The organism is Streptomyces sp. NPDC026246 (assembly GCF_055567995.1).
The window spans coordinates 56,368-284,681 of record NZ_JBVHPJ010000009.1; the positions used below are offsets into that span (position 1 = coordinate 56,368).

At 71.9% G+C, this 228,314-nt stretch carries 204 protein-coding genes, 4 tRNA genes, 1 pseudogene and 1 riboswitch (2 of these 210 only partly in view); of the genes and pseudogenes, 121 read left to right on the forward strand and 88 right to left on the reverse strand.

The features are described from left to right. The 4 genes from afsK to ACZ4M5_RS22785 all read left to right on the forward strand — a co-directional run. A protein-coding gene (afsK, locus tag ACZ4M5_RS22770; protein ID WP_467739577.1) for a protein serine/threonine kinase AfsK crosses the window boundary here: on the forward strand, positions 1-538 show its final stretch. 1,838 nt of this gene lie to the left of the window's left edge; 538 of the gene's 2,376 nt are visible here — the last part of the coding sequence; its start codon lies off the left edge, out of view; the stop codon is at positions 536-538. Between the two features lie 172 nt (positions 539-710). After that, positions 711-1,301: a hypothetical protein gene (locus tag ACZ4M5_RS22775; protein WP_467739579.1), complete on the forward strand. Its 591-nt coding sequence runs from the start codon at positions 711-713 to the stop codon at positions 1,299-1,301. A 161-nt stretch (positions 1,302-1,462) separates the two neighbouring features. Further along, entirely contained in the window at positions 1,463-4,507 is a 3,045-nt protein-coding gene (gene afsR / locus ACZ4M5_RS22780) for an SARP-family global regulator AfsR (protein ID WP_467739581.1), read from the forward strand. Between the two features lie 214 nt (positions 4,508-4,721). Beyond that, positions 4,722-4,895 (forward strand): hypothetical protein, encoded by a 174-nt coding sequence (locus ACZ4M5_RS22785; RefSeq protein ID WP_369194564.1) that lies wholly within the window; start codon positions 4,722-4,724, stop codon positions 4,893-4,895. 153 nt (positions 4,896-5,048) lie between these two features. Here the strand turns inward: ACZ4M5_RS22785 and ACZ4M5_RS22790 are convergent, their stop codons facing one another. Then, positions 5,049-6,563 carry a CehA/McbA family metallohydrolase gene (locus tag ACZ4M5_RS22790; RefSeq protein ID WP_467739583.1) on the reverse strand — a complete coding sequence of 505 codons (1,515 nt, stop codon included), beginning with the start codon at positions 6,561-6,563 and terminating at the stop codon, positions 5,049-5,051. 200 nt (positions 6,564-6,763) lie between these two features. On the opposite strand from ACZ4M5_RS22790, the gene ACZ4M5_RS22795 reads away from it, so the two are divergent. Then, positions 6,764-7,612 carry an LLM class F420-dependent oxidoreductase gene (locus ACZ4M5_RS22795; RefSeq protein ID WP_467739585.1) on the forward strand — a complete coding sequence of 283 codons (849 nt, stop codon included), beginning with the start codon at positions 6,764-6,766 and terminating at the stop codon, positions 7,610-7,612. A 230-nt stretch (positions 7,613-7,842) separates the two neighbouring features. Further along, positions 7,843-10,428: a bifunctional FO biosynthesis protein CofGH gene (locus tag ACZ4M5_RS22800; RefSeq protein ID WP_467739587.1), complete on the forward strand. Its 2,586-nt coding sequence runs from the start codon at positions 7,843-7,845 to the stop codon at positions 10,426-10,428. Between the two features lie 22 nt (positions 10,429-10,450). Here the strand turns inward: ACZ4M5_RS22800 and ACZ4M5_RS22805 are convergent, their stop codons facing one another. Continuing rightward, on the reverse strand, positions 10,451-11,860 hold the full coding sequence (locus ACZ4M5_RS22805) for a hypothetical protein (protein WP_467739589.1): 1,410 nt from the start codon (positions 11,858-11,860) through the stop codon (positions 10,451-10,453). 18 nt (positions 11,861-11,878) lie between these two features. Further along, positions 11,879-12,331: a GtrA family protein gene (locus ACZ4M5_RS22810; protein WP_467739591.1), complete on the reverse strand. Its 453-nt coding sequence runs from the start codon at positions 12,329-12,331 to the stop codon at positions 11,879-11,881. Between the two features lie 126 nt (positions 12,332-12,457). Between ACZ4M5_RS22810 and ACZ4M5_RS22815 the strand changes: the two genes are divergently transcribed. Beyond that, a complete protein-coding gene (locus ACZ4M5_RS22815) occupies positions 12,458-13,456 on the forward strand; it encodes a glycosyltransferase family 2 protein (protein ID WP_467739593.1) in 999 nt (332 codons plus the stop codon). 86 nt (positions 13,457-13,542) lie between these two features. Further along, positions 13,543-14,103 (forward strand): hypothetical protein, encoded by a 561-nt coding sequence (locus tag ACZ4M5_RS22820; RefSeq protein ID WP_467739595.1) that lies wholly within the window; start codon positions 13,543-13,545, stop codon positions 14,101-14,103. On the opposite strand, the gene ACZ4M5_RS22825 is transcribed toward ACZ4M5_RS22820, so the two are convergent. Further along, positions 14,096-14,608: a DUF2165 domain-containing protein gene (locus ACZ4M5_RS22825; RefSeq protein WP_467739597.1), complete on the reverse strand. Its 513-nt coding sequence runs from the start codon at positions 14,606-14,608 to the stop codon at positions 14,096-14,098. The two genes, ACZ4M5_RS22820 and ACZ4M5_RS22825, sit on opposite strands and share 8 nt — an antisense overlap. 98 nt (positions 14,609-14,706) lie before the next feature. Between ACZ4M5_RS22825 and ACZ4M5_RS22830 the strand changes: the two genes are divergently transcribed. Then, positions 14,707-17,211, forward strand: a complete 2,505-nt coding sequence (locus ACZ4M5_RS22830; protein ID WP_467739599.1) for a tetratricopeptide repeat protein — start codon at positions 14,707-14,709, stop codon at positions 17,209-17,211. A 3-nt stretch (positions 17,212-17,214) separates the two neighbouring features. On the opposite strand, the gene ACZ4M5_RS22835 is transcribed toward ACZ4M5_RS22830, so the two are convergent. After that, positions 17,215-17,400 carry a DUF397 domain-containing protein gene (locus ACZ4M5_RS22835; protein WP_467739601.1) on the reverse strand — a complete coding sequence of 62 codons (186 nt, stop codon included), beginning with the start codon at positions 17,398-17,400 and terminating at the stop codon, positions 17,215-17,217. Continuing rightward, positions 17,397-18,209 (reverse strand): helix-turn-helix domain-containing protein, encoded by an 813-nt coding sequence (locus ACZ4M5_RS22840; RefSeq protein ID WP_467739603.1) that lies wholly within the window; start codon positions 18,207-18,209, stop codon positions 17,397-17,399. The genes ACZ4M5_RS22835 and ACZ4M5_RS22840 overlap by 4 nt, the downstream gene beginning before the upstream one ends. 114 nt (positions 18,210-18,323) lie before the next feature. Between ACZ4M5_RS22840 and ACZ4M5_RS22845 the strand changes: the two genes are divergently transcribed. The 4 genes from ACZ4M5_RS22845 to ACZ4M5_RS22860 all read left to right on the forward strand — a co-directional run bounded on the left by ACZ4M5_RS22845 (position 18,324) and on the right by ACZ4M5_RS22860 (position 21,602). Further along, positions 18,324-18,752 (forward strand): ATP-binding protein, encoded by a 429-nt coding sequence (locus ACZ4M5_RS22845; RefSeq protein WP_467739605.1) that lies wholly within the window; start codon positions 18,324-18,326, stop codon positions 18,750-18,752. A 9-nt stretch (positions 18,753-18,761) separates the two neighbouring features. Then, positions 18,762-19,361 carry a hypothetical protein gene (locus ACZ4M5_RS22850; RefSeq protein WP_467739606.1) on the forward strand — a complete coding sequence of 200 codons (600 nt, stop codon included), beginning with the start codon at positions 18,762-18,764 and terminating at the stop codon, positions 19,359-19,361. 228 nt (positions 19,362-19,589) lie between these two features. Next, positions 19,590-20,354 (forward strand): helix-turn-helix domain-containing protein, encoded by a 765-nt coding sequence (locus tag ACZ4M5_RS22855; protein WP_467739607.1) that lies wholly within the window; start codon positions 19,590-19,592, stop codon positions 20,352-20,354. A gap of 132 nt (positions 20,355-20,486) precedes the next feature. Further along, positions 20,487-21,602, forward strand: a complete 1,116-nt coding sequence (locus ACZ4M5_RS22860) for an ADP-ribosylglycohydrolase family protein (protein ID WP_467739609.1) — start codon at positions 20,487-20,489, stop codon at positions 21,600-21,602. Positions 21,603-21,639: 37 nt separating this feature from the next. On the opposite strand, the gene ACZ4M5_RS22865 is transcribed toward ACZ4M5_RS22860, so the two are convergent. The 3 genes from ACZ4M5_RS22865 to ACZ4M5_RS22875 all read right to left on the reverse strand — a co-directional run bounded on the left by ACZ4M5_RS22865 (position 21,640) and on the right by ACZ4M5_RS22875 (position 28,386). Then, the gene (locus ACZ4M5_RS22865) at positions 21,640-23,211 is read right to left on the reverse strand and encodes a sodium:solute symporter family protein (protein ID WP_467739611.1); all 1,572 of its coding nucleotides are present in this window, start codon (positions 23,209-23,211) and stop codon (positions 21,640-21,642) included. Between the two features lie 240 nt (positions 23,212-23,451). After that, positions 23,452-25,392 (reverse strand): MFS transporter, encoded by a 1,941-nt coding sequence (locus ACZ4M5_RS22870; RefSeq protein ID WP_467739613.1) that lies wholly within the window; start codon positions 25,390-25,392, stop codon positions 23,452-23,454. Between the two features lie 195 nt (positions 25,393-25,587). Next, complete coding sequence (locus ACZ4M5_RS22875) at positions 25,588-28,386, reverse strand: D-alanyl-D-alanine carboxypeptidase (RefSeq protein WP_467739615.1); 2,799 nt, start codon at positions 28,384-28,386, stop codon at positions 25,588-25,590. Positions 28,387-28,623: 237 nt separating this feature from the next. Here ACZ4M5_RS22875 and ACZ4M5_RS22880 point away from each other — a divergent pair, with 237 nt between their 5' ends. The 3 genes from ACZ4M5_RS22880 (at position 28,624) to ACZ4M5_RS22890 (ending at position 31,009) form a co-directional block, all read left to right on the forward strand. Continuing rightward, positions 28,624-29,379 (forward strand): GOLPH3/VPS74 family protein, encoded by a 756-nt coding sequence (locus tag ACZ4M5_RS22880; protein ID WP_467739618.1) that lies wholly within the window; start codon positions 28,624-28,626, stop codon positions 29,377-29,379. Between the two features lie 384 nt (positions 29,380-29,763). Continuing rightward, complete coding sequence (locus ACZ4M5_RS22885; RefSeq protein WP_398111007.1) at positions 29,764-30,621, forward strand: helix-turn-helix domain-containing protein; 858 nt, start codon at positions 29,764-29,766, stop codon at positions 30,619-30,621. Positions 30,622-30,817: 196 nt separating this feature from the next. Then, complete coding sequence (locus tag ACZ4M5_RS22890; protein ID WP_010035575.1) at positions 30,818-31,009, forward strand: DUF397 domain-containing protein; 192 nt, start codon at positions 30,818-30,820, stop codon at positions 31,007-31,009. A 322-nt stretch (positions 31,010-31,331) separates the two neighbouring features. Here ACZ4M5_RS22890 and ACZ4M5_RS22895 read toward each other — a convergent pair whose 3' ends face one another. Together ACZ4M5_RS22895 and ACZ4M5_RS22900 are read right to left on the reverse strand one after the other, a co-directional pair. Continuing rightward, positions 31,332-31,835, reverse strand: coding sequence for a glutathione peroxidase (locus ACZ4M5_RS22895; RefSeq protein ID WP_467739621.1), 504 nt, complete (start codon positions 31,833-31,835; stop codon positions 31,332-31,334). Positions 31,836-31,845: 10 nt separating this feature from the next. Next, positions 31,846-32,829 (reverse strand): ArsR/SmtB family transcription factor, encoded by a 984-nt coding sequence (locus ACZ4M5_RS22900; RefSeq protein ID WP_467739623.1) that lies wholly within the window; start codon positions 32,827-32,829, stop codon positions 31,846-31,848. A 98-nt stretch (positions 32,830-32,927) separates the two neighbouring features. On the opposite strand from ACZ4M5_RS22900, the gene ACZ4M5_RS22905 reads away from it, so the two are divergent. Next, positions 32,928-34,112, forward strand: a complete 1,185-nt coding sequence (locus ACZ4M5_RS22905; RefSeq protein ID WP_467739625.1) for an MFS transporter — start codon at positions 32,928-32,930, stop codon at positions 34,110-34,112. 73 nt (positions 34,113-34,185) lie between these two features. Here the strand turns inward: ACZ4M5_RS22905 and ACZ4M5_RS22910 are convergent, their stop codons facing one another. The 3 genes and pseudogenes from ACZ4M5_RS22910 to ACZ4M5_RS22920 all read right to left on the reverse strand — a co-directional run bounded on the left by ACZ4M5_RS22910 (position 34,186) and on the right by ACZ4M5_RS22920 (position 35,861). Further along, entirely contained in the window at positions 34,186-34,938 is a 753-nt protein-coding gene (locus ACZ4M5_RS22910) for a hypothetical protein (RefSeq protein ID WP_467739627.1), read from the reverse strand. Positions 34,939-35,240: 302 nt separating this feature from the next. After that, a pseudogene (locus ACZ4M5_RS22915) lies at positions 35,241-35,345 on the reverse strand (GntR family transcriptional regulator); the annotation flags it as partial. A gap of 81 nt (positions 35,346-35,426) precedes the next feature. Beyond that, positions 35,427-35,861 carry an Rrf2 family transcriptional regulator gene (locus ACZ4M5_RS22920; protein WP_467739629.1) on the reverse strand — a complete coding sequence of 145 codons (435 nt, stop codon included), beginning with the start codon at positions 35,859-35,861 and terminating at the stop codon, positions 35,427-35,429. A gap of 128 nt (positions 35,862-35,989) precedes the next feature. Between ACZ4M5_RS22920 and ACZ4M5_RS22925 the strand changes: the two genes are divergently transcribed. Beyond that, positions 35,990-36,739, forward strand: a complete 750-nt coding sequence (locus tag ACZ4M5_RS22925; RefSeq protein WP_467739631.1) for an SDR family NAD(P)-dependent oxidoreductase — start codon at positions 35,990-35,992, stop codon at positions 36,737-36,739. A gap of 356 nt (positions 36,740-37,095) precedes the next feature. Here the strand turns inward: ACZ4M5_RS22925 and ACZ4M5_RS22930 are convergent, their stop codons facing one another. The 6 genes from ACZ4M5_RS22930 to ACZ4M5_RS22955 all read right to left on the reverse strand — a co-directional run bounded on the left by ACZ4M5_RS22930 (position 37,096) and on the right by ACZ4M5_RS22955 (position 42,487). Then, a complete protein-coding gene (locus ACZ4M5_RS22930; RefSeq protein ID WP_467739633.1) occupies positions 37,096-38,457 on the reverse strand; it encodes an outer membrane protein assembly factor BamB family protein in 1,362 nt (453 codons plus the stop codon). After that, the gene (locus tag ACZ4M5_RS22935; protein ID WP_467739635.1) at positions 38,454-39,023 is read right to left on the reverse strand and encodes a SigE family RNA polymerase sigma factor; all 570 of its coding nucleotides are present in this window, start codon (positions 39,021-39,023) and stop codon (positions 38,454-38,456) included. Before ACZ4M5_RS22935 ends, ACZ4M5_RS22930 begins: the two co-directional genes overlap by 4 nt. A gap of 90 nt (positions 39,024-39,113) precedes the next feature. After that, positions 39,114-39,857 (reverse strand): ABC transporter ATP-binding protein, encoded by a 744-nt coding sequence (locus tag ACZ4M5_RS22940; protein WP_467739637.1) that lies wholly within the window; start codon positions 39,855-39,857, stop codon positions 39,114-39,116. A gap of 14 nt (positions 39,858-39,871) precedes the next feature. Continuing rightward, entirely contained in the window at positions 39,872-40,456 is a 585-nt protein-coding gene (locus ACZ4M5_RS22945) for a hypothetical protein (RefSeq protein WP_467739639.1), read from the reverse strand. Beyond that, a complete protein-coding gene (locus ACZ4M5_RS22950) occupies positions 40,453-41,826 on the reverse strand; it encodes a hypothetical protein (protein ID WP_467739641.1) in 1,374 nt (457 codons plus the stop codon). The genes ACZ4M5_RS22945 and ACZ4M5_RS22950 overlap by 4 nt, the downstream gene beginning before the upstream one ends. 97 nt (positions 41,827-41,923) lie before the next feature. Further along, positions 41,924-42,487, reverse strand: a complete 564-nt coding sequence (locus ACZ4M5_RS22955) for a hypothetical protein (protein ID WP_467739643.1) — start codon at positions 42,485-42,487, stop codon at positions 41,924-41,926. Between the two features lie 255 nt (positions 42,488-42,742). Here ACZ4M5_RS22955 and ACZ4M5_RS22960 point away from each other — a divergent pair, with 255 nt between their 5' ends. Beyond that, positions 42,743-42,904 carry a hypothetical protein gene (locus ACZ4M5_RS22960; protein ID WP_467739645.1) on the forward strand — a complete coding sequence of 54 codons (162 nt, stop codon included), beginning with the start codon at positions 42,743-42,745 and terminating at the stop codon, positions 42,902-42,904. A 206-nt stretch (positions 42,905-43,110) separates the two neighbouring features. Continuing rightward, complete coding sequence (locus tag ACZ4M5_RS22965) at positions 43,111-43,425, forward strand: hypothetical protein (protein ID WP_467739647.1); 315 nt, start codon at positions 43,111-43,113, stop codon at positions 43,423-43,425. Positions 43,426-43,652: 227 nt separating this feature from the next. Here ACZ4M5_RS22965 and ACZ4M5_RS22970 read toward each other — a convergent pair whose 3' ends face one another. Further along, a complete protein-coding gene (locus ACZ4M5_RS22970) occupies positions 43,653-44,348 on the reverse strand; it encodes a DUF4145 domain-containing protein (protein ID WP_467739649.1) in 696 nt (231 codons plus the stop codon). 535 nt (positions 44,349-44,883) lie between these two features. Here ACZ4M5_RS22970 and ACZ4M5_RS22975 point away from each other — a divergent pair. Continuing rightward, positions 44,884-46,041 carry a hypothetical protein gene (locus tag ACZ4M5_RS22975; protein WP_467739651.1) on the forward strand — a complete coding sequence of 386 codons (1,158 nt, stop codon included), beginning with the start codon at positions 44,884-44,886 and terminating at the stop codon, positions 46,039-46,041. A gap of 515 nt (positions 46,042-46,556) precedes the next feature. Here ACZ4M5_RS22975 and ACZ4M5_RS22980 read toward each other — a convergent pair. After that, a complete protein-coding gene (locus tag ACZ4M5_RS22980) occupies positions 46,557-47,714 on the reverse strand; it encodes a hypothetical protein (RefSeq protein WP_467739653.1) in 1,158 nt (385 codons plus the stop codon). Between the two features lie 295 nt (positions 47,715-48,009). On the opposite strand from ACZ4M5_RS22980, the gene ACZ4M5_RS22985 reads away from it, so the two are divergent. After that, the gene (locus tag ACZ4M5_RS22985) at positions 48,010-49,200 is read left to right on the forward strand and encodes a hypothetical protein (protein ID WP_156699870.1); all 1,191 of its coding nucleotides are present in this window, start codon (positions 48,010-48,012) and stop codon (positions 49,198-49,200) included. A 359-nt stretch (positions 49,201-49,559) separates the two neighbouring features. After that, a complete protein-coding gene (locus ACZ4M5_RS22990) occupies positions 49,560-50,471 on the forward strand; it encodes an HNH endonuclease signature motif containing protein (RefSeq protein WP_156699868.1) in 912 nt (303 codons plus the stop codon). 461 nt (positions 50,472-50,932) lie between these two features. Here ACZ4M5_RS22990 and ACZ4M5_RS22995 read toward each other — a convergent pair whose 3' ends face one another. Genes ACZ4M5_RS22995 through ACZ4M5_RS23010 form a run of 4 tightly spaced genes read right to left on the reverse strand, consistent with a single transcriptional unit; the run spans position 50,933 to position 52,533 of the window. Then, entirely contained in the window at positions 50,933-51,310 is a 378-nt protein-coding gene (locus tag ACZ4M5_RS22995; RefSeq protein ID WP_467739656.1) for a hypothetical protein, read from the reverse strand. Further along, the gene (locus tag ACZ4M5_RS23000; RefSeq protein WP_467739658.1) at positions 51,307-51,654 is read right to left on the reverse strand and encodes a hypothetical protein; all 348 of its coding nucleotides are present in this window, start codon (positions 51,652-51,654) and stop codon (positions 51,307-51,309) included. The genes ACZ4M5_RS22995 and ACZ4M5_RS23000 overlap by 4 nt, the downstream gene beginning before the upstream one ends. Next, positions 51,648-52,079 (reverse strand): ATP-binding protein, encoded by a 432-nt coding sequence (locus ACZ4M5_RS23005; protein ID WP_467739660.1) that lies wholly within the window; start codon positions 52,077-52,079, stop codon positions 51,648-51,650. Before ACZ4M5_RS23005 ends, ACZ4M5_RS23000 begins: the two co-directional genes overlap by 7 nt. 46 nt (positions 52,080-52,125) lie before the next feature. Then, the gene (locus ACZ4M5_RS23010; RefSeq protein ID WP_467739662.1) at positions 52,126-52,533 is read right to left on the reverse strand and encodes an NUDIX hydrolase; all 408 of its coding nucleotides are present in this window, start codon (positions 52,531-52,533) and stop codon (positions 52,126-52,128) included. Positions 52,534-52,640: 107 nt separating this feature from the next. Between ACZ4M5_RS23010 and ACZ4M5_RS23015 the strand changes: the two genes are divergently transcribed. The 10 genes from ACZ4M5_RS23015 (at position 52,641) to ACZ4M5_RS23060 (ending at position 59,839) form a co-directional block, all read left to right on the forward strand. Then, entirely contained in the window at positions 52,641-53,426 is a 786-nt protein-coding gene (locus ACZ4M5_RS23015; RefSeq protein ID WP_467739664.1) for a GntR family transcriptional regulator, read from the forward strand. Between the two features lie 466 nt (positions 53,427-53,892). Continuing rightward, complete coding sequence (locus ACZ4M5_RS23020) at positions 53,893-54,249, forward strand: SCO3933 family regulatory protein (RefSeq protein ID WP_004986804.1); 357 nt, start codon at positions 53,893-53,895, stop codon at positions 54,247-54,249. Beyond that, a complete protein-coding gene (locus ACZ4M5_RS23025; protein ID WP_467739666.1) occupies positions 54,249-55,628 on the forward strand; it encodes an FtsK/SpoIIIE domain-containing protein in 1,380 nt (459 codons plus the stop codon). The genes ACZ4M5_RS23020 and ACZ4M5_RS23025 overlap by 1 nt, the downstream gene beginning before the upstream one ends. 88 nt (positions 55,629-55,716) lie before the next feature. Then, positions 55,717-56,376 (forward strand): DUF2637 domain-containing protein, encoded by a 660-nt coding sequence (locus ACZ4M5_RS23030; protein WP_467739668.1) that lies wholly within the window; start codon positions 55,717-55,719, stop codon positions 56,374-56,376. A gap of 12 nt (positions 56,377-56,388) precedes the next feature. Then, positions 56,389-56,580: a mobile element transfer protein gene (locus ACZ4M5_RS23035; RefSeq protein WP_467739669.1), complete on the forward strand. Its 192-nt coding sequence runs from the start codon at positions 56,389-56,391 to the stop codon at positions 56,578-56,580. Between the two features lie 15 nt (positions 56,581-56,595). Further along, complete coding sequence (locus ACZ4M5_RS23040) at positions 56,596-56,790, forward strand: hypothetical protein (RefSeq protein WP_018471713.1); 195 nt, start codon at positions 56,596-56,598, stop codon at positions 56,788-56,790. A 25-nt stretch (positions 56,791-56,815) separates the two neighbouring features. Further along, entirely contained in the window at positions 56,816-57,061 is a 246-nt protein-coding gene (locus ACZ4M5_RS23045; protein ID WP_467739877.1) for a SpdD protein, read from the forward strand. 153 nt (positions 57,062-57,214) lie between these two features. Further along, positions 57,215-58,510: a replication initiator gene (locus ACZ4M5_RS23050; RefSeq protein WP_467739671.1), complete on the forward strand. Its 1,296-nt coding sequence runs from the start codon at positions 57,215-57,217 to the stop codon at positions 58,508-58,510. Then, entirely contained in the window at positions 58,503-58,685 is a 183-nt protein-coding gene (locus tag ACZ4M5_RS23055; protein WP_359978610.1) for a helix-turn-helix domain-containing protein, read from the forward strand. Before ACZ4M5_RS23050 ends, ACZ4M5_RS23055 begins: the two co-directional genes overlap by 8 nt. Continuing rightward, entirely contained in the window at positions 58,685-59,839 is a 1,155-nt protein-coding gene (locus ACZ4M5_RS23060) for a tyrosine-type recombinase/integrase (RefSeq protein ID WP_467739673.1), read from the forward strand. Before ACZ4M5_RS23055 ends, ACZ4M5_RS23060 begins: the two co-directional genes overlap by 1 nt. A gap of 68 nt (positions 59,840-59,907) precedes the next feature. Here ACZ4M5_RS23060 and ACZ4M5_RS23065 read toward each other — a convergent pair. Both ACZ4M5_RS23065 and ACZ4M5_RS23070 read right to left on the reverse strand, forming a co-directional pair. Beyond that, a tRNA-Arg gene (locus tag ACZ4M5_RS23065) sits at positions 59,908-59,983 on the reverse strand. Positions 59,984-60,011: 28 nt separating this feature from the next. Beyond that, on the reverse strand, positions 60,012-61,481 hold the full coding sequence (locus ACZ4M5_RS23070; RefSeq protein ID WP_467739675.1) for a M6 family metalloprotease domain-containing protein: 1,470 nt from the start codon (positions 61,479-61,481) through the stop codon (positions 60,012-60,014). A 713-nt stretch (positions 61,482-62,194) separates the two neighbouring features. On the opposite strand from ACZ4M5_RS23070, the gene ACZ4M5_RS23075 reads away from it, so the two are divergent. Both ACZ4M5_RS23075 and ACZ4M5_RS23080 read left to right on the forward strand, forming a co-directional pair. Further along, on the forward strand, positions 62,195-62,839 hold the full coding sequence (locus tag ACZ4M5_RS23075; RefSeq protein ID WP_467739676.1) for a TetR/AcrR family transcriptional regulator: 645 nt from the start codon (positions 62,195-62,197) through the stop codon (positions 62,837-62,839). 125 nt (positions 62,840-62,964) lie between these two features. Then, on the forward strand, positions 62,965-64,512 hold the full coding sequence (locus tag ACZ4M5_RS23080) for an MFS transporter (RefSeq protein ID WP_467739678.1): 1,548 nt from the start codon (positions 62,965-62,967) through the stop codon (positions 64,510-64,512). Positions 64,513-64,593: 81 nt separating this feature from the next. On the opposite strand, the gene ACZ4M5_RS23085 is transcribed toward ACZ4M5_RS23080, so the two are convergent. After that, the gene (locus ACZ4M5_RS23085; protein WP_467739680.1) at positions 64,594-65,127 is read right to left on the reverse strand and encodes a MarR family winged helix-turn-helix transcriptional regulator; all 534 of its coding nucleotides are present in this window, start codon (positions 65,125-65,127) and stop codon (positions 64,594-64,596) included. Between the two features lie 88 nt (positions 65,128-65,215). On the opposite strand from ACZ4M5_RS23085, the gene ACZ4M5_RS23090 reads away from it, so the two are divergent. After that, positions 65,216-66,001: a dioxygenase family protein gene (locus ACZ4M5_RS23090; protein ID WP_467739682.1), complete on the forward strand. Its 786-nt coding sequence runs from the start codon at positions 65,216-65,218 to the stop codon at positions 65,999-66,001. A 45-nt stretch (positions 66,002-66,046) separates the two neighbouring features. On the opposite strand, the gene ACZ4M5_RS23095 is transcribed toward ACZ4M5_RS23090, so the two are convergent. After that, a complete protein-coding gene (locus ACZ4M5_RS23095; RefSeq protein ID WP_467739683.1) occupies positions 66,047-66,655 on the reverse strand; it encodes a GNAT family N-acetyltransferase in 609 nt (202 codons plus the stop codon). A gap of 195 nt (positions 66,656-66,850) precedes the next feature. On the opposite strand from ACZ4M5_RS23095, the gene ACZ4M5_RS23100 reads away from it, so the two are divergent. Together ACZ4M5_RS23100 and ACZ4M5_RS23105 are read left to right on the forward strand one after the other, a co-directional pair. Continuing rightward, the gene (locus ACZ4M5_RS23100) at positions 66,851-67,849 is read left to right on the forward strand and encodes a sigma-70 family RNA polymerase sigma factor (RefSeq protein WP_467739685.1); all 999 of its coding nucleotides are present in this window, start codon (positions 66,851-66,853) and stop codon (positions 67,847-67,849) included. A gap of 428 nt (positions 67,850-68,277) precedes the next feature. Continuing rightward, a complete protein-coding gene (locus tag ACZ4M5_RS23105) occupies positions 68,278-69,168 on the forward strand; it encodes a TetR/AcrR family transcriptional regulator (protein WP_467739687.1) in 891 nt (296 codons plus the stop codon). Positions 69,169-69,216: 48 nt separating this feature from the next. Here ACZ4M5_RS23105 and ACZ4M5_RS23110 read toward each other — a convergent pair whose 3' ends face one another. Continuing rightward, the gene (locus tag ACZ4M5_RS23110; RefSeq protein ID WP_467739688.1) at positions 69,217-70,203 is read right to left on the reverse strand and encodes a helix-turn-helix transcriptional regulator; all 987 of its coding nucleotides are present in this window, start codon (positions 70,201-70,203) and stop codon (positions 69,217-69,219) included. Positions 70,204-70,265: 62 nt separating this feature from the next. On the opposite strand from ACZ4M5_RS23110, the gene ACZ4M5_RS23115 reads away from it, so the two are divergent. From ACZ4M5_RS23115 to ACZ4M5_RS23135, 5 genes are all read left to right on the forward strand, one after another. Continuing rightward, positions 70,266-71,807, forward strand: a complete 1,542-nt coding sequence (locus ACZ4M5_RS23115) for an MFS transporter (RefSeq protein ID WP_467739690.1) — start codon at positions 70,266-70,268, stop codon at positions 71,805-71,807. A gap of 260 nt (positions 71,808-72,067) precedes the next feature. Then, complete coding sequence (locus tag ACZ4M5_RS23120; RefSeq protein WP_467739692.1) at positions 72,068-72,829, forward strand: DeoR/GlpR family DNA-binding transcription regulator; 762 nt, start codon at positions 72,068-72,070, stop codon at positions 72,827-72,829. After that, positions 72,826-73,773, forward strand: coding sequence for a 1-phosphofructokinase (gene pfkB / locus ACZ4M5_RS23125; RefSeq protein WP_467739694.1), 948 nt, complete (start codon positions 72,826-72,828; stop codon positions 73,771-73,773). Before ACZ4M5_RS23120 ends, pfkB begins: the two co-directional genes overlap by 4 nt. Positions 73,774-73,950: 177 nt before the next feature. After that, the gene (locus tag ACZ4M5_RS23130; protein WP_467739696.1) at positions 73,951-76,254 is read left to right on the forward strand and encodes a PTS fructose transporter subunit IIABC; all 2,304 of its coding nucleotides are present in this window, start codon (positions 73,951-73,953) and stop codon (positions 76,252-76,254) included. A 162-nt stretch (positions 76,255-76,416) separates the two neighbouring features. Continuing rightward, positions 76,417-76,575, forward strand: coding sequence for a hypothetical protein (locus ACZ4M5_RS23135; RefSeq protein WP_467739698.1), 159 nt, complete (start codon positions 76,417-76,419; stop codon positions 76,573-76,575). A gap of 31 nt (positions 76,576-76,606) precedes the next feature. Here ACZ4M5_RS23135 and ACZ4M5_RS23140 read toward each other — a convergent pair whose 3' ends face one another. The 4 genes from ACZ4M5_RS23140 to ACZ4M5_RS23155 form a co-directional block, all read right to left on the reverse strand. Further along, positions 76,607-77,368 carry a DUF6227 family protein gene (locus ACZ4M5_RS23140; RefSeq protein ID WP_467739699.1) on the reverse strand — a complete coding sequence of 254 codons (762 nt, stop codon included), beginning with the start codon at positions 77,366-77,368 and terminating at the stop codon, positions 76,607-76,609. A gap of 179 nt (positions 77,369-77,547) precedes the next feature. Next, a complete protein-coding gene (locus tag ACZ4M5_RS23145) occupies positions 77,548-78,765 on the reverse strand; it encodes a L,D-transpeptidase (RefSeq protein ID WP_467739701.1) in 1,218 nt (405 codons plus the stop codon). Between the two features lie 166 nt (positions 78,766-78,931). Next, complete coding sequence (locus ACZ4M5_RS23150) at positions 78,932-79,960, reverse strand: P1 family peptidase (RefSeq protein WP_467739703.1); 1,029 nt, start codon at positions 79,958-79,960, stop codon at positions 78,932-78,934. Between the two features lie 46 nt (positions 79,961-80,006). Then, the gene (locus tag ACZ4M5_RS23155; protein WP_467739705.1) at positions 80,007-81,257 is read right to left on the reverse strand and encodes a low temperature requirement protein A; all 1,251 of its coding nucleotides are present in this window, start codon (positions 81,255-81,257) and stop codon (positions 80,007-80,009) included. 56 nt (positions 81,258-81,313) lie between these two features. Here ACZ4M5_RS23155 and ACZ4M5_RS23160 point away from each other — a divergent pair, with 56 nt between their 5' ends. Beyond that, complete coding sequence (locus ACZ4M5_RS23160) at positions 81,314-81,505, forward strand: hypothetical protein (RefSeq protein WP_467739707.1); 192 nt, start codon at positions 81,314-81,316, stop codon at positions 81,503-81,505. A 25-nt stretch (positions 81,506-81,530) separates the two neighbouring features. Here ACZ4M5_RS23160 and mscL read toward each other — a convergent pair whose 3' ends face one another. From mscL to ACZ4M5_RS23190, 6 genes are all read right to left on the reverse strand, one after another. Then, the gene (gene mscL / locus ACZ4M5_RS23165) at positions 81,531-81,989 is read right to left on the reverse strand and encodes a large conductance mechanosensitive channel protein MscL (RefSeq protein WP_467739709.1); all 459 of its coding nucleotides are present in this window, start codon (positions 81,987-81,989) and stop codon (positions 81,531-81,533) included. Between the two features lie 159 nt (positions 81,990-82,148). Next, positions 82,149-82,649 (reverse strand): RcpC/CpaB family pilus assembly protein, encoded by a 501-nt coding sequence (locus tag ACZ4M5_RS23170; protein WP_467739711.1) that lies wholly within the window; start codon positions 82,647-82,649, stop codon positions 82,149-82,151. A gap of 355 nt (positions 82,650-83,004) precedes the next feature. Beyond that, positions 83,005-83,955: an S-methyl-5'-thioadenosine phosphorylase gene (locus ACZ4M5_RS23175; protein WP_467739713.1), complete on the reverse strand. Its 951-nt coding sequence runs from the start codon at positions 83,953-83,955 to the stop codon at positions 83,005-83,007. A gap of 90 nt (positions 83,956-84,045) precedes the next feature. Next, on the reverse strand, positions 84,046-84,363 hold the full coding sequence (locus ACZ4M5_RS23180; RefSeq protein WP_467739715.1) for an FmdB family zinc ribbon protein: 318 nt from the start codon (positions 84,361-84,363) through the stop codon (positions 84,046-84,048). A gap of 67 nt (positions 84,364-84,430) precedes the next feature. After that, the gene (locus tag ACZ4M5_RS23185; RefSeq protein ID WP_467739717.1) at positions 84,431-85,723 is read right to left on the reverse strand and encodes an MFS transporter; all 1,293 of its coding nucleotides are present in this window, start codon (positions 85,721-85,723) and stop codon (positions 84,431-84,433) included. Between the two features lie 264 nt (positions 85,724-85,987). Beyond that, entirely contained in the window at positions 85,988-87,517 is a 1,530-nt protein-coding gene (locus tag ACZ4M5_RS23190) for a potassium/proton antiporter (protein ID WP_467739719.1), read from the reverse strand. A gap of 238 nt (positions 87,518-87,755) precedes the next feature. Here ACZ4M5_RS23190 and ACZ4M5_RS23195 point away from each other — a divergent pair, with 238 nt between their 5' ends. After that, positions 87,756-90,596 (forward strand): penicillin acylase family protein, encoded by a 2,841-nt coding sequence (locus tag ACZ4M5_RS23195; protein WP_467739721.1) that lies wholly within the window; start codon positions 87,756-87,758, stop codon positions 90,594-90,596. 62 nt (positions 90,597-90,658) lie between these two features. Here ACZ4M5_RS23195 and ACZ4M5_RS23200 read toward each other — a convergent pair whose 3' ends face one another. Further along, positions 90,659-91,219, reverse strand: a complete 561-nt coding sequence (locus ACZ4M5_RS23200; protein WP_467739723.1) for a 5-formyltetrahydrofolate cyclo-ligase — start codon at positions 91,217-91,219, stop codon at positions 90,659-90,661. 156 nt (positions 91,220-91,375) lie between these two features. Here ACZ4M5_RS23200 and galU point away from each other — a divergent pair, with 156 nt between their 5' ends. From galU to ACZ4M5_RS23235, 7 genes are all read left to right on the forward strand, one after another. Then, on the forward strand, positions 91,376-92,278 hold the full coding sequence (gene galU, locus ACZ4M5_RS23205) for a UTP--glucose-1-phosphate uridylyltransferase GalU (RefSeq protein WP_467739724.1): 903 nt from the start codon (positions 91,376-91,378) through the stop codon (positions 92,276-92,278). Positions 92,279-92,282: 4 nt separating this feature from the next. Further along, positions 92,283-93,623 carry a molybdotransferase-like divisome protein Glp gene (gene glp, locus ACZ4M5_RS23210; RefSeq protein WP_467739726.1) on the forward strand — a complete coding sequence of 447 codons (1,341 nt, stop codon included), beginning with the start codon at positions 92,283-92,285 and terminating at the stop codon, positions 93,621-93,623. Between the two features lie 81 nt (positions 93,624-93,704). Beyond that, positions 93,705-94,214: a cyclic pyranopterin monophosphate synthase MoaC gene (gene moaC, locus ACZ4M5_RS23215; RefSeq protein WP_467739727.1), complete on the forward strand. Its 510-nt coding sequence runs from the start codon at positions 93,705-93,707 to the stop codon at positions 94,212-94,214. Beyond that, a complete protein-coding gene (locus ACZ4M5_RS23220; RefSeq protein WP_467739729.1) occupies positions 94,211-94,747 on the forward strand; it encodes a MogA/MoaB family molybdenum cofactor biosynthesis protein in 537 nt (178 codons plus the stop codon). Before moaC ends, ACZ4M5_RS23220 begins: the two co-directional genes overlap by 4 nt. Positions 94,748-94,770: 23 nt before the next feature. Next, positions 94,771-95,391, forward strand: a complete 621-nt coding sequence (locus tag ACZ4M5_RS23225; protein ID WP_467739878.1) for a GNAT family N-acetyltransferase — start codon at positions 94,771-94,773, stop codon at positions 95,389-95,391. Positions 95,392-95,563: 172 nt separating this feature from the next. Beyond that, positions 95,564-96,742 (forward strand): divisome protein SepX/GlpR, encoded by a 1,179-nt coding sequence (gene sepX, locus ACZ4M5_RS23230; RefSeq protein WP_467739731.1) that lies wholly within the window; start codon positions 95,564-95,566, stop codon positions 96,740-96,742. Positions 96,743-96,824: 82 nt separating this feature from the next. After that, positions 96,825-96,898: transfer RNA gene (locus ACZ4M5_RS23235), tRNA-Ala, on the forward strand. Between the two features lie 133 nt (positions 96,899-97,031). Here the strand turns inward: ACZ4M5_RS23235 and ACZ4M5_RS23240 are convergent. After that, entirely contained in the window at positions 97,032-97,520 is a 489-nt protein-coding gene (locus ACZ4M5_RS23240; RefSeq protein WP_467739736.1) for a GNAT family N-acetyltransferase, read from the reverse strand. A gap of 60 nt (positions 97,521-97,580) precedes the next feature. On the opposite strand from ACZ4M5_RS23240, the gene ACZ4M5_RS23245 reads away from it, so the two are divergent. Further along, on the forward strand, positions 97,581-98,384 hold the full coding sequence (locus ACZ4M5_RS23245) for an exodeoxyribonuclease III (RefSeq protein WP_467739738.1): 804 nt from the start codon (positions 97,581-97,583) through the stop codon (positions 98,382-98,384). Between the two features lie 12 nt (positions 98,385-98,396). On the opposite strand, the gene ACZ4M5_RS23250 is transcribed toward ACZ4M5_RS23245, so the two are convergent. Continuing rightward, entirely contained in the window at positions 98,397-99,020 is a 624-nt protein-coding gene (locus ACZ4M5_RS23250) for a MerR family transcriptional regulator (protein WP_467739879.1), read from the reverse strand. Positions 99,021-99,174: 154 nt separating this feature from the next. On the opposite strand from ACZ4M5_RS23250, the gene ACZ4M5_RS23255 reads away from it, so the two are divergent. The 4 genes from ACZ4M5_RS23255 to ACZ4M5_RS23270 all read left to right on the forward strand — a co-directional run bounded on the left by ACZ4M5_RS23255 (position 99,175) and on the right by ACZ4M5_RS23270 (position 102,776). Next, positions 99,175-100,704 (forward strand): flavin-containing monooxygenase, encoded by a 1,530-nt coding sequence (locus ACZ4M5_RS23255; RefSeq protein ID WP_467739740.1) that lies wholly within the window; start codon positions 99,175-99,177, stop codon positions 100,702-100,704. Beyond that, positions 100,701-101,621, forward strand: coding sequence for an alpha/beta fold hydrolase (locus ACZ4M5_RS23260; RefSeq protein WP_467739742.1), 921 nt, complete (start codon positions 100,701-100,703; stop codon positions 101,619-101,621). The genes ACZ4M5_RS23255 and ACZ4M5_RS23260 overlap by 4 nt, the downstream gene beginning before the upstream one ends. Further along, the gene (locus tag ACZ4M5_RS23265; protein ID WP_467739744.1) at positions 101,618-102,502 is read left to right on the forward strand and encodes an SDR family oxidoreductase; all 885 of its coding nucleotides are present in this window, start codon (positions 101,618-101,620) and stop codon (positions 102,500-102,502) included. The genes ACZ4M5_RS23260 and ACZ4M5_RS23265 overlap by 4 nt, the downstream gene beginning before the upstream one ends. Positions 102,503-102,578: 76 nt before the next feature. Then, entirely contained in the window at positions 102,579-102,776 is a 198-nt protein-coding gene (locus ACZ4M5_RS23270) for a hypothetical protein (protein ID WP_398111050.1), read from the forward strand. Between the two features lie 58 nt (positions 102,777-102,834). On the opposite strand, the gene ACZ4M5_RS23275 is transcribed toward ACZ4M5_RS23270, so the two are convergent. Further along, entirely contained in the window at positions 102,835-106,065 is a 3,231-nt protein-coding gene (locus ACZ4M5_RS23275; RefSeq protein WP_467739746.1) for a S41 family peptidase, read from the reverse strand. Between the two features lie 155 nt (positions 106,066-106,220). Here ACZ4M5_RS23275 and ACZ4M5_RS23280 point away from each other — a divergent pair, with 155 nt between their 5' ends. Both ACZ4M5_RS23280 and ACZ4M5_RS23285 read left to right on the forward strand, forming a co-directional pair. Further along, entirely contained in the window at positions 106,221-106,823 is a 603-nt protein-coding gene (locus ACZ4M5_RS23280; RefSeq protein ID WP_369194494.1) for a TetR/AcrR family transcriptional regulator, read from the forward strand. Between the two features lie 96 nt (positions 106,824-106,919). Then, a complete protein-coding gene (locus ACZ4M5_RS23285; protein WP_467739749.1) occupies positions 106,920-109,145 on the forward strand; it encodes an MMPL family transporter in 2,226 nt (741 codons plus the stop codon). Positions 109,146-109,224: 79 nt separating this feature from the next. Here ACZ4M5_RS23285 and ACZ4M5_RS23290 read toward each other — a convergent pair whose 3' ends face one another. Beyond that, the gene (locus ACZ4M5_RS23290; RefSeq protein WP_467739751.1) at positions 109,225-110,373 is read right to left on the reverse strand and encodes a glutathione-independent formaldehyde dehydrogenase; all 1,149 of its coding nucleotides are present in this window, start codon (positions 110,371-110,373) and stop codon (positions 109,225-109,227) included. Between the two features lie 90 nt (positions 110,374-110,463). Between ACZ4M5_RS23290 and ACZ4M5_RS23295 the strand changes: the two genes are divergently transcribed. The 4 genes from ACZ4M5_RS23295 (at position 110,464) to ACZ4M5_RS23310 (ending at position 112,437) form a co-directional block, all read left to right on the forward strand. Continuing rightward, complete coding sequence (locus tag ACZ4M5_RS23295) at positions 110,464-110,649, forward strand: hypothetical protein (protein WP_369194491.1); 186 nt, start codon at positions 110,464-110,466, stop codon at positions 110,647-110,649. A 44-nt stretch (positions 110,650-110,693) separates the two neighbouring features. Next, complete coding sequence (locus tag ACZ4M5_RS23300; protein ID WP_467739753.1) at positions 110,694-111,251, forward strand: YbaK/EbsC family protein; 558 nt, start codon at positions 110,694-110,696, stop codon at positions 111,249-111,251. Beyond that, the gene (locus tag ACZ4M5_RS23305; protein ID WP_467739754.1) at positions 111,248-112,093 is read left to right on the forward strand and encodes an EamA family transporter; all 846 of its coding nucleotides are present in this window, start codon (positions 111,248-111,250) and stop codon (positions 112,091-112,093) included. Before ACZ4M5_RS23300 ends, ACZ4M5_RS23305 begins: the two co-directional genes overlap by 4 nt. A gap of 68 nt (positions 112,094-112,161) precedes the next feature. Next, positions 112,162-112,437 (forward strand): DUF1876 domain-containing protein, encoded by a 276-nt coding sequence (locus ACZ4M5_RS23310; RefSeq protein ID WP_467739755.1) that lies wholly within the window; start codon positions 112,162-112,164, stop codon positions 112,435-112,437. Positions 112,438-112,459: 22 nt separating this feature from the next. Here ACZ4M5_RS23310 and ACZ4M5_RS23315 read toward each other — a convergent pair whose 3' ends face one another. The 4 genes from ACZ4M5_RS23315 to ACZ4M5_RS23330 form a co-directional block, all read right to left on the reverse strand. Further along, the gene (locus tag ACZ4M5_RS23315; RefSeq protein WP_467739756.1) at positions 112,460-113,626 is read right to left on the reverse strand and encodes a serine hydrolase domain-containing protein; all 1,167 of its coding nucleotides are present in this window, start codon (positions 113,624-113,626) and stop codon (positions 112,460-112,462) included. A 167-nt stretch (positions 113,627-113,793) separates the two neighbouring features. Then, a complete protein-coding gene (locus tag ACZ4M5_RS23320; RefSeq protein WP_467739757.1) occupies positions 113,794-114,561 on the reverse strand; it encodes an energy-coupling factor ABC transporter ATP-binding protein in 768 nt (255 codons plus the stop codon). Beyond that, positions 114,549-115,310: a cobalt ECF transporter T component CbiQ gene (cbiQ, locus tag ACZ4M5_RS23325; RefSeq protein WP_467739758.1), complete on the reverse strand. Its 762-nt coding sequence runs from the start codon at positions 115,308-115,310 to the stop codon at positions 114,549-114,551. The genes ACZ4M5_RS23320 and cbiQ overlap by 13 nt, the downstream gene beginning before the upstream one ends. Before the next feature lies 1 nt (position 115,311). Next, positions 115,312-116,433, reverse strand: a complete 1,122-nt coding sequence (locus ACZ4M5_RS23330; protein WP_467739759.1) for an energy-coupling factor ABC transporter permease — start codon at positions 116,431-116,433, stop codon at positions 115,312-115,314. A 169-nt stretch (positions 116,434-116,602) separates the two neighbouring features. Between ACZ4M5_RS23330 and ACZ4M5_RS23335 the strand changes: the two genes are divergently transcribed. Beyond that, complete coding sequence (locus tag ACZ4M5_RS23335; RefSeq protein WP_467739760.1) at positions 116,603-116,968, forward strand: SsgA family sporulation/cell division regulator; 366 nt, start codon at positions 116,603-116,605, stop codon at positions 116,966-116,968. Between the two features lie 10 nt (positions 116,969-116,978). Here ACZ4M5_RS23335 and ACZ4M5_RS23340 read toward each other — a convergent pair whose 3' ends face one another. The 3 genes from ACZ4M5_RS23340 to ACZ4M5_RS23350 form a co-directional block, all read right to left on the reverse strand. Next, positions 116,979-118,649 carry a penicillin-binding transpeptidase domain-containing protein gene (locus ACZ4M5_RS23340; protein ID WP_467739761.1) on the reverse strand — a complete coding sequence of 557 codons (1,671 nt, stop codon included), beginning with the start codon at positions 118,647-118,649 and terminating at the stop codon, positions 116,979-116,981. A 95-nt stretch (positions 118,650-118,744) separates the two neighbouring features. Next, on the reverse strand, positions 118,745-120,376 hold the full coding sequence (locus ACZ4M5_RS23345; protein ID WP_467739762.1) for a penicillin-binding transpeptidase domain-containing protein: 1,632 nt from the start codon (positions 120,374-120,376) through the stop codon (positions 118,745-118,747). Between the two features lie 124 nt (positions 120,377-120,500). After that, positions 120,501-122,249, reverse strand: a complete 1,749-nt coding sequence (locus tag ACZ4M5_RS23350) for a dolichyl-phosphate-mannose--protein mannosyltransferase (protein WP_467739763.1) — start codon at positions 122,247-122,249, stop codon at positions 120,501-120,503. Between the two features lie 85 nt (positions 122,250-122,334). Between ACZ4M5_RS23350 and rsmI the strand changes: the two genes are divergently transcribed. The 10 genes from rsmI to ACZ4M5_RS23400 all read left to right on the forward strand — a co-directional run bounded on the left by rsmI (position 122,335) and on the right by ACZ4M5_RS23400 (position 135,049). Continuing rightward, the gene (gene rsmI, locus ACZ4M5_RS23355; RefSeq protein ID WP_398111067.1) at positions 122,335-123,180 is read left to right on the forward strand and encodes a 16S rRNA (cytidine(1402)-2'-O)-methyltransferase; all 846 of its coding nucleotides are present in this window, start codon (positions 122,335-122,337) and stop codon (positions 123,178-123,180) included. Between the two features lie 201 nt (positions 123,181-123,381). Then, complete coding sequence (locus tag ACZ4M5_RS23360; RefSeq protein ID WP_467739764.1) at positions 123,382-123,798, forward strand: hypothetical protein; 417 nt, start codon at positions 123,382-123,384, stop codon at positions 123,796-123,798. 83 nt (positions 123,799-123,881) lie between these two features. Further along, positions 123,882-124,763 (forward strand): TatD family hydrolase, encoded by an 882-nt coding sequence (locus tag ACZ4M5_RS23365; RefSeq protein ID WP_467739765.1) that lies wholly within the window; start codon positions 123,882-123,884, stop codon positions 124,761-124,763. 128 nt (positions 124,764-124,891) lie between these two features. Next, on the forward strand, positions 124,892-126,328 hold the full coding sequence (locus ACZ4M5_RS23370) for a ubiquitin-like domain-containing protein (protein WP_467739766.1): 1,437 nt from the start codon (positions 124,892-124,894) through the stop codon (positions 126,326-126,328). A gap of 107 nt (positions 126,329-126,435) precedes the next feature. After that, positions 126,436-127,323 carry a 16S rRNA (adenine(1518)-N(6)/adenine(1519)-N(6))-dimethyltransferase RsmA gene (rsmA, locus tag ACZ4M5_RS23375; RefSeq protein WP_467739767.1) on the forward strand — a complete coding sequence of 296 codons (888 nt, stop codon included), beginning with the start codon at positions 126,436-126,438 and terminating at the stop codon, positions 127,321-127,323. Further along, on the forward strand, positions 127,320-128,219 hold the full coding sequence (locus tag ACZ4M5_RS23380; protein WP_467739768.1) for a 4-(cytidine 5'-diphospho)-2-C-methyl-D-erythritol kinase: 900 nt from the start codon (positions 127,320-127,322) through the stop codon (positions 128,217-128,219). The genes rsmA and ACZ4M5_RS23380 overlap by 4 nt, the downstream gene beginning before the upstream one ends. 135 nt (positions 128,220-128,354) lie before the next feature. Beyond that, positions 128,355-130,166, forward strand: coding sequence for an ABC-F family ATP-binding cassette domain-containing protein (locus tag ACZ4M5_RS23385; RefSeq protein WP_467739769.1), 1,812 nt, complete (start codon positions 128,355-128,357; stop codon positions 130,164-130,166). A 190-nt stretch (positions 130,167-130,356) separates the two neighbouring features. Further along, positions 130,357-132,171, forward strand: a complete 1,815-nt coding sequence (locus ACZ4M5_RS23390) for an outer membrane protein assembly factor BamB family protein (RefSeq protein ID WP_467739770.1) — start codon at positions 130,357-130,359, stop codon at positions 132,169-132,171. Between the two features lie 67 nt (positions 132,172-132,238). Then, entirely contained in the window at positions 132,239-134,119 is a 1,881-nt protein-coding gene (locus ACZ4M5_RS23395; protein WP_467739771.1) for an outer membrane protein assembly factor BamB family protein, read from the forward strand. A gap of 237 nt (positions 134,120-134,356) precedes the next feature. Further along, positions 134,357-135,049 (forward strand): helix-turn-helix transcriptional regulator, encoded by a 693-nt coding sequence (locus tag ACZ4M5_RS23400; RefSeq protein ID WP_467739772.1) that lies wholly within the window; start codon positions 134,357-134,359, stop codon positions 135,047-135,049. A gap of 97 nt (positions 135,050-135,146) precedes the next feature. Here ACZ4M5_RS23400 and ACZ4M5_RS23405 read toward each other — a convergent pair whose 3' ends face one another. Both ACZ4M5_RS23405 and ACZ4M5_RS23410 read right to left on the reverse strand, forming a co-directional pair. Next, positions 135,147-135,497, reverse strand: coding sequence for a hypothetical protein (locus ACZ4M5_RS23405; protein ID WP_467739773.1), 351 nt, complete (start codon positions 135,495-135,497; stop codon positions 135,147-135,149). Positions 135,498-135,529: 32 nt separating this feature from the next. Continuing rightward, positions 135,530-137,209 carry a sodium:solute symporter family protein gene (locus ACZ4M5_RS23410; RefSeq protein ID WP_467739774.1) on the reverse strand — a complete coding sequence of 560 codons (1,680 nt, stop codon included), beginning with the start codon at positions 137,207-137,209 and terminating at the stop codon, positions 135,530-135,532. Between the two features lie 179 nt (positions 137,210-137,388). Between ACZ4M5_RS23410 and galT the strand changes: the two genes are divergently transcribed. The 3 genes from galT to galK are packed head-to-tail and all read left to right on the forward strand — an operon-like array spanning position 137,389 to position 140,602. After that, positions 137,389-138,450, forward strand: a complete 1,062-nt coding sequence (gene galT / locus ACZ4M5_RS23415; RefSeq protein WP_467739775.1) for a galactose-1-phosphate uridylyltransferase — start codon at positions 137,389-137,391, stop codon at positions 138,448-138,450. After that, positions 138,447-139,412 (forward strand): UDP-glucose 4-epimerase GalE, encoded by a 966-nt coding sequence (galE, locus tag ACZ4M5_RS23420; protein WP_467739776.1) that lies wholly within the window; start codon positions 138,447-138,449, stop codon positions 139,410-139,412. The genes galT and galE overlap by 4 nt, the downstream gene beginning before the upstream one ends. 26 nt (positions 139,413-139,438) lie before the next feature. Then, positions 139,439-140,602: a galactokinase gene (gene galK / locus ACZ4M5_RS23425; RefSeq protein ID WP_467739777.1), complete on the forward strand. Its 1,164-nt coding sequence runs from the start codon at positions 139,439-139,441 to the stop codon at positions 140,600-140,602. A gap of 3 nt (positions 140,603-140,605) precedes the next feature. On the opposite strand, the gene ACZ4M5_RS23430 is transcribed toward galK, so the two are convergent. Next, positions 140,606-141,064, reverse strand: a complete 459-nt coding sequence (locus tag ACZ4M5_RS23430; RefSeq protein WP_467739778.1) for a GNAT family N-acetyltransferase — start codon at positions 141,062-141,064, stop codon at positions 140,606-140,608. Between the two features lie 302 nt (positions 141,065-141,366). Here ACZ4M5_RS23430 and ACZ4M5_RS23435 point away from each other — a divergent pair, with 302 nt between their 5' ends. After that, positions 141,367-142,134, forward strand: a complete 768-nt coding sequence (locus ACZ4M5_RS23435; protein ID WP_467739779.1) for a LuxR C-terminal-related transcriptional regulator — start codon at positions 141,367-141,369, stop codon at positions 142,132-142,134. Here the strand turns inward: ACZ4M5_RS23435 and tamR are convergent. Beyond that, the gene (tamR, locus tag ACZ4M5_RS23440) at positions 142,093-142,590 is read right to left on the reverse strand and encodes a MarR family transcriptional regulator TamR (protein ID WP_451876749.1); all 498 of its coding nucleotides are present in this window, start codon (positions 142,588-142,590) and stop codon (positions 142,093-142,095) included. The genes ACZ4M5_RS23435 and tamR overlap by 42 nt on opposite strands. A gap of 164 nt (positions 142,591-142,754) precedes the next feature. Between tamR and ACZ4M5_RS23445 the strand changes: the two genes are divergently transcribed. Continuing rightward, positions 142,755-143,582 carry a trans-aconitate 2-methyltransferase gene (locus ACZ4M5_RS23445; RefSeq protein WP_467739780.1) on the forward strand — a complete coding sequence of 276 codons (828 nt, stop codon included), beginning with the start codon at positions 142,755-142,757 and terminating at the stop codon, positions 143,580-143,582. 27 nt (positions 143,583-143,609) lie between these two features. Here the strand turns inward: ACZ4M5_RS23445 and ACZ4M5_RS23450 are convergent, their stop codons facing one another. Both ACZ4M5_RS23450 and ACZ4M5_RS23455 read right to left on the reverse strand, forming a co-directional pair. Then, positions 143,610-144,287, reverse strand: a complete 678-nt coding sequence (locus ACZ4M5_RS23450) for a TetR/AcrR family transcriptional regulator (protein ID WP_333935464.1) — start codon at positions 144,285-144,287, stop codon at positions 143,610-143,612. Further along, on the reverse strand, positions 144,284-145,303 hold the full coding sequence (locus ACZ4M5_RS23455) for an acyl-CoA desaturase (RefSeq protein WP_467739781.1): 1,020 nt from the start codon (positions 145,301-145,303) through the stop codon (positions 144,284-144,286). Before ACZ4M5_RS23455 ends, ACZ4M5_RS23450 begins: the two co-directional genes overlap by 4 nt. A gap of 295 nt (positions 145,304-145,598) precedes the next feature. Between ACZ4M5_RS23455 and ppc the strand changes: the two genes are divergently transcribed. Next, positions 145,599-148,328: a phosphoenolpyruvate carboxylase gene (gene ppc, locus ACZ4M5_RS23460; protein WP_467739782.1), complete on the forward strand. Its 2,730-nt coding sequence runs from the start codon at positions 145,599-145,601 to the stop codon at positions 148,326-148,328. Positions 148,329-148,396: 68 nt separating this feature from the next. Here ppc and ACZ4M5_RS23465 read toward each other — a convergent pair whose 3' ends face one another. The 8 genes from ACZ4M5_RS23465 to ACZ4M5_RS23500 all read right to left on the reverse strand — a co-directional run bounded on the left by ACZ4M5_RS23465 (position 148,397) and on the right by ACZ4M5_RS23500 (position 154,877). After that, positions 148,397-149,104, reverse strand: coding sequence for an LPXTG cell wall anchor domain-containing protein (locus ACZ4M5_RS23465; RefSeq protein ID WP_467739783.1), 708 nt, complete (start codon positions 149,102-149,104; stop codon positions 148,397-148,399). A gap of 134 nt (positions 149,105-149,238) precedes the next feature. After that, complete coding sequence (locus ACZ4M5_RS23470) at positions 149,239-149,730, reverse strand: hypothetical protein (RefSeq protein WP_467739784.1); 492 nt, start codon at positions 149,728-149,730, stop codon at positions 149,239-149,241. A 54-nt stretch (positions 149,731-149,784) separates the two neighbouring features. Continuing rightward, positions 149,785-150,381, reverse strand: a complete 597-nt coding sequence (gene pth, locus ACZ4M5_RS23475) for an aminoacyl-tRNA hydrolase (protein ID WP_467739785.1) — start codon at positions 150,379-150,381, stop codon at positions 149,785-149,787. Between the two features lie 74 nt (positions 150,382-150,455). Beyond that, on the reverse strand, positions 150,456-151,052 hold the full coding sequence (locus ACZ4M5_RS23480) for a 50S ribosomal protein L25/general stress protein Ctc (RefSeq protein ID WP_369194453.1): 597 nt from the start codon (positions 151,050-151,052) through the stop codon (positions 150,456-150,458). A gap of 171 nt (positions 151,053-151,223) precedes the next feature. After that, positions 151,224-152,204: a ribose-phosphate diphosphokinase gene (locus tag ACZ4M5_RS23485; protein WP_467739786.1), complete on the reverse strand. Its 981-nt coding sequence runs from the start codon at positions 152,202-152,204 to the stop codon at positions 151,224-151,226. Between the two features lie 135 nt (positions 152,205-152,339). Beyond that, a complete protein-coding gene (glmU, locus tag ACZ4M5_RS23490; protein WP_467739787.1) occupies positions 152,340-153,788 on the reverse strand; it encodes a bifunctional UDP-N-acetylglucosamine diphosphorylase/glucosamine-1-phosphate N-acetyltransferase GlmU in 1,449 nt (482 codons plus the stop codon). Positions 153,789-153,922: 134 nt separating this feature from the next. Further along, positions 153,923-153,993: transfer RNA gene (locus ACZ4M5_RS23495), tRNA-Gln, on the reverse strand. 23 nt (positions 153,994-154,016) lie between these two features. Continuing rightward, complete coding sequence (locus tag ACZ4M5_RS23500) at positions 154,017-154,877, reverse strand: hypothetical protein (protein WP_467739788.1); 861 nt, start codon at positions 154,875-154,877, stop codon at positions 154,017-154,019. A gap of 167 nt (positions 154,878-155,044) precedes the next feature. Between ACZ4M5_RS23500 and ACZ4M5_RS23505 the strand changes: the two genes are divergently transcribed. Continuing rightward, positions 155,045-156,349, forward strand: a complete 1,305-nt coding sequence (locus ACZ4M5_RS23505; protein WP_467739789.1) for a sensor histidine kinase — start codon at positions 155,045-155,047, stop codon at positions 156,347-156,349. 24 nt (positions 156,350-156,373) lie between these two features. Here ACZ4M5_RS23505 and ACZ4M5_RS23510 read toward each other — a convergent pair whose 3' ends face one another. Continuing rightward, positions 156,374-156,868, reverse strand: coding sequence for an SUKH-3 domain-containing protein (locus tag ACZ4M5_RS23510; RefSeq protein WP_467739790.1), 495 nt, complete (start codon positions 156,866-156,868; stop codon positions 156,374-156,376). 132 nt (positions 156,869-157,000) lie between these two features. Then, positions 157,001-157,576, reverse strand: a complete 576-nt coding sequence (locus ACZ4M5_RS23515) for a YwqJ-related putative deaminase (protein WP_467739791.1) — start codon at positions 157,574-157,576, stop codon at positions 157,001-157,003. A gap of 380 nt (positions 157,577-157,956) precedes the next feature. On the opposite strand from ACZ4M5_RS23515, the gene ACZ4M5_RS23520 reads away from it, so the two are divergent. From ACZ4M5_RS23520 to ACZ4M5_RS23530, 3 genes are all read left to right on the forward strand, one after another. Beyond that, positions 157,957-158,991: an SMI1/KNR4 family protein gene (locus ACZ4M5_RS23520; RefSeq protein WP_467739792.1), complete on the forward strand. Its 1,035-nt coding sequence runs from the start codon at positions 157,957-157,959 to the stop codon at positions 158,989-158,991. 7 nt (positions 158,992-158,998) lie between these two features. Next, a complete protein-coding gene (locus tag ACZ4M5_RS23525) occupies positions 158,999-161,971 on the forward strand; it encodes an SUKH-4 family immunity protein (protein ID WP_467739793.1) in 2,973 nt (990 codons plus the stop codon). Between the two features lie 242 nt (positions 161,972-162,213). Next, complete coding sequence (locus ACZ4M5_RS23530) at positions 162,214-163,098, forward strand: cellulose-binding protein (RefSeq protein ID WP_467739794.1); 885 nt, start codon at positions 162,214-162,216, stop codon at positions 163,096-163,098. Between the two features lie 283 nt (positions 163,099-163,381). On the opposite strand, the gene ACZ4M5_RS23535 is transcribed toward ACZ4M5_RS23530, so the two are convergent. The 4 genes from ACZ4M5_RS23535 to ACZ4M5_RS23550 all read right to left on the reverse strand — a co-directional run bounded on the left by ACZ4M5_RS23535 (position 163,382) and on the right by ACZ4M5_RS23550 (position 167,622). Beyond that, positions 163,382-164,995 (reverse strand): sodium/solute symporter, encoded by a 1,614-nt coding sequence (locus ACZ4M5_RS23535; protein ID WP_467739795.1) that lies wholly within the window; start codon positions 164,993-164,995, stop codon positions 163,382-163,384. After that, positions 164,992-165,426: a DUF485 domain-containing protein gene (locus ACZ4M5_RS23540; protein ID WP_398111101.1), complete on the reverse strand. Its 435-nt coding sequence runs from the start codon at positions 165,424-165,426 to the stop codon at positions 164,992-164,994. Before ACZ4M5_RS23540 ends, ACZ4M5_RS23535 begins: the two co-directional genes overlap by 4 nt. 166 nt (positions 165,427-165,592) lie before the next feature. After that, the gene (locus tag ACZ4M5_RS23545; RefSeq protein WP_467739796.1) at positions 165,593-166,108 is read right to left on the reverse strand and encodes a GNAT family N-acetyltransferase; all 516 of its coding nucleotides are present in this window, start codon (positions 166,106-166,108) and stop codon (positions 165,593-165,595) included. Positions 166,109-166,128: 20 nt separating this feature from the next. Next, complete coding sequence (locus tag ACZ4M5_RS23550) at positions 166,129-167,622, reverse strand: MFS transporter (RefSeq protein WP_467739797.1); 1,494 nt, start codon at positions 167,620-167,622, stop codon at positions 166,129-166,131. Positions 167,623-168,064: 442 nt separating this feature from the next. On the opposite strand from ACZ4M5_RS23550, the gene ACZ4M5_RS23555 reads away from it, so the two are divergent. From ACZ4M5_RS23555 to mfd, 3 genes are all read left to right on the forward strand, one after another. Beyond that, positions 168,065-168,853, forward strand: coding sequence for an ABC transporter ATP-binding protein (locus ACZ4M5_RS23555; RefSeq protein WP_467739798.1), 789 nt, complete (start codon positions 168,065-168,067; stop codon positions 168,851-168,853). Next, on the forward strand, positions 168,850-171,429 hold the full coding sequence (locus tag ACZ4M5_RS23560; RefSeq protein WP_467739799.1) for an ABC transporter permease: 2,580 nt from the start codon (positions 168,850-168,852) through the stop codon (positions 171,427-171,429). The genes ACZ4M5_RS23555 and ACZ4M5_RS23560 overlap by 4 nt, the downstream gene beginning before the upstream one ends. A 257-nt stretch (positions 171,430-171,686) precedes the next feature. Then, on the forward strand, positions 171,687-175,220 hold the full coding sequence (gene mfd / locus ACZ4M5_RS23565) for a transcription-repair coupling factor (protein WP_467739800.1): 3,534 nt from the start codon (positions 171,687-171,689) through the stop codon (positions 175,218-175,220). Between the two features lie 415 nt (positions 175,221-175,635). Here mfd and ACZ4M5_RS23570 read toward each other — a convergent pair whose 3' ends face one another. Continuing rightward, a complete protein-coding gene (locus tag ACZ4M5_RS23570) occupies positions 175,636-176,238 on the reverse strand; it encodes a TetR/AcrR family transcriptional regulator (RefSeq protein ID WP_467739801.1) in 603 nt (200 codons plus the stop codon). A 225-nt stretch (positions 176,239-176,463) separates the two neighbouring features. Here ACZ4M5_RS23570 and ACZ4M5_RS23575 point away from each other — a divergent pair, with 225 nt between their 5' ends. From ACZ4M5_RS23575 to ACZ4M5_RS23635, 13 genes are all read left to right on the forward strand, one after another. Then, a complete protein-coding gene (locus ACZ4M5_RS23575; RefSeq protein ID WP_467739880.1) occupies positions 176,464-177,300 on the forward strand; it encodes an SCO6745 family protein in 837 nt (278 codons plus the stop codon). Positions 177,301-177,545: 245 nt separating this feature from the next. After that, positions 177,546-178,322, forward strand: a complete 777-nt coding sequence (locus ACZ4M5_RS23580; protein WP_467739802.1) for an HNH endonuclease family protein — start codon at positions 177,546-177,548, stop codon at positions 178,320-178,322. Between the two features lie 278 nt (positions 178,323-178,600). Beyond that, complete coding sequence (locus ACZ4M5_RS23585; protein WP_467739803.1) at positions 178,601-179,206, forward strand: hypothetical protein; 606 nt, start codon at positions 178,601-178,603, stop codon at positions 179,204-179,206. A gap of 38 nt (positions 179,207-179,244) precedes the next feature. Next, complete coding sequence (locus ACZ4M5_RS23590; protein WP_467739881.1) at positions 179,245-180,741, forward strand: protein kinase domain-containing protein; 1,497 nt, start codon at positions 179,245-179,247, stop codon at positions 180,739-180,741. 141 nt (positions 180,742-180,882) lie between these two features. Then, positions 180,883-181,530 (forward strand): SurA N-terminal domain-containing protein, encoded by a 648-nt coding sequence (locus ACZ4M5_RS23595; protein ID WP_467739804.1) that lies wholly within the window; start codon positions 180,883-180,885, stop codon positions 181,528-181,530. Positions 181,531-182,261: 731 nt separating this feature from the next. Continuing rightward, positions 182,262-183,269, forward strand: a complete 1,008-nt coding sequence (locus ACZ4M5_RS23600; protein ID WP_467739805.1) for a nucleoside triphosphate pyrophosphohydrolase — start codon at positions 182,262-182,264, stop codon at positions 183,267-183,269. 46 nt (positions 183,270-183,315) lie between these two features. Continuing rightward, positions 183,316-184,590: a cytochrome P450 family protein gene (locus tag ACZ4M5_RS23605; RefSeq protein WP_467739806.1), complete on the forward strand. Its 1,275-nt coding sequence runs from the start codon at positions 183,316-183,318 to the stop codon at positions 184,588-184,590. A gap of 179 nt (positions 184,591-184,769) precedes the next feature. Beyond that, positions 184,770-185,759: a transglycosylase family protein gene (locus tag ACZ4M5_RS23610; protein WP_467739807.1), complete on the forward strand. Its 990-nt coding sequence runs from the start codon at positions 184,770-184,772 to the stop codon at positions 185,757-185,759. A 228-nt stretch (positions 185,760-185,987) separates the two neighbouring features. Further along, positions 185,988-186,154: riboswitch (cyclic di-AMP (ydaO/yuaA leader) on the forward strand. Positions 186,155-186,158: 4 nt separating this feature from the next. Beyond that, complete coding sequence (locus tag ACZ4M5_RS23615; protein ID WP_467739808.1) at positions 186,159-186,887, forward strand: transglycosylase family protein; 729 nt, start codon at positions 186,159-186,161, stop codon at positions 186,885-186,887. 400 nt (positions 186,888-187,287) lie between these two features. Continuing rightward, a complete protein-coding gene (gene eno, locus ACZ4M5_RS23620; protein ID WP_467739809.1) occupies positions 187,288-188,568 on the forward strand; it encodes a phosphopyruvate hydratase in 1,281 nt (426 codons plus the stop codon). 104 nt (positions 188,569-188,672) lie between these two features. Continuing rightward, positions 188,673-189,149, forward strand: coding sequence for an FtsB family cell division protein (locus ACZ4M5_RS23625; RefSeq protein ID WP_467739810.1), 477 nt, complete (start codon positions 188,673-188,675; stop codon positions 189,147-189,149). Between the two features lie 66 nt (positions 189,150-189,215). Then, entirely contained in the window at positions 189,216-189,815 is a 600-nt protein-coding gene (locus ACZ4M5_RS23630; RefSeq protein ID WP_467739811.1) for a DUF501 domain-containing protein, read from the forward strand. After that, positions 189,812-190,765 carry a Ppx/GppA phosphatase family protein gene (locus ACZ4M5_RS23635; protein ID WP_467739812.1) on the forward strand — a complete coding sequence of 318 codons (954 nt, stop codon included), beginning with the start codon at positions 189,812-189,814 and terminating at the stop codon, positions 190,763-190,765. The genes ACZ4M5_RS23630 and ACZ4M5_RS23635 overlap by 4 nt, the downstream gene beginning before the upstream one ends. 25 nt (positions 190,766-190,790) lie before the next feature. Here the strand turns inward: ACZ4M5_RS23635 and ACZ4M5_RS23640 are convergent, their stop codons facing one another. Then, positions 190,791-191,060: a type II toxin-antitoxin system RelE family toxin gene (locus ACZ4M5_RS23640; protein WP_467739813.1), complete on the reverse strand. Its 270-nt coding sequence runs from the start codon at positions 191,058-191,060 to the stop codon at positions 190,791-190,793. Next, positions 191,057-191,329 (reverse strand): type II toxin-antitoxin system Phd/YefM family antitoxin, encoded by a 273-nt coding sequence (locus tag ACZ4M5_RS23645; protein WP_048457331.1) that lies wholly within the window; start codon positions 191,327-191,329, stop codon positions 191,057-191,059. Before ACZ4M5_RS23645 ends, ACZ4M5_RS23640 begins: the two co-directional genes overlap by 4 nt. 226 nt (positions 191,330-191,555) lie before the next feature. On the opposite strand from ACZ4M5_RS23645, the gene ACZ4M5_RS23650 reads away from it, so the two are divergent. The 3 genes from ACZ4M5_RS23650 (at position 191,556) to ACZ4M5_RS23660 (ending at position 195,970) form a co-directional block, all read left to right on the forward strand. Beyond that, on the forward strand, positions 191,556-192,536 hold the full coding sequence (locus ACZ4M5_RS23650; protein WP_467739814.1) for a DUF2382 domain-containing protein: 981 nt from the start codon (positions 191,556-191,558) through the stop codon (positions 192,534-192,536). 514 nt (positions 192,537-193,050) lie between these two features. Further along, on the forward strand, positions 193,051-194,457 hold the full coding sequence (locus ACZ4M5_RS23655) for an NAD(P)/FAD-dependent oxidoreductase (protein ID WP_467739815.1): 1,407 nt from the start codon (positions 193,051-193,053) through the stop codon (positions 194,455-194,457). A gap of 205 nt (positions 194,458-194,662) precedes the next feature. Further along, a complete protein-coding gene (locus ACZ4M5_RS23660; RefSeq protein WP_467739816.1) occupies positions 194,663-195,970 on the forward strand; it encodes a class I SAM-dependent methyltransferase in 1,308 nt (435 codons plus the stop codon). Positions 195,971-196,045: 75 nt separating this feature from the next. On the opposite strand, the gene ACZ4M5_RS23665 is transcribed toward ACZ4M5_RS23660, so the two are convergent. After that, a complete protein-coding gene (locus tag ACZ4M5_RS23665; protein ID WP_467739817.1) occupies positions 196,046-198,580 on the reverse strand; it encodes an ABC transporter permease in 2,535 nt (844 codons plus the stop codon). Positions 198,581-198,616: 36 nt separating this feature from the next. Next, positions 198,617-199,387, reverse strand: coding sequence for an ABC transporter ATP-binding protein (locus ACZ4M5_RS23670; RefSeq protein ID WP_398111128.1), 771 nt, complete (start codon positions 199,385-199,387; stop codon positions 198,617-198,619). Between the two features lie 416 nt (positions 199,388-199,803). Here ACZ4M5_RS23670 and ACZ4M5_RS23675 point away from each other — a divergent pair. Both ACZ4M5_RS23675 and ACZ4M5_RS23680 read left to right on the forward strand, forming a co-directional pair. After that, a tRNA-Leu gene (locus ACZ4M5_RS23675) sits at positions 199,804-199,887 on the forward strand. Between the two features lie 272 nt (positions 199,888-200,159). Beyond that, a complete protein-coding gene (locus tag ACZ4M5_RS23680; RefSeq protein WP_467739818.1) occupies positions 200,160-201,068 on the forward strand; it encodes a Bax inhibitor-1/YccA family protein in 909 nt (302 codons plus the stop codon). A gap of 75 nt (positions 201,069-201,143) precedes the next feature. Here ACZ4M5_RS23680 and ACZ4M5_RS23685 read toward each other — a convergent pair whose 3' ends face one another. Then, positions 201,144-201,374 carry a DUF4287 domain-containing protein gene (locus ACZ4M5_RS23685; protein ID WP_398112479.1) on the reverse strand — a complete coding sequence of 77 codons (231 nt, stop codon included), beginning with the start codon at positions 201,372-201,374 and terminating at the stop codon, positions 201,144-201,146. 101 nt (positions 201,375-201,475) lie between these two features. Here ACZ4M5_RS23685 and ACZ4M5_RS23690 point away from each other — a divergent pair, with 101 nt between their 5' ends. Next, the gene (locus ACZ4M5_RS23690; protein WP_467739819.1) at positions 201,476-201,781 is read left to right on the forward strand and encodes a hypothetical protein; all 306 of its coding nucleotides are present in this window, start codon (positions 201,476-201,478) and stop codon (positions 201,779-201,781) included. Positions 201,782-201,835: 54 nt separating this feature from the next. On the opposite strand, the gene ACZ4M5_RS23695 is transcribed toward ACZ4M5_RS23690, so the two are convergent. The 3 genes from ACZ4M5_RS23695 to ACZ4M5_RS23705 form a co-directional block, all read right to left on the reverse strand. After that, positions 201,836-202,621 (reverse strand): hypothetical protein, encoded by a 786-nt coding sequence (locus ACZ4M5_RS23695; RefSeq protein ID WP_467739820.1) that lies wholly within the window; start codon positions 202,619-202,621, stop codon positions 201,836-201,838. Between the two features lie 273 nt (positions 202,622-202,894). Continuing rightward, positions 202,895-204,115 (reverse strand): acetyl-CoA C-acetyltransferase, encoded by a 1,221-nt coding sequence (locus tag ACZ4M5_RS23700; protein WP_467739821.1) that lies wholly within the window; start codon positions 204,113-204,115, stop codon positions 202,895-202,897. Between the two features lie 131 nt (positions 204,116-204,246). Beyond that, on the reverse strand, positions 204,247-205,266 hold the full coding sequence (locus ACZ4M5_RS23705) for an SGNH/GDSL hydrolase family protein (RefSeq protein WP_467739822.1): 1,020 nt from the start codon (positions 205,264-205,266) through the stop codon (positions 204,247-204,249). A 222-nt stretch (positions 205,267-205,488) separates the two neighbouring features. Here ACZ4M5_RS23705 and ACZ4M5_RS23710 point away from each other — a divergent pair, with 222 nt between their 5' ends. After that, the gene (locus ACZ4M5_RS23710) at positions 205,489-206,877 is read left to right on the forward strand and encodes a cystathionine beta-synthase (protein ID WP_467739823.1); all 1,389 of its coding nucleotides are present in this window, start codon (positions 205,489-205,491) and stop codon (positions 206,875-206,877) included. 407 nt (positions 206,878-207,284) lie between these two features. Here ACZ4M5_RS23710 and ACZ4M5_RS23715 read toward each other — a convergent pair whose 3' ends face one another. After that, complete coding sequence (locus tag ACZ4M5_RS23715) at positions 207,285-208,154, reverse strand: helix-turn-helix domain-containing protein (protein WP_467739882.1); 870 nt, start codon at positions 208,152-208,154, stop codon at positions 207,285-207,287. A 160-nt stretch (positions 208,155-208,314) separates the two neighbouring features. Here ACZ4M5_RS23715 and ACZ4M5_RS23720 point away from each other — a divergent pair, with 160 nt between their 5' ends. After that, positions 208,315-209,076, forward strand: a complete 762-nt coding sequence (locus ACZ4M5_RS23720; RefSeq protein WP_467739824.1) for an SDR family oxidoreductase — start codon at positions 208,315-208,317, stop codon at positions 209,074-209,076. 23 nt (positions 209,077-209,099) lie between these two features. Here the strand turns inward: ACZ4M5_RS23720 and ACZ4M5_RS23725 are convergent, their stop codons facing one another. After that, on the reverse strand, positions 209,100-209,525 hold the full coding sequence (locus tag ACZ4M5_RS23725; RefSeq protein WP_467739883.1) for a hypothetical protein: 426 nt from the start codon (positions 209,523-209,525) through the stop codon (positions 209,100-209,102). Between the two features lie 170 nt (positions 209,526-209,695). Between ACZ4M5_RS23725 and ACZ4M5_RS23730 the strand changes: the two genes are divergently transcribed. Continuing rightward, positions 209,696-210,541 carry a MurR/RpiR family transcriptional regulator gene (locus ACZ4M5_RS23730; protein WP_467739825.1) on the forward strand — a complete coding sequence of 282 codons (846 nt, stop codon included), beginning with the start codon at positions 209,696-209,698 and terminating at the stop codon, positions 210,539-210,541. Between the two features lie 103 nt (positions 210,542-210,644). After that, entirely contained in the window at positions 210,645-211,229 is a 585-nt protein-coding gene (locus tag ACZ4M5_RS23735; RefSeq protein ID WP_467739826.1) for a hypothetical protein, read from the forward strand. Between the two features lie 51 nt (positions 211,230-211,280). Here the strand turns inward: ACZ4M5_RS23735 and ACZ4M5_RS23740 are convergent, their stop codons facing one another. After that, positions 211,281-212,633, reverse strand: a complete 1,353-nt coding sequence (locus tag ACZ4M5_RS23740; protein WP_467739827.1) for a type III PLP-dependent enzyme domain-containing protein — start codon at positions 212,631-212,633, stop codon at positions 211,281-211,283. Between the two features lie 128 nt (positions 212,634-212,761). Here ACZ4M5_RS23740 and hutU point away from each other — a divergent pair, with 128 nt between their 5' ends. Genes hutU through hutI form a run of 4 tightly spaced genes read left to right on the forward strand, consistent with a single transcriptional unit; the run spans position 212,762 to position 218,254 of the window. Continuing rightward, positions 212,762-214,426, forward strand: coding sequence for a urocanate hydratase (hutU, locus tag ACZ4M5_RS23745; RefSeq protein WP_467739828.1), 1,665 nt, complete (start codon positions 212,762-212,764; stop codon positions 214,424-214,426). After that, complete coding sequence (locus ACZ4M5_RS23750) at positions 214,423-215,640, forward strand: allantoate amidohydrolase (RefSeq protein ID WP_467739829.1); 1,218 nt, start codon at positions 214,423-214,425, stop codon at positions 215,638-215,640. The genes hutU and ACZ4M5_RS23750 overlap by 4 nt, the downstream gene beginning before the upstream one ends. Further along, the gene (locus tag ACZ4M5_RS23755; protein WP_467739830.1) at positions 215,637-216,971 is read left to right on the forward strand and encodes a formimidoylglutamate deiminase; all 1,335 of its coding nucleotides are present in this window, start codon (positions 215,637-215,639) and stop codon (positions 216,969-216,971) included. The genes ACZ4M5_RS23750 and ACZ4M5_RS23755 overlap by 4 nt, the downstream gene beginning before the upstream one ends. Continuing rightward, entirely contained in the window at positions 216,968-218,254 is a 1,287-nt protein-coding gene (gene hutI / locus ACZ4M5_RS23760; RefSeq protein ID WP_467739831.1) for an imidazolonepropionase, read from the forward strand. The genes ACZ4M5_RS23755 and hutI overlap by 4 nt, the downstream gene beginning before the upstream one ends. Positions 218,255-218,338: 84 nt before the next feature. On the opposite strand, the gene ACZ4M5_RS23765 is transcribed toward hutI, so the two are convergent. Beyond that, positions 218,339-219,265 carry an RNA polymerase sigma factor SigF gene (locus ACZ4M5_RS23765; RefSeq protein ID WP_467739832.1) on the reverse strand — a complete coding sequence of 309 codons (927 nt, stop codon included), beginning with the start codon at positions 219,263-219,265 and terminating at the stop codon, positions 218,339-218,341. A 239-nt stretch (positions 219,266-219,504) separates the two neighbouring features. Here ACZ4M5_RS23765 and ACZ4M5_RS23770 point away from each other — a divergent pair, with 239 nt between their 5' ends. Together ACZ4M5_RS23770 and ACZ4M5_RS23775 are read left to right on the forward strand one after the other, a co-directional pair. Next, complete coding sequence (locus ACZ4M5_RS23770) at positions 219,505-219,882, forward strand: STAS domain-containing protein (protein ID WP_467739833.1); 378 nt, start codon at positions 219,505-219,507, stop codon at positions 219,880-219,882. Positions 219,883-220,125: 243 nt separating this feature from the next. Continuing rightward, positions 220,126-220,680 (forward strand): ATP-binding protein, encoded by a 555-nt coding sequence (locus tag ACZ4M5_RS23775; RefSeq protein WP_467739834.1) that lies wholly within the window; start codon positions 220,126-220,128, stop codon positions 220,678-220,680. 483 nt (positions 220,681-221,163) lie between these two features. On the opposite strand, the gene ACZ4M5_RS23780 is transcribed toward ACZ4M5_RS23775, so the two are convergent. Next, entirely contained in the window at positions 221,164-222,702 is a 1,539-nt protein-coding gene (locus ACZ4M5_RS23780) for a peptide MFS transporter (protein ID WP_467739835.1), read from the reverse strand. A 515-nt stretch (positions 222,703-223,217) separates the two neighbouring features. Here ACZ4M5_RS23780 and ACZ4M5_RS23785 point away from each other — a divergent pair. Beyond that, entirely contained in the window at positions 223,218-223,895 is a 678-nt protein-coding gene (locus ACZ4M5_RS23785) for a response regulator transcription factor (RefSeq protein WP_150481273.1), read from the forward strand. Between the two features lie 35 nt (positions 223,896-223,930). Further along, positions 223,931-225,205, forward strand: coding sequence for an ATP-binding protein (locus ACZ4M5_RS23790; protein ID WP_467739836.1), 1,275 nt, complete (start codon positions 223,931-223,933; stop codon positions 225,203-225,205). A 52-nt stretch (positions 225,206-225,257) separates the two neighbouring features. On the opposite strand, the gene ACZ4M5_RS23795 is transcribed toward ACZ4M5_RS23790, so the two are convergent. Continuing rightward, the gene (locus tag ACZ4M5_RS23795; RefSeq protein ID WP_467739837.1) at positions 225,258-225,746 is read right to left on the reverse strand and encodes a GtrA family protein; all 489 of its coding nucleotides are present in this window, start codon (positions 225,744-225,746) and stop codon (positions 225,258-225,260) included. 162 nt (positions 225,747-225,908) lie between these two features. Between ACZ4M5_RS23795 and ACZ4M5_RS23800 the strand changes: the two genes are divergently transcribed. The 3 genes in view from ACZ4M5_RS23800 to ACZ4M5_RS23810 are tightly spaced (at most 5 nt apart) and all read left to right on the forward strand, a layout consistent with a single transcriptional unit that may run on beyond the window. Next, the gene (locus tag ACZ4M5_RS23800) at positions 225,909-227,048 is read left to right on the forward strand and encodes a 5-(carboxyamino)imidazole ribonucleotide synthase (RefSeq protein WP_467739838.1); all 1,140 of its coding nucleotides are present in this window, start codon (positions 225,909-225,911) and stop codon (positions 227,046-227,048) included. Beyond that, positions 227,045-227,569, forward strand: a complete 525-nt coding sequence (purE, locus tag ACZ4M5_RS23805; RefSeq protein WP_369194402.1) for a 5-(carboxyamino)imidazole ribonucleotide mutase — start codon at positions 227,045-227,047, stop codon at positions 227,567-227,569. Before ACZ4M5_RS23800 ends, purE begins: the two co-directional genes overlap by 4 nt. A 5-nt stretch (positions 227,570-227,574) precedes the next feature. Further along, positions 227,575-228,314, forward strand: partial view of a dipeptidase gene (locus ACZ4M5_RS23810; protein WP_467739884.1) — the 5' portion only. 448 nt of this gene lie beyond the right edge of the window; the window shows 740 of its 1,188 coding nt (coding positions 1-740); it begins with the start codon at positions 227,575-227,577; its stop codon lies off the right edge, out of view.

Sequence of the window (228,314 nt, forward strand, 5' to 3'; positions counted from 1 at the left end):
CGACGTGGCGGCCGGGCACGTGAAGTGGCACTTCGAGGCGCCGGCCGTCTTCCTCTGCCCGCCCGCCTTCGTCCCCGGCCCGGCCGTCACCGGCGGCGGCGTCTACCTCGCCGACTACCTCGGCACGGTCTACGCCCTCGACGCCACCGACGGCCGCGACCGCTGGCGCATCGCCACCGAGTCCCGTGCCTCCGTCGAGCCGGTCCTGGTCGCCGCCGGCCATGTCCACGTGGGCAGCGGCAAGGGCCTCTACACCCTCGACGCGGTCACCGGCACGCCCAAGTGGCGCTTCCAGGCGGGCGGCGACATCGTCGGCGCCCCCTCGGTCGCCGAGGGCCGGATCCACTTCGGTTCCACCGACCACCTGCTCTACACCCTCAAGGCCGACGACGGCCGGCTGCGCTGGAAGCTCGCCACGGGCGGCGAGATCACCGGTTCCCCGGTGGTGCGGGACGGGGTGGTGTACGCGTGCAGCAAGGACCGCTGCGTGTACGCGCTGGACGCGGAGAAGGGCACCGGAACGGCCCGCACGGCCTGACACCGGCCCGGGGGACGGCCGTCGCACCGGTGTACGGAAGGGGCTCCGGACGGCGGCCGCCGCTCTGCGGGAGACGGCGGGTGCACCGGCTCCACGCCCGACGCTACGCCGGGTACGGCCCGGTCGCCAGGCGGTGACATGACCGTGACAGGCGATCACTAGGCTGTCCGTCATGCGAATTCGGGGGCGTGCGCTCAGGTACACAGCGGTGTCGGCTCTGGTGGTGCTGGCACTGACCGGCTTCTCCTCGGGCCGGGGCCGCGGCGGCGGTCACGGCGGTGACGGAGGCGGCGGCGGGTGCAGCAGCTCCAGCCAGGACCACGACAGTTCGAGCTCGTCCACTTCGGGCGGCGCGTACGGCTCGGGCGGCTCCTACGGCTCCGACGACACGTACGACGATGACGACGACTACGGGACGAGCGGCGGCGGTTCCTCCGCCCGACGGCCCGGCTACCGTTCCACGCCCACCTCTTCGCCCGGCTCCGGCGGGGACCTGGAGGACGGCACGGCGCGCCTGGTGAGCTGCGCGACACCGTCCACCCCGTACGCGACCGTCGAGGTGAGCAACCCCAACGGCCGCAAGGCCACGTTCACCGTCTGGGTCACCTTCGCCGACGACAGCGGCGACTCCCTCATGACCGGGTCGACGGACGTCACGGTGCGCGGCACCGGCGAGGCGACCGTCCGGGTCGAGGTGGACGCGGACCTGGTGGACTCGGTCGCCGACTGCAGGGTCGACCGCCAGGCCCTCGTCGACGACTGAGCACCCACGGAACCGGGGTGAACGCCCCGCCGGGTGCGACGAGCGTGTGCGGACCGGGCAACTCCCGTGCGCGGCCCTGTGATCGGCGTCTCCCACGGCTGACGTATCCACCGCGCACAAGGCAGACTGGCGTGGTTGCTCAGGATGTCGAGGGGGACTGCATGGACGGTGTACCGGTCGGTGTGCCGCGCGTACCGGAGCAGCGGCGTTCCGACTCCTCGCCGGAGTCGCCGGGGCAGGCGCCGGTGGACCCGGCGACGCCGCCGCGGCCCGGGGAACCGGCCCGGCCCGCCGGGCCGGTGACGCCCGCGGTGCTGCGCTTCAGCGTGCTCGGCCCCGTGCGCGCCTGGCGCGGCGAGGAGCCGATCACCACCGGATCCCCGCAGCAACGCGCCCTGCTGGCCGCCCTCCTGCTGCGCGAGGGCCGTACGGCCACCGCCGCCGAGCTGATCGACGCCCTGTGGGGCGAGGAGCCGCCCTCGCAGGCCCTGGCCGCGCTGCGCACCTACGCCTCCCGGCTGCGCAAGGTCCTCGACCCGGGCGTCCTGGTGAGCGAGTCGGGCGGTTACGCGGTACGGGACCTCGCCGAGGGCGCCCTGGACCTGGCCGTCGCCCGGGACCTGGCGACCGAGGCCGACAAGGCCCGCGCCGCCGGGGACCTGTGCCACGCACGCACCTCGCTGCGCAGCGCCCTGGCCCTGTGGGACGGCGAGACCCTGGCCGGCGTCCCGGGCCCGTACGCGGAGGCCCAGCGCACCCGACTGGAGGAGTGGCGGCTGCAACTCCTCGAAGCCCGCCTGGACATGGACCTGGAGCAGGGCCGTCACGCCGAGGCCGTCTCCGAACTCACCGCCCTCACCGCCGCGCACCCCCTGCGCGAGCGGCTGCGCGAGCTGCTGATGCTGGCCCTGTACCGCAGCGGCCGGCAGGCCGAGGCCCTGGCCGTGTACGCCGACACCCGGCGCCTGCTCGCCGACGAACTCGGCGTGGACCCCCGCCCCGGCCTCAGCGAGCTCCAGCAGCGGATCCTGCGCGCGGACCCTGGCCTCGCGGAACCCTCCTCACCGGCTCCCGAACCGGCCGCCGTCCCCCTCCGTCCGGCGCAACTGCCCGCCACCGTGCCCGACTTCACCGGGCGGAGCGCCTTCGTGCGGGAACTGGGCGACATCCTGGCCTCCGCCGAGGGCCGCGTCATGGCGGTGTCGGCCCTGGCGGGCATCGGCGGCGTCGGCAAGACCACCCTCGCCGTGCACGTGGCCCACCGGGCGCGCTCGGCGTTCCCCGACGGGCAGTTGTACGTCGACCTCCAGGGCGCCGGGGCCCGGGCGGCGGAGCCGGAGACGGTCCTCGGTTCCTTCCTGCGCGCCCTCGGCACGGCCGACTCGGCGATCCCCGACTCCCTGGAGGAGCGCGCGGCGCTGTACCGCTCGGTGCTGGCCGGCCGCCGCGTCCTGGTCCTGCTGGACAACGCCCGCGACGCGGCACAGGTGCGTCCGCTGCTGCCCGGCACCGACGGCTGCGCCGCGCTGGTCACCTCCCGGGTGCGGATGGTGGACCTGGCGGGCGCGCACCTGGTCGACCTGGACGTGATGGCCCCGGACGAGGCACTGGCGCTGTTCACGCGGATCGTGGGCGAGGAGCGGGTCGCGTCCGAGCGCAAGGCCGCCCTGGACGTCGTCGCGGCCTGCGGTTTCCTCCCGCTGGCCATCCGCATCGCCGCGTCCCGGCTGGCCGCGCGCCGCACCTGGACGGTCTCCGTCCTCGCGGCGAAGCTCGCCGACGAGCGCCGCCGCCTGGACGAGCTGCAGGCCGGGGACCTGGCGGTCAAGGCCACGTTCGAGCTGGGTTACGGCCAGCTGGAGCCCGCCCAGGCCCGCGCGTTCCGCCTGCTGGGCCTGGCCGACGGGCCCGACGTCTCCCTCGCGGCGGCGGCCGCGGTCCTGGACCTGCCGGTGGAGGACACCGAGGACCTGCTGGAGTCGCTGGTCGACACGTCCCTCCTCGAATCGGCGGCCCCCGGCCGTTACCGCTTCCACGACCTGGTCCGGCTCTACGCGCGTGCGTGCGCGGAGCGCGACGAGCAGCCCCCTAGCGAGCGCGAGGCGGCCCTGTCCCGGCTGCTGGACTTCTACCTGGCGTCGGCGGCCGGCGTCTACGCGATCGAGCGCCCGGGGGACCGGCTGGTCGACCACCTGGAAGCCGCCTCGTACCCCGGCCTGCGCTTCGAGGACCGGCACACCGCGCAGGACTGGCTGTACGCCGAGGCGATCTGCCTCCTGGCCCACGTACGGCGGTCGGCCGGCCTGCCGCGGGCCCTCCCGCGCGCCATCGACCTGCTGTGGGCGGCCCACGACCTGTCCGAGTCGGGGGCCAACTCCAAGGAGTACGAGGCCACGGCCACGGCGCTGCTCGACGCGGCCCGCGAGCACGGACTGCACAGGGCGGAGGCCCGGGCGCTGATGACGCTCGTCAACGTCCACCACGTGAGCGGCCGTTTCGAACGGGCCGACGAGGAGGCGGAGCGGGCCATCCTGCTCGCCCAGGAGGCGGACGACCTGCTGCCCGTGTGCTGGGCGCGCAACGCGCGCGGCATCATCGCGCTCTACCAGAACCGCCACGAGGACGGCGAGGAGCACCTCTCGCGGGCCATCGAGCACTTCCGGGCCCTGGGGGACCGCCCCGGCGAGGCCGCCGCCCTGTGCAACCTCTCCCGCATCCGCCTCGCGACCGGGCGGACCCAGAGCGCGGTGTCGCTGGCCCAGGAGGGCATCGGCATCTACGACGCCATGGGCAACTCCATGCGCGGCGCCAACGCCCGCTACGCCCTCGGGCTCGCCCTGACGCAGAGCGGGGAGCTGGGCGAGGCGGCCGGACGGCTCCAGGAGGCGCTGGAGGTGTTCCGCGACAGCAGGCAGCGGCTGTGGGAGGGCATGAGCCTGTTCCGGCTGGCCGAGGTGGACCTCGCCGCCCGGCGCCCCGCCCAGGCGGCGGCCAACGCCGAGATGGCCCTCACCGTGCTGCGCGGGATCGGCGGCGAGTGGCGCCGGGGCAACGTCCTGACCGTCCTCGGCCGCGCGCTCAGCGGCCTCGACCAGACGGGACGGGCCCAGGTCTGCTGGCAGGAGGCGGCCGGCATCTACGAGGAACTGGGCTCGCCGGAGGCCGCCGAGGTGCGGGCCCTGCTGACGCCGGTACGGGCGGCCTGAGGTCCGCTCCGGGGCGTTCATCGTTCGTTTATCGCCCTGCGCGATGATTCATCTCGGTCGATCCGTCGCGTCGGGGGGCAGACGGGTCGCCGCACCGGGCCTCGCACCGGCATCCGGGCGAGCCGCCCGGGCGGGCCCGTCCGGTCGTCCTCGGGGGAGTGACCGGCCGGGCCCGCCGACCCACTGCCTGATCCGTGAAAGGAAGTTGAGGACCATGGGCGACGAGCTCAAGCCGCAGGACCTCCACGCGACCGACGAGCCGCTGGAGACGAAGGACCTGCACGCCACGAACGAACCGCTGAAGCCGCAGGACCTGCACGCGACCGACGAGCCGCTGGAGACGAAGGACCTGCACGCCACGTCGGAGCCGTTCAAGCCGGCGAAGTAGGCCGTCCGACGGGGGAGTTCGGGGGAACACCGGGGGAGTTCGGGGGAACACCGGGGGAGACCGGCCGCGATGGCGTGGAGGGGACGCCGTCGCGGCCGGTCGTGTGTCCGCCGGACCTCACCGGCCGGTGGTCCCCGGCCGGCCGCCGCGCGCTCACGCGGTGCGGCGGCCCAGGAAGATCGGGTTGGTGAACGCCGCGAGCGGCCCGGGCAGCGGACCCGCGGCCGCCTCGTGCCGCAACTCCGCCCGCACATAAGCCGCGTACGACGGTGTGGTGCGCCACTCGACCGTGCCCGCGCCGGACACGGGCAGCGGGTCACTGGTGTGCAGCACCCCCTGGTCGGTGACGAACCGGACCGAGCAGCGCGGGGCGCCGGTGACCTCCAGGCGGACCGTGACCGGGGTGTCCCGGCCGACGCCGAGCCGCTCGCCGATGCCCGCGTGCTCGCCGCGCCCGCCGGACGCCCGGAACGCCAGGGACACCCGGGCCGACTCCGCGACGTAGGACCGCCCCGCGCGGATGCCCTCCTGGACGGCCTCCCGGGTCAGGTCGTCGGCCAGCACGACGGTCTGCGGGCTGCCCACGGCGTCGGGGGCGCGGTGGGCGTCGCTGCTGCCCATGGCCGGGATCCAGTCGCGTCCGTCCCGCACGGACGCCACCAGCATGCTGTCCCAGTCGGCCAGGGCGACCTCGTCGTCGGGCGTGTAGGGGCCGTTCCACACCTCGATGGCGTCGGCCTCGCCGAAGCCGAACTTCCAGTTGCAGCCGACGCAGGTGGCGTGCGGGTGGGCCGGGACGACCAGGCCGCCGGCCCGCCTGACCTGGCGGGCGAACCGGCCGAAGCGGTTGTCGCGGGCCCGGTAGCGCCAGTCGACGAAGGTGCCGGGGTCGGTGCCGAGCGCGACCACGTGCCCGTTGCGGGTGGTGATCTCCTCGCCCAGCATCACCAGCAGGTCGTCCCCGGCCACGTCGGCCCAGTGGGCGTGCGCGCTGTGGGTGTTGTGCTCCGAGGAGTTGATGAAGTCCAGACCGGCCGCGCGGGCCAGCTCCCCGATCTCGGCCGGGGTGCGGCGCCCGTCGGAGTGCCAGGAGTGCAGGTGGCAATCGCCCCGGTACCAGGCCCGCCCGCGCCCCTTGGCCCGCTCGGGCGGATACACCGGCCGGACGGTCTCGCCCGGCTCGCCGTACGACAGCGTCACCGTGATCTCGTACGACAGTCCCTGCGGGGCGACGGTGTAGGGGCCGAGCGCGATGTGCCAGGTGCCCTCGCGCACCGGGCCCGGGAGGTAGCCGGGCGTGGCCTCGTCCGCCCGGATGAAGAACTCGGTGCGCGCCCCGCCCGACCAGCCGCGAAAGCCCCGGCCGCCCAGGTCGGTGCCGCGCTCGTCGAAGACGCCGATGTCGAGGGCGTTGCCCGGGGTGCCGGCCGGGACGGAGGGCCGGTCGTAGGTGTAGGCGACCTTCAGCTCCCTGACCCCGGCCGGGACCTCGACCGGCACGTAGACGAAGTCGGGGGCGCCGGGAGGCAGCGTGCCGCGCACCGTCCTGCTCTCCGGCCGCCCGCCGGCCGCTGAAGCGAAGCTCACACCTCCCAACGTAAGCGCGGAGGCCGCTCCCGTCACGAACAGGGCCCGCCGGCCGAGTCCGCCCTGCTGGTCCTCACACATGCTGCTGCTCCCCGGTGTGGTCGGTGACAAGGCACGGGTGGTGCGGGGGTGGCGCGTGGAACGTCGTGCCCAGCCTTGTACCGAGCCGTGAACTCCGGTGCAAGGCAGGGGGACGGTCGGATTTCACCCGTGCGGCCGCCCGTGGCGAATGCCGACCGGTCGGTATGGACAGCGGCCCCTCCCTCGGGTACAGATGGGTCATGCGCATCGCCGTGACGATCTTCCTCACCGACGAGACGATCACTCCGACCCGGCTGGCCCGGGAGCTGGAGGAGCGCGGATTCGCCGGTCTGTACCTGCCCGAGCACACCCACATCCCCGTCGAGCGGACCACCCCGTACCCGGCGGGCGGTGAGCTGCCGTGGGAGTACGGGCGCACCCTCGACGCGTTCGTGGCGCTGGGCCAGGCCGCCGCCGTCACGGAGCGGCTCGGGCTCGGCACGGGCATCACGCTCGTCGCCCAGCACGACCCGATCGACCTGGCCAAGCAGATCGCGACCCTGGACCACCTGTCCGGGGGCCGGTTCACCCTCGGGCTCGGCTTCGGCTGGAACGTCGAGGAGGCCGCCGACCACGGCGTGCACTGGAGCAGCCGGCGCGAACTGGTCCGCGACCGCATGGCGTTGATGCGGGCCCTGTGGTCGGAGGAACCGGTCGCGTACGACGGGGAGTTCGGCGGCGTCCGGGCCAGTCACGCGTATCCGAAGCCCGTGCAGAAGCCGCGCGGTCCGGTCGTGGGCCCGCGCACGCTCGTCGGCGGGGCCGCCGGGCCCAAGCTGTTCTCCCACATCAGCGAGTACGCCGACGGCTGGCTGCCGATCGGCGGCCGGGGCCTCGGCGACTCGATGCCGGTCCTGCGCGCCGCCTGGGCCGACGCCGGCCGCGACCCCCAGGCCCTCCAGGTCGTCCCCTACGCCGTCCACCCCAGCCCCGGCAAACTCGCCCACTACACCGACCTCGGTATCGAGGAGGTCGTGGCGCAGCTGCCTCCGGCGGGGGAGGCGGAGGTGCTGAAGGCACTGGACCAGTACGGGGCGTTCGTGGGGTAGTCGGGGTCCCGTCTGCCGACGCCGGGTGTGTGGCCGACCGCAGGTTCGTCGTGGCCGGTCGCGCAGTTCCCCGCGCCCCTGAAGGCCTGCGGCCCCCCTCAGGGGCGCGGGGAACTGCGCGAGAAACCACGTACGGCCCGCACACGCCGACGAACCAGCACGCCCGAGCTGAAGCGCGCACTGGGACTCACCGCTGTCACGGCTGATCAGCGCACTCGTATGCTCGAAGAATGACGACTGCCGCGACCTCCGGAACCGGACCCACCGAGAACTCCCTGCGGCGCGCCCTGAAACGGGCCAGGGACGGCGTCTCGCTCGACGTCGCCGAGGCGGCGGTCCTGCTCCAGGCGCGCGGTGAGCACCTGCGGGACCTGTCGGCCTCCGCGGCCCGGGTGCGGGACGCGGGTCTGGAGGCGGCCGGCCGGCCCGGCGTCATCACGTACTCCAAGAGCGTCTTCATCCCCCTGACGCGGCTGTGCCGGGACAAGTGCCACTACTGCACGTTCGTCACCGTCCCCGGCAAGCTGCGCCGCGCCGGGCACGGGATGTTCATGTCCCCGGACGAGGTGCTGGACATCGCCCGCAAGGGCGCGGCCCTCGGCTGCAAGGAAGCGCTCATCACCCTCGGCGACAAGCCCGAGGACCGCTGGCCGGAGGCGCGCGAGTGGCTCGACGCGCACGGCTACGACGACACCCTCGCCTACGTCCGTGCCGTCTCCATCCGCATCCTGGAGGAGACCGGGCTGCTGCCCCACCTCAACCCGGGCGTCCTGAGCTGGTCCGACTTCCAGCGGCTCAAGCCCGTCGCGCCCAGCATGGGCATGATGCTGGAGACCACCGCGACCCGCCTGTGGTCGGAGCCGGGCGGCCCCCACCACGGCTCGCCCGACAAGGAACCGGCCGTCCGTCTGCGGGTCCTGGAGGACGCCGGGCGTTCCTCCGTCCCCTTCACCTCCGGGCTGCTCATAGGCATCGGCGAGACCTACGAGGAGCGCGCCGAGTCGCTGTTCGCGCTGCGCAAGGTCTCCCGCGCCTACCACGGCGTCCAGGAGCTGATCATCCAGAACTTCCGCGCCAAGCCGGACACCGCCATGCGCGGCATGCCCGACGCGGAACTGGACGAGCTCGTCGCCACGGTGGCCGTCGCCCGGCTCCTCATGGGCCCGAGCGGCAACATCCAGGCCCCGCCCAACCTGGTCGACGGCGAGTACGAGCGGCTGATCGCCGCCGGCATCGACGACTGGGGCGGCGTCTCCCCGCTCACCATCGACCACGTCAACCCCGAGCGGCCCTGGCCGCAGATCGAGCAGCTCGCCGAGAAGTCCCGTGCGGCCGGGTTCGAGCTGCGCGAACGGCTCTGCGTCTACCCGGAGTTCGTGCGTCGCGGCGAGCCGTGGCTGGATCCGCGGGTGCGCCCGCACGTGGCCGCGCTCGCCGACCCGGAGACCGGCCTGGCCCGCCCCGACGCCCTGCCCGAGGGCCTGCCGTGGCAGGAGCCGGAGGAGGTCTTCACGGCGTCCGGCCGCACCGACCTGCACAGCTCCATCGACACCGAGGGCCGCACCTCGGACCGCCGGGACGACTTCGACGAGGTGTACGGCGACTGGGGCGCCCTGCGCGAGGCAGCCGCCCCGGGCATGGTCCCCGAGCGCATCGACACCGACGTACGGCAGGCCCTGCGCACGGCCGCCGACGATCCGACGAAGCTGACCGACGACGAGGCGCTGGCCCTGCTGCACGCGGACGGCCCGGCCCTGGACGCCCTCGCCCGGGTCGCCGACGACGTGCGGAAGTCGGCCGTGGGGGACGACGTCACCTACATCGTCACGCGCAACATCAACTTCACCAACGTCTGCTACACCGGCTGCCGTTTCTGCGCCTTCGCCCAGCGCCGCACCGACGCCGACGCCTACACCCTGTCCCTGGACCAGGTCGCCGACCGGGCCCGGCAGGCCTGGGACGTGGGCGCGGTGGAGGTCTGCATGCAGGGCGGCATCCACCCGGACCTGCCCGGCACGGCGTACTTCGACATCGCGCGGGCGGTGAAGGAACGCGTCCCGGGCATGCACGTGCACGCCTTCTCCCCGATGGAGGTCGTCAACGGCGCGACCCGCACCGGCATGTCGATCCGCGAGTGGCTGACCGCCGCCAAGGAAGCGGGCCTGGACACCATCCCGGGCACCGCCGCCGAGATCCTCGACGACGAGGTCCGCTGGATCCTCACCAAGGGCAAACTGCCCGCCGCCGACTGGATCGAGGTGGTGACGACCGCCCACGAGCTGGGCATCCGCTCGTCCTCCACGATGATGTACGGGCACGTCGACCAGCCCCGCCACTGGCTCGGGCACCTGCGCACCCTCGCGGGCATCCAGCAACGCACGGGCGGCTTCACCGAGTTCGTCACCCTGCCGTTCGTGCACACCAACGCGCCGGTCTACCTCGCGGGGATCGCCCGCCCCGGCCCGACCATGCGGGACAACCGCGCGGTCACCGCCATGGCCCGGCTGCTGCTGCACCCGTACATCCCCCACATCCAGACCAGCTGGGTGAAGCTGGGCACCGAGGGCGCGGCCGAGATGCTGCGCTCGGGCGCGAACGACCTCGGCGGCACGCTCATGGAGGAGACCATCTCCCGGATGGCGGGCTCCTCGTACGGCTCGTACAAGTCGGTCAAGGACCTGATCGCGGTGGCGGACGCGGCCGGGCGCCCCGCGCGGCCCCGCACCACCCTGTACGGGGAGGTCCCCGAGGAGCGGCAGCGCGCGGCGGCGGCCTCGGACGGCCATCTGCCGGAGCTGCTCCCGGTGCTGGACTGACGGGCTGCCGGAGGGGCCGGCCCTACTGGCCCTTGGCGTCCGCCGGCTGGTGCTCCGTCAGGGGGCGGCCGGTCGCTCCACCGGGGTCCGCGGGCCCCGGTGGAGGCGTGCCCCGGCCCGCCCAGAGCAGCAGCAGGCCGAGGGTGCCGGCGATCGCGGGCCAGTACACGTAGCGGAAGTCCGTCGCGGGCATGATCGGCAGGTAGCCGAGGACGTAGGCGGCCGCGCTCACGCCCAGCGCGCGGACCGGCATCGCGAAGGCGCCCCGGCCCGGCCGGACGGCCAGCACCAGCGCGACGGCCAGCCAGAACCAGCCGCGGAACAGCCAGGGCAGGTCGGCGACCATGCCCTTGACGTACGAGCCGAGCATGTCCTCCAGGCGGGGGTGCGCCACCTCGATGCCGAGGTCGTTGCGGGTGATGCCCGCCTTGTAGGCGTAGTCGGTCTCGAACAGCAGCGTCGCGAACAGCCGCAGCCGGTACTGGAGGTACTGCGGCAGGTGCCCGCCCATCTCCCGCAGCCACAGGGAGGTGATCTCGCCGGAGTCGCCGCGCAGCCCGTCCGCCGGCCGGTCGTAGCAGGCCCAGTAGGCGTCCGACAGGGCCCCGACGCGCTCGCACTCGCGGGCGGAGGCCACCAGCCGGTCCCGCAGGGCCGGGGAGACGTCCGCCGCCCGCAGCTCGTCCACCCGCAGCACGTGCACGAGGTCGTCGAGCATGATCTGGGCGCCCTGCTCGGTCTTGAGCGGCTGGGCGAACAGCGAGATGGCGGCGGCGGGCACGACCAGCGCGGCGGCGAGCGCGGCGGTGCACCGCACCCACGCCCCGCGTCCCGGTCGGTGCCACAGCGCGAGCACCAGCAGGACGAAGACGGGCAGGGCGGCGAGGAAGGCGTTCTTGCGCACGAGCATGGCGTAGGCGAGGAAGAGCACGCCCAGCCAGAGCAGCCCCCACCGCACGGCGGGGCGGACGTCCCGGTCGCGGATCCGCAGACCCGTGAGGGCGACCGCGCACGCGGCGAGCAGCGCCTGCGCGGCGTGGACGTCCTTCCACACCACCCCGGCGAACGTCAGTACGTACGGGGCCAGGCCGATGCCGAGCACGGCGAGCGACGCACCGCGCCTGCCGGTCAGGTCCGCCACGCACCGGGCCACCATCCACAGCGCCCCCCACAGTACGAGCGACTGCACGACGAGCATCGCGGTGAGGGTGCCGGTCACCGCGATGAGCGCCCGCCACACCAGGCTCAGCACGGGCGGGTGCCAGTCCGTCAGCGGCTTCCTCCCCTCGGCCTGCCGGAGCTGGTCGAGGCTGTCGGGACTCAGGAAGCCGGGGGCGAAGACCAGGATCGTGGCCAGGCAGCACACGGCGGCGACGGCGGCCAGGACCCAGCCCCAGTGCCGCGTCCGAGCCGTCCATCCCATTTGTCCCATGTGCCGGATGCTAACGGCTCAGGGTGCCACGAAGACGTAGCGCCGGTAGGCGTAGAAGCGGAACAGGGTCGCCAGCACCCAGCCCAGGATGCGGGCCGTGTTGTCGCTGAGCGCGGAGTCGAGGCCGAGCAGGTGCCGGGAGGCGAAGACGGTCCCGGCGGTGATGGCGAGCCCCACGCCGTTGGCGACGAGGAAGAGGGCGAGTTCACGGGTCACCTTGTCGCGGTGCCGGTCGCGGTAGGTCCAGTACCGGTTCCCGGCCCAGCTGAACAACGCGGCCGCGCACGTCGCGACGACCGACGCCTGGACCGGGGAGTCGCCCATCGGCCCGCCGCGCGCGCCGCCCGGCAGCCCGAAGACGAGCAGGTTGTACCCGCCGTTGTCGACGACGAACGCCAGCGCGCCCACGACGCCGAACTTGGCGGCTTCGCGCCAGATGCCCTGCACGGCGTGGCGCACGGAGCTGGTCACAGAGGGAGGAACCGGCACGAAAGGGAGGGTAACCATCCGGCGTGCCCTCGCCCCGAGGGCTCGCGCATATCGCATCATTTCCTACTATCCGACAGCGCTTCGGCCGAGGAGTGGCGAGGAGTGGGAGTGGCAGTGGAACCGACGATCGCGTGTGTCGTGCCGTGTCACAACGAGGAGGCGGCCGTCGCCAAGGTGGTCCGCGACCTGCGCGCCGCCCTGCCCGAGGCCGCGATCTACGTGTACGACAACGCCTCCACCGACCGCACGGTCGAGGTCGCCCGGGCGGCGGGCGCGATCGTCCGCGAGGAACCCCGCAAGGGCAAGGGGAACGTCATCCGCCGCGCCTTCGCCGACGTCGACGCGGACGCGCTGCTCATCATCGACGGCGACGACACCTACGACGCCTCCCGCGCCCGGGACCTGGTCGACCTGCTCTTCGAGGGGCCCTACGACCAGGTCGTCGGCGCCCGCCGGGTGACGGTGGACGGGGCGTACCGGGCCGGGCACGCCGTCGGCAACAAGGTGCTCACCGGGGCCGTGCGCTCGCTGTTCGGCAACGACGTGACCGACATGCTCAGCGGCTACCGGGTGTTCTCGCGCCGGTTCGTGAAGTCCTTCCCGGCGCTCGCCCGGGAGTTCGAGACCGAGACCGAGATGACCATCCACGCGCTGCACCTGCGGCTGCCCACGGCGGAGGTGCCCGTGGACTACCGGGTCCGGCCCGCGGGCGGCGAGAGCAAGCTGCGCACCTACCGCGACGGCTGGCGCATCCTGCGGGTCATCCTCGACCTCGCGCGCCGCGAACGCCCCTCGCTGGTGCACACCCTCATCGCCGGTGTGCTGGCCCTGGTCTCGGTGATCCTCGGCGTCCCGGTCATCGCCGACTTCGTCGAGACGGGCACCGTGCCCCGCGTCCCGACGGCGATCCTGGCCGCCGCGATCATGACGATCGCCGCGCTGGTGCTGCTGTCCGGCTACATCCTCGAATCGCTCACGCACATGCGTCAGGAGCAGACCCGGCTGGTGCACCTCGCCTACCCGGCCCCCGTCCGCGCGCCGCGCTACACCGCCCGGGGCGCGGGCACCGGCCCGGTCCCCGCGCGCAAGACGGCCGACGGGCCCTGAGGCCGCAGGGGGAGCGGCCCGCGCGCAGTACGATGATCGGAACCCCGGTGCTGTGCGGGGTCCCGTGACTGAGGAGATGCGTACCGGTGCCTGCCCGAATCCCTTCGTGGGCCTGGGTGACCGGGCTGACCGTGGGAGCGATAGCCGCGGTGACGGTCCTGGGCGTGCAGGCGGACCGCAGCCCGCACCCCACCGCCTCCGCGGCCAAGCCGAGCACCCCGGCGACCGCGCGGCCCACCCCCACGCCCACGGCGAAGGAGCCGGCGAAGGTGCCGGACGGCTCCGGCACCGGCCGGCGCATCGTGTACTCCCTCGGCGAGAAGCGGGTCTGGCTGGTCGACGCGAGCGACGCCGCCCGGCGCACGTTCACCGTCTGGCCGGGGACGGTCGATCCCGACCCCGGCACCTACACGATCTCCTCCCGCAACCGCGCGACGACCGGTTCGGACGGCGTCGAGATCGAGCACATCCTCTACTTCACGGCGAAGGCCGGTGTGTCCGTCGCCTTCTCCAACGCGGTCGACGGGGCCTCGCCACCGCCGCCCGCCTCCGGCGCGCAGACGGGCGGCGTGCGGATGAAGAAGGCGGACGGCACGGCACTGTGGACGTTCGGCACGGTCGGCACGACCGTGGCCGTGGTCAAGTAGCGGAGGGTTCCGCCCGCGGGGCCGTCATCTGGTTGACGATCAGCACGACCCCGCTGAACAGGAAGATCCGCGTCGCGGCGTCCAGCCCGTTCCAGGTCTTCGACTGCCACATCGAGAACCACTCACCGCCGACGGCGATGAACCCGACACCGAACAGCAGCATCACCATCAGCAGCCCGTACGTCGACGTCCGCCGGGCCGCCACCGCGTCGCGCCGGGCCCACAGCCACGTCCCGTATATGAGGACGAGCGCGGCGACGGTCTCCCAGACGATGATCAAGACGTAGGCGGCGTCCTGCAGCGCGGTACTGGTGACGGCCCGCCACATCAGGTCGTCGTCCTTGAACGTGGTGTCCATCGCCAGTACGTGGCGGACGAACTGCTGGTTGGTCCCGAAGTCGGTGATGTTCCCGAAGGCGACGAGAGCCATGTAGAGGGCGACGGTGGCGGTCAGTAGCGTGGCGGCAAGTGACAGCCCGCCGCGTCGAGTTGATGAGGTGGCCATGGCGATCATTCTCCCCCGGCGAAGCGCCTCGAAGTCCGCCGTCCGGTGAACGAGAATGGCGGCGCGAGCCGGGCCGGACGAGACGAGGGGACGTACGGATGGCGCAGTCGCGACCGTCGATGCAGGAACTGATACGGCAGCGCAGCCGGGCCGGGTTTGTCGGCCGCGCCGGCGAACGTGCCCTGTTCCGCGCCAACTTCGACACCCCGCCCCACGACGAGCGCCACCGCTTTCGCTTCCACGTGCACGGCAACGCGGGCGTCGGGAAGACGTTCCTGCTGCGGGAGCTGGAGCACATCGCCCGGGAACGGGGTGCGGTGACCGCCCGCGTGGACGACAGTGCGGGCAGCTTCCCGGAGGTGATGGCGGAGATCTCCCGGCAGTTGGCCGAGCAGGGGCGGCGCTTCAAGGAGCTGGAGCGGCTCCTCGATGCCCACCGTGAGCGGCGGCAGGAGGCCGAACTGGCCGTGCTGGCGGCCCTGGACGCCGAGGCGGGCGCGCAGGAGGCGCGCCCGTCGGCGGGCGGCCAGCTGGCGGCCCGGGCCGGGCTGGTGGCCGCGGGCATGGTGCCGGTGGTCGGGCCGCTGGCCGGACTCCTCGACGCCGACCGGCTGGCCCAAGGCGCCGACCGGCTGCGGGCGAGCCTGCTGGCCCGCTTCCGCAACCACGAGGACGTGCGGCTGGTGCTGGAGCCCGAGCAGGTGCTCACACCGATCCTCCTGCGCGAGCTGGAGCAGGTGACGGCCCCGTGGATCGCCCTCTTCCTCGACACGTACGAGCGGACGGGACCGCTGCTGGACCCCTGGCTGCACGAGACGATGACGACCGACCGGTACGGCCCCCTGCCCGCCACGGTGGTCGTTGTCACGGCGGGGCAGGACCCCGTGGACCGGTCCCGCTGGGGCGGCCTGGCGGACTTCGTCACCGACCTCCCGCTCACGCCCTTCACAGATGCGGAGACGCGCGGACTGCTCGCTGCCCGGGGCGTCACCGCCGAGCCGGTCGTGGCGGAGATCCTCCGCCTCACCGGCGGCCTGCCCGTCCTGGTCTCCACCCTCGCCGAGTCGGGCCCCGCCGGTCCCGGTGACGTCGGCGACCCCAGCGCGAGCGCGGTGGACCGCTTCCTGAAGTGGGAGCAGGACCCGGCGCGCCGGGCCGCGGCGCTGTCCTGCGCCCTGCCGAGATGGCTCGACGCCGACGTGTTCCGGGCCGTCGCCGACTGTCCGGACGACGAGGCGGACGGCGTCTACGACTGGCTGCGGTCCCGGCCGTTCGCCACCGGCCACGACGGGGGACGGCTGCGCTACCACGATGTCGTGCGCACGCCGATGCTGCGGGCGCAGCGCCTGCGGTCGCCGCGCACCTGGACGCAACGTCAGCGGCGGCTGGCGCGGTGGTTCGCCGACTGGCGGGAGGAGACCGGGCAGGGGCTCGCCGACCCCTGGGCGGACCGGTCCTGGCGGGAGTTGCGCCTGGCCGAGACGTACCACCTGCTGTGCGCGGGCGCCCCGGACGCGCTCCCCTCCGCGCTCCGGGACACCGTACGGGCGGTCGCGGCCGACGAGCCCACGGCCCGGCAGTGGGCCAGGGCCCTGACCGACGCCGGCCGGGACGCGGAAGCCGAGGACGCGGCGCGCTGGGGCGCCGACCTCGACGCGGCCCTCACCGACGGCGGTGTCCCCGCGGCCCTCGCCCTGTTGCTGAGCCGCGCCCCCCTCGACACCCCCGCTCGCGCCCTGGCCCACACGGCCCGGGGCAGCGCGCTGCGGCAGCGCGGCGCGTACGAGGAGGCCCTGGCCGAGCACGACCGGGCCCTCGCCCTGGATCCCGGCCTGGCCCGGGCATACCGCAGCCGCGCCATGGCCCGGGGCGAACTGGGCGACTACGACGGCGCGCTCGCCGACCTGGACGAGGCGCTGGCCCTGCGACCGCAGGACGCCAGGGGCCACGCGGTGCGTGGGGAGTACCTGCGCATCCTGCGCCGCTACGACGAGGCACTCGACGCCCTGGACGAGGCGATCCGGCTCGACTCGGGGACCGACTTCGCCTGGGCGTCGCGCGGCGCCACCCGCCTGAGCCGCGGCGAACCACAGCAGGCGCTGGCGGACCTGACCCGCGCTCTGGAGATCAAGCCGGACTACCCCTGGGCCCTCGCCCGTCGGGCCCGGGTGTGGCGCGCCCTCGACCGCCCCGACCGCCAGCGGGCCGACCTGGACCAGGCCCTGACCCTGCACCCCGACTGGGCATGGGGCCGCTGCGAACGCGCCGACGCGCTGCGGGTCGCGGGCCGCGGGGAAGAGGCTGTCGCCGACCTGGACGTGGCCCTGCGCCTGGACCCCCGGTACGCGTCGGCGTATGCGAGCCGGGGCGCGTCCCTGGCCGGCCTGGGCCGCCACGCCGAGGCACTGGCCGACTTGAACCGGGCGGTGGAACTGCGGCCCCGGTACGTCTGGGCGCTGTGCCGCCGGGCCGTGCTGCACGCGGTCATGGGCCGGCCGGACCTGGCCCGGGCCGACGTCCGACGCGTGCGGGCGCTGGAGCCGGAAGCGCTGGAACGCCTGACGGACACGGACCGTGCGGCCCTGGCGCGGACGGGGTGCTGAGCGTCAGCGCCCGGCGGCGAACGGCAGGAACGCCGACCAGGCGTCGTCCGTGAACGCCAGCCGGGCGCCGTCCACGTCCTTGGAGTCACGGACGTGGACCGCCGGGCGGTCCAGGGCTATCTCCACGCAGTCGGGGCCGTCGTTGCCACTGTGGCTGCTCTTGATCCACGTCAGTGGGGTGGGCGTCATGTCTCTTCTCCCAGCAACTTCTCGATGAAAGTCAGCGATTCGCGGGGCGACAGGGCCTGCGCCCGGATCATGCCATAGCGCATGTCGAGGACCTGCACGTCCTGTGGATCGCTGATCACCCTGTCGAACAACTGGCTTTCCGTGTGGCCGAGCACTTTGCCACCCCGGAGTTTCAGCAGCCGGAACGAACCCATCACGGCGGCGTGATCCTCCCTGTTCGTGGGCATCACCTGGATCTCCACATGCCGTAACTCCGCGACTTCCAACAGGTGTTCGAGCTGGCGGCGGAGGACCATTCTGCCTCCGAAGGGCCGCCGCAGCGTCGTCTCTTCCTGGACAAAGGTGACCAACGGCCGTGGCACCCGGTCGAACACCGTCTTCCGCGCCATGCGTGCGGCGACGTGCCGCTCGATCTCCTCCTCGGTGTAGGCAGGCCGCCGCATCGCGAACAGGGCGTGCGCGTACTCCGGGGTCTGGAGCAGACCGTGGATGTGAAGACTGGCGTACGCGCCCAGCTCGACGGCCTCGTCCTCCAGCTTGGCCAGGTCGCGGACCTTCTTGGGGTACCGGGCCCTCTCCACGTCCTCCTTCATCGCCGAGAGCTTGCCGCCCGCGGCGAGGACCTCGTCCGCCCTGTCGAGGAAGTCCGGCTTCGGCACGCGCCGGGCCCGCTCCACCGACGAGACCATCTCCTCGCCGTAGCCGATGGCCGAGCCCAGCTCCGCCTGCTTCAGCCCGGCGGCCTCCCGCCACATCTTGATCTGCCGCCCGACCGCCCTGAGCACGGCCGCCGCTTCCTCGTCCTCCACGCCTTCCCCTCCTGACGTACGAGCCGTACGACCCCGGGAAGCGCCCGGACAGTCACGCTCCGTACCGACGTCGTAGCTGTTCAGCGTAGGGACCGTGCGGCCACTCTGGGTGACATGAGCCAGAGATTCACCGTGGAGGTTCCCGTCCCCACCCGGCAGTTCGCGGTGCGGCTGTCCGCCACCCGCAGGGGTGCGCGCCTGGCCCGTCTGCTCACCGAACGCCAACTCGACGACTGGGGCGAGCCGTACGAGGCCGCGGCTCAGGTGGTGGCGGAACTGGCGTCCAACGCCGTGCTGCACGGGCGCGTAACCGGCAGGGACTTCCGGCTGGTGCTGGAACTGCGACCCGGCCGCACGCTCCGCGTCGAGGTCACCGACGCCCGGGGCGACCGGGTCCCGTTCCTCCCCGACCCGGCGGAGGAGGACGCGGAAGGGGGCCGCGGCATGGCCATCGTGGAGGCCTGCGCGGCCCGTTGGGGGGTGAGCGGGGCGCCGGCCGGAGCGAAGACGGTGTGGGTCGAACTCGCGCTCGGACCTGGCTAGGGTGTCCGGATGGACGTGGGGGCGGTCTTGATAGCCGTGGCCGGTGTGGCGGGGACGCTCGGGGGAGCGCTGCTCACCCAGCGGGGTGCCGACAAGGCCAAGCGGCACGAGCTGGAGATGAGCCAGGCGCTCCAGGAGGAGCGCTCGAACCGGGAGCTGCGGCGCCGCTGTTACACGGAACTGCACCGCGAAGCACGGCAGTTCTGCACGGCGCTCAGCCGGCACCTGTACGTCATGCGGGACCGCACGGCGGGCGACGAGGACGTCCAGGCGCTGGAGGCCGCCAAGGACACCTACCGCGACCGCTGGTCCGAGGCGCTGATGATCGCGCCGGACGCGGTGATCGGCCCCGCGCGTGCGGTGAACGGGGCGCTGAACGGCGTCTACGGGCAGGTGAAACGGCTGGAGCAGGGCAATCCGCGGCCCGGCGAGACCTTGCGGTCGGCCGCCGAGGCGCAGCACGCCGTGTGGACGCTGATCGCCGCGGCGAGAGAGGCGATGCGCCGCGACCTCGGCATCACCACCGAGTCCGACGAGCCACCGCCCTACTCCACCGACGCCAACACCTTCTTCCACGACTTCTCGCACCCGGGTCGCGGCCCGTCATGACCCGGTGGCGCCCGACGCCAAAGACCAAAGAACCGGGGGAAAGAACCAACCCGCCCCCACCGCCCCCGCGGCTCACTCGCAGGGGTGAACATCACCAACTCGGCTGGCGCGGCGGGGAGTCGATGGTGCAGCGTCGGCGCAGACACCTTCGAAAACGAATACGGCCCTCGCCGGGACGGGCAATCCCAGTGCGAGGGCCTGATCACCAAGGAAGAAAGCACCTTCCCGATGACTGAACAGCACCCTAGCGCGCCCGTGCGCGCGCAGTCCGGCACTTCCGGTGTCCAGCACGTGACGGAGCGCCACGACGACCACTTCACCGTCGTCGGCAACCACCTCGCCCAGCATCCGGACCTGTCCCTGACCGCCATCGGCCTGGCGGTGCACATCCAGTCGCTGCCCGCCGGGACACCGGTCGGGATCAAGGCGCTGGCGGCGAAGTTCCCCGAGGGCGAGATCCGCGTCGCGGCGGCCCTGCGGGAGTTGGAGGCACACGGTTACCTGGCTCGCCCCAAGGAGCGTCTTCAATCGGGCCGAGTCGTGACCCGCACGGTGTCGTACAACAAGCCCCGTCAGCGCCCCGCCGCCCCGTCACCCCGGGCCGCCGCCGCGCCCACCGGACCACGCAGCTCCGCCGCCGACCTGCTCACCGGGCTGCGTGCCGTCGACTCCCGTCTGCTGCTCAGCGAACGCGACGTCCACCGGCTGGCCCCCTCGGTGTCGGCCTGGCTGGACCGCGGCGTTCCCGCCGCCGCCGTGACGCGGACCCTGACGGCCGGCCTGCCCCAGGATCCGATCAAGCACCCGGCGGCGCTCCTCTCCCACCGGCTGACCGCCCTGCTGCCCCCACCCCTCCCGGCGGCGCCACCCGGCCCGCCCCCCGCCGCCCGCCCGGCCCCCCTCCAGACCTGCGACGGCTGCGAACGCGCCTTCCGCGCCCCCACCCCGGGCCACTGCCGCGACTGCCGTCCCACGGCGGAACAGGCGGCCTGACCGTACGCCGATACCAGGCGACTCCGGTCCCTCCCGGCACTTCTCCCATACCGTTGCGGCCCTCGGTCCGCCGTTCCCGTTCGATTACAGTGCTCAGCGTCGTACGTGTGGACGGTGTCCTGGGAGGTCGAGGTGGGTGCGACTGCCGGGGCCGTCTGGGGCCGTACGGAACAGCAGGACTTCCGCAGCCGGGTGCGCGGGACGCTGCTCGGCGTGGCCGTCGGCGACGCGCTCGGCGCACCGGTCGACGGCTTGGGCATCGAGCAGATCCGGGAGGCGCACGGCGCGGAGGGGCTGCTCGACCTCGCCCCCGCCTACGGCAGACGCGGCGCCGTCACGCACCTGACGCAGCTCACCCTGTTCTCCGTCGACGGCCTGATCCGCGCCCAGGTGCGGCGCGACACCGGCGCCTGGCACCCGCCGACCGACCTGCACCGGGCCTATCTGCGCTGGGCCGCCACCCAGCGGGACTGGGGTCCCGACGAGCGCCGCAAGGACGACGGGTGGCTCGCCCGCGAGGAGTGGCTGTACGCCCGGCGCGACCCCGCCCGCGCCCTGCTGCTGGGGCTCGGGGACGAGACGATGGGCACGCCGGAGGCACCCAAGAACCCCGGGGAGACCGGGCCGGAGGCCGCCGCGCGGTCCGCCCCGTTCGGGCTGCTCGTCGGCTGGGAGCCGCAGCTCGTCGCCCAGCTCGCCCTGGAGTGCGCCGCGCAGACCCACGGCTCCCCGGCGGCCTGCCTCGCCGCGAGTGCCTACGCCCTGCTCGTGCACGCGCTGGCCCGCGGGGAGAGCCTCGACGCGGCGGTGCAGCGCACCTTCGCCCTGCTGGCCTCCCGCCCCGGGCACGAACCGGTGTCCGGCGCGCTGCAGCAGGCGCTCGGCGCCGTCCGCCAGGGCATGCCGGGACCGGAGCGCGTGACCGAACTGAGTGGGCCCGGTACGGCGGAGGGACTGCTCGGGGCCGCCGTGTACTGCGCGCTCGTCGCCGCCGACGTCCGGCACGGACTGTGCCTGGCCGTGAACCAGGACGGCCCCTCCGCCGCCACCGCCGCCCTGGCCGGCGGCCTGCTCGGCGCCCTGCACGGGGAGACGGCCCTCCCGCCGGCCTGGCTGGCCGAACTGGAGGGCCGTCCCACGATCCTGGAGCTGGCCGACGACTTCGCCCTGGAGATGACCCAGGGACCCGCCCTGCACGGTCCCGGCGGCTCCTCCCCGGGCTGGCTCGCCCGCTACCCGCGGGCGTGAGCCCGCCGCCGGACGGGAGGCAACCGGTCCCCGTCCGTCATTCCCGGACCGTCGTGCGGACCGCCTCGTCCACCGGCCCGGCCGGAGCCGGCACCGCGGCCGTCGCCGCGCCGTCCCCGTCGGTGTTGATCTTCTCGATGATCGCCAGACGCTCGGGGGTGTCCTCGGGCTTGAGGTAGCCGATCAGGATGTACAGGACCAGGGACACCGCGAGCGGGATCGACACCTGGTACTGGAGCGGCACACCGCCCTCGACGTTCCAGTTGATCGGGTAGTTCACCAGCCAGAAGGCGAGCAGACCCATCGACCAGCTGACCAGCGCCGCGGTCGGGCCGGAGCGGCGGAACGCCCGCAGCAGGCCGAGCATCATCGGGATCGCCATGGGGCCCATCAGACCGGCCACCCACTTGATGACGACGGTGATGATGTCCTTGAACGCGGGGGAGTTGACCTGGGTGGCCGCCGCCATCGACAGGCCGAGGAAGACGACCGTGGCGATCCGGGCGACCCGCAGCCCCTGGCTCTGGTTCCACGCCCGGGCCCGGGACCAGATCACCGGCGCGCAGTCCCGGGTGAACACGGCCGCGATGGCGTTGGCGTCCGAGGAGCACATGGCCATCGTGTGGGAGAAGAACCCGACGATGACCAGGCCCAGCAGGCCGTGCGGCAGGAGCTGCTCGGTCATCAGCGCGTAGGAGTCGGAGCCGTCCGCCTTCTGCGACTCGACCAGCAGCGGCGACATCCACATGGGGAAGAACAGCACCAGCGGCCAGACCAGCCAGAGGATCGCCGACAGCCGGGCCGACCGCTCGGCCTGCTTCGCGTTCGGCGTGGCCATGTAGCGCTGGGCCTGGTTGAGCATGCCGCCGTTGTACTCGAACAGCTTGATGAAGAGGAACGCCAGCAGGAACACCGTGCCGTACGGGCCGACCAGCGGCTTCTCGTGGCCCTGCAGCTCGGGGGAGTCCCAGACGCCGAAGAAGCCGCCGTGGTCGTCGAGCCGGACGACGACCGCGACGAACATCGCGACGCCCGCCAGCAACTGGATGACGAACTGGCCGAGTTCGGTCAGCGCGTCCGCCCACAGACCGCCGATCGTGCAGTAGACCGCCGTGATGCCACCGGTGATCAGGATGCCCTGGTTGAGCGAGATGCCGGTGAAGACGGACAGCAGCGTCGCGATCGCCGCCCACTTCGCGCCCACGTCCACGATCTTCAGCAGCATGCCGGACCAGGCCAGCGCCTGCTGCGTCTTCAGGTCGTAGCGGTTCTTCAGGTACTCCAGCGGGGATGCCACGTGGAGCCGGGAGCGCAGCCGGTTGATGCGCGGCGCGAAGAGCTTGGAGCCGATGGCGATGCCGAGGGCGATGGGGAAGGACCAGGTGACGAAGGACGTGACGCCGTAGGTGTAGGCGATGCCCGCGTACCCGGTGAACATCACCGCGCTGTAGCCCGACATGTGGTGCGAGATGCCGGACAGCCACCACGGCATCTTGCCGCCGGCCGTGAAGAAGTCGCTGACGTCGTCCACGCGTTTGTGCGACCAGACGCCGATCGCGACCATCACGGCGAAATAGCCGATGAGCACGGCCCAGTCGAGACCGTTCATGAGTCCCCTTCCACGGTGCTGCCGCCACAGTCAGGCATGTGAACTGTGGGTTCGGTGACGTGCGCACGGCAAGGAAGCGGAAGGTCAAGAGACGGCAAAATTGTTCGGCAAGGTGACTTGCGTTCACCTACTTGAACACGGGAGGGGGTGGCCGCGGCCCGTCCGGGGCCCGATGCACGGCGCCCCCGGCCTGCGTCGGGCAGGCCGGGGGCGCCGGTGGTCGGACGGGATCCGCGGGGGTCAGCGCAGCTCCTCCGGACAAGGCGTGCCGCGCGGGAACTGGTACGGCGCCGCCAGCCGGTACGTGCCCGCCTTCGGCGCGAGCAGCTCCGTCCACTTGTCGCCCTGCGCGTCCTCCTCCGTCTCCGCCAGGCAGCCGTTGACATTGACGTACGTCTTCGGCTCGCCCTCGGGACGGTTCTCGGAAGCCTCCGTCTCCTGCGGCGGTTTCAGGCTCCTGCCCTCGGCGTCGACGATGCTCAGCCACGGGGAGTACGGCACGCGCACCAGGATGCGGCCCGGCTTCCTCACCTGCAGCACCATCTCGCCCTGCTCGGCCCGGTCGACCACCGTGTTCGGCTCGGCGAGCGGCGTGGGCGCGGTCACCTTGAACAGCTGCCAGTTGGCGTCGCCCCAGATCTGGTTCAGATAGGGCAGACCGCGCTGCACCAGGGCCCGCTCGCGCTCCCCGCCGTCGCCGTCCGGCTCGTCCTTCGGCAGCACCACGTAGTGGACCGCCCAGCGCTTGAGCCACTCGCGGTAGTTCGCCGAGTTGAGGGTGTCGTCGTAGAAGAGCGGGTTGCGCTCCATGTCGGCCTGGCGGTTCCAGCCCCGGGCCAGGTTGACGTACGGGGCCAGGGCGGAGGCCTCGCGGTGGGAGCGGGCGGGCACGACCTCGACCCGTCCCTTCTCCGCGCCGACCTCCTGCAACTCGTTCACCAGCGGCGCCAGCTCACGCGACCAGGAGGCCGCCGGGGCCGTGTGCACGATGTCGTCGACCGTCTTGAAGCCGATCCACACGCCGAAACCGACGAGGGCGACCACGGCCGCGTACCACCTGCGGCTGCGCGGCACCGTGAACGGCAGCGCGGCGACCAGCGCCACACCGGCGAACAGCATGGCCAGCCGCGTGATGTTGGAGCCGATCTGCGAGCTGATCAGCCACACCAGCACGACCCCCAGGCCGTACACCGCCGCCGTCAGCCGGACCGTCTTCCAGTCCCGCGGCACCAGCACGAGGACCAGGACCGAGAACGCCAGCGGCAGCAGCACCGAGCCGAAGATCATCGGCTGCGTCCCCGAGAACGGGAACAGCCACGCGGACAGCGCCACCACCACACTCGGCGCCAGTCCCAGCGCCCAGGCACCGGGCCGCCGCTTCTGCAGGAACAGCGCCACCGCCACCAGGCCCACGAACAGGCCCGCGACCGGGGAGGCCATCGTCGCCAGCGCCGCCAGGGGCGCCGCGCACAGGGCCTTCGCCCAGCGCCTGTACCGCCACCGGTGCGGCCAGCAGAACACGACCGCCACCGCGCCGAGCGCGAACATCATGCCGAGGCCGAAGGTGACCCGGCCGGAGACGGCGTTGCAGAACAGCCCGAACACACCCGCCAGCGACGCCCACAGCGGATTGCGCACCGAACGGGAGCGCAGCAACAGCAGCGTCAGCAGACCGGCCGACACCGTCCCCGCGATCATCATCGTCGTCCGGACGCCGAGCACCGACATCAGGTACGGCGACACCACGCTGTACGACACCGGGTGCATGCCGCCGTACCAGGCGAGGTTGTACGCCGAGTCCGGGTGCCGGCCGACGAACTCCGCCCAGGCGTCCTGCGCGGCGAGATCGCCACCACTGTTCGCGAACGTGAAGAACCAGACGACGTGCAGCACCGCGGCCAGGCCCGTGATCGACAGGACCGGGTGGCGCAGCATGCGGGCGCGCACGGCCCGCACCACGGGAGGCAGCCCGGCTCCGCCGTCACCGCCGTCCGGCGCCGCGTCCTGCGGTGTCGCGACCTCCGACGCCGCGTCCTGCGGTGTCGTGTCCTGCGGTGTCGCGTCTGGCGGTGTCGCGTCCTTCGGCGGCGCGCCGCCCGGGCCTGCGGGCAGGCCTATTCGCGGGCCGGATACCGGGCCCGGATCGGCGTCGTCTGCGCGTGTCGGCTCCGCAGTGGCCACTCGAAGGCACTCCCCGTGTCCCGTCTTCTGTTCTCGCCCGATGTCCCCGGCCGTGAACCGTTCGTTCCCCCGGTCCGCCGCATGCCGCCGGGCACGGCGACCTGCCCCGTTTCGTGACGCTAGCACGCACCCCGCCGGGCAGGGCCCGGACGGGCCCCCACCGGCGGGGTGCGGTGCGCGGGCCGCGGCCCGCGCTCAGCCGATGCGCGTCAGCTTGTCCGCGAAGCCCGGCTCGACCAGATCCTTCTGGAGGGCCACCGGGACCTTCACGGCGCCGCTGGACCCGTCGCCGACGGTGAGCGTGCCCACCTTCTTGCCGGCCTTCGCCTGGTGCGGCAGCTCGTCCGCGGCGAACGTCAGCTTGACCGACAGCCCCGCCCAGCCGACGGCCGTGACGTCCTTCGTGACGACGACCGGCGTGCGTCCGCCGAGCCCGTCGTCGGCGTACCCGACGACCTCGCCCTTCTTCAGGATCGTCGCCGACTCCAGCGCGCCCTGCGCGGCCCGGATCAGCTTGTCGCCCTCGTGCAGGGCGGCACCCAGGATGGTGTTGTCCGGACCGCCGGCCGGCTGGCGCACGACCGCGCCGATGATCCGCCGCGTCTCGCCGTTCACGTCCTTCCTGGCGGAGAACACGAGGTTGCCGAGCGCGGAGGTGGTCGTGCCGGTCTTGATGCCGGTCACGTCGTTGTAGCCGACGAGGCGGTTCCAGTTGTCGTGCTTGACGCCCTTGTAGTCGACGTACGACATCATCGCCGCGACCTCGCGGAACGCCGGCTGCTGCATGGCGGCCTTGGCGAGCTTCACCTGGTCCACGGCCGTGGAGACGGTGGTGTTGTTCAGCCCCGACGGGTCGGTGTACGTCGAGTTCTTCATGCCGAGGTCCTCGGCGGCGTCGTTCATCTTCCGCACGAACGCCTTCTCCGACCCCGCGTCCCAGCGGGCCAGCAGCCGCGCCACGTTGTTCGCGGACGCGATCAGGATGCCCTCCAGGGCCTCCCGCTGGCTGATCTTGTCCCCCTTGGTGACGTCGACGGTGGACTCCTGGCCGGCGTCCGACTGGTCCTCGGCGGCCTGGTCGATGCCGATCTTCGGGCCGTCCTCACCGCTCTTGAGCGGGTGGTCGCGCAGGATGACGTAGGCGGTCATGACCTTGGCGACGCTGGCGATCGGCACGGGCCGCTGCTCGCCGGAGGAGCCGAAGGTGCCGATGCCCTGGACGTCCAGCGCGGCCTGGCCGTCGGCCGGCCAGGGGATGTCGACCTTGCCGCCCTCGAACGTGTAGCTGTCCTTGGCGGTGAGGTCGAGGGTGGGCGACGGCAGCGGACGCAGGTTCTGCGCGACCGCGAAGACGATCAGCAGCAGCAGCGCGATCGGCGTCCAGATCTTCACCCGCCGCACCGCCGTGCGCAGCGGGGTCTCCGGGGGCGGCGGGGTGTTCGTCAGCTCGGCCAGCAGGTCCAGCGGCGGCTTGGGCGGCAGTGGCTGCTGCGTGGTCCGCTCGGGCCCGACGACGGGCACGACGGCGGTGGCCTCGGCGGGAGAGGTCTTGCGCCCGGGAGCGTCCTTCGCCGGGGCGGCCGGCGCCTTCTGCTCGGGCGCCGCGGTCGCCCCCGCGGCTGCCGCCGCGCCCGTCTTGGGGGCCGACGGCGGCTTCCGCGCCGCGGGATCGTCCAGCGGCTTGAGCGCGACGAACTTGCTGGTCCGCTCGACGTCCTTCTCGGCGGCGCCACCGGCGGAGCCCTTGGGGGTGCCCTTCGGGGTGTCCTTCGCGGAACCCTTCGGGGCGTCCTTCGGGGTCTCCTGCGCGGAACCCTTCGGGGCGTCCTTCGGGGCGTCCTCGGGGGTGGCGTCGGCGGTGCCCTTGCGGGTGTCCGCGGGTGCGGGTGCGGGTGCGGGTGCGGGTGCGGCGGTGCTCTTCCGGGCGTCCGTGGGCGCGGTGGCGGGGGTGCCCTTGCGGGTGTCCTCGGGCGCGGCCCTGCGGTCGCTCCTCGGGGCGTCCTTGGCCGCGTCGCCGAGCTTCAGCATCGTGGTGGCCTGGTCGACCGGGGGCCGCACGGCCTTGAACACGGCCGTGGGCTGGTCGACGTGCGGCGCGGCGGGCTTCTCGGCGCCGTCGCCCTCGGTCTCGCCCTTGCCCGTGTCCTTGGAGGCCGCGTCGCGGGCGCCCCCGGCGGCGGGCTTGCCGTCGGTGCGGAAGACGGCGGTGGGGTGGTCGACGTAGGGGGCGGCGGACGTGCCGCCGTCGGTCTCCTCGCCCGCGGTGGTGTCGGCGCCGGCCTCGGAGTCGGCGTCGGCGTCGGTGGCGTCCGAGTCCGCGTCCCTCTTCGCGGCGGGCGGCTCGGACGTCGCGGATGCCTCGGTGGCGGTGCCGGCGGAACGGTCCGCCTCCCCCGTCTTCCGGCCGGTCTCGCCGTCCTGGTCGGCCGTGGCCACCCACGCGGCGACGGCCTCCCGGAGCCGCCCGTCACCGGCGGAGGCGTCCTCGTCCCGCCCGGCGGAACCTGCGTCGTCGCCCTGCTCGCCGGGGCCCTCGGCCGACGCGGCGTCCTCGTCACGGGCGTCGCCACCCCGGGTGTCGCCCGGCTCGGCGTCCGCCCCCGAGTCACCCTCGGCGCGCTCCGCCTCCCGCGTGCCGGCGTCGCCCTCGGCCCGCTCGGCGCTCGCAGTCGAGTCGGTCGTGCCGGTCGTGCCGGTCGAGTCGGTCGTGCCGGTCGTGCCGGTCGCGTCCGGCTCGGCGTCCGTACGCTCCTGCTCCGCCTCGGCGGATGCGTCCTTCGCGTCCCCGTCCGTGGGGACGGACAGGACGCGCGTCGCCGTGTCGACGCCACCGCGCCCCGCGGAGGAAGTCTTCGAACTCTTCGTGTCCCGGGCCACCGCGAGCCGCGGATCGGCGGACTCGCTCCTGGCCCCGGGAACCGGACCCGCGCTCCCCGACGTCGGTTCTGCCGACGACTCGCGCTGCTTCGACCTGTCGGGGGACTCGCCCGCCACCGATGCCTCCTCCTCGCGCCGCACCACCCGCGTACGCGTACCGAACCGTCTACCGCCGCCCTGACCCCGCACACCGGCGCTGTCCGAACCATGTACCAGTGTCCTGTGCGGCGGACCAGATCCATCCGGTAGACGAGAACGACATACCTACTGGTTCCACTACGAACCGGTCACGCACCCTCGACAGACCAATGTGAGAGGGGTCACCCTGTCTTTCATCCACGCGGGGAGGCATGGATGGGCAGGAGCCGCAGAACACTTCCGGAGGAGCTTCTGCTGCTGGCGTTGGACCCGGCCACGGGTACCACTGCACAGCCGCAGTCGCTCGACCTGGGTCTGGCCGGAGCACAGCTAGTGGAGCTGGCGCTGGCCGGACGGATAGCCCCGGACGGGGATCGTATCGCCGTGGTGGCACCACGGCCGACCGGAGATCCGACACTGGACTGCGCGTTGGAGTTGCTGCGAAGGCGTGGCGCTCCCGTGCGTGCCGTCCACTGGATCGGCGGACCCCGACTGGGGCTCCGCCAGACGTACCTCTCGCATCTGGAGCGGTGCGGCATGGTGCATGCCGTGGCGGGCCAGATGTGCGGAGTGCTGCCGACGACTCGCTACCAGGCGACGGACACCGAGATCAGCCGGGAGATCAGGGCCCGACTGGACTCCGCGATCCGCACCGGCGTACCGCCGGACCCGCGGACCGCGGCGCTCGCCGCACTGGCCCACGCGGTCGGACTGGGCAAGCACCTGTACCCGGGCAACGAGGGACGCTCCTCTCGCTCCCGGCTCAGGGACCTGATCAGGCACGACCCCATGGGCGGCCTCGTCGCGCACGCCGTGATGGACGTCCAGAACGGCGTGGGGGCACAGCCACGCCGCAACCCGGCCCCGCCCGGCCGTCAGGCCGCCGGCGGACCCAGGCCCGCACCGGAACCGGCCCGGGGTGTTCCGATGCAGCCGCGCCACGGAAGCATGGTGCGCGCCGCGGTCCACTGACCGTCCGCGACCCGGAACGCGGCTGGACGCAGCGAACCGGATCGCACCGCACGCACCACACCACCGCACGCACTGCTCGCACCGCATGCACTGCATGCACTGCATGCACCGCATGCACTGCATGCACTGCATGCACCGCACCGAACCACCCGACGGCCGGTACACCTCACGGGACCTCACGAGCCCGGTCACGGGAGCCGCTGTCCGAGCGGGGTGGCGAGAGCCGGCGCTCTCGCCGCCCCGCTCGGGCGTGCCGTGCCGTTGCCGAACTGGCGTGTACCCGTCGCACATCCACCGTTTCCCAGCGGTGATGAGCACCTTGGTGGCAGTCTGCTCAACAGCAGATACGCAAAGTAGAGGCACGCAGCCGGAGGTGCACGTCCCGTGGCGTCCAATGTCAACCCCACCGTCAGGAGGCGCCGGCTCGGCCAGGAGCTCCGCAGGCTCCGGGAGCTCAAGGGCATGACGGCCGAAGAGGTCGCCGAGCGGCTGCTGGTGTCCCAGTCGAAGATCAGCCGGCTGGAGAACGGGCGGCGCAGCATCAGCCAGCGCGACGTGCGCGATCTGTGCGGGGTCTACGAGGTCGAGGACCAGCGGATCGTCGAGTCGCTGATGCAGATGGCCAAGGACTCGCGCCAGCAGGGCTGGTGGCACGCGTTCGGCGACATCCCGTACAGCGTCTACATCGGCCTGGAGACGGACGCCGAGTCGCTCCGGGTCTACGAACCCCAGATCATCACGGGCCTGTTGCAGACCCGCGCGTACGCCGAGGCCATCATCCGGGGCGGGTCGCCCGAGGCGTCGGACGCGGACCACGACAAGCGCGTCGAGGTCCGGCTGCGCCGGCAGGGACGTATCACCGCCGAGACGGAGCCGCTGCGGCTGTGGGTGGTGCTGGACGAGGCGTCCCTGCACCGGGTCGTCGGCAGCCGCCCGGTGATGCGCGAACAGCTGGAGCACCTCATCGAGATGTCGCAGCTGCCCCACATCACCGTGCAGGTCCTGCCGTTCGAGGTCGGCGCCCACGCGGGCATCAACGGCCAGTACTCCATCCTGGAGTTCGCCGACGCGGCCGACTCCAGCGTCGTGTACATCGAGGGCGTCACCAGCGACCTGTACCTGGAGAAGCCGCTCGACGTGCAGAAGTACACCGTGATGTACGAGCACCTGCGCGCCCAGGCGCTGAACGTGGACCAGTCCCGGCAGCTCATCGAGCGTCTGGCCAAGGACTACGCGCGCTGAGCGGCACCGGAGGATGACCTTCCGCCGGACGGGCCGCGCGATGTTACACCTCTGACACGGCCGACTGGAAGTCTCCTCTGGAATATGCCATCCGGTCGAGTGAATGACTGCGCCGAACGATGAGGCGGGCGAGTAGCGTCGATCACGCCAACCACCAGCACCGGTTGGCGTAAACGCAACTGGCTACGGAGCGATCATGGCTATTCGTCTGGGCGCCACGGAAACGTGGACGACGTCCTCCTACACCAACAACAACGGTGCCTGCGTGATGGTCAGGTCGACCGTCGAAGAGGCCCTGGAGCTCGGGGACACCAAGATCCCCGAGGGCCCCAAGCTGGCGTTCCCCGCCGACGCGTGGAGCGCCTTCGTGGCCTCGGTCAAGGCCTGAGCCGCGGCACGACAACAGCACAAGCACCACCGAACGGGCCCTCTCGACCAGCATCGCCGTCCTAGCCGAGAGGGCTCCGCTTGTGCACGCGGCCGGGTGGCAGGACCCGTGCACGGGACCCGTTCAGCGCACCGGGAACGCCACGTCGCACACCGGATCCTCGGGCCGCGCCCCCGTCCCGTCCGCGATGTACAGCCCTCGGCACGAACCGGCCGGGGCAAGCCCCCGCGCGGCGATCCATTCGCCCACCGCGCGGACAGCACCTAGGGGCGGCGCCGACGCGGCACCGCGCGCACAGCACCGCGGGGCGGTACCGCGGGCGTCAGGCCAGCTGGGCCTCGACGGCCGCTACCAGCTCCGGCGACTCCGGCTCCGTCTGCGGCGAGAAGCGGGCCACGACCTGCCCGTCCCGGCCGACGAGGAACTTCTCGAAGTTCCAGCGGATGTCCCCGCTGTGGCCCTCGGCGTCGGCGAAACCGGTCAGGCGCTCGTACAGCGGGTGCCGCCCGTCGCCGTTGACCTCGACCTTCTCCGTCATCGGGAAGGTCACCCCGTACGTCGCCGAGCAGAACTCGGCGATCTCCTCGGAGTTGCCGGGCTCCTGCCCGAGGAACTGGTTGCAGGGCACGCCGAGGACGGTGAAGCCGCGCCCGGCGTACCGCTCCTGCAGCCGCTCCAGTCCGGCGTACTGCGGGGTCAGGCCGCACTTGGAGGCCACGTTCACCACGAGCACCGCACGGCCCGCGTACTGGGACAGGTCGGCCGAGCCGCCCTGGAGGGCGCCGATCTCGACGTCGAGAGGGGAGGAAGTGTGGGAAGTCGTCATGGGACAGACCCTAGCCCCGGCCGGTGACGGGCGGGTTCTGGGCCTCCACCAGGGCCTGCCCGGCCGCGGTCCGCGCGTACAGCACCGACCGGCCCGCCCGCGTCCTCTCCACCAGCCCCGCGTCCAGCAGCACCCGCAGATGCCGGCCGACCGAGCCGAGCCCCTGCCCGGTCACCGCCACCAGCTGGCTGGTGCTCAGCGGCGAGGCCAGCCGGATCAGCACCCCGGCGCGCGCGGTGCCGAGCAGCGCGCCGAGACTCGCGGGCACGGGTCTGCCGCCGGGGTCGGCGAGCGCCCCGGCGCACGGGTAGACCAGGGCGTAGCGGTCGGTGCCCTCCCACGACACCCAGCCGATGCGCTGGACGGTGATCGGCACGAACACCAGCTCCGCGCCGGAGATCTCGCGCGGTGGGTACTCGTGGGCGTTGACCTGGAGCCGGTTCTCGCCGAGCCAGCGCGTCCCCGGCCGCAGGGTGTCCAGGGCGGACGCCCAACCGCCCCTGCTGACCTGCGCGGTCCGGGCCACCACATCGGCCTGCAGGATCCGCCGCCGGTGCGGCCAGTACGGACGCACGGCCGTCTCCCAGACGTACGTCAGCAGATCCGCGGCCCGCGCGGGCAGGTCGTCCCGGTCCAGGACGGAGGGCACCGGGCCGCGCAGGGACACGGTCAGATCGGAGCGGGCCGCCCGCGGGCAGGCCGCCCGCACCCGCGCCACCGTCTGCTCGAACGTCTCGCCGTCGCAGGGCGTGGGGGCCAGGAAGTCGGCCGTCCACTCCGCCCCGATGCCGGCCCCGACGAGCCGCGCGGTCACCGGGTCCCGCGCCAGGCGGGCGCGGTAGGCCGGCAGATGGGCGTCGAGCCAGCCGCGCTCGCCCGGGTGCGCGGCCCGCGCCGTGTGCAGCAGGCGCAGGCTCGCGAAGACCTCGGCGAACGGGGAGATCACGAACCGGCTGCCGGCCAGGGTGTCGGCGTTGATCTGCCACCAGCCCACGGACGCCCTCCCCACGGTGTCCTCATGGTTGCGCGTGATGGTTTCGCGTGTGCGCGAAACATTAACCCAGCCCTGTGGGCCGCCCGGAGACTCCCGGCATGCGCAGTTACCGCGACCTGTTCCGCACGCCCGAGTTCACCCCCTTCTTCGTCGCCGCGTCGGCGCAGACCGTCGCCCAGACCATGGCCGGACTCGCCCTGGGCACCCTCGTGTACCGCGCCACCGGATCGCCCCTGCTGTCCGCGGTGAGCATGTTCGGCTCGTCGCTGGTGCAGGTGCTGGGCGCGACGTTCCTGCTCTCCGCCGCCGACCGCCTGCCGCCGCGCGCCGCCCTGACCGCCCTGGCCCTGCTGTTCGCCGCGGCCACGGCGGCCCTGGCCCTGCCGGGGCTGTCCGTCGCGGCGCTGTTCGCGATCGTCCTGGCCAGGGGACTGGTGGAGTCCGTCGGCGGGGGAGTGCGCTGGGGCCTGCTGAACGAGATCCTCACCAAGGACGGCTACCTGCTCGGCCGGTCGGTGTTCAACATGATGAGCGGCCTCATGCAGATCGCCGGGTACGCCACCGGCGGCACCCTCGTGGCCCTGCTGTCCCCGAGGGCGTCCCTGCTGGTGGCCACCGCCCTCTACCTCGCGGCGGCCGTGACGCTCCGCCTCGGCCTGACCGTCCGCCCGCCCCGGACGACGGGCCGCCCCTCGGTGCGGGCCACCTGGCGCGCCAACGCCCTGCTGTGGTCGTCCCCGCCGCGCCGCCAGGTCTACCTCGCCCTGTGGATCCCCAACGGCCTGGTCGTCGGCTGCGAATCCCTGTACGTCTCCTACGCGCCGGAGGCCGCCGGCACGCTGTTCGCCTGCGCCGCGCTCGGCATGCTGGCCGGAGACGTCCTGGTCGGCCGCCTGCTGCCGCCGGCCCTGCGCAGGCGCCTCGGCTTCCCCCTCCTGCTGCTCCTGGCCCTCCCGTACGTGCCGTTCCTGCTGCTGCCGCCGTTGCCCCTGGCGGCCGCCGCCGTGACCCTGGCCTCGGCCGGCTTCGGCGCCAGCCTCGTCCAGCAGGAACGCCTGGTGGAACTGACCCCCGACGCCATGACGGGCCACGCGCTCGGGCTGCACTCCGCGGGCATGCTCACGATGCAGGGCGTGGCGGCGGCACTGGCCGGCTCGGTGGCCCAACTGACCTCCCCCGCCGGGGCGATGACCGCGATGGGCACGGCCTCGGCGGCCGTGACGCTGCTGCTGATGGCGGCGGACGGACGCGTACGGCGGCGGGTGGTGCCGGTCCCGGGCTGACGGACGCGTACGGCGGCGGGTGGTGCCGGTCCCGGGCTGACACAGGGCAGGGATGGCACAGGGCCGGGCCCCGTCACGCCGGGTCGCCGAACCGGTCCCCCGGAACACCGCCCTCCACGCCGCCGCTGCCGTCGCCGTCGCCGTCGCCGTCGCCGGGAGCCTCCCCCTCGATGAGGCGTTCGGCGATGTCGTCGGCCCACTCCTGGGCCCAGCGGCGCAGCCCGGCGACGTCCCCGGGCTCGACACCCTCGGCGACGAAGGCGCGGTCGTCGAGCCAGTCCGTGCCGGTGAGCCGGGCCTGGAGGTCGGTCAGGTCGAAGGAGTCCGGGGCGTGCCGGCGGGCGAGCTCCTCGAGCTCGGGGTGGCTCCAGCGGGAGGAGACGGCGTGGACGTGCACGAGGTCGCGGGCGAGACCCTGGTCGGCCAGGTCGCGCACCCGGATACCGGCGAGGTCCTCCAGCGACAGCGTCGGTCCCAGCTCCGTGGGCACAGCAGGGCGCCACAGCACTTCCTTGCGCAGGGAGACCCCGCGCTCCCGCCCGGTCGCCGCGTCCGTGACGAGGAAACCGGCGGCCAGCGGATCGCCCTCCAGCGTCCGCACGAGCCAGCCGCGCGCCACGAGCCCGGTCCGTACGGCACCGGCGATCTCGTCCATCCCGGCGGCATGCTCGGTGGCGAGATCCACCTCCACCCCACCACGCGCGGCGAGCCCGTGGCCGACCATCCCGTATCCCCCGGCCAGGACGAGCCCGTACGCCTCCCCGACCGCGAGCACGTCACCGACGAGCCGAAGACAGGGCTCGGGGGCGTCGGCGGGGTCGGGCATGCCCTGATTATCCAACGGGGAAGCAGCCGGGCTCCCTCGGACCGACCCGGACGGGTGACAGGCCCGGCTGCCGGCCCGGGGGGCGCGGGGAACTGCGCGTCCAGCCCCCACCACGCCGCACGACCGTGAAGGGATCGAAAGGCGCCAATTCCCCCAGCCGCTCGTGCCGTCCGTTGTAGCCTCCGCGGGCGACCTCCCAGCCAGCGTCCCCCCCACCGCCGAGAACGCCGAATGTGTCGCTCTCACCCGCGGCCCCCGCCGGCGGGGCACGGTCCTCCCCGAGCCGGTGTCTCAGTGCGTCGCCGGCCGATCCGGTTCACGTTGACGCCCAGTGCCTGGGAGAGTTCCCGCGCCGGAGGGAGCCGGTCACCCGGTGCGCATTCACCTTCGGCGATGGAATGCCGGATCGCGCCGGACTGGTTGCCGGGCTATTCCACCGGTCCGGGCATCAATGCGGATCTTGTTGATGTCAGGGCGTAGCAGGGAGGCTAGCGAGGTGCGGCGAGTACGTCCCTGAGTACGTTCTCGAGCGTGACGCGGGCCAGCTCGTGCCTCAAAGTCTCCTCGATGCCCTCGTAGATGCTCTGCATCGCCGGCTGGATGCCGTAACCCACCACGCATCCCTGGTCCGGGGTGGTGCGGTGCATCGCGAACAGCGGGCCGGGTTCCACTGCCTCGTACACGTCGAGCAGGGTCATCGACTCCAGGTCGCGCGCCAGCGACCAGCCCGCTCCCACGCCTCGCCGGGACTCCACGAGTCCGGCCCTGCGCAGCTCGCCGAGCAGCCGCCTGATCACCACGGGGTTGGTGTTCGCGCTGGTCGCGATCTGCTCGGACGTGGCGACCTCGTGGCCCTGGCGCTGATAGAGCCCGATCCAGGCCAGCGCGTGGGCGGCGATGGTCAACCTGCTGTTGGCACTCATGAAGCCCTCCTCTCGGCCGCAACCCTTGATGTTACGACAGTGCAGTCGTAACAGTTAAGGTTGCAACGCTCTGTCGTAACAATTAATGTTGCGACGGCCGCGAAGGGTCAATCATCGAGGTGAGAAGAATGAGCAAGCCACTCATGGGCAAGGTCGCCTTGGTCACCGGGGGATCGCGCGGACTGGGAGCCGCGACCGTACGGCTGCTGGCCGAGCAGGGCGCCGACGTCGCCTTCACCTACGTCAGTTCCGGGAAGCAGGCCCAGGCCGTCGTCGACGAGGTGCACGGCAAGGGAGCGAAGGCCATCGCCATCCAGTCCGACCAGGCAGACACGAGCCGGGCGCCGGCGCTGATCGACGACGTGGTCGCGCACTTCGGCGGCCTGGACATCCTCGTCAACAACGCGGCGATCTCCGTGGCCGGCACGGTGGACGACCCGGACGCCGACACCGCCGCACTGGACCGGATGCACGCCACCAACTACCTCGGCGTGATCGCCGTCATCCGGGCCGCCTCACGCGTGCTGCGCGAGGGCGGCCGCATCATCACGGTGAGTTCCGGACTGGGCTCCCGGGTCGGCGCCCCCGGTCTTGCCGACTACGCGGCGACCAAGTCCGGAATCGAGAGGTACACCATGGGCGCCGCACGCGACCTCGGGCCCCGGAACATCACGGCCAACGTCGTGGAGGCCGGACTGATGGAGGGCGGCATGCAGCCGCCGGACCCCGAGACCCTCGATGCCCTGGTGAGCTCGCTGTCTCTGCAACGCATGGGGCACCCCGACGAAATCGCCGCGGCCATCGCCTTCCTGGCGAGCCCCGCCGCGTCGTACGTCACGGGCGCGGTGCTGGACGCCCACGGCGGCTACAACGCCTGAACCCGAACCCCTGCCGCGCGCCCCGAAGGACATCGCGCCTTCGGGGCGCCCACGGCCGACGACCCGCGACAGGCACACGACTCCACGGCTGTGCCGACCCCCCAGGGGAAGTTCGGGTCCGGGTGGCGACCCTCCCCCGGGGGAAGTTCGGGTCCGGGTGCCGCCCCTTCCCCGGGGGAAGTTCGGGTCCGGGTGCCGATCCTCCCCCGGGAGAGGTTCGGGTCCGGGTGGCGACCCTCCCTCAGGAGAGGTTCGGACTGCCGCTCGGTCACCGATCCCCGTGCTTGAGACCGGGCGCGGTCAAGCCCCGGCCCTTCCACACACCGGGTGGGACACGGGCCGCGCCACCCCTCCCGTCAGCCCCCGGTCCCCGGCAGCAGCGACACGATCCTCTGACCGTTCCGGGCGATCAGCACGTCCCCGTAGAGGAGGAGTTGGGGCGAGTCGGCCGCACCCGGACCCGGCTTGCCGATGTCGGCGTGGCCGCGCCACACCTGCTCACCCGTCAGCAGATCCAGCCCGGAGAGTGCTCCGGTGTCGTCGGCGAAGTACACGACACCCTGCCGTTCCGACACCACGGGGGCCACGGCCTGCGCGAACGCGTCCGGCCCCGGCACCTTCACCCCCGCGGAGCGGGTCCACAGGCTCCGGCCCGCGGACAGGGAGAAGACCGAGGCCTCGCCCCGCCGCGACAGAGAGATCACGCGGTCACCGGCGACCTCCAGCGCCGCGAGCGGCCCCACCCGGTAAGGCCGCGAGGTCTGCTTCCCGGCCCTGCTGACGGTGATCAGCCGCAGGTTCTTCCCGGCCCCGCCCTTCGACGCGATCAGCACCATCCGGCCACCCGAGGTACCGACGAGATCCGCCCTGCCGTCCAGGGTCGCCACCTTCGTGGCACGTCCCGTCGCCGGATCGAGCCGGAGGACGTCCGTGTCGTGGGGCTCCTCGGTGTCGCGCGTGCACAGCAGATGGGGCACACCGCTCACCACGGCCCGCTCGCACACCGTCCCCTTGGCCCAGCTGAAACGCCACTTCTCCACGCCGGTGTGCGGATCCAGGGCCGACACGGTCCGGACGGTCGGCGTGTTGGCCAGTACCGCGCCGTCGATGAGCAGGGCGGCCTGCTCGGTCCGGTCGTCCTGGGGCATCTCGGCCTTCCACAGCACCTCACCGCTCCCGGCGTCCACGGCCATGAGATCGGTGCCGCCCGCGTAGTCGCCGTCCGGCAGGTTCTCCGCGGTGTGATTCCGGTAGGCGTAGACGACCCCGTCGCGCGCCGCGAAGGGGTGATCGATCCCGCCGCCCTCGCGGTTGACCGCGACGGTCCACTGCCGCTTGCCCGTGCCGGCGTCGAACTTCGCGACGTCGTACCGCGATCCGGCGCAGTACAGCGCGGCACCCTCGACGAGGCAGCCCCGCTCACCCGCCCCCCGGATCTCCCCCTGCCAGGGCTGCCAGCCGTCGGGGGGAGTCGCCGGCTGCGTGGCCGCCGGGCGCGCGGGCCGTTCACGCCCACCCGCGCCACCGTCGCCCAGCCCGAACGCGGCTCCGGCCGCGATCGCGGCGACGGCGACCGTCGCTCCCGCGGCCTGCGAGAAGCGCCGCCGGCCGCGCCGCCGCACCACCCGCTCGACCAGATCGCCGGGCGCCCGCACTCCGTCCAGGTCGACCGCGTGCAGCGTCTCCCGGACCTTCGCCTCCACCTGCTCCGTGGTCATCCCCGGACCTCCTTCGGCGTGTAGCTGAGCGACTGGACCTGCTGCCCGGGCTGCCCGGGGAGCCCGGGGCCTTCGGGACCGAGTTCCGGCACCAGGGCGCGGAGTTTGGCGAGCGACCGGTACGCCGTACTGCGCACCGTCCCGACCGGGCACCCCAGCAGCGCCGCGACCTCGCCCTCGGGGAGGTCCTCGAAGTACCGCAGCACGACCACGGCCCGCTGCCGCTTGCTCAGACGCCCGAGCGCCGCCCACAGGGCGATCCGCACCTCGGAACCCGCCCCGGCGTCGGTGTCCGTGGCGGTGTCGGGCAGCACGGGCACCGTCGTCTCGGCGCGATGCCTGCGCAGACGCCAGCGGTTGACCTGCTGGCGGTACATGACCTGCCGGACGTACGCCTCGTGCTGCTCGATGCGGGCCCACCGCCCGTACACCTTCATCAACGCGATCTGCAGCAGATCCTCGGCGGCATGCCGGTCCCCTCCGGTCAACAGCACCGCGAGCCGCAGCAACGCGGTGGACCGCATCGCCACGAACTCCCGGAACTCCTCAAGCTCAGAGCCCTTCATCGACCCTCCCCTTCTCGAACGATCACGACGGGGTGAGGGGGGTGTGGCTATCCCTCGGGGAGGTGGCAATTCGCCGCGAGTGCCTGATCGTCAGTGGACGGAGCCGTGAGCGGCCAAGGCCGTGTAGGCGACCTCGGCGCGGCGGGTGCCCGGGACTTCGGTGGGGGCATGGGCCAGGAAGTCACGCGTGGCGCCTGTGAAGGTCACCGCACCCTCGTTGAGGACGGTGACGTGGTCGGCCTCCTCGGCGAGGTCCGCGACGTCGTGGGTGGACATCAGCACGCGCACCTCGCCCGTGGCGAGGGTGAGGATCAGATCGCGGAACACACGTCGCTGAGTGGGATCCATACCCGCGGTGGGTTCGTCGAGGAGCAGCACCTCCGCGTCGTGAACGAGGGCGGAGGCCACGCCGACGCGACGGAGCTGGCCACCGGAGAGCTGCTTCGTCTTCACGTCCGCCCGCTCGAGCAGGTGCACCCGGTCCAGGGCGATCGCTGCGGCCTCCCAGGCGTCGCTGCGGTTCATGCCCTTGAGCCAGCCCGTGTACGCCACTTGTTCACGGGCGGTCAGCCCGGTCATGGCGGTGATGTTCTGAGGCATCCATGCGACCGCGGTGAGGAACTCGCGGTCCCCGGAGGTGTGCCGGCCCAGTCGCACCGTGCCGGCAGTGGGCTGGTTCAGTCCGCACGCGAGTTTGAGCAGCGTGGACTTTCCGGCTCCGTTGGGGCCCAGCAGCACGGTGAAGCCCTCGGGGACCGTGTAGGACAGGTCGTTGAGAATGTTCGGTTTCCGTCGCCCGTACGAGAACGACACTGAAGCGAGTTCGACAGACACAGTTGCTGGACCTTTCACCGTGTGCGAGGGCGTGCGAAGAGATGGACAGCGAGGCCGGCGGCGAAGCACAGCAGGGTCTCGACGCATGCGGGGATGCTGGTCGCGGAGTGTTCGAGCACGGACCAGAAGCGTGGTCGGCGGAAGGCGTCGCTGCCGGCGAAGACCGCGAGGAAGACCCAGCCGACCGCAACGCCGGCTGCGGCCTGGGGAATGAGTCGGTGTGCGAGGAGCATCAGGCCGGTGAGGAAGGCGACGTTGCGGCCTACAGCCAGGGCAGTGTCGTCCCCGGCCATGACGCCCACGGCGAGTCCGGTCAGTCCGGCGAAGCAGACCGAGGCGAGGACGAGCAGTACGTCGTAGCGCAGCACGGGCCGTTCGGACAGCGGCTCCGTGTCGGACAGACGCTGTGTGAGGCAGTAGTGGAGCGCTGCGACCAGGATGACGGGCACGAAGGTGAGGAAGCGCACGGTGCTGCTGCCACTGGCCAGTGAGGGCAGCGTCGCCGTCCACTCGTAGGCCAGGACCAGGACGACGGCGAACGCCGTGCACGAAGGCAGCAGCACGGTGGGAATGCGCCTGGCCTTGAACCACCAGATCACGACGAGGCCTTTCCGGTGGCCAGGTGGCAGGCTTTTGCGCGTTCACGGGCATACCACGTTGTCTGTTCGTTCCCTGCAAGACGCTCGGCTTCTGCGGCTCGTTCCTTCACCTTGGCCAGTACCTCGGCGCCGTTGTCGAGTTCCTGGTACTGGCTCGCTCGCCACTTGAGGAAGGGCTTCTCCACTCCCGCCCTCCGGGCGACCCACAGCTTGGCGGCGTCCGCGTTGACGATGTACGCCGGTTCCCGCGCGGCATCGAACGATTGCGGCAGCGTGCAGGGGAAGTGCACGGTCATCATGGCTGCCGAGTAGCGGACGTAGACCAGGCTGCCGTTGTTCCGGCTCACCTGTTGGGTCAAGGGGAGCCACCATTCCCGAGCGGTGGAGCGCTTGCCGGCCCGCCCCTCCGTGTCGCGAATCCTCTCCGGCATCTGCACCTTCACACCGGCCTTCCGAAGGGTGCGGACGGTGGACACCAGGCTGGAGCGCACGCGGGGCAGATGATCGGCCGAGCCGGCATGGGTCGCCATGCATACGGTGGGGGCCCGCCCGGTGCATGTCTCGGGTGCGTGCCCGGCAGTGGTGGGTGGATTGATCGACCAGGCGTTCGCGGTGTTCGCCGACACCGTTGCGAGGAGGACGGCGAACGCTGCGGCCGCGGCACGCAGAAGGTAACGGGTCAGCGGGGCAGCTGTGCGTATCCAGCAGACGGCGATAGCCGTGGCGATGCCACCGCAGAACAGGACCGGCATCACAAGGGTCGGGGCCGTGAGGTAGGCGCCGAAGTCCACGTACCAGCGCTGCGTGAGCACGTTTCCCGGCCACGCCGGTGCTGCGTAGGTCACGGTGAACGCGACCAGATACCAGCCGCCCGCCGCGAGCAGCGGTGCGGCGATGGCTCGTGGCACGCGCAGACCGACGGCGAAACCGGCGATGCTGAACGAGCAGATGATCGCGATGCCGACGGCCACGGGGAGGAGGGCGCGCGGGTCGGGCGCGAGCCGGAACTCGATGAGTGCCAGGAGGCTGGGTACGACCAGCATCAGTGATGCGGCCGTGATCGGCGGTGCCAGGACGCCGGCGGCGATGCGGTAGCGGGATCGTGCGGGGGCGAGATTCCAGATGCCGTCCTTTCGCAGACGGCCTGCCTCCCATGCGCCGAGGGCCGCGGCCAGGGCATAGGCGAACGCGTAGAAGTGCTCGGTGGCATCCAGGATCACGGACGCGGCCCAGTGGAGTTCCGCTCTCGGACGGCTGAAGGTGCCGGTGACCGTGTGAAGGGCCCAGGTGTAGTAGAAGAGGACGATGCCGAGCCACAACGGCGCTGTCCACAGCGCGCTCGAGGTCAGCAGGCGGGTCCGGAGTCTCACGTCGGGTGCTCGTCTTCCGTGAACGGGCAGACCAGGAAGCGCCTGCGGGGAGGCGCTTCCTGGTCCGCGTGGGGGGTGGAGCAGAGTTGACCGGACGTTAGTCGGCCTTGCTGGTGTCCACGTACACCTTGTCCACTTCGAGCTTCAGGTAGCGGTCGTAGTTGTAACCGTTGATCTTGCTGATCTCGAACCAGCGGCTGTGCGAGCTGCTCGAGCGGTTCCACTCGCCCTTGCTGGTCTTGTTGGAGCCCGTGAAGCAGTTGGTGAACTTCTTCTCACCCAGATCGTCGTCCGGGCCCACGTCGTACTGCCACAGCTTCACGTGCGTGGAGGTACCCATGTTGGGCCTGCTGCCCGTTGTGGCGTCGCAGCCGGTGAACTTGATCTCCGTGTAGTCCTCGTCGGTCCACGCCCGGGACGTCTTCCCGGGCAGCCAGCCGTTGATCTCGCTGTGGAAGTTGCTGGCAGAGATGCCGCCCGCCAACGGGTCTGTTATCCGCACGTCCACACCGGCAAGGTCTTCGACGGTGAGCGAAGAAGAGTCCTCGCCCGTCGCCGAGGAACCCTCGTCGGCCGCCACCGCGGGCGAGACCACGCCCGTGAGGGCCAACGCGGTGGCCGTGGCAGCCAGTCCGATCCGTAGCCGTCTGTACCCCGACATGTTTACCTCCCGTAACCGAATGATCATTACGGGTGCAAGATCATCAGCCAGGGCCCAATGCCGCTATGGTGGAGGCCACACTTCCTCCTCAGGTTTTCCTCAAGTGTGCGGATTCGGTGGGGTCGAGCGCGTTTGGCACCTCTGGTGAAGCTCGATGCACCCGACTGCCGCCTTGGAGCCCGGCCCCGTGGTCCCAGTCTTCGCGCAGTGGCGTCGGGGGACGTGGCCGCATGTCCGTGGCCACCACTCCTGAGGATGCTTGACGCGAGCCACGGCCACGTGGAGCACTTCGCCGCCCCCGGCCGCGACGAGCACGTCTTCGTCGGGCCGCAGGGTGGGCAACTGGCGCGGAACTGGCACGCATGTCGCACGATCCCGGACACGATGAAGGGCCGACTCGGGAGGATGACCTCCTGAGCCGGCCCTTCTGCGTGTGCCCCCGGCAGGATTCGAACCTGCGACACCCGCTTTAGGAGTTCGATCGCTTCTCGGAGCTGCCGGGGAGTTACCCGGCCACGTTAGTCATGCCGGACCGCCTGGGAGTGCTGGCGTCCGGTGCCGTTGATGTCACTCGTGGATGTCAGAACGGTGCAACCGCCCGCGCTCGCTGGCACGATGGTCCTGTGGCTGACCTGGAGCGCATCCAAGCAGAGAGCGTGGCCTACTTCCGAGCACTCGATGAGGACGCCGCCCTGCGGTACCACTTCCGCCACGCTGACGAGGAGGGCGGTCTGTGGTACATCGAGGCCGTACCCGACCGCGGCGAGTTGATCGTCATCAAGCAAGCCGAGCTGACTTCGGCCGGCCAACTCCACCGGTACAGCTGGGAGCACCTGGAGGACGAGCACGGCGGCCTGACAGACCAAGCGATCGACCCTGAAGAGGACCCGTTGGAAACCATTCCGGCCGAGGAGTTCCAGCAGGTATGGACTCGGTGAGCGGGCTGGACAACCACTTTAGGAGAGATGCTGGGGCGCTTGGCCGGTGACCTGCGGCTTCTTGGGTTGAGCTAGCGGGTACAGATGCCCCCGCTAGTTCACGCTGTTGACCGTGGCTGACCCCTGCATCTGGCACGGTTGTGGCACGCGACCTCTTCGCGGCGAGATGCACCACTGAGCAGCTGCGATGGTCCGTGGAGCCTTGTCGTGGGGCCTGCGTTAGGAGTTCAGGGGCTGGGCTGTCCCTCTGACGCGGTGGTGGTCACCGACGCTGGGCCTGCTTGGGACCGTTCCAGGCGTCGCTGACGGGCACGGGCCACGCGAGCTGGGGACTGAAACAGGTCGTTCAGCACCTCATCCATGAGTGTCAAGATCTCTTCGGCCGCCTCGTGATCAACGGGGGCGAGATCGCCATGGGCTACCTCATTGCCGCCGAAGCGCACCTCGTGTGCTGCTTCCTTGATATGCCCGCGCAGCAGCCCTAGTTGGTGGAGCTCATCGATCTTCGCGATCAGGCTCCCTCTTGTGACACCCTTCTCCTTCGCGGACGCCTCGACCACTGCACGGGCAAGTGCCACGGCAGCTCGGTCAGCCATGATGGTCAGACAGTCATGCGCCTCAACCGCGAGCGACTCAATCGCTGCGGGGACATCTGGGAACGTCCTGTTGGACTTCGCCGGGGGGAGCCATCGTGGCTGCTGGGCCTGAGGATGGTCCCAGAGATCAGAAGGTGCGTCGTCCCGATCATTCGTAGGCTTGACGTCGGTCCATCCGTGGGCGAGGACCAGCCGACGGCAGTTGGCACACCGGTAGGCTTCGAATCCCACGTTGAGGCGGCTGTTCTGATCAGGGACCACTTCAGCACCGCCGACCGGTCTCATGTGAGCCAGCCGTCCGCACCATCCGCATGTCGTGCTCGCCATGGTCGGAGACTAGTGTGCAACGTTCCGACGGGGCACGCGATTTGTGACTGTTGTGCTCGCTGACCAGAGCAAGCCGCAGGCAGGCCCGTGCCGACAGCTTCCGAGCCCTCAGCATGGGAAGCTGCGATCACTTGCGGCCTGTCCGGGCAATGACCTGGGGGAACGCCCGGTAGCCGCCTCCTCAGGCTGGACCACCGTTCACCGTGATTCCCCGCTGTTCCCCGCCCGATCTGGTGCGCTTGTGGCGCGGCCGTCCGGCACCCGGCTCTGGAGTGACTGCACGTGCAGACGCGTCGGCAAGCGCATCGGAGATGGCGCTCGGTCGCCCTAGCCAGTCGACTGATGTCGTCGCGGGTCTTCAGCCTGCGCTGGTGCAGTCCGGTACTGCTATCTGTCTTGGCAGGGCTGTGACGTCCGCAGGTGCAGCTTTCTGCCGCAGCGTTCCTGGCAGCAACAACCGACCGCTGAGTGGCGTGCATTGGCCTGGGTATGTACCTTGTCAGGGATTCGCAAATGGTGAGCACCAGGGGGCATCGTGAGCAATCAGGAACAAGCACTTAAGACCCATCTCGGGCGCGTTCTAAGGGGCTTGAAGCCGGCAGCATCAGACGATCCTGGGTTTGCGATGACGCTCGGCCGTCCGGCGCACCGTTTTCGCATTGAACCCACTCGTTTTCCTGTCCCGGGGATCTGTCGAATAGTCCTGAACCTGATCGGATCTCCAGACCTCGGACGTGGGGAGAAGTTGGCTTGGGAGCATACTTTTGCGGTCGACGGTCACCCTTGCTCTCTAGCGCATCAGAAATTTGGACTTCGCCTCTATGTAGATTCGCGATCACTGCCGTCTGAAGATGAGGCAGAGGCGCTACATGAACGCGTTGTTGTTATGCTTGAAAAAGCGCAGCGCTACCTTGAGCGACGCTACCTTAGAAATTTTGCCGATGATCAAATTCAACAGGGCAAGGTGACGATTCGAAACCAGTATCACCGACTTCGCGGCATTTATGTCTACTTTCGGGATGGGGCTGAAGATGCTTTCGCCGGTCGGGGTAGGATAAAACCCGACGGAGAGAAAGGGGGGCGGCTGATTGCACCCAGAGAAACGGAGGGTTTCTATAACGCTGTTGCCATGGTATCTGCATATTTCAGCCTTCTTGAGCACACGCTAGTTCTACTCCTCCCATTTCTCGGCTTCGACCCCTCAAAGGATAGCCTGAAGTCTTTTATTGGCGATCGATGGGGGATTAAGTTCAAGAAAATATTCGAGCTTAGCTCGGATTCCTTGGCGAAGTCGCATTTTGACGCACTGCATCGAATAGCCGAGGAATATCGGAACACGTATGGGCATGGCGGTTTCGACAAGTTCGGTTCGACTATGTTGTTCCACATGGAAGGTGTTGGTGCCCTTCCTGCCGTTCTCAGTGACATCAGGGAGAGGCCGTACTTCAACTTCGTGCCGGTAGGAATCGACGACTTCGGGCGAATCAAGGATGTATTCGACGCCTGCGACAGGTGGATTGAAGACGTAGCCGCCCCGCTTGCAATGACGTGGATCAAAGGCGGCATGGACGTTTACTACGATGAGCAGTTCAGATCTGAGGTCGCATTGGCGATGCAGTCCGCAGAGGAATTCGCGGCGATGCTTCACTATTACGGCTACCTTGTGGATCAGGCTGCCAACATGGACTGGTAAGAGCTTGCTAATGCTTTAGAGCGATTCTGGCAGGAGAGCCAAGCCAGACGCCCCCAGAGGCGACCCGGACCAGGGGTCGGTCTCTGCCCGGTTAATGCAGGAATGCGTGCCAAGCTTTCTCACCGCCAGCTCGTGCTCTGTCCGGCCAGTACCGCACGACCGCTTCGCCCCGAAAGCAACTTAGCTGGGTGCTTGGCCTTGGACCAGTGTGCCTCTCATCTGCGGTGATGGTCCGCAGGCGTCCGCGCTTGTCCGCTGATGTTCGTCGGCGTTGTCACGCAGGCAGACACGCAGCAGCCGGGGATCGCTCGACTCTTCTCCAAGCGGGGATGAGGCGATCGGCGCTCTCTGCGTCGTCCATGTGCCCTTGTGTGCTGGGTGCAGTGGAAGCGAAGATCGGACATGGAGAAGAACGAACGGCCGGTCATGCCGGCGACCAGACGTCACCACACGGGAGAAACACCAGACGTCCTGGCACCGGCGTTTGAAGTGTTTTCAAGCGATGCGTCCGACTGCTACGACGACACGGTGGTCCCGTAGCAAGCTTCCAGGTCATCGAAGAACTGGCGCAGCGTGGCCGGAGCATCAGGATTGTCCGTCAGCTCATAGCCACCGAACCGGTACACCTCATAGCCCTTGAGTCGCAGCGCCCGATCTTCCGCCACCATCTCCGCGTACAACCGGGGTGATGCCGTCTTGCCCTCGGCGTAGTGCTGCTTGCCGTCCACCTCGATAACCACCCGGGCTCGGCCGGGCCACATCAGCAGGAAGTCCATGCGCTCACGCTTGAGGCGGTCGCCCTTGTGAAGCTTCTGACGCTGCTTCCGGGTGAGCGGGTCGTAGTGGAGGTAGACCTGGGGCAGCAGTACAGGCCGCTTCATCCCCGCCTCACCCCGGTACCGCTCGCAGTAGGTGTTGAACAGCAGTACCTCGGCTTGGTTCTCCTGGCCGTTGTCCTTCATGGAGGCCCGGAGCCGCCGGTACAGGTCATGCCCCACCGCGCGGGCATCCGCCTGGCCGAGCGCTTGCTTGTCCCTCCACCAGGCCACGGCTTCGCCCCAGGTCAGTCCGGCGTCCGTCAGCGGCCGGTCATAGACCAGGCATGAGTCACCATGCTCAACGATCTCAACGACGTTGTTGATGGCATCCCGCATCACCATCTCCGGCTTGAAGCCGGTTGAGGCGAAGATGATGTTCTGCATCTGGCCGTCCACGCCGCGGTAGCCGGCCGAAGCCGACTGCGCGTCTTCAAGCCCGTCGAGCTGCTCCCACAGCGGGCCGAATAGCTCACTGAGGTAGCCACGGCGGGCCGCCCAGCTATACCCCATGTCGTGCTTGCTCCAGTAGCCATGGAATCCGGTGAAGTCGCGAAAAGGCGGCCGGAACCCAATGCCAAGGCGGCGTAGGACGGCGCGCAGAGCGCTCAGCACCTCGGCCATTTCATCATTATCGAGCTTGCACTCCTTCTGATTGGTGCCATAGTGCAGCAGCTCTTGATACGCCAGTCGAGATATCCCCTGCGCGGCGTCCAGGTCGGTTACCCCGTCCAGGTTCCCTCGCTTGATCCGCTCGATAAGCCCTGTGTCCAACACGTCATGCCACGAGCTCCAAGGGTCCCCGTTCGTGCTCCAGGTCGAGTCCTGCTCGATGCGGAAGAAGTCAGCAGCCTTCATGGGCGGATCGTAGGGGCACTCAGTGACAGCGACCAGACTGCCCAAGCCGGGCCGTAGACAGGCTCATTGCCCTGGCTTGTCACCGGACCACTAACGTACTTCGGTAAGTGGAAGTGGAATATCTGGAACCGCTTTCCCCTGTGGACCCTCCCACCTGCCGACGGCTAAGGGGTGAGCGACCATGGCGGTGCTGTCAAGCACAGCCTGCTTGTCCTACCTCTACCTGCGGTGGTGAGGGTGAGACTCAAAGTCGTGGATCACTGTCAGTGGTGCGGCGTAGCATCTGGTCATCTGTGTGGATCATTCCAAGATCGGACCAACCATGCCGGACCTGTCAGCCCCACTCGATGCCGCCCAGTACGGCTTGCTCAAGGTCATGGCCGAGGAGTACTTGAGGACTGGCCAGTGGCCGGTCTGGCGCTACGTCGAGCAGATGATGGATCACCTCGGGTACGACGACGCCGAGCAGGTACTCAAGTCTCTACCGGTAGTCGGAGCCAACAGCCCCGTTGGTGCGTCGTATGGCCTGGCTTGGTACGACCGGGCACACCTGGCGGATACCAGCCGTCCGGCTCTCACGGTCGCTGCCGGTCTACACCTGCCCGAGCTGTGGCACGTCTTCGGTGAGAACTTCGTCGCAGTCTTGCAGTACTTCGTTAAGCAGCAGCGCGCCATCAGGCCGTCCCCTGACAAGGTGGAGCCCAGCTACATCACGTCGGACGACTTCAAGCGAGATTTCCCCGCTGTGACGGATGAGTTCGTAGCGGCCCTGCCGGGCATTTTCGAGCATGAGCCAGTCCTTAGGCGCGGCTCTCAGCCGTGGGCAGCAGATCGTAGTGGGTGGCGTTTCGAGCTTCATAAGTGGCTCAAGGACTACCGCGGCATTGAGGACTTAAGGGGCTATGTGCAGCGGGTCTCTGAGCGGACCATAGCGGCTAACACAATCACCATCCCGGAAAGTCAGGCTCCTGCTTTGGCGCAGGTGTTTGGTTCGACTGGCGGCAAGATTCGGGTCGGACCGACCCTGACAGGGAGTATGCCGACGGTCACGGATGCTGTCATCCCGCGCCCGGTCACTCCGCCCGAGGAACCGCCGCAGTACGTCAATGAAGACCTCATCAAGGAACTGGCAGCCAAGCAGGGCGAGACTCGGCTCAGTCCCGACAAGCTCTTGCAACTCGTCCGCGAGCTGAACTCATGCTTCCGGGATGATCACCCCTACGCCTGTCACGCCCTAGTGCGGGCCATCATCGATCACGTACCGCCGATCCTTGGGTGCGCGTCGTTTGAGCAGGCTGTCAGCAGCTACAAGTGGACCAAGACGGATAAGAAGTACGTGCAGCGACTACTGGAGTTCAAGGCGCAGGCAGATGACGTCATGCACCGGCAGATCCGGACCAGCCGGGGCGTCATCACCAAGCACGATCTTCCGAACTCTGGCTACATCAACGCACTGTTGCGGGAGTGCATCGACAAGCTTGAGTAGCTGGTACTGCTCACCCTCGGCTTGTAGCTCTACGCTCTCGGTTGTCGCTCGGGAGACGTGGCATGAGGTCGTCACTGAGCAACGGCAAGCGCCTACGGTCCCAGTCGACACAAGCACCTCCCGGTGATCGTGAGGTGGGCAACCACCTCCACCGCCATACTTCTACCGGTGCAGATCATAGGATGTTGCACACTCGCGGAATATAGAGCCAGGGGGGGCCAGTGTCGATCAACGTGCTTAGTCGCAAACTCCTATGGGGTCGCGCTGGAAACAGATGCGCCTTCCCGACGTGCAGCCAAACGTTGACGGAAGATTTGGGAACGGAAGAATCTGAGCTCCTAGCTACAGTTGGCGTAGTCATGGGAGAGGAAGCGCATATAAGGTCAGCGCGGCCAGATGGCCCGCGTTACGATGCGGGATACGACGACAGCAAGTTGGACTCGTACGAAAATCTCCTCCTTCTATGCCCAACCCACCACACGCTGATTGATAAGAATAGCGGCGCTGGCTTCTCGGTTGCGAAGCTGGAAGAGATGAAGGCGTCCCATGAACAGCTCGTGACTGAGAGCTTGGGGGCGGGCGAAGAGTCACAGCGTGAACTATTGGAAAGAATGGCTGCACTTCTCCTAGTCTGGGAACAGAAGATGCAGCTCGACCAATGGGAGAGCGTGACGGCCCGATTGAATCAGCCGATACCAATCCTCGACGACGCCAGCTACTCCCGACTGATCCAGGCCGGAGCTTGGCTCCTCAAAATGCGATGGCCCAACCGCTTCCCTCGCACGGAGCAGGCGTTTCGAAATCTTCATCACGTCATGGCAGATCTGTTGAATCATCTACAGAATTGCATGGAGTCGGAGAGCGGAAGCGTCTGGAGGCTTCGGCGCGAATATAAAAACATCGGCTGGGATCCCGATGCGTATAAAACTCTCTTTGCGGAATTTCAGGTGGAAAGATTCTGCCTGTATGTACTCGTGATTGAGGCCACGAAGGCGATCAATTGGGTAATTGCAGAGGCGGCCGGCGAGGTGGATAGATTCTATCGCTTCGATCAAGGTCTGATTCTTATGCGGGATGGCGACGGCATATTTAAGACCTGGATGCTGCGTCTCGAATATGACGCTGACGAACTGGTCGGCGAGACTCCTGCACCGCATCCCGGTAAGAATGCGATTGTCGACTTCATTGAGGAGGGCGTCGCCAGGGACGCGCATCACTTTGAGGGGTACGACCTTGCGGCGCTTGTTCGGGAGGTCAAAGCAGCGCTCTAGCGGATCCCCACGCATGCCCCAGCCCACCACTCACCCCAGCTCCCATCCCGTCCGCCGTCGACCCACACACCGTGGAGCGGGCGTGGTTCAGGGCGTCCAGGTGGAGCGCACCACTGTACGAACGACCTGGACGCCCTGGGCCGCGTCTGCTCGGCTCTGCCTGGGTCGACGGTGGACGGGATGGGAGCACCCCACGCATGCCCCAACGTGCCCGCGGTCGGCGACGGCGCCCCCTCCATCCCGGTGCCGGCCGATCCCCCGCCGGAGGCACCGTCTTTGACCGCGCCCCGTTCTATGCGGTGATCGACTCATGGCTTCCGGCCCTATCCACATGTGGGCGCGCGTCGGCGCAGCGCGGGCGGAGCGGGCCGAAGGCAGGAGCGTCGCCCGCAGCGGAGCCGGGAGCGCGCCCGGCGGAGCGGAGCGCAGCCGGGGCTTGAACCAGTAGAGAAAGTTGTAACTCAGTCTGTGCGATGAGGCTTGAAGCTCTGTGTGCACGCGGGGAGTTCAGCGGCTTGTCGGTGCGCGAGGGGCAGGAAGAGCGCTGGCCGGATGGTCCATGTGATGCGAGTGCCGGCGTGCGTGATGGTCACCGTGCAAGGTTCCGAGCGCAGCAGGGCCCTTCGGGTCTCGGCACGCTCCTCGTACAGCCATGCCCATGCTTGATCTGATGCGTCGGTGTCGAGTGCCGGTGAGATGGTGCGGAGCGCGATGGCTACCCATCGGTCTGCCTGGGGTGCGGAGTAGGCGTCGAACGAGGCCAGGAGCGCCGGTCGTTCGGTCGTGCTGACGTCTTGAGTCCAGCATTCGCACCAGTAGCCGCGGGTGAGCTTCTTCATGGGGTCGCTCCCGCCGGGTAGGCCAGTAGTACATAGCGGGTGCTGTCGTCGTGGAGGGCGAGTTGGTAGCCCGTGCCGCAGGTCATGTAGGCGAGGGCTCGTTCGTGCTCGGCCTCGTCTGTCAGCCAGTACAGGCCTGGTTGTGCGTAAGCGCCGTCGAGTTGGTCAGTGATGTGCTGCGTGCGTTCCCGTAACCAGCGCAGGGCGAGGCGCGGGCTTGTGGTCTCGTGGGATCCCAAGGGGATGGAGTGGGCCTCGTTCATCGGGTAGGCGGCGGCTCGGCATTGGTAGGGAAGTGGTTGGCTCTCGGGCCTCGGCGTCGCAGCAGGGGCGGCCGTCAGCATGGACGCCCTCCTGCCTGTCCGGCCTCGGTGAACAGCTCCGCCGTGACCGTGTAGCCGCCGCAACTGTCGTAGACGAAGACCCGGTGTGCGAGCGCGTTGACCATGCCCAGGCCCCGGCCGTGCTCGGCCTGGTCGTCCTGGCGCTCGACCTTCGGGGCCGTGCCGGTGCCTCCCTCGTCGGTGACCGAGAGGGCGACCACCTGCGGGGACACCGCGAGTGCCAGATGGAAGCTGCCTGTCTGCATGCCGCTGGCGGTGTGGAGGATCGCGTTCGAGCTCAGCTCGCTCACGATCAGCTCGGCGTCGTCGGCCAGGGGAGATCCGCGCAGGATGTCCCGGGTCCAGCGGCGGGCCCGGCTGACCTCTTCCGGGAAACCTGGGCAAGACAGTCCCCAGACCCGGGCTGTACTCGTATACTCGTGCATACAAGTTCCTTCATGCTGGTAGGCCGCCATGTGCAGCGGGTTCGGGCTAGACGAGTTTCACGCCGTCGTGGGCGCGGATGGCCGGCGGAGACATCGCGTCGAGTGCGTCAAGGACGCGGATCGCGTAGGCCTCGTCGGCAAGGTCGATGACTTCTTCGCGGGTGGCCCAGCGCAGTGCGCGGGTCTCGTCTCCGGTGGTGGGGGTGCCGTCGGCTGCCTGGCAGCGGAAGACGAGGGAGACGATCAGGCCCGTCATGTTCTTGTAGACGCCGGTCAGGGTCGCAGGAAGCTCGATCTTGATGCCGGTCTCTTCCAGAACTTCGCGCTGGAGGGCTTCGGGAATGGTTTCCTCACGTTCGAGGACTCCGCCAGGGGGCTCCCAATGACCGTTGTCGCGGCGCTTGATCAGGAGGGCCCGGCCTTGGTCATCGACGATGACCCCGGCGACGCTCACGGAGTGCGGGCGTTCTGTGCTCACGTTCCTCGGCCCTCTCGGCTGACTAGGCTCTCCACCGTAGCAACAACACTCGCCCACTCGTCTAGATACCTAAAGGAGTACGCGTGACGTCTCTACCGAGCATTCTCGGCGGCCTCGATCCGACCAGTGATCGTGCGGTCTTCCGGCAGATCGCCGACCAGCTGCGCGAGGCCATCGACCGTGGGCGATTCAAGGAAGGGGAGAAGCTGCCCTCCGAGGCTGAGCTGGTCGAGCACTACGGCGTTTCCCGGATGACGGTCCGCAACTCTTTCTCGGTCCTCCAGGGCGAGGGCCTGGTGCACGCCGAGCACGGCAAGGGCGTCTTCGTTCGGCCGCGACCCCCGGTGCGGCGGCTCGCCCCGGACCGGTTCGCCCGGCGCCACCGCGAGCAGGGCAAGTCCGCGTTCATCGTGGAGGCCGACGCCGCCGGCAGTCACCCGAAGGTGGACAGTCTGGAGGTCAAGGAAGAGAAGGCCAGCCAGGACATCTCCACCCGCCTCGGCTCCGTGCGGCGCGTGCTCGCCCGGCGTCGCCGGTACCTGCTCGACGGACGGCCGGTCGAGTTCGCCACCTCGTACCTCCCGCTCGACATCGCCCGCGGGACGCAGATCGCCGAACCCAACCCCGGCCCCGGCGGCATCTATGCCCGGCTCGAGGAGCTGGGCCACCAGCTCGACCACTTCGAGGAGGAGATCCGGGCCCGGATGCCTTCGCCGTCCGAGGTGAAGACGCTGCAACTGGCCTCGGGTGTGCCGGTGATCCACCTGATCCGCACCGCCTTCGACACTGCGGGGCGGGCTGTGGAGGTCTGCGACACGGTGATGGCGGCCGACGCCTACGTATTGTCGTACCAGCTCCCGGCCACATAGAGAGGGGTGATCGACTGTGCAGAGCTGGAGGCTCTCTCAAGGAGATCAACTCGTCGGAACGCTGCTGCTGGAAGAGGTCGACATGTTCTGGACGGACTGTCGTTTCGAGCCCGGTCCCGGGTGGGCCGCGCTTCGCCCCCTCTTCGACACCTCGCGCGATGCCTGGAGGCGAGGGGATGAGGAAGCGGCTCTAGTTGCGGACGAGTCCATTCACACAGCAGGTCTCGTTCTCGTCCCGGAAGGGGGCGGAGACCCGTTCACGGACTTCCTGATCCGCATCAACGGGCAGAGAGCGCGGTTTCGGTTCTGACGTCGGGGCCTCCTCAGGTTGCCACGAGGAACTCGTACACACCGGCATGCATACTCGTATAGACGAGTGGGCAAGTTGTGTGGCAAGGTGATCCCGTTCCCGGCGTCGCCGGGTTCGAAGGATGCATCTTGTCTAGACGAGTAGATGGGAAGAAACTTGCGCACCATCCGTGTGGAGACCTCGGCCGCGACGATCCTGCTGACCGAGGCGCCCGAGCCCAAGGTCCGCGACCGGCAGTCGGGTGAGATCGCGAAGGACGCCGTCAGCGGTGAGGCGCTGATGACCATCGGCGTCGTGTACATCGAGGAGGGGGAGTCGTCCCTGATCAAGGTGACCGTTCCGGAGAGCGGGGTGTCGGAAGGGCTCGCCCTCGGTGCCCCGGTCTCCCTGCCGGGCCTGGTCGCCCGACCGTGGGAGAGCGTGTTCAACGGCCAACAGCGCCACGGCATCGCCTTCCGGGCCGCCGCCGTCACTCCGGCCGCCTTCCCTGCCGCCGTGGGGGCGTCGGCCTGATGACCGACCTGGCAACGCTTCTGGAGGTGGGTGGTCCCGTCGCCGCGCTCGGCGGTGGGGCCGCCTACGCCCGGGCGCGACACCCCGGCGTCTACTGGTCCACGGTCGGCTTACCGGTGTCCACGGTCCGGCTGCTCAGCTCCTACGGCTCCGTCATGGAGGCGTGCGGGCTGACCGTGGCCCCCTCCCGGCTGCGGGTCTTGGCGGTTAAGGCCACCTCCCGCCGCGAGGTCCGGCCGGTACCGCCGCGCCGGGGGATCATCCGGCCGACCACGACGGGGCTGCGGGTCCGCCTGCGGCTCGCCCCGGGGCAGGAACCCGCCGACGTGGCCGCCTCCGCCGAACGGCTGCGGCACGCCTGGGGCGTCCACGCCGTCTACGTGACCACGATCAAGCCGGGCGTGGTCGAACTGCGGCTCGTCGGCTTCGACGTGCTACGGCGGGTGCGTATGCCGCGCAAGCTCCGCCCGGACCTGCTCCGGGTGCCGGTCGCGCTGCGCGAGGACGCCACTCCGTTCGTACGCGACTACCGCACCGTTCCGCACCAACTCACCCTTGGCGCCACGCTGTCCGGCAAATCCATGTACCTGCGTCACCTCGTCGCCGGCCTCGCTCGTCAGCCCGTCGCCCTGGTCGGCATCGACTGCAAGCGGGGCGTGGAACTGGCGCCCTTCGCCCCGCGCCTGTCGGCGCTCGCCACCGACCCGGAGCAGGCCGCCGAGCTGCTGCCCGTGCTCATCAAGGAAATGGAGGACCGGTACGACCTGATCAAGGCCCGGCAGGGCTTTGCGCCGAGCACGCCGGACGAGGAGATCACCTCCGACGTCTGGGGCCTGCCCGAGAACGAACGCCCAGTGCCCGTCGTGCTGTTCGTCGACGAGGTGGCCGAACTCTTCCTCGTCGCCACGAAGAAGGACGAGGAACGCCGGGACGAGATGGTCACCCAGCTCATCCGCCTCGCCCAGCTCGGCCGGGCCGCCGGCATCTACCTGGAGGTCTGCGGCCAGCGCTTCGGCGCCGAACTAGGCAAGGGCGCGACCATGCTGCGGGCCCAGTTGACCGGCCGCGTCTGCCACCGCGTCAACGACGAGGCCTCCGCCAAGATGGCCCTCGGCGACATCGCCCCCGAGGCGGTCTCCGCCGCCTGCGCCATCGCCCCCGAACGGCCCGGCCTCGCCGTGGCCGGTGACACCTCCGGCGGCTGGTCCCGCATTCGCACGCCGTACCTCTCCCTCGGCGACGCCGCCGAGACCTGCCGCGAGTGGGCTCACATGGTCCCCGACCTGCCCGCGCTCAAGCCCTTCCGGCCCGACGTGCCCGTACGGCTGCCCGTCGAGACCCCGAGCCCGGCCGTGCGGCCCCGCCCGGTGACCGACTGACCCGCGTCCGCACGCATCCCCGGTCGGCGTGACCGCCTCACGCCATGTCCCTACCCCTCCCATGCCCGAACCCGGAAGGAGCCGCAGCATGCGCGCCCACCTGGCCCGCGTCGACGCGGTGCTCGTCCAAGCGGTCATCGCCGCCGCGCTGTCCTTCGCCCACCTGCACGACGTCGCCTCGGCGGCCGGACAGGACGGGTGGAAGGCGTGGGCCTATCCCGTCTCGGTCGACCTGCTGCTCGTCGCCGCCTGGCGCCGACTGCGGTCCGGCGACGCGAAAGCGGCCGGGTGGTGCTGGTTCCTGATCGCCCTCGCCGCGTCCCTGGGCGCGAACGTCGCCACTGCCGGGCTGCTCGACCTGGACCACGTGCCGGCCTGGCTCCGCATCCTCGTCGCGGGCTGGCCCGCGGTCGCCTTCCTCGGCGGAACCCTCCTCGCCCACTCGTCACCGACCACGCACGACGAGACCAGCGGCGCCGTGGGTCAGGAGGCGCCCGAGGACATCGAGGACCAGGAGGACGCGCCCGATCCCGCACCGGAACCCCCGGCGCCTCCGGCAGTCGAGCCGGTACCGACTCCCGCTCCGGCCCCGCCGCCGGTCGCCGTCCCGGCCGCCCTGGTCGAGCACGCCCGCAAAGTCGCCGCCGAGCACCACGCCCGCACCGGAGCGGCCATCGACACCCCGACCCTGCGCGCCCGCCTCGGCGTCCCGCCGCCCATGGCCGACGCTATCGCCGCCCAGCTCTGAGAGGAGACCCACGTGACCGCCAGCCGCCGTTTCCGCTCCGTCACCCGCATCGGCCCCGTTCAGGTCGGCACGTCCTACGACGGTCGAGGCCAGGAGAAGCACACCGCCGCCTGCACAGCCCCGCGCTGCGGCTTCTCCGCCGACTACGACAGCCGCGCTGCCGCCGAGCTGGCCGCCCGTACCCACCGCTGCCCCGTCCGCTGAAAGGACCCGGAAACCGTGACCGTCAGCCTGCCGCTCGTCGTCGTCCTCGGCTTCTTCGCCTGGGGAGCGGTCAAGTTCCTCGGCGTCCGCACGTGGATCGTCGTCCTGATCGCCCTCTTCGGCTTCTGGCTCTCGCACACGTTCATGGCCCCGGCCATCGAGTCCGGTACGCGCTCCGGCGTGGACATCGTCAACGGCTCACATGACTAGACGAGTAGGTAAGGAGAGCTTCGCCGTGTTCCTGCCCAAGTACCCCGACAGCCCGACACCGCCGCCCGCATACCCCCGCACCGTTGCCGACCGGGCGCCCGCGCGGCGTCCCGCCCCTCATATCTCCGTCAGCACGGGAGCGGTCGCGGCCGTCCTCGTCGGCGGCGTCGTGCTGACCGCACTCCTGGCCGCCGTCGCCGTCACGGCCGTCTCCGTGGCCGTCGCAGCCGTGGTCCTGCGCTCGATGCTCCGCGACCAGCACCGCCGCTGACACACCAGACCCCCGGGGCGGCCTCGATACCGCCAAGCATCCGCCGCCCCGGGGGCCCTCTCCCTCCAGCCGAAACCAGAAGGAGAAGCCATCATCACCCGCGCCACTCCGCCCCCGCTCCACGAACTCGGCGAACTGGCCGCCCTGGGCACCATGCCCGCACCCCTGCGCCAGCTCGCCGGCCTCGGCGGCTGCACGCACCCGATCCGCCTCGACGGCCACCGCACCGAATACGCCGTCGACACCCGCACCGGCGAGATCGGCAACGTCCTCCACCACCTCGACTCCTCCAGCCTCCCGGCCGGTCACCTCCTGGTCCGCTGCAACAACCGCCGCACCACCCGGTGCGCGGCCTGCGCCGAGGTGTACCGCCGCGACACCTTCCACCTGATCACCTCCGGCCTGCGCGGCGGCAAGGGCGTCCCCGAACGCGTCGCCGCACACCCGCGCGTCTTCGCCACCTTCACCGCGCCCAGCTTCGGCCCGGTCCACAACCGCCCCACCGGCCCGGCCGGTTCGGTCCGCCGCTGCCGCTGCGGCGCCCTCCACGACCAGGACGACCCCGCCCTCGGCACCCCGCTCGACCCGGACACCTACGACTACGAAGCGGCCGTGCTCTGGAACGCGCACGCCGGTCCGCTGTGGCGGCGTTTCTCCATCTACCTGCGCCGGGAGGTCGCCAAGCGCGCCGGCCTCACCCAGCGGGCCTTCTGCGACTACGCCCGGGTGTCCTTCGCCAAGGTCGCCGAGTACCAAAAGCGCGGAGCCGTCCACTTCCACGCCGTCATCCGCATCGACGGCCCCGAGGGCGGCGACACCCCGCCTCCTGCCTGGGCCACCGCCGAGCTGCTGACCGACGCCATCCGGGCCGCCGCCACCGCCGCCCGCGTGGACGGCCCGGTCATCGACGGCCGCGCCCACACCTTCACCTTCGGCCGTCAGCTCGACGTCCGCACCATCCGCTCGGCCGACTTCGACGGCGGCCAGGCGCTGACCGAGCGGGCCGTCGCCGCATACATCGCCAAGTACGCCACCAAGGGCGCCGAGACGGCGACGGGAGCTCTGGACCGGCCCCTGAGGTTCCTCGCGGAACTCGCCCAGCTCGACATCAGCGACCACGCCCGCCGGCTGATCCGCACCGCCTGGACCCTCGGCGCCCGCAAGGACCTCGAATACCTCCGCCTGCGGGCCTGGGCCCACATGCTCGGCTTCCGCGGCCACTTCTCCACCAAGTCCCGCCGCTACTCCACCACCCTCGGCGCCCTCCGCGACGCCCGCGCCGAATGGCGCCGCGCACAAGCCCTGGCGGCGGCCGAGACCGACCCGGACACGACCCTCGTCCTCGCGCACTGGGTCTACGCCGGAACCGGCCTCACCAACACCGAAGCCTGGCTCGCCGAAACCCTCGAACCCGCTCCCGGAACGGAAGGAGAACCGACCCATGCGTGATGACGAGTTGCTGACGGTGCCCGACGTGATGGCGCGGCTGAAGGTCGGACGCTCCACGGTCTACGACCTGATCCGGTCCCGTCGCCTGCCCTCGATCACCATCGGCCGGTGTCGCCGCATCCCGGCGCGGGCCGTCCGCGAGTACATCACCAACGAACTGGAGGCGGCGGCCTGATGGCCCAGCAACGCAAGCGGAACCCCAACGGCGCCGGCACCATCACCAAGCGCAAGGACGGCCGTTTCCAGTGCGCGGTGTACGTCCTCCAACCGGACGGCACCCGTGCCCGCAAGTTCGCCTACGGCAAGACCTGGGCCGAGTGCGACGCCAAGCGTCGGGAACTGCTCGACAAGGTCGACCAGGGCGTGCCCGTGCCGACCCGGTCGGCCAGACTCGCCGAGTGGCTGCCGTACTGGCTGGACAACGTCATCAAGCCTCGGCGGAAGCTCAGCACGTACGACAAGTACGAAGCGCACGTCCGGCTCTACCTGGTACCGCTCCTCGGTGCCAAGCGGCTCGAATCGCTGGGCGTCGCCGACGTGCGCCGCTTCCTCGTCCGCCTGGAGGAGAAGACCACGGCGGCGACGGCCAAGGAGGCACACCGTGTGCTGCGTTCGGCGCTGTCCTCGGCGTGCCGCGAGGAACTGATCACGCGGAACGTGGCCAAGCTCGTCGAACCTCCTCGCACAGACAACCGCGAGCTGAAGCCCTGGACACTGGACGAGACGCTCATCTTCCTGGCGGCCTCCCGTAAGGACCCGCTGTACGCGGCCTTCGTGCTCGCCATCGCCATGGGGCTTCGCAGGGGAGAGATCGTGGGCCTGCGCTGGGCGGACGTCGACCTCGACGGCCGCGTGCTGTACGTCCGTCAGCAGGTGCAGCGGCGCCGGGGCGTGTTGTACGACGACGATCCCAAGAGCCGTCGTCGCCGTGCCGTCCCGCTGCCCGCGCTCTGCATTGCGCCCCTGCGCTGGCACCGGATGCGGCAGGTGGCGGCTCGGGCGAAAGCGGGGGAGACCTGGCGTGAGTCGGACTACGTCTTCACCACCCGCACCGGCCGCCCGGTCGAGCCGCGGAACCTCTACCGGTCCTTCACCCGCGTCGCCCGGTCCGCCGGCCTCCGGGTGATCCGGCTGCACGACGCCCGGCACGGCACGGCCACGCTCCTCACGGCGGCCGGGGTCGCGCCCCGCGTGGTGATGGAGATCCTGGGGCACTCCCAGATCAGCATCACTATGGATGTCTACACGCACGTCGTGCAGGACACGCAGCGGGAGGCCATGAGCCACATGGACCGGCTACTCAGGAAGCGGCGTCCCGGTCGTCAGTGACCGACGCCGTTGATGTCAGAAGTGGATGTCAAAGGCCCCGGACCAAGATCGGTCCGGGGCCTTTTGGCTGGTGCCCCCGGCAGGATTCGAACCTGCGACACCCGCTTTAGGAGAGCGGTGCTCTATCCCCTGAGCTACGAAGGCAGTGGTGTGGTCCGGAAGACCACAGGCGTCAGCGTACCGGATGCGGGTCGGGGCGGTGGGGGGTCGGGGCGGGGGAGGAGAGGGGGCCGGTGCCCGTCGCCACGCCCGGTGGGCTTCCCGTGCCCGTACGGGCGCCCCTCGTCACCCTGACCCGGTAACCGCCCTCCGGGCCCTCCCCGGTGACCTGCACTTCCACCCCGCTTCGTGTGTCACGGAACGTCTCGCCGGGGGTGTACGGGGCGTCGGACAACTCGGCGTGGACGTTCGGGGAACGGGTGCAGCCGCCGCTGTCGCGGCGGGCGTCGTGGACCGTGACCGGGCCCATGCCCGTGTCGACCTCCGCGTCGACCTCGTAGATCAGGACGCCCGGGCGGCACACCGCCTCGTCGTTGCCGGCGCGCGTGCGGACCTCCACGGCGTAACCGGTCCTGCCGTCCACGGGGAGGAAGACCAGCTTGGGGCCGCCCGCCTCCGAGAGGGGCGTGAGGGTGAACTCCGTCGTGCCGGGGGAGGCCGCGCAGTGCACCTGGGCCGCGTCCAGCCAGCCCAGTTTCCACTTGTGCCAGCCGAGGAAGTCGTTGTTGGCGCCCCAGTCCTCGCTCATGATGTCCCAGTGGCCGACCGCGCCCCCGCCCTCGGCGGTGTAGAGGTCGGGCAGGCCGAAGACGTGGCCGTTCTCGTGGGGGAGTACCCGGTAGCCGGTGCGGTCGTAGGAGCCTGATCCGTCGTCCTGGCGCGAGTAGACGAACGAGGCGTTGGCGACGGGGACGCCGTCGGCCTGGGGGGCCTCGGTGTTGCCCGCGAACGTGACGGACAGGACGGTGTCCAGAGCGGAGGGGCCCGCGTTCGGGGTGACCAGGACGTTCAGCAGGTCGTAGCGGCCGAAGTCCACCTTCGGGTCGGCCGCGGCGACGAGGTCCTGGACGAGTGCGCGGTAGCCGGGCTCGAAGGGGGCCCCGCGCTCTATCCCGTAGTCGTGGAAGGACTGGGGCATCCGCAGCCAGTCGGATATCGGGGTCTCGGGACGGTAGTCGAGGCGGCCGTAGGAACTGGTGCGGAACCACTCCGTCGTCTGCGGGAAGAACTCCCGGTAGCGGTCCAGGGCCCGGCCCTCGCCGGGGGCGTCCGAGAAGTCGATCATCAGGGTGAGGGCGCGCACGGTGCCGGTGGAGCGGGCGTAGCCGGCCGATGTCGGGATGCCCTCGGACATCTGGACCTCGCGGGCCGGGCGGATCAGGCAGGGGGCGTGCGCGGGCGTGCGCGACAGGGCGGACGGGGCCGCTCCCGCCGTCATGGCGTCGGGGGCCAGGTGGCTCGATCCCGCCGAGGTGCTCACCGTGAAGGTCAGTGCGGTCACGCAGGCCAGCGCGGCCAGACGCCGCCGGGGTATGCGGCGGCGGGGGAGCGGCTCGGGACCGCCCTTGTCGTCGCCCCCCTTGTCGTGGCCACCCTTGTCGTGGCCGCCCTTGTCGTGGCCACCCGTGGGGTGGCCACCCATGGCGTGGCCCCCGTTGTCGTCGCCCCTGTTGTCGTGGCGTCGGGGCGGGTGTCCGCCGCTCTTCCCCCGCCGGGATATGCCGCCGCCGACCTGTTCGCCGTCGTCCTCACCACCGCGTCGGCGTATGCGGTGGCCGAGCGGCCCCGCGTTGCTCGTGCGGGGGCGCCGGGGCCGCGGCTGCGGCTGTGGCTGCGTGCCAGGGACCTGCAAGGGACCTCCCGCGCCACGGCAGCCTCCCGTCTCCGGCTGCACCCTTGCGCTCACCCTGCGGCGCCGTGTGCGGGGTCGCCCGCTGGACGAGACCGATCGTGGGTTTCCCGCGAGTAGCCCGCACCGTCGACTTGCGCGGGGGAAGGGTCCGGGGTGGTCCGGGGCACTCGGCCCTGTCTCGGTATCCGCTCCGGCTGTGCCGTGCCGTTCCGCCGCCCACCCCCGACGGTGGCCGTTCCGTCGCCTCCTTCCGACGGTGGGCCACTCCGCCGCCCACTTCCGACGGTGGGCCACTCCGCCGCCCATTTCCGGCCGTGGGCCGCTCAGCCGCCTGCTTCCGACGGTGGGCCGCCCCGCCGCACCCCTCGCCAATGTGACCCAGGTCACAAACAAAGTTTCCGCTGACGGGAAATACCGGGGACCCACTCCCCGTTTAGCCATGTGTCCGACTGAAACGGGGAGCCGCTCCCCGGATCATCAACCACACGCCACAGGAGTGCACCGTGCAGACCGCCACCCCCGCACAGCGCAAGGCGCCCCGGCCCCGTGCCGACGCCCTGCGCAACCGGGAGCGGATCGTCACCGCCGCCCGGGAGATGTTCGTCGAGCACGGCCCCGAGGTGCCGCTCGACGAGATCGCCCGCCGGGCCGGCGTCGGCAACGCCACGGTGTACCGCCACTTCCCCGACCGCGACGCCCTCGTCCGCGAGGTCGTCTGCTCCGTCATGGACCGTACGATCGCGGCGGCCGAGTCCGCGCTCGCCGAGACCGGCGACGCGTTCGAGGCGCTGGAGCGCTTCGTGCACGCCGCCGCGGACGAGCGGGTCAGCGCGCTCTGCCCGATGGTCTCCAGCACGTTCGACCAGCACCACCCGGACCTGGAGGCCGCGCGCGAGCGCGTCGAGCGGCAGATCGAGGAAGTCATGAACCGGGCCCGGGAGGCCGGTCAGCTGCGCTCCGACGTGGACGTCGGGGACGTCATGATCGGCGTGGCCCAGCTCAGCAGGCCCCCGGCCGGTACGGACTGCTTCCGCGCCGACCGTTTCGTCCACCGTCATCTCCAGCTGTTCCTGGACGGGCTGCGGGCTCCCGCCCGTTCAGTCCTGCCGGGCACGGCCACCACCCTGGAGGACCTGCGCCGCCCCTGACCGATTAGTTCCGCCCTTTCCACACGTCTGTAGACCAGGCGACAGTCCCAGCGGCCGCCGCAGCGGGCGAGCCGTCACCTTTCGTCGCACTTTTTCCGTCACGAAGTCCCGAAGTGGGTACCCCCATGTCTGAAACAGCCTCCAAGGCCCGCGTCACCCCGGCCGTACCGGACGAACCGGATCCCGGCCGCTGGAAGGCGCTCGTCTTCATCGCGCTCGCCCAGCTGATGGTCGTCCTGGACGCCACCATCGTGAACATCGCCCTGCCCTCCGCGCAGCAGGACCTGGGCATCTCCGACGGCAACCGGCAGTGGGTCGTCACGGCCTACGCCCTCGCCTTCGGCGGTCTGCTGCTGTTCGGCGGGCGCATAGCCGACCTGTGGGGCCGCAAGAAGGCCTTCGTCGTCGGCCTGGGCGGCTTCGCCGCGGCCTCCGCGCTCGGCGGCGCCGCGACCAACGAGGCGATGATGTTCGGCGCCCGCGCCCTCCAGGGTGTCTTCGGCGCCCTGCTCGCGCCCGCCGCGCTCTCCCTGCTCGCCGTGATGTTCACCGACGCCAAGGAGCGCGCCAAGGCGTTCGGCATCTACGGCGCCATCGCCGGTGGTGGCGGTGCCGTCGGCCTGATCCTCGGCGGTTTCCTCACCGAGTACCTGGACTGGCGCTGGACGTTCTTCGTGAACATCCCGTTCGCCATCGTCGCCGCGGCCGGTGCCTACTTCGTCATCCGTGAGCCGAAGGGCGGCCGCAACCGCTCCCCGCTCGACATCCCCGGCGTCGTCCTGTCCACCCTCGGCCTGGTCGCCCTGGTCTACGGATTCACCCGAGCCGAGTCCAACGGCTGGAGCGACGCCGTGACCGTGGGCATGTTCGTCGCCTCGGCCGTGCTGCTGCTGGCCTTCGTGGTCGTCGAGTCCAGGGTCAAGGCTCCGCTGCTGCCGCTGCGCGTGGTCACCGAGCGCAACCGCGGGGGCATCTACCTCTCCCTCGGTCTCGCGATCATCGCGATGTTCGGCCTGTTCCTCTTCCTGACCTACTACCTGCAGATCGTGAAGGGCTACTCGCCGGTCAAGACCGGGTTCGCGTTCCTGCCGATGATCGCGGGCATGATCACGGGCTCGACGCAGATCGGCACCCGCCTGATGACCCGGGTCGCCCCGCGCCTGCTGATGGGCCCCGGCTTCCTGGTCGCCGCGCTCGGCATGCTGCTGCTGACCCAGCTGGAGATCGGCTCGTCGTACGCGGCCCTGCTGCTGCCGGCGATGCTGCTGCTCGGCCTCGGCATGGGCACGGCGTTCATGCCGGCCATGTCGCTGGCCACCCAGGGCGTCGAGCCCCGGGACGCCGGTGTCGCCTCCGCGATGGTCAACACCTCGCAGCAGGTGGGCGGCGCGATCGGCACGGCCCTGCTGAACACCATCGCCGCCTCGGCGACCACCTCGTACATCGCCGACCACATCGTGGGCGCGACCAGCCGGTCCCAGCAGCAGCTGGTCCAGCTGGAGGGGCAGGTGCAGGGCTACACCAGCGCCATCTGGTTCGCGGTCGGCATCCTGGTGGTGGCCGCCGCGATCGCCCTGACGGTGGTCAACGCCGGCCGGCCGAACATGACCCCGGCGACCGGCGCCGACGAGGGCGCGGCGGACGAGGTGCAGATCCCGGTCGTCGCCCACTGACGGCGGCGCCCACCTTCGGGCCGTTCGCGGATACGGGGAAGGGGACGCCTCGTACCCGCGACATCCAGGACCTGCCCCGGCTCAGCGGAGCCAGGGCAGGTCCGCACCCGCTTCGGCCGGCTGGAGTCCCTCGGCGATGATCCGCATGATCTCGCCGAGGGACTTCTGCTGTTCCGGGGAGAGCCGGTCGAAGACCGCCTGGCGTACGGCCTCGACATGGCCCGGGGCGGTCTGCCGCAGCACCTCGTAGCCCTCCTCGGTGAGGACGGCGAACTGGCCGCGCTTGTCGTCGGGGCAGTCCTCGCGGCGCACCCAGCCGCTCTTCTCCAGGCGCGCGATCGCGTGCGAGAGGCGGGAGCGGGTGATCTTCGCGAGCCTCGCCAGCTCGGTCATCCGCAGGCGCCGCCGCGGGGACTCGCCGAGCTTGACCAGCAGGCCGTAGTAGACGTGCGGCATGCCCGCGTCGCGCTGGAGCTGACGGTCGAGATGGTCGTCGAGGAGGGTGACGCCCTCCATGAACGACCGCCACACGCGCTGCTCCTCGTCGGTGAGCCAGCGCGGTTCCTGGGGCTCCGCGGCGGAGCCCGGCGACGGTGCGGATGCGGGTGCCTTCATGTGCTCCACTGTACGCGGACTCTCCTTGAACTTTAAACAAGTGTGTCTTACAGTTTTCAAGTAACAGGTCCCCGGAAGGAGCCGCCGCATGTCCGCCGCCATCGGGGAGCGCATGCCCGCTCTCTACCTCAGTCACGGTGCCCCGCCCCTGGCCGACGACCCGGTCTGGCCCGGTGAACTGGCCGCCTGGTCCGCCCGGCTGCCGCGCCCCCGGGCGATCCTCGTCGTCTCCGCCCACTGGGAGGAGGCCCCGCTCGCCCTCGGCGCGACCGACACCGTCCCCCTCGTCTACGACTTCTGGGGCTTCCCGCAGCACTACTACGAGGTGACCTACGCCGCCCCCGGCGCACCGCGGCTCGCCGAGTCCGTACGCAAGCTGCTGCGCGCCCCCGGCACGCCCGTCCAGGACGTCCCCGACCGGGGTCTCGACCACGGCGCCTACGTCCCGCTGGTCGAGATGTACCCGGAGGCCGACATCCCGGTGCTGCAGGTGTCCATGCCGACGCTGGAACCGGTCCGGCTCATGGAGATCGGCCGCCGCCTCGCCCCGCTGCGCGACGAGGGGGTGCTGATCGTCGGTTCCGGCTTCTTCACCCACAACCTGGCGGCGCTCCGGCAGGGGGGCGTCCCGGCCTGGTCGGCGGAGTTCGACGACTGGGGCCGGCGGGCCCTGGAGGGCCGGGACGTGGACGCTCTGCTGGACTTCACCCGCAAGTCGCCGGCGGGACGGCTGGCCCACCCGCGCACCGAGCACTTCGCCCCGCTGTTCGTGACCATGGGCGCGGCGGACGCCGCCGGTGAGCTGGACGCGCACGAGTCGGTGATCGACGGGTTCTGGATGGGTCTGGCGAAGCGGTCGGTGCAGTTCGGCTGACCGCCCCCGGAGCCTCGATGAGGCGTCGGCACGGATGCGGCGTCGCTACAGCGGCCTCTCGTACCAGGCCACGTCCCAGTAGCGGCCGAACTTGCGGCCCACCTCGCGGTACGTGCCGACGTGCTGGAAGCCGAGGCGCTCGTGCAGCCGGACGGACGCCTCGTTCGGCAGCGCGACACCGGCGTAGGCCCGGTGCAGGTCCTCGCCGGACAGTGCGGCGAAGAGGGCCTCGTAGAGCAGGGTGCCGATGCCGCGCCGGCCGGCGTCCGGAGCGACGTACACCGTCGTCTCGACCGAGGTCGCGTACGCGGGCTTCGCCCGGAAAGGGCTGGACGTGGCGTAGCCGAGGATCCGCCCGGTACCCGGCTCCGTGGACTCCGTGGACTCCGTGGACTCCGTGGACTCCGGGGAACCCGTGGGCTCCAGGGGCTCCGTGGGCTCCCGGGACTGCGTGAGCGCTGTGGCAACCATCAGGCGGTACGGCCCGTCTTCAGGGTGGGAGAGCAGCCACGGACGGCGCTCCGAAGGGGTGAAGACCGCCGTGTCGAACGTGATCGCCGTCTCACGCACGTAGTGGTTGTAGAGGGCCGTGAGGGCCTCGAGGTCGTCCTCGACTCCCGGCCTGACCTGCACCTCTGTACGCTCCGTGAACACCGTTCCTCCTCGTGTGGCCGGGCAGGATACTGCATGATCAGAAAAATCGAGCGCCGGGTGGGGAATTCTGTCCTGATTCCAGTCGTTGTTTCCATCGGATGCAGGGCACCCGAGGAGAGTCCGGAAAGGGTCCCCGAGACGGAGTCCAGCGTCCCGAAGGACCACCCGCTGACCTCAATTCGCAAGGGAGCACGCATGGCAACCCGTGCCGTCGCCCGTCGTCAGTCCGCCACCGGCGAGACGGCGAACGGTGCAAGCAGTGTTCGCGCCCATGGCGGCGAGATCGCCGATCGCGACCTGGTCGGCATGTACCTCGACGAGATCGCGCGCACACCGCTGCTCGACGCCGCCAAGGAAGTCGAGTTGTCCCAGGTCATCGAAGCGGGTGTGTTCGCACGGCAGGTCCTCGACGGGTTCGAGGAGACCAAGACGGACGCCAGCCGCGAGGAGCTCGAGGCGCTGGTCGCCGACGCGGAGCGGGCCAAGGACATCTTCATCCGCTCCAACCTGCGCCTGGTCGTCGCCGTCGCCCGCCGCTATCCCCGCAGCGGACTGCCGCTGCTGGACCTGATCCAGGAGGGCAACGCCGGCCTGGTCCGCGCGGTCGAGAAGTTCGACTACCGCAAGGGCTTCAAGTTCTCCACGTACGCCACGTGGTGGATCCGCCAGGCGATCACCCGCTCGATAGCCGACCAGTCCCGCACGATCCGCCTGCCCGTCCACCTGGTGGAGGAGCTGGGCCGGATCCGCCGTGTGCAGCGCGAGTTCAACCGCGAGCACGGCCGGGACCCGGAGCCCGCGGAGATCGCCACCGAGCTCGGCTCCACGCCCGAGCGCGTCACCGACGTCCTGGACTGGGCCCGCGACCCGGTCTCGCTGAACATGTCGGTGGACGACGAGGGCGAGACCCAGTTCGGCGACCTCCTGGAGGACACCTCGGCGGTGTCGCCCGAGCAGTCGGTGCTCACGCTGCTGCGCAGCGAGGAGCTGGACGACCTCATCGGCCGTCTCGACCAGCGCACGGCGTCCATCATCAAGATGCGCTACGGCATCGAGGACGGCCGGGAGCGCACGCTGACCGAGGTCGGCAAGGAGCACGGCCTGACCCGCGAGCGCATCCGCCAGATCGAGAAGCACGCGCTGCTGGAGCTGAAGAAGCTGGCCCGCAGCACCGGCTTCGACGCGGCGGCCTGAGCCCCGCCGCACGGTGAGCGTCCGGGCGCCCGGCTCGTCCCCACGACCCGTGGGCGACGCACCGGAGGCGCCCGGAGGGCACCGCGTACGCCGGGTGGCGAAAGACCGCGCAAACATGGCGTTGTAACGCCGCTTCAATCCCCGGACGCAGGGAACAAGACTTCTGGGTCCACCAGTTCGGATCGGGGCGCGGTCCCCGATCCCCGCACACCACGTCCCGTCGCACTCCCCCCGGCGCCGGGACTTTCCCCAGCCGGGCTTCGGCGTCCCTCCCCCCGGACGCCGGGGCCCGGCTCGCTTTCTGCGGCCCTGCCGCCAGAGCCTCCGGCGTGGTCGGAGGGGCGCTGGAGGGCGGGGCACCCCGTACCTGAACCACGGGGTGGCCCGCCAGATGGCAGATTGTGTCACATGGGCATAGCCTGCCGGGCGTGAGCACCACCACCCCCACCCCGCCGCCGCACTCGCTGACCGAGCGGCGGAAAGCCGAAACGCGCATGGAGATCGCCCGGGCGGCGGCCGGCCTCTTCGTACGGCACGGCCTGCGCGCCACCCGCGCCGAGGACATCGCCCAGGCCGCCGGTATCGCCCCGCGCACCTTCTACCGGTACTTCGCCACCAAGGAGGAGGCCGTCGCCCCGCTCTACGCGGCAGGGTCCCGGCGCTGGGCGGAGGCGGTACGCGCCGTCCCGGCCGACGTCGGACTGCTCCGGGCCCTGGAGGAGGGCGCGCGCCACACCCTCACGCCGGGGGCCGGTGTCTCCACGGCCTCCTGGGAGTGGGTCCGCGCGCTGCTGCGCCTGGCTGACGCGAACCCGTCGCTGCGCAGGGTGTGGGCGGAGGTCTGCCAGGCGTCGGAACGGCTGCTGGCCGAGGTGCTGGAGGAACGACTGACACGTGTCGCCGGGGTCGGTGGGTCTGGTGGGTCTGGTGGGGCCGGTGGGGCCGGTGGGGCCGATCAGTCCGGTGAGTCCGGCAGGTCCGATGGAGCCGATGAGCGCGGGGGGTTCGGTGAGTCCAGCGGATCCGGTGACGGCAACCGTGTTTCCCGGAGCGGTGAGTCGGGCCCTGGCGGCTTTGCTGCTCCTCTGCTCGGCGAGGCGGCCTCCGGCCACCCTGCCCCTCTGCCCGGCGAGGGGACCCTCGACAACGTTGCCCCCAGGCCTGACCTGCGGTTCGCCGCTGCCGTGGCCAGTGCCGCCGTGCGGACCGCGATGGAGGCCTGGGCCGAGGGCGAAGGCCCGGTGGAGGGCCCGGGCGGTCCGGCGGAACTCGCCCTGCGCAACCTCGCGGCGCTGCGCGACTTCCCGTGGGCGGGGTGAGGCTCGGAGGCCCGGGTCTCAACCCGCCCGGCCCGGGCACCTCCGGTCTCACGCCCCCGGCCGGGCGGCCCCGCCCTCCGCCGCCCTGCTCAACCGCGCACCCAACTCCCGTACGGCCGTGACCAGTTCCGCCGGGCGGTGCACCACGAAGTCGCACTCCAGCATCGCCAGCCGGAACGCCATCCACTGCACCGCGTCCCCGACGGACCCCCGCAGACGGCAACTGCCGTCGTCCAGTGGCTCGGGCGGGCCGAGCCAGTGGGGCACGCGGGCGGCGACGTACTCGGCGGGGGCGGCGAAGTCGACCTCGAACTCGTAGGTCCGCTGCTGCCGTTGCATGGACCGCCGCAGGTACTCCGCCGCGTCCCCCGTGGGCAGCTCGCGCGGGACGAACCGGGCCCCGGTGGCGAACGGCTCGCTCACCCGGTCCACGCGGAACGTGCGCCAGTCGTCCCGGTCGATGTCGTAGGCCACCAGGTACCAGCGGCGGCCGGTGGAGACCAGCCGGTACGGCTCCGTCAGCCGGCGGGACTCGGTGCCGTCCGCCGCCCGGTAGGCGAACCGCAGGCGCTCGTGCCCGGCCGCCGACGAGGCCATGACGGTCAGTGTCTCGGGCGCGATGCTCGGCCCGTCCCCGCTGGTCAAAGGCGTGGTCGCGGCCTGCAGGGTCGTCACGCGGTGGCGCAGCCGGCCCGGCAGGACCTGTTCCAGCTTCGCCAGGGCCCGCACCGACGCCTCGTCCAGGCCCTCGACCGCGTGCCCGGCCCCGGCGCGCAGCCCGACCGCGATGGCGACGGCCTCCTCGTCATCGAGCACCAGCGGCGGCATGGCCTTGCCGGCGACCAGCCGGTAGCCGCCGTCGGAGCCCTTGGTGGCCTGCACGGGATAGCCCAGCTCGCGCAGCCGGTCGATGTCCCGCCGGACCGTGCGCCGCGAGACCCGCAGCCGCTCGGCGAGCTCGCCGCCGGGCCATTCGCGGGGTGTCTGGAGGAGGGAGAGGAGCGTCAGCAGCCGGGCCGGGGTGTCCGTCGTCATGTCCCCGAGGATGCCGTACCACTAGGACACGACCTGACCTATAGGCCCTCTACCTTGGCTGTATGAACTCCACCGACACCACCCTCGGCAGTGCGGCCGGCCCGGCCGGCGGGGGCGACCGCCGCCGCTGGTTCGCCCTTGCCATCGTGATGACCGCGGCCTTCATGGACCTCGTCGACGTCACGATCGTCAACATCGCCATCCCGTCGATCCAGCGGGAGGAGGGGGCGTCGTTCAGCGAGATCCAGTGGATCACCGCCGGTTACGCCCTCGCCTTCGCCGCCGGGCTGATCACCGGCGGGCGGCTCGGCGACATCCACGGACGCAAGCGGATCTTCCTGCTGGGTATCGGCGGCTTCACCCTCGCCTCCGCCCTCTGCGGTCTCGCGGTGAACCCGGACATGCTGGTCGCCTCCCGCTTCCTGCAGGGCGCGATGGCGGCGCTGATGGTGCCGCAGGTGCTGTCGATCGTGCACGCGACCTTCCCGGCGCACGAGCGCGGCAAGGTGTTCGGGCTGTTCGGCGCGGTCGTCGGCCTCGGTGCCGTGTCCGGGCCGCTGCTCGGCGCGCTGCTCACCGAGTGGGACCTGTTCGGGTGGGGCTGGCGCGCCATCTTCCTGATCAACCTGCCCGTGGGCGTCGCCGCCCTGATCCTCGGCGGCCGTTTCATCACCGAGTCCAAGGCGCCCCGCGCCCTGAAGCTGGACCTGGTGGGCGTCGCGCTGGTCACGCTGGGCCTGCTGATGCTGCTCTACCCGCTCATCCGGGGCCGCGAGCTGGGCTGGCCGGTGTGGGGGTACGTCTCGATGGCCGGTTCGGTCCTCGTCCTGGCGGTGCTGGTGGCGTACGAGAGGCGCAAGGCCCGGCGGGACGGCTCGCCGCTCGTGGAGCTGTCGCTGTTCCAGGTCAAGAGCTTCGCGGCCGGTATCGCCGTGCAGACCGTCTTCGGGATCGCGCTCGGCGTGTTCTTCCTGGTGTGGACCCTCTACATGCAGTTCGGGCTGGGCTGGAGCCCGCTGAAGGCCGGGCTGACCGGAGTGCCGTTCTCGATCGCGGTGTCGGTGGCCGCGGGCGTCTCGGTGCAGAAGCTGGTGCCGGTGTTCGGCCGCAAGGTGCTGCAGGCGGGCGCCCTGGTGATGGGCGTGGGAGTGCTCCTCTACCTCTGGGAGGCCGGGCACTACGGCCTGGCCGTCACGCCCTGGCAGATGGCCCTGCCGCTGGTCGTCATGGGCGCCGGCATGGGCCTGATCGTCGCGCCGCTGACCGACGCGATCCTCTCCGAGGTGCCGCGCGAGCACGCCGGCTCGGCGTCGGGGCTGATCAACACCGTGCAGCAGATGGGCAACGCGCTGGGGCTCGGTCTGGTCTCGGTCGTCTTCTTCGGCACCATCGCCGACCACCTGCGCCCGGAGCAGGTGGGTCCGGCCTTCGTCGACGCCTTCCAGCACGCGCTGGGCTGGGTCGCCGGAGTCATGGGCGCCATCTTCCTGCTGATGTTCGCGCTGCCGAAGCGGCCCGCCCAGCACATCGAGGGGGAACAGCCCGCGACGGCGGACGAGGACGGCCGCACCGCCCGGGAGGGCGAGAAGGCCGCGCTGGTCTGAGCGCGGCACTGCCCCAGGACAAGGGGGGACGACGGACCCGGCACCTCTCGGTGCCGGGTCCGTTCGGTTGTCCGTGTCCGTTCGCCTCCGTGTCCGTTCGTCCGTCGGTGTCTGTTCGTCCGTCCGTGTCTGTTCGTCTATCCCGTCCACGCATGCCCGACTGAGTCCGAAGTGCATCCGAACCTGTTTACTTCGCGGACATCTCCGCGTAGCCTCCCGCTGAAACCACAAGTTCGGGCATGAGGTGGAGGCGAACGGGCATGTACGCACCGGAGCGGCAGCAGGAGATCCTCCGGCTCGCCCGTGACGGCGGCCGGGTGGACGTCGTGTCGCTGGCCGAGGAGTTCCAGGTGACGGCGGAGACGATCCGCCGGGACCTGAAGGCCCTCGACCGTGCCGGGCTGGTCCGCCGCGTGCACGGCGGGGCCATCCCGGCCGGACGGCTGGACTTCGAACCGGACCTCGCCGAGCGGGAGACCACCGCCGCCGACGAGAAGGACCGCATCGCCAAGGCGGCCCTCGCGGAACTGCCCGCCGACGGCACGGTGATCCTCGACGCCGGCACGACCGTGGCCCGCGTGGCGGCCGCCCTGCCGCTGGAGGCCTCCCTCACCGTCGTCACCCACAGCCTGCCCATCGCCGCCCGCCTCGCCGACCACCCCGGCATCCAGCTGCATCTCGTGGGCGGCCGCGTACGGCACCGCACCCGTGCCGCCGTCGACGCCTGGGCGCTGCGGGCGTACGCGGAGATCCGCGCCGACGTGCTGTTCGTGGCCGCCAACGGCTTCTCCGTCGAACACGGCCTGACCACCCCTGATCTCGCCGAGGCCGCCGTGAAGCGCGCGGCCGTGGCCGCCGCCCGCCGGGTGGTGCTGCTCGCCGACTCCGCCAAGCACGGCCAGGAGCATTTCGCCCGCTTCGGCGACCTGAGCGACGTCGACCTGCTGATCACCGACAGCGGGCTGAGCCCCGAAGACGCCCTCGCGATCGAGCGCGGCGGCACGGAAGCAGTGCGCGCATGATCCTCACCGTCACCCCCAACCCGTCCCTGGACCGCACCTACGAGGTGCCGTCCCTCGACCGCGGCGAGGTCATCCGCGCCACGGGCGAACGGATGGACCCCGGGGGCAAGGGCGTCAACGTCTCGCGGGCGGTCGCCGCGGCCGGTCGGCGCACGGTGGCGGTCCTGCCCCTGGGCGGCGCCCCCGGAGCGCTCGTCGCGGAACTGCTCGACCAGCAGGGCATCGAAGTCGCCCCGGTCCCCGTCTCCGGGGCCACCCGCTCCAACATCGCCCTCGCGGAGTCCGACGGCGTCCTGACGAAGATCAACGCACCCGGTCCCGAACTGTCGGACGCCGAGACGGAGTTGCTCCTGGAGACCGTACGGCGGCAGTCCCGCGACGCCGCCTGGATCGCCTGCTGCGGCAGCCTCCCGCGCGGCCTCGCCCCCTCCTGGTACGCCGACCTGGTCGCCCGCAGCCACGCCGCCGGGGCCCGGATCGCCCTGGACACCTCCGGGCCCGCCCTCGTCGCGGCCCTGCGCGAGCGGCCCGACGTGGTCAAGCCCAACGCCGAGGAACTGTCCGAGGCGGTGGGCCGTCCCCTGGCCACCGTCGGGGACGCCGTGAAGGCCGCGGAGGAACTGCGCGAGCGGGGCGCCCGGGCCGTCCTCGCCAGTCTCGGGGCCGACGGGCAGCTGCTCGTGTCGGGACAGGGCACGTGGTTCGGCAGCGCCCGCGTCGAGGCGGTCCGCAGCAACGTCGGCGCCGGCGACTCCTCCCTCGCCGGCTTCCTCATCGCCGGTGGCGACGGCCCCGAGGCCCTCGCCTCCGCCGTCGCGCACGGCGCCGCCGCCGTCCGGCTGCCCGGCAGCGTCATGCCGGCGCCGGCCGACCTGGACCCGGCCGCGGTGACGGTCACGCCGGACGTCCCCGCCGACCGCCCGCTGCGGGAGCCGGTGTCATGACGTACGGCCGGCAGCAGGTACGCCTCCGGGAGCGGCGGGCCTCCCCGTCACGTCCGCACCCGTCCACCCCACCCCCCACCGCGTCCCCGTCCCCCCACCCCCCACCCCCCACCGCGTCCCCGTCCCCCTCCCCGCCCACCCGTCCCACCGGGCGATACGCGCGCTAAGGAGCCCGCGATGAGCGACATGATCACGGCGGAGCTGGTCGACCTCGACCTGTCCGCCGACACCAAGGAGGCGGCGGCGCGCGCCCTCGCCGAGCGCATGGTGGCCCTGGGCCGGGTGACCGACCTGGACGGCTTCCTCGCCGACGTGGCCGCCCGCGAGGCCCAGATGCCGACCGGCCTCGACGGCGGCATCGGCATCCCGCACTGCCGCAGCGCGCACGTCACGGAGCCGACCCTGGCCTTCGGGCGCAGTGCCCGGGGTGTCGACTTCGGCGCCGCCGACGGTCCCGCCGACCTGATCTTCCTGATCGCGGCGCCCGCCGGCGCCGACGACGCCCACCTGACCATCCTGTCGTCCCTGGCCCGGCAGTTGATGAACAGCGAGTTCACCGACGCGCTGCGCGGGGTGCGCGACGCGGCCGCCGCGGCGGCCCTCATCCGAGGCGACGAGCCGGTGCCGCCCGCCGAGGCGGCTCCCACCGACTCCGTGGCGGCGGCGGGAGCGGCCTCTCCCGCCGCCGCCACGGTCACAGCCGGGGCCGGAGCTGAGGCCGCAGCCGAAACCGGGGGACGGGCAGGCGGAGGACAGCCGGCCCCGGGCGAGGAGCCGACCGGGGCCGCAGGGCCCGCCGGGGGCCGGGTGGAAACCGCCGGCGAGGCGGACACCCGGGCCGCGGCGGACGAAGGGCCCGCCGGGGGTGAGGCGGACACCGCGGCCGTGGCGGACACCGCGGCCGTGGCGGACACCGGGGGCGAGGCGCCGGGGCGGGCCGAGGCGTCCGACCGGGCCGAGGCGCCCGACCGGGCCGGGGCGCCCGCGTTCCGGATCGTCGCCGTCACCTCCTGCCCCACCGGCATCGCCCACACCTACATGGCCGCCGAGGCGCTGGAGAACGCCGGCCGCGAGGCGGGCGTCGAACTCGTCGTCGAGCCGCAGGGCTCGGCCGGTTTCACGCGGCTCGACCCCGCGGTCGTCGCCGCGGCGGACGCCGTGATCTTCGCCCATGACGTGCCCGTACGGGAGAAGGAACGCTTCGCCGGCAAGCCGACCGTGGACGTCGGTGTGAAGGCGGGCATCAACCGCCCCGCCGAACTCATCGCCGAAGTCCGCGAGAAGGCCGCCCGCGGCGAGGTCACCGCCGGCTCCGCCCCGGCCACCCCGGTCGAGCGGACGGGCGACTCCCACGAGGGCTACGGCACCAAGTTGCGCAAGTGGCTGATGTCCGGCGTCAGTTACATGGTCCCGTTCGTCGCGGCGGGCGGTCTGCTCATCGCCCTCGGCTTCGCGCTCGGCGGCTACGAGGTCGACAAGGCCCCGTCCGTCATGGACCACTTCCTCTGGACGCAGGCCGACAGCTGGGCGGCCCTGCTCTTCCAGATCGGCGGCGTCGCCTTCGGCTTCCTCGTCCCGGTCCTGGCCGGCTACATCGCCTACGGCATGGCCGACCGGCCCGGCCTCGTGCCCGGGTTCGTCGGCGGCTCGATCGCCCTCACCATCAACGCCGGGTTCCTCGGCGGTCTCGCGGCCGGACTGATCGGTGGCGGCGTGGTGCTGGCGATCCAGCGGGTGCGGGTCCCCGCCGCGCTGCGCGGCATCATGCCGGTGGTGGTGATCCCGCTGATCTCCTCGGCGATCGTCGGGTTCCTGATGTTCGTCGTCATCGGCAAGCCCATCGCCGAGGCCCAGAAGGGCATGACCGACTGGCTGAACGGCCTGTCCGGCTCCAACGCGATCCTGCTCGGCACCCTCCTCGGCCTGATGATGTGCTTCGACCTCGGCGGTCCCGTCAACAAGGTCGCCTACACCTTCGCCACCGCCGGGATCGCCGTCGCCAATCCCAGCGACTCGGCCATGAAGATCATGGCCGCGGTGATGGCGGCCGGCATGGTCCCGCCGCTGGCCATGGCCCTGGCGACGACCGTCCGGGGCAAGCTCTTCACCAGGACCGAGCGGGAGAACGGCAAGGCCGCCTGGGTGCTGGGCGCCTCGTTCATCTCCGAGGGCGCGATCCCGTTCGCCGCGGCCGACCCGCTGCGCGTCATCCCCGCCTCCATGGCGGGTGGCGCGGTCACCGGCGCCCTGTCGGTGGCCTTCGGCGCCACCCTGCGCGCCCCGCACGGCGGCATCTTCGTGGTCCCGCTGATCGGCAACCCGCTGCTCTACCTGGTCGCCATCGCCGCGGGCGTCTGTGTCACCACCGCCCTGGTGATCGTCCTGAAGGGCCTGCGCACACCCGCCCCCGGCGCCGCGACGGCCGCCGGCGAGGACTCCGCCGCCCCGGCCGCGGAGGCGAAGCAGCCGGTCGCGGCATGAACGCCGACGCAGTGGCAGTGGCGGGTCTTCGCCCCATTCGGGTCGTCTGAACGGTTCATGCCACCTGATGCGATCTGGTGGCACCTGATGCCACCTGCGAGATAGATCACGAAAATCACGGCCCGGGACCGCGGTCCCGGGCCGTGGTGTTCACTGGGCCGCATGCCCGAGCACGTCTCCCGATGGCCCGAAGGCCGGCCTCTCCCCGCCCTCCCGCAGCAGCGGCAGACGGGGCACCGGTCGGAGTCCGTGGAACTGACCCGTGAGGAGCGGGACGCCTTCGCCGAACTGGCGCGCCGCCTCGGCGACCGGGCCCCCTAGGGCAGGCGGCCCGAGCCGGAAGGACGGCCCGTCAGCTCCCGGTCGGCCAGGAGAACCGGTCCGCGCGGCGCTCCATCGCCTCACGCGCCGCTTCCTCGCTGGCGTACACCTCGCACATGTGCCGTCCGTCCGGCGTCGCCGTGTGCTCGACCTCCCAGAGGGAGATCTCCTCGCCGTCGCGCAGCAGGAAGGCGTGCTCGTACAGCGTGAAGGACAGGACCGCCCGGCCCGCCCGGCTGGGGCGGCCGAAGGCCTGGGTGATCTGGTGGCCGGACGCCGTGGCCAGGAGGGCCGCCACGTCCGCGCCCGGCCGGTCCGGGTTCTCCGCACGGCGCAGTAAACGGCGCGCGTGGTCCGCCGAGCCCTCCCCGGCGTACGCGTGCCGCGGCGCGGCGACCGCCGACAGCTGGACCGTCACCGGCAGTTCGAAGTCCGGGGTCTCCGGCGGCAGCGCCAGCCGGGCCGTCGCGGCGCGCAGCTCCTCCTCGTCGGCGTACACCTCGTGCTGCGGCTCGCCGCCCGGCACGGTGTTGTGCACCAGCTCCCACAGGGTGAGCGCGCAACCGTCGGCCAGCAGCCAGGTGTGCCGGTACGTCTCGCGGTGCAGGCCCTCGCTGTGGTGCGCGGAGTGCAGCGAACCGTCGTGCGCCAGCGCGCAGTCGAGCCGCCTTATCGTCTCGTCCGGCAACTCGAAGGAGTTCAGGGCGCGGCCGAGGAGCCGCGCGAGGTGCTCCTCCGGAGACTCGGGCGAGTCATGGCCTTCGTACGCTGCCGTCTCGTACGGAACGCTCAAGGTTTCTCCCGGCGTTGCTGCATGTCACCTTGTGGGTGCATACCGTAGCCCCTCGGTCGGACATCATGTCCGGGAACCGAGAAAACGTACGTCCGGGAAAACGCGCGGGCCGCGCGAAAAGTTCCCGCGCGGCCCGGTCGATGCGTCAAGAACCCCAGGAGGGGCGGTCGTTCACCCGGTCAGGAGGCGCTGCCCGCGACCCACTGACTCCACGCCATGTTCCAGCCGTTGAGCCCGTTGTCCGGCGCCACCGTCTTGTCGGGGGAGTTCTTCACGATCACCACGTCCCCGATCAGGGAGTTGTCGTAGAACCACTTGGCGGGGGTGTCGCCGCCGGCGCCCCGCACATCGGCGAGTCCCACACAGCCGTGGCTGGTGCCCTGCCGCCCGAAGGGAGGGTTGCCCTTGTTGTACCAGTAGTTCCCGTGGAGGAACGTGCCCGACGTCGTCAGTCGCATCGCGTGCGGCACGTCCGGGATGTCGTACTCGCCGCCCATCCCGACCGTCCGGCTGTTCATACGGGTCTGGGTGAACTTCTCGGAGATCACCATCTGCCCGTTGTACGTGGTGTGCTGCGCGTCGCCGGTCGAGATCGGGACCGACTTGAGCGTCTTGCCGTCCCGGACGACCGTCATGGTCTGCGTGTTCGCGTCGACCGTGGAGACCTGGGAACGCCCGATGGTGAAGGTGACCGTCTTCTTCTGCACCCCGTAGACGCCGTTGGCGCCCTCGATGCCGTCCAGGTCGATGTCCATGGTGACCTTGGAGCCGGCCTTCCAGTACTCCTCGGGCCGGAAGTCGAGCCGCTGGCCGTTGAACCAGTGCCCCACCACCTTCTGCCCGCTGCTGGAGGTGACCGAGATGTGCGACTGCACGGCCTTGCGGTCCGTGATCGCCTTGTCGAAGGTGAACGACACCGGCATGCCCACACCCACCGTGGTGCCGTCGTCCGGCGCGTACGTCCCGATGAAGCTGTTCGAGTTCGACACCGTCGTGAAGATGGAGTTGGCCGCGGCCGTCCTGCCGTCCGCGTCCTTGGCGGTCGCCGATATCCGGTACTTGGTCCCGCGCTCCAGCTGCTCCTTCGGCTTCCAGACCCTGCCGTCGGCGGAGAGGGAACCCGTGACCGCCGCACCGCTGTCCGCGACCGTCATCTTCACCTCGGTCAGCTTGCCGCCGCTGACCTTCACCCCGGTCTTGTTGATGGACGCGCCGGTCGAACCGTCCTTCGCCGATATGGCGATCTTCGCCACCGACGTCTTCGCGTCGTTCCCGCCGCCCTTCTCGTCGTCCTTGGCGGTGGCGCTGCCGCCGCAGGCGGTGAGCGTGAGGGCGCCGACCACCAGGGCGGCACAGGCCCCCAGAGTGCGCCGCGCTGAAATGTTCGGCCTTGTCACGGGCTGCTCCCAGTTCGTGTGATGTGCGTGATCCGCTCCGGTACGCCAGGGAAGAGGGCCCGGGCCGCGGACCGGGTTCCGCCCGTGCGCGGTGAAGGCCATCACGTGACAGAACCGCGACAAAGTCCGGCCCCCGGGCGCCACCGCCGTGCCCGCCCAATCCGGTTCAGCGTCCCCCGTACAACTCCTCGTACGACGGCCACGCCCCGCCCGGCCCGTCCACCGGCTCGGCTGCCCGCACCGCCCGCACGATCGCCCGGGTCACCACGTCCGCCCCGGCCGCGAGGATCTCGTTCAGGGCGAGCGGGTCCGCCGCGTCCAGGGGGCGCTCGCCCGTCGCCAGCGCGAACACCGTGTCCCCGTCGTTGAGCAGGTGCACCGGCCGCACCGCCCGGGCGATCCCGTCGTGCGCGGTGCCCGCCAGCTTCTGCGCCTGCGCCTTGGTCAGGCCGGCGTCCGTGGCCACCACCGCGAGCGTGGTGTTCAGCGGGGGAGGAGCACTGCGCGCCGCCGCCTCGGCCAGCCGCCGCCCCGCCGCCGCGTGCACCTCACCCGCGGGATACTCCACGCGTCCGCCGAAGAACTCCCCGTACAGCACCCCCGTCTCCGGATCGACCACCGACCCCGCCGCGTTCGCCACCACCAGCGCCGCCACCGTGACGCCGGTGTCGAGCACCGTGCTCGCACTGCCCACGCCGCCCTTCACCACCCCCGTCACCGCACCCGTGCCGGCACCCACACACCCCTGCGCCACGGGAGCACCGGGTCGGCTCGCCGCCGCGGCCTCGACGGCGGCCCGGCCCGTCGCCGCGTCCGGCCGGGCCCGGAAGTCGCCGCCCCGGCCCAGATCGAAGACACAGGCGGCCGGCACCACCGGCACCACGTGCGCCGGGTCCGCCCCGACGCGGACCCCTCGCCCCCGTTCCTCCAGCCAGGCCATCACCCCCGACGCGGCGTCCAACCCGTAGGCGCTGCCCCCGGTCAGCACGATCGCCTCGACCTTGCGGACCACGTTGCGCGGGTCCAGCGCGTCCGTCTCCTTGGTGCCGGGGCCACCGCCCCGCACGTCCACGGCGGCCACGGCCCCGCCCTCCGGGGCGAGCACGACCGTGGTGCCCGTGAGCCAACCGTCACCGGCACGCGTCGCATGCCCCACCCGCAGACCGGCGACATCCGTCAGAGCGTCAACTGTCATGACGGACAGTCTTGTCCAGACACCGGCCGGTAACCCGGTACCGGCGTCAGACCGTCCGGGGCGCCGCCCCGCCCCTCCCGGAGGTCCGGCGCGTGGCCAGGAGCTCCCCCACCACCACCGACAGTGCGCAGACCAGGCCGGTCGCCAACACCGCCCAGTCGCCCAGGAACGTGCAGCAGATGACGAGCAGGGCCGTCGTCGGCAGCACCATCTGCTGGCCGATGCCCCGCTTGAAATACCGTGAGTGCAAGGCCCACAGGGTGAGCAGGTAGAGGGCCGTCGGCAGCGTCACGGCCGCCGACGCCGACAGCGTGGAGATGTGCGCCTCGCCGACCGTGTGCTCCACGGCCACCTCCAGGCCGGCCCCGATCGCGGCCGCCGAGGCGAGGACCAGGTAGTGGCCGTAGCCCCACAGGAACGCCTGCCGGTTGGACCGCAGATGGCCGTGGATGGGCACCGCGAAGTACACCCACCACGCGGCGAAGATGATGAGCAGCCCGCCCGCGGCGATCGGGAGGAGCTCGCCCAGCGCGTCGTTCTCGTCGACGCCGGACTTCACGGCGACCGTGGCCGCGGCGATCGTCTCGCCCAGCACGATGATGGTGAACAGCCCGTACCGCTCCGCGATGTGGTGCGGGTGCCAGGACGTGGAGCGGTGCCTCTCCGCGAAGGGCGGCACGGACATCTCCAGCAGCGCCATCGCCAGGAACCACCACGGCCGGACGTCCTCGGGCAGGAACAGCAGCCCCAGCCAGCCGACCTGGCACAGCAGCACACCGCCCGCGTACCGCAGGGCCGTCGCACGCTCCGGGCCCTCGCTCGCCCGGGCCGCCCGAAGCCACTGCGACACCAGCGCCAGCCGCATGATGACGTAGCCCAGCCAGACCAGGAGGTAGTCGTGCTCCTCGAAGGCCCGCGACACCCCGGCCGCCAGGACCAGCACGCCGGCGATCTGCACCAGGGTGACGACCCGGTACAGGACGTCGTCGTTGTCGTAGGCGGAGGCGAACCAGGTGAAGTTCATCCACGCCCACCACAGCGCGAAGAACACCATCGCGTAGTCGAGGATCCCCTCGCCCGCGTGCCCCTCGGCGACCGCGTGCACCAGCTGGATGCCCGCCTGGGCGACGGCCACCACGAAGCACAGGTCGAAGAAGAGCTCCAGCGGCGAGGCGGCCCGGTGCGCCTCGTCGCGGTCGCGCGCCCGGAGTCTGCGCAGCGGACCGCGGCGGTCCGGGGCGCCTGAGCCACCGGGGCCGTCGGAGGGGGCGGGCGGGGGAGCGGTGCTGGAGGTCATGATGCCCAGCACACCAGAAGGCGAAGGGATTTTCTCCGCGACCGTACCCTGGACGCATGAGTACCGCCCCCGAGTCCGCGTCCGGTTCCGAGCCGCGCGAGCCCAAGCCCGCGCTGGTCTTCGACGACCCGCTGGACCAGCAGTCCTCCGACGACACCGACCGCGGCTGGGGCGACCGCACCGACTCCGGTGGCGCCGCGGCCGACCTTCGCCGCTTCCTCGACGAGAAGCCGCCCCACCACCTGTGAAGCAGCCGGGCCGCCGCCCGCCCCGCTACTGCCGGTCGTGTCCGGAGCCGCGCTGGGCGACCAGCGCGTCGCGGATCTCCTTCAGCACCTCCAGCTCGGTCACCTCGAGGACCTCCTGCGCGCCCTCCTTCGCCTTGCGGCGGGCCTCCTGCCGGGCCAGGAACTTGGCCATGGGCAGGACCATCAGGAAGTAGACGACCGCCGCGGTGATCACGAAGCTGAGCGTGGCGCCCAGGACCGAGCCCCACAGGATCCGGATGCCCTGGTCGCCCTCGCACGAGGTGCTCAGGCACGAGCTGTAGTGGTCGAGGTTCTTGGTGCCGATGGCCCCGACGACCGGGTTGATGATCCCCTTCACCACCGCGTTGACGATGTTGGTGAACGCGGTACCGATCACGACCGCCACCGCCAGGTCGACGACGTTCCCGCGCATCAGGAAGGTCTTGAAGCCCTGCCAGACGCTCGGTTCCTTCTTCTCGCTCACCTCGGGGCCTCTTCTCGCACACGCAGCCTGTGGAACAAAACGCTCCGCAACCTACGTCAACGCTGGGCCGATCAGCGCACCCGGGTCCCTCCGACGAGGGACCGGACACGGGACTCGACCAGAGCGTGCACAGGAGCCCCGCAGACGCCTCGGCGGACATCACCACAGCGTCACCGCCAACCGTCCGGCGGCGCTCGCCCCGGCCAGGCGGGCGGCGGTGTCCCGCGGCACCGAGAGCACGACCAGCGCCCCGGCGTCCGGAGTGTCCTCCAGGGGCTCGGGAACCTTGGTCACCCGGACCCTGCGGGCGACCACCCGGGCTTCACCACCCCCGGCGGTCTCCTCGGCGGCGATGACGTCGACCCGGTCGCCGGGACGCAGCAGCCGCACGGTGGCCGCGTCGGCGATGCGGACGGGCGCGGTCACCCGCTCCGCGGCGGGATGTGCCGGGGCGGCAGGCCCTCCGGAGAGGGCGGCGTCGTGTGCGGGAGGCTCGGCCCGGGGATGGCCGCGGGCCCCGTCCGCGTCACGCGGACCCACCACGGCGAGCGCGGCCGCGACGACGGCGAGCCCGGCCGCGAGGACCACCCACCGCTGCCGCCCGAGCCGGCCGGACAGGCACCGGCCGCCGCGCACCCGCACGGGATCGAACCGCGGCACTTCACGAGTCTCAGGCACCTGCGCCTCCGGCGGTCCCGCGGAAGCGGCCCAGGAGGGGACGGCGACGGCGGGAGGCCGGGGCGAACACCCTCCGGGCCGGGGAGGAACGGCACCGGAGAGCGGCGAGGGCGTATGGGCTCCCGGCGATCCGGCCGGGCGGACGGGCGGAGGAACGGACAGTGAGTGGGCGAGGGACACGGGAACCACCACCTGCGACGAGGGACCGGCTTGCGCTCCCCACGATGAGGCTCCGCCCCGCCGCCCGCTCACGCCTGTGGACGCACCACGAACCTGTGGACAACCCCCTCACCGGAACGGCGACTTCCGCCCCAGTCCCCGGCCACCCCGGCCCCGACTACGGCAACACGATCCCCGGATCCATCCCACCCAGCGCCCCCACGCACAGGCAGTCCCGCTCACCGTTCCCCGGCAGCCCGGCCACCGCGTCGAACAGCACCCCGCGCAGCCGGTCCACGTTCGCCGAGAACACCCGCAGCACCTCGTCGTGCGAGACGCCCTCCCCGGTCTCCGCGCCCGCGTCGAGGTCGGTCACCAGCGTCAGGGACGTGTAGCAGAGCTCCAGCTCCCGGGCGAGCGCCGCCTCGGGGTGGCCGGTCATGCCCACCACGGACCAGCCCTGCGCCTGGTGCCACAGCGACTCGGCGCGGGTGGAGAAGCGCGGGCCCTCGACCACGACCAGCGTGCCGCCGTCCACCGGCTCCCAGTCCCGGCCGCGCGCCGCCTTCAGCGCGACCGTCCGCCCGGTGGGGCAGTAGGGGTCGGCCAGTGACACGTGGACCACGTTCGGCACCGACCCGTCGGGCAGCGGCAGCCCGTCGAAGTAGGAGTTGGCGCGGGCCTTGGTGCGGTCGACCAGCTGGTCGGGCACCAGCAGGGTGCCCGGCCCGTACTCGGGGCGCAGGCCGCCCACCGCGCACGGGGCGAGGACCTGGCGCACCCCGACCGACCGCAGGGCCCAGAGGTTGGCGCGGTAGTTGATCCGGTGCGGCGGCAGGTGGTGGCCCCGCCCGTGCCGGGGCAGGAAGGCGACCCGGCGGCCGGCGACCTCGCCGAGGAAGAGCGAGTCGCTCGGGGGCCCGTAGGGGGTGTCGACCGGGACCTCGGTCACGTCGTCGAGGAAGGAGTAGAACCCGGAGCCACCGATGACCCCGATGCCCGCGCTCGCCCCCGCGGAGTCCGCGGAGCCCACCGCGTCCGCAACCGCAGAGTCCGCGGAGCCCACCGCGCCCACGTCCGCAGAACCCGCGGAGCCCACCGCACCCGTCGCCTTCGCCTTGTTCGCCATGCCCGCACCCTAACCGCACGCGGAAACGCCGAGGACCCCGTCGCCCGGGGGCGACAGGGTCCCGTAAGGAAGCGCTGTGCGGAGCAGGCCCTACGCGGCGGTGGTGCTGCTGCTGGAAGAGCTGCTCGTGCTCGACGAGGAGCCGGAACCGGAGCTCGACGAGCCGGAGTCCGAGGACGACGACGAGGAGCTCGACGACTTCGACGCGGCCGGGGAGCTGCTCGACGAGGAGCCACGGCTGTCGTTGCGGTAGAAGCCGGAGCCCTTGAAGACGATGCCGACCGCCGAGAACACCTTCTTCAGGCGACCCTTGCAGTTGGGGCACTCGGTCAGAGCGTCATCGGTGAACTTCTGCACCGCCTCGAGGCCCTCGCCGCACTCGGTGCACTGGTACTGGTAGGTGGGCACTGTCTTCCTCCTGGCACTCTCACTCGATGAGTGCTAACGACGCTCCATAGTGACGTATTCCGGCCGCTCAGTCCACTGCCACCGGCACGCGGTGACCCACGCCACGTGCCACGGTCCGCCCCGGACCCCGTGCGGACAGGCGGGAACGCAGGGACAGAAGGGTCAGCAGAGCCAGGACCGTGCCGCCCATCGGCACCAGGAAACCGGCGCCGCCCCACAGGCGGTCCTCCAGCTGTCCGGCCACCGTGACGGCTGCGGCCTGGCCGAGCGCCACCGCGCCGGTCAGCCAGGTGAAGGCCTCCGTGCGGGCCCCGGCCGGGACGAGGCTCTCGACCAGGGTGTAGCCGGTGATCAGGGCGGGCGCGATGCACACGCCGACCAGCAGGCCGAGGCCGGCGAGGACCAGCACCGAGTGGGCGGCCCACAGGCCCGACGCGGTCAGCGCGAGCGCGGTGTAGCCGACGACCAGGCGCCGCTGCGGTGCCACCTTCCAGGCGATCGCGCCGCACACCAGGCCGGAGAGCATGTTGCCCGCGGCGAAGACGCCGTACAGGACGCCGTTCAGGCCCGGTTCGCCGATCGACTCGGTGAACGCGGCCAGCGAGACCTGCATGCCGCCGAAGACGGTGCCGATGCCCAGGAACGTCACGATCAGCACGCGCACCCCGGGCCCCCGCAGGGCGGAGACGTGCTCCACGCGTGCGTGGCCGCTGCCGGAGACCGACGGCTGGGTGCTCTTCTGCGCGGCGAACAGCAGGCCGCCGACCAGAGTGAGAGAGGCTTCCGTGACCAGGCCCGCGGCCGGGTCGACGGCGGTGCACAGGGCGGTGGCCAGCAGCGGTCCGAGGACGAAGGTCAGCTCGTCCGTGACCGACTCGAAGGCGGCCGCGGTGGACATCAGGGGCGAGTCCTTGAGCTTCACGCCCCAGCGGGCCCGCACCATGGGGCCGATCTGCGGGACGGAGGCGCCGGTCGGCACGGCGGCCGCGAAGACCGCCCACAGGGGTGCGTCCATCAGGGCCAGCGCGGTCAGCGTCAGCCCGGACGCGGCGTGCAGCAGGACTCCGGGGACCAGCACCGTGCGCTGCCCGTAGCGGTCGGCGAGGCGGCCGCTGTAGGGCGCGAACAGGGCCATGGAGACACCGGTGGCGGCCGCGACGGCGCCTGCCGCCCCGTAAGAGCCGGTGGTGTGCTGCACGAGCAGGACGATGGAGATAGTGAGCATCGCGAACGGCTGCCGTGCCGCGAAGCCGGGGAGCAGGAACGTCCAGGCGCCGCGGGTGCGCAGCAGCCGGCCGTATCCCGGGCGGGCGGAAGCCGTCGAGTTCTTCGACTTCTCCGAGGTGACCGTGGACTCCACGGCCCGTGCCTTTCTGCCGCCTGGTAGCGCCGGCCCCGTCGTGGGCCTCGCCGAGAGCTGTCCTCTTGCGCGGAACTGCGGTAGATGCCGGGGCCCGGTGAGGAGGGGTGTCCCGACCGCCATACGGTCGCGCCAGCTCTGCGTCAGGCAGAGTTGGTTCGATCTGGGTACGCCTTCATCTTACAGGGATCACGGGGTGCCCGGCCTGTGAAAGCGAGCACCATGGGGCGTTCGCCCTGGGATGCCAAATGGGACAAAGCGCCCTCAGGGCTTCGGTCCGTCCGTGCCCAGCCACCCGGCGAGCTTGCCGCCGTGGCCCACGGCCCGCAGCCGGTTCTCGGCCGCGTCCCGGACCGGGTCCGTGGCGACCACCAGCAGCTCGTCGCCCCGCTGCAGGATCGTCGTCGGCAGCGGGACGAACGACTCGCCCCCGCGCACCACGAGCGTCACGGCGGCTCCGTGCGGCAGCCGCAGTTCGGCCACCTCCACGCCGTGCATCTTCGACCCCGAGGGGATCGCCACGGACAGCAGGTGCCCGCGCAGCCGCCCCAGCGGGGCCGACTCGATGCCGAGGTCCGCGGCCTCCGCGTCCTCCCCGAGGCGCAGCGTGCGGCCCAGCCAGGGCAGTGTCGGGCCCTGGACCAGGGTGTAGACGACGACCAGGACGAAGACGATGTTGAAGATCCGGTCACTGCCGGCGACGCCCTTCACCATCGGGATGGTCGCAAGGATGATGGGCACCGCCCCGCGCAGTCCCGCCCAGGACATCAGCGCCGCCTCCCGCCAGGGCACCCGGAACGGCAGCAGGCAGGCGAACACCCCCAGCGGTCGCGCCACCATCGTCAGGACCAGCCCGATGACCAGCGCGGGCACGATGTCGTCGCCCAGTTCGTGCGGGGTGACGAGCAGGCCGAGCATGACGAACATGCCGATCTGCGCCAGCCAGCCGAGCCCGTCGGCGAAACCGCGCGTGGCCGGCCAGTGCGGCAGCCGCGCGTTGCCCATCACCATCGCGGCCAGGTAGACCGCGAGGAAGCCGCTGCCGTGGGCCAGCGCGCCCGCCGCGTACGCGACCACGGCGATGGCCATGACGGCGATGGGGTACAGGCCGGAGGCGGGCAGCGCCACGTGCCTGAGCCCCCAGGAGCCGAGCCAGCCCACCGCGAGGCCGATGGCCGCGCCGATCGCCAGCTCCAGCAGGATCTCGCCCAGCAGCACGTACCAGTGCTCGACCGGCCCGGCGGTGGACAGGGAGACCACGAGGATGACCACGGGCGCGTCGTTGAAGCCGGACTCCGCCTCGAGCGTGCCCTTCACGCGCGCGGGGAGGGGGATCTTGCGCAGCACGGAGAACACGGCGGCCGCGTCGGTGGAGGAGACCACCGCCCCGATGATCAGCGCCTGCCGCCACTCCAGCCCGACCAGGTAGTGCGCGGCCGACGCCGTGACCCCGACGCTCACCGCCACACCGGCCAGCGCCAGCGCCGTGGCGGCCGGCATCACCGGCTCGATCTCCTTCCACTTCGTGCCCAGGCCGCCCTCGGCCAGGATCACGACCAGGGCCGCGTACCCGATGACCTGGGTCAGCTCGGCGTTGTCGAAGTGGATGTCACCCACGCCGTCCTGGCCCATGGCGACGCCGATCCCCAGGTACACGAGCAGGCTGGGGAGCCCGCTGCGCGAGGAGATCCGTACCGCTGCGACGGCGACGAGCAGGACGAGCGAGCAGACGAGCAGGAGCTGGTTGAGGTGATGGACAGTCAGCGGCCGAATCCTTCCCTGGCCCGCACGCACGCGCGCGTGGGCTCACGTACATCGCACATGACGCAGTGACGCATCGCGCCAACTACTTCGTTACCTTACCTAACTCTTGACGATTTCTTGACGCTCGAGAAGGCAAGATCGAACGTCCGTCCGTGCCGGTTCCCGACTCCGCGTCAAGGGGCGCAAGGCCCTGCGCCTATCGTTGCTCCAGCGCTCAGTTAAAAGCACAGCCGAACCTGCCGCTCGCGTTAGGACAGCAAGGACAGCGATGCCCACCGACACCACCGCCTCCACGGGTCAGCAGACCGGCAAGTCCGGCAGGAGAAAGGGGCGCAAGGCCCGTCTCCTCGTGCTCGTCCTGGTGCTGGCCCTCCTCGGGGGCGTCGCCTTCGGCGCGTACTGGACCATCAGCACGGTCCGGGCCTCCTTCCCGCAGACCAAGGGCACCCTCACGCTCAAGGGCCTGTCGGGTCCGGTCGAGGTCAAACGGGACGGCTACGGCATCCCGCAGATCTACGCCTCCTCCGACGCCGACCTGTTCATGGCGCAGGGCTACGTCCAGGCGCAGGACCGGTTCTACGAGATGGACGTGCGCCGCCACATGGCCTCCGGCCGGCTCTCGGAGATGTTCGGCAAGAGCCAGGTCGACAACGACGAGTTCCTGCGCACCCTCGGCTGGGACCGGGTCGCCGAACGCGAGTACGCGACCAAGCTGTCGGCGTCCACGAAGAAGTACCTCCAGGCCTACGCCGAGGGGGTCAACGCCTACCTCCAGGGCAAGGACGGCGAGGACATCTCGCTGGAGTACGCGGCGCTGGGCTTCAGCAACGACTACAAGCCGCACAAGTGGACCCCGGTCGACTCGATCTCCTGGCTGAAGGCGATGGCCTGGGACCTGCGCGGCAACATGCAGGACGAGATCGACCGCGCCCTGCTCACCAGCCGCCTGGGCCCGAAGCAGATCGCCGACCTGTACCCGCAGTACCCGTACAGCCGGAACAAGGCGATCGTGCAGGAGGGTCAGGTCGACGCGCTGACGGGCACCTTCACCCAGGGCGACTCGTCCGGCGCCGGCGGCACGGCCGGGACCGGCGGCACCGGCACGGGCACGGGGGGCACTCCGGGCACCTCCGGCACGGCGGGCGGCGGCACGGCGGGCGGCGGCACGGCGGGCAGCTCCGCCGGGGCGACCGGCCCGTCCGGCACCTCGGGCGTGGACAGCCAGCTCACCGGGCTCACCCGGGTGCTGGACGACCTGCCCCCGGCCGTCGGCGTGAACGGCGACGGCATCGGCTCCAACTCCTGGGTCGTGCGCGGCAAGCACACCATCACCGGCAAGCCGCTGCTGGCCAACGACCCGCACCTGTCGCCCTCGCTGCCCTCCGTCTGGTACCAGATGGGCCTGCACTGCCGCAGCGTCTCCAGCACCTGCCAGTACGACGTCAGCGGCTACACCTTCGCCGGCATGCCCGGTGTGATCATCGGCCACAACCAGGACATCGCCTGGGGCATGACCAACTCCGGCGTCGACGTCACGGACCTCTACCTGGAGAAGATCACCGGCGACGGCTACCAGTACGACGGCAAGATCAAGCCATTCACCACGCGCGAGGAGACCATCAAGGTCGCCGGCGGGACGCCCAAGAAGATCGTCGTCCGCGAGACCAACAACGGGCCCCTGCTGTCCGACCGCGACGAGGAGCTCGTGACGGTCGGCCGCAAGGCCACCGTCGACGCCGCCGCACCCGACCGGGGCGACGGCTACGGCGTCGCGCTGCGCTGGACCGCCCTGCAGCCGGGCCGGACCATGGACGCCGTCTTCGCCATGGGCAGGGCGAAGGACTGGACCGGCTTCCGCAAGGCCGCGGCCCTGTTCGAGGTCCCCTCGCAGAACCTGGTCTACGCCGACACCGAGGACAACATCGGCTACACCCTGCCCGGGAAGATCCCCACGCGCGCGAAGGACCACGACGGATCCGTCCCCGCACCCGGCTGGGACCCCGACTACCGCTGGACCGGCTACCTCCCGCAGTCCGCGCTGCCCTACGAGTACAACCCCGAGCGCGGCTACATCGTCACCGCCAACCAGGCCGTGATCGACGCGGACAAGTACCCCCACACCCTCACCACGGACTGGGGCTACGGCGCGCGGAGCCAGCGGATCACCGACCTGATCCAGTCGAAGATCAAGGACGGCGGCAAGGTCTCCACCGACGACATGCGGCAGATGCAGCTGGACAACAGCAGCGAGATCGCCCGGTTGCTGGTGCCCACGCTGCTGAAGATCGACCCGGAGAACAAGGACGTCCGCCAGGCGCAGAAGCTGCTGGAGGGCTGGGACTACACCCAGGACGCCGACTCGGCCGCCGCCGCGTACTTCAACGCCGTCTGGCGCAACGTCCTCAAGCTCGCCTTCGGCAACAAGCTGCCCAAGGAGCTGCGCCCCAGGGGCCAGTGCCTGTGGGTCAAGCCGGTCAACACCACCGGCCCCGCCGACGAGGCCGGGGAGGTCCGCGAGTGCGGCCGGCGCGACCCCGACCGGGCCCAGCCCGACGGCGGCGACCGCTGGTACGAGGTGGTCCGCAAGCTGATGAGCCAGCCGGACAGCGACTGGTGGAGGACGCCCGAGGTGGGCACGCGCGACGGTGCCGTCAACCGCGACCAGCTGCTCAAGCGGGCCATGGTCGACGCCCGCTGGGAGCTGACCGCCAAGCTCGGCAAGGACATCGACTCCTGGAGCTGGGGCCGGCTGCACCGCCTGTTCCTGAAGAACCAGACCCTCGGCACGGCCGGGCCCGGCTTCGTCCGCCACGCCCTCAACCGCGGCCCCTGGGAGCTCGGCGGCGGCGAGGCCACGGTCAACGCCACCGGCTGGAACGCCGCCGGCGGCTACGGAGTGGTCTGGGTGCCGTCCATGCGGATGGTGGTGAACCTCGGCGACCTCGACAAGTCCCGCTGGATCAACCTCACCGGCGCCTCCGGGCACGCCTACAGCGCCCACTACGTCGACCAGACGGACAAGTGGGCCGACGGCGAACTGCTGCCGTGGTCCTTCTCGGACCGGGCGGTGGACGGCAGCACGACCGACAAGCTCGTGCTCAAGCCGTGAGCGGCTGACACCGGCACAACGGCAAAACGGCCCTCCACGCGTGCGTGGAGGGCCGTTCGGCGTCAGGAGGGCCGGCCGAACCGCCGTACCCCCGACGGCGTCACCACCGCGTGCACCGGACGGTCGTGCGGCTCCTCGGGGACGTGCCCGACGACCTCGCCGTCGTACAGCAGCACCACCAGTGCCGGACGCGCGCCCGCGCGCTCCAGCCGTGCCAGCACCCGGTCGTAGGAGCCTCCGCCGCGGCCCAGCCGCATCCCCCGGGCGTCGACCGCGAGCCCCGGCAGCAGGACGGCGTCCGCCACGGTCACGGCGTCCGGCCCGAGGCGCTCGCCCGCCGGCTCGTACAGGGCCATCCGGCCGCCGTGCCGGACGCGGACCAGCGAGGCCTCGCCCTCGTACACACCCCAGTCGAGGTCGTTGTCCGGCAGCAGCACCGGCAGCAGCACGCGCACGCCCCGGGCGCACAGAGCGTCGAGGAGCGCGAGCGTTCCTGGTTCGCTCCCCACCGAGACGTACGCCGCGACCGTTGCGGCGTGGACCAGCTCGGGCAGCCCCAGCGCTCGCCCGGCCAGCGCGGCCGCCGTTTCCCGCAGGTCATCGGCTGTCAACCTGCTCCTCATCTCGAGGAAGCCGCGCCGCAAACCACGCTTGTCAGGCTCGCCCGGACGTGCGATGTCACTCAATGGTTGCTCCCGTACCGTGGCAATCAGCTCATATGAGTGCCAATGAATCGGAGCCGCTGATTCCATCCCAAGGCAGCGGCTAGGGTGTCGGCCATGACACAGGTTCACCCTCGGATCAGCAAGGCTGTCATCCCCGCGGCAGGCCTCGGCACCCGGTTCCTGCCGGCCACCAAGGCCACTCCGAAGGAGATGCTGCCGGTCGTCGACAAGCCGGCGATCCAGTACGTGGTCGAGGAGGCCGTCGCGGCGGGTCTCGATGACGTCCTCATGGTGACGGGCCGCAACAAGCGCCCGCTGGAGGACCACTTCGACCGCAACTACGAGCTGGAATCGGCCCTGCTGAAGAAGGGGGACGAGAACCGCCTCGCCAAGGTCCAGGAGTCCAGCGACCTCGCGACGATGCACTACGTCCGCCAGGGCGACCCCCGGGGCCTCGGCCACGCCGTCCTGTGCGCCGCCCCGCACGTCGGCGACGAGCCCTTCGCCGTCCTCCTCGGCGACGACCTGATCGACCCCCGCGACCCCCTCCTCCAGCGCATGGTCGAGGTCCAGGAGCAGCGCGGCGGCAGCGTCGTCGCCCTCATGGAGGTCGCCCCGGAGCAGATCCACCTCTACGGCTGCGCGGCCGTGGAGACCACCGAGGACAGCGACGTCGTCAAGGTAGGCGGCCTGGTCGAGAAGCCCGACCCGGCCGACGCGCCCTCCAACTACGCGATCATCGGCCGCTACGTCCTGGACCCGAACATCTTCGACGTCCTGCGCCGCACCGAGCCCGGCCGCGGCGGCGAGATCCAGCTGACCGACGCCCTCCAGCAGCTCACCGAGGACGAGAAGATCGGCGGCCCGGTGCACGGCGTCGTCTTCAAGGGCCGCCGCTATGACACCGGCGACCGCGGCGACTACCTGCGTGCCATTGTCCGCCTCGCGTGCGAACGTGAAGACCTGGGCCCGGAGTTCCGGACCTGGCTTCGCAGTTTCGTAGCCGAGGAGATGTAGCACGTTGAGCAGCGCCGCGCCCCGCGTCACCGGCCACGACCACGCCGGCTCCGGCCACCTGTGGTCGGTGGACGAGCACCTGGAGGACATCCTCGCCACCGTCCGGCCCCTGGAGCCCATCGAGCTGCACCTGCTCGACGCCCAGGGCTGCGTCCTCGTCGAGGACGTCACGGTGCCGGTGTCCCTGCCACCCTTCGACAACAGCTCGATGGACGGCTACGCGGTGCGGGTCGCGGACGTGGCGGGCGCGAGCGAGGAGTTCCCGGCCTCCCTGGAGGTCGTCGGGGACGTGGCCGCGGGTCAGGCCGACCTCGTCCACGTGGGCCCCGGCCAGGCCGCCCGCATCATGACCGGCGCCCCGCTGCCGCCCGGCGCCGAGACCGTCGTGCCCGTGGAGTGGACCGACGGCGGGCTCGGCGAGGGCCCGGTGCACGGCATGCGCGCCCGCAGCCTCGCCCCCGAGGGCGCCACCGGGCAGGTGCAGGTCCACCGCCCGGCCGGGCCCCGCGCGCACGTGCGCGCCAAGGGCAGCGACGTGAAGGCCGGCGACCGTGCCCTGGAGGCGGGCACGATCCTCGGCCCGCCGCAGATCGCCCTGCTCGCCGCGATCGGCCGCGGCACCGTCCGCGTACGTCCCCGCCCGCGCGTGGTGGTGCTCTCCACCGGCAGCGAACTCGTCCAGCCCGACACGGAACTGCGCACGGGTCAGATCTACGACTCCAACAGCTTCGCCCTCACCGCGGCCGCCCGGGACGCCGGCGCCATCGCCTACCGCGTGGGCGCCGTCGCCGACGACGCCGAGACCCTGCGCTCCACCATCGAGGACCAGCTCGTCCGCGCCGACCTGGTGGTCACCACGGGCGGCGTCAGCGTCGGCGCCTACGACGTCGTCAAGGAGGCCCTGTCCCACGTCGGCGACGAGGACGAGCCCGGCAGCGGCGTGGAGTTCCGCAAGCTCGCCATGCAGCCCGGCAAGCCCCAGGGCTTCGGTTCCATCGGCCCCGACCACACCCCGCTGCTGGCCCTGCCCGGCAACCCGGTGTCCTCGTACGTCTCCTTCGAGTTGTTCGTCCGCCCGGCCATCCGCACCCTCATGGGCCTGGAGGACGTGCACCGCCCCACGACCCGGGCGACGCTCGTCGCGGACAAGGCCCTGACCTCGCCGAAGGGCCGTCGGCAGTTCCTGCGCGCCACCTGCTCCGGCGGCCGCGTCACCCCCGTCGGCGGGGCCGGATCCCACCTGGTCGCCGCCCTCGCCCACGCGGACGCCCTCATCGTCGTCCCCGAGGACACCGAGTCCGTCGAGCCGGGCACCGCGGTCGAGGTGGTCCTGCTCGGCCGATAGCCCCTGGTTGGGGGTACCGTGTCGCGCACAGCAGGCCCCGCGCCGCACCGCGACGGGCCCGGACCGGGAGCGCCACACAGCATGAGCACGCAGGACCCACCCACGCGGGACGGCCCCGCACAGGACCGGCTGACGCACATCGACGAGGCGGGCGCGGCCCGCATGGTCGACGTCTCGGACAAGGACGTGACCGCGCGCACCGCGCGCGCCAGCGGACGTGTCCTGGTCTCGCCCCGCGTGATCGAACTGCTGCGCGGCGAGGGTGTCCCCAAGGGCGACGCCCTCGCGACCGCGCGGATCGCCGGGATCATGGGCGCCAAACGCACCCCCGACCTCATCCCGCTCTGCCACCCGTTGTCGGTGTCCGGTGTGAAACTGGACCTGTCGGTCGCGGACGACGCCGTGGAGATCCTGGCCACCGTGAAGACGACGGACCGCACGGGCGTCGAGATGGAGGCCCTCACCGCGGTCTCCGTCGCCGCGCTCACCGTGATCGACATGGTCAAGGCGGTCGACAAGGGAGCGGTCATCACGGACGTGCGGGTGGAGGAGAAGACGGGCGGCAAGTCGGGCGACTGGAGCCGGGCATGACACACGACGCGCCGACCGGTGACGCACGCTCGGCCCCGTACCGAGCCCTGGTCGTCACCGCATCGAACCGGGCCGCTGCCGGCGTCTACGAGGACAAGGGCGGTCCGCTGATCGCCGACGGCCTGAAGCGCTTCGGCTTCGCCGTCGACGGCCCGCAGGTCGTCCCGGACGGCGACCCCGTCGAAGCGGCCCTGCGCGCCGGGGCCGACGCCGGCTACGACGTGATCGTCACCACCGGCGGCACGGGCATCTCGCCCACCGACCGCACCCCCGAGGCCACCCGCCGGGTGATCGACCACGAGGTGCCCGGCATCGCCGAGGCCGTCCGGGCGTTCGGCCGCGAGAAGGTGCCCACCGCGGCCCTCTCCCGCGGTCTGGCCGGAGTGGCCGGGAGCACCCTGATCGTCAACCTGCCCGGATCCAGCGGCGGCGTGAAGGACGGCCTCACCGTCCTGGAGCCGCTGCTCGTCCACGCCGTCGAGCAGCTGCGCGGCGGCGACCACCCGAGACCCGGCAGTGGGGGTGCGAGCTGAACCGCCCATCCTGGCCCGCCGAGCTGGTGGACGGCGACATCGTCCTCAGGCCCATAAAGCTGCGCGACCAGCGGGCGTGGCGCGATGTCAACCGGCGCAACCGCGACTGGCTGCGCCCCTGGGAGGCGACGATCCCGCCGCCCACGCCGGGCGGGCCCCTGACGCACCGCCCGACCTTCCGCCAGATGGTGCGCCACCTGCGGTCGGAGGCCAACGCGGGCCGGATGCTGCCGTTCGTGATCGAGTACCAGGGGCGGCTGGTCGGGCAGCTGACGGTCGCCGGGATCACCTGGGGCTCGATGTGCTCGGGGCACATCGGCTACTGGGTGGACGAGGCGGTGGCCGGGCGCGGCGTGATGCCGACGGCGGTGGCCCTCGTGACGGACCACTGTTTCCGCTCGGTCGGACTGCACCGCATCGAGGTCTGCATTCGCCCGGAGAACGGCCCGAGCCGCCGGGTCGTGGAGAAACTCGGATTCCGCGAGGAGGGTCTGCGGCCGCGTTATCTGCACATCGACGGCGCCTGGCGCGACCATCTCGTCTTCGCGCTCACCGCGGAGGAAGTGCCGGACGGGCTGCTCAGGCGCTGGCACCGGGCCCGCGCGCAGAGTAATCCGGGAATGCGTCACCACCCGGGAAATTGAATACGTGTTCGAAATTGATCGCCGGATGACCGTCTCGCGGTCATGAATTCCCGGCCCGAGCGGTCTGCTGATCGCATCGGTCACAAGAAAAGTTCGAAATATCAGCCAGATCGTGCGACACACCGGCTCAATTGGCAGATGGCCTCACGCAAACCCCTCTACGGTGTGAGGCGTGAGCAGCAGCGGCCTCATCTACGCAGTCATTGTCGGGGCCTGGGCCGCCTACTTGGTGCCGATGTGGCTCCGTAGGCAGGACGAGCTGAACGAGGCCCGTCCGACGGAACGCTTCAGCACCGCCATCCGGCTCCTGTCCGGAAAGGCGGCCATGGAGCGCCGGTACGCCAAGGACCTGCGGGCGCGCTCCGCCGAGGAGGGGGAGCAGGACGCCGGCGACCTGGACGCCGCCACCGAGTCGGTGGACGTCCGGGCCTTCGCCGTGTCCAAGACCCGCCCGCACACCCAGGCGCCCGTACCGTCGCCCGCCCCCGAACAGCCGGCCCACCCGGCACCGGACCCGGCCGGCCGCGACCGCACGCGCGACCGCACGCCCGGCCCCGCCGCCCGGCGCCCCTCTCCGCAGGCCGAGGCGGCCGCAGCACGGGCCCGGCGCTCGAAGGTCCTCGCGCGCCGCCGGCGCACCACGATCATGCTCTTCCTCGCCTTCACCCTCGGCGCGATCGTCGCGGCCGTCGGCGGACTCGCGTTCCTGTGGGCTCCCGGCGTGCCCGCGGTCATGCTCAGCGTGTACATCGCCTACCTGCGCTCCCAGGAGCGCCGGCGGTTCGTGTACCAGATGGACCGCCGCATGGCCGAGGTCGCGGCCCAGCGGCTGCGCGAGCGGCAGCGCCAGCCCCGCAGGCGCCTGGCGGCCGACGAGGAGGCCGCCGAGCCGGAGGAGGGACCCGAGCCGGTGACCGACCCCGGGCTGTCCGCCCTCGCGGCGGACCGGCGTGCCCTCGTCGAGCAGACCGATCACGCCGAGTGGGTCGACCAGCAGCGCGAACGGCAGCGGCGGCCCGGCCAGGGCGGCGACAGCTGGGAGCCGGTGCCGGTGCCTCTGCCGACGTACGTGACCGCGCCGGTCGCCCCGCGGGCCACCAGCGACGTGGACCTCGGCGCCCCCGACACCTGGAGCTCGGCCCGCTCCAGCGCGGTCGCACCGGACGCCGAGCACGAGAGCGCGCCCGTCGAGCCGGCCGCGGCGGACCCCCGCCCGCAGGCACCGGCCGACGACGACGGGCGCAGCGACGCACGCCGCGCGGCCTCCGCCCGACGGGCCCGGGAGCGCGGGCGCACGCCCCTGTTCGACCAGTACGAGGACGGCGAGCGCCCCCGGGCGGCCAACGAGTAGCCCTCGAACCCGCAGGTGGCCGCCCCTTCGGAACGGATTTCCAAGCAGGCCGATCGGGGTGCTAAAGTTTCACTCGTTGCAAGGGCCTGTGGCGCAGTCCGGTAGCGCACCTCGTTCGCATCGAGGGGGCCAGGGGTTCAAATCCCCTCAGGTCCACGCAGCTCAGAGCCCGGTCGGGAAACCGACCGGGCTCTGACGTATGTTCAGGGCCCGATCGGTGAGCCGGTGGCCGGCGGTGGCCCGCGCCGGGGTGACACGAGCCACAGCAGGGACACGCGCTGAGCGCCCGTCAGCCGCCCGGCCGCAGGTCCTTGGCGAAGCAGCGGCTCGCCTCGTGATGACGGTAGTAGCCGAACTTCCCGCAGGGCGCGTAGCCGCTGGACGTGTACAGGGCGATGGCCTCGGGCTGCTTGGTGCCGGTCTCCAGGACCATGCGCCGGCGTCCCGCCGCCCGGGCGTCCTCCTCCAGGGCGGCCAGGATGCGGCGGGCCAGACCCCGGCCGCGCATCTGCTCGATCACGTACATCCGCTTGAGCTCGGCGTCGCCGTCGAGGTTGCCCTCGTCGTTGGCGTCCTGGGTGCGCCAGCCGCCCGAGGCGACCGGTGTGCCGTCCGCGTCGTAGGCGACCAGGTAGGTCCCGTTCGGCGGGTCGAAGTCGGCGGCGGCCATGGGGGTGGCGTCGCCGTCGTCCCCGTAGCGGACGGCGTACTCGGCCTGGACCTGGTCGCTGAGCTTCATGGCGTCGGGGTGGTCGAAGGAGACCCGGCGTATGTCCATGACGGATACGGTATGTGATCCGGAACTGGACGCAGTCCAGGGTGCCGGTATCGTGCCGGGGTGCTGACTGTGACCTCTGTGAATGTGAACGGGCTGCGGGCCGCCGCGAAGAAGGGCTTCGTGGAGTGGCTCGCCGGGACCTCGGCCGACGTGCTGTGCCTGCAGGAGGTGCGGGCCGAACCGGAGCAGCTGCCCGAACACGTCCGCGCGCCCGAGGGCTGGCACGTCGTGCACGCCCCGGCCGCCGCGAAGGGCCGTGCCGGGGTGTCCCTGTACAGCCGCCGCGAGCCCGACCGGGTGCGGATCGGCTTCGGCTCCGCCGAGTTCGACGGCAGCGGCCGGTACGTGGAGGCGGACCTGCCGGGCGTCACCGTCGCCTCGCTGTACCTGCCCTCCGGCGAGGTCGGCACGGAGCGGCAGGACGAGAAGGAACGCTTCATGGGCGAGTTCCTCGCCTACCTGAAGGACCTCCGGCAGCGGGCCGCCGCCGAGGGGCGTGAGGTGCTGGTCTGCGGCGACTGGAACATCGCCCACGACAAGGCCGACCTGAAGAACTGGCGCGGCAACCAGAAGTCCTCCGGCTTCCTGCCCGAGGAACGCGCCTGGCTGACCCAGGTCTTCGACCCGGCGGACGGAGGCTACGCCGACGTCGTCCGCACCCTCCACCCGGACACGGAGGGCCCGTACTCGTGGTGGTCGTACCGGGGGCGGGCCTTCGACAACGACACGGGTTGGCGCATCGACTACCACGTCTCCACCCCGGGGCTCGCCGAGCGGGCCGTCAAGGGGTTCGTGGAGCGCGCCGCCACGCACGCCGAGCGGTGGTCCGACCACGCCCCCGTGACCGTCGTCTACGACCGCTAGATCCGTCCGGCCCTAGGAGTCTCCCGCGCGCATCCGCCGGTCCAGCGCCAGGGACAGTTCCGCCTCCACCACGCTGCGGGCCAGGGGGCGCAGGCGGGGGAGGTCCGTTCGGTTCGCGTGGCGGAGGACCAGGGCCGTGAAGAGGTCGGCCAGGGCGTCGGTGTGGGTACGGACCTCCTTGGCGGCGGCGAGGACCTCCGCGAGCGGGATGCCCTCCTGGACCAGGGCCGAGGAGACCTCCAGCAGGCGGCGGCTGATGTGCACGATCTCGCCGCCGTCGGTGCCGAGGTAGCCGAGGTCCATCGCGGCCGCGAGGTTCTCGGGGGTGGCCTCGCCGGCGAAGTGGTCGGCGAGTTCCTCGGGGGTGAGGTGGACCGGCTCCTCCTCGGTGGGCGGGCCGACGCCGAGGAGGTCGCCGACGTCCCGGCCGTGGTCGAAGGCCTCGGCCAGTTCGGCGATGCCGCTGAGGGTGTGGCCGCGCTCCAGCAGGGCGGTGATGGTGCGCAGCCGGGCCAGGTGGTCGTCGTCGTACCAGGCGATGCGGCCCTCGCGGCGCGGTGGCGGGATCAGCTTGCGCTCGCGGTAGAAGCGCAGGGTGCGCACCGTGATCCCGGCGAGGCGGGCCAGCTCTTCCATGCGGTATTCACGCTTCTCGGCCACCTGGGCACCTTAAGGCGTACCGCCGGTAACTTCCTCGTCCTGCCCCCTACCCATCGGTACGCTCCTGCCCTACGCTCCCATTGCGCCAGTGTTCACTGGCACGGTTCTCGTGGTGTGTGGAGGTGTCGGCATGGGCGAGCGCGAACGCGAGCACGTACGGGTCGCGGTGGTCGGATCCGGGTTCGGCGGGCTGGGGGCCGCCGTGCGGCTGCGCCGGGAGGGGATCACCGACTTCGTCGTGCTGGAGCGGGCGAGCAGCGTCGGCGGCACCTGGCGGGACAACAGCTACCCGGGATGCGCCTGCGACGTGCCCTCGCACCTGTACTCGTTCTCCTTCGCGCCCAACCCGGACTGGCCGCGCACCTTCTCCGGCCAGGAGCACATCCGCGCCTACCTGGAGCACGTGGCGGACACCTTCCGGCTGCGGCCGCACATCCGCTTCGACTCGGAGGTGAAGCGGATGGCCTGGGACGCCGAGCGGCTGTGCTGGGACATCGACACCAGCAGCGGGAGCCTGTCGGCGGACATGGTCGTGTCGGCCACCGGGCCGCTGTCCGATCCGAAGGTGCCGGACGTCCCCGGCCTGGAGTCCTTCCCCGGCAAGGTGTTCCACTCCGCCCGCTGGGACCACGACTACGACTTGCGCGGCAAGCGCGTCGCCGTGGTGGGCACCGGCGCCTCGGCCATCCAGATCGTGCCGTCGATCCAGCCGGAGGTCTCCCGGCTCACCCTCTTCCAGCGCACCCCGCCGTGGGTGATGCCCCGGATGGACCGGGCCGTCAGCAACGCCGAGCGGTGGCTGCACCGGCAGCTGCCCTTCACCTCGCAGCTGCGCCGCGGACTGCTGTGGGGCATCCGGGAGCTGCAGGTGCAGGCGTTCACCAAGCGCCCGAACGAACTGGGCTTCGTCGAGCAGCTGGCCAAGCGCAACATGGCCCGGGCGATCAAGGACCCGGCGCTGCGGGCGAAGCTCACGCCGGACTACCGCATCGGCTGCAAGCGGATCCTGCTGTCCAGCGCGTACTACCCGGCGATCGCGCGGCCGAACGTGGACGTCGTGGCGAGCGGTCTGGCCGAGGTGCGCGGCTCCACCCTGGTCGCCGCCGACGGCAGTGAGGCCGAGGTGGACGCGATCGTCTTCGGAACCGGCTTCCACGTCACCGACATGCCCATCGCCGACCGGGTCGTGGGCGCCGACGGCCGGACGCTGGCCGAGACGTGGCAGGGCGGCATGGAGGCCCTGCGCGGCGCCTCGGCGGCCGGTTTCCCGAACTGGATGACGATCATCGGACCCAACACGGGCCTGGGGAACTCCTCGATGATCCTGATGATCGAGTCCCAGCTGAACTACCTGGCCGACTTCGTGCGCCAGCTCGACGTGCTCGGGGGCCGGGTCGCCCTCGACGCCCGGCCCGAGGCCGTGCGCGGGTGGAACCACCGTGTGCAGGAACGCATGAAGCGGACGGTGTGGAACACCGGAGGCTGCACCAGCTGGTACCTCGACGCCAGCGGTCGCAACACCACCATCTGGCCCGGGACGACGGCCGAGTTCCGGCGCGCGACGCGGCGCGTGGACCTCGCCGAGTACGACGTGCTGCGGGCGCCCGCGGCCGGCCGGGGCGAGCAGCGGGACGCGACGAAGGCGGGGGTGGACGCGTGAGCCGCATGTACGTCGACTCCGGGCCCTACGCCCCGCCCGTCCCGGTGCGCGAGCTGACCGCCGTCTCCGCCGACGGCGCCCGGCTGCACGTGGAGGTCCACGGACCCGAGGGCGCCCCGGCGGTGGTCCTCGCCCACGGCTGGACCTGCTCCACCGCCTTCTGGGCGGCGCAGATCCGCGACCTGGCCGCCGACCACCGGGTCATCGCCTACGACCAGCGCGGCCACGGCCGCAGCCCCGCGAGCCGGGCGTGCAGCACCGACGCGCTCGCCGACGACCTGGAAGCCGTCCTCGAAGCCACCCTCGCCCCCGGCGAACAGGCCGTGATCGCGGGGCACTCCATGGGCGGCATGACCGTCATGGCGGCCTCCGCCCGGGCCGGCTTCCGGGCCCACGCGGCCGCCGTCCTGCTGTGCAGCACGGGCAGTTCGCAGCTGGTGGCGGCCTCCACCGTCGTGCCCCTGCGGCCCGGGCGGCTGCGCACCTGGCTGACCCGGCGGATCCTCGGCTCGCGCGCCCCGCTCGGGCCGGTGACGCCCCTGGCCCGGCGGATCCTCAAGTACGGGACCATGGGCCCGGCTTCGGCGCCGCACATGGTCGAGGCGTGTGCCCGGATCGTGCACGCCTGCCCCCGCACGGTCCGCCACACCTGGTCGCAGGTGCTCGACCTGCTCGATCTCGACCACGGCGTGCGGGAGTTGCGGGTGCCGACGGCGGTCGTCGTCGGCACGGCGGACCGGCTGACGCCGCCGTCGCGGGCCCGGGCGCTGTGCGAGGCACTGCCCCGGTGCACCGGGATCACCGAACTGCCCGGCATCGGCCACATGGCGCCCATCGAGGCGCCCGAGCCCGTCAATCGGGCGATACGCGAGCTCGTCACCACCCACATCCAGGTCGTATCCGAGGAGAGCGCATGAGCAGGGTCAGCCTCGAGGGCAAGGTCGCCGTGGTGACCGGAGCGGCGCGCGGTGTGGGGGAGTTGCTGGCCCGCAAGCTCTCCGCGCGAGGCGTGAGGGTCGCCCTGGTCGGGCTGGAGCCGGACGCGCTCAAGCAGGTCTCGGCGCGGCTGCACAGCGACAGCGACCACTGGCACGCCGACGTCACCGACCACGAGGAGATGGCCCGGGTCGCCGCGGCGGTGAAGGAGCGCTTCGGCCGGGTGGACATCGTCGTCGCCAACGCCGGTGTGGCGACCGGCGGTCCGTTCGCCGACTCCGACCCGGAGTCCTGGCGGCGGGTGATCGAGGTGAATCTGATCGGCTCGGCGGTGACCGCACGGGCCTTCCTGCCCGCGCTGCTGGAGAGCCGGGGCTATCTGCTGCAGATCGCGTCCCTGGCCGCCATCACCCCGGCGCCGATGATGACCGCGTACTGCGCGTCCAAGTCGGGCGTGGAGGCGTACGCGCACAGTCTGCGGGCCGAGGTCGGTTACCGGGGCGTGGGGGTCGGTGTCGGGTATCTGTCGTGGACGGACACGGACATGGTGCGCGGGGCCGACCAGGACGACGTGATGCGGGAGTTGAGGCAGCGGCTGCCCTGGCCGTCCAACAAGACCTATCCGCTCGGTCCCGCGGTGGACCGGCTGGTGGCGGGCATCGAGCGCCGGTCGAGCCACGTCTACGGGCAGTGGTGGCTGCGCGGGATGCAGGGGGTGCGCGGCTACCTGCCCGCGGTCATCGGGACGGTGGGGCAGCGGGAGATGCGGCGCTTCGCCGACCGGCTGACGGGCATGCGCACGGGCCTGGTGGGGGCCGGTGGCGCGGCCGACGAACAGCAGCGCACTACGCTCCGTGAATGATCGACATGCGCAGGGTCACGGCCCGTGTGAATCTGATCGAGCCAGATCCCCTCACCCCCAACGGGAGTGAACCCACATGGGTATGAAGGACCAGTTCCAGGAGAAGTCCGAGCAGTGGCAGAACCAGGCCCGTCAGAAGGCGGACCAGGCTCGCGAGCAGATGCAGGGCCGCGGCCGTCGGCGTGACGAGGACATGGACCCCTCGCAGCCGCAGCGCGACCGTGAGCGTGAGCGCGAGCAGGAGGACCGCTTCGACCAGGACTTCGACGCCTGACGTTGCGTGCTGAGCGGACTGGGGCGCCCCCGTGCGGGGCGCCCCTTTCCCGTGCCGGTCAGGCGCGCGGCGGCAGCTTCGGGCGGGAGCGGTCGGGCACGTCGCGATACGTCGGCGGGGTCGCGGGCGGGTTGGTCTCCAGCAGGCGCAGGGCGAGTTCGACGGCGTCGGCCAGCTGGGCGTGCCGTCCCTCGGCCCAGTCCAGCGGGGTGCGCAGGACGTCGATGTCGGGGGCGACGCCCTTGTTCTCCACGGACCAGCCGTAGGCGTCGAACCAGGCCGCGTTCATCGGCACGGTGATCACGGTGCCGTCGCCCAGTACGTGCCGGCCGGTCATGCCGACCACTCCGCCCCAGGTGCGCTGTCCCACCACGGGTCCCAGCCCGAGCAGCTTGAACGCGGCGGTGATCATGTCACCGTCGGAGGAGGTCGCCTCGTCGGCCAGGGCCACCACCGGGCCGCGGGGCGCGTTGGAGGTGTACGACACGGGCTGGGCGTCGCGGGTCAGGTCCCAGCCCAGGATGGTCCGGCTCAGCGTCTCGACGACCAGTTCGCTGATGTGGCCGCCGGCGTTGCCGCGCACGTCCACGATCAGGGCGGGCCGGGAGACCTCCATGCGCAGGTCGCGGTTGAACTGCGCCCAGCCGGAGCCGCCCATGTCGGGGATGTGCAGGTAGCCGCAGCGGCCCCCGCTCACCTCGCGGACCACCTCGCGGCGTTTGGCCACCCAGTCCTGGTAGCGCAGCGGCCGTTCGTCGGTCAGCGGGACGACGGCGACGCGGCGGGGCGCTCCCGTGCCCTCGGCGGGGGTGAAGGTCAGTTCCACGGTCGTCCCGCCCGCGCCGGCCAGCAGCGGGTAGGGGCCGGTGCCGGGGTCCACCGGGCGGCCGTCGACGTGGGTGAGCACCGCGCCCTCGCGGATGCCCGTGCCGGCGAGCGGGGAGCGGGCCTTGGAGTCGGAGGAGTCGCCGGGCAGGATCCGTTTGACCGTCCACCTGCCGTCGCGGCACACGAGGTTCGCGCCGAGGAGGCCCTGGCGGCGCTGGTAGTGCGGCGGGCCCTCGTTGCGCCGGGCGGCCGTCACGTAGGCGTGGGACGTGCCGAGTTCGCCCAGCACCTCGCGCAGCAGGTCCGCGAACTCGTCCGGGGACGCGACCCGTTCGACCAGCGGGCGGTACTGGGCCAGCACCCCGTCCCAGTCGATGCCGCACATGCCGGGGTCCCAGAAGTACGCCCGGATCAGCCGGCCGGCCTCCTCGTACGCCTGCCGCCATTCCGTCGCGGGGTCGACGGTGTGCAGGATGCGGCGTGCGTCGATCCACACCGTCGAGTCGGAGTCGCCCGGTTCGTGGGACGGGACGGCGCGCAGCTCGCCCTCGTCGACGATCACCAGCCGGGTGCCGTCGCCGCTGACGGCGAACCCGTCCAGGTGCTGGGCCAGTTCGGACCTCCGGCCCTTGGCGAGGGTGAAGTGCTCCAGGGTGGGCCGGCCGGTGGTGTCGTCCGGGCTGGCGAAGGTCTCGCCGAGCGCGCCGGAGATCGGCCAGCGCAGCCACACCAGGCCGCCACCGGCCACCGGGTGCAGCGCCGAGTACTTGGAGGCGGCGACCGGGAAGGGGGTGACCCGGCTCTCCAGGCCCTCGACCTCCACGGTCACGGCCCCGTTCTCGCCGTTGCCGTCGTCCTCGACGGGGTCCAGGCCCCCGGCGGCCGGGCGGCCCTCGGGGTTCACCGCGAACGGGGAGGGCGTCGCGGAGGACAGCGGCACCAGGTAGGGGCGGCAGCCCAGGGGGAAGGACAGGTCGCCGGTGTGCACGTCGTAGACGGGGTCGAAGCCGCGCCAGGAGAGGAAGGCGAGGTAGCGGCCGTCGCGGGTGAAGACCGGGTTCTCGTCCTCGAAGCGGCCGTTGGTGACGTCGGTGACGAACCGGTCGGCGATCCTGGCGAGTCTGATCTGCCGCAGGGTCCGGCCGATGCCCGGGTGCGACCAGGTCAGCCACGCCCCGTCGGGGGAGAACGCCAGGTCGCGCACGGGGCCGTTGTCCGACCTGGTCAGCTCGGTGACCTCGCCGGGGGAGTCCTCGCCCACGTCCACCAGCAGCAGCCGGCCGTCGTGCGCGGCGACCGCGAGCCGCTCGCCCGCGGGGTCCGCCACCAGTTCACGCACCCGCCCCAGCGCACCCTGTGCCAGCCGCCGGGGCGCCCGGGCGCCGCTGGCCCGGGGCAGGAAGGCGATCTCGACGGCGTCCTCGCCCTCGGCGTCGGTCACGTACGCCACCCGGCCGCCGGCGCCGAGCCTCTCCGGCAGCCGCACCCGTACGCCCGGGGTGTCGGCGAGGGCGCGGGCGGGGCCGTCGCGGTGGGTGAGCCAGTACAGGCTGCCGCGTACGACGACCGCGCAGGCCCGCCCGGTCTCGTCGACCGCGAGCCCGTCGAGGTGCTGGGAGGCCGCCACCTGGTAGGGGCGCCGCCCGGCCCGCGGTCCGCTCAGCCGGACGTCCAGCCGGCGCGGCACGGCGTCCGGCGCCAGGTCGTCGACCAGCCACAGGTCGCCCGCGCACTGGTACACCACGCGGGTGCCGTCGCTGGACGCGTGGCGGGCGTAGAAGGCGTCGTGGTCGGTGTGGCGGCGCAGGTCGGAACCGTCGTGGGCGCAGGAGTAGAGGTTGCCGACGCCCTCGTGGTCGGAGAGGAAGGCGATCCGGCCGCCGACGAGCATGGGGGAGTGCAGATGGCCGTCGAGGCCGTCGAGGAGCCGTTCGCCGTGCAGCCACAGCCGGCCGGTGGCCCCGCCGCGGTAGCGCTTCCAGGAGGCCGGTTCGTGCGGCGGGGTGCCGGTGAGCAGCAGCGACTTGCGCTCCCCGGCGAGGTCGGCGACCTGGATGTCGGAGACCGGGCCCCAGGGCAGTTTGCGGCCCGGGTCGCCCTCGGGGGAGAGCTTGTAGGCCCAGGTGAAGAACGAGAAGGGTTCGCCGTGCGAGGCCACGGCCAGGATGTCGCCGTCCGGTGTCCAGCCGCAGACCCGGGTGTCGGCGCTGCCCCAGTGGCTGACCTGCCGGGCCGGGCCGCCGTCCACCGCGGCGAGGTGCACCTCGGGCACGAGGGTGCGCCAGCTCGTGTACGCGAGGTGGCGGCCGTCGGGCGAGAAGCGCGGGTGGCCCACCTTGGTGCGGTCCACGGTGAGCCGCCAGGCGCGCCCGGGACCGTCCAGAGGGGCGAGCCAGAGGTCGTCCTCCGCCACGAAGCAGAGCAGGTCGTCATGGAGGTGCGGCAGACGCAGATAGGTCACCCGACCATGCTTTGCCCGGGTATGGAGACCAGCAAGTCGTGACACGTGCGGCACGGTGACGCAGGACACGTACGAAACGGTTTCGTTCCCTTAAGGGCTGGGGTACCTTCGTGGTGTACGAAACCGTGTCGTTCCGAAGCAGGAAGGTGAGCACGATGGCCGATGTCGCCGCCGCGCGGCGCAGCCGGATCACCCCCGAGCGCGAGGCCGAGCTGTACACGGCCGTGCTCGACCTGCTCCGCGAGGTCGGTTACGACGCCCTCACCATGGACGCCGTGGCCGCCCGCACCCGGTCCAGCAAGGCCACGCTCTACCGCCAGTGGGGCGGCAAGCCGGAGCTGGTGGCGAAGGCGATCCGGCACAACAAGCCGGGCGGCACCGCCGACGTCGACACCGGATCCCTGCGCGGCGACCTGCACGCCCTCACCGCACGGGAGGACGACTGCGCCATGCAGCAGAACGCCGCGCTGATGCGGGGCCTGTTCATGGCGGTGCACGGCAATCCGGATCTCCTCCAGGCGTTCAAGGAACTGCTCATCGAACCCGAGATGGAGGAGTTCCACCGGGTGGTGCAGCGGGCCGTCGACCGCGGCGAGATCCAGGCCGGCCGCCCGGCGCTGGACTACGTCGTGCACATGCTGGTGGGCGCGTTCGCCACCCGCACACTGATCGACGACCAGCCGCCCACCCAGGCCTTCCTCATCTCGTACATCGACGCCGTGGTCCTCCCCGCCCTCGGCGTCCCCACCACCGACTAGTCCCCAGCTAGCCCTCCACCTGACGTCCACCGCTCACGTCGTCGGGCTGGTCTCCCCTGCCCTGAAGACCCACGACCTGACCGGGAGTACGCCCTCGTGGCCACTTTCCTCTACAAACTCGGCCGGCTCTCGTTCCGGCGGCGGCATGTCGTCGCCCTGATATGGGTGGCGTTGCTGGCCCTCGCCGGGGCCGGCGCGGCCGGCGCCCCGACCGCGGGCAACAGCTCGTTCTCCATTCCCGGCACCGAGGCCCAGAAGGCCTTCGACCTGCTGGAGCAGCGCTTCCCCGGCACCAGTGCCGACGGCGCCACCGCCCGTGTCGTCTTCAAGGCGCCCGGCGGCGAGAAGATGACCGACCCCGGCAACAAGGCGACCGTCCAGGACACCGTCAAGGAGCTGTCCGACGGTTCCGAGGTCGCCGCCGTCACCGACCCCTACCGGGCCAAGGCCGTCAGCAAGGACGGCACGATCGCCTACGCGCAGGTGTCCTACAAGGTCTCCGGCATGGAGCTGGACGACGCCGCCAAGGACGCCCTGGAGGACAGCGCGCAGCACGCCCGCGAGGCCGGGCTGACCGTCGAGATCGGCGGTGACGCGCTCCAGGCGGTGCCGCACACCGGCTCCAGCGAGGTCATCGGCATCGCGGTCGCCGCGGTCGTCCTGGTCATCACCTTCGGCTCGCTCGTCGCGGCCGGCCTGCCGCTGCTGACGGCCCTCATCGGCGTGGGCATCGGCGTGTCCACCATCACCGCCCTGGCAAGCGCCCTGGACCTGGGCTCGACCACCTCCATCCTCGCCATGATGATCGGCCTCGCGGTCGGCATCGACTACGCCCTGTTCATCGTCTCCCGCTACCGGGCCGAACTGGCCGAGGGCCGTGAGCGCGAGGAGGCGGCGGGCCGGGCCGTCGGCACGGCCGGCTCCGCGGTGGTCTTCGCGGGTCTCACCGTGGTGATCGCCCTGGTGGGCCTCGCCGTGGTCAACATCCCGATGCTCACCAAGATGGGCGTCGCGGCGGCCGGCACGGTGGCCATCGCCGTGCTGATCGCCCTGACCATGGTCCCGGCGCTGCTCGGCTACGCCGGCCGCAGGGTCAAGCCGATGGGGGAGAAGAGCAGGCTGCGCGGCCGGGCCGGGAAGCGGGAGAGCACCGGCGGGCCGGACAAGCCCGCCCGGCCCAACCTGGGCACGCGCTGGGCGAGCTTCGTCGTCCGCCGCCCCCTGGCCGTCCTGCTGCTCGGCGTCGTCGGCCTCGGCGCGGCGGCCATCCCTGCGGCCGACCTGGAGCTGGGTCTGCCCGACGACGGGTCCCAGCCCACCTCCACCACCCAGCGCCGCGCCTACGACCTGCTGTCCGACGGCTTCGGTCCGGGCTTCAACGGCCCGCTGATGGTCGTGGTAGACGCCAAGGGCAGCGACGACCCCAAGGCCGCCTTCACCGCGGTCGGCGACGAGATCAAGGGCCTGAAGGACGTGGTGACGGTGACGCCGCCCGCGCCCAACAAGGCCGGCGACACCGCCACCATCACCGTGATCCCCGGCTCCCAGCCGTCCTCGGCGTCCACGGAGAACCTGGTGCACGGCATCCGCGACGCGGGCGCCGGCATCAAGGCCGACACGGACGCGAACGTGCTGGTCACCGGCAGTACGGCCATGAACATCGACGTCAGCCAGAAGCTCAACGACGCCCTGGTGCCCTACCTGGTCCTGGTGGTCGGCCTGGCGTTCCTGCTGCTCATCGTGGTGTTCCGCTCCATCCTCGTCCCGCTCAAGGCGGCCCTCGGCTTCCTGCTGTCGGTGCTGGCCGCACTCGGCGCGGTCGTCGCGGTCTTCCAGTGGGGCTGGCTGTCGGACCTGATGGGCGTGGAGCAGACGGGCCCGGTCATGTCGATGATGCCGATCTTCATGGTCGGCGTGGTCTTCGGCCTGGCCATGGACTACGAGGTGTTCCTGGTGACCCGCATGCGGGAGGCCTACGTCCACGGCGAGAAGCCGGCCCAGGCCGTGGTCACCGGCTTCCGCCACGGCGCCCGGGTCGTCACCGCCGCCGCCGTGATCATGATGGCCGTGTTCGCCGGCTTCATCGGCTCCTCCGAGTCGATGGTCAAGATGATCGGCTTCGGTCTCGCGATCGCCGTGCTGTTCGACGCGTTCGTCGTCCGCATGGCCATCGTCCCGGCGGTCCTGGCCCTGCTCGGCCGCAAGGCCTGGTGGCTGCCGCGCTGGCTGGACCGGGCCCTGCCGAACGTCGACGTGGAGGGCGAGGGCCTGCGCGCCGCCTCCGGCGACGACGACGGCGACCGGGAACTGGTCCGCGTCTGACCCGGCGGACGGGGAGGCCGGTGCGGGCATCGCGTGCCCGCACCGGCCTCCCCGCTGCTCTCCGGCCCGCCTCCTCCTGCTACGCCGCCTGCGGGTGGAGGACCACCTTGGTGTAGCCCTCGACGCGCTTGTCGAACTTCTCGTAGGCCGACGAGGCCTCGTCGAGCGGCAACTCGTGCGAGACGACGAAGCTGGGCGTCGCGCGGTCCTCGATGATGAGGTCCCGCAGATGCCGGTTGTACCGCTTGACGTTGCACTGGCCGGTGCCCATGCGGAGCCCCTTCTCGAAGAGGCGTCCGACGGCGACCACCAGCATGCCCTTCTTGGCCTGCTCGTCCGGACCGCCCGGGTCGCTCGGCACGTACAGGCCGGGCACCCCGAGGGCGCCCGTCGGCCGGACCGTGTCGACCAGCGAGTTCAGCACGACCGCCGGTTCCTCGCGGTCCTCGTCCGGCCCCTGGGCCTGGGCCTGGTAGCCCACCGCGTCGACGCCCTTGTCCGTTCCCTGCCCGCCGGTCTGCTCCCTGATCTGCTCCGCCGGGTTGCCCTGCGTGAAGTCGACCGGGACCGCGCCGATCTCCTCGGCCTTCTGCAGGCGTTCCGCGACCCGGTCGACCACGAACACCTTGCTCGCCCCGCGCAGCATCGCGGAGTAGGCGGCCATCAGCCCCACCGGTCCGGCGCCGTAGACGGCGACCGTGTCACCGGGGCGCACGTCGGCCAGTTCGTTGCCGTGGTAGCCGGTCGGGAAGATGTCCGCGAGCAGGACGAAATCGGTCTCCTTCTCGCTGCCCTCCGGGAGCTTGAGGCAGTTGAAGTCGGCGTACGGGACGCGCACGTACTCCGCCTGGCCTCCGGTGTAGGGCCCCATCGCGACGTAGCCGTAGGCGCCGCCGGCGAAGCCCGGGTTCACCGTCAGGCAGAAGCCCGTGTAGCCCGCCGAGCAGTTCTTGCAGAACCCGCAGGCCACATTGAACGGCATGACCACCCGGTCGCCCTTGCGGAGGGTGGTGACCCCTTCTCCTGTCTCCTCGATCACTCCGAGGTTCTCGTGGCCGAACACGATGCCGGGCTCCGCGGCCGTGCGGCCCTCGTACATGTGCAGGTCGGAGCCGCAGATGGCCGTCGAGGTGACCCGGACGAGCACGTCGTTCGGATGCTGGATGCGAGGATCCTCCACTTCCTCCACCGCTACCTCGAAGGGGCCTTTGTACACGACAGCCCTCATCGTCAAGCACCTCCGTCTGTGCCGTGGCTCATATACCAGGCTGGTGCATGATGAGACGATTTGCACCCAGAGCAGAAAGGAAGTACGGCTTTGTCGCGTCGCATCGGCACCCTTCTCGTGGCGGTCTCCGGACTGTCCGGCACCACCTACCCGGTCGGCACCCGCGTGGCCATCCGGGGCACCGGCGGTTCCGTCGACGGTTTCGTCGACGGCGACTGGCTGCCCCTCGCCTGGTGGGAGTTCGCGGATCTGCGCCCGGAGGACTCCACCAGCTGAAACGGCCTCGCGTGTGCCCTACACGCACCGATAGCGTGCCCCGCATGACGACGACAGCCGCCACTGACGCCGACAGCTCCGGAGCGCACCCCCGTTTCGCCGAGGCCCTGCGCGACCTCGGACTCGACCACCTCGTGGGCCGGGTCCGGCGCTTCCCCGACGCCACCCGCACCGCCGCCGAGGCCGCCGCCGCGGTCGGCTGCGAACTGAGCCAGATCTGCAAGTCGCTGATCTTCACCGCGTGGGGGTCCCCCCTGGCCGAGGCAAGCCGAGAGCTCGGGGCAGGGGAGCCCGTCCTGGTGCTGATGGACGGCGCCTCCCGCGTGGACCTCGACCGCGTGCGCGAGGAACTGGGCGCCGGGAAGGTCACCCGTGCCAAGGCGGAGGTCGTCCGGGAGACCACCGGGTACGCCATCGGCGGGGTGCCGCCCTTCGGCCACCGGACCCGGACGCGGGTGCTCGCCGACCGGTCCCTGCTGGAGCACGACCTCGTCTGGGCCGCGGCCGGGACACCGCACACCGTCTTCCCGATCGCCCCCGGCGACCTCGTCACCCACGCCCGCGCCACCCTCGTGGACGTCCGCGAGCGCACCGCCCCGTGACCCCCCTGGTCACCTCAGCCGTCCTGCTCGCCGCGGTCACGCACGCCGGCTGGAACGCCCTCGCCCACCACATCACCGACAAGCTGGCCGGCTTCACCCTGATCTCGGGCGGCGGACTGCTCATCGGGCTGGCGATGACACCCTTCGTGCCCCCGCCCGCGTCCGGCGCCTGGCCGTACCTGCTGGGCTCGGCCGCCCTCCACATCGCCTACTACGCCCTGCTGATGAAGTCCTTCCGGCTGGGCGACTTCGGGCAGGCCTACCCGATCGCCCGCGGCACCGCGCCCCTGGTCGTGACGGTCCTGGCCGCCCTCTTCGCCCACGAGGTGCCCGACGGCTGGGCCGCCGCGGGCGTGGCCCTGTCCTGCGCCGGGCTGACCGGGGTGGCCCTGTGGGGGCTGCGCGGGCGCCGGCCCGACTGGGCGGCCATCGGGGCGGCCCTGGCGACCGGGCTGGCGATCGCCGCGTACACGGTCGTCGACGGACTCGGCGTGCGCGCCTCCGGCTCGCCCCTCGGGTACATCGGCTGGCTGATGGCCGTGCAGGGCCTGGTCATCCCGGCGTACGCGCTGTACCACTGGCGCGGCGGGACCGCCCGGGTCCTGCGGCCCTTCGCGTGGCTCGGACTGGCCGGGGCGGCCCTGTCGGTCGCCGCCTACGCCCTGGTGCTGTGGGCCCAGACCCGGGCCGCGCTCGCGCCCGTCGCGGCGCTGCGCGAGTCGTCGATCATCGTCGGCGCGGCCATCGGCGCCGTCTTCTTCAAGGAGCGGTTCGGGGCGCCCAGGATCGCGGCGGCCGGGCTGCTCGTCGTGGGAATCGGGCTGATGCTGCACGCCGGTTAGGACCGGCGGGATGCGCTGGGGCACCAGGGGGGAGCACCCTGGAACCAAGCGCTCCGGAGGTGATCCTCATGATGCACACCGCAGTCGGATGGCACGTCGAGATGGAGTTCGTGGAGGACGACCAGCGCACGCGGGCCGCCGCGATGGTCCGCCTGCCCGACGGCACCGAGGTGCGGGCGCACGGGCACGCGAACCGGCACCGTTCCGACGCCAACCAGCCCCGGATCGGCGAGGAGATCGCCGCGGCCCGGGCGCTCAACGAACTCGCCATGCAACTGCTGACCAAGGCCCACGAGGAGATCGACCAGGCGTCCGGGCGGACCTCCCACCCGATCCACGTCTAGCCGGCGGCGCCCGCGGCGCCCCTCACGGCAGGTCCAGCGCCCTGCGCACGGCCCGCAGCAGGCCCTGCGCCCGCGGGTCGGCCGTCACGGACGCGCGGAAGCCGTTCGTGACGTAGCCGAAGGCGATGCCGGTCTCCGGGTCGGCGAGGCCCAGCGCGCCGCCGCGGCCCGGATGCCCGAAGGACCCGGGGGTGAGCAGGGGTGAGGCGCTGCCGTGCAGCATGTAGCCGAGGCCGAAGCGGGTGCCGACCACCAGCACCCGGTCGGGGCCCGCGGACTCCTCGGTCCGGGCCAGGTCCACCGTCTCCGGCGTGAAGAGCCGGGCGGAACCGGCCGTGTCGCCGATCAGGGCGGCGTAGAAGCGCGCCAGTCCGTCCGCCGTGGCGACGGCGTTCGTGGCGGGGAGGGCCGCCGCGAGGTAGGCCGGGTCGTTCTGCTCGGGGAACGGGGTGATGGCGGCGAAGGCCCGCCGGGTCAGGGACTCCGGGTCCTCGTAGGCCCGGGTCACCGAGGGCTTGGGGCGGGCGCGCAGGCCCCCGGCCGGCTCGGCGCCCTCGACCCGGCCCACCCGCCCGGCCCGGCCGGCCCGCGAGGCGGGCAGGCCCAGCCAGAGGTCCAGGCCCAGCGGGCCGGTGACCTGGGCCGCGAGCCACTCGCCGGCCGACTGACCGGTCACCCGCCGCACGATCTCGTCGACCAGCCAGCCGTAGGTCAGCGCGTGGTAGCCGTGGTCGGTGCCCGGCTTCCAGACGGGGGCCTGGGCGGCGACCGCCTGCGGGCCCTTCAGCGGGTCGAGGGCCTCCTGCGGGCTGAGCGGCCGGTCCAGGACCGGCAGGCCCGCCCGGTGGTTCAGCACGTGCCGCACCAGCACACCCTCCTTGCCCCGCGCCTTGAACTCCGGCCAGTACCGGCCCACCGGCGCGTCCAGGTCCAGCTCTCCGCGCTGGTGCAGCAGCAGGAGCACGGCGGCGGCCACGCCCTTCGTCGCCGAGCGCACGACCTGGGCGGTGTCCCGCTGCCACGGCTCGGTGCCGTCGACGTCCCTCGTGCCGCCCCACAGGTCGACGACCCGCTGTCCGTGCCGGTACACCGCGACGGCCGCGCCGCGGTCCCCGAGCGCGTCGAAGTTACGGACGAACGCCTCCCTCACCGGCTCGAAGCCCTCGGCCACAGTGCCGTGCACGTCCACGTCCGTCACTCCTCGATCCCGCTGCGGTGGCGCTGTCTCCCTCTCACCCAAGCAGGACGGTCACGTCGATGTTCCCCCGGGTCCCGTTCGCGTACGGGCACACCTCGCACGCTCGCCGCCCGGGAGTGGCAAGCCGGGCACACCCCGGCGATCCCACGCGCCCACGGTCACGGACGGGCCGGGGCGGCCGGCACGGACCGCGGATCGAACCCGAACGGCAGCTCCAGCCGGTGCGCCCGCATCAGCTCCTCGTCGCCGAGCAGCTCGCCCGTGGAGCCGTCCGCCACGATCACGCCGTCGCTGAGCACCAGGGCGCGGGGGCACAGCTCCAGGGCGTACGGCAGGTCGTGGGTCACCATCAGCACCGTCACGTCGAGCGAGCGCAGGATGTCGGCCAGCTCGCGGCGCGAGGCCGGGTCCAGATTGGACGACGGCTCGTCGAGGACGAGGATCTCCGGCTCCATCGCCAGCACGGTCGCCACCGCCACCCGGCGGCGCTGGCCGAAGGAGAGGTGGTGCGGAGGCCGGTCCTTGAACTCCCGCATGCCGACCCGCTCCAGCGCCCGGTCCACCCGGCGCTCCAGCTCCGGCCCCTTCAGCCCGGCGGCCGCCGGGCCGAACGCGACGTCCTCGCGCACGGTCGGCATGAACAGCTGGTCGTCCGGGTCCTGGAAGACGATGCCCACGCGGCGCCGCACCTCGGCCATGTGCCGCTTGTCCACGGGCAGCCCGGCCACCCGCACCGCGCCGGTCCCGCCGGTCAGGATGCCGTTGAGGTGCAGCACCAGCGTCGTCTTGCCGGCGCCGTTCGGCCCGAGCAGCGCGACCCGCTCGCCGCGCTCGATCGAGAAGTCGACGCCGAAGAGGGCCTGGTGCCCGTCCGGGTAGGCGAAGGCGAGGCCCGAGACCTCGAGGGAAGCAGTCACAGGGTCCATCCCAGCAGACAGACCACGAGGGCCGCGCCCGGGAGGGCCAGGGCGTGCCGCCACTGCGCCCGGGACGCGGTCACCTCGTCGATGACCGGCATGGAACCGGCGTAACCCCGGCTGACCATCGCCAGGTGCACCCGCTCACCGCGCTCGTAGGACCGGATGAACAGCGCGCCCGCCGACTTGGCGAGCACTCCCCAGTGCCGCACGCCCCGGGCCTCGAAGCCGCGGGACTCCCGGGCGATCCGCATGCGCCGCATCTCGTCTGCGATGACGTCGCCGTAGCGGATCATGAACGACGCGATCTGCACCAGCAGCGGCGGGAGTTTCAGGCGCTGCAGCCCCAGGAGGAGTTCGCGCAGTTCGGTCGTGGCGGCCAGCAGCACCGAGGCCGCGACGCCGAGCGTGCCCTTGGCCAGCACGTTCCAGGCGCCCCACAGGCCGTTCACGCTCAGGGACAGGCCGAGGACGTCGACCCGCTCGCCCTCCGCCACGAACGGCATGAGCACCGCGAACGCGACGAACGGCACCTCGATCAGCAGCCGGCGCAGCAGGAAGCCGGCGGGCACCCGGGCCGCGAACGCCACCGCCCCCAGCAGCAGCGCGTAGAGCCCGAACGCCCACATCGCCTCGCGCGGGGTCATCACCACGACGACCACGAAGGCGAAGACGGCGGCGAGTTTGGTGTGCGGCGGCAGGCCGTGCACGGGCGAGTGCCCGTGCCGGTACAGCTTGTGCGCGTGCCCTGCCCCCATGTCAGCGAGCCGTCGCGCTCGACCCGGCCGAGGTGCGCGCCGTGTCCCCGGCGGCGGCCCCGTCCCCGGTGTCCGTCACGTTCGCGGTGTCGGTCGGGGAGGTGCCGTCGGTCCGGCGGCGGCGGACGGCCCAGAAGACGGTGCTGCCCGCGACGACCGTGACCCCCACGCCGATGACGCCCGCCAGCCCCCCGGACAGCCGGGCGTCGTCGACGTCCTTGACGCCGTAGTCGGCGAGCGGGGAGTCGGCCGCCGCGTGCTCCTCGGCCTTCTCGTCGATGCCGTTGTCGCCGGCGACCTTCTCCAGGCCGTCGGGGTTCGCGGAGGCGTAGAAGCTGACGAACCCGGCGAGGACCAGCGAGGTGACCAGGCCGGTGGCCCACACCCCGCGGTGCGAGGACCGGGCGGCGACCGGCTCCGGCTGGGCCTGCGGCGCGTCGACCAGCTCGCCGTTCACCCGCAGCTTCAGCCTCTGTGTCAGGCCCCGCGCCCCGTACACCAGGTCCGGGCGTACGGCGATGACCGCGCCGACGGTCAGCGCGGTGATGACGGCCTCGCCGATGCCGATGAGCAGGTGCACGCCGACCATGGCGGTGGCGACCTTGCCGATCGAGACGTCGGTGGTGCCGCCGACGGCGTACATCAGCGTGAAGACCAGCGCGGCGGCCGGGACGGACAGCAGGGCGGCGACGAAGGACGCGGCGGTCACCGTCCGGCGCGTGCGGGGCAGCACCTTCACCAGGCCGCGGAAGACGGCGTAGGCCACGACCACCGTGACGATGCCCATGTTGGTGATGTTCACGCCCAGCGCGGTCAGCCCGCCGTCCGCGAACAGGATGCCCTGCATCAGCAGGACGACGGACACGCACAGGACCCCGGTGAAGGGGCCGACGAGTATCGCGGCGAGTGCCCCGCCGAGCAGGTGCCCGCTGGTGCCCGCCGCGACGGGGAAGTTGAGCATCTGCACGGCGAAGATGAACGCCGCGACCAGGCCGGCCAGCGGGGCCGTGCGCTCGTCGAGTTCGCGGCGCGCGCCGCGCAGGCTCACGGCGATGGCGCCCGCGGCGAGCACACCGGTGGCGGCGGAGGTGGGGGCGTCGATGAATCCGTCAGGTACGTGCACTGTTCGATGATGTGGCTTGATGCGAACGATGTGCAAGAGCGTGCCGCTCGTTTTATCTCATCCGTGATATGTACGCCCTCAAAGGGTGAAAACCGGAAAATATGGGACATTGGAGAGGTGGTGGCTGCACATCCTCCACGTCGGTGGCGCACGGTGAAAGGCCTGTCCGATGTCCGTAGTCGAGCAGTACGCGCGAGCCCACATCATCACGGAGACGGCGGTGCCCCTGATCGACGAACTCCAGGCGGTCCCGGTCACCCTGCGCTACGACCCCGGCGGCGACCCGGACTGCGTCGCCGTGCGGCTGCCCGGAGCCGGGGGACGCGAGTGGAGGTTCGACCGCCGGCTGCTGGAGGAGGGGCTGCGCAGCCCGGCGGGCAGCGGTGAGGTGCGCGTGTGGCCGTGCGGGCGGGTGCAGACCATCGTCGAGTTCCACTCCGCCCAGGGCGTGTCCGTGGTGCAGTTCGAGCGGCAGGCGCTGCTGCGGTTCCTGCGGCGGACCTACACGGCCGCCGCCGAACCCGTCACCCACTGATCCGGCAGCTTCAGCCGCCGGCCTTCAGCAGCGCCGCCACGATCGGGCCGGCCGTGGACCCGCCGTGCCCGCCCTGCTGGACCACACCCGCCGCGGCGAGGTCGCCCCGGTAGGCGGTGAACCAGCCGTTCGGCTTCTTCTGCCCGTCGACCTCGGCCGACCCGGTCTTGGCGCCCGTGTCGCCGCCGACCTCGGCCATCGCCTCCGCGGCCGTGCCGTACCGGGCCGTGTACGACATCAGCTCGCGCAGCTGGGACAGGGTGCCCGCCGACATCGTGCGGGACGCGGTGGCGAGCTCGCGCCCGTCGACGTCCGGGGAGACCAGGTACGGCTGGTGGAAGGTGCCGGACTTCACGGTCGCCGACACCGACGCCATGTTCAGCGGGTTCATCCGCACCCCGCCCTGGCCGATCAGCGACGCCCCCATCTGGGCGGCCGACTGCACCGGCACCGAGCCGTCGAAGGACGGCACCCCGATCGCCCAGTTGCCCAGCCCCAGACCGAACACCTGCTGGGCCTGCTTGGTGAGGTCGTCGTTCTTCAGCTTCGGCGCCTGGCTGATGAAGGCCGTGTTGCAGGAGCGGGCGAAGCTCGCCTTGAAGGTGCCGCCCTTGATCTCGAACTTGTCGTCGTTCTGGAACTTCCAGTGCCCGTACGTGAAGTACTTGGGGCACGGGTGCTTCTTGTCGGCCGACGCCAGACCCTTCTCGATCAGCAGCGAGGAGGTGACGACCTTCATCGTCGACCCGGGCGCCAGGGAGCCCTGCAGGGCGGTGTTGAACCCCCGGGAGGCGTTCGCGGCGGCCAGGATCTCGCCCGTCGACGCCCGCATCACGGCGACCGACGACCGGGCCTTGCGGGCGACCTGCCGCTCGGCCTCCGCCTGGAGTCCGGGGTCGAGGGTCGTCCTCAACGTGCCCGGCGTGCCCTCGCTCAGCTCCACCAGCGTCTTGTCGGACAGGTCCTTGCCGCGGGCGGCCTTCCCGCGCACGACGCGCAGCTCGATACCGGCCGTGCCGCCGGCCTTCTTGCCGTACTTCTCGCGCAGCCCGTCCAGCAGCGGGCCGATGGAGGCGTACTTCGCGGTGGTGAGTTCGCCGCCCTCGCGGTCCAGCGCCTTCACCGGCGGCGTACCCGCCTCGCCGGTGACCAGCCGGTCGCCGTCCTTCATGTCCGGGTGGACGACCGTCGCGTGCCAGTCGACCACGGGCTTGCCGTCACCGGCGCGGCGTACGACGGTCAGTGCGCTGTCGTACGCCAGCGGCTTGTCGGTGCCCTTGTAGGAGACGGTGCCCTTGACGGCGAACGGCACCTCGGTGCCGATGGGCCGGCCGGGGGTGAGGGTGACGTCCTTGATGTGGGCGTCCTTGGTGTAGCCGGTGAGCAGGGCCTTCGCCGCGGCGGTGTCGTCGGTGGCGGCCGCGGCCCGCGCGGTCTCGCCGGACTGCCAGGCGGTGAGGAAGGCGCGGGCGGCGGCGGTGACCTGGTCACGCGACAGCGGTCCCGTCTCGACCTCGGGCTTCTGGTCCGACACCGCGCGCGACCCGCTGTCGGCCGCGCTGCCGCCGCCGAACAGCGCGTAGGCGCCGAACCCGGCTCCGCCGACGACGACGGCGAGCACCGAGCCGATCACCGCGGGGTTCGTCTTCCGTCGCTCGGCGACGCGCCTTCTGTTGCCCACTGCTGTTCGTTCCTCCGCAAGTCCCCTGGGCCCCGCCGCCCTCGGCTGTCCCAACGACGGCCCCCACCCTAGAGTCCCGTCCGGCGGGGGTGAGATCAGCCACCTGTTCGTAGCACGGCTGCGACAATCGGCCCGGCCGCGTCACCGCCGTGGCCACCCTGCTCGGTCATGGCCGCGGCCGCGACGTCGCCCCGGAAACCGGTGAACCAGCTGTTGGACCGGGCGTTCCCCTCGACCTCGGCGGAGCCGGTCTTGGCGCCGATGTCGCCGCCGAGTCCGCTCATGGCCTCCCGGGCGGTGCCCTGCGTCGCGGTCAGCCGCATCATCTGCTTCAGCTGCGCGGCGGTGCTCGCCTTCAGGCCCTCCGCCCGGGCCAGCCGGCGGTCGTCCAGGCCGGGCGGGACGAGGTAGGGCTGGCGGAAGGCGCCGGTGATCGCGGTCGCCGTGACCGAGGCCATGTTCAACGGGCTCATCTGCACCTGGCCCTGGCCGATGGCCCCGGCGGCCCGGTCCGGGCCGCCGACCGGGGGGACCCTGCCGTCGAAGGAGGCGATACCGGTCTTCCAGTCGTCCCGGCCGAGCCCGAAGCGCCGCTCGGCCTCCTGGCTCAGCGAGGCGTCCGTCAGCGGCTTCTCGTCGATGAGCTTGACGAAGGCGGTGTTGCAGGAGCGCAGGAAGCTGTCGGCCAGCGTGGCGTTCTCGTTCGGCTTCATGCCCGTCAGGTTCTTGAACGTCTGGCTCTGCCACATCGCCGTGTCGGGGCAGGGCGCCGGGCCGTTCATGGAGGTCACACCGTTGTCGATGAGCATGGCGGCGGTGATGATCTTCATGGTGGAGCCGGGGGCGGCCTGGCCCTGGAAGGCCGCGTTGAAGCCGTCCGCGCGGTTGTTGGCGACGGCCAGGACCTCGCCGGTGCTGGGCTTGACGGCGACCACCGACGACTGGGGGAACCGCTTGACCGCCCTCTCGGCCGCGGCCTGCGCGGTGGGGCTGATCGTCGTGGTGAGCCTGCCCGGTCTGCCCTTGGCGAGGGTGAGCAGCGGGGTGTCGGGAGCGCTCCCGCCGGCGTGCCGGACGACCAGCTCGACGCCGGGGGAGCCGCCGGCCTTCTCGCCGTACTTCTCGCGCAGGGCGTCCAGCACCGGTCCGAGGGAGGGGTACCTCTCCTCGGTCAGCTTGGACCCGTCCCGTCCGAGGGCCTCGACGGGCGGGTCGGCCGACTGCCCGGTGACCAGGGTGTCGTCCTTCCTCAGGTCCGGGTGCACGACCGAGGGCTGCCAGTCGACCAGCGCCCGCCCGGTGGTCACGCCGCGTACGACCTTCAGCTCGCTGCGGTAGGCCAGCGGCTCGGACTTCCCGCCGTAGGACACCTTCGCCTTGACCGTGTACGGCACGGTGGTGCCCTTCGCCGGGCCGGGGGTGACGCGCACACCGGTGATGTGCGCGTCGTCGGCGAAGGTGCGCAGCACCCGGCCGGCGTCCGCGTCGTTGTTCGTGTACGACGCGGCCCGGGCGGTCTCGCCCTTCTCCCAGGCGGCGAAGAACTCGTCCGTGGTCTCCTCGACCTCGTCCTCGTCGGGCGGCCCCGACTTCTTCTCGGCGGCCACCCCGCCGATGCCGCCGTCGCCGTCCAGCGCCCCGAGGATGTTGTAGGCGCCGTAGCCGGCCCCGCCCACCATCACCGCGAACACCCCGCCGATGACGGCGGCCTTGACCCCCTTGCCCACTGGGCGCCCCTCCCCGTTGAGCCGCACGCGTCCGTTTGAACGCGTTCAGAAGCTCGATCGGGGGCACTCTATGCGCAAGCGGTTACTGGTGGTACCGGAGTTTCGATTTTTGACCGAACACCGTTCACACCCACGTATCCAGCCACATCCGCGACCGCCAGTCCCCGATCGGGACGGCCTGGCCGGTGTAGATGGGCCAGAAGTAGATGAAGTTCCAGGCGATCAGCAGGACCAGGACGCCCGCGGCCGTCGCGCCGGCGACGCGGCGGGTGTCGCCGGAACGGGGCGGGCCGACGATCGCTCCGAGCAGCATCGCCACCGCCAGGCACAGGAACGGCAGGAACACGACGGCGTAGAAGAAGAAGATCGTGCGCTCCTGGTACAGGAACCAGGGCAGGTACCCGGCCGCGATGCCGCAGGCGATGGCACCCGCGCGCCAGTCGCGGCGGAAGAACCAGCGCCACAGCACGTACAGCACCGCGAAGCAGGCCACCCACCACAGCAGCGGCGTGCCGAGGGCCAGCACCTCGCGGGCGCACTTCTCGCCGGCGTCGGCGGGGCAGCCGGCCTTGCCGGGCGACGGGGACTCGTAGAAGTACGACACCGGGCGGCCCAGGACCAGCCAGCTCCACGGGTTGGACTGGTACGTGTGCGGCGAGGACAGCCCGACGTGGAACTCGTACACCTGGTGCTCGTAGTGCCACAGGCTGCGCAGCCAGTCGGGCAGGAACGTCCAGCTGCCGCCCTTGCCGTCGGTCGCGGCCCAGTTGCGGAAGTAGCCGCCGGAACCGTCGGTGGCGGACAGGAACCAGCCGGTCCAGGAGGCCAGGTAGGTCAGCAGGGCGACCGGCACGGTGGCGACGAACGCCAGGCCCGTGTCGCGCCTCAGGGCCGCCGCGTACGGGTGCCGGGCACCGGCGACGCGGCGCGCGGCGACGTCCCACAGCACCGCCATCACGCAGAACGCCGCCAGGATGTACAGGCCGTTCCACTTGGTGCCGATGGCCAGACCCAGCATCAGGCCGGCCCCCCAGCGCCAGGGCCGCCACCCCAGGCGGGCCGTCTCGGCCGTGTGCCGGTCGGGCCGCACCCGGCCGTCGGCGTCCACGGGCAGCGCCGCGGCCAGCCGCGCGCGGGCCCGGTCCCGGTCGACCAGCAGGCAGCCGAACGCGGCCAGCACGAAGAACATCAGCACCCCGTCGAGCAGCGCCGTGCGGCTCATCACGAAGTGCAGCCCGTCCAGCGCCATCAGGCAGCCGGCCAGACAGCCCAGGAACGTGGAGCGGAACAGGCGCCGGCCGATCCGGCACAGCAGCAGCACCGACAGCGTGCCGAGCAGGGCCGTCATGAACCGCCAGCCGAACGGGTCGAAGCCGAACATCAGCTCGCCCAGCCCGATGGCGTACTTGCCGACCGGGGGGTGCACGACGTACGCCGCGTCGGTCGGGAGTTTCACGTTCCCGCCCGACGACAGCACCAGGTCGTTGGCGTTCTTCGCCCAGTTGACCTCGAAGCCCTTGTGGACGAGCGCCCAGGCGTCCTTGGCGTAGTACGTCTCGTCGAATATCACCGCCCGGGGGCTGCCCAGGTTCCAGAACCGCAGGACCCCCGCCAGCAGCGTCACCAGCAGCGGCCCGATCCAGCCCGACCAGCGCACCAGCCGTCCCGCGAGGGCGTGCGGCACCCCGAGCGCCCCCCACAGCCGCGGGGAGGGCTCGGTGTACGGCGGCACCAGCCGGTCCCGGACGTCACGGTCGTCGCTGCCGGGCTGCCCCTGGTAGCCGAAGCGGCGCAGCCGCTGCTGCCAGGGCGGCCGCTGCTCGAGCGGCGCCTGGCCCTGCCGGGTGTCCGTGGAGGACGCGGTACTGGTCACCGCGCCATCGTAGGGAACCGTGCTGTGTGAGTCCCGTCCATGGCCGGTATGCGTCCGCAACCTCCGCCCCTGGGAGGATGGGGGCGTGACCGGAACCCTCGTACTCGCAGGCACCCCCATCGGCGACATCGCGGACGCCCCGCCCCGGCTCGCCGAGGAACTCGCCGGGGCCGACGTCGTCGCCGCCGAGGACACGCGGCGGCTGCGCCGGCTGACCCAGGCGCTCGGCGTCACCCCCAGGGGGCGGGTGGTGTCCTACTTCGAGGGCAACGAGGCCGCGCGCACGCCCGAACTGGTCGAGGAACTGGTGGGCGGGGCGCGGGTGCTGCTCGTCACGGACGCCGGTATGCCGTCCGTGTCCGACCCGGGCTACCGGCTGGTCGCGGCCGCCGTCGAGCGGGACGTGCGGGTGACGGCCGTGCCCGGGCCGTCCGCCGTCCTCACGGCGCTGGCGCTGTCGGGGCTGCCCGTGGACCGGTTCTGCTTCGAGGGCTTCCTGCCCCGCAAGGCGGGGGAGCGGCTCGGGCGGCTGCGGGAGGTGGCGGACGAGCGGCGCACCCTCGTGTACTTCGAGGCCCCGCACCGCCTGGACGACACGCTGGCGGCGATGGCGGAGGTGTTCGGCGCCGGGCGCCGGGCCGCGGTGTGCCGGGAGCTGACCAAGACCTACGAGGAGATCCGGCGCGGCGGTCTGGGCGAACTCGCCGAGTGGGCCGCCGACGGGGTGCGCGGCGAGATCACCGTCGTGGTCGAGGGCGCGCCCGAGAAGGGGCCCGAGGACGTGGGGCCCGAGGAGTTCGTGCGCCGGGTGCGGACGCGCGAGGAGGCCGGGGAGCGCCGCAAGGAGGCGATCGCCGCCGTGGCCCAGGAGGCGGGGGTGCCCAAGAGGGTCGTCTTCGACGCCGTGGTCGCCGCGAAGAACGCCGGCTGACGTCCGCGCACGCCTCTGAGCAGGGCGCTTGTCGTTTGAGCGGGCGCCCCATGGGTGGGCAAAGGTGATCTGCCCCTGAGGCAAGGGCCGCCCAAATCGGGGCCAATTCGTCGACAGGTCTGCTGCCAACCGCCCGGCCGGGGAGTCCACTGGGGTGCGGGGACGCAACCGTTCCCACGCCACAGCGGAACAGGAGCCGGCATGAGTGAGATCGCAGGGCGGACCGGGCTTCGCGCCGGTGCGAGTGCCGTCGTCAACGAGTCCTACTCCTTCGCCTGCATGCGCTGCGGGCACGGCTGGGAGCAGTCGTACGAGATAGAGCACCACACGGACGCCACCGGGCACGAGTTCGTGCTCTACGTGGCCGACGGCCAGGTCGTGCCCTCCCCGCTGAGCAGGCCCGCCTGCCACAACTGCGACGGGCACGTCGTGCGGATCATGCGGCCCGGACGGGTCGCGTCGGCCCGGGACGCCGCGTACGGCTCCCGCCGGGTGCCGCCGCCCGCCGGACCCGTCGAAGCACCCGTCCCGGAGGCCGCGGCCGCCCGGACCCGGCGCGTGCAGCACCACTGGCACCTGTCCGACCTGCTGCACCCCTTCCAGCGCAAGGTGAGCTGACCCGTCCGGCTCACCTTGCCGCCGACGCCCTCCCCGCCTCCTCCCCCGCAGGGGAGGGCGTCGCCCTTCCGTAGGATCGGGGCATGCCTGCCAACGACCCCGACAAGCACACCGCGCCCCCGCTGCCGGACCCCCTGCGGGTACCGGTCGCCGACTCCCACACCCACCTGGACATGCAGTCCGGCACGGTCGAGGAGGCCCTGGCGAAGGCGGCGTCGGTCGGAGTGACGACGGTCGTGCAGGTCGGCTGCGACCTCCAGGGCTCGCGCTGGGCCGCCGAGACGGCCGCCGCGCACGACGCCGTCCACGCCACGGTCGCGCTGCACCCGAACGAGGCGCCCCGGATCGTCCACGGCGACCCCGACGGCTGGTCGCGGCAGGGCGCGCGCGAACCCGGCGGTCCGGCGGCCCTGGACGAGGCCCTCGCCGAGATCGACCGGCTGGCCGCGCTCCCGCAGGTCAAGGGCGTCGGCGAGACCGGACTGGACTACTTCCGCACCGGGCCCGAGGGCAAAGACGCGCAGGAGCGGTCCTTCCGCGCCCACATCGAGATCGCCAAGCGGCACGGCAAGGCCCTCGTCATCCACGACCGCGAGGCCCACGCCGACGTGCTGCGCGTCCTCAAGGAGGAGGGCGCCCCCGAGCGGACCGTCTTCCACTGCTACTCCGGCGACGCCGAGATGGCGCAGATCTGCGCGGCCGCGGGCTACTTCATGTCCTTCGCCGGCAACGTCACCTTCAAGAACGCCCGGAACCTGCGCGACGCGGTGGCGGTGGCCCCACCGGAGCTGCTGCTGGTGGAGACCGACGCGCCCTTCCTCACGCCGGTGCCCTACCGGGGCCGGCCCAACGCCCCCTACCTCGTGCCGATCACCGTGCGCGCCATGGCCGAGGTGCGCGGCACCGACGAGGACACGCTGGCCACCGCGCTCGGGGCGAACACCGCGCGCGCGTTCGGGTACTGACCCCTCGACCCCTCCCCGCACGACTGTGCGTAGTCGCGTCGCTTTGGAGAGTGACGAGTGCTCCGCTAGGTTCTGGGGGCCCGATCCGGACCCCTCTGGACTCCTCCCGGCCCCTGGAGCCTGTCGGCGTGAGCAGCCCGCAGTACGAGACGTACGAGACGTACGGCCCGGCCTACGCCGAGGCGGCGTACGGCGGCCTCGCCGTGCCGCCCGCCGATCTGCACAGCGCCGAGACCCTCGCGTACGGCACGCCCGGCGCCTACGCGGACACCTACCGGCCCGCCTACGAGGGGCCGACCCTGCCCGGCCTGCCCCGGCAGGGCACGCCGGGCGGTGACCCCTCGCCCGCGTACACGGGGCGTGACGAGCCGGACGGCGACGCCGGGGCGCGAGCCGGATCGCGAGCCGCCTCGCGCACCGGCTCGCACCGCAGGTCCCCGCGCCGGCGCCGCACCCGCTTCGTCGAACGCCCCGACAGCTCCGTGCTGCGCCTGCTCCCGCAGGCCCTGGTCGTGGCCTTCCTGGCGGGCGGCACCACGGCGTTCGTCGCCAAGGACAAGGCGATCGAGCTGAGCGTCGACGGCAAGGAACGCACGCTGCACACCTTCGCCGACGACGTCACCGAACTGCTCGCCGAGGAGGGCGTGGAACTCGGCGCCCACGACGTGGTGACCCCCGGGCGCGGCGCCGGCCTCGGCAACGGCGACGAGGTGTCCGTGCTCCACGCCCGCCCCGTGCGGCTCACCCTCGACGGCCACCGGCGCGAGGTGTGGACGACGGCCCGCACGGTCGCGGGGGTCCTGCGCCAGCTGGGTGTACGGCAGGAAGGCGCGTACGTGTCCACCTCGCGCTCCCGGCCCATCGGGCGCGCGGGACTCACCCTGGACGTCCGCACCGAGCGCACCGTGACGATCATGGCCGACGGCCGCGCCCGCACGGTCCGCACCAACGCGGCGACCGTCCGGGAGGCCGTCGAGCAGGCCGGGATCACCCTGCGCGGGCAGGACACCACCTCGGTCGCGCAGGCGAGCTTCCCGCGTGACGGGCAGACCGTGACCGTCCTGCGCATCACCGGGGGCCGGGAGATCCGCGAGGAGGCCATCCCCTTCGAGGTGCGGCGCACGGACGATCCGACCCTGTTCCGGGGCACCGAGGTGGTCGCGAGCGCCGGCGAGCCGGGCCTGCGCCGCATCACCTACGCCGTGCGCACGGTCAACGGCGTCCGGCAGACGCCGCGCCGGCTGACCTCCGAGGTGGTGCGCGCGCCGCGCCCGCGGGAGGTGAAGGTGGGCACCAAGCCCCGCCCGGAGTCCGTGCGGGGCGCCGACCATCTGAACTGGCAGGGCCTGGCCGCCTGCGAGTCCGGCGGCCGGCCGGACGCGGTCGACCCCTCGGGCACCTACGGCGGCCTCTACCAGTTCGACACCCACACCTGGCAGAAGCTCGGCGGCCGGGGCCGCCCCCAGGACGCCCCGGCGGCGGAACAGACCTACCGGGCGAAGAAGCTGTACGTGCGCCGGGGCGCGAGCCCCTGGCCGCACTGCGGCGAGCGGCTGCACGGATAGCGGGCGGGCGCTCGCGTGCACGGCCGGCAGTCGTCGGCCGCGTGCACGGCCGGAAGCGCGCGGCCGGGTGCGCGACCCCCCGCACCCGCCCCCGTACCCTTGTCCCCGTGACCAGCCCCGCCCCCGACGCCCTGCTCGGCCCCGCCGACGTCCGAGAACTCGCGGCAGCCCTCGGCGTACGCCCCACCAAACAGCGCGGACAGAACTTCGTGATCGACGCGAACACCGTCCGCCGCATCGTCCGCACCGCACAGGTCCGCCCCGACGACGTGGTCGTCGAGGTCGGCCCGGGGCTCGGGTCGCTCACCCTCGCACTGCTGGAGGCCGCCGACCGGGTCACCGCCGTCGAGATCGACGACGTGCTCGCCGCCGCGCTGCCCGCCACCGTCACGGCCCGCATGCCCGAGCGCGCCGACCGGTTCGCCCTCGTGCACCGCGACGCCATGCACGTCACCGAGCTGCCGGGGCCCGCCCCGACCGCGCTGGTCGCCAACCTGCCCTACAACGTGGCCGTCCCGGTGCTGCTGCACATGCTGGCCACCTTCCCGACCATCGAGCGCACCCTCGTCATGGTCCAGGCGGAGGTGGCCGACCGGCTCGCCGCCGCCCCCGGCTCGAAGGTGTACGGCGTCCCCTCGGTCAAGGCCAACTGGTACGCGGAGGTCAAGCGCGCCGGTGCCATCGGCCGGAACGTCTTCTGGCCCGCGCCGAACGTGGACAGCGGCCTGGTCTCCCTGGTCCGCCGGACCGAGCCCCTGAGGACCACGGCCTCCAAGGCGGAGGTCTTCGCCGTGGTGGACGCGGCCTTCGCCCAGCGCCGCAAGACGTTGCGGGCCGCGTTGGCCGGCTGGGCCGGCTCCGCGGCCGCCGCCGAGGAGGCCCTCGTCGCCGCCGGCGTCTCGCCGCAGGCCCGGGGCGAGTCCCTGACGGTGGAGGAGTTCGCGCGGATCGCCGAGCACAAGGCGGCCCCCGGCCGGCCGGAGGAGTCCGCGTGAGCGTCACGGTCCGCGTCCCCGCCAAGGTCAACGTCCAGCTGGCGGTCGGCGCCGCCCGCCCCGACGGCTTCCACGACCTGGCCAACGTCTTCCTCGCCGTCGGCCTCCACGACGAGATCACCGTCACCCCGGCCGAGGAACTCCGCGTCACCTGCGAGGGCCCCGACGCCGGCCAGGTGCCCCTGGACCGGACGAACCTGGCGGCGCGGGCGGCGATCGCGCTGGCCGAGCGGTCCGGCCGCAGCCCCGACGTCCACATCCACATCGCCAAGGACATCCCCGTCGCCGGCGGCATGGCGGGCGGCAGCGCGGACGGCGCCGGCGCGCTGGTCGCCTGCGACGCCCTCTGGGGCACGGGTGCCTCCCGCGAGGAACTCCTCGACATCTGCGCCGAGCTGGGCAGCGACGTGCCGTTCAGCCTGGTCGGCGGGGCCGCCCTCGGCGTCGGACGGGGCGAGCGGCTGACGCCCCTGGAGGTCGGCGGCACCTTCCACTGGGTGTTCGCCATGGCGGAGCGCGGCCTGTCGACCCCGGCCGTCTTCCGGGAGTTCGACCGGCTGGGCGAGGGCACGGACATCCCCGAGCCCGTCGCCGCACCGGAACTCCTCGCCGCCCTGGCCAAGGGCGACCCGGACGCGCTCGCCGCGGCCGTCTCCAACGACCTGCAGCCCGCGGCCCTCTCCCTCTTCCCGGAACTCGCCGGCACCCTGGCCACGGGTCGCGCCGCGGGCGCCCTGGCCTCCCTGGTCTCGGGCTCCGGCCCCACCACGGCCTTCCTGGTCCGCGACCCGGAGTCGGCGGCGGCGGTGGCGCAGGCCCTGATCTCCTCCGGCACCTGCCGCACGGCCCGGACGGCAGCCGGCCCGGCTCCGGGGGCGACGCTCACGGGCCGTTGAGCGCGGGGGGCGACCGGACCCGGCCAGGCGCGAGGACGCCGTCCGTCCCGCCCCCCCCGCCGGAGCACCCCCGCCGGCGCACCCCCGTGCCGGACTACCCTTGAGGGTCGATCCATCCCCCTTGGCAGGAGAGTAATGGCCGTCAACCTGGTCAATGTCGAGAACGTCAGCAAGGTGTACGGCACCCGTGCCCTGCTCGACGGCGTCTCCCTCGGCGTCTCCGAAGGGGAGCGCATCGGTGTCGTCGGGCGCAACGGCGACGGCAAGACCACCCTCATCCGCATGCTCGCCAAGCAGGAGGACGCCGACACCGGGCGCGTCACCCACTCGGGCGGGCTGCGTCTGGGCGTGCTGACCCAGCACGACTCCCTCGACCCCGAGGCCACCGTCCGCCACGAGGTCATCGGCGACATGGCCGACCACGAGTGGGCCGGCGACGCCAAGGTCAGGGACGTGCTGACCGGCCTGTTCGGCGGGCTGGACCTGCCCGGCTTCCCCAAGGGCCTGGACACCGTCATCGGCCCGCTCTCCGGCGGTGAGCGCCGCCGCATCGCCCTCGCCAAGCTGCTCATCGAGGAGCAGGACCTGCTCGTCCTGGACGAGCCCACCAACCACCTGGACGTCGAGGGCATCGCCTGGCTCGCCCGGCACCTGCAGACCCGGCGTTCCGCCCTCGTCTGCGTCACCCACGACCGCTGGTTCCTCGACCAGGTCTGCACCCGCATGTGGGACGTCCAGCGCGGCGCGGTCTACGAGTACGAGGGCGGCTACTCCGACTACGTCTTCGCCCGGGCCGAGCGCGAGCGCATCGCCGCCACCGAGGAGGTCAAGCGCCAGAACCTGGTCCGCAAGGAGCTGGCCTGGCTGCGCCGCGGCGCGCCCGCCCGCACGTCCAAGCCCCGCTTCCGCGTCGAGGCCGCCAACGAGCTCATCAGGGACGTCCCGCCGCCCCGCGACAGCAGCGAGCTGATGAAGTTCGCCTCCACCCGGCTCGGCAAGACCGTGTTCGACCTGGAGGACATCACCGTCCAGGCCGGCCCCAAGGTCCTGCTCAAGCACGTCACCTGGCAGCTCGGCCCCGGCGACCGGATCGGCCTCGTCGGGGTCAACGGCGCCGGCAAGACGTCCCTGCTGCGGGCCATGGCCCAGGCGGCCCGGACGGAGGGGGAGGCCCAGCCCGCGGGCGGCCACATCCGGGTCGGCAAGACCGTCAAGCTCGCCTACCTCTCCCAGGAGGTCGCCGAACTCGACCCGGCCACGCGCGTGCTGGAGGCCGTGCAGCAGGTGCGCGAGCGCGTCGACCTCGGCAAGGGCCGGGAGATGACCGCCGGGCAGCTGTGCGAGACGTTCGGCTTCTCCAAGGAGAAGCAGTGGACGCCGGTCGGCGACCTGTCCGGCGGTGAGCGCCGCAGGCTCCAGCTGCTGCGCCTGCTCATGGACGAGCCCAACGTCCTCTTCCTCGACGAGCCCACCAACGACCTCGACATCGAGACGCTGAACCAGCTGGAGGACGTCCTCGACGGCTGGCCCGGCTCGATGATCGTCATCTCCCACGACCGGTTCTTCATCGAGCGCACGACCGACCGGGTCTTCGCGCTGCTCGGGGACGGCGCCCTGCGGATGCTGCCCCGCGGCATCGACGAGTACCTGGAGCGGCGCCGGCGCATGGAGGAGGCCGCGGCCGCCACCCCCGCGCCCGCCGCCGCGCAGCAGTCCGCCGCCCCCGAGAGGAGCGCCGCCGACCAGCGCGCGGCCAAGAAGGAACTGCAGAAGATCGAGCGGCAGCTCGACAAGGTCTCCGAGAAGGAGACCAAGCTCCACGCTCAAATCGCCGATAACGCCACGGACTTCGCGAAGGTCGCCGAACTGGACGCGGAGCTGCGCGAGTTGGCCGGTCAGCGCGAGGAGCTGGAGATGCGCTGGCTGGAACTCGCCGAAGACGCGTGAAGGGCGCGTGAAGGCGCGTAACGAGGGCATCACGGGCCGGTCCTCCCTTGGGAACAGGGGATGGGACGGCCCGTTCGCTTGTCGGAACGGGGTGATAGAAAGAGCCGTCTTAGAACTTTATGGAACGACTCTGAGCGCTCCGGGTGCCTCAGGGCGTGGCGAAAAATCAGTGAAACGGGGGGAGCGACTGATGTCTCAGCCGCCCAGCCAGCCGCCGCAGGGTGGCTTCGGAGCACCGCAGGACCCGCCGCCGCAGGGCGGTGGCTTCGGGGCACCGACCCCGCCGCCACCCCAGGGCCCGCCCCAGACGCCACCGCCCCCGCAGGGCCCGCCGCAGCCCGGCTACGGCTACCCCCAGCAGCCCCCGCAGCAGCCCGGACCCTTCGGCCGGCCGGGCCCCTACGCCCCCGGGCCCTACGGCCAGCCGCAGCAGCCGGGGCCCTACGGCCAGCCGCAGCAGCCGGGGCCCTACGGCCAGCCGCAGCAGCCGGGACCGTACGGCCAGCCCGGTTACGGCTACCCGCAGCAGCCCGGCTACCCCGGCGGGCCCGGCACCCCGCCCCCCGGCGGCTCGCGCGGCCCCTTCAAGGGCAAGCCCGCCGCCATCATCGGCGCGGCCGTCGCCGCGCTGCTCGTCGTCGGCGGCACCGTGTGGGCCGTCACCGCGACGGGCGACGACAAGGGCGACAAGAAGCCGGTCGCCCAGGGCAGCGACGACCCCAAGGGCGGCTCCTCCGCACCGGTCAACCCCGGTGACGGCGACGGCGACGGCGGCGAGGACCCCGACAACCTCAACGAGGGCCGCAAGGATGGCGAGGCCAGGGTCCTCTGGTACAAGGAGGCGCCCGACGCCCCCGGTTCCGGCGCCGAGGCCCCCGGTATGTGGATCACGGACAAGACCGCCGTGAAGGCCGCCTACAAGCAGCTCCTCGCGTTCGACGTGGCCGACGGCAAGCCCGCCTGGGACACCGTCACCTTCCCGCAGAAGATCTGCGCGACGACCCCGCAGAAGACGGCCGACGACAAGATCGTCGTGGCGTACATGAGCGGCAGCAGCGACCGCGCCAAGTGCAACCAGCTCCAGGAGATCGACCTGGACACGGGCAAGAAGGGCTGGACGCAGGAGGTCGCCGACGGCGCCCTGTTCGACTCCACCCTCTCCGTGGAGCTGACGGTCACCGGCAGGACGCTGATGGTGGGCCGCTCCCAGTCGGGCACGGCGTACGACGTCACCAGCGGCAAGAAGCTCTTCGACAAGAAGCGCTACGGCGACTCCTGCTTCCCGGCCGCGTTCGCCGGCGGCGAGAAGCTCATCGCCGTCTCCTCGTGCGGTGCGGGCGGTGACAACCAGCACGACGAGGTGCAGGAGCTCGACCCGAGGACCGGCAAGGCCCGCTGGACGCAGAAGTTCGACAAGGGCTGGCGGGTCGCGCGCGCCTACTCGGTGAACCCGCTGGTGATCTACAGCACCAATGAGGACAAGAAGGCCTGGAACATCTCCACCTTCACCTCCGGCGGCAAGTTCCGCTCGCAGGTCGGCTTCGACGAGGACTTCGCCCCCGAGTGCGGCTGGGCCATCCTCGCGCGGGACCTCCAGGGCTGCGAGGGCGTCGCCGCCGACGACGACACGCTCTACCTGCCGACCAAGGCGACCACCGGCGCCAACGAGATCGTCGCGATCAACCTGGCGAGCGGCAAGGAGAAGTGGCGGGTGAAGTCCCCGGCCGAGGAGTCGATGGTCCCGATGAAGGTCGAGGACGGCAAGCTCATCGCCTACGTGGAGCCCTCCTACGACGGGGGCGGCCGGGTCGTCTCCATCGCGACCGGCGGCACCGGCCACAAGCCGGTCGAGCTGCTGCGGAACCCGCAGGGCGCCGCGGACATCGAAAAGGGCTTCTTCTCCAAGGACATGGACTGGGCCGACGGGCGCTTCTACCTCTCCACCACCCGGCTGAGCGGGAACGACGACTCCAAGGAGAAGTTGATGCTCGCCTACGGCAAGTGACTCTTCCCCTTCCCGGACCGCTTGTCCCCCCGTCGCCGTCCGTCCCCTTCCCCGAGGTACTCACGTCATGACCCAGCCGCCCCCTCCGCCGCCCCAGCAGCCCCCGCAGGGAGGCGGGTTCGGCCCGCCCCAGGACCAGCCGCCCCAGGACCAGCCCCCGCAGACCCCGCCGCCTCCCGGCGGTCCGAACCTGAACAAGGCCCCGGAACCGGGCTACGGCTACCCGCAGACGCCTCCCGCGGCTCCGCAGACGCCCCCCGCGGCCCCGCCGCAGCCGGCGCCCGGCTACGGCTACCCGCAGGGTGCGCCCCAGCCGCCGCAGCCGGCGCCGGGCTACGGCTACCCGGGCCAGCAGCCGGGACCGTACGGGCAGCCCGGCTACGGGCAGCCGCCGACGGTGCCGTACGGGCAGCCGGGCCACGGGCAGCAGCCCGGGTACGGGCAGCCCGGCTACGGCTACCCGCAGGGGGCCATGCCGCAGCAGCCGCAGGCCGGACAGCCGGGCGGCGGCACGTTCAACGCGCAGGTGGCCATCATCGTGGCCGCGGTCGTCGCGATCGCACTGATCATCGGCGGCGGCGTCTGGTACGCCAAGTCCGGTGACGGCGATGGCAAGAAGGACGACACCGCCAGTTCCAGCGGCGGCACCGGCGGCTCCGACGACGGCAAGGGCGGCGCCTCCGGCGGCGAGGAGAAGGCCCCGGCCGACCCCGGCGCCAAGGTCCTCTTCCAGGTCCCGGCGCCCGAGGTGAAGAACGACAGCACCGTCGTCGTCTCCGGCTCGTGGCTCACCGACAAGGCGTACGTCAAGAGCGGCATCGCCAAGATCGTCGGCTACGACCGCGACAAGGGCACCGAGCTGTGGACCGTTCCGCTGCCCGGCCCGGTCTGCCAGGCCAGCCGCCACGTCACCGACGACAACAAGACGGCGATCCTCTACCAGCCCGCCATGCCCACCAAGGCCAAGCCCTCGCACGGGTGCAGCCAGATCGCCCTCATCGATCTCGACGGGGGCAAGAAGCTGTGGACCAAGACGGTCGACACCGGCGGTGACCCGATCAGCTTCAACAACGTCACGCTCAGCGGGCAGACCGTGGCCGTCGGCAGCACCAGCGGCGGCGCCGCGTTCGACACCTCCGGCAAGCTCCTGTGGAGCCCCAAGACGAGCGACTCCTGCTACGACGCCGGGTACGGCGGCGGCGAGAGGCTCGTCGCGGTGCGCAAGTGCGGGTCGTACGGGGCACGGCAGTTGCACATCCAGACCATCGACCCGAAGTCCGGGAAGGTGGTCTCCGAGTACAAGATGGCCGAGGACATCGAGTACGCGAGCGTCGTGTCGACCGACCCGCTCGTCGTGGCCGCCGACGTCGGCGACTCCGCGGGCGACGGCAGCGGCATCTCCGACTTCTTCTCCATCGACAACAGGACCGGCAAGCTGCGCACGCGCATCGCCGCGCCGGGCGAGCAGTTCGCGGCCCGCTGCGAGGGCATCACGCGCATCGAGTACTGCACCGGCATCGCCGTCGGCCCCGACCGGCTGTACCTGCCGACCGAGGAGCACGACGGCACCGGCAAGTACAGCCAGACCAACGAGATCGTCGCCTTCGACCTCACCACCGGCAAGCAGACCGGCCAGCGGGCCGACGCCGGCGAGGGTTACACGATCTCGCCGCTGCGCATGGACGGCGGCAACGTGATCGCCTACAAGCGCCCGCCGTACGACAAGGGCGGGCAGGTCGTCAGCATCGACGGCCGCAGCTTCAAGCAGACCAAGCTGCTGGAGAACCCGGCGACCGAGCAGGTGCGGGACGTGGAGAGCCGGATGTCCCCGGACTACTCCGAGTACCTCTACGCCGACGGGCACCTGTTCATGTCCCGGGTGTACGCGAGCAAGCGGTCCACATCGGGCGACGAGGAGTACCTCGCGGTCGGCTTCGGTACGAGCTGATCGGCTTCCGGTCGGTTTCCGACCGAGCGGTGGCCACGACGGTCCCGTCCCTGTTCAGGGGCGGGACCGTTCGCGTTTGGGGCGGTCAACCTCGTATACGAGGAATTCCCGCGATCCGGGGCGATTCTCACCGGTAGGGGGAGCGCGACGTCGAACAAGCGTGTAGCTTCCGGGGGCATGAAACGGGGGAGCCGGGGGGCTTCCATCAGGGGGCCGGGGTGACTGGGGGGTTGCTCGATGGGAGTGCGGCTCATGGTGGTCGACGACCACCGTCTGCTGGCCGAGGCGCTGGCCTCGGCGCTGAAGCTGCGGGGGCACCGGGTGCTGGCCGCGGCCGCGCCGGCCGCGGGGGCGGCGGAGCTGGTGATCACACGGGCGCCGGAGGTGTGCCTGCTGGGCACGGCCGCGCCGGCGGAGCCGGGCGCCTTCGACCCGGTGGTGCGGATCAAGCAGGAGCGGCCGCAGGTCGCGGTCCTGGTGCTGGGACCCGTCCCGAACCCGCGCGGCATCGCGGCGGCCTTCGCGGCGGGGGCGTCGGGCTACGTCCGGCACGACGAGCGCATCGAGGGCGTCGAGCGGGCGATCATGAAGGCCCGGGCGGGGGAGGCGGCCGTGGCGCCGCAGCTGCTCCAGGGGGCGTTCGCCGAGCTGCTGAACCCCGCCGCCCAGCCGGACGACGAGGGGCAGCGGCTGCTGTCGATGCTCACGCCCCGGGAGGTCGAGGTCCTGGTCCGCGTCGCGGACGGCGAGGACACGCGCCTGATCGCGGCGGGCATGGGCATCGCCCCCTCCACGGCCCGCACGCACGTCCAGCGGGTCCTGATGAAACTCGGCGTCGGCTCCCGCCTGGAGGCAGCGGCCCTGGCAGCCAGAACGGGCCTCCTGGACCGGGCAGGCCCCCCGCGGGGCCCGGCGGGGCAGGAGCCCTGACGTGCCCCGGGGGAGCCGCGTGCTGCCTGCGGCTCCCCCGGTTGCGGCTGCTCGGCGGATTCGCCGCCATCGGCGCGTCGGTACGACGGACGGCCGCTCAGTCCCGCGGCTCCTGGTCCGGCGTGGCGTCCGGCGTGGCGTCCGGCGTGGCGTCCGGCGTGGTGTCCGGCGGTGGCGGGGCCACCGGCCTCAGCTTCAGCCAGGCCAGGAAGAACAGCCCCAGCAGGAGCATGCCCAGGCCCGTCCAGAGGTTGATGTTGACGCCCTCGGCCTTGTCGATGTCGGCGTCGGACGCCGTGAAGCCGGCGATCGTGACGATGACGCCGTACAGCACGAACAGCCCGCCGATGATGCGGCGGATGTCGAACAGCCGGGCGGCCGTCGCCGATTTCCCCTGCAGCTCGCTGACTTCCCGCTGCACGTCCTTCTCGGAGTAGAACTCGGACATCTGTCAATCCTCCCTCGAAAAAGCGGGAACGGTCAGAACGAGAACGGGATGTAGCACGCCGCGGCCAGGATCACCGCGCCCCAGCCCAGCAGCGCCGGCCTGCGGTACCACGCCTCGTCCCCGGGTGCCGGCGGCTCCGACATGCCGGGCGAGGTCGTGCCGTAGACCAGGCCCTGGAGCTCCGCGGCCGGCTTGGGCGCGGTGAACAGCGACACCGCCACCATCACGACCGCGCCCGCGACGAACCCCGCGATCGCGGAGACGAAGTTGGCCCCCTGGTCGGAGGGGATGTCGATGATGTCCTGCTTGTAGAGGACGAAGTAGTTGACCATCGCCGCCGTCGTACCCGCCAGCAGCCCCCAGAAGCCGGACTTGACCGACGCCCGCTTCCAGAACATGCCGATGATGAACACCACGAACATCGGCACGTTGAAGAAGGAGAACAGCGTCTGGAGGTAGGCCATGATGTTCGAGAAGGACCGGGCCAGGAACGCCGTGCCGATGGACGCCAGGACGCCGACCGCGGTGATGAGCCGGCCGAAGCGCACGTAGTACTCGTCCTCGCGGCCCCGGACGATGTACTTGGCCCAGATGTCGGTGGTGAACACCGTGTTGAACGACGACACGTTGGCCGCCATGCCCGCCATGAACGCCGCGAGCAGACCCGTCACGGCGATGCCCAGCACACCGTTGGGCAGCAGCTGTTCCATCAGGTAGGGGATGGCGTCGTTGTACTGCAGGTCCGAGCCGGCCGTGCCGATCTTCGGGACCAGGGCCGCGGCCACCAGGCCGGGGATCATCACCAGGAACACGATGAAGATCTTGGGGAACGCGGCGATCAGCGGGGTGCGCTGGGCCGCGGAGAGGTTCTTCGCGGACAGGGCGCGCTGCACCTCGGCGAAGTTCGTCGTCCAGTAGCCGAACGACAGCACGAAGCCGAGCCCGAGGACGATGGTCAGCCAGTTGGCGCCCAGCGGGTTGTCGCTGCCGATGCCGGTGCCGCCCCACGAGGTCATGAAGTCACTGCCGTGCTGCGAGGTGAGCTTGTCGGACAGCCCGTCCCAGCCGCCGACGCTCTTCAGCCCGAGCACGGTGATCGGGATGAGCGCGGCCAGGATGACGAAGAACTGCAGGACCTCGTTGTAGATCGCCGAGGACAGACCGCCGAGCGTGATGTACGCCAGCACGAAGAACCCGGCGACCACGATCGCCACCCACTCCGGCCAGCCCAGCAGTGCCTCGACGACGATCGCCAGGGCGTACAGGTTGACGCCGGCGATGAGGATGGCCGCGAAGGCGAACAGGATCGAACTGAGCAGGTGCGCCGCCTTGTCGAAGCGCAGCAGCAGGAACTCGGGGACCGAGCGCACCTTGGAGCCGTAGTAGAAGGGCATCATCACCAGGCCCAGGAAGACCATGGCCGGGATGGCGCCGATCCAGTACCAGTGCGTGGTGTAGACGCCGTACTGGGCGCTGTTGGCGGCCATGCCGAGGATCTCGGTGGCGCCCAGGTTGGCGGCGATGAACGCCAGTCCGGTGACCCAGGCGGGCAGGGAACGGCCCGACAGGAAGAAGTCCAGGCTGGTCTTCACCGACCGGCGGGCGGCGAAGCCGATGCCGAGGACGACGACGAAGTAGATGCCGAGGATCGTGTAGTCGAGCCAGTTGGTGGGGAGCCGCAGCTCGGCCGACAGATACAGGGGGGGATGCATGAGCCCTCGCTTCGTAGCGCGAACCGATACCTGGCGGAATCCACTTCTCCGCGTTCCGTCATTGAACACGTCCGGTGGTGCACTTTGTTTGATTGTGATGTTGACCCGCTGTGGTGAGTTGTGTTTCAATATGTTGGGTTATGTTTGAAGGATGAGTGAGCAGGATGAGGGAGTCCGGCGTGAAGAAGACCTCGACCCGGCTGGCCGACGGCCGCGAGCTCCTCTACTACGACCTGCGTGACGACACCGTCCGGGACGCGGTCGACCGCCGCCCCCTGGACCGCACGGTCACCACGTCGGAGATCCGCCGCGATCCCCTGCTCGGCGACGCGGTCGCCGTCGCCTCGCACCGCCAGGGCCGCACCTACCACCCGCCGGCCGACGAGTGCCCCCTGTGCCCCTCCGAGGGCGACCGGCTCAGCGAGATCCCCGACTCCTCCTACGACGTCGTCGTGTTCGAGAACCGCTTCCCCTCCCTGGCCGGCGACTCGGGCCGCTGCGAGGTCGTCTGTTTCACCTCCGACCACGACGCCTCCTTCGCCGACCTCGGCGAAGAGCAGGTGCGCCTGGTGCTGGAGGCCTGGACCGACCGCACCTCGGAGCTGTCCCATCTGCCCGCCGTGGCACAGGTGTTCTGCTTCGAGAACCGGGGCGCCGAGATCGGCGTGACGCTCCAGCACCCGCACGGGCAGATCTACGCCTACCCCTTCACCACCCCGCGCACCGCCCTGATGCTCCGTTCGGCCGCGGCCCACAAGGAGGCGACGGGCGGGGAGAACCTCTTCGACGCCGTCCTGCGCAGCGAACTCGCCGGGGAGCGGGTCGTCCTGGAGGGCGAGCACTGGGTGGCCTTCGTGCCGTACGCGGCGCACTGGCCCTACGAGGTCCACCTGTACCCCAAGCGGCGGGTGCCCGACCTGCTCGCCCTGGATGAGGCCGCGCGCACAGAATTCCCCAAGGTCTACCTGGAACTGTTGAGGCGCTTCGACCGGATCTTCGGTGAGGGCGAGCCGCCGACGCCGTACATCGCGGCCTGGCACCAGGCACCGTTCGGCGCGCTGGAGGAGTTCGACGGGGTCGTGCGCGAGGACTTCGCACTGCACCTCGAGCTTTTCACCATCCGCCGCACTTCCGGCAAGCTGAAGTTTCTCGCGGGTTCCGAGTCCGGCATGAACGTGTTCATCAACGACGTGCCGCCGGAGCGCGCGGCCGAGCGACTGCGAGAGGTAGCGAGTTCATGAGCGGGAAGTACCTGGTGACGGGCGGGGCGGGATACGTCGGCAGCGTGGTCGCCCAGCACCTGCTGGAGGCCGGCCACGAGGTCGTCGTGCTCGACGACCTGTCCACGGGCTTCCGCGAAGGCGTCCCGGCCGGGGCCGCCTTCGTCGAGGGTGACATCCGCGACGCCGCCAAATGGCTGGACTCCTCCTTCGACGGCGTCCTGCACTTCGCCGCCTCCTCCCAGGTCGGCGAGTCGGTCGTGAGGCCGGAGAAGTACTGGGACAACAACGTCGGCGGCACCATGGCCCTGCTCGGCGCGATGCGCGAGGCGGGCGTGCGCACCCTGGTCTTCTCCTCCACGGCCGCCACCTACGGCGAACCGGAGCAGGTCCCGATCGTCGAGTCCGCCCCCACCCGGCCCACCAACCCCTACGGCGCCTCCAAGCTCGCGGTCGACCACATGATCACCGGTGAGGCGGCGGCGCACGGCCTGGGCGCGGTCTCCCTGCGCTACTTCAACGTGGCGGGCGCCTACGGGCAGTTCGGCGAGCGCCACGACCCCGAGTCCCACCTGATCCCGCTGGTCCTGCAGGTGGCGCAGGGCCGGCGCGAGGCGATCTCCGTCTTCGGCGAGGACTACCCGACGCCGGACGGCACCTGTGTGCGCGACTACATCCACGTCGCCGACCTCGCCGAGGCCCACCTGCTGGCGCTGAAGGCCGCCACCCCCGGCGAGCACCTGATCTGCAACCTGGGCAACGGCAGCGGCTTCTCCGTCCGCGAGGTCATCGACACCGTCCGCCGGGTCACCGGCCACCCGATCCCCGAGATCGTCGCCCCCCGCCGCGGCGGCGACCCGGCGATCCTGGTGGCGTCCGCCGCCACGGCCCGCGAGGAGCTGGGCTGGAATCCGTCCCGCGCGGATCTCGCGGGCATCGTCGCCGACGCGTGGGACTTCGCCCAGCGGCACGGCAAGCAGTAGCTACGAGAAGGTCAGGGGAGCAGGGCATGAGCGAGGCTGTAGCCGAGACGGTCGCCGAACGGTTCACCGAGCTGTACGGCACCGGGCCGCAGGGCGTCTGGGCGGCTCCGGGCCGCGTGAACCTCATCGGCGAGCACACCGACTACAACGACGGCTTCGTCATGCCGTTCGCCCTGCCGCACACGGCGGTCGCGGCCGTCTCGCGCCGCGACGACGGCGTGCTGCGCCTGCACTCCGCCGACGTGGAATCCGGCGTCGCCGAACTGCGCCTGGACGACCTGGCGCCCGAGTCCGACAAGGACTGGACGGCGTACCCGGCCGGCGTGGTCTGGGCCCTGCGGGAGGCCGGCCACGCGGTCACGGGCGCGGACGTCCACCTGGCCTCCACGGTCCCCTCGGGCGCCGGACTGTCCTCCTCGGCGGCCCTGGAGGTCGTGGTCGCGCTGGCCCTGAACGACCTGTTCGACCTGGGCCTGCGCGGCTGGCAGCTGGCCCGCCTGTGCCAGCGCGCGGAGAACGTGTACGTGGGCGCGCCCGTCGGCATCATGGACCAGACGGCGTCGGCCTGCTGCACGGAGGGCCACGCCCTGTTCCTCGACACCCGGGACCTCTCCCAGCAGCAGATCCCCTTCGACCTGGCGGCCGAGGGCATGCGCCTGCTGGTCGTCGACACGCAGGTCAAGCACTCCCACAGCGAGGGCGAGTACGGCAAGCGCCGCGCGGGCTGCGAGAAGGGGGCGGCCCTGCTGGGCGTCGACGCCCTGCGCGACATCGCCTACGACGACCTGGACGCGGCCCTGGACCGCCTCGGCGACGAGGAGGAGGTCCGCCGCCTGGTCCGGCACGTGGTCACCGAGGACCGGCGGGTGGAGCGCGTGGTCTCCCTGCTCGAAGCGGGCGAGACCCGCCGCATCGGCCCCGTCCTGGTCGAGGGCCACGCCTCCCTGCGTGACGACTTCCGCATCTCCTGCCCGGAGCTGGACCTGGTCGTCGAGGCGTCCCTGTCGGCCGGCGCGCTGGGCGCCCGCATGACCGGCGGCGGCTTCGGCGGCTCGGCGATCGTCCTGGCGGAGGAGGCGGACGTCGACGCGATCGGCAAGGCGGTGACGGACGCCTTCGCGGCGGCGGGCTTCACCGCGCCCCGGGTCTTCGAGGCGGTGCCGGCGGCCGGCGCCCGCCGGCTGGCCTGAGCCTCACCGAAGCGTTTTCGTCAGCAAGTACTCCGTGACGCCGGGCGGGTAGTCCGGCACGGTGCACGCCACGCGGTACCCCTGCTTCTCGTAGAAGCGGGGGGCCTGGAAGTCCCAGGTCTCCAGGCGGGAGGAGCGGCAGGAGCGCTGAGTACGCGCGATGTCCTCCGCCTGCGCGAGCAGACGGCTGCCCAGGCCCGCGCCGCGGTGGCGGTCGTCGACCCACAGGTGCGTCACGTGCAGCCAGGTCGCCCAGGTGTAGCCGACGAGCCCGCCGGCGAGATCGCCGTCCGCCTCGTTCACAGCCCACACATGCAAGGGGACGTCCCGCTCACCGGGCGTTCCGCGCAGCGAGCGCAGGATCGCCGAGGCGGTCGTGTTGGAGTCCCGCAACCGGGTACGGAGCAGATCACGTCGGTCCTTGTCGACTTCTGTCTCAAGACGGAACATGCGGCACACCATAAACGCGTCGGACAGTCAGTTCTGCAAATAACCTTCCGCTGCGGGCACCCGTCCGTACTCTGATGAACAGCACCGGTGGGGGCCGGTGCCGCTCAGGGGGCGAGACAGCCGGGTACGACGCCCGGGGTGGGGGCGGCGGGTCCTGCACGGCGGCGGCCGTGCGGCCGCGCCGCCCCGGTGCGGCTGCGGACAGGGACGTACGGACGCAGCCGGTCACCGCACTCCGGCGTCGTGCCCGCGCGGTGTCGACTTCCGACGATGGGGATCCCCTGCTCCTCGGGAGCATCGGGGAAGGGGGTTACGTGGTGCGCATCCGAGTCCTGGTCGTCGACGACCACCGCATCTTCGCCGAGTCGCTCGCCGCGGCCCTGGCCGCCGAGCCCGACGTCGAGGTGTCCGCGGCCGGCAGCGGCCCCGCCGCCCTGCGGAGCCTGGAGCGGGCGGTAGCCGAGGGACGCCGCTTCGACGTGGCGCTCGTCGACGCCGACCTGGGCGGCAAGGTCCCGGGCGCCCGCCCGGCCGTGCCCGTGCAGGAGGGCGACGAGGACGGGCTGGTCGACGGGATCTCCCTGGTCACCGGGGTGCGCAGCGCGCAGCCGAACGTACGGATCGTCGTGCTCGCCGAGAAGGACGACCCGCGGCGGGCCGCGCTCGCCCTGCAGGCCGGGGCGTGCGGCTGGGTCGCCAAGGACTGCTCGCTGTCCCGGCTGCTCACGGTCATCCGCGGGGTGCTGCGCGACGAGACGCATCTGCCGCCCGCCCTGCTGACCGGAGTGCTGCGCGAACTCACCGCCGCCCGCAAGCACCGCACCGAGAGCGAGCGGCTCGTGGAGTCGCTCACGCCGCGTGAGCGCGAGGTGCTGCGGTGCATGGTGGCGGGGCTGGGGCGCAAGGCCGTCGCCGAGCGCCTGTACCTGTCGCCGCACACCGTGCGGACCCACATGCAGAACGTGCTGGGCAAACTCGGCGTGCACTCCACGCTCGCCGCCGTGGCCCTCGCCCGGCGGGCCGGGGTGGGGCCGGCCGACCTAGCCGGGGATGTTGTCGAACGGGGCGGTCAGCTGGCGTAGCAGACCGGCCAGCTCACCGCGCTGGCCGCGGGAGAGCTCCGCGAGGATCGCCCGCTCCTGGTCCAGCAGCCCCGACAGGGCCTGGTCCGCGCGGTCCCGGCCCTCGTCCGTCAGCCGCACCAGCACACCCCGCCGGTCGCTGGGATCCGGGAGGCGTTCCACCAGGCCCTTCTTCGCCAGCCGGTCGATGCGGTTGGTCATCGTGCCCGAGGTGACCAGGGTCTGGGTGAGGAGCTGCCCCGGCGAGAGCTGGTACGGCGTGCCCGCCCGGCGCAGCGCCGTCAGCACGTCGAACTCCCACGGCTCCAGGTTGTGCTCCGAGAAGGCCAGGCGCCGGGCCCGGTCCAGGTGCCTGGCCAGCCTGCTGACGCGGCTGAGCACCTCGAGCGGTTCCACGTCGAGGTCCGGGCGCTCCCGGCGCCACGCTGCGACCAGCCGATCGACCTCGTCCTCCATGACGATCAGTGTAGTGGTTGTGTCGACGTAGAGTCTCTTGACGTCGATCTTCTTGACATCAAGAGACTTTCGGGATCACGCTGGGTGCACGCGCCGGCCGTCTCGCACCCGGACACCGACCGGGCATCGACCGGACACCAGGAAACCGGACACCAGGAGGACCCATGCCCGCCGACCCCCCCACCTGGGACCCCGCCCAGTACCTGCGCCACGCCGGGCACCGCGCCCGCCCCTTCGCCGACCTCCTGGCCCGCGTCCCCGACCTGCCCGCGCAGCCACCGGACCGTCCCCGCATCGCCGACCTCGGCTGCGGCCCGGGCAACGTCACCGCCCTGCTCGCCGGCCGCTGGCCCACCGCCCGGATCACCGGCTACGACAACTCCGCCGAGATGCTCGACCAGGCCCACGTGGACCACGAGGGGCCCACCGCGGGCGGCGGCCGGCTGGACTTCGCCCCCGCGGACGCCCGCACCTGGACACCCGGCGAGCCGCACGACCTGATCGTCAGCAACGCCACCCTGCAGTGGGTGCCCGGACACGCCGAACGTTTCGCGGACTGGACGGCCGCGCTGAAACCCGGCGGCACCCTCGCCTTCCAGGTGCCCGGAAACTTCGACGCCCCCAGCCATCGCCTCATGCGCGACCTCGCCGCCGCGCCCCGCTGGCGCGACCGGCTGGACGGCGTCCTGCGCCACGCCGACGCCGTCCTCACCCCGGCGGCCTACCACGAGCGGCTGACCTCGCTCGGCTGCGCGGCCGACGTGTGGGAGACGACGTACCTCCACCTGCTGCACGGGCCGGACCCGGTCCTCGACTGGGTCAAGGGAACCGGGCTGCGGCCCGTCCTCACCGCCCTCGGCGACGACCCCGCGGCGTGCGACGCGTTCGTCGCCGAGTACCGCACGGCCCTGCGCGAGGCCTACCCGCCCGGACCGCACGGCACCGTGTTCCCCTTCCGCCGCGTCTTCGCCGTGGCGCGCAGGGGGGACTGACGGCCGGGGTCGTCCCGGCCGACGCGGTCAGGCCTTGCGGCGGCCTATCAGGTGGGGCTTGGCCTCCAGGCCGTCCAGGCCGTGCCACGCCAGGTTCACCAGGTGCGCGGCCACCTCGGCCTTCTTCGGCTTGCGCACGTCCAGCCACCACTGGCCCGTCAGCGCGACCATCCCGACCAGGGCCTGGGCGTACAGCGGGGCCAGCTTCGGGTCGAAACCGCGGCTCTTGAACTCGCGGCCCAGGATGTCCTCGACCTGCGTGGCGATGTCCGAGATCAGTGACGCGAACGAACCCGTCGACTGGGGGATGGGCGAGTCACGGACCAGGATGCGGAAACCGTCCGTGTACTCCTCGATGTAGTCCAGCAGCGCGAACGCCGCCTGTTCGCACAGTTCCCGGGGGTGACCGGCGGTCAGCGAGCCGGTGACCATGTCCAGCAGGCACCGCATCTCACGGTCCACGACCACCGCGTACAGGCCCTCCTTGCCGCCGAAGTGCTCGTACACCACCGGTTTGGAGACCCCGGCCTTCGCCGCGATCTCCTCCACCGACGTGCCCTCGAACCCCTTCGCGGCGAAGAGCGTGCGACCGATCTCCAGCAGCTGCTGACGGCGCTCGGCACCGGTCATACGGGTGCGACGCACTCGCCGCGGCTTGTCATTGCTGGGATTGCTGCTCGAGTCGGTCGCCACAGCGACCATCATGCCGCCTCGGCGGGTTCCTTCCCGCGCCGGGAGCCGCCTTCCCCGCCGTCACGGCGCGAATCGATACGCGAGCGTGACGGCCACCGCACGTCGTACGCCCACCCCGCCAGCTCGAACCAGCGGATCAGCCGGGCGGAGGAATCCACCTGCCCGCGCATCACGCCGTGCCGCGCGGACGTGGGGTCGGCGTGGTGCAGGTTGTGCCAGGACTCGCCGCACGACAGGATCGCCAGCCACCACACGTTCCCCGACCGGTCACGCGACTTGAACGGCCGCTTGCCCACCGCGTGGCAGATCGAGTTGATCGACCAGGTCACGTGGTGCAGCAGCGCCACCCGCACGAGCGATCCCCAGAAGAACGCCGTGAACGCGCCCCACCAGGACATCGTCACCAGACCGCCGATCAGCGCCGGCAGACCCAGCGACACCACCGTCCACAGCACGAACTGGCGCGAGATGGTGCGGAGCGTCCTGTCCTTGATCAGGTCCGGGGCGTACTTCTCCTGCGGCGTCTGCTCCTCGTCGAACATCCAGCCGATGTGCGCCCACCACAGGCCCTTCATCAGGGCCGGCAGCGTCTCGCCGAACCGCCACGGCGAATGCGGGTCGCCCTCGGCGTCGGAGAACTTGTGGTGCTTGCGGTGGTCGGCCACCCAGCGCACCAGGGGCCCCTCGACCGCCATCGACCCGGCGATCGCCAGGGCGATCTTCAACGGGCGCTTGGCCTTGAAGGAGCCGTGCGTGAAGTGGCGGTGGAACCCGATCGTGATGCCGTGGCACCCCAGGAAGTAGAAGAAGACCAGCAGACCGAGGTCCAGCCAGCTCACTCCCCAGCCCCACGCCAGCGGCACGGCGGCCAGCAGCGCGACGAACGGGACGATGATGAAGACGAGCAGGGCGAGCTGCTCGATGGACCGCTTCTTCTCGCCACCCAGCGTGGCGGAGGCTGCTGCGGCGTCGCCGGACCGACCGGGCGCCTGCGCGGCGTCCTCGATCACATCGGAACTACTGGTCATACGCGTCCCCTGGGGGGTATGTGGACTGGGATGGTGTGGCCGGGCCACGGGAATCCGTGCCGTGCTCCCTACGGTTCCGTAACCTACGGCATCGTAAGTATGGCAGTGCGGCGTTCCGCGGCAAGAGCCCGACGGCCTGCGCGTCCCGGTCGACACCTATCCTTGAGTCGGTCGGACAGCGCGGTCCGCTCTGATTTCTTCCCGGACGTCCCGCCCCGTAAGCGGCGCCCGCCGCGCGAGACGCCGTCCGGGTTCCCCTCCCAGACGAGCTTCAACACTGCAAGGAGCCGCACCTGTGAGCAGTGCCGACGACCAGACCACGACGAGCAGTGAGCTGCGTGCCGACATCCGCCGCCTGGGCGACCTCCTCGGGGAGACCCTCGTCCGGCAGGAGGGCCCCGAGCTGCTGGACCTCGTCGAGAAGGTCCGCCGACTGACCCGCGAGGACGGTGAGGCCGCCGCCGAGCTGCTGCGCGGCACCGAACTCGACACCGCGGCCAAGCTGGTCCGCGCCTTCTCCACCTACTTCCACCTGGCCAACGTCACCGAGCAGGTCCACCGCGGCCGTGAACTGCGCGCCCGCCGCGCCGCCGAGGGCGGACTCCTCGCCCGCACCGCCGACCGCCTCAAGGACGCCGATCCCGAACACCTGCGCGAGACGGTCCGCAACCTCAACGTCCGCCCCGTGTTCACCGCACACCCCACCGAGGCCGCCCGCCGGTCGGTCCTCAACAAGCTCCGGCGCATCGCCGCGCTCCTGGAGACCCCGGTCATCGAGTCCGACCGCCGCCGCCTCGACACCCGGCTGGCCGAGAACATCGACCTCGTCTGGCAGACCGACGAACTGCGCGTCGTCCGCCCCGAGCCCGCCGACGAGGCCCGCAACGCCGTCTACTACCTCGACGAACTCCACGCCGGCGCCGTCGGCGACGTCCTGGAGGACCTCACCGCCGAGCTGGAGCGCGCCGGCGTCAAGCTCCCCGACGACACCCGCCCCCTCACCTTCGGCACCTGGATCGGCGGCGACCGCGACGGCAACCCCAACGTCACCCCCCAGGTGACCTGGGACGTCCTCATCCTCCAGCACGAGCACGGCATCAACGACGCCCTGGAGACCATCGACGAACTCCGCGGCTTCCTGTCCAACTCCATCCGCTACGCCGGCGCCACCGAGGACCTGCTCACCTCCCTCCACACCGACCTCGACAACCTCCCCGAGATCAGCCCCCGCTACAAGCGCCTCAACGCCGAGGAGCCCTACCGGCTCAAGGCCACCTGCATCCGGCAGAAGCTGGAGAACACCAAGAAGCGCCTCGCCGACGGCACCCCCCACGTCGACGGACGCGACTACCTCGGCACCGGCGAACTCCTCGCCGACCTGCGGATCATCCAGGAGTCCCTGCGCGCCCACCGCGGCGGCCTCTTCGCCGACGGCCGCCTCGCCCGCACCATCCGCACCCTCGCCGCTTTCGGCCTCCAGCTCGCCACCATGGACGTCCGCGAACACGCCGACGCCCACCACCACGCCCTCGGCCAGCTCTTCGACCGGCTCGGCGAGGAATCCTGGCGCTACGCCGACATGCCCCGCGACTACCGCGGCAAGCTCCTCGCCAAGGAACTGCGCTCCCGCAGGCCCCTCGCCCCCACCCCGGCACCCGTCGACGCCGCCGGCGAGAAGACGCTCGGCGTCTTCCGGACCGTGCGCAAGGCCCTGGAAATCTTCGGGCCCGAGGTCATCGAGTCCTACATCATCTCCATGTGCCAGGGCGCCGACGACGTCTTCGCCGCCGCCGTCCTCGCCCGCGAAGCCGGTCTCATCGACCTGCACGCCGGCTGGGCCAAGATCGGCATCGTGCCGCTGCTGGAGACCACCGACGAGCTCAAGGCCGCCGACACCATCCTCGAGGACATGCTCTCCGACCCGTCCTACCGGCGCCTCGTCGCGCTGCGGGGCGACGTCCAGGAGGTCATGCTCGGCTACTCCGACTCCTCCAAGTTCGGCGGCATCACCACCAGCCAGTGGGAGATCCACCGCGCCCAGCGCCGCCTGCGCGACGTGGCCCACCGCTACGGCGTCCGCCTGCGCCTCTTCCACGGCCGCGGCGGCACCGTCGGCCGCGGCGGCGGCCCCACCCACGACGCCATCCTGGCCCAGCCCTGGGGCACCCTCGAAGGCGAGATCAAGGTCACCGAGCAGGGCGAGGTCATCTCCGACAAGTACCTCATCCCGTCCCTGGCCCGCGAGAACCTCGAACTGACCGTCGCCGCCACCCTCCAGGCCTCCGCCCTGCACACCGCGCCCCGCCAGTCCGATGAGGCCCTCGCCCGCTGGGACGCCGCGATGGACGTCGTCTCCGACGCCGCCCACGCCGCCTACCGCAACCTCGTCGAGGACCCCGACCTGCCGACGTACTTCCTCGCGTCGACGCCCGTGGACCAGCTCGCCGACCTGCACCTCGGCTCCCGGCCCTCCCGCCGCCCGGGCTCCGGCGTCTCCCTCGACGGCCTGCGCGCCATCCCCTGGGTGTTCGGCTGGACGCAGTCCCGGCAGATCGTCCCCGGCTGGTTCGGCGTCGGCTCCGGCCTCAAGGCCCTGCGCGAGGCCGGCCTCGACACCGTCCTCGACGAGATGCACCAGCAGTGGCACTTCTTCCGCAACTTCATCTCCAACGTCGAGATGACCCTCGCCAAGACCGACCTGCGGATCGCCCAGCACTACGTCGACACCCTCGTCCCCGACGAACTCAAGCACGTCTTCGACACCATCAAGGCCGAACACGAACTGACCGTGCGTGAGGTGCTGCGCGTGACCGGCGAGAACGAACTCCTCGACGCCGCGCCCGTACTGAAGCAGACGTTCGCCATCCGCGACGCCTACCTCGACCCCATCTCCTACCTCCAGGTCGCCCTGCTCAAGCGGCAGCGCGAGGCGGCCGCCGCCGGCGAGGAGCCCGACCCGCTGCTCGCCCGCGCCCTGCTCCTCACCGTCAACGGCGTGGCGGCGGGCCTGCGCAACACCGGCTGACCCGCCCCCGCACACGAGGCGTGCCCCCGGACCCGCAAGGGCCCGGGGGCACGCCTCGTGTGCGCGACTCAGCCGCGCTGCGCGCTCCGGCGACGGAACGCCAGGAACCCACCCGCCGCCAGCAGCAGCGCCGCCACGCCCGACAGCAGGCCCACCGGCGCCCCGGTGCCCGTCTCCGCCAGGTCACCACCGCCGGGACCCTGCGGCGACGGCGCGCCCCCGCCGGCCGACACCGACGCGGACGGCTCGCCCGGCTCACCCGACGGCGCGCCGGACGTCCCCGGGGAGGGCGACGCGGACGCCGACCCGGAGGGCGACGCGGACGCCGACCCGGAGGGCGACCCGGACGGCGCTCCACCGCCGGGCTCCTCGTCGTCGCAGTCCGACCAGAACACCTTGTGCTTCGCCGCGCCCTTCTCGCCGTCGAAGTTCCAGAACAGCTTGTAGTGACCGTCGGGCAGCGACAGATCACCGGTCCGGCCATGGCCCTGGCCGTCCAGCGTCAGCTCGCCGGACTTCACCGTCTGCCCCTTGTTCTCGCTCGGGGGGATGGCGTCGATGTGCCAGTCCACCTGCTGACCGCCGTCGAAACCGAAGGCGTCCAGGTAGAAGGCGCACACATGCGGCTCGTTGCGGCGCAGCTCCTCACCGGTCGTGGCGTCATGGATCTTGACCGTGCCGTTGTCACCGGGCGGGGTGGCGTGCGCGGCCGGAGCGAGCAGGAGAGCCGCCGAAGCAGTGGCGCAGACAGCGCCGAGACGGGAGAGGGTGCGCATCGGGAAGTCCATCTTCGAGAAGTGACGGGAAGATGTGGAGGGGGCGGTTCAGCTTCCAGCCCGGCCCGACAGCACGTCAATCACGAACACACAACACTCGGGCCCCTCACAGACCAGGAGACCGCACCGACCCCTCAGACGGTCACGAAGGCCGCCGTCAGCAACGCCACCCCCGACAACCCCAACACCCACGCCGTCCGCGACCGCAGCAGACCCCCCGCCACCACCACCGACGCCAGCAACAGCGCACCACCCAGGGGGATCCACGCGTACAGCACCCCCGCCGGACCCGAACGCACCGCGGCCTCACCGCCCGGCTTCAGCACCACCATGTACGTCCGGCCCTGCTCCACCGCGACCGACTTCTCCAGCACCACCCGCGGCCGCGGCTGCGACCCCGCCGACACCGGCGTGTACCGGCCCGAGCACGAGTCCGGGCCGCACCGCGTCACCTCGACCGTGCCCCGCTCCCGGCCCTTCGTCAGCATCACGTGCTGCGCCGTCCCCCACGACGCCCACACCCCCGCCACCAGGATCAGCACCGCCAGCGCCCCCATCGCGGCGAACCGCCCCCACCGCAGCGCGACGGCCGACACCGGACGGGAGGGCGTGGCGTGGGCAGGCATGGCCGGGATCATTGGCCATGCCTGAACAACCCGTCAACCTCGCCGGGTGACAAGTCAGGAGTTGTACGTACTCTGCGCCCGCTCCAGACCGTCCAGCACCAGACACTCCACCGCGTCCGCCGCCCGGTCCACGAAGTAGTCCAGCTCCTTGCGCTCCGCGGACGAGAAGTCCTTCAGCACGAAGTCCGCCACCTGCATCCGCCCCGGCGGCCGCCCGATGCCGAACCGCACCCGGTGATAGTCCGCACCGAACGCCTTCGTCATCGACTTCAGCCCGTTGTGCCCGTTGTCCCCGCCCCCGAGCTTCAGCCGCAGCACCCCGTAGTCGATGTCCAACTCGTCATGGACCGCCACCACATGCGCCACCGGCACCTTGTAGAAGTCCCGCAGCGCGTTCACCGGCCCGCCCGACAGGTTCATGTACGACATCGGCTTCGCCAGCACCACCCGCCGGTTCGCCGGCCCCGGCGGACCGATCCGTCCCTCGACCACCTGCGCCTGCGCCTTCCCGGCCCGCTTGAACCTCCCCCCGATCCGCTCGGCCAGCAGATCGGCCACCATGAAGCCCACGTTGTGCCGGTTCCCCGCGTACTCCGGCCCCGGATTGCCCAACCCCACGATCAGCCACGGAGCGGCCGCATCGGTCGTCACGTCCCTGTCTCCTTCATACGCGTCGGCCGCTGCCCCGCACGGGAACAGCGGCCGACGAACGACGACGCAGAGGATCAGGCCTCGGCGGCCTCTTCCTCGGCGGCCTCCTCGCCCTCCGGGGCCTCCTCGGCCTGCGCGGCCAGGACCTGCAGGACGACGGCGTCCTCCTCGACGGCCAGCGTCGTGCCCTTCGGGAGCGTGATGTCCTTGGCCAGGATCGAGGCACCGGCCTCCAGACCCTCCACCGACACGGTCACCGACTCGGGGATGTGCGTGGCCTCGGCCTCGACCGGAAGCGCGTTCAGCACGTGCTCCAGCAGGTTGCCGCCCGGAGCCAGCTCACCCTCGGCCTGCACCGGGATCTCCACCGTGACCTTCTCGCCACGCTGGACCAGCTGCAGGTCCACGTGCTCCAGGAAGCCCTTCAGCGGGTCGCGCTGCACGGACTTCGGGATCGCCAGCTCGTTGGTCTTGCCGTCGATGTCCAGCGCGATCAGCACGTTCGGCGTACGCAGCGCCAGCAGCAGCGCGTGACCCGGCAGGGTCAGGTGGATCGGGTCCGAACCGTGCCCGTACAGCACGCCGGGAACCTTGTCCTCACGACGGATACGGCGCGCGGCACCCTTGCCGAACTCGGTGCGCGTCTCGGCGGCGATCTTCACCTCGGACATGATCACTCCTCATAGTCAGTTGACGAACGTGGTCACCCGGCCACGAACGGCCTGCTACGAAGAGCGCGTCGATAACGGACCGCCGCATCCCGCCAACAAACGGGAACGGCCTCCCTCGCCGAGCAACTGCAGCAGTCTACTCGGCCAGGAAGGCCACACCCAAAACGATCTCTACTGCTCGTCGAACAGGCTCGTCACCGAACCGTCCTCGAACACCTCACGCACCGCCCGGGCGATCGTCGGGGCGATCGACAGCACCGAGATCTTGTCCATGTCACTGCTCAGCTCACCCGGCGTCGGCAGCGTGTTCGTGAACACGAACTCGCTCACCCGCGAGTTCTTCAGCCGGTCCGCCGCCGGACCCGACAGCACACCGTGCGTCGCCGTCACGATCACGTCCTCCGCACCGTGCGCGAACAGCGCGTCCGCCGCGGCACAGATCGTCCCACCGGTGTCGATCATGTCGTCCACCAGGACGCACACGCGACCCTCCACCTCACCCACGACCTCGTGGACCGTGACCTGGTTCGCGACGTCCTTGTCCCGGCGCTTGTGCACGATCGCCAGCGGCGCGCCCAGCCGGTCGCACCAGCGGTCCGCCACCCGCACACGGCCCGCGTCCGGGGACACCACCGTCAGCTTCTCCCGGTCCACCTTCCGGCCCACGTAGTCCGCCAGCAGCGGCAGGGCGAACAGGTGGTCCACCGGACCGTCGAAGAAGCCCTGGATCTGGTCCGTGTGCAGATCCACGGTCAGGATCCGGTCCGCACCCGCGGTCTTCATCATGTCCGCGATCAGACGCGCCGAGATCGGTTCACGCCCGCGGTGCTTCTTGTCCTGCCGCGCGTAACCGTAGAACGGCACGATGACCGTGATGGAGCGGGCCGACGCACGCTTCAGCGCGTCGATCATGATCAACTGCTCCATGATCCACTTGTTGATCGGAGCCGTGTGGCTCTGGATCAGGAAGCAGTCGGCACCACGCGCCGACTCCTGGTACCGCACATAGATCTCGCCGTTCGCGAAGTCGAAGGCCTTCGTCGGGACGACCCCGACACCCAACTGCTGGGCGACCTCCTCGGCAAGCTCGGGGTGGGCGCGGCCGGAGAAGAACATCAACTTCTTCTCGCCGGTCGTCTTGATCCCGGTCACAGCACTGTCTCCTCAGAGGTGTCGCAGCTGGGTGTCGAGAGACCTCGCAGCCGGCTTGCCGGAGGCCGTCTCAGCTGGTGGGGGTGCGGGTGTGCACTTATCACCGTACGCCGTGTTTGAGGCATCGGTTTCCGGTCAGCCCTCCTCGGCCGACCCCCGGGAAGCCGCCTCCGCCGCCTTCGCGGCCGCGCTCCCCGGACGCTTGCGAGCCACCCAACCCTCGATATTCCGCTGCTGACCACGGGCCACGGCCAGCGAACCCGCCGGCACGTCCTTCGTGATCACGGACCCCGCAGCGGTGTACGCACCGTCCCCCACCGTGACAGGCGCCACAAACATGTTGTCCGAGCCCGTACGGCAATGCGAGCCGATGGTCGTGTGGTGCTTCTCCTGCCCGTCGTAGTTCACGAACACGCTGGCGGCACCGATGTTCGTGTGCTCACCGATCGTCGCGTCACCGACGTACGACAGATGGGGCACCTTCGTGCCCTCACCGATCGAGGCGTTCTTCGTCTCCACGTACGTCCCGATCTTGCCCTTCGCGCCCAGCCGCGTCCCCGGACGCAGATACGCGTACGGACCCACCGTCGCGTCCGCCCCCACCTCGGCACCCACCGCCACCGTGTTGTCCACCCGCGCGCCCGCACCCACCCGGGTGTCGGTCAGCCGGGAGTTGGGCCCGACCTCCGCGCCCTCGCCCAGATGCGTCGCGCCGTGCAGCTGCGTGCCCGGGTGGACGACGGCGTCCTGCTCGAACGTGACGGTGACGTCGACGAAGGTCGTCGCCGGGTCGATGACGGTCACACCCGCGAGCATCGCCTCGGTCAGCAGCCGGTCGTTCAGGATCCGGCGGGCCTCCGACAGCTGCACACGGTTGTTGATCCCGGCGATCTCGCGGTGGTCACCGGCCACCGACGCCCCGACCCGGTGCCCGGCCTCCCGCAGGATCCCCAGAACGTCCGTCAGGTACTCCTCGCCCTGGCTGTTGTCCGTCCGCACCTTCTTCAGCGCGTCGGCCAGCAGCTGACCGTCGAACGCGAACACACCCGAGTTGATCTCCCGGATCGAGCGCTGCGCGTCCGTCGCGTCCTTGTGCTCCACGATCGCCGTGACGGCACCCGTGGCGTCGTCCCGCACGATCCGGCCGTAGCCCGTCGCGTCCGGCACCTCCGCCGTCAGCACGGTCACGGCGTTGCCGTCCGCGGAGTGCGTCCCGGCGAGCGCCCGCAGCGTCGCGCCGGTCAGCAGGGGAGTGTCCCCGCACACGACCACGACCGTCCCGTCGACCGACCCGCCCAGCTCCTCCAGGCCCATGCGCACGGCGTGCCCCGTGCCGTTCTGCTCGGCCTGTACGGCGGTGCGGACGCCGGGCGCGATCTCGCCCAGGTGCGCGGTGACCTTCTCCCGCGCGTGACCGACCACGACGACCAGGTGCTCGGGGTCCAGCTCGCCCGCGGCGGCGAGCACGTGGCCGACGAGACTGCGACCGCAGAGCTCGTGCAGGACCTTGGGTGTGGCCGACTTCATACGGGTGCCCTCACCCGCTGCGAGAACGACGACGGCTGCCGGGCGGTTGGCGCTCACGGGATGCCCTTCGGCTGTGGATGGGGTGGGGTGTCATCCGCAGGATACCGGGGGGTTTTTCGAGGGGCATGGGTGCGGGGTCCGGCCGGTGTCCATCCGGTCAGACCCCGAACCGAGCTCGTGTCTGCTGTGAGCTCCCGGAGAAGGATTCGAACCCTCATTCAACGGACCAAAACCGTTTGTCCTGCCCTTAGACGATCCGGGATTGATTGCACGCTATGTCCGATTTCATTGATCGGCCTTGCGTGCGGACTCCACTATGCCGTACCAGGAGCCCTCGATGCGACGGTACAGATCCGCACCCCGCAGAACCTTGATGACCAGGCAACCCCGATAGGAATCGCCCGTGTTCTTGCGGCGGGTCTTCGGGTTGTGCTTCTTCAGCGTCGTCTTGTTGAACGCGGTCTCCGGGGCGTCGACGACGTCGGCCCAGTACTTCTCCGCGCCTGCGACGTCGGCCGATTCGTGAATCATCACCGCGAACCGCAACCGGTCCCGTTCCACGCCCAGCAGGGCGAGCCAGGCCAGGAACACCTCGATCATCCCCGGGTCGCTGTTGACGAAGCAGACTTTCTCCCGGCGGTCGTACGGCTTGTCCTTGGCGCCCTCGGCCCAGTAGAGGCCGACGCCCACCAGGAACAGCTCGCGCGGCGACAGCGCACCGACGGACTGCCGAGCCGCCTCTTTGGTGCGCTGTCGTTCCTCGTCGCGCAGGCGCAGAGTGGCTTCCCAGCCGCGCTTCGCGATCGCTGACGCCTCCTCGGGCGTCCGCTTGCGCTCCGGCTTCGGCAGATCTCGCACCCACAAGGAGATCGAACTCTTCGAGCACCCGAGCTCCGCCTCGATCCGGTCGTAGGTCCAGCCCTGGAGGCGCAGTTCCCTGGCCCGTGCCCGGAGGTCGTCCTTGGCGTTCGGGCGCTTCGTCCAGGCCGGCGGAGGTTCGCCCTTCACCAGGCGGTTGAGGAGGTCGTTGTTGTGGATCTTCAACTCGTCGCGGATCTGCCGGAGGGAGAGGCCCTGGCGGCGCAGTGCCACCGCCTTCTCGCGCAGTTCCTCGAAGTCGGCGTACTTGCCGCGTGCATGTGTCATACGCATACCGTCCGGGCGGAATGACCGGCTCCGGGATCGAACGGTGTGCGATTCAGCAGTTCGAGGGATATCGGGTGGATTCGCAGCCGAACGGTCACCGCGTGTGGTGCGGGCGAGTCCGGGAAACTCACCGGAAAACCGGCGGGGGGCGCCCGTAGGCTGGGGGCATGACCGCGACGGGGGAAGACCATGTGACGGCCCAGGGAGGGCCGTGGTGGTGGGCCAGGCGGCGCAGTGCCGTGTTCGACGTGAGTCTGGCCGTGGCGTCCGCGCTGGAGTGCGCGCTGGAGGGGATCCCGTTCGCGAGGGACGCCGGGATTCCGGTGGCGGCGGGGGTCGTCTTCGGCGTGCTGGCCGGTTCCGTGCTGCTGGTGCGCCGGCGGTGGCCGATCGCGGTGGTGCTGGTGTCCATCGCGATCACGCCCGCGGAGATGGGCCTGATGATGGGCATCGTCGGCCTGTACACGCTGGCGGCGGCCGAGATGCCCCGGCGGATCATCGCCTCGCTGGCGGGGATGTCGCTGGTGGGGACGTTGATCGTGACGTTCGTGAAGACGCGGCAGGACGTGTCGCGCGGGGATCTGGACCTGGGCGACTGGTTCGTGCCGTTCGCGGCGGTCACGATGTCGCTGGGCTTCACGGCGCCGCCGGTGCTGCTGGGTCTGTACGTGGGGGCGCGGCGGCGGCTGATGGAGAGTCTGCGGGAGCGGGCGGACAGTCTGGAGCGGGAGCTCCAGTTGCTGGCGGAGCGGGCGGAGGAGCGGGCCGAGTGGGCCCGGAACGAGGAGCGGACGCGGATCGCGCGGGAGATGCACGACGTGGTCGCGCACCGGGTGAGTCTGATGGTGGTGCACGCGGCGGCGCTGCAGGCGGTGGCCCGCAAGGATCCGGAGAAGGCGGTCCGGAACGCCGTGCTGGTGGGGGACATGGGACGGCAGGCACTGACCGAGCTGCGGGAGATGCTCGGGGTGCTGCGCAGTGGTGGGGACGAGCGGCGTGCGCGGGCGGAGTCGGTGCCGTTGGCGGCGGTGGGGGCCGCGGCGGCCGCGGCTGCGGCGGCGTCGCGGGCGGCGGACGACGACGGGCCGTGTCTGGCGGAGATCGAGGAGCTGGTGGGGCAGTCGGCCGCGGCGGGGATGGTGGTCGATCTGTCGGTGGAGGGGGATGTCCGCTCGTATGCGCCGTTGGTGGAGCAGACGGCGTACCGCGTGGTGCAGGAGGCGTTGACGAACGTCCACAAGCACGCGGCGGGGGCGAAGACGTATGTGCGGCTGGCGCATCGGGTGTCGGAGATCGCGATGCAGGTGGAGAACGAGCCGCCCGAGGAGGCGGCGTCGTCGGCTCGGCTGCCGTCCGGGGGGAACGGTCTGGTGGGGATGAAGGAGCGGGTGTCGGCGCTGGGCGGGGTGTTCGTGTCGGGGCCGACGGACGCGGGGGGTTTCCGGGTGTCGGCGGTGATTCCGGCGTCGTAGCCCGGCCCCGGTGTGCGGCCCGTCTCAGTGGGTGGTGAGGCGGGCGGGTGCGGTGCCGGCGATGAGGGTGGCCAGGGCCTGGTCGATGTCGGTGCCGAGGTACCAGTCGCCGGTGTGGTCGAGGGTGTAGACGCGGCCGTCGGTGTCGATGGCGAGCAGGGCCTGGGTGTCGGTCTCGGTGCCGAGGGGGCAGACCTCGGTGTCGAGGGCGCGGCCGAGGTCGCCGAGGGTGCGGGCCATGTGGAGGCCGTGCAGCGGGTCGAGGTGGAGGGTGGCGGGGGCGACCTGGCGGCCGGGGCCGCTCGGGGTGATGTGGAGTCCGCCGAACTCGGCCCATGCCTCGACGGCGGCGGGGAAGACGCTGTGGCGGTGACCTGCGGGGGAGGCGTGGTCGCGCAGGGCGTCGGCCCAGATCTCGGCTTGTTTGATGTCCCAGCGTCCGGGTTGCCAGCCGGCGGCGCGCAGGGCGGCGTCGACGGGTACGGCGAAGCGGGTGGTCGAGGTGCGGTCGGTGTGCATCTGCCCTTGTCTTGTCGTGGTGACGGGGTGTCGGGGTGACGGGGTGGCGCGTGCCGGGTTGGCCGGGTGCGCCGGGTTCCCGGGTTTCCGGGTGGTGCGCCTGGTGTGGGGGAGGGCGCGGTCGTCGGCGCGTCAGGCGTTCCGGTCCGCGGGGTCGACTATGCGGACGCCGAAGTGGGCGCTGAGGGCGGTGCAGGCGCGGCAGGGGGCGGCGAAGCTGCCGTGGAGGGGGTCGCCGTCCTCGCGGATGCGCCGGGCGGTGAGTTTGGCGTGCTTGAGGGCTTTGCGGGCCTCGCCGTTGGTCATGGGTTTGCGTGCGGCGCGTTTGCTGCGTGCGGCGTCGGCTGCGGCGATGTGGCGGGAGATGAGGATGGTCTCGGCGCAGCGGCCGGTGAAGCGGTCGCGCTGGGTGCTGGTGAGGGTGTCGAGGAAGTCCTGGACGAGGGGGTGCAGGGCGGGGGGTGTGTCGCCGCGGGCGGCGGTGCCGGTGAGGGTGGTGCCGCGGACGGAGAGGGCGGCGGCGACGGTGGGGAGGATGCCGTCGCGACGGTGGCGCAGGACCGGGGCGTCGGCCGTCGCGGTGGCGCTCCAGCCGATGCGGGGGTCTCCGCCCGGGGGGTCCGCGGGGTGCGGGACTCCGGTGCGCGGGTCGCTGTCGCGGTGGCCCGCGGGCCTGCCGGTGTGTGGTCCCGTCTGTGTCGCGTTCATGATCGTATTCCCCTCCGTGCATCCCCCCGGGTGGTCACAGACTGCCAAATGCCGTGGCTGGTGCGGAAGCTGGGGCGGCGCGACACGCCCGGAGCGGGGCGTGTCGTGACGGTGGGGTGACGGCGGGTCACGGGCGCGCCGGGGGGCGGCGACCGGTGCCGGTGACCGGTGTCGTCGTACCGCATAGGCTGTCCGGCACCGCGGTCGAATGCGGTGATCCGTTCGGGGTTCGATGCAGTGAACCGGAGGGTGATCCGTGGCGGCCGGGGACGCAGTGAAGTGCAGGAAGTCGCATCAGCAGACGTGACAGTCGATACGGGCCGTAGTGCGCCAAGGGCGGTCAATACGGGTCGTACAGAGTGCCGCAGGGGGCAACCGCCATGACGACAGGTCGGCTCGGGCTGGGGGCGCCTCCCGGCCGCCAGGCCGGGGGACACGCCGCGCCGCCGAACGCGGCCTATGCCGGGCAGGTCGTGCACTTCCCGGATCCGGTGCGGGCGGCTCGTCACCCGAGAGGGGTACGGGTCGACGAGCGTGGTCACCCCGATTTCTCGCCCTACGCGCGCGCGGCCGCGGAGATCGCGGAGCCGCCGGAGGGTTTCGGTGTGGACGAGTTGCGGCTGACGGACTATGTGTCGGCGAACACGGCCCTGGCGGCGTCGGGGCACGAGTTGTGGGACACGGTGCCGGCGGTGGCGACGCCGCACGGCTGGACGTGGCACCACGTGGCGGACACGCGGCGGCTGGAGCTGGTCCCGGTCGAGGTGAAGGCGCTGCTCCGGCATCACGGCGGGGTGGCGACCTCGGGCGTGGACCACGACAAGCGGGGGACGCGGCCGTTGCAGGAGACGCGTCCGGCGCACTTCGGGCTGCCGAAGTCGGGTGTGGCGGTGACCGAGTCGCAGGTGCAGGGTGTCGAGGAGGACCTCGGGTACCGGCTGCCGGGTGCGTACCGGTCGTTCCTGAAGGCGGCGGGCGGTTGCGCGCCGGTGGGCGCGGCGCTGGACGCGGAGCTGGGGCTGCTGGTGGACCAGCCGTTCTTCACGGTGCGCGACGAGGCGGCGGTGAACGACCTGGTGTACGTGAACAAGTGCCTGCGCGACCATCTGACCAAGGACTACCTGGGTGTCTCGTTCGTCCAGGGCGGGCTGCTCGCGGTGAAGGTGAAGGGCGAGCGGATCGGGTCGGTGTGGTTCTGCGCGTACGACGACGCGCGGGACGTGGATCCGTCGCTGCCGCCGGCGGAGCGGGTGGAGCGGCTGCTGCTGCCGTGCGGGGACGATTTCGACGACTTCCTGTCGCGGCTGGCGGGCAATCCGCCGGAGTTGGAGACGGTGGCGGACCTGATGGTGGACGGCGGGTTCGCGCGTGTGGTGCCGGTGGGCGCGGTGTCGTCCTCGGCCGTGGGGGAGTGACGCGGCGATGGTGACCTTCGCACAGGCGCAGGAGCGCGCCGAGGAGTGGATCAACGGGGACGTGCCGTCGTACCAGCACCGTGAGGTGCGGGTGCGGGAGTTCGACCTCGGGTTCGTGGTGTGGGCCGAGGACCGGGCGGACGGGCCGCGCTCGGACGGGGGCGGGCAGCGGCTGGTGATCGCGCGGGACAGCGGTGAGGCGACGCTGTGGCCCGGGTTGCCGGTGGGCGAGGTGATCCGCCGGTACGAGGAGGAGTACGGCGGTGCGGACGAGGATCCGCAGCCGGCTCCGCCGGCGCCGGCGCGGGTGGATCTGAACCAGACGTCGTTCCTGCTGACTCCGCCGGAGTGGTTGCAGGAGGCGGCGGACCGGATGGGCATTCCGGACCGGCGGGGCGGTGGGTCGTCGTCGGCCACGGCCGGGGCCGGGACTGCTTCCGGTGCAGGGGCGGACGCCGCTTCCGTGCCCGGGGCTGCTTCCGTACCCGGGGCTGCTTCCGGGGCGGACGGGGCTGCTGCCGCGGCATCCGGGCCGGCGTCCTCGCCCGCCCCGGCTCCCGCCGCCGGGCCTGCCGCCCCGTCGGAGCCGGCCGACGCTCCGCCCGTCGCGCCCGGGAGCGGTACGGCGTGGCCGGCCGCCGGGGGCGGTGACGTCCAGACCGACCCGGGTCCGTCCGGGGCCGCGGGAGCGCCCGACGCACCGGCCGGGGCGACGCCCTGGGCCGGTACGGACACCAACGCCGACGCGGGCGACGACCGTTCGGTGCCGCTGCCCGCGACGGTGTTCGCGCCGCCGCTGAGCGGGGCCGACGACGACGTGCCACCGCCTCCGTCGGCGGCGCCCGAGGCCCGCACGACCCTGATGTCGGGCGGCAGCCGGCTGCCGCCCACGGCCGTCACGCCGGCGCTCGGCGCTCCGGACGCGCAGGGCACCGGGGCCGGGGCTTCCGGCGACCCGGGGTACGGCCATCCGTCGGGCCCGGGTGCCGGGCCGGCCGCTTCGAGCGGCCCGGCGGCTCCGGACGTGCCGCAGGGGACGCCGCCCGGTGGTGTGCCGCACGGGACACCGCCCGGTGGTGTGCCGCAGGGGAGTACGCCTGCGCCCACGTCGGGCGGGGCGCCGTACGGGAACGCGCAGGGTCCGGCCGGGCCCGTGCCCGGGCGGCCGCTCGCGCCGCATGCCGGGGACATCGCCGACGCGGCGACCAGCAAGGCGGCCCCGCCGCCCGGCCGTGGCCGGGGCAACGGCCCCTCGACACCGCCTCCGCCCGGCGCGCCGGGTACCCCGGGCGCGCGGCCGGGCGGCGCCGCCGCGCCGTCGGCCCCCGGGGCCCCGGGAACGCCCGGGGGCGCGTACGTGCCGACGCAGATGGTGTCGGCGCTCGGCCCGCAGGGGCCGGAGACACCGGCAGGTCCGGCTTCCGGCGCCCCCGGTGGGTCCGCGGGTGCCGGAAGCGCCCAGGCCCCCGGAACGCCGCAGCCCCCGCAGCAGCCGCCGGGTGCTCCCGGCGCCCCGCAGCCGCCCGGTGCCCCCGGGGGTACGCCCCCCGGCGGTGTCCACCACGCGGCGACGATGCTGGCCGACCCGGGCCGGATGGGTCCGGGTGCGCCGCAGCCGCCCGGGCCTCCCGGGGCGATGGGAGCGCCTGGAGCGCCTGGAGCGCCTGGAGCACCGGGCGCACCGGGCGGGCCCGGCGCGCCGGGTGCGCCGCAGCCGCCGGGTGCCCCGCACCAGGTCGGAGTTCCGCACCCCCCTGCCGCTCCGGGCATGCCCGGGGCTGCGGGTCCCGTGCACCACGCGGAGACCGTGCTGGCCGCGCCCCCGGTGAGCGGCCCCGGTGTGCCTCCGCCTCCGCAGGCTCCCGGCGTGCCGACCGCGGCCCCGGGTGCTCCCGGTGCTCCGCCGATGCCGCACGGGGCGATGCCGCCCGGCGCGATGCCCCCGCCCGGTCAGCCGGTGCCCGGGGCGCCACAGGGCTACGGGTATCCGCAGCAGCCGGCCGGGCAGCCGACGGTCGGTCCGGGCTACCAGGCCGTGCTGCGCTACCGCGCCCAGGACGGTTCCGAGCAGCAGGTGATCCGCCGCTCGGCGCCGGGCACGCCGCACCCGGAGTGGCAGATCTTCCACGAGCTGCGGGCCATGAACGTGCCCCCGGACCAGGTGCTGGAGCTGCACACGGAGCTGGAGTCGTGCGAGCTGCCGGGTGCCTACTGCGCGCGCATGATCCGCGAGCAGTGGCCGCAGGCGCGGATCACGTCCATCGCGCCCTACGGCACGGACCACGCGAGCCGGCAGCAGGGCATGCAGCAACTGCTGGCTCACCAGGGCGAGTTGCATCAGGTGGCGGACGGCCCTGCGCGTCCGGCGCCGGTGCGCGCCCCGCTGCCGCCCGTGCAGGCCGCGCCGCCGGTTCCGCCGGAGGCCGTCGCCCAGGAGCTGGGAGCGGCCTTCGGGCCGGGGGTGTTCCGGTTCGAGCAGGCCGCGGTGTCCCGGCAGGGTGTGCCGCCGGTCGTGGCGCACACCCTGGTCGTGGCCGGTCTGCCGCTCGACATGGGCCCGTTCTTCTGGGCGCAGGCCCAGCCGGGTCGGCCGGTTCCCACGCTGGCGGAACTGGCGGCCGAGCGCGGTGTGCAGCCGGCCGCGGACGCCGGGTCCTATCTGGTGATGGGCAGTGACTTCGGCAAGGCGATCTGTGTCCAGTACGGCACGGCGAACATCGTCGCGGTGCCGGTGGAGGCGGGGCCGGGCGGTGCGCCCGTACCGCCGCAGTTCGTGAACACCGGGCTGCCGGAGTTCGTCCGGTGCCTGGCGCTGCTGGGGCGGATGTGGCGGCTCCGGTTCGGGCTGAACCAGGAGCAGGCGGGCCGCTGGACCGTCGACTTCCAGGCCCAGTTGGCCGCGCTCGACCCGGCGGCGCTGGGGTCGCCGGAGAGCTGGTGGTCGGTGCTGCTGGAGCAGATGTGGGACGGGCTGCTGTGAGGCGCCGCCGGCGCTGAGGCGCGAGAAGGGGAGCCGGGTCCGGTCGCGGGGTGCGACCGGACCCGGCTCTTTCGCGTACGCGCCGGGGGCGGCCCGGGCCCGGATGCCACGCCGTCGACGGTCCCGTGACCTCGACGCGGAGTGTCGCGTTATGCACCTTTACCCCCATCCATCAAGATGTGCGCGAAATAGGCATATTCCGCGTCGGGCGTCGCGTCCGTGTGGTGGAGAGGGGTCCCAGGATGAGGAGCGCACCGGTGTCGCCGCACGGTTTCGGGGTCGTGCGGGGGCGCGGCTACCGTCCCGAGCAGGCCGACGCGTACGTCGAGGCCCTCTCCGCCGACCGTGACGCGTCCTGGGAGCGGGCCGCCCGGCTGACGGTGCTCGCCCGGCGGTCGGACGAGGAACTGGCCCGGCTGCGGCACGCCGTGGCGCGGCTGGTCCCGCAGTCCTACGCCTCGCTCGGCGAACGGGCGCGGCGGCTCTTCGCCCTGGGGCAGGAGGAGGCCGCCGCCGTGCGCGAGGGGGCGCGGCGGGAGGCGCGTCAACGGATGGAGCGGGCGCGGGAGTCGGCGGCCGGCGTGCGGGATGAGGCACAGGCGTACGCCGACGCGGTGCGCGCCGAGGCCGACGAGCGGGCCCGGCACCGGCTGCTCGCGGCCCGCGCGGAGGCCGACGAGATCCTGGGCGCGGCGCGGCGGGAGGCGGAGGAGCGGCGCGGTGAGGCGCGGGCCGCGCTGCGGGAGATGCGGCAGCGCACCGCCGGGATGCTGGCCGAGCAGGACAAGGAGCGCGCCGAACGGTGGGCCGAGGCGGAGCGCGCGGAGGCCGGTCGGGTGGCGGGGCCGGGCGTGGACGGCCCGGACGCGGTGGCGCGTGCCGAGAGCGCGCTGTCGGCGGCGAAGCGGGCCTTCGCCGAGGCGGAGGAGGAGGCCCGCCTGCTGGAGGAGGAGGCACGCGCGTGTGCCGCCGAGGCGGTGGAACGGGCCGGAGAGCGGGCGGAGGCTCTGGCGGAGGAGACGGAGCGGGTGCTGCGCGAGCACGCGGAACAGCGGGACGCCGCTCGCGCGCACATCGACCGCGTCGACGCCCACCTGACGGCGTGGGCGGGCCAGACGGCCCGGTGACGACGGGCCTGCGCCCGGTGAAGAGCCCTCGGGAAGGCGGCACGCCCCCGGGGCCTGCACCTCTCGGGCCGGCACGACCAACGCCGCCCGGCGCCCAGCGCCCAGCGCCCAGCGTCCGGCGCCCAGCGCCCGCCGCCCGGCGCCCAGCGCCCGCCGCCCGGCGCCCAGCGCCCAGTGCCCAGTGCCCAGCGTCCGGCGCCCAGCGCCCAGCGTCCGGCGCCAGGTGAAGGCGGTGCGGCACGGCAGTCCGTCGGGGCTGCCGTGCCGCACCGTGCCGTGTCGGTCAGTCGTCCTTGCGTCCCGCGCCCGCCAGGATCAGGCCCTCGACCGCTTCGTACTGGTGGCGCTGCTCCTCCGACTTGCGGTGGCCGGAGGCCAGTGTGCCGAGCCAGCCGCAGGCGAAGCCCAGGGGGATGGAGAGCAGCCCGGTGGTGGTGAACGGGAACCAGTTGAAGTCGGCCTCGGGGAAGGCCGACACGGGCGAGCCGGAGACCAGGTTGGTGCCCGGCATCAGCAGCAGCACCGCCGACGAACCGCCGATGAGGGTGCTCAGCAGGCCCGTTCGCGTGAAGCGCCGCCAGAACAGGCTGTAGACCAGCGCGGGCGCGATGGCCGAGGCGCCCAGGCAGAACGACAGGGTCACCAGCGGCTGGAGGCTGCGGTGCTGGACCTGGGTGGCCAACGCGATCGCGGGGATGCCCACGGCCAGGGCGGACAGCCGGGCCAGGGTCATCTCGCGGCGGGGCGACATCTCCTGCACGCGGGCCGCGAACACGTCGTGCGCCAGGGAGTTGGCGCAGGCCAGGATCATGCCGGCGACGGAGGCGAGCAGCGTCAGGAAGACGGCGGTGGTGACGGTCGTGAACAGGAACGTCTCCGCCGAGGACACCTCCGCGCCGAACGCGGCCTGCGCGCCCAGCAGGAACGCCGTGTTGCCCTGCGGGTCGACCTTGGCGATCACCGCCCGTCCGACCAGGGCGGTCGCACCGAAGCCGATCACCGTGATGACGAGCACGAACAGCGCCACCCCGGACACCGCCCAGGACATCGAACGGCGCACCTGCCGCGCGCTGGAGGCGGTGTACATGCGCATGGTGACGTGCGGCAGGACACCACCGCCCAGGACCACGGTGAGCTGCGCGGTGATCATGTCGAGGTCGGGGTGGGGGCCGCCGGCGAACTGCAGTCCGGAGGTGAGGAACGCCGAGCCCACCCCGCTGCCCGCGGCGGCGGCGCCGAACAGCGCCCCGGGGTCCCAGTCGAACTTGTTGAGGATCAGCACGGCGACGACCATGCCGGAGCCGAGCAGCATCACGATCTTCAGGATCTGGATGAGGGCGGTGCCCTTCATGCCGCCGATCGCCGCGTAGCTGATCATCAGGGCGCCGACGCCGATGATGCAGCCGGTCTGCAGCGTTTCGCCCGAGAAGCCGAGGATGAACGCCATCAGCTGCCCGGTGCCGGCGAGTTGGACCAGCATCAGCGGCAGCAGGGCCGCCAGGGTCACCGCGCAGGCCGCGATCCGCACGCCGCGTCCGGGCATCCGCCGGGTCAGCGCGTCGCCCATGGTGAACCGGCCCGCGTTGCGCAGCGGTTCGGCCAGCAGGAACATCAGCAGCATCAGCGACAAGGCCGTACTGAGGGCCAGTACGGTCCCGTCGTAGCCGAACAGGGCGATGACGCCGCCGGTGCCGAGGACGGTCGCGGCGGAGATGTAGTCGCCGGCGATCGCGAGGCCGTTGCGCATGGGGGACAGGGAGCTGTAGCCGGTGTAGAACTCGTCGAGGTCGTCCCGGTCCGGGCCGGTCATCACGCACAGCAGCAGCGTGATCGTGGCGACGGCGGAGAAGCCGACCAGGGACATGGCCTGGGCGTTGCCGCTGAAGTCGGTGGTCACAGCGCCCCCTGCCGCTTGGCGTCGAGCGCGGTCTGCTTGCGGATCCGGTCCGCGATCGGGTCGACGCGACGCCGGGCGGTCCGCTCGTACAGGGCGATGGCCAGCCAGGTCACGGGCACCTGCACGAGTGCCAGGAGCAGGCCGGTGGGCAGGCCGTCGGTGACGGTGCCCGTCATGAACGACGGGGCGAACGCCGACAGGAGCAGGAACAGCACGAAGTAGCCCAGCGCGGTCAGTGTGGCCACGCGCCGCTGCCAGCGGTAGGCGCTGCGCAGGAGCCTCAGGTCGCTGTGCTGCCCGAGCGGGGCGTGGCGCCGGGTGCGCCGCCCGGCCGGCTCGGGCTCCTGCTGCGGCACCCAGGGGTAGGTGTCGTAGGAGGGAGAGGAGTCGGGCGGTGGGTACGGCGGGTAGGGAGGGGGATCGTAGGACATCCCGGGGCTCCTTGCGAGGGTCGGGTCCGCTGGACGGCAGGGAGGTGGGGGGCGGGCGGCCCCGCACGTTACTGCGGAGTACCGGGGCAGCGCGAGGGTTTGGACAAACTGATTGGTCGGTACGCGCTTGCCTTCGTGACCTCGGGTGTTACCCGCGTTAACCCGCTCAGCGGGGCGTCGGTGGCGCCACCGCGCCCAAGTCCCGCCGCTCGTAACGGAGTCCGGCCCTGCCGTCGACCGGTGCGTGCCCCACGCTGAGGAAACTGTTGCGTTCCAGGACGGTCCGGGACCCGACGTTGTCACAGCGCGTCAGCGCCGTGAGGGTGCGGAGCCCGTAGCCGGCGGCGGCCAGCCGGCACACCTGGGCGACCGCCGCCGTCGCCACCCCGCGGCCCGCCACCCGCTCGCCCACGCGGTAGCCGAGTTCGGCGCCGCCGTCGACCAGGTCGACCAGGTTCACGCGCCCGACGACGTCCCCCCGCTCCGTGAGGACGACGTGGAAGCGGCAGACGCCGGCGCGCTGTTCGGCCAGGAGCGCCCGGTGCCGTGCGGCGAAGCCCTCGGGGGTGAAGTAGGCGGCGCCGCGGTCCGGGACCGTGCGGGCGAAGTACGCCCGGTTCTCCCGCTCGAAGGCCAGCAGCGCGTCCGCGTGATCCGCCCGCAGCGGTTCCAGGGTCACCATGGCCGTGAGCGTAGGGAGGGTCAGTCCCCCAGCACCGGGAATTTCCGGGGCGCCAGGAACAGCAGCACCAGGAACGCCAGCGCCGCTGCTCCCGCCGCACCCAGGTAGACGGCGTGCACCGCGTCGGCGATGGCCCGCCGGGTCGCCTCGGGCGCCGCGCCCGCGTCCAGCGCCCGGGTCACCGAGTCGAGGTCGCCCGAACCGCCGAGCCGGGCGGCCAGCACCCCGTTGGCCACCGCGCCGAAGACCGCCGCGCCGATCGTCTGGCCCGTCTGACGGCAGAACAGCACCGAGGCGGTCGTCGTACCGCGCTCGGCCCAGCCCACCGTCGACTGCACCCCGACGATGAGCGGCAGCTGGAACAGGCCCAGCGCCGCCCCGAGCAGCAGCATCAGCACGGTGGGCTGCCACGCCTGCCCGGGGTAGGGCAGGAACGGGAACGCGAACAGGATCACGGCGGCGGTGCCGATGCCCAGCATCGCGGTGTTGCGGAAGCCGATCCGCCGGTACACGTGCTGGCTCAGCGCGGCCGACACCGGCCAGCTCAGCGTCCACACCGACAGCACGAACCCGGCCGCGACCGGCGCCAGGCCCAGCACCGACTGGGCGTACGTGGGCAGGAACACCGTCGGTGCGACCATCAGCAGGCCCAGCGCGCCCAGGGCCAGGTTGACCGCGGCGATCGTCCGGCGCCGCCACACCCACCCCGGGATGATCGGATCCGCGGCGCGGCGCTCCACCAGCACCACGACGGCGGCCAGGGCGAGTCCGGTGCCGAACAGGCCGAGCGAGGGCGCCGACAGCCACGGCCACGCCACCCCGCCCTGCACCAGTGCCGTCAGCAGCACCCCGCCGCAGGCGAACACCGCCAGCGCGCCCGCCCAGTCCACCCGCCCGCGGGCGACCGCCTCCCGCTCCGGCTCGTGCAGGTGACGCACGATCAGCCACAGCGCGACCGCGCCGACCGGCAGGTTGACCAGGAAGATCCACCGCCAGTCCGCGTACGCGGCGAGCACCCCGCCCAGGCCCGGGCCGGCGACCGCGGACACCGCCCACACCGTCGACAGCTTCGACTGGATCTTCGGACGGTCCTTCAGCGGATACAGGTCGGCGGCGAGGGTCTGCACGGTCCCCTGCAGCGCGCCGCCGCCCAGGCCCTGCACGACGCGGAAGGCGATGAGCGCCCCCATGTTCCAGGCCAGCGCGCACAGCAGGGACCCCAGCAGGAACAGCACCGAGCCGACCACGAGCACGGGCTTGCGGCCGAAGGTGTCGGAGAGCCTGCCGTAGACGGGCAGGGTGACGGTCACCGCCAGCAGATAGCCGGAGAACAGCCAGGAGAAGACGGAGAACCCACCGAGGTCACCGACGATCTGCGGGACGGCGGTGGACACCACGGTCGCGTCGAGCGCCGCCAGCGCCATCGACAGCATCAGGGCCGCCACGACGGCCGACCTGCGCCGGTTGGCCACGGGCGCCGCCGTCTCACGCGCCGCGGAACTCGTGCTCCCCACCCCGGGTCCTCCCCCTCGGTTCTGCCTGCCCCTTGCACCTATCTGCCGCCGGACAGCTTCCCACTTGACCCTGACGTCGCGGGAGGGTGGAGGCTGAGTGGGCCGACGGGCGGAGCCGACCCTGAGACGGCCTCCACCCCACGGTGGACTGCCCCTAGGGGTACCTCCGTACTACGACCTGGGGAGGGTTCGTACCGGCGGAGGACGAGAGGGGGAGGACCTCGTCCTTAACCTGGCTTTACGCCGCCGGGGGGCGGTGGGCACACCGGCGGGGGTGGGGTTTTCCTCAGCAAAAGACTGCGCTGGACACCAGGGCGCACGACCCCTCCCCACCACGAGACTTGGAACACGTTCGACGGACCGCCCGGTCCGGCACCGCACCAGCGGCCACCGGCCCGGCGACCCGCCTTCACCAACTGCTGACCGACATAGGAGACATACCGTGACTTCGGCTGTGACCATTCCCAGGCACGGGGGTACTGGAGGGCGTACGGCCGTAGCCGCGCGGGCGCGGCAGGTCGTGAAGGCGTACGGGTCCGGTGAGACCCGGGTCGTCGCCCTCGACCACGTCGACGTGGACATCGCACGCGGCCAGTTCACCGCGATCATGGGCCCCTCGGGCTCCGGCAAGTCCACGCTCATGCACTGCCTCGCCGGGCTCGACACCGTCACCGGCGGGCAGATCTACCTCGACGAGACCGAGATCACCGGCCTCAAGGACAAGAAGCTGACGCAGCTGCGCCGGGACCGGATCGGGTTCATCTTCCAGGCGTTCAACCTGCTGCCGACGCTCAACGCCCTCGAGAACATCACGCTGCCCATGGACATCGCGGGCCGCAAGCCCGACCAGCAGTGGCTGACGCGGGTGGTGGAGACCGTCGGCCTGTCCGACCGGCTCAAGCACCGGCCCACCCAGCTCTCCGGCGGCCAGCAGCAGCGCGTCGCCGTGGCGCGGGCCCTCGCCGCCCGGCCCGAGATCATCTTCGGTGACGAGCCGACCGGCAACCTCGACTCGCGCGCCGGCGCCGAGGTCCTGGGCTTCCTGCGCCGCTCGGTCGACGAACTGGGCCAGACCATCGTCATGGTCACCCACGACCCGGTCGCCGCCAGCTACGCGGACCGGGTGCTGTACCTCGCCGACGGCCGCATCGTCGACGAGATGCTCAAGCCCACGGCCGAGGCCGTCCTGGACCGCATGAAGGACTTCGACGCCCGGGGGCGCACGTCATGACCGTCATGAAGACCTCACTGCGCAACTTCGTGGCGCACAAGGGCCGCATGGCGCTCTCGGCGATCGCCGTCCTGCTGTCGGTGGCCTTCGTCTGCGGCACGCTCGTCTTCACGGACACCATGTCCACCACGTTCGACAAGCTCTTCGCGGCCACCTCCTCCGACGTGACGGTCAGCGCCAAGGGCGCCTCCGACAGCGGCGAGACCACCGCCGACAACGGCAAGCCGCCCGTCATGCCGGCCTCCGTGCTCGGCGAGGTCCGCAAGGCCGAGGGCGTCAAGTCCGCCGAGGGCACCGTGTTCTCCACCTCGGTGACCGTCGTCGACGCCGACAAGGACAGCCTGTCGCCCACCAGCGGCGGCCCGACCATCGTCGGCAGCTGGAACGCCACCGACGCCCGCACCATGAAGATCACCTCCGGTGCGGCGCCCCGGGGCGCCGGCCAGATCATGGTCGACGCCGACACCGCCGACAAGCACGGCCTGAAGCTCGGCGACGAGATCGGCGTGCTCACCGCGGTCGGCAACCACACCGCGAAGATCTCCGGCATCGCCGACTTCACCGTCACCAACCCCGGCGCCGCGATCTTCTACCTCGACACGAAGACCGCCCAGCAGGCCCTGGTCGGCGAGAGCGGCGTCTACACCAACGTCAACGTCACCGCGGCCGCCGGCGTCGCCGACGCACAGCTGAAGAAGAACGTCGTGGCCGAACTCGGCGGCGGCTACCAGGTCAAGACGGCCAAGGAGACCGCCGACGCCAACCAGAAGGACGTCGAGGGCTTCATGAACGTCATGAAGTACGCGATGCTCGGCTTCGCCGGGATCGCCTTCCTCGTCGGCATCTTCCTGATCATCAACACCTTCTCCATGCTGGTCGCCCAGCGCACCCGGGAGATCGGCCTGATGCGGGCCATCGGCTCCTCCCGCAAGCAGGTCAACCGCTCCGTGCTCGCCGAGGCGCTGCTGCTCGGCCTCGTCGGATCGCTGCTCGGCGTCGGCGCGGGCGTCGGCCTCGCCGTCGGGCTGATGAAACTCATGGGCCAGATGGGCATGGAACTGTCCACCGACGACCTCACCGTGGCCTGGACGACCCCCGTGGTCGGTCTCCTGCTCGGCGTGATCGTCACCGTGCTCGCCGCCTACCTGCCCGCCCGCCGCGCCGGCAAGATCTCCCCGATGGCCGCCCTGCGCGACGCGGGAGCCCCGGCCGACGCCAAGGCCGGCTGGATCCGCGGCATCGTCGGCACCGTCCTCACCGGTGCGGGCGTCTTCGGCCTCTACCTGGCCTCGGCCGCCGACAAGGCCACCGACGGCTCGCTGTGGCTCGGCCTCGGCGTGGTGCTGTCGCTCATCGGCTTCGTCGTCATCGGCCCGCTGCTCGCCGGCGCGGTGGTCCGCGTCCTCGGCGCGGTCCTGCTGCGGATGTTCGGCCCCGTCGGCCGCATGGCCGAGCGCAACGCCCTGCGCAACCCGCGCCGCACCGGCGCGACCGGCGCCGCCCTGATGATCGGCCTCGCCCTGGTGGCGTGCCTGTCCGTGGTCGGCTCCTCCATGGTGGCCTCCGCCACCGACCAGCTCGACAAGACCGTCGGCACGGACTTCATCATCCAGTCCGACAGCGGTCAGCTGATCAGCCCGCAGGCGGTCAAGGCCGTCAAGTCCTCCGCGGACCTGGAGCGGGTCACCGAGTACAAGTGGACCCAGGCCGACTTCACCACCCCCGACGGCAAGACCCTCAAGGACACCGCGATCACGGCGGCCGACCCCTCCTACGCCACCGACCTGCGCACCGAGACGGTCGCCGGCAAGCTCACCGACGCCTACCGGCCCGACTCGATGTCGGTCCACGAGAAGTTCGCGAAGGACCACCGCATCACCCTCGGCTCCAAGGTGCGGGTGGCGTTCGAGGGCGGCAGGGCCGCCGACCTGACCGTCCGGGCGATCACCAGCAGTGACGTCGTGATCGACGCGGGCGCGATGTACACGTCCATCCCGACGATGGCCAAGTACGTCCCCGCCGACAAGATGCCGCTGGACACCCTGCTGTTCGCCTCGGCGAAGGACGGGAAGCAGGACGCCGCCTACACGTCCCTCAAGGCCGCGCTGCACGACTACCCGCAGTACACCGTGCGCGACCAGACCGACTACAAGGAAGCCCTGAAGGACCAGATCGGCCAGCTGCTCAACATGATCTACGGCCTGCTGGCCCTGGCGATCATCGTCGCCGTCCTGGGCGTGGTGAACACCCTGGCCCTGTCGGTGGTGGAGCGCACACGGGAGATCGGCCTCATGCGGGCGATCGGCCTCTCCCGCCGCCAGCTGCGCCGCATGATCCGCATGGAGTCGGTCGTCATCGCCCTCTTCGGCGCCCTGCTGGGCCTCGGACTGGGCATGGGCTGGGGTGCCACGGCCCAGCAGCTGCTGGAACTGGAGGGCCTGATGGTCCTCGACATCCCCTGGCCGACGATCATCGGCGTCTTCGTCGGCTCGGCGTTCGTGGGCCTGTTCGCGGCCCTGGTCCCGGCGTTCCGGGCGGGACGGATGAACGTGCTGAACGCCATCGCGACCGAGTAGCGGGGCACCGCCGAGAACCACCGCACACGGGGGTTGCGGGGGACCCGGCGCCGGGAGGTCCAGGACAGGACCTCCCGGCGCCGGGTGCTTTCCACGACCCGCGGGCCCGGGGTGGCCACGCCGGGCACCCCGCACCCGGGGCGTCATCCACAGGCCCCGGCGCCGAGCCGCGCAGCGACGTACGCTGGAGACCCCCGGCCCGCAGTGCGTGTCGGGCCCGTCGTGTTGCCCACCCCCCTGGACGGAAAAAGCCCCGAATGAGCCTGCACGGTCTGCTCGACGCCGTCACGAAGGACGCCGCCCTCGCGGAAGCGATCAGGGCTGCCGCCGACGGCAACCGCATGCACGTCGACCTGGTCGGCCCCCCTGCCGCCCGCCCCTTCACGGTCGCCGCCCTGGCCCGCGAGACGGGCCGCCCGGTCCTCGCGGTCACGGCGACGGGCCGCGAGGCGGAGGACCTGGCCGCCGCCCTGCGCTCCCTGCTGCCCCCCGAGGGCGTCGTGGAGTACCCGTCCTGGGAGACCCTCCCGCACGAGCGGCTCAGCCCCCGCAGCGACACCGTCGGCCGCCGCCTGGCCGTGCTGCGCCGCCTGGCCCACCCGCGCCCGGACGACCCCGAGACCGGCCCGGTCTCCGTCGTCGTGGCGCCCGTCCGCTCCGTGCTCCAGCCGCAGGTCAAGGGCCTGGGCGACCTGGAGCCGGTGGCCCTGCAGACCGGGCGGAGCGCCGATCTGAACGAGGTGGTGGAAGCCCTCGCGGCCGCCGCCTACGCGCGCGTGGAGCTGGTGGAGAAGCGCGGCGAGTTCGCCGTGCGCGGCGGCATCCTCGACGTGTTCCCGCCCACCGAGGAACACCCCCTGCGCGTCGAGTTCTGGGGCGACGACATCGAGGAGATCCGCTACTTCAAGGTCGCCGACCAGCGCTCCCTGGAGGTCGCCGAGCACGGACTGTGGGCCCCGCCCTGCCGTGAGCTGCTGCTCACCGAGGACGTCCGCGCACGGGCCCGGGGCCTGGCCGAACAGCACCCCGAGCTGGGCGAACTGCTCGGCAAGATCGCCGAGGGCATCGCGGTGGAGGGCATGGAGTCCCTCGCCCCGGTCCTCGTCGACGACATGGAGCTGCTGCTCGACGTGCTGCCCAAGGGCGCCATGGCCGTCGTCTGCGACCCGGAGCGGGTCCGCACGCGCGCGTCGGACCTGGTCGCCACCTCGCAGGAGTTCCTGCAGGCGTCCTGGGCGGCCACCGCGGGCGGGGGCGAGGCGCCCATCGACGTCGACGCGGCGTCCCTGTGGTCCATCGCGGACGTCCGGGACCGGGCCCGCGAGCTGGACATGATGTGGTGGTCGGTGTCGCCGTTCGCCGCCGACGAGGAGCTCGACGGGGACACCCTCAAGCTCGGCATGCACGCACCGGAGACCTACCGGGGCGACACCGCCAAGGCCCTGGCCGACACCAAGGGCTGGCTCGCCGACGGCTGGCGCGCGGTGTTCGTCACCGAGGGCCACGGCCCCGCCGCCCGCACGGTCGAGGTGCTCGGCGGCGAGGGCATCGCCGCCCGTCTCGAGGGAGACCTCGGCGAGATCTCCCCGTCGGTCGTGCACGTGTCGTGCGGCTCGATCGACCACGGCTTCGTCGACCCGGTCCTCCGACTCGCCGTCCTCACCGAGACCGACCTGACCGGCCAGAAGGCGTCCGGCCGCGAGGGCGCCCGGATGCCGGCCCGCCGCCGCAAGACCATCGACCCGCTCACCCTGGAGCCGGGCGACTACATCGTCCACGAACAGCACGGCGTCGGCCGCTACATCGAGATGGTCCAGCGCACCGTGCAGGGCGCCACCCGCGAGTACCTGGTCGTCGAGTACGCCCCCGCCAAGCGCGGCCAGCCCGGCGACCGCCTGTACATCCCCACCGACCAGCTGGAGCAGATCACCAAGTACGTCGGCGGTGAGGCGCCCACCCTGCACCGCCTGGGCGGCGCCGACTGGACGAAGACGAAGGCCCGCGCGAAGAAGGCGGTCAAGGAGATCGCCGCCGACCTCATCAAGCTCTACAGCGCGCGCATGGCCGCCCCCGGGCACGCCTTCGGGGCGGACACCCCCTGGCAGCGCGAGCTGGAGGACGCCTTCCCCTACGCGGAGACGCCCGACCAGCTCACCACCATCGCCGAGGTCAAGGAGGACATGGAGAAGTCCATCCCGATGGACCGCCTGATCTGCGGCGACGTCGGCTACGGCAAGACCGAGATCGCGGTCCGGGCCGCCTTCAAGGCCGTCCAGGACGGCAAGCAGGTCGCCGTGCTCGTCCCCACGACGCTGCTGGTGCAGCAGCACTTCGGCACGTTCAGCGAGCGGTACGCACAGTTCCCGGTGAACGTGAAGGCGCTGTCCCGCTTCCAGACCGACACCGAGGCCAAGGCGGTCCTGGAGGGCCTGCGCGAGGGCTCGGTCGACATCGTCATCGGCACCCACCGGCTGTTCTCGTCCGAGACGAAGTTCAAGGACCTGGGCCTGGTCATCGTCGACGAGGAGCAGCGCTTCGGCGTCGAGCACAAGGAGCAGCTGAAGAAGCTCCGCGCGAACGTCGACGTCCTGACCATGTCCGCGACCCCGATCCCGAGGACGCTGGAGATGGCGGTCACCGGCATCCGCGAGATGTCGACGATCACCACCCCGCCGGAGGAGCGCCACCCGGTGCTCACCTTCGTCGGCCCCTACGAGGAGAGGCAGATCGGCGCGGCCGTCCGCCGCGAGCTGCTGCGCGAGGGCCAGGTCTTCTACATCCACAACCGGGTCGAGTCCATCGACCGGGCCGCCGCCCGGCTGCGCGAGATCGTCCCCGAGGCGCGTATCGCGACGGCCCACGGCCAGATGTCGGAACAGGCGCTGGAGCAGGTCGTCGTCGACTTCTGGGAGAAGAAGTTCGACGTGCTGGTGTCCACGACGATCGTGGAGTCCGGCATCGACATCTCCAACGCCAACACCCTGATCGTGGAGCGCGGCGACAACTTCGGCCTCAGCCAGCTCCACCAGCTGCGCGGCCGGGTGGGCCGGGGCCGCGAGCGCGGCTACGCCTACTTCCTCTACCCGCCGGAGAAGCCGCTGACCGAGACCGCGCACGAACGGCTCGCGACCATCGCCCAGCACACGGAGATGGGCGCGGGCATGTACGTGGCCATGAAGGACCTGGAGATCCGCGGCGCGGGCAACCTGCTCGGCGGCGAGCAGTCCGGTCACATCGCGGGCGTCGGCTTCGACCTGTACGTGCGGATGGTCGGCGAGGCCGTCGCGGACTACCGGCGCCAGCTGGAGACCGGCGAGATCGAGGAGGAGCCGCCGCTCGAGGTGAAGATCGAGCTGCCCGTCGACGCGCACGTGCCGCACGACTACGCGCCGGGCGAGCGGTTGCGCCTCCAGGCCTACCGCGCCATCGCCTCCGCCAACTCGGAGGAGGACGTCAAGGCGGTCCGCGAGGAACTCGTCGACCGCTACGGCAAGCTGCCCGAGCCGGTGGAGAACCTGCTGCTCGTGGCCGGGCTGCGGATGTTCGCGCGGGCGTGCGGCGTGGGCGAGATCGTGCTCCAGGGCAACAACATCCGGTTCGCGCCCGTGGAGTTGCGCGAGTCGCAGGAGCTGCGGCTCAAGCGGCTCTACCCCGGGGCCGTCATCAAGCCGAACGCACACCAGGTCCTGGTACCGCGGCCGAAGACGGCCAAGGTGGGTGGCAAGCCGTTGCTGGGGCGCGAACTCCTGGCGTGGGTCGGCGAGTTCCTGACGTCGGTCCTGGGCTCCTGAGGGAACGGGAGTCCTGGGACTTCCGACGCCGGTGGTGGTCCGGGGAGCTCCGGACCACCACCGGGCGGAACAGTAGAGCCGGGGAACCTGGCCGGTGGGCGTCCTGGCCGGTGGGCATCCTGGCCCGTGGGCGCCCTGGCCGGTGGGCATCCTGGATACGGGCGTCCTGGCCCACGGGCGTCCTGGCGAGACCGCGTCGACGACGTGACAGCCGTCATCGGTGGCCCGGTCGGGTAGCTGCGGCTTGCCGGGGCGCGTGAGCTCTGGCGGACCGTTTCGTGGCGAAGAGGCTCTCCCTGCCGGTGTCCCGGCCGTGCCGGCCGCCGGGGTCGCCGAGACCGTCGGGATCGCCGGGATCGCCGGGACCGTCGGGACCGTCGGGATCGCCGGGATCGCCGGGATCGCCGTCCGATCCTCAGTCCGCGTCGCGGAACAGCATCACCGCCAGCTCCCGGAACACCTCCTCCGGGTCCCGGTCGCCCACGGGGCCGTCCAGGTTGTGGCCGAGCAGCAGCGTCGCGAAGCCGTGGGCCAGGGACCAGGCGGCGACCCCGGCGAGCCGGGCATCGCCACCGCGCTTGGGCTGCGGCACGGCCGTGACGGCCTCGCGCAGGGCGTCACCGGCCAGGGCACGCGCGGTGGTCAGCTCCAGATCACCGGCCCGCAGCAGCCCGGGCGCGAACATCACCTGGAAGTGCGCCGGATGTTCACGCGCGAACCGTACGTACCGCACGCCCGCCTCCTTCAGGTCCGCCGCCTCCCCAAGCGCGGTGGCGAGCAGCCCGAACCCTTCGGCGGCGATCGCGGTCAGCAGCCCGGCGCGGTCCTTGAAGTGGTGGGCGGGGGCGGCGTGCGAGACGCCTGCGCGGCGGGCGAGGTCGCGCAGGCTCAGCGAGTCCGGGCCGTCAGCCGCGATGACGTCGAGGGCGGCCCCGAGGATGGCCCGGCGCAGATCGCCGTGGTGGTACCGGCGACCGGCCGCGCCCCTGCCGTCCGCTGATGCCTTGCTGGTGCTCATGGGCAGGAGCCTACGCCGAATCTAGTCATTGACAAGTTCTCCGGGCCTCGGGCAATCTTGTCAGTGTCAAGTTGTGCGGGTCGTGCGGCGCCGGTGGCTGCGTGCGGTCCCGCGCCTCGGGCAGGACGTGACGGGAGGCGGGCCGTGTCGGAACATCTCAGGGCGATCGGCGGAACCGGTGCGGACGTGCGGGAGGACGGCGTGGAGCCGGCCCGCGTGCGTCGGATGTGGCACCTGCTGGAGCCGCTGCACGCGGTGCTGTACTACGCGCCGGAGGCCTTCGAGGAGGCCGCCGCCCTCGGGTTCGCCACGCAGGAGCGCTGGCCGAGCTACTTCCCCTACCGGGCCGCCCCGTTGGGCCAGGCCGGCCCCGAGCAGGTGGCCTCCGCCTTCTACAGCTTCAGTCCGCGCATGGTCGCCGAGTACGTGGAACCGGCGTGGCGGACGGCGAGCCCGGCCGCGGTGCTCGAAGCCAGAACACGAGCGGTCGACCGCACCTACCGCGCGATGTTCGGCGACCGCTTGGACGGCCCCGAGCTGGCGGAGGCGGCGGCCCTCGCCCGGCACGCGGCACAGTCCGCACAGACCGCCGGCCGCCCGCTCGCAGCGGCCAACGCCGCACTCGACTGGCCCGAGCCCCCGCACCTGCAGCTGTGGCACGCGGCGACGATCCTGCGCGAGCACCGCGGCGACGGTCACCTCGCGGCCCTGTTGCTGGCCGGACTGGACCCGGTGGAGTCGCTCGTCTCGTTCGCCGCCATAGGCGCCGCGTCGGTGGAGCGCTTCGAGAGCCGTGGCTGGACCCCCGCGCAATGGGCGGCCGCGCGGGACCGTCTGACGGCGAGAGGACTGGTCGACGCGGACGGCACGGCCACGGAAGCGGGCCGGGACCTGCGCCGCCGCGTGGAGGAGCAGACCGACCAACTGGCCGCCGGCCCCTGGGAGTCGCTGGGCGCACAGAGGACCGATCGCCTCGCCGACCTGCTGGGCGACTTCTGGGTCGCGGTGCTGTCGTCCGGCCTGCTGCCCGCCGAGACCACCCTGGGCATAGGCAAGGTCTGACCGCGGCGTCACCGACCGCCTGCCGCCGGCGCCAACCCGGCCGCTCACCGACTCGGCGGCTCGCCGCTCGGCGGCGCGCACGGGCAGCAGCCGCCCGCCGGAGCTGCCGGGACCGGGCGACACGCACGACAGGCGCGGTGTGCCGCCCGAGGCCCCCTGTGGTCCGCATCTCCGCCTCGCTACCGTTGACCAGGCACGGGCCGCCCGTGTGACGGCGGAACAGGCGAAGCAGGGAGGGGCGCACGGTGAGGCGTCTGAGGGGTGGGGCGGCACTGGCTGTCGCGATGGTGGTCACCGGTGCGGCGCTGGCCGGCTGCGAAGGGCTCGCCACACCGGAGGAGGGGAGCGGAGCTTCGGGCTCGGGGGCAGCGGCCGCCGGGGACGGCCGGGCGGTGAACCCGCTGGACAACCCGGACGGCACCGAACCGGGCCTCGCGCCGGTCACGTCCTCCGCCGACAAGGAGGAGGCACGCACCCTGATCGAAAAGGTGCGGACCAAGGGCCGCGGCCCGCGCACCGGTTACGAGCGGGACGAGTTCGGCTACGCCTGGATGGACTCGGCACCGCGCGAGGTCCCCTTCTCGCACAACGGCTGCGACTCACGCAACGACCTCCTCAAGCGGGACGGCGACAAGCTCCGCTTCCGGTCGGGCTCGGACTGCATCGTCGTCTCGCTGACGCTGCACGACCCGTACACCGGCAAGGTCATCGAGTGGAAGAAGTCCCGGGCCACCGAAGTGCAGATAGACCACGTCATGCCGCTGTCGTACGACTGGCAGATGGGCGCCTCGCGCTGGACGAAGGACAAGCGGGAGGCGATCGCCAACGACCCGCTCAACCTGATCCCGGTGGACGGCCCCACCAACAGCTCCAAGGGGGACTCCGGCCCGGCCTCCTGGCTGCCGCCGGACAAGCGGATCCGCTGCGCCTACGCGGTGCGCTTCGCCCAGGTGTCCCTGAAGTACGACCTGCCCGTGACGGAACCGGACAAGGAGATGATGCTGAAGCAGTGCGGGGGATGAGGCCCAAGTCCCTCGCGGGACCGGCGACATGCGGGGGCCCTCGCGACCCGGACGCGCACGCTCCGGGGCCGGGTGCCGCCAACAGGCGCCGCGGGCGGGCCCGGAGGCTCCCCACCCGCCCCGGCCCGCGCTCCTGACACACGAAGTGATCAGCACGACAACGGTTCGGTACAACCCGTGACCGGTGGTCCGTGTCGGGCTATACGCTCGGATCCCCCACCGTGCTCTGTCACTCGCACGTACCCGTCCCATTCGGCCACACCGGACCAGGAGCAGTCATGTACGGCCACGGCGCGGCGCCGCCTCCCCGCAGCGCGGCAACGGTCATCTCCCTGCGCGTGCTGATCGCCGCGGCCGGGGTCCTCACGTGCGGCGTGCTGGCCTGCGTCCCGCTGTTCCGGGCCGCCGTCCTGCGCGGCAAGGTGTACGACTGGATCGCGGCCTGGGCGAGCCTGCCCCTGGCCATCATCTGCTTCGTGGTGATCGGCTCGCTGCCGGAGGGCGACTACCGCACCGACATCGCGCTCGCCGTGATCATGCTGCTCGGTCTGGGGTCCGCGATCTACTTCCTGATCGTGGACATCGGCCACCACAACGCGCAGCGCCGGTTCGCCGGCTACCCGCCGTCGCAGGGGCCGACCGTCATCTCCCCGCAGACCCCGTACGGCTACCCGCACCAGGCGACGCCCTACAACCCGGCCGCCACACCCGTCCCGCAGCAGCAGCCCCAGCCGCCGCAGCACCCCGTTCCGCCGGTCCCGCAGCGGCCGGCGCCCGCCCGCATCGACCAGGTGCGCGCCGAGCTCGACGAACTGAGCGACTACCTGCGCCGGCACGAGGGCCGGCCGGACGGCACCCCCGGTGAGCCCGAGGGCAGCAGGTGAGTGCCGAGGCCGGACGCGTCGTCGCCGGCCGGTACGAACTGTCCGCCGTCCTCGGCCAGGGCGGCATGGGGCAGGTCTGGACGGCTTACGACCAGCGGCTGGACCGGCGCGTCGCCGTGAAGCTGCTGCGCCCCGACAAGGTGGCCGGCCAGGACGCGGAGGAGCTGCGCCGCCGCTTCGTGCGGGAGTGCCGGGTGACCGCGCAGGTCGACCACCCCGGGCTGGTCACCGTGCACGACGCGGGCAGCGAGGGCGAGGAGCTGTTCCTCGTCATGCAGTACATCGACGGCGCCGACCTCGCCGGTCACCTCGCCGGGCGCACCCCGTACCCGTGGCCGTGGGCGGTCGCGGTGGCGGCGCAGCTGTGCGCCGTGCTGAGCGCCGTGCACGCCGTGCCGATCGTCCACCGGGACCTCAAGCCGCGCAACGTGATGGTGAAACAGGACGGCGCGGTCACCGTCCTCGACCTCGGTGTCGCCTCCGTCATGGAAACCGACACCACCCGCCTCACCCACACCGGAACGCCCATCGGCTCGCCCGCCTACATGGCCCCCGAGCAGGCCATGGGCGGCGCGGTCGGCCCCTACACCGACCTGTACGCGCTGGGCGTGGTGCTGCACGAACTGCTCAGCGGGGACGTCCCGTTCTCCGGCTCCACCGCACTCGGCGTCCTGCACCGGCACCTGTACGAACCGCCGGTCCCGGTGCGCCGGCTGCGGCCCGAGGTGCCCGAGGCGCTGGAGACCCTGGTGCTGCGCCTGCTGGCCAAGGACCCGCAGCACCGGCCCGCCTCCGCCCAGGAGGTGTACGAGCGCCTGGAGCCGCTCCTGCCCGCCCGCGGCACACCCACGGGAGCGCCCCTCGACCCCACCCGCCCCTTCCTGCGCCCGCACGCCCCCTGGCCGGACCGGGCCCGCACCCCCGCCCCCCAGCCCGCCCCGGCCACCCCCGTCCCGGAGTCGCCGGGCAACACGGACATCGCCCGGGCCGTCGACGAGGTCAAGCGCCTGCTCGGCGAAGGCCGCATCACCCAGGCCGTCGACATCCTCGGCGCGATCCTGCCCGTCGCGGCCGGCCGGCACGGCGAACACTCCCCGGTCGTGCGGACCCTGCGCAGGCAGTACGCGGCCACCCTGCTGGACGACGGCCAGTACCGGCGTGCCCTGCCCGAGCTGCGCCGCCTCGCCGACGAACGCGCCGCCGAGGCCGGCCAGGCCGACCCGCAGTGCCTGCGCTTCCGCTACGAGGCAGCCCAGTGCCTGGAACAGCTCGGCGAACCGGCCGCGGCCCTCGCCGAGTACCGGGCGCTGCTGCCGTACTACGAGAACCAGTACGTCGCGGCGGGCGGCCCGGAGCTGGCCCACGACGTGCGCCGCCGCATCGGGCACCTGCTGCTGGCCCTCGGCGACCGCGGCGCCGCCCACGACACCCTGGCCCGGCTGCTGCACGACGTCGAACGCACTCACGGACATGGTCACCCGCTGGGGGCGGAGATCCGCCGCACGCTGCAGTGGCTGGGGCAGGTGCGGGGCTGAGGCCCGGTCCGGGGCGGCGCGGCGGTGCCGGAAGTCCCGGTGAATCGTTGGTCGAATGGGTTGGCCAGAGCCTGCCCACTGCCTACCATCGATCACCGCAAGACCTTGTGCACCGCCGCACAATCTCCTCGGGAGGTCTCCTTGCACCGCCGCCGTCGCACCGCGCTCGTCCTCACCGCCGCGATCGCCGCCGCGGCGCCTCTCCTCACCGCCTGCGGGAACGACGCGCATCCCGGCGCCGCGGCCGTGGTGGGTGGCCAGCGGATCACCGTCTCCCAGCTGGAGGAGCGGGTCGGCGAGGTCCGGCAGGCCCAGCGGGCCGCCGTGCGGGACGAGGCGCAGTACCGGCAGGCCATCGCCAGGACGGGCACCCTCACCCGGGACACCCTGCAGACCATGGTGCTCGACCGGGTGCTGCACCGCGCCGCCCGGGACGCCGGGGTGAGCGTCACCCGCAAGGAGATCCAGAAGATGCGCTCCGGCCTGGAGAAGCAGGCCGGCGGCGCCAAGGCGCTGGAGACGACCTGGCTTCAGCAGTACGGCATCCCGCCGCAGCGCCTGGAGGAGAACCTCCGCCTGCAGCTGGAGGCCCAGAAGCTCGCCGAGAAGCTCGGCACCGACACCAGCCGCCCCGAGTTCTGGAAGGCCCTCTCCGACGCCTCCAAGGACCTCGACGTCAACCTCAACCCGCGCTACGGCACGTGGGACGTCCGCAAGAGCAGCCGCGCCGACGCGAAGACCCCGTGGGTCCGTGACGTGACGGCGGCGCAGGTACAGCAGTCCATGTAGCACGCGGGGGAGCGCACCCGGCCCGGGTCACCCCCGGGCCCGCGCTCCCGGGGTTTCCCCAGACCCGCGGCCCGGCCGGACGCCGCCCGATCCCCCCTTCGAGGACGACCGCCGAACGCCCGGCTCGGCCCCGCGCGGGCCTTCCGACCGCCCGGCCGTGCCCCATGCGGGCACGAGTGCCCGACTTGCTCCCGTGCGGGCACCGCCGAGCATCCGGTTGGGCCCCACTGCGGGCGCTGCCCCCGCGCCTGGTCGGACCCCGTGCGGGCACTGCCAGGCACCCGGTTGGGTCACGTACGCGCACTGCCCCGCGCCTGGTCGGACACCGTGCGGGCACCGCCGAGCGCCCGGTTAAGGCCCGCGCGGGCACTGCCGGGCACCCGGTCGGGTCACGTACGGGCACTGCCGGGCACTCGGTTGGGCCCCACCGCGGGCACTGCCCCCATGCCTGGTCGGACGCCGGGCGGGCACCGCCGAGCGCCCGGTTGGACCACGAGCGGGCACTGACAAGCGCCCGGGCTCGGCCCCTCGCGGGGCGGGCACTGACAAGCACCCGCCCGGTTACTCCCCCCCCCCCCCGCAGACACTGACGAGCACCCGGCTCGCCCCCTGGCGGACCCTCCGCGCCCGGCGCGCCCCGCTCGCCCCCCTGTGGACAACTCGCGAGAGCCCGGCCCCACCCCCTGTGGACAACTTCCGGCACCGTCCGCCACGTGGGATAGCTTCGAAACGTGAACGCCAACAGCTCCGAAGCCATCCCGGGCCCCCCGCAGGCCGCCCCGGGTGCGGCCGCCGACCCCGGCCGCGCCGTCCTGCTCACCACCAGCCACCGCGTCGCCCCCGGCCTGCTCTCCTGGCCCGCCTGGCAGGCCCTGCACGCGGCCGACCGGGTGCTGTGCGCGGACGGGGCCCACCCGCAGCTGCCCTATCTGCGCGAGGCCGGCATCACCGTCGAGGTGGCGTCGCCCACCGCGCAGGACCTCGTCGACGCCTGCGCCGGCGGCCGCACCGTGGTCGTCGTGGCGACGGGCGAGGGCGAGCCGGCCCTGACCGACGGGCTGGCCCGCCTCGCCGGCTCCGGCCGCCTCGCCATGCCGGAGCTGGAGCTGCTCCCGGCCTCCTACGACCTGCCCGGCGCCCGCCTCCTCGACCTCGTCCAGGTCATGGACCGCATCCGCGCCGAATGCCCCTGGTCGTCCCGGCAGACCCACAAGGGCCTCGCCAAGTACGGCATCGAGGAGGCGTACGAGCTGGTCGAGGCGATCGAGGAGGGGGACCGCGACGAACTGCGCGAGGAGCTCGGGGACGTCCTCCTGCAGGTCGTCTTCCACGCTCGCATCGCCGAGGAGGACACGGAGGCGCCCTTCTCCATCGACGACGTGGCCGGCGGCATCGTCGCCAAGCTCGTCCACCGCCACCCGCACGTGTTCGGCGACGCGACGGCCACCACCCCCGAGGAGGTCAAGGCCCACTGGCTGCGCACCAAGGCGATCGAGAAGCAGCGCACCTCCGTCACCGACGGCGTCCCCCTCGGCCAGCCGGGACTGGCCCTGGCCGCCAAGCTGGCCTCCCGGGCCCGTACGGCCGGCCTCGACATACCCCTGCCCCCGGTCGAGGGCATCGGCTACGAGCTGCTGGCCCTGGCGGTCCGCGCCGAGGCCGAGGGCGTCGACCCGGAGGCGGCGCTCAGAGCCGCGGCCCGCGCCTACCGGGACGCGATCCTGCAGGCCGAGGGCTGAGGAGACCCGGGCCGGGCGGGTCCGGCGGGCCGGATACGGTCGGACCGTGACCGACCAGCCCCAGCCCAGCACGCCCGCCGCCGCCCCGGAACTCTTCACCTGGGAGTTCGCGAGCGACCCCTACCCCGCCTACGCCTGGCTGCGCGAGCACGCCCCGGTGCACCGGACGCGGCTGCCCAGCGGGGTGGAGGCCTGGCTGGTCACGCGCTACGCGGACGCCAAGCAGACGCTCGCCGACCCCCGGCTCTCCAAGAACCCGGCGCACCACGACGAACCGGCCCACGCCAAGGGCAAGACGGGGATCCCGGGGGAGCGCAAGGCGGAGCTGATGACGCACCTGCTGAACATCGACCCACCGGACCACACCCGGTTGCGGCGGCTGGTGTCCAAGGCGTTCACCCCCCGCCGGGTCGCCGAGTTCGCCCCCCGGGTGCAGGAGCTGACCGACGGGCTCATCGACCGGTTCGCGCGGACGGGGTCGGCGGACCTCATCCACGAGTTCGCCTTCCCGCTGCCCATCTACGCCATCTGCGACCTGCTCGGCGTCCCCCGCGAGGACCAGGACGACTTCCGCGACTGGGCGGGCATGATGATCCGTCACCAGGGCGGGCCCCGCGGCGGCGTCGCCCGCTCGGTGAAGAAGATGCGGGGCTACCTCGCCGAGCTGATCCACCGCAAGCGCGAGGCGCTGCCCGGCGAACCGGCCCCCGGCGAGGACCTCATCTCCGGGCTCATCCGCGCCTCCGACCACGGTGAGCACCTCACCGAGAACGAGGCGGCGGCCATGGCGTTCATCCTGCTGTTCGCCGGGTTCGAGACGACCGTCAACCTCATCGGCAACGGCACCTACGCCCTGCTCACCCACCCCGGGCAGCGGGCCCGCCTGCAGGCGTCCCTCGCCGCCGGGGAGCAGGACCTGCTGGAGACCGGCGTCGAGGAACTGCTGCGCTACGACGGCCCCGTCGAACTCGCGACCTGGCGCTTCGCCACCCAGCCGCTGACCGTCGGCGGGCAGCGCATCGAGGCCGGCGACCCGGTCCTGGTGGTGCTGGCGGCCGCGGACCGGGACCCGGAGCGGTTCGCCGACCCGGACGCGCTGGACCTGTCCCGCCGGGACAACCAGCACCTCGGGTACGGCCACGGCATCCACTACTGCCTCGGCGCCCCGCTCGCCCGGCTGGAGGGCCAGACCGCCCTCGCCACGCTGCTGACGCGCCTGCCCGACCTCCGGCTCGCAGCCGACCCGGCCGAGCTGCGCTGGCGCGGCGGGCTCATCATGCGAGGGCTGCGCACCCTCCCGGTGGAGTTCACCGCGGTGTGACGCCCGCCGTGTCCAGCGAGCGCCTCCGCCAAACATGACACGCCGTCATGTCTGTGATCTTCACGTGATCTGCGCGGCATGAACTTGTGACAAGTGATCGTCTGCCGATACGTTCACCCATCAACGCGGCCCGGAGACGGCGCCGCGCGGGTCACTGCTGTCTTGCGAAAGGTCTCCGTATGCTCTCCGGGAACGGTCGTCACCGTCGCCCCCGCCAGGCTCCGGCTCTCCTCGTCGCGGCCGGAGTGACCGGCTCCGCCATTGCGATCCCGCTCCTCGGAGCCTCCGGTGCCAGCGCTGCCGACGGCGCCACCTGGGACCGGATCGCGGACTGCGAGACCGGCGGGGCCTGGAGCCAGAACAGCGGCAACGGCTACTACGGCGGCCTCGCGCTCTCCCAGGACGACTGGGAGAGCTACGGCGGTCTCGACTACGCCGCGAGCGCCGATCTGGCCAGCCGCTCGCAGCAGATAGCCGTGGCCGAGAGAATCCTCGCCGACCAGGGGGTCGGCGCCTGGCACACCTGTGGGCTCCTCTCCGGCCTCAGGACGGGCTCGTCGGGCTCGGGTGGCGAGTCCGGCTCGTCCGGTGACTCCGCTCCGACAGACTCGACCGGATTGCTCGACTCGTCCGAATCGTCCGGGTCTTCCGCCTCGCCCTCCCCGTCCGCGACGTCTCCGTCGTCTTCCCCGTCCCGCTCGGCTTCGCCTGACGCCTCGTCGGCACCTCGGGGCGAATCGGGTGATTCCGACAAGTCGCGCGACTCTCGTGGTGCCGGTCGGGGATCGGACGGCTCGCGGTCGGCCGCGCCCGAGAGCGAGGCGTCCGGCAAGTCCCGCCCGAGCGACGGCTCCTCGGCTGCGGCGGACGCCGGCTCCGGCCGTCACCGCGGCCCCAGCGCCGACGAGAGTGCCGGGTCCGCGGACGGCGGTACGGGCGGCTCCTCGGGGCGGCACGCCTCACGCGACGAGGAGGCGTCCGACGAGAAGTCGGAGGGTGCCTACATCGTCGGCGTCGGGGACAGCGCCTGGTCCATCGCCGACTCCCTCCGGATCGACGGGGGATGGCACGAGCTGTACGCCGGGGGCGAGAAGGCGGCCGAGGGCGACTCGGAGCTCGTTCTGCCCGGTCAGACGCTTACCGCAGAGGACGAAACGGACGGGAAGTAGCCGTTCGGGCAGTGCGGGAACGGCGGCGGAAGTCGCCCCGAATCGACGCGAGTTCACGCCATGTTTCGCGGCCTATGTCCCGTATAAACGTGGTGAGAGATAGGTCTCAGAAGCCTTGATCGTCTTTGAAATTCCGGCGATCGCCTGTCTACGGTCGTGACCGCTCGCCACCGCGAGCCCCGGCGGCCGCAACGCCGAATCCTGCCAGCGGCCGTACGGGAACAGTCGTCGCGTCAAGCGCCGTAGGCAGGAGCGGGGGACCCAAGGTAGGTGCCCGACCGGCTTGTTGCGCCGGAAGGGCTAGGGGTGGAGCCGCGTCCCGTGAGGGACGTGGCCGGGCAACTCAACCGGCCCGAACCCGACAGCTCACCTCGCAGGCGTCGGTGAGGGGATCCATCCATGCTGTTTTCCGGCAAGGGCAAGCACCGTCGTCCGTCCAAGGCCACTCGCGCCATCGCCGTCGCCGGTGTCGCCTCCGCCGCCGTCGCCGCTCCGCTGATGGCGGCCGGCAACGCCTCCGCCGCCACCGCCTCCGAGTGGGACGCCGTCGCCCAGTGCGAGTCCGGCGGCAACTGGTCCATCAACACCGGCAACGGTTACTACGGCGGTCTGCAGTTCTCCGCCTCCACGTGGGCCGGCTACGGCGGCACGCAGTACGCCTCCACCGCCGACAAGGCCACGAAGGCGCAGCAGATCGAGATCGCCGAGAAGGTCCTCGCCAGCCAGGGCAAGGGCGCCTGGCCGGTCTGCGGCAAGGGCCTGTCGAGCGCCGGCTACACCGGCGGCGGTTCCACCGACTCCGGCAGCTCCGCCGGCTCCTCGCAGCAGAACCAGCAGAGCCAGCAGAGCCAGCAGAGCCAGCAGAGCACCGAGTCGCGTGAGACCCAGCAGCAGCCGGCCTCCCGTTCCGACGAGCGTCCGGCCGCCAAGAAGACCGTCACCACCCCGACCGGCAAGAAGGTCAAGAAGGGCGACGGCGAGTACAAGGTCGTCAAGGGCGACACCCTCAGCTCCATCGCGGCCGAGGAGAAGGTCAAGGGCGGCTGGGAGAAGCTGTTCAAGCTGAACAAGGACATCGTCGAGGACGCCAACCTCATCTACCCGGGCCAGCAGCTGCACCTGAAGTAAGCAGCAGCGCCCACCGCCGCAGGGCGGTCCGCACCGCGCACCCGCGGTCCGGCCGCCCGGCGGCCCCCGCCCTCGTGGGAGGCCCCGCCCTGACAGGCGGCCCCCCGCCGCACGGGCGGGACCCCCGTCCCCACGGGCTCCCCGCCCCGGTGCGTGTTCCCCCGTACGCACCGGGGCGGGGTCATGTCCGCCCGGGCTCCGGCGGCCGAGTTTCGGCCGGTTGTGGCGAACCTGCTTTGTTCCGTTCGGAAACAATTTACTCTCGGTTCTGTCCATGGGGTGGGCGACCCGGTGGCCGATCGCCCGGAGCCGGTTAGGCTCATGTCGCGAGCCACCACGGCCCGCACCTCGCCGGGTCCACGCGACCCGCGTCACCGCGTCACATAAGAAGGAGATGCTCGTGCCGTCCATCGACGTCGTCGTAGCCCGGGAAATCCTGGACTCCCGAGGCAACCCCACGGTCGAGGTCGAGGTCGGCCTCGACGACGGCAGCACCGGCCGTGCCGCCGTCCCGTCCGGCGCCTCCACGGGCGCCTTCGAGGCCATCGAGCTCCGCGACGGCGACTCGAACCGCTACCTCGGCAAGGGTGTGGAGAAGGCCGTCCTCGCGGTCATCGAGCAGATCGGCCCGGAGCTGGTCGGCTACGACGCCACCGAGCAGCGCCTGATCGACCAGGCGATGTTCGACCTGGACGCCACCGACAACAAGGGCTCGCTCGGCGCCAACGCCATCCTCGGCGTCTCCCTCGCCGTCGCCCACGCCGCCTCCGAGGCCAGCGACCTGCCGCTGTTCCGCTACCTGGGCGGCCCGAACGCGCACCTGCTGCCGGTGCCGATGATGAACATCCTGAACGGCGGCTCGCACGCCGACTCCAACGTGGACATCCAGGAGTTCATGATCGCGCCCGTCGGCGCGGAGTCCTTCTCCGAGGCACTGCGCTGGGGCGCCGAGGTCTACCACACGCTGAAGAAGGTCCTGAAGGGCAAGGGCCTGGCCACCGGCCTCGGCGACGAGGGCGGCTTCGCCCCGAACCTCGGCTCCAACCGCGAGGCCCTCGACCTCATCCTCGAGGCGATCAAGGAAGCCGGCTACACCCCCGGCGAGCAGATCGCCCTCGCGCTCGACGTGGCCGCGTCCGAGTTCTACAAGGACGGCGTCTACACCTTCGAGGGCAAGGAGCGCTCGGCGGCCGAGATGACCGAGTACTACGCGGAGCTCGTCGACGCGTACCCGCTCGTCTCCATCGAGGACCCGCTGTTCGAGGACGACTGGGAGGGCTGGAAGACCATCACCGACAAGCTCGGTGACAAGGTCCAGCTCGTCGGCGACGACCTGTTCGTCACCAACCCCGAGCGCCTCGCCCGCGGCATCGAGGAGGGCGCCGCCAACGCCCTGCTGGTGAAGGTGAACCAGATCGGTTCGCTGACCGAGACCCTGGACGCCGTGGAGCTGGCCCAGCGCAACGGCTTCAAGTGCATGATGTCCCACCGCTCCGGCGAGACCGAGGACGTCACCATCGCCGACCTGGCCGTCGCCACCAACTGCGGCCAGATCAAGACCGGCGCCCCGGCCCGCTCCGAGCGCGTCGCCAAGTACAACCAGCTGCTGCGCATCGAGGAGATCCTCGACGACGCCGCGGTCTACGCCGGCCGCAGCGCCTTCCCGCGCTTCAAGGGCTGACCCCGGCCACAAGAGGCAGCGTCGTACGTACGTCCCCGGACTCGGTCCCGTACCGTGTCCGGGGACGTACGCGCGTATGACGGTGGAGCGGGAGGCGGACTGACATGGCCGTGAAGGACCGGGACCGGTTCTCCACCGCGACCAGGATCCGGCTGCTCGGTGAGCAGACCGCGGCCCGGGTCTACCGCTCCCAGACCAGGCGCCAGGCCCGCCGCTCCCGGCTGACCGGCCGGGCGGCGCTGCTCGCGCTGGTGCTCTGCTCGCTGATCGTGGCCCTGGCCTGGCCGATGCGCCAGTACGTCTCCCAGCGCGCCGAGATCGAGGACCTGCAGCGCGAGCAGCAGCAGGCGCGGGAGCGCGTCGAGCGGCTGCGCGACGCCAAGGCGCGCTGGCAGGACGACGCGTACGCGGAGCAGCAGATCCGGCAGCGGTTGCACTACGTCATGCCGGGGGAGACGGGGTTCGTCGTCGTCGACCCGGACGCGGCGAAGCAGGCGCGCACCGACCTGGGCGCGGCGGACCGCCCCTGGTACGCCAATGTCTGGGACGGGATCGACAAGGCCGACGACTCCGGCCGCTGAACGCGCGCCCAGTGCTCCCCCAGTGACCCCGCAGAGAACCCAGAGAAAGACACGCTGAAGACAGTCATGGAAACGCCCCCGCCGACCACCCCGCGCACCGAACCCACCGACGCGGACGTCGAGGCCTTCAAGCAGCAGCTCGGTCGGCCCCCGCGCGGACTGCGGGCCATCGCGCACCGCTGCCCCTGCGGACAGCCCGACGTCGTGGAGACGGCCCCGCGCCTGCCCGACGGCACGCCCTTCCCGACGCTGTACTACCTGACGTGCCCGAAGGCCAACTCGGCGATCGGCACGCTGGAGGCGAACGGCGTGATGAAGGAGATGACCGAGCGGCTGGCCGCGGACCCGGAGCTGGCGGCGGCGTACCGGGCGGCCCACGAGGACTACGTCCGGCGCCGCGACGAGATCGAGGAGCTGAAGAACTTCCCGAGCGCGGGCGGCATGCCGGACCGCGTGAAGTGCCTGCACGTGCTGGTCGCGCACTCGCTGGCCGCGGGCCCGGGCGTGAACCCGCTGGGCGACGAGGCGCTGGCCATGCTGCCCGAGTGGTGGCGCAAGGGGGCCTGCGTGACGCCCGCCGGCCCGCCGAGCGGTGCGGGGTGGCAGGTCGACAGCACGGACTCGGGGCACTTCGCCGTCAAGCCGCTCGAGGAGGACGGACAGTGACCCGGGTCGCCGCCGTGGACTGCGGCACGAACTCCATCCGCCTGCTGGTCGCCGACGCGGATCCGGTCACCGGCGAGCTGGCCGACCTGGACCGCCGGATGACGATCGTGCGGCTCGGGCAGGGCGTCGACCGCACCGGCCGGCTCGCCCCCGAGGCGCTGCAGCGGACCTTCGCGGCCTGCCGGGAGTACGCCGGGATCATCGAGGAGCACGGCGCTCAGCGGTTGCGGTTCGTGGCCACCTCCGCCTCCCGGGACGCCGAGAACCGCGACGAGTTCGTGCGGGGCGTGCTGGACATCCTGGGCGTGGAGCCCGAGGTGATCACCGGGGACCAGGAGGCCGAGTTCTCCTTCACCGGCGCCACCAAGGAGCTGGCCGGGAGCGACCATCTGCCCACGCCCTACCTGGTGGTGGACATCGGCGGCGGCTCGACCGAGTTCGTCGTGGGCGACGACCGGGTCCGGGCGGCCCGGTCGGTGGACGTCGGCTGCGTCCGCATGACGGAGCGCCACCTGGTCCGCGACGGCGTGGTGAGCGACCCGCCCTCGCCGGAGCAGGTCGCCGCGATGCGGGCCGACATCGAGGCCGCCCTCGACCTGGCCGAGAAGACGGTGCCGCTGCGTGAGGCCCGCACACTGGTCGGCCTGGCCGGCTCGGTGACGACCGTGTCGGCCATCGCCCAGGAGCTGCCCGCGTACGACTCCGAGGCCATCCACCATTCCCGGGTCTCCCTGGAGAGGGTCCGCGAGATCACCGAGTGGCTGCTGCGCTCCACGCACGCCGAGCGGACGGCCGTGCCGTCGATGCACCCGGGCCGGGTCGACGTGATCGGGGCGGGGGCCCTGGTCCTGCTGTCGATCATGGAACGCATCGGAGCGCAGGAGGTCGTCGTCAGCGAGCACGACATCCTCGACGGCATCGCTCACAGCTGCGCCGCCGGGGCGCGTTGAGGCGGTGCCCATGCCGGGCGGGGCGTCACAGGCTGCGGTAGACGTCCCGCCGGTCGCCCACCTTGACCACGAGGACGACGAGTTCACCATCGTTGATCTGGTAGGCGACCCGGTAGCTACCGACCCTGAGCCGGTAGAGGCCCGACGGGCCGGTGAGCTTCTTGACGTCGGCGTCTTGCCGGTACGGATCGTCACCGAGTGCGGTCAACGCGGTCAGGATGCGCATGGCGTCGGGTCGACTGATGGCCCGAAGCTGACGCTGTGCCGCCGTGGTGAACCGGAAGGCGTACTTCACGCCGCCTCGCCGTCCTGCTCGGTGAACAGATCCGCCAGCAGTTCCGCCATCGTCACGGTGGTGCCGCCCTCGGCCAGCACAGCTTCGGCCTCGCGCGCCAACATCACGTCGGCGGCTTCCTCCAACGCTTCGAAGTCCGAGATCGGGACCACGGCTGCCACCGGTGCGCCGTTGCGCGTGATGACAGTCGGGACGCCTTCCTCGGCACGGTTGATGTGATCGGCGAGGTGCGCGCGGGCTTCCCGTACAGTCACGGTGTTTTCAGTCATGAAGTCAGTGTACGCATCGGCGTGTACACGGCGCATCCGTAGAGGGAAGCGCGTTCGTGCGCGATCCTCGACGGCATCGCGTGGTCGGTGGCGTGACGTCTGTGTACTTTCGGGGCGCAAGGTACTAACGAAAAGAACGGGCCCCTTGTTGCTGATGGGCCGTTTCACCCTTTTTGTGACGCTCACCCGGTCCCGGGAACAGCCTCGCGAGAAGGGTGAGACAACCATGATCACCAGAGAGCAGATAGGGGCCGTCCTGGACCACGCGGTCCTGGACGAAGGCGGTAAGAAGATCGGTGAGGCCAAGCACGTCTTCGTCGACGACGCGACCGGGCGTCCGGAGTGGGTGTCGGTGAAGACCGGCATGTTCGGCACCAGCGAGACGTTCGTACCCATCCGCGACGCCTCGCTGGTGGACGACCACACGGAGGTCCCCTATTCCAAGAGCCGGGTCAAGGACGCCCCGCGCGTCGACGTCGACAGCGGCGGCCACCTGTCCCCCGACGAGGAGCACCGGCTCTACGAGTACTACGGCATCGACTGGGACGAGTCCTGGTCCCGGGCCAACCAGCCCGGCGAGGGCGGCTGGGCCCACCGGGACGAGACCGGGGAGGTCGGGGAGACCGGAACGACCGGTACGGCGGGCACCGCCGGTGGCGCTGCCGGTGCCGCGGGCGCAGCCGGCGCCGCGGGCACCGCCGGAACCGCGGGTGCTGCCGGGGTCGCAGGCACCTCCGGAACCGCGGGTGCTGCCGGAATCGCAGGCACCTCCGGTACGGCCGCGGATGCGCGCCGGGCGACGGACGACGACGCGATGACCCGCTCCGAGGAGCGCATGCACGTGGGTGTCGAACGCCGCGAGACCGGCCGTGCCCGCCTGCGCAAGTACGTCGTGACCGAGGAAGTGCAGCAGACGGTCCCGGTACGGCACGAAGAGGTGCGCGTCGAGCGGGAGCCCATCACGGACGCCAACCGGGACGCCGCGATGTCCGGTCCGGACATCGGCGAGGCCGAGCACGAGGTGGTGCTCCACGACGAGCGGCCGGTGACCGAGACCGAGGCCGTGCCGGTGGAGCGGGTGCGTCTGACCACGGAGGAGCGGACCGAGCAGGAGACCGTCCACGGGCAGGTGCGCAAGGAACGGATCGAGGGCACCACCGAGGAGATCGACGACGACGGCGACGGCATGGGGCCGGGGCGCCGCTGAGCGGTGTCCGCACGCCGGGTCGGCACGGGTGTCGGCGGCGGGTTCGCCGTCGGCACCCGTGCGACGCCGGGGGGCCGGCACGGCGTCGAACCGTGCTGGTCAACCGCCTCCGCTGAGCGTCGCTCGGTACGGGTGAGCGGGCCGAACCGGCTGTGGGCCGGGCCGGAGCGGGAAAGTTCGTGAAGTTCTTCACAAGGATTTCGGCCCCTGCGGGGGATCAAAGGGCCCTCGTTGACCCGTCCGAGGGCCGAACTGCCCTTTGAACATGTTCAGAAGCATGATATGGAGGGCTTCGAGGAGCCCCTCCGGACGACCGTCACGGAGGTCCTCACAGAGGCCCGTCAGGCCCAGAGAGGCAGCTCACGCGGCATTGACAACGGTCCGCCGTGCACACTCGCCCCCCGTTGTCACCATGACATGGATCACGCGAGCGGCGGAGGATAGCACACCCCCTCCACAACCTTGTGAAGGGGCGCACGAGGTACCCCCCTGAGGCGGGTGGATACTCGATGGCATGAGCACCACGGAGCGTCCCAGGATCCTCGTAGTAGGCGGTGGGTACGTAGGCCTGTACGCAGCTCGGCGCATCCAGAAGAAGATGCGCTACGGCGAGGCGACCGTCACGGTCGTCGACCCCCGGTCGTACATGACCTACCAGCCCTTCCTCCCCGAAGCCGCCGCCGGCAACATCTCCCCGCGCCACGTCGTCGTCCCGCTGCGACGTGTGCTGCCCAAGGCGGAGGTCCTCACCGGCCGGGTCACCACCATCGACCAGGACCGCAAGGTCGCCACGGTCTCCCCGCTGGTCGGCGAGGCCTACGAGCTGCCCTTCGACTACCTGGTCGTCGCCCTCGGCGCGGTCTCCCGCACCTTCCCGATCCCCGGCCTCGCCGAGCAGGGCATCGGCATGAAGGGCATCGAGGAGGCCATCGGCCTGCGCAACCACGTCCTCGAGCAGCTCGACAAGGCCGACTCCACCACCGACGAGGAGATCCGCCGCAAGGCGCTCACCTTCGTCTTCGTGGGCGGCGGCTTCGCCGGTGCCGAGACCATCGGCGAGGTCGAGGACATGGCCCGCGACGCGGCCAAGTACTACAAGAACGTGTCCCGCGAGGACATGCGCTTCATCCTGGTCGACGCCGCCGACAAGATCCTCCCCGAGGTCGGCCCCAAGCTCGGCAAGTACGGCAAGGAGCACCTCGAGGCCCGCGGGGTCGAGGTCTACCTGTCCACCTCCATGGACTCCTGCGTGGACGGCCACGTGGTGCTGAAGAACGGCCTCGAGGTCGACTCGAGCACCATCGTGTGGACCGCCGGCGTCAAGCCCAACCCGGCCCTCGCCCGCTACGGCCTGCCCCTCGGCCCCCGCGGTCACGTCGACTGCGAGCCCACGCTGCAGGTCAAGGGCACCGACTACATCTGGGCCGCCGGCGACAACGCCCAGGTGCCCGACCTCGTCGGCCGCAAGGCGGGCAACGAGAACGCCTGGTGCCCGCCGAACGCCCAGCACGCGCTGCGCCAGGCCAAGGTCCTCGGCGACAACGTGGTGTCGGGCATGCGGGGCTTCCCGCAGAAGAACTACGCGCACGCCAACAAGGGCGCGGTGGCCGGTCTCGGCCTCCACAAGGGCGTCGCGATGATCGTCATGGGCAAGATGAAGATCAAGCTCAAGGGCCGTCTCGCCTGGTACATGCACCGTGGCTACCACGGCCTGGCGATGCCGACCTGGAACCGCAAGATCCGCGTCTTCGCCGACTGGACCCTCGGCATGTTCCTCAAGCGCGAGGTCGTCTCCCTCGGAGCGATCGAGACCCCGCGCGAGGAGTTCTACGAGGCCGCCAAGCCGGCCCCGGTCGCCGCCGCGCCGCAGGCGAAGACCGAGGAGAAGGCCAAGACCGAGGAGAAGGCCAAGGCCTCCTGACCTCGGCTCCCCGAGCAGTCCGCCGAAGGGCCTTCCGCCATCCGTGGTGCGGGAGGCCCTTCGGCGTGCCCGGCCCCTTCCCGCCGGGCGGGGGAAGGGACGGGCTTTGCCCAGACATGACGCGTGCCGGGGACTGCACCGGGGCGCCGCAGGTGTTTACGTGGTGTCCGGACATGCCGGGATCCTCGTCACGGAGGTGTACACCATGGCAGACGCCGCGCAGCGGCTGCAGGGCCTCTTCGCACAGGTGCTGGGAGCGCCGCTCCCGGTGCGCATCCGCGCCTGGGACGGTTCGCAGGCGGGCCCGCCGGGCACCCCCGCGCTCGTCGTACGCAACCGCCGGGCCCTGCGCCGCCTGCTGTGGAAGCCGGGCGAACTCGGCCTGGCCCGCGCCTGGGTGGCGGGCGACCTGGACATCGAGGGCGATCTCTACGCCACCCTCGACCTGCTCGCCGGCCTGGTCTGGGAGCGCGGCGAGGACGCCCGCACCCTCGCCCAGGCCCTGCGCGACCCCGAGGTGCGCGCCGCCGTCCGCGGCCTGGTCCGGCTCGCCGGGCTCCCGCTGCCGCCCTCCCCGCCCCCCGAGGAGGTCCGCAGCCCCCGGCGCCACCTGCACACCAAGCACACCGACCGGCGCGCCATCAGCCACCACTACGACGTCGGCAACGAGTTCTACGAGATCGTCCTGGGCCCGTCGATGGTGTACTCGTGCGCCTACTGGTCCGCCCCGGACAGCACCCTGGAACGGGCCCAGCACGACAAGCTCGAACTCGTCTGCCGCAAGCTCGGACTGACGCCCGGTCAGCGACTGCTCGACGTCGGCTGCGGCTGGGGCTCGATGGCCCTGCACGCCGCCCGCGAGCACGGGGTGAGCGTCGTCGGCGTCACGCTCTCCCAGGAGCAGGCCGCCTACGCCCGCAAGCGCGTAGCCGACGAGGGCCTCACCGACAAGGTCGAGATCCGCGTCCAGGACTACCGCGACGTCCGCGACGGCCCCTACGACGCGATCTCCTCCATCGGCATGGCCGAGCACGTCGGAGCCGACCGGTACCTGGAGTACGCCACCGATCTGCACGACCTGCTCAAGCCCGGCGGGCGGCTGCTGAACCACCAGATCGCCCGTCGCCCCCAGCGCGACGAGTCGGCGTACAGCGTCGACGCCTTCATCGACTCCTACGTCTTCCCCGACGGCGAACTCCAGCCGGTCGGCGGCACCGTGGCCCAGCTGGAGCGCGCCGGGTTCGAGGTGCGCGACGTGGAGGCGCTCCGCGAGCACTACGCCCTCACCCTGCGCGGCTGGGTGACCCGGCTGGAGGCCGACTGGCAGCGCGCCGTGCAGCTCGCCGGCCCCGGGCGGGCCCGGGTCTGGCGCCTGTACATGGCGGCCTCCGCGCTGGCCTTCGAACGCAACCACATCGGCGTCAACCAGGTCCTGGCCGTCCGGACCCCGGAAGCGGGTGCCTCCGGGATGCCGTTGCGCGCCCGCACCTGGGGGGCGTCGGCCCAGGACTGAGCCGGCGCGACCGGAGAGGGCCGGGTTCCCCGTGTCGGGGAGCCCGGCCCTTCGGCGTGCCGCGGAGCGGCGTGGTCACTCGGCCTTGATCGCGTTCAGCATGTTCAGCCGCGCGGCGTTGCGGGCCGGCCACATCGCGGCCAGGACCCCCACCAGACCGGCCAGCACCAGGAAGATCCCGATCCGGTCCCAGGGGAGGACCAGCGCGTAGCCCGGGATCTGGTCCGCGAAGGTCTCGCCGATCGCCCAGCCGAGGAACGCGCCCAGACCGATGCCGACGACCGCGCCGAACACCGAGATGACGACTGCCTCCAGGCGCACCATCCGCTTCACCCGGCGCCGGTCCAGGCCGATGGCGCGCAGCATGCCGATCTCCTGCTGCCGTTCGAAGACCGACATCGCGAGGGTGTTGACGACGCCGAGCACCGCGATGATCAGGGCCATCGCCAGCAGGCCGTACATGACGTTCAGCAGGGTGTTGATGGCACCGCCGAACTCGTTGCGGATGTCCTGCTTGTCCATCACGGTGATCGCGGGGTTGTCGCCCAGCGCGTCGATGAGGACCTTCTCGTTCGCCGCGGACTGGCCGCCGTCGACCTTCACGAAGATCTGCCGGATGGACGGCTTCGTCTCGTGCCGGTCCACGACCTTCCGGTCGACGAGGACGGGCGAGAGGAACTCGCTGTCCTTGTAGACGGCACCCACCGTCAGCGTGGCCTTCTTGTCGTCGCCGAAGGTGACGGGGAGCCGGTCGCCGGTCTTCCAGCCCTTGCTCTTCGCCGTCTTCTCGGCGACCGCGATCCGGCCCTCGGCGAGGGAGTCCGCACTGCCGCTGACGACGTCGACGGTCAGGACCTTCTGGATGTCGCCGGGGCTGACCGCCGAGGCGGACACGTAGTCCTTGCCGTCGAGCTGGAAGTAGGCGTCCTGCTGCGGCGAGACCGCGGACACGCCCTTCGCCTTCGCCAGGGCGGTGAGCGCCGACCGGTCGAGGTCGCCGCCGTTGGCCATGGAGACCATGTAGTCGGCCTTGATGTTGTCGGTGGTCATCTTGTCGATGGCCGTGCCGACGGTGATGCCGAGCACCGACAAGCCGGTCACCAGCGTCAGTCCGATGGCCAGCGCGGAGGCGGTGGCGCCGGTGCGACGCGGGTTGCGGACGGCGTTCTGGCCGGCCAGCTTGCCGGCCACCCCGAAGGGGCCGACGAGCAGCGGACGGACGAGGGCGATCACCGGCCGGGACAGCAGCGGGATCAGGATGATCACGCCGATCAGCGCGAGGAAGGCGCCTGCCCCGATGTACATGCGGCCGTCGTCGCCGCCGGTCGAGGCACCCGCCACGATCCCGACCGCGCCGAGGGCGGTGACGGCCGCGCCGATGGAGTTGCGCAGCACCAGCGACTTGGTGGTGGCCACCGCGTGGAGGCTGTTCATGGCTGCCACCGGCGGGATCTTCGCGGCCCGGCGGCCGGGTAGCCAGGCGGCGAGCATCGTGATGAGCACGCCCACCGAGACAGCCGCGATCACCGGCGTGACGGACAGGATCAGGGGGCCGTCCGGCATCTTCATGTCGAAGGCGGCCATGCCGGAGCGCAGCCCGACGGCCAGGCCGATGCCGAGGACGAAGCCGACGGCCGAGGCGACCAGGCCCACCAGCGCGGCCTCGGCGAGCACCGAGCGGGTGATCTGCCTGCGGGACGCGCCGACGGCCCGCATCAGGGCGATCTCCTTGGTGCGCTGGGCGACCAGCATCGTGAACGTGTTGGAGATCAGGAAGATCCCGACGAAGAGCGCGATGCCCGCGAAGCCGAGCAGGACCTGCTTGAGGTTGCCCATGCCCTGCTCGATCTGGTCGGCCTGCTCGTCGGCGAGCGCCTTGCCGGTCTGCGCCTCGGCCGAGTCCGGCAGCAGCGGCTTGACCGCGTCCAGGATCCTCGTGTCGTCGGCGCCGGGTGCGCCGGTGACGGTGGCGCTCTCGAAGTAGCCCGGCTTGAGGTACTGCTTCTGGGCGACGGCGGTGTCGAAGAGGACGAGGCTGCCGCCGGCGTTCACGGCGCCGTCCTCGGTGGTGAACACCCCGCTGAGGGTGTACTCCTTCACCGGGCCGTTGGTCGCGACGCGCACCCGGTCGCCGACCTCGTACTCGCCCTTGGCGGCGGACTCCTCGTCCAGGGCGATCTGGTCGTCCTTCACCGGGCCGGAGCCGTCGGTGAACGTGTAGGCGGCGTCCTTGCCGTCCTTGCCGGGGGCGAAGTTGGAGCCCTTGTTGGACCAGCCGACGCCGATCAGCTTCCCGTCGGGGTCGGCGACCCCGGCGAAGCCCTCGACGCGACCGTGGACCCCGGCGACGCCGTCCACGGCGGAGATCCTGTCGAGGACCTTGCCGGACAGGCCCGGGGCCTGCTCGGGATCGTCCGGGTCGGCGTACGAGGAGACGGAGACGGCGACGTCGTCGTAGCTCTTCGCCGACTGGTTGCGGAAGGCGTGGGAGAGGGTGTCGGCGAAGACCAGGGTGCCGGAGACGAACGCGACGCCGAGCATCACGGCGAGCACGGTCATCAGCAACCGGGCCTTGTGCGCGAGGACGTTGCGCAAGGCGGTACGGAACATGGTGGCGAATCTCAGTCCTGTCGGTCCTGCGGGGGATCAGCTGGTGCGGCCCTTGGCGTCGAACTGCTTCATGAAGTCGAGGACCGTGTCGGCCGTCGGCCGGTGCATCTCGTCGACGATCCGGCCGTCCGCGAGGAAGACCACGCGGTCCGCGTAGGACGCGGCCACCGGGTCGTGGGTCACCATCACGACGGTCTGGCCCATCTCGCGCACGGAGTTGCGCAGGAAGCCCAGGACCTCCGCGCCGGAGCGCGAGTCGAGGTTTCCCGTGGGCTCGTCACCGAAGATGATCTCGGGCCGGGAGGCCAGCGCCCGGGCCACGGCCACGCGCTGCTGCTGACCGCCGGAGAGCTGGGAGGGGCGGTGGCCGAGCCGGTCGGCCAGTCCGACCATGCGGATCACGGAGTCCAGCCACTGCTTGTCCGGCTTGCGGCCCGCGATGTCCATCGGGAGGGTGATGTTCTCCAGGGCCGTCAGCGTCGGCAGCAGGTTGAACGCCTGGAAGATGAAGCCGATCTTGTCCCGGCGCAGCTTGGTCAGCTGCTTGTCCTTCAGGGAGCCCAGCTCGGTGTCGCCGAGGCGCACCGATCCGGAGGAGAAGGTGTCCAGGCCGGCGACGCAGTGCATCAGGGTCGACTTGCCGGAACCGGACGGTCCCATGATCGCGGTGAACTCGGCCCGACGGAACTCGACGGTGACCCGGTCCAGGGCGACCACCTGGGTCTCACCCTGCCCGTAGATCTTGGACAGATCCGTGGCGCGCGCGGCCACGGCGGTGGCCCGGTCGGCGAGGGATGCGGTGGTCACGGGATGGCTCTCCTGTCGGACGGCTGTGCGGAGGAAGGACGTGTTCCATCGTCCGGGTCTCCGGCGGCCGTGTAGTCACCCGCTGTTCCGGTTCCGGGGGGCGACTCGGGTCGGACCCGAGGGCGCGGCGTCATACCTGGGGATGACACCGGACCCCGAAAGAGGTCCCCAGGACGGAACCTGCCGTTCCGGCTGTCGGGAACAGGTGGAGTGCCCTCGTTCGGGCGGTGAAATTCCGTCATTCCGCATACGCCGCTGTCAGTCGCACGCAAGGCTGGTGGCAAGTGCGGACGGCGCGTTCCGTGTGCTGATGCACCCTCAGACGTCAATAAAATAAGACAACATCGGTCCGCCCGTCCGCTGTTCGGGGGACGTGTCCCGATAGTCTCGGAACCTCGTTGCGGAGCCCATGGCCTGCCCGGATGGTGGAATGCAGACACGGCGAGCTTAAACCTCGCTGCCCCTTCGCGGGCGTGCCGGTTCAAGTCCGGCTCCGGGCACTTTCCGGTCCCTGTGCGGTCCACCGGCGTGATCCACCGACACGTCGACGACGGACCGGGCCCGGCCGATGATCACCGACCGGTACCGAGCCGGTTCCGGGACGGTACCGGACCGCTGTGGAATGAAGCCCTCCGGCCTGGGGAATCAGGGAGCGGCGTAGCGTGTTGCGCTGCACGACGAGGGAAAGATCCTCCCCGAGCAGGAGGGCCATTCCTTTGCCTACCTATTACTCTTGAGCCAAGGCCATGCCGTGTGGCCATGGAGGAGTGAAATGAGGAGCAGAAACCCGGTCTTCTCGCGACGGGGGTTCAGCCGCGACAACGGCTACGCGGGCTTCAACACCGCGCCGCAGGCCGGGGGTCCCGCTGTCGCCACCCAGGGCAACCCGTACGCCCAGCCCACGGGCGACGCGTACGCCCAGAACCCGTACGCGCAGAACCCTTACGCCCAGCAGGGCCAGCAGTTCGGCGCCCCGCCGCAGGCCCCGGCCACCACGGGCCGGATGACCATCGACGACGTCGTCCTGCGCACGGCGAGCACCCTCGGTGTGCTCATCGTCACCGCGGCGCTCTCCTGGGCGCTGCTGCCGGTCGACGACGCCAACATCAGCCGCAGCTACGGCATCGGCATCGGCGCCGCGCTGATCGGCATGGTCCTGGCGTTCGTGCAGTCCTTCAAGCGCAAGGCCTCGCCCGCGCTGATCCTGGCGTACGCCGCGTTCGAGGGTGTCTTCCTCGGCGTCGTGTCCAACATCGTGGACAACCGCATCGCCGACGGTGCGGCCATGCAGGCGGTGATCGGCACGATGGCGGTCTTCGCCGGTGTGCTGATCGCCTACAAGGCCGGCTGGATCCGCGTCAACCGCCGCTTCTACGGCTTCGTGATGGCGGCGGCGCTCGGCTTCATCCTGCTGATGACCGTGAACCTGCTGTTCGCGGTGTTCGGCGGCGGTGACGGCCTCGGCTTCCGCAGCGGCGCCCTCGGTGTCGTCTTCGGCGTCATCGGCATCATCCTCGGTGCCTGCTTCCTCGCCCTGGACTTCAAGCAGGTCGAGGACGGCATTGCCTACGGCGCCCCGCGCGAGGAGGCCTGGCTGGCCGCCTTCGGCCTGACGCTGACGCTGGTGTGGATCTACCTCGAGTTCCTGAGGCTCATCTCGATCCTCAACAGCAGCGACTGACCCCAGCAGGTCGTGCGCGAAGGGCCCCGGCTCCGGCCGGGGCCCTTCGTCGTCGTCGGGGTGGGTGGCGCGCGACTAGAGGAGCTTGCGCGCGGCCCTTCTGAGGTCGTACTCGTGGACGATCGCCTTGGCGTGGCCGTACGCCAGGTCGTGTTCGTGCCGGAGCCAGCTGACCTTCTCCTCGAAGCGGAAGAGGGCCGGGCCTTCGTCGACGGTGCGCAGCCAGTCGGAGATCTCACGACCGGTGCAGTGCGGGATGCGGGCGAGCATGTTGCGGTGGGTCTCTTCGGAGAAGACTTGGGACATCGGCGCCTCCGGACGCTGGGATGTAAGCCGGTCCTTCAGGTCACCGTGCCCGAGTGTGCTTCCGTTGGCAACAGTCCCGGTACGACGCGTACGCTCGCCGCGTGGTTGATACGACGCCCCTCCTCCGAGCCGTTGATCACTTCGCCGACCGTCTGAGGGCCGCGCCCCAGAGCCGGCTGCAGCGAGGCGCCGCCGCCGAGGCGCTCGCCCTGGCGCGGGAGCTGTCGCGCAGGTCGCAGGTCCTGGAGGGCGAGGAGCCCCGGGAGATGCCCGACGCGGGGATGTTCGCGGCGGCGGACCAGATCACGGTCGCCGGACACGACCTGGCCGTGGTGCTGCCCGGCGACGCCGAGGTCGAGGAGGCCGTGCGCCTGGTCGAGGACGCGCAGAAGCGGGCCGGGGTGTGAGGCGGCCCGGGATGTCCGCCGGGGTGTGAGCGGTCCTGGAAGGGCGGAGCGGTCCTAGAAGGACGCGATGACCCGGTCGGCCAGGATGTAGACGTTCTCCTCGCCGCACTCGAAGGTGAGCGTGTAGGCGCCGGAGATGCCCGAGCCGCCCAGCAGCACGGCGCTGCGGCCCGCGCGCAGGGCCTGCGCCAGCTTCTCCGCCGTCTCCCGGTGCCCCGGGGTCATGCACAGCGTGGTGCCGTCGGCGAAGACGTACACGTCGAGGGTGCCCAGCGGACCCGGGCGGACGTCGGTCAGCTCCACGCGGGAGGCGGCCAGCTCCTCCAGGGCGGCGGCCGTGCGCTCGTGGTCGTTGACCACCGGGGAGGGGTTGGGCACGAAGTCCGGGTGGGAGGGGTGGCGGCGGCGGGCCGCGGCCAGCTCCGGGGACTCCCCGGCCGGCTCCTCGGCTTCGGCGGCGCCCGGCTCGGACACCGGCTCCAGGCCCGCGAAGTCGGCCTGCCGGGGCAGGAAGAGGTCCGTGTCGGGCAGGCCCAGCAGGGACGGGGCGTCGGAGGCGTCACGGGCTTCCTGGGCGGCCCAGAAGGCGCGCGCCTCGGCGAGCTCCCGTTCCCGCTCCTCGGCGAGTGCCGCGGCCACGGCGGCCCGTATCTCGTCGGTGTCGGCCGTGGTGCGGGCGGCGGGCAGCAGGGCGCGGGTGGTGGCGGCGCGGTTCTCGGCCAGCGCGGTGTGCAGGGCCGCGACCTGTCGGCGCAGCTGCAGGACGGTGCGCAGGACGGCGACGCCCACGGCTCCCGTGGCGGCCGTGGTGACCAGCAACGCGATCGGCATGGCGCTCACTGACGTACTCCCGGTTCAAGGTCGACCCCCGACTTCCTACATCAGCTTGAAGGGCGGACTGACCGGCTGTCAGTGCGTAACGTCACGAAACGGACAGGACTTCGGACGCGGGGGAGTGGGTGGTGCTGTCGTGACCTGCGCTTCTCCCCCCGTGGAGGGAGATAGGTCACATCCTGGGGGAGATTGGATCACAAAACAGCCCAGAACCCCGGCGTTTCCGGGGTTCCGGGCTTGTGCTGCACAGCGTGTGCTATGGCGACTACGCAGCGGTGATCAGCTGAGGCGCTCGATGACCATGGCCATGCCCTGGCCGCCGCCGACGCACATCGTCTCCAGGCCGAACTGCTTGTCGTGGAACTGCAGCGAGTTGATCAGCGTGCCGGTGATGCGGGCGCCGGTCATGCCGAAGGGGTGGCCGACGGCGATGGCGCCGCCGTTCACGTTCAGCTTGTCCAGCGGGATGTCCAGGTCGCGGTAGGAGGGGATCACCTGGGCGGCGAACGCCTCGTTGATCTCGACCAGGTCGATGTCGCCGATGGTGAGCCCGGCGCGGCGCAGGGCCTGCTTGGAGGCCTCCACCGGGCCGAGGCCCATGATCTCGGGGGACAGGCCGGAGACGCCGGTCGACACGATCCGCGCGAGCGGGGTGAGGCCGAGCTCGCGGGCCTTGGTGTCGGACATGATCACCAGCGCGGCGGCGCCGTCGTTCAGCGGGCAGCAGTTGCCGGCCGTGACCCGGCCGTCGGGGCGGAAGACCGGCTTCAGGCCCTGCACGCCCTCCAGGGTGACGCCGGCGCGGGGGCCGTCGTCCTTGCTGACGACCGTGCCGTCGGGCAGCGTCACCGGGGTGATCTCGCGCTCCCAGAAGCCGTTCTTGATGGCTTCCTCGGCGAGGTTCTGCGAGCGGACGCCGAACTCGTCCATGTCCTGGCGGGTGACGCCCTTGAGACGCGCCAGGTTCTCGGCGGTCTGGCCCATGGCGATGTACGGGTCGGGCACCAGGCCGTCCTCGCGCGGGTCGTGCCAGTCGGAGCCCTCGGACGCGGCGACCGCGGCCGTACGGGCCTCGGCGTCGGCGAACAGCGGGTTGTGCGTGTCCGGGAGGCTGTCGGAGTTGCCCTTGGTGAAGCGGGAGACCGTCTCGACGCCGGCCGAGATGAAGACGTCGCCCTCACCGGCCTTGATGGCGTGCAGGGCCATGCGGGAGGTCTGCAGCGAGGAGGAGCAGTAGCGGGTGACGGTGCAGCCGGGCAGGTGGTCCATGCCCATCTGCACGGCGACGATCCGGCCGAGGTTGTTGCCCTGCTCGCCGCCGGGCAGGCCGCAGCCGAGCATCAGGTCGTCGATGTCGCGCGGGTCCAGCTCGGGGACCTTGGCCAGCGCGGCCTGGATGATCGTGGCGGTCAGGTCGTCCGGCCGCAGGTCCTTCAGCGAGCCCTTGAAGGCACGGCCGATGGGGGAGCGGGCGGCTGAGACGATCACGGCTTCGGGCATCACGGCTCCATTGACGTACCGGGTGGTCTGGCAGGGCTGACTGGGAAGTTACCCGTACGTATGGGCTGGGTCACGGGTGTCGCGGTGTGACCCTGGCCGCAGTTTTCTAAGCGCTTGCTTTTTCACCTGGCTCAGTTCGACGGGGTGGCCGGGGCCGCTTCCTGCTCGGGCACCCGCCGCCGGCGCCGGCGCTTGAGCAGGGCCCAGGGGCCCCTCGGGCCGGCCGGCATGGCCGCCGCGACCTCGGTGCCCGCCTCCGAGGCGGCCTCCGCGGCCGCCCGCGCCACCGGCAGGAACCCCTCGCGGCGGGAGGCGTCCGGGCGCTCCTCCTCGGCCGGCCACAGGCCCAGGGCGGCGCAGACCGTCGGCAGCACCGCCATCGCCGCCGTCGCGTAGCCCTCGGCGGACGGGTGGTAGCTGTCCGGGCCGAACAGCTCACGCGGGTTCTCCGCGAACTCGGGACCCAGCAGATCGCCCAGGGACACCGTGCGGCCGCCCTGCTCGACCACGCCGATCGTCTGGGCGGCCGCCAGTTGGCGGGAGGCCCGTCTGGCCAGCCAGCGCAGCGGTTGCCGGACCGGCTCGATCGTGCCCAGGTCGGGGCAGGTGCCGACCACGACCTCCGCACCGGCCGTGCGCAGCCGGCGTACCGCGGAGGAGAGGTGGCGCACCGAACGGGTCGGGGGCATGCGGTGGGTGACGTCGTTCGCGCCGATCATGATCACGCAGATGTCCGGCACGGGCCCGGGGTCGGCCAGCACCAGGGCCACCTGGCGGTCCAGGTCGTCGGACCGGGCTCCCGGGGTCGCCACCGTGCGCAGCAGCACCGGGCGCTCCGCGAGGGCCGCGAGCCCCGACGCGATCAGCGCCCCCGGGGTCTGCGAGCCCCGGTGCACCCCCTGGCCGGCCGCGGTGGAGTCCCCCAGCATGGTCAGCCGCAACGGGGGATCGGTGGTGTACGAGCGCCCGTACAGTCCGTCCCCGTTCGGCACGTGGGGTGACGTGCCGTTGCCCACCCGGCGCCGGGCCAACTGCACCTCCGCCAGCACCAGCCCCACCGTGGCCGCACCGGCCAGACCGATCCCGCCGCCGCCGTACGCAGCGCCGGTCGCGATCCGCCGGGCCACCCTCGCCCTCGACATGCTCGACATGCGTCGCCGCCACCTCCTCGAACCCGTACACCCAGTGCTTGCCCCGTACAGCCCGTGCTCCAATCGCAACGGGCGGTGAACGACCGGCACGGACCACGGGCGGGGCGGGGAACCTCCGTCCGGTGCGCAGCCCGATCGCGGGCGAACAGCGGGGATCCGCCCGCAGGGCCTAGGCTGGCGGCACCACTAGGACCACTTCTTTTGCGGCATCCGGAGACAACGGTGCGATTCCACGACTCGATGATCAGCCTCGTAGGCGACACCCCGCTGGTGAGGCTCAACAGCGTGACCAAGGGCATCAGGGCGACCGTCCTGGCCAAGGTGGAGTACTTCAACCCCGGCGGTTCGGTGAAGGACCGCATCGCCCTGCGCATGATCGAGGCGGCGGAGGAGAGCGGCGCGCTCAAGCCCGGCGGCACGATCGTCGAGCCGACCAGTGGCAACACCGGCGTCGGCCTCGCCATCGTGGCGCAGCAGAAGGGGTACAAGTGCATCTTCGTGTGCCCCGACAAGGTCAGCACCGACAAGATCAACGTGCTGCGCGCCTACGGCGCCGAGGTCGTCGTGTGCCCCACGGCCGTCGACCCCGAGCACCCGGACTCGTACTACAACGTCTCCGACCGGCTGGTCCGTGAGACGCCGGGCGCCTGGAAGCCCGACCAGTACTCCAACCCCAACAACCCGCTGTCCCACTACCACTCCACGGGCCCCGAGCTGTGGGACCAGACGGAGGGGCGGATCACCCACTTCGTGGCGGGCGTGGGCACCGGCGGCACCATCTCGGGCACCGGCCGCTACCTCAAGGAGGTCAGCGACGGCAAGGTCAAGGTCATCGGCGCCGACCCGGAGGGCTCCGTCTACTCCGGCGGATCCGGCCGCCCTTACCTCGTCGAGGGCGTCGGCGAGGACTTCTGGCCGACCGCCTACGACCGCACCGTCGCCGACGAGATCGTCGCCGTGTCCGACAAGGACTCCTTCCAGATGACCCGCCGCCTCGCCAAGGAGGAGGGCCTGCTGGTCGGCGGCTCCTGCGGCATGGCGGTCGCGGCCGCGCTGGAGGTCGCCGCGCGGCTCGGCGAGGACGACGTCGTGGTGGTCCTGCTGCCGGACGGCGGCCGCGGCTACCTCAGCAAGATCTTCAACGACGAGTGGATGGCCGACTACGGCTTCCTGGAGGACTCCGGCCCCAGCGCCCGCGTCGCCGACGTGCTGGACGACAAGGAGGGCGACCACATGCCCTCCCTGGTCCACATGCACCCGGAGGAGACCGTCGGCCAGGCCATCGAGGTGCTGCGCGAGTACGGCGTCTCGCAGATGCCGGTCGTCAAGCCGGGCGCCGGCCACCCCGACGTGATGGCCGCCGAGGTCGTCGGCTCGGTCGTGGAACGCGAGCTGCTGGACGCGCTGTTCAGCAAGAGCGCCTCCCTCGACGACCCGCTGGAGAAGCACATGTCCGGCCCGCTGCCCCAGGTGGGCTCCGGTGAGCCGGTCGCCGACCTGATGGCCGTGCTCGGCAAGGCCGACGCCGCGATCGTCCTCGTCGAGGGCAAGCCGACCGGTGTGGTCAGCCGGCAGGACCTGCTCTCCTTCCTCGCCAAGGCCGGCAAGTGACGGCCGACCGGAGCTGAACCAGCCGCGCACCGCGGGAAGTTGCGGACGAACGCGCACGTCGCGGACTTTCGCGCAAGTGGTACGCGGGTGTCACGTCCGCGCAGCACCCGCTTAACACGGGCCCTGCACAGTGGAGGTGTCGGCAAGGGCGACGGGGAAACCTCCCAGGCGCTGAGCGCTCGGGGAGCACCCCGCCCCGGCCGGCGCCGAGCGGCGTCGCAGGACCTCCGGAGCGGCTCCCGGACCTCCACGGACGCCACGGACGCCGGGCGCGGCCCGACCGCGCCCGGCGTCCTCGCGGGGACCGCCGTCGTCCCGCCCCCCGGTCACGGGGGTGCGGCGGTCCCCGCGCACCTTCCTCCCGCGCCCTCGCGCTCCCTCCCGGGCCGCCGCACGGGCCCGCCGGATCAGCCCGTGCGGGTCGTCGCCCAGCTCCCCAGCAGCGCCAGGCGCTCCTGGGCGTCCGAGCCCGGCTCGGGCACGTAGGACACGATCGTCCGGTCCGGGTCCCCCGGGACGGTCAGGGTCTCGTAGGGGAGGCTCAGCAGGCCCGCGACCGGGTGGCGCAGCAGCTTCACGCCGTGGTCGCAGGGTTTGACCAGATGGTCCGCCCACAGCCGGCGGAACTCCGCGCTGGCCTCGGACAGTTCGGCGACGAGTTCCCCCGTGGCCCGGTCGCCGGGGTGGTGGCCCGCCTGCAGCCGCAGGTGCGCGACCATCTGCGCGGTCACCTCGTCCCGGTCCGGGTAGAGGTCGCGGGAAGCGGGGTCCAGGAACAGCCGGCGCGGCAGGCTGAGGTCGTCCGCGCCGCCGAAGCCGAGCAGGGCGTCGGCGAGGGCGTTCCAGGCGAGGACCTCCATGCGGTGGTCCACGACGTAGGCCGGATTGCGGTCCATGCCGTCCAGGAGAAGCTGCACGCCCGGGCGCACCCGCGACGCGGTGTCCCGGGAGGCGCCCGCGGCCCGCACGCCGTCCCGGCGGTGCGGCCGGGCGACCGCCCGCAGGTACTCGTGCTCGGCGGCGTCCAGCCGCAGCACCCGCGCGACGGCGTCCAGCACGGCGTCCGAGACCCCGCCGGATTTGGTCCGCGCGGGGCCCCCGGGGCCCCGGCCCTGCTCCAGGCGGACGTAGTAGTCGACGCTCACCCCCGCCAGCTGCGCCACCTCCTCACGGCGCAACCCCGGGACGCGGCGGCGGCCGTACGAGGGCAGCCCCACCTCCTCCGGCCGGATCCGGGCCCGGCGCGAACGCAGGAAGTCGCCCAACTCGCCGTCCATCAGCTCTCCGTCCATGGGTCCGAGCCTAGGCGGAAAGGGCCTCGCGAACCTGGTACTGCCGGACCCAGGAAAAGCACAGCCCTGGGTACGGTCCCCGGCCGGGCCGACCGTGGTGGACGAGCCCGGGGAGAAGCCCCGGCCACCGTCGAGGGAGCACCCCATGTCGTACGAGAACCTGGCCGGCCGCACCGCTGTCGTCACCGGAGCCGCCAGCGGCATCGGCGAGGCCGTCGCGGTACTGCTGGCCGCGCAGGGCGCCCGGGTGGCGCTGCTGGCCCGGCGCGAGGACCGGCTCGCGGCGCTCGCCGGGAAGATCCGGGCCGACGGCGGGCAGGCCCTCGCCGTCGCCGCCGACGTCACCGACGAGACGTCCGTGACGGACGCCGTCGAGCGGATCCACGGCGAGTACGGGCGCGCCGACCTGGTCGTGAACGCCGCGGGCGTCATGCTGCCGCACCCCGTCGACGCCCGCCGCACCGACGAGTGGCAGCGGATGCTCGACACCAACGTCACCGGGGTGCTGCGCGTCATCGGCGCCTTCACCGCCGACCTGGTGGGCGCCGCCGCCGACGGCCGCACCGCCGACATCGTGAACATCTCGTCCATCGCCGCGCACGTCGGCTTCCCGAACTACGCCGTGTACGGCGCGACCAAGGCGGCCGTCACCTACCTGTCCCAGACCCTGCGCGGGGAGTTCGGGCCGCGGGACGTGCGGGTCACCAACATCGAGCCGGGGTTCGTGGAGAGCGAGCTGCGCACGCACATCGCCGACGCGGAGCTGTCCCGGCAGGTGGAGGGCATGCTGGACGAGGTGGGCGCGCTGTCCGCCGAGGAGCTGGCCGACCTCGTGGCCTACGCGGCGAGCCGGCCGCGCCGGGTCAACCTGCGGCAGATCGTGGCCCTGCCGACCCGACAGGTCTGACCGCTACGCGGTTCGATCGGTGGTCAGTCCGACCAGTCGTCGTCCCGGCCGGACGCGCGGCGGGCGCCGAACAGGCCCGGGTTCGTGCGGACGGCCTGGGCCACGTTGACGCCGACGATGCCCGCCCAGGCGATGAGCAGACCGGGCGTCTGCGCGATGCCCCCGCCGATCGCGGACAGCGGCACCGCCAGCACCAGGGAGACGATCCCGAAGCCGAAACGCTCCCCCCAGGAGTCGGTGGCCCGCGGTGTGCGGGAGTCACGCGCCGTCTGCATCTGCTGCTCGGCCAGATGCCGGCGCACCCGGCGCTCCACCGCGCCGTCGATCCGCTGGTCGACCTTCTCCAGGAACGAGTCGACCAGCGCCGACTCGTACTCCTCGCCCAGGTCCCTGCGGGCGTGCAGGGTGGCGTCGAGTTCCTTCTTCAGGTCGGCGTCGCGCGCGTCCATTCCGCTCATGCCCCCACGGTAGGAAGGGGCGGCCCGCGCCGCACTGGGGTTAGCCCCCGTCTCCCACCGGGGGCGGGCCGGGGCGGGGGCGGCCGGGGCGGTCCCGCTTGCCGCTCTGCATATGCTCATGCAGAATCCTCAGCTACTGAATAGGCGAGGGGGAGCACGTCATGAGCGTGACCGACAGCCCTGCCGCGCGGCTGCAGGCACTCTTCGAGGGCCACCGGCTGACGCCGACCCAGCGGCGCATCGCGCACAGCATGGTGCGCCGCGCCGCGGACGTGCCGTTCCTGTCCAGCGTGGAGCTCGCCGAGCTGGCGGGGGTCAGCCAGCCGTCCGTGACCCGCTTCGCCGTCGCCCTCGGCTTCGACGGCTACCCGGCCCTGCGCCGCCACCTGCGGGAGGTCGCCCCCGCCGAGAGCGCGGCACAGCCCGGGGACCGCAACGAGTACCAGCAGGCCGTCGAGGCGGAGATCGAGAACCTGCGGCACCTGGCGGAGGCGCTGGCCGACCCCGCCCCCGTGCGGCGCGCGGGCCGGCTGCTCGCGGCCTCCCGGCCGCTGCCCGTCCTCGGCCTGCGGGCGGCGGCCGCCCAGGCGCAGGGCTTCGCCTACTTCGCCGCCAAGGTCCACCCCGACGTGCGGCTGCTCGGCGAGGGCGGCACGATGCTCCACGACCGCATCGACGCCGCCGTGCGGGCCGGGGCGAGCGCGCTGCTGTGCTTCGCCCTGCCCCGGCACCCCCGCGAGGTCCTCGACACCCTCGCCTACGCCAAGGAGCAGGCCGGGCTGACCGTCGTCACCGTCGCCGACTCCGCCTTCGCCCCGGTCGCCAAGGCGTCCGATCTGCTGCTGCCCGCCGCCGTGGGCACCGGCCTCGCCTTCGACACGGCCTGCGCGCCCATGCTGCTGGGGCGGGTGCTGCTGGAGGCCATGTGCGACGACCTGCCCGACGCCCAGTCGCGGCTGGAGGAGTTCGACGCCAAGGCCGCCGCCCGGGGCCTGTTCGTCGACTGAAGGACGCCCCGTCCGGATTCTCAGACTCGTCTCATGCTCCGCCGCTAACCTGCCTGCGCCGCAACCCCTTTCAGACACTTCGGGTACCGGACGGAGGCTGGACGTGACACGTGGAGGACAGGGACTGGCCCGGGTGGCCGTCGTCGTGCGGGCGGGGGCCGCCCCGCTGTGGTGGTCGGGTGTGTGCGCCGCGGGTGTGGGAGCGCTGGTGCCGGGGCTGACCGGGCGCCGTATCGGCCTCCTGGCCGGGGCGGCGCTGTTCGTCCTGGCGGCGGCGGTCGTCGCCTGCGCCCGGCGCCGGCGGTATGCCGACCTGGCCGCTTCCGCGTCCCGCGCCGGGCGCAACGACGTACTCCAGGACCGGGCGGTGACGACCCGCAACTGGCGCCGCCTGCACCGCTGGTGGCTCCTGCTCGCCTTCGCGGCGGCCGTCGGCTCGGCCTTCGCCGTGCCGGCCGCGGGCGGCCTGCTGCTGGCCGGCTGCGGAGCGGGCCTGTGGCTGAAGGCCGCGTGGCTCGGCCGCCGGGAGCAGAGCGGCGAGGCGCTGCTGTGGGTCCGCGTGGACTGGCTGCGCTCGGGCGCGGCCCACCCGGCCGGCCGGCGGATCAGGGCCTACCGCAGTACGGGCATCGCCGCGGGCGACGCGGCCCCGGGTGGTGCCCGCCGCAAGTCCCCGGCGCTCGTCTGAGCCCGGGGCGGGTGCGGGGGCGACCCGCTCCGCACCCGCCCCCACCGGCGCTCAGGTCAGGGCGTCGGCGTGGGCGCCGCCGGACTCCGCGACCACCTCACGGACGGTCTGCGCCTCGCGCACCACCGCGAACCGGCCTCCCGGCCAGAACCCGTACACCGCCGGCCGCACCAGCGAGTTGTACGCGTAGTGGTGCGCGAAGTAGTACGCCCCGGTGTCCAGCGCCGCCGCGTGGTCCCCCTGCTCCAGCAGCGGCATGGAACGGCCCTCCGCCAGCAGGTCCCCGGCGAAGCAGGCCGGGCCGGCGACGTCCTGCACCACGTCGGGCCCGTCCTTCGGCCGCCCTTTCGCGTCGTAGGCGGCGATCCGCAGCGGCCAGCTCTGCGGCGCGTACACCGTCCGCGCGGCGACCTGCACCCCGGCGTGCGTGACCGCGACCGCCCGTCCGCCCGAGTTCTTGGCGTACTCCACGCGCGCCACCACCGTGCCGTGCTTGGCGAGCAGCGACCGCCCGAACTCGGTGACCAGCCCGTACCGCCCGTCGAACAGCCCCGGCACATCCTCGGCCAGCATCCGCGCGTACTGCGCGTACGTCGGCGTGGCGGCCTCCGAGGCGAAGTTCACCGGCAGCCCGCCGCCGATGTCGAGCGTGTCGACCTGCCGCCGCCCCGCCCGCCGGTTGATCTCCTCGGCCAGCGCGTACGTCTGCGCCGCGCCCCGCACCATCAGGGACAGCGGGATGCCCTGGGAGCCGGTGTGCGCGTGCAGCCGGGTCAGCCACGGCCGGTCCAGGTACGCCCGGACCACCCACTCCCGCGCTCCCTCGTCGCGCAGCGCCACGCCGAACTTGCTGGTCGCGGTCGCCGTCGACAGCGCCTCGATGGAGCCCCCGCCGAGCTGCGGGTTCACCCGGATCCCGAGGGGGGAGCGACTGGACCCCGACCGCATGAGGGCGTCCAGCCGGGTCAGCTCCTGCGGGTTGTCCGCATTGACCGCGATGCCCAGGTCCAGCGCCTCGCGCAGTTCGGCCGGTGTCTTCGCGGGCGAGTCGAGCACCGTCATCCGCGCCGGCATCCCGGCGGCCCGGGCCAGCGCCAGCTCACCCGGGCTCGCGACCTCGGCGCCGATGCCCTCCTCGCGCAGCAGCCGCAGCACCGGCACCAGCGGGGTCGCCTTGACCGCGAAGGCGTGCAGCACCGGAGTGCCGGGGGCGGTCACCGCCTCGAACGCGGCCCGCAGCGCGGCCGCCGACTCCTTGATGCCGGTGACGTCCAGCAGGGCGACGACGGGGCTGTCCGGCCCGATCAGCCCCTGCTCCACGGCGGCCCGTACCGCCTCGTCACGCCGGGCCGCCCGCCCGGCCGCGGATCCGTCCGTTTCTTCCGTTCCGATGTGTGCGCGCATGCCCTCCAGCCAAACATCCCCGGCACGGCGGCGTCGGCCCCCGGGGGTGTTGACTAGCCCTATTCATGACGCCAGGATGTGAATAGAAGCAGCAACATCCCGCGGGAGCACCCATCAGGAGGCAGACCATGTCAGGACCCCGACCCGTCCGAGCACCGCGCGGAACGGAACCGAGCGCCCTGGGATGGCAGCAGGAGGCCGCCCTGCGGATGCTGCAGAACAACCTCGACCCCGAGGTCGCCGAGCACCCCGACAAGCTCGTCGTCTACGGCGGCACCGGCAAGGCCGCCCGCGACTGGCGCTCCTTCGACGCCATGGTCCGCACGCTCAAGGGCCTGAAGCAGGACGAGACCATGCTGGTGCAGTCGGGCCGCCCGGTCGGCGTGATGCAGACCCACGAGTGGGCCCCGCGCGTCCTCATCGCCAACTCCAACCTGGTCGGCGACTGGGCCAACTGGGAGGAGTTCCGCCGCCTGGAACAGCTCGGCCTGACCATGTACGGCCAGATGACCGCCGGTTCCTGGATCTACATCGGCACCCAGGGCATCCTCCAGGGCACCTACGAGACGTTCGCCGCCGTCGCCGCGAAGAAGTTCGGCGGGACCCTCGCCGGCACCATCACCCTCACCGCCGGACTCGGCGGCATGGGCGGCGCGCAGCCGCTCGCCGTGACGATGAACGACGGTGTCGCGATCTGCGTCGACTGCGACCCGCGCGCCATCGACCGGCGCATCGAGCACCGCTACCTGGACGTGAAGGCCGACAGCCTGGACCACGCGCTCGCCCTGGCGACCGAGGCCCGCGACGCCCGCCGCCCCCTGTCCATCGGCGTCCTCGGCAACGCGGCCGAACTGGTGCCGCAGCTCCTCGCCATGGGCGCGCCCATCGACATCGTCACCGACCAGACCTCGGCCCACGACCCGCTGGCCTACCTGCCGGTCGGCGTGGACTTCGACGACATGGCCGACGCGGCCGCCAAGGACCCGGCCGGCTTCACCACCCGCGCCCGCGAGTCCATGGCCCGGCACGTCGAGGCCATGGTCGGGTTCATGGACGCCGGCGCCGAGGTCTTCGACTACGGCAACTCCATCCGCGGCGAGGCCCAGCTCGCCGGGTACGACCGGGCGTTCGCCTTCCCCGGCTTCGTCCCCGCCTACATCCGCCCCCTGTTCTGCGAGGGCAAGGGCCCCTTCCGCTGGGCCGCCCTGTCCGGCGAGGCGTCCGACATCGCCAAGACCGACAAGGCGATCCTCGACCTCTTCCCGGAGAACGAGTCCCTGGCCCGCTGGATCAAGATGGCCGGGGAGCGCGTCCACTTCCAGGGCCTGCCCGCGCGCATCTGCTGGCTCGGCTACGGCGAGCGGGACAAGGCCGGCGAGCGGTTCAACGACATGGTCGCGAGCGGGGAGCTGGCCGCACCGGTCGTCATCGGACGCGACCACCTCGACTGCGGCTCCGTCGCCTCCCCCTACCGGGAGACCGAGGCCATGCTCGACGGCTCCGACGCGATCGCCGACTGGCCGCTGCTCAACGCCATGGTGAACGTGGCCTCCGGCGCGTCCTGGGTGTCCCTCCACCACGGCGGCGGCGTCGGGATGGGGCGGTCGATCCACGCGGGACAGGTGACCGTCGCCGACGGCACCGCCCTGGCCGGCGAGAAGATCCGCCGCGTCCTCACCAACGACCCCGGCATGGGCGTCATCCGGCACGTCGACGCGGGCTACGACATCGCCGAGTCCGTGGCCGGCGAGCGCGGGGTGCGGGTCCCGATGCGCGAGGGTGACCGGGCGTGACCTTCCACAGCATGTGGGCGGAGCTGCTGCCGATCGGCCGCAGCTCCGCCTCCGGCGGCTACCGCCGCTTCGCCTGGACCGGTGCCGACCTCGACTGCCGGGCCTGGTTCAAGGAGCAGGCCGAGTCCCGCGGCCTCGCCTACGAGACCGACCGCAACGGCAACCAGTGGGCGTGGCTGGGCGACCCGGCCCGGGGCGACGCCGTCGTCACCGGCTCCCACCTCGACTCCGTCCCCGACGGGGGCGCCTTCGACGGGCCCCTCGGCGTCGTCTCCTCCTTCGCGGCGCTCGACGAACTGCGCGCCAGGGGGGCGGAGCTCGCCAAGCCCCTCGGGATCGTCAACTTCGGCGACGAGGAGGGTGCCCGGTTCGGGCTCGCCTGCGTCGGCTCCCGGCTGACCGCGGGGCAGCTCACCGTCGACGACGCCCACCGGCTGACCGACGGGGACGGCACCACCCTGCCCCGGGCCATGGAGGCCGCCGGCCACGACCCGGAGGCGATCGGGCCCGACCCCGAGCGGCTCGCCCGCATCGGCGCCTTCGTCGAACTGCACGTCGAGCAGGGCCGGGCCCTGGACCTGTCCGGCGACCGGGTCGGCATCGCCAGCGCCATCTGGCCGCACGGCCGCTGGCGGTTCGACTTCGCCGGCGAGGCCAACCACGCCGGCACCACCCGGCTCGCCGACCGCCGCGACCCCATGCTGCCCTACGCCGAGACCGTCCTCGCCGCCCGCCGCGAGGCCGAACTCGCCTCGGCCGTCGCCACGTTCGGCAAGATCGCCGTGGAGCCCAACGGCGTCAACGCCATCCCCTCCCTCGTGCGCGGCTGGCTCGACTCCCGCGCCGAGGACCAGGACAGGCTGGACACCGTCGTCGCCGGCATCGAGAAGGCCGCCGCCGAGTACGCCGCCGCCCACGGTGTCGACCTCGCCGTGGTCCGCGAGTCCTTCACCCCCGTCGTCGAGTTCGACCACGCCCTGCGCGACGAACTCGGCCGCATCCTCGGCAAGGACACCGCGCTGACGGTCCCCGTCCTCGGCACCGGAGCCGGACACGACGCCGGAATCCTGTCCGGGAGCATCCCGACCGCCATGCTGTTCGTGCGCAACCCCACCGGCGTCTCCCACTCCCCGGCCGAGTCCGCCGCCGAGGACGACTGCGTCGCCGGTGTGCTCGCCCTCGCCGACGTACTGGAAGGACTGGCCCGCACGTGACACGGACGTACTGGCTGGAGCACGCCTGGCTCGGCTCGGCCGTCGAGCCGGGCGTGGCCCTCGACGTGGACGGCGGACGCGTCAGCGCCGTCCGCCCGGACACCCCCGCCCCGCCCCCCGGCGCCGAGGTCCTGCGCGGCCTGACCCTGCCCGGCCTCGCCAACGCCCACAGCCACGCCTTCCACCGGGCCCTGCGCGGCACCGTCCAGGTCGGCTCCGGCACGTTCTGGACCTGGCGCGAGGTCATGTACGCCACGGCCGCCCGGCTCACCCCGGACAGCTACCACGCCCTGGCCCGCGCCGTGTACGCCGAGATGGCCCTGGCCGGCATCACGGCCGTCGGCGAGTTCCACTACGTCCACCACGCCCCCGGCGGCACCCCCTACGCCGACCCGAACGCCATGGGCGAGGCCCTGATCGCGGCCGCCGCCGACGCCGGCATCCGCATCACCCTCCTCGACACCGCCTACCTCTCCTCCGGCTTCGGGCACCCGCCCACCACCCCCCAGCTGCGCTTCTCCGACGGTACCGCCGACGCCTGGGCCGAACGCTGCGCCGCCCTGAAGGACCGTCCCCACGCCCGCATCGGAGCGGCGATCCACTCCGTACGGGCCGTGCCCGCCGACCAACTGGCGACCGTGGCCCGCTGGGCCGGGGAGCGCCGGGCCCCGCTGCACGTCCACCTCTCCGAGCAGACCGCCGAGAACGACGCCTGCCGCGAGGCCCACGGCCGCACCCCCACCCGGCTCCTCGCCGACCACGGGGTGCTCGGGCCGCACACCACCGGCGTCCACAACACCCACCTCACCGACGAGGACGTCGCCCTGCTCGGCGGCTCCGGCACCGGCACCTGCATGTGCCCCACCACCGAGCGGGACCTGGCCGACGGCATCGGCCCCGCCGTCGCCCTGCAACGGGCGGGCTCCCCGCTGTCGCTGGGCTCCGACAGCCACGCCGTGATCGACCTGCTCGAAGAGGCACGGGCCATGGAGCTGAACGAGCGGCTGCGCTCCCGCACCCGCGGCCACTGGACGGCCGCGGCCCTGCTGCGGGCCGCCTCCGCCGATGGTCACGCCGCCCTCGGCTGGCAGGACGCGGGCACCCTGGAACCGGGTGCGCTCGCCGACTTCACGACCATCCGCCTCGACTCGGTCAGGACGGCAGGGCCGCTCCCGCGACTCGGGGCCGAGACGGCCGTATTCGCCGCGTCGGCAGCGGACGTGTCGCATACGGTCGTGGCAGGCCGGCACGTCGTACGGGACGGGGTGCACACGCTCGTCCCGGACGTGCCGCGCGCCCTCGCGGACGCCGTCGCAGACCTGCGCGGATGACCCCGGACCGCCCCCGCGGGCGGTCTGCCCCCGACCCCCTGCCCACCGCCGCCCAGGCCAGCAAGGACGCCATGAGCAACGCGACGACCGTCAGCCCCGCCCACTCCGCGAGCACCGCAAGCACGCTCATCACCAACATCGCCGCCCTGGTCACCAACGACCCCTCCCTCGGTGACGGTTCCCCCCTCGGACTGATCCAGGACGCGGCCGTCGTCATCGAAGGCGACCGCATCGCGTGGACCGGTGAGCACAGGAAAGCACCCGCCACTGACAACCGGGTCGACGCCGGCGGCCGGGCTGTCCTGCCCGGCTTCGTCGACTCCCACTCCCACCTCGTCTTCGCGGGCGACCGCACGCAGGAGTTCAACGCCCGCATGTCGGGCCGCCCGTACAGCGCCGGCGGCATCCGCACCACGGTCGCGGCCACCCGGGCGGCGAGCGACGAGGAACTGGAGCGCAACCTCACCCGCTACCTCGCCGAGGCGCTCCGGCAGGGCACCACCACGTTCGAGACGAAGTCCGGCTACGGACTGACCGTCGAGGACGAGGCCCGGGCCCTGCGCCTGGCGGCCGCCCACACCGACGAGGTCACCTACCTGGGCGCCCACGTCGTCTCCCCGGACTACGCGGACGACCCGGCCGGATACGTCGCCCTGGTCACCGGCGAGATGCTCGACGCCTGCGCCCCGCACGCCCGTTGGATCGACGTCTTCTGCGAGAAGGGAGCCTTCGACGGGGACCAGGCCCGGGCCGTCCTCACGGCGGGCAAGGCCAAGGGCCTGCACCCCCGCATCCACGCCAACCAGCTCTCCTACGGCCCCGGCGTGCAGCTCGCGGTCGAACTCGACGCGGCCAGCGCCGACCACTGCACCCACCTGACCGACGCGGACGTGGACGCCCTGGCGAACAGCCGCACGGTGGCGACCCTGCTGCCCGGCGCCGAGTTCTCCACGCGTGCCGCGTGGCCGGACGCCCGCAGGCTGCTGGACGCGGGCGTGACGGTCGCCCTGTCCACCGACTGCAACCCCGGGTCGTCGTTCACCTCGTCCGTCCCGTTCTGCGTCGCCCTCGCCGTACGGGACATGGGCATGACCCCGGACGAGGCCGTCTGGTCGGCGACGGCGGGGGGCGCGGCGGCCCTGCGCCGCACCGACGTCGGCCGCCTCACGCCGGGCGCGTACGCCGACCTGACGCTGCTCGACGCCCCGAGCCACGTCCACCTGGCCTACCGCCCCGGCGTCCCGCTGGTCAGCGGGGTGTGGCGACGCGGAGTGCGCGTGTAGGGCCGCCGCCGGCGACCCGTGGCACGCGCCCGGGGGCGGACCTTGCGGCCCGCCCCCGGGGGACACGTACACCAGGGTCGAGGATCACTCCTCGACGGTCAGCCCCTTGCGCAGCCGTACCAGCGTCCGCGACAGCAGCCGCGAGACGTGCATTTGGGAGATGCCCAGCTCCTCGCCGATCTCCGACTGGGTCATGCCGGCCACGAACCGCAGCGACAGGATCTTGCGGTCGCGCGCCGGGAGTTCGGCGATCAGCGGCTTCAACGACTCGACGTACTCGATGCCTTCGAGCCCGTGGTCCTCGTAGCCGATCCGGTCCGCGAGCGCGCCCTCGGAGTCGTCCTCCTCCGGCTGGGCGTCCAGCGAGGAGGCGGTGTAGGCGTTCGACGCCGCCATGCCCTCGACGACCTCGTCGTTGGAGATGCCGAGGCGCTCGGCCAGTTCGGCCACCGTCGGGGCGCGGTCCAGCTTCTGGGCCAGCTCGTCACCGGCCTTGGCCAGGTCGAGCCGCAGCTCCTGAAGCCGCCGCGGAACGCGCACGGACCACGAGGTGTCGCGGAAGAAGCGCTTGATCTCGCCGATGATGGTCGGCATCGCGAAGGTGGGGAACTCGACACCGCGCGACAGCTCGAAGCGGTCGATGGCCTTGATCAGGCCGACCGTGCCGACCTGGATGATGTCCTCCATCGGCTCGCTGCGGGAGCGGAACCGGGACGCGGCGAACTTGACCAGCGCGAGGTTCAGTTCGACGAGCGTGTTGCGGACGTACGAGTACTCGTGGGTCCCTTCCTCCAGCGACTCGAGGCGCTCGAAGAGGGTCTTGGACAGGGCCCGCGCGTCGACCGCGTCGACGTCCTCGAACGGGGGGATGTCCGGAAGTCCGGCGAGAAGGTCGTCCTGTGTGACGAGCATCTCGTCCTGCTCGATGGGATCCAGATGTTCCGGAGGGGGTGTCGACGTCGCTTTCTGGGTACGCGATCCGTCGAGCCGGGGTGACATGATGTCCTCCATCGTTCTCGGCATATGGCTGCCGGAGCCAGTACGTGCACTGCGGTGTGCGGCGCCTCCAAAGCCGGCCGTGTCGGGTACGTGTCCCTACTAGGCCTACCCGCTTTCCTGAGCCCACCGCAAGTGCGTTCTGTGGGCATATGTCCGTTTGTGTGTAGTTGTTCGGGTGTCGAAGCGCGGCGGGAGGGCGTAGTGTGCGAGGGCGTCAGCAACCAGCCACGACGTCGGGAGAGAGAGACGGCATGGACCGCGGGACGGTCGGCAGCGCACAGTCTGGCCGGCTTCTGGTCGAGGTGCGGGAAGAGGGCTCTAGTGCCGTCGTGACCCCGGCGGGTGAGTTGGATCACCACACCGCCGATCTGTTGCGTGAGCCACTCGAGGACTGCCTCGCCAAGGGATTCAAGCGCTTGGTCATCGACTGCGCGCGCCTGGAGTTCTGCGACTCCACGGGGCTCAACGTGCTCCTCGGCGCGCGGCTGAAGGCGGAGGCCGCCGGTGGCGGCGTCGCGCTCGTCGGCATGCAGCCGGTGGTCGCGCGCGTCTTCGAGATCACGGGAGCGGACGCCGTCTTCAGTGTCCACGACACGATCGAGGCGGCGTTGAGCGAAGGACAGGGCTGAGCGGCGGTGCGTCGGCGCACCGGGCCCCGGCCGGCCCCTCGTGACCGGTTCTCCACAACCGTCACGAGTTTGGTGCCGAATACATGGGTGTTCCGCCGGTCCCCCCGGGCAGGAGACATCCTGAACCTGTCGGCCACCGGGGTGGCAGTGGCGCCGCGCAACCGACCGGCCGCTTTCCGCGTGACTGACGGTGAAGTGAATCTTGTGAATCGTGAACTGGTGAATCGGTGAGGTGAAGCGCTGATGAGCACCACCCGGCCTTACCCGCCGGGCGACCGCGGGCCGGAGCCCAGCGGCGCTTCCGGGACGTCCGAAGGTGGCGAGCCGGCGGCCGGTGCGTCCGTCGAGGGCGTGGCCGCGCCGTCCGGAGCCGCGGCGCCGCCGGGAGGCCGGCAGGTGCGCCGGCTGAGCTTCGAGGGCGAGAGCGGTGTCGTACCGCTCGCCCGCGACTTCACCCGCCAGGCGCTGTACGCGTGGGGCTGGCTGCCGGCCGACTCGGCCGACCAGCGGGCCGCCGCCGAGGACGTGCTGCTGGTGGTGTCCGAGCTGGTCACCAACGCCTGCCTGCACGCCGAGGGGCCCGACCAGCTGCACATCACCTGTGACAACAAGGTGATCCGCATAGAGGTCTCCGACCGCGGCACGGGCCAGCCGGCGCCGCGTACGCCCCACCGGGCCGGACGCCCGGGCGGCCACGGCATGTTCATCGTCCAGCGGCTGTGCCTGGACTGGGGCGTCGTCCGTACGCCCGGGGTCGCGGGCAAGACCGTGTGGGCGGAGTTGGGCGCCCCGGCCTGATCGAGCCGCCGCACGGGGCTCCGCTCCCGCGGCGGCCCCGATCCGGCATCGCCCCCGCCGCCACCGGCTCACTTCCGTCTCCACCACCCCGCCGTGCGTCTCCCGGCGTCTCACGGCCCCGTTGAGCCGTCCGGGTGACCCGGGCGGCCGCGAGGGGGCTGTAGACCCTGCACGGCGGGTCCTCGGAGGCGACGGCCGCTTCGGTTGCAGCCGGTCGCTCTCCGTCCCTCGGCTGGTCGCGTCGGCGCCCGTCGCTTCCCGTCCGCCGCTTCCGCGTGCCCCGTCGCTGCCCGTTGCTCCACTGTCTCTCCGTGGGGCCGGTCGTCTCTCCCGCGGCGCGGGCTGCCCACCGGGCGCAGCCCGCCCGGATCGTCTCCCCGGAGGCCGCGGGCTCTACCTGACGGCTCGCCAGGCGTGACCGCGCACGCGGAAGGGCCGCCACCCCGGTCGGGGGTGGCGGCCCTTCCGTGGGTCGGCGGAGGGTCAGCGCACGTCGCCCATCAGGGCCTTGACCTTCCTGCGGTACATGTACACCGCGACACCCGCGGCGGCGGCCAGGACCGCCTCCACCGCGACCGCTCCGGTGCCGCTGAGGTCGACGCCGCCGACGGCCGGGTTGGAGAGCAGACCCGTCACCGAGTCGCCCGCCGTGACCGCGAGGAACCAGACGCCCATCATCTGGCTGGCGTACTTGGCCGGAGCCATCTTCGTGGTCACCGACAGGCCCACGGGGGACAGGCACAGCTCGCCCACCGTCTGGATCAGGTAGATGCCCACCAGCCACATCGGGCTGACCAGCTTGTCGCCGTCGGCCATGCCCAGCGGCAGCAGGAAGAAGAAGAACGAGACACCGATGAAGAACAGCGCCGCGGCGAACTTCGCGACGGTGCTCGGCTCCTTGCCCTTGCGGTTGAGCCACAGCCAGATCCAGGCGAAGACCGGGGCCAGCGCCATGATGAAGACCGGGTTCAGCGACTGGTACCAGGAGGACGGGAAGTCGAAGCCGAGCAGCGAGCCCGAGGCCTTCGTCTCGCCGAACGCCTGGACCGTGGAGCCGCCCTGGTCGTAGATCATCCAGAACACGGCGGCCGCGACGAAGAACCAGATGTAGCCGGTCATCTTCGACTGCTCGACGTCGCTGAGTTCCTTGTCCCGCTTGATGCGGATCAGCACGCCGGCCGGGATGATCAGGCCGATCACGGTGAGCGGGATCATCGCCCAGTTGAGCGTGAAGTGACCGGTGAGGCCGACGACGCCGTAGAAGACGGTCGCGACGATCAGCCACAGCAGGCCCTTGCGCAGCCACGCGGAGCGCTCCTCGGCGGCCAGCGGCTTGGGCACGAGGTTGCTCTGCGGGCTCAGGTGGCGGGTGCCGAGGAGGAAGGCGATGAGGCCGATGCCCATGCCGACCGCGGCGAGGCCGAAGCCGAGGTGCCAGCTGACCTGCTGGCCGACGGTGCCGATGATCAACGGCGCGAAGAAGGCACCCATGTTGATGCCCATGTAGAAGATCGTGAAGCCGCCGTCACGGCGCGGGTCGTCCGGGCCGTCGTAGAGGTGGCCGACCATCGTGGAGATGTTGGCCTTCAGCAGGCCGGAGCCGAGCGCGACCAGGCCCAGGCCGGCGAAGAACGGTGCCTGGCCGCCGGGCAGGGCGAGCACCAGGTGACCCGCCATGATCGTGACCGCGGCGATCGCCACCGTCTTGCGCGGACCCCAGACCCGGTCGCCGAGCCAGCCGCCGGGCATGGCGAGCAGGTACACCATCGACAGGTAGACCGAGTAGATCGCCGTCGTCGTGGCGAGGTCCATGCCCAGACCGCCGCCCATGCTGCCGTTCTTGGCGTCGGGGCCGCCGGAGAGCAGGTACACGACGAGCAGGGCACGCATGCCGTAGAAGCTGAAACGCTCCCACATCTCGGTCATGAAGAGAGTGGCCAGTCCGCGGGGGTGGCCGAAGAAGGTCTTCTCGGAACCGGGGGTGCCCGGTCGGGCCGAGTCCTTCGTCAGGCTGGACGCCATGGTCGTTCCTTGCTGCTCGGGACGCGTACCGCAGCAAGCGGTGGCGCGCCCGGTGGGGTTGCCGGCACCGGTGCGTACGGCCGTCCGCCCGACGCCTTCGGGGGTCCGCTCCGGATCACGAAGCGGTGGGCGGTCGCCACCGGGATCCACGCCCTCACGCGCATCGCCGCACGCGAAGGCCCGGCCACAGGTCGTTCACTTTCGGGGGCCGGCGGGAACCGGCCCGCACACAAAAGAGACCTTCAGGGCAAACGGCCTCTGAAGGTCGCCGCGGTGCTACAGGCGTTGCATCACCATACGGCAGGACACCGCCGGATATGGAAGGGTTTGAGACGCGGATCACAGGTTTCGACGGAACCGCGCACCCGGTTTCGAAGGTCCTCACCAGGATCGCACCCCACAGGCAGAGGTGCGTACGCATACCTCAGGCGGGTGAGAGGCGGGTGTGCGACCGGTAAGAGCGGCCGTTTCCGGTCACACCCCAGCTCAGGGCCGTGCAGGTCTACCATCACTGCATGACCCGAGTACTGCTCGCCGAGGACGACGCGTCCATCTCGGAACCGCTGGCCCGTGCTCTGCGCCGGGAGGGCTACGAGGTCGAGGTGCGTGAGGACGGACCCACCGCGCTCGACGCCGGCCTGCAGGGCGGCGTCGACCTGGTCGTGCTCGACCTGGGCCTGCCCGGCATGGACGGCCTGGAGGTGGCCCGCCGCCTGCGTGGCGAGGGTCACAGCATCCCCATCCTCATCCTGACCGCCCGCGCGGACGAGGTGGACACCGTCGTCGGGCTCGACGCCGGCGCCGACGACTACGTCACCAAGCCGTTCCGCCTCGCCGAGCTGCTGGCGCGCGTGCGGGCCCTGCTCCGGCGCGGTGCCGCCGAACCGCAGCAGCCGCCCGCCACGCACGGCGTGCGCATCGACGTGGAGTCGCACCGCGCGTGGATGGGCGAGGAGGAGCTCCAGCTCACGGCCAAGGAGTTCGACCTGCTGCGGGTGCTGGTGCGGGACGCGGGCCGGGTCGTCACCCGCGACCAGCTGATGCGGGAGGTCTGGGACACCACCTGGTGGTCCTCGACCAAGACCCTCGACATGCACATCTCCTGGCTGCGCAAGAAGCTCGGCGACGACGCGGCCAACCCCCGCTACATCGCCACCGTGCGCGGTGTGGGCTTCCGCTTCGAGAAGAGCTGAACCGCGGGCCGGCACGGGGGATCGGGTAAGAGAACATGCGCCGCCGACTGATCCAGTCCACGCTCGCCGTGGTGCTCGTGGTGATCGCCGTCTTCGGCGTCTCCCTCGTCATCGTCGAGACGCGGACGATCAGCAACAGCGCCCGCGAGCGGGTCGAGTCCGAGGCGGTGCGGCTGGCCAGCATCGTGGACAGCCGGCTCTTCGGCGAGCAGCAGGTCGACGCCGAGGTGCTGCGCGACCAGGTCACGCAGGACCGCTACTACGCCGTCATCCGCATCCCCGGCAAGGCACCCATCGAGGTGGGCACCCAGCCGGCCGGGGACGTCATCAGCGCCACCGCACCCGGCGAGGAGGGCGAGACCGTCACGGTCCAGGAGCCGCGCTCCTCGGTGACCCGCGAGGTCGGCCGCACCCTGCTGATCATCGCCCTGGTCGCCCTGCTGGCGGTCGTGGCCGCCGTCCTGCTGGCCGTGCGCCAGGCGAACCGGCTCGCCTCCCCGCTGACCGACCTGGCCGAGACGGCCGAGCGGCTCGGCTCGGGCGACCCGCGCCCGCGGCACAAGCGGTACGGGGTGCCCGAGCTGGACCGGGTCGCGGACGTGCTGGACGGCTCGGCCGAGCGCATCGCCCGCATGCTGACCGCCGAGCGGCGGCTCGCCGCCGACGCCTCCCACCAGCTGCGCACCCCGCTGACGGCGCTGTCCATGCGGCTGGAGGAGATCACCCTCACCGACGACCCGGACACGGTGAAGGAGGAGGCGACGATCGCGCTGACGCAGGTCGAGCGGTTGACGGACGTGGTGGAACGGCTGCTGACCAACTCGCGCGACCCCCGCACGGGCTCCGCCGTCACCTTCGACCTCGACGAGGTCATCCAGCAGCAGCTCGCCGAGTGGCGGCCGGCGTACCGCAGCGCGGGCCGGGCGATCGTCAGCTCCGGCAAGCGGCACCTGGAGGCGGTGGGCACGCCCGGCGCGGTGGCGCAGGTCCTCGCCGCGCTGATCGAGAACTCGCTGATGCACGGCGGCGGCACGGTCGCGCTGCGCACGCGTGTCACCGGCAACCAGGCCGTCATCGAGGTCACCGACGAGGGCCCCGGCGTCCCCGCCGACCTGGGCGCCCGGATCTTCGAGCGCGCGATCAGCGGCCGCAACTCCACGGGCATCGGCCTGGCGGTCGCCCGCGACCTCGCCGAGGCCGACGGCGGCCGCCTGGAGATGCTGCAGACCAAGCCCCCGGTCTTCGGGCTGTTCCTGTCCCGCACCCCGCTGCAGAAGTCCCTCGACGGCGACGAGCCGACGGTCCGCTAGGGCCGCCGGGACGCCGGAGTGCCCGCACCGGCCGGGGCCGGGGCGGCAGGGGCTACGGCACCCGCTGGCCGGTCCGGGCCGGGTGTGCCGGTTCCGGCCGCGCCGGATCCTGGGCGGCGGGCAGGGCCCGGAAGACCCAGGAGCGGTAGGACCAGAAGCGGAACAGGGTGGCGACGCCGATGCCGACGAACTTGAACACGTTGTTCTGCAGCGGGGTGTTCCAGCCGAAGCCGTACGTCGCCGTGTACAGCACGCCGTTCTCGATGACCAGGCCGACCGCGCTGAACAGCAGGAACAGGGTCAGCTCGCGGGTACGGCCGGACTTGTCGCGGTCGCGGTAGGTGAAGTAGCGGAAGCCGACGTAGTTGAAGACGATCGACACGACGGTCGCGATGACGCTCGCCCGGACCACCGGGAGGTCGGTGACGTGCCGCACCAGGTTGAACACCAGCAGGTTGACCAGCACCCCGGCCCCGCCCACCGCGCCGAACTTGGCGACCTCGCGGACGAAGCGCCGGAGCCCGGAGGCACCATCTGCCATGGTCGTACTGGCCCCCGTCCGTGGTCGGCGTCAACGCTGCCATGCTAACCACCCGCCCGCGCGATCTTCCTGTGGACGCCGGGGGACGGCCGCAGACGGTCCGGTCCGGCCCGGGGAGGGACGGGAAACCGGCCACCCTGGCGCGGCCGATACCCTAAGAGTGTGACGTTCCCGGTAGTCGGCATGGTCGGCGGTGGCCAGCTCGCTCGTATGACACACGAGGCGGGCATCCCGCTCGGCATCAGGTTCAAGCTCCTCAGTGACACCCCGCAGGACTCCGCTGCGCAGGTCGTGAGCGAGGTCGTCGTCGGCGACTATCGCGACCTCGACACGCTGCGTGAGTTCGCGCGCGGGTGCGATGTGATCACCTTCGATCACGAACACGTACCCACCGAGCACCTCAAGGCCCTGGAGGCGGACGGCATCCCCGTGCGCCCGGGCCCGGACGCGCTGGTGCACGCCCAGGACAAGGGGGTGATGCGCGCGAGACTCGACGCGATCGGCGTGCCCTGCCCCCGGCACCGGATCGTGTCCGACCCGCAGGACGTGGCCGCCTTCGCGGCCGAGGGCGACGGGTTCCCCGTCGTCCTGAAGACCGTCCGCGGCGGCTACGACGGCAAGGGCGTGTGGGTCGTCGACTCCGTCGAGGAGGCCGCCGACCCCTTCCGGGCCGGTGTCCCCGTGCTCGCCGAGGAGAAGGTCGACTACGTCCGGGAGCTGGCCGCCAACGTCGTGCGCTCCCCGCACGGCCAGGCCGTGGCCTACCCCGTGGTGGAGTCGCAGCAGGTGAACGGCGTCTGCGACACGGTCGTCGCCCCGGCGCCCGGCCTCGACGAGGCCCTGGCCCTGGAGGCCTCCGAGATGGCGCTGAACATCGCCAAGGAGCTCGGCGTCGTCGGCCACCTCGCGGTCGAGCTGTTCCAGACCCGCGACGGCCGGATCCTCGTCAACGAACTGGCGATGCGCCCGCACAACTCCGGCCACTGGTCGATGGACGGCGCCGTCACCAGCCAGTTCGCCAATCATGTCCGCGCGGTCCTGGACCTGCCCCTGGGCGACCCGCGCCCGCGCGCGAAGTGGACCGTGATGGTCAACGTCCTCGGCGGCGACTTCCCGGACATGTACTCCGCGTACCTGCACTGCATGGCCCGCGACCCCCAGCTCAAGATCCACATGTACGGCAAGGACGTGAAGCCCGGCCGCAAGGTCGGTCACGTCAACACCTACGGCGACGATCTGGACGACGTGCTGGAGCGCGCCCGTCACGCAGCCGGCTACCTGAGAGGCACCATCACCGAATGAGCCCCGTTGTTGGCATCGTCATGGGGTCGGACTCCGACTGGCCCGTCATGGAGGCCGCCGCCAAGGCCCTCGACGAGTTCGAGATCGCCTACGAGGTCGACGTCGTCTCCGCCCACCGCATGCCGCGCGAGATGGTCGCCTACGGCGAGCAGGCCGACACGCGCGGGCTCAAGGTGATCATCGCCGGGGCGGGCGGCGCCGCCCACCTGCCCGGCATGCTCGCCTCGGTCACCCCGCTGCCCGTGATCGGCGTGCCCGTGCCGCTGAAGTACCTCGACGGCATGGACAGCCTGCTGTCGATCGTGCAGATGCCGGCCGGTGTGCCGGTCGCCACGGTGTCCGTCGCCGGCGCCCGCAACGCCGGTCTGCTCGCGGCCCGCATCCTCGCCGCGCACGACGAGGACCTGCGCACGCGGATGCGCGAGTTCCAGCAGGAGCTCAACGACCAGGCCACCGAGAAGGGCAAGCGCCTGCGCTCCAAGGTCGAGGGCGCGGGCGGCGGTTTCGGGTTCGGGAAGTGACCGGCGTGCCGTCCCTCGACGACGCCCGGGCGCTGCTGGCCGAGTTCCCCGTCGTCGACGGGCACAACGACCTGCCCTGGGCGCTGCGCGAGCAGGTGCGCTACGACCTCGACGCCCGGGACGTCGCCGCCGACCAGAGCGCCCACCTGCACACCGACATCCCCCGGCTGCGTGCCGGGGGGGTCGGGGCGCAGTACTGGTCGGTGTTCGTGCGCACCGACTCGCCCGACCCGGTCGCCGCCACGCTGGAGCAGATCGACTGCGTACGCCGGCTGCTGGACCGGCATCCGGAGGACCTGCGCCCGGCGCTCACCGCCGCCGACATGGAGGCCGCACGCGCGGAGGGTCGCATCGCCTCCCTCATGGGGGCCGAGGGCGGCCACTCCATCGCCAACTCCCTGGGCACCCTGCGCGGTCTGTACGCGCTCGGCGTGCGGTACCTGACGCTCACCCACAACGACAACGTCGACTGGGCCGACTCCGCGACGGACGTGCCGAAGGCCGGCGGCCTCACCGCGTTCGGCCGCGAGGTCGTCCGGGAGATGAACCGCCTCGGCATGCTCGTCGACCTCTCCCATGTGGCCGCGACGACCATGCGGGACGCGCTCGACGCGAGCTCCGCCCCGGTGATCTTCTCCCACTCCTCGGCCCGGGCCGTCTGCGACCATCCGCGCAACGTCCCGGACGACGTCCTGGAGCGGCTGCCCGCCAACGGCGGCATGGCGATGGTGACGTTCGTGCCGAA

Coding starts and splice junctions, on each gene's coding strand:
- ACZ4M5_RS22920 (WP_467739629.1), bottom strand. CDS start 35,861: ATGAGTGCCAACAGCAGGTTGACCATCGCCGCCCACGCGCTGGCCTGG.
- ACZ4M5_RS23520 (WP_467739792.1), top strand. CDS start 157,957: ATGACGACAGGTCGGCTCGGGCTGGGGGCGCCTCCCGGCCGCCAGGCC.
- ACZ4M5_RS23335 (WP_467739760.1), top strand. CDS start 116,603: ATGTCCGTAGTCGAGCAGTACGCGCGAGCCCACATCATCACGGAGACG.
- ACZ4M5_RS23405 (WP_467739773.1), bottom strand. CDS start 135,497: ATGTCCGAGTTCTACTCCGAGAAGGACGTGCAGCGGGAAGTCAGCGAG.
- ACZ4M5_RS23480 (WP_369194453.1), bottom strand. CDS start 151,052: ATGTCCGAGGTGAAGATCGCCGCCGAGACGCGCACCGAGTTCGGCAAG.
- ACZ4M5_RS23625 (WP_467739810.1), top strand. CDS start 188,673: ATGGCCGTGAAGGACCGGGACCGGTTCTCCACCGCGACCAGGATCCGG.
- ACZ4M5_RS23650 (WP_467739814.1), top strand. CDS start 191,556: ATGATCACCAGAGAGCAGATAGGGGCCGTCCTGGACCACGCGGTCCTG.
- ACZ4M5_RS23365 (WP_467739765.1), top strand. CDS start 123,882: ATGCCTGCCAACGACCCCGACAAGCACACCGCGCCCCCGCTGCCGGAC.
- ACZ4M5_RS23465 (WP_467739783.1), bottom strand. CDS start 149,104: ATGCGCACCCTCTCCCGTCTCGGCGCTGTCTGCGCCACTGCTTCGGCG.
- ACZ4M5_RS23220 (WP_467739729.1), top strand. CDS start 94,211: ATGACACACGACGCGCCGACCGGTGACGCACGCTCGGCCCCGTACCGA.
- ACZ4M5_RS23280 (WP_369194494.1), top strand. CDS start 106,221: ATGGCCGATGTCGCCGCCGCGCGGCGCAGCCGGATCACCCCCGAGCGC.
- ACZ4M5_RS22890 (WP_010035575.1), top strand. CDS start 30,818: ATGGCTATTCGTCTGGGCGCCACGGAAACGTGGACGACGTCCTCCTAC.
- ACZ4M5_RS23195 (WP_467739721.1), top strand. CDS start 87,756: ATGCCCACCGACACCACCGCCTCCACGGGTCAGCAGACCGGCAAGTCC.
- ACZ4M5_RS23360 (WP_467739764.1), top strand. CDS start 123,382: ATGAGTGAGATCGCAGGGCGGACCGGGCTTCGCGCCGGTGCGAGTGCC.
- ACZ4M5_RS22790 (WP_467739583.1), bottom strand. CDS start 6,563: ATGTGTGAGGACCAGCAGGGCGGACTCGGCCGGCGGGCCCTGTTCGTG.
- ACZ4M5_RS23470 (WP_467739784.1), bottom strand. CDS start 149,730: ATGCCTGCCCACGCCACGCCCTCCCGTCCGGTGTCGGCCGTCGCGCTG.
- ACZ4M5_RS23665 (WP_467739817.1), bottom strand. CDS start 198,580: ATGTTCCGTACCGCCTTGCGCAACGTCCTCGCGCACAAGGCCCGGTTG.
- hutI (WP_467739831.1), top strand. CDS start 216,968: ATGACCCCGGACCGCCCCCGCGGGCGGTCTGCCCCCGACCCCCTGCCC.
- ACZ4M5_RS23060 (WP_467739673.1), top strand. CDS start 58,685: ATGGCCCAGCAACGCAAGCGGAACCCCAACGGCGCCGGCACCATCACC.
- ACZ4M5_RS23255 (WP_467739740.1), top strand. CDS start 99,175: ATGGGCGAGCGCGAACGCGAGCACGTACGGGTCGCGGTGGTCGGATCC.
- ACZ4M5_RS23445 (WP_467739780.1), top strand. CDS start 142,755: ATGCCCGCCGACCCCCCCACCTGGGACCCCGCCCAGTACCTGCGCCAC.
- ACZ4M5_RS23050 (WP_467739671.1), top strand. CDS start 57,215: ATGCCCGCACCCCTGCGCCAGCTCGCCGGCCTCGGCGGCTGCACGCAC.
- ACZ4M5_RS22835 (WP_467739601.1), bottom strand. CDS start 17,400: ATGACGCCCACCCCACTGACGTGGATCAAGAGCAGCCACAGTGGCAAC.
- ACZ4M5_RS23505 (WP_467739789.1), top strand. CDS start 155,045: ATGACCGCGACGGGGGAAGACCATGTGACGGCCCAGGGAGGGCCGTGG.
- ACZ4M5_RS22980 (WP_467739653.1), bottom strand. CDS start 47,714: ATGAAGGCTGCTGACTTCTTCCGCATCGAGCAGGACTCGACCTGGAGC.
- ACZ4M5_RS23790 (WP_467739836.1), top strand. CDS start 223,931: ATGCGCCGCCGACTGATCCAGTCCACGCTCGCCGTGGTGCTCGTGGTG.
- ACZ4M5_RS23090 (WP_467739682.1), top strand. CDS start 65,216: ATGTCCGCCGCCATCGGGGAGCGCATGCCCGCTCTCTACCTCAGTCAC.
- ACZ4M5_RS22795 (WP_467739585.1), top strand. CDS start 6,764: ATGCGCATCGCCGTGACGATCTTCCTCACCGACGAGACGATCACTCCG.
- ACZ4M5_RS23290 (WP_467739751.1), bottom strand. CDS start 110,373: ATGAGGGCTGTCGTGTACAAAGGCCCCTTCGAGGTAGCGGTGGAGGAA.
- ACZ4M5_RS23100 (WP_467739685.1), top strand. CDS start 66,851: ATGGCAACCCGTGCCGTCGCCCGTCGTCAGTCCGCCACCGGCGAGACG.
- cbiQ (WP_467739758.1), bottom strand. CDS start 115,310: ATGGGGGCAGGGCACGCGCACAAGCTGTACCGGCACGGGCACTCGCCC.
- ACZ4M5_RS22905 (WP_467739625.1), top strand. CDS start 32,928: ATGCGCAGTTACCGCGACCTGTTCCGCACGCCCGAGTTCACCCCCTTC.
- ACZ4M5_RS23720 (WP_467739824.1), top strand. CDS start 208,315: ATGTCGTACGAGAACCTGGCCGGCCGCACCGCTGTCGTCACCGGAGCC.
- hutU (WP_467739828.1), top strand. CDS start 212,762: ATGTCAGGACCCCGACCCGTCCGAGCACCGCGCGGAACGGAACCGAGC.
- ACZ4M5_RS23730 (WP_467739825.1), top strand. CDS start 209,696: ATGAGCGTGACCGACAGCCCTGCCGCGCGGCTGCAGGCACTCTTCGAG.
- tamR (WP_451876749.1), bottom strand. CDS start 142,590: ATGGAGGACGAGGTCGATCGGCTGGTCGCAGCGTGGCGCCGGGAGCGC.
- ACZ4M5_RS22830 (WP_467739599.1), top strand. CDS start 14,707: ATGGCGCAGTCGCGACCGTCGATGCAGGAACTGATACGGCAGCGCAGC.
- ACZ4M5_RS22925 (WP_467739631.1), top strand. CDS start 35,990: ATGAGCAAGCCACTCATGGGCAAGGTCGCCTTGGTCACCGGGGGATCG.
- ACZ4M5_RS22935 (WP_467739635.1), bottom strand. CDS start 39,023: ATGAAGGGCTCTGAGCTTGAGGAGTTCCGGGAGTTCGTGGCGATGCGG.
- ACZ4M5_RS23250 (WP_467739879.1), bottom strand. CDS start 99,020: ATGGAAGAGCTGGCCCGCCTCGCCGGGATCACGGTGCGCACCCTGCGC.
- ACZ4M5_RS22880 (WP_467739618.1), top strand. CDS start 28,624: ATGGGCAGGAGCCGCAGAACACTTCCGGAGGAGCTTCTGCTGCTGGCG.
- ACZ4M5_RS23395 (WP_467739771.1), top strand. CDS start 132,239: ATGACCCAGCCGCCCCCTCCGCCGCCCCAGCAGCCCCCGCAGGGAGGC.
- ACZ4M5_RS23775 (WP_467739834.1), top strand. CDS start 220,126: ATGAGCACCACCCGGCCTTACCCGCCGGGCGACCGCGGGCCGGAGCCC.
- ACZ4M5_RS23080 (WP_467739678.1), top strand. CDS start 62,965: ATGTCTGAAACAGCCTCCAAGGCCCGCGTCACCCCGGCCGTACCGGAC.
- ACZ4M5_RS23385 (WP_467739769.1), top strand. CDS start 128,355: ATGGCCGTCAACCTGGTCAATGTCGAGAACGTCAGCAAGGTGTACGGC.
- ACZ4M5_RS23585 (WP_467739803.1), top strand. CDS start 178,601: ATGTACGGCCACGGCGCGGCGCCGCCTCCCCGCAGCGCGGCAACGGTC.
- ACZ4M5_RS22955 (WP_467739643.1), bottom strand. CDS start 42,487: ATGTCGGGGTACAGACGGCTACGGATCGGACTGGCTGCCACGGCCACC.
- moaC (WP_467739727.1), top strand. CDS start 93,705: ATGAGCACGCAGGACCCACCCACGCGGGACGGCCCCGCACAGGACCGG.
- ACZ4M5_RS23310 (WP_467739755.1), top strand. CDS start 112,162: ATGATGCACACCGCAGTCGGATGGCACGTCGAGATGGAGTTCGTGGAG.
- ACZ4M5_RS23000 (WP_467739658.1), bottom strand. CDS start 51,654: ATGCTGACGGCCGCCCCTGCTGCGACGCCGAGGCCCGAGAGCCAACCA.
- ACZ4M5_RS23715 (WP_467739882.1), bottom strand. CDS start 208,154: ATGGACGGCGAGTTGGGCGACTTCCTGCGTTCGCGCCGGGCCCGGATC.
- ACZ4M5_RS22895 (WP_467739621.1), bottom strand. CDS start 31,835: ATGACGACTTCCCACACTTCCTCCCCTCTCGACGTCGAGATCGGCGCC.
- ACZ4M5_RS23400 (WP_467739772.1), top strand. CDS start 134,357: ATGGGAGTGCGGCTCATGGTGGTCGACGACCACCGTCTGCTGGCCGAG.
- ACZ4M5_RS23130 (WP_467739696.1), top strand. CDS start 73,951: ATGAGCGACATGATCACGGCGGAGCTGGTCGACCTCGACCTGTCCGCC.
- ACZ4M5_RS23525 (WP_467739793.1), top strand. CDS start 158,999: ATGGTGACCTTCGCACAGGCGCAGGAGCGCGCCGAGGAGTGGATCAAC.
- ACZ4M5_RS23655 (WP_467739815.1), top strand. CDS start 193,051: ATGAGCACCACGGAGCGTCCCAGGATCCTCGTAGTAGGCGGTGGGTAC.
- ACZ4M5_RS23300 (WP_467739753.1), top strand. CDS start 110,694: ATGACGACGACAGCCGCCACTGACGCCGACAGCTCCGGAGCGCACCCC.
- ACZ4M5_RS23685 (WP_398112479.1), bottom strand. CDS start 201,374: ATGTCCCAAGTCTTCTCCGAAGAGACCCACCGCAACATGCTCGCCCGC.
- ACZ4M5_RS23410 (WP_467739774.1), bottom strand. CDS start 137,209: ATGCATCCCCCCCTGTATCTGTCGGCCGAGCTGCGGCTCCCCACCAAC.
- ACZ4M5_RS22995 (WP_467739656.1), bottom strand. CDS start 51,310: ATGAAGAAGCTCACCCGCGGCTACTGGTGCGAATGCTGGACTCAAGAC.
- ACZ4M5_RS22850 (WP_467739606.1), top strand. CDS start 18,762: ATGGACGTGGGGGCGGTCTTGATAGCCGTGGCCGGTGTGGCGGGGACG.
- ACZ4M5_RS23055 (WP_359978610.1), top strand. CDS start 58,503: ATGCGTGATGACGAGTTGCTGACGGTGCCCGACGTGATGGCGCGGCTG.
- ACZ4M5_RS23660 (WP_467739816.1), top strand. CDS start 194,663: ATGGCAGACGCCGCGCAGCGGCTGCAGGGCCTCTTCGCACAGGTGCTG.
- ACZ4M5_RS22960 (WP_467739645.1), top strand. CDS start 42,743: ATGCTTGACGCGAGCCACGGCCACGTGGAGCACTTCGCCGCCCCCGGC.
- ACZ4M5_RS23430 (WP_467739778.1), bottom strand. CDS start 141,064: ATGGTGTGCCGCATGTTCCGTCTTGAGACAGAAGTCGACAAGGACCGA.
- ACZ4M5_RS23780 (WP_467739835.1), bottom strand. CDS start 222,702: ATGGCGTCCAGCCTGACGAAGGACTCGGCCCGACCGGGCACCCCCGGT.
- ACZ4M5_RS23135 (WP_467739698.1), top strand. CDS start 76,417: ATGCCCGAGCACGTCTCCCGATGGCCCGAAGGCCGGCCTCTCCCCGCC.
- ACZ4M5_RS23700 (WP_467739821.1), bottom strand. CDS start 204,115: ATGCCCGAAGCCGTGATCGTCTCAGCCGCCCGCTCCCCCATCGGCCGT.
- ACZ4M5_RS23265 (WP_467739744.1), top strand. CDS start 101,618: ATGAGCAGGGTCAGCCTCGAGGGCAAGGTCGCCGTGGTGACCGGAGCG.
- ACZ4M5_RS23030 (WP_467739668.1), top strand. CDS start 55,717: ATGCGCGCCCACCTGGCCCGCGTCGACGCGGTGCTCGTCCAAGCGGTC.
- ACZ4M5_RS22910 (WP_467739627.1), bottom strand. CDS start 34,938: ATGCCCGACCCCGCCGACGCCCCCGAGCCCTGTCTTCGGCTCGTCGGT.
- ACZ4M5_RS23545 (WP_467739796.1), bottom strand. CDS start 166,108: ATGGTGACCCTGGAACCGCTGCGGGCGGATCACGCGGACGCGCTGCTG.
- ACZ4M5_RS23575 (WP_467739880.1), top strand. CDS start 176,464: ATGTGGCACCTGCTGGAGCCGCTGCACGCGGTGCTGTACTACGCGCCG.
- galE (WP_467739776.1), top strand. CDS start 138,447: ATGAGCGGGAAGTACCTGGTGACGGGCGGGGCGGGATACGTCGGCAGC.
- ACZ4M5_RS23765 (WP_467739832.1), bottom strand. CDS start 219,265: ATGGAGGACATCATGTCACCCCGGCTCGACGGATCGCGTACCCAGAAA.
- ACZ4M5_RS22855 (WP_467739607.1), top strand. CDS start 19,590: ATGACTGAACAGCACCCTAGCGCGCCCGTGCGCGCGCAGTCCGGCACT.
- ACZ4M5_RS22800 (WP_467739587.1), top strand. CDS start 7,843: ATGACGACTGCCGCGACCTCCGGAACCGGACCCACCGAGAACTCCCTG.
- ACZ4M5_RS23320 (WP_467739757.1), bottom strand. CDS start 114,561: ATGGACCCTGTGACTGCTTCCCTCGAGGTCTCGGGCCTCGCCTTCGCC.
- ACZ4M5_RS23150 (WP_467739703.1), bottom strand. CDS start 79,960: ATGACAGTTGACGCTCTGACGGATGTCGCCGGTCTGCGGGTGGGGCAT.
- ACZ4M5_RS23085 (WP_467739680.1), bottom strand. CDS start 65,127: ATGAAGGCACCCGCATCCGCACCGTCGCCGGGCTCCGCCGCGGAGCCC.
- ACZ4M5_RS23070 (WP_467739675.1), bottom strand. CDS start 61,481: ATGGGTGGCCACCCCACGGGTGGCCACGACAAGGGCGGCCACGACAAG.
- galK (WP_467739777.1), top strand. CDS start 139,439: ATGAGCGAGGCTGTAGCCGAGACGGTCGCCGAACGGTTCACCGAGCTG.
- ACZ4M5_RS23005 (WP_467739660.1), bottom strand. CDS start 52,079: ATGCACGAGTATACGAGTACAGCCCGGGTCTGGGGACTGTCTTGCCCA.
- mfd (WP_467739800.1), top strand. CDS start 171,687: ATGAGCCTGCACGGTCTGCTCGACGCCGTCACGAAGGACGCCGCCCTC.
- ACZ4M5_RS23510 (WP_467739790.1), bottom strand. CDS start 156,868: ATGCACACCGACCGCACCTCGACCACCCGCTTCGCCGTACCCGTCGAC.
- ACZ4M5_RS23570 (WP_467739801.1), bottom strand. CDS start 176,238: ATGAGCACCAGCAAGGCATCAGCGGACGGCAGGGGCGCGGCCGGTCGC.
- ACZ4M5_RS23560 (WP_467739799.1), top strand. CDS start 168,850: ATGACCGTCATGAAGACCTCACTGCGCAACTTCGTGGCGCACAAGGGC.
- ACZ4M5_RS23155 (WP_467739705.1), bottom strand. CDS start 81,257: ATGACCTCCAGCACCGCTCCCCCGCCCGCCCCCTCCGACGGCCCCGGT.
- ACZ4M5_RS23540 (WP_398111101.1), bottom strand. CDS start 165,426: ATGTCCTACGATCCCCCTCCCTACCCGCCGTACCCACCGCCCGACTCC.
- ACZ4M5_RS23610 (WP_467739807.1), top strand. CDS start 184,770: ATGCTCTCCGGGAACGGTCGTCACCGTCGCCCCCGCCAGGCTCCGGCT.
- ACZ4M5_RS23740 (WP_467739827.1), bottom strand. CDS start 212,633: ATGCGCGCACACATCGGAACGGAAGAAACGGACGGATCCGCGGCCGGG.
- purE (WP_369194402.1), top strand. CDS start 227,045: ATGAGCCCCGTTGTTGGCATCGTCATGGGGTCGGACTCCGACTGGCCC.
- ACZ4M5_RS22930 (WP_467739633.1), bottom strand. CDS start 38,457: ATGACCACGGAGCAGGTGGAGGCGAAGGTCCGGGAGACGCTGCACGCG.
- ACZ4M5_RS23630 (WP_467739811.1), top strand. CDS start 189,216: ATGGAAACGCCCCCGCCGACCACCCCGCGCACCGAACCCACCGACGCG.
- ACZ4M5_RS23680 (WP_467739818.1), top strand. CDS start 200,160: ATGAGGAGCAGAAACCCGGTCTTCTCGCGACGGGGGTTCAGCCGCGAC.
- ACZ4M5_RS22865 (WP_467739611.1), bottom strand. CDS start 23,211: ATGAACGGTCTCGACTGGGCCGTGCTCATCGGCTATTTCGCCGTGATG.
- ACZ4M5_RS23175 (WP_467739713.1), bottom strand. CDS start 83,955: ATGGCGAACAAGGCGAAGGCGACGGGTGCGGTGGGCTCCGCGGGTTCT.
- ACZ4M5_RS23515 (WP_467739791.1), bottom strand. CDS start 157,576: ATGAACGCGACACAGACGGGACCACACACCGGCAGGCCCGCGGGCCAC.
- ACZ4M5_RS22825 (WP_467739597.1), bottom strand. CDS start 14,608: ATGGCCACCTCATCAACTCGACGCGGCGGGCTGTCACTTGCCGCCACG.
- ACZ4M5_RS23240 (WP_467739736.1), bottom strand. CDS start 97,520: ATGGACATACGCCGGGTCTCCTTCGACCACCCCGACGCCATGAAGCTC.
- ACZ4M5_RS23500 (WP_467739788.1), bottom strand. CDS start 154,877: ATGACACATGCACGCGGCAAGTACGCCGACTTCGAGGAACTGCGCGAG.
- ACZ4M5_RS23770 (WP_467739833.1), top strand. CDS start 219,505: ATGGACCGCGGGACGGTCGGCAGCGCACAGTCTGGCCGGCTTCTGGTC.
- ACZ4M5_RS22775 (WP_467739579.1), top strand. CDS start 711: ATGCGAATTCGGGGGCGTGCGCTCAGGTACACAGCGGTGTCGGCTCTG.
- ACZ4M5_RS22785 (WP_369194564.1), top strand. CDS start 4,722: ATGGGCGACGAGCTCAAGCCGCAGGACCTCCACGCGACCGACGAGCCG.
- ACZ4M5_RS23025 (WP_467739666.1), top strand. CDS start 54,249: ATGACCGACCTGGCAACGCTTCTGGAGGTGGGTGGTCCCGTCGCCGCG.
- ACZ4M5_RS23200 (WP_467739723.1), bottom strand. CDS start 91,219: ATGAGGAGCAGGTTGACAGCCGATGACCTGCGGGAAACGGCGGCCGCG.
- ACZ4M5_RS23115 (WP_467739690.1), top strand. CDS start 70,266: ATGAACTCCACCGACACCACCCTCGGCAGTGCGGCCGGCCCGGCCGGC.
- ACZ4M5_RS23530 (WP_467739794.1), top strand. CDS start 162,214: ATGAGGAGCGCACCGGTGTCGCCGCACGGTTTCGGGGTCGTGCGGGGG.
- ACZ4M5_RS23450 (WP_333935464.1), bottom strand. CDS start 144,287: ATGATGGTCGCTGTGGCGACCGACTCGAGCAGCAATCCCAGCAATGAC.
- ACZ4M5_RS23795 (WP_467739837.1), bottom strand. CDS start 225,746: ATGGCAGATGGTGCCTCCGGGCTCCGGCGCTTCGTCCGCGAGGTCGCC.
- ACZ4M5_RS23725 (WP_467739883.1), bottom strand. CDS start 209,525: ATGGACGCGCGCGACGCCGACCTGAAGAAGGAACTCGACGCCACCCTG.
- ACZ4M5_RS23120 (WP_467739692.1), top strand. CDS start 72,068: ATGTACGCACCGGAGCGGCAGCAGGAGATCCTCCGGCTCGCCCGTGAC.
- ACZ4M5_RS22845 (WP_467739605.1), top strand. CDS start 18,324: ATGAGCCAGAGATTCACCGTGGAGGTTCCCGTCCCCACCCGGCAGTTC.
- ACZ4M5_RS23160 (WP_467739707.1), top strand. CDS start 81,314: ATGAGTACCGCCCCCGAGTCCGCGTCCGGTTCCGAGCCGCGCGAGCCC.
- ACZ4M5_RS23390 (WP_467739770.1), top strand. CDS start 130,357: ATGTCTCAGCCGCCCAGCCAGCCGCCGCAGGGTGGCTTCGGAGCACCG.
- afsR (WP_467739581.1), top strand. CDS start 1,463: ATGGACGGTGTACCGGTCGGTGTGCCGCGCGTACCGGAGCAGCGGCGT.
- ACZ4M5_RS22990 (WP_156699868.1), top strand. CDS start 49,560: ATGGGAGAGGAAGCGCATATAAGGTCAGCGCGGCCAGATGGCCCGCGT.
- ACZ4M5_RS22805 (WP_467739589.1), bottom strand. CDS start 11,860: ATGGGACAAATGGGATGGACGGCTCGGACGCGGCACTGGGGCTGGGTC.
- ACZ4M5_RS23705 (WP_467739822.1), bottom strand. CDS start 205,266: ATGTCGAGCATGTCGAGGGCGAGGGTGGCCCGGCGGATCGCGACCGGC.
- ACZ4M5_RS23455 (WP_467739781.1), bottom strand. CDS start 145,303: ATGACCAGTAGTTCCGATGTGATCGAGGACGCCGCGCAGGCGCCCGGT.
- galU (WP_467739724.1), top strand. CDS start 91,376: ATGACACAGGTTCACCCTCGGATCAGCAAGGCTGTCATCCCCGCGGCA.
- ACZ4M5_RS23645 (WP_048457331.1), bottom strand. CDS start 191,329: ATGACTGAAAACACCGTGACTGTACGGGAAGCCCGCGCGCACCTCGCC.
- ACZ4M5_RS23785 (WP_150481273.1), top strand. CDS start 223,218: ATGACCCGAGTACTGCTCGCCGAGGACGACGCGTCCATCTCGGAACCG.
- pfkB (WP_467739694.1), top strand. CDS start 72,826: ATGATCCTCACCGTCACCCCCAACCCGTCCCTGGACCGCACCTACGAG.
- ACZ4M5_RS23615 (WP_467739808.1), top strand. CDS start 186,159: ATGCTGTTTTCCGGCAAGGGCAAGCACCGTCGTCCGTCCAAGGCCACT.
- ACZ4M5_RS23110 (WP_467739688.1), bottom strand. CDS start 70,203: ATGACGACGGACACCCCGGCCCGGCTGCTGACGCTCCTCTCCCTCCTC.
- ACZ4M5_RS22970 (WP_467739649.1), bottom strand. CDS start 44,348: ATGGCGAGCACGACATGCGGATGGTGCGGACGGCTGGCTCACATGAGA.
- ACZ4M5_RS23270 (WP_398111050.1), top strand. CDS start 102,579: ATGGGTATGAAGGACCAGTTCCAGGAGAAGTCCGAGCAGTGGCAGAAC.